The organism is Comamonas sp. Tr-654 (genome assembly GCF_011752915.1).
GTDB lineage: Bacteria > Pseudomonadota > Gammaproteobacteria > Burkholderiales > Burkholderiaceae_C > Comamonas.
The window spans coordinates 229,000-397,089 of record NZ_VWWQ01000006.1 but is presented as its reverse complement, the minus strand read 5'-3'; the positions used below and the strand labels follow the sequence as shown (position 1 = coordinate 397,089).

The 168,090-nt window shown below is 62.8% G+C and carries 144 protein-coding genes, 6 tRNA genes and 2 pseudogenes (1 of these 152 only partly in view); 102 read left to right on the top strand and 50 right to left on the bottom strand.

Features of this window, described 5'->3' with window-relative positions:
• Positions 1 to 184: 184 nt before the first annotated feature.
• The gene (locus F3J24_RS19880) at positions 185 to 931 is read left to right on the top strand and encodes a 16S rRNA pseudouridine(516) synthase (protein ID WP_167009941.1); all 747 of its coding nucleotides are present in this window, start codon (positions 185 to 187) and stop codon (positions 929 to 931) included.
• A gap of 66 nt (positions 932 to 997) precedes the next feature.
• Here F3J24_RS19880 and F3J24_RS19875 read toward each other — a convergent pair whose 3' ends face one another.
• The 5 genes from F3J24_RS19875 to F3J24_RS19850 all read right to left on the bottom strand — a co-directional run bounded on the left by F3J24_RS19875 (position 998) and on the right by F3J24_RS19850 (position 5,532).
• Positions 998 to 1,816: a DNA/RNA non-specific endonuclease gene (locus tag F3J24_RS19875; protein WP_167009939.1), complete on the bottom strand. Its 819-nt coding sequence runs from the start codon at positions 1,814 to 1,816 to the stop codon at positions 998 to 1,000.
• A 292-nt stretch (positions 1,817 to 2,108) separates the two neighbouring features.
• A complete protein-coding gene (locus F3J24_RS19865; RefSeq protein ID WP_167009935.1) occupies positions 2,109 to 2,876 on the bottom strand; it encodes a hypothetical protein in 768 nt (255 codons plus the stop codon).
• 12 nt (positions 2,877 to 2,888) lie between these two features.
• Positions 2,889 to 3,326: an RNA-binding S4 domain-containing protein gene (locus F3J24_RS19860; protein WP_167009934.1), complete on the bottom strand. Its 438-nt coding sequence runs from the start codon at positions 3,324 to 3,326 to the stop codon at positions 2,889 to 2,891.
• 32 nt (positions 3,327 to 3,358) lie between these two features.
• Complete coding sequence (locus F3J24_RS19855; protein ID WP_167009932.1) at positions 3,359 to 4,834, bottom strand: sensor histidine kinase; 1,476 nt, start codon at positions 4,832 to 4,834, stop codon at positions 3,359 to 3,361.
• The gene (locus F3J24_RS19850; protein ID WP_167009982.1) at positions 4,831 to 5,532 is read right to left on the bottom strand and encodes a response regulator; all 702 of its coding nucleotides are present in this window, start codon (positions 5,530 to 5,532) and stop codon (positions 4,831 to 4,833) included. The genes F3J24_RS19855 and F3J24_RS19850 overlap by 4 nt, the downstream gene beginning before the upstream one ends.
• A 135-nt stretch (positions 5,533 to 5,667) precedes the next feature.
• Here F3J24_RS19850 and F3J24_RS19845 point away from each other — a divergent pair, with 135 nt between their 5' ends.
• The 14 genes from F3J24_RS19845 to F3J24_RS19780 all read left to right on the top strand — a co-directional run bounded on the left by F3J24_RS19845 (position 5,668) and on the right by F3J24_RS19780 (position 22,634).
• Positions 5,668 to 6,633 carry a tripartite tricarboxylate transporter substrate binding protein gene (locus F3J24_RS19845; protein ID WP_003057571.1) on the top strand — a complete coding sequence of 322 codons (966 nt, stop codon included), beginning with the start codon at positions 5,668 to 5,670 and terminating at the stop codon, positions 6,631 to 6,633.
• Between the two features lie 242 nt (positions 6,634 to 6,875).
• Positions 6,876 to 7,469, top strand: coding sequence for a tripartite tricarboxylate transporter TctB family protein (locus tag F3J24_RS19840; protein ID WP_167009930.1), 594 nt, complete (start codon positions 6,876 to 6,878; stop codon positions 7,467 to 7,469).
• Entirely contained in the window at positions 7,469 to 8,986 is a 1,518-nt protein-coding gene (locus tag F3J24_RS19835; protein ID WP_167009928.1) for a tripartite tricarboxylate transporter permease, read from the top strand. The genes F3J24_RS19840 and F3J24_RS19835 overlap by 1 nt, the downstream gene beginning before the upstream one ends.
• A gap of 213 nt (positions 8,987 to 9,199) precedes the next feature.
• On the top strand, positions 9,200 to 10,729 hold the full coding sequence (locus F3J24_RS19830) for a sigma-54 interaction domain-containing protein (protein WP_370527749.1): 1,530 nt from the start codon (positions 9,200 to 9,202) through the stop codon (positions 10,727 to 10,729).
• Positions 10,730 to 10,814: 85 nt separating this feature from the next.
• Positions 10,815 to 12,803, top strand: a complete 1,989-nt coding sequence (locus F3J24_RS19825) for an acetoacetate--CoA ligase (RefSeq protein ID WP_167009926.1) — start codon at positions 10,815 to 10,817, stop codon at positions 12,801 to 12,803.
• A gap of 47 nt (positions 12,804 to 12,850) precedes the next feature.
• A complete protein-coding gene (locus F3J24_RS19820) occupies positions 12,851 to 13,732 on the top strand; it encodes a 4-hydroxyphenyl-beta-ketoacyl-CoA hydrolase (protein WP_003057560.1) in 882 nt (293 codons plus the stop codon).
• Between the two features lie 243 nt (positions 13,733 to 13,975).
• On the top strand, positions 13,976 to 15,163 hold the full coding sequence (locus tag F3J24_RS19815) for a substrate-binding domain-containing protein (RefSeq protein ID WP_167009924.1): 1,188 nt from the start codon (positions 13,976 to 13,978) through the stop codon (positions 15,161 to 15,163).
• A 110-nt stretch (positions 15,164 to 15,273) separates the two neighbouring features.
• Positions 15,274 to 16,815 (top strand): PHB depolymerase family esterase, encoded by a 1,542-nt coding sequence (locus F3J24_RS19810; RefSeq protein WP_167009922.1) that lies wholly within the window; start codon positions 15,274 to 15,276, stop codon positions 16,813 to 16,815.
• A gap of 40 nt (positions 16,816 to 16,855) precedes the next feature.
• Complete coding sequence (locus tag F3J24_RS19805) at positions 16,856 to 17,629, top strand: ABC transporter ATP-binding protein (RefSeq protein ID WP_167009920.1); 774 nt, start codon at positions 16,856 to 16,858, stop codon at positions 17,627 to 17,629.
• Positions 17,626 to 18,360, top strand: coding sequence for an ABC transporter ATP-binding protein (locus tag F3J24_RS19800; RefSeq protein WP_167009917.1), 735 nt, complete (start codon positions 17,626 to 17,628; stop codon positions 18,358 to 18,360). Before F3J24_RS19805 ends, F3J24_RS19800 begins: the two co-directional genes overlap by 4 nt.
• Before the next feature lie 94 nt (positions 18,361 to 18,454).
• Complete coding sequence (locus F3J24_RS19795; RefSeq protein ID WP_003057547.1) at positions 18,455 to 19,438, top strand: branched-chain amino acid ABC transporter permease; 984 nt, start codon at positions 18,455 to 18,457, stop codon at positions 19,436 to 19,438.
• Positions 19,439 to 19,561: 123 nt separating this feature from the next.
• On the top strand, positions 19,562 to 20,632 hold the full coding sequence (locus F3J24_RS19790; protein WP_167009915.1) for a branched-chain amino acid ABC transporter permease: 1,071 nt from the start codon (positions 19,562 to 19,564) through the stop codon (positions 20,630 to 20,632).
• Between the two features lie 70 nt (positions 20,633 to 20,702).
• Complete coding sequence (locus F3J24_RS19785; protein ID WP_167009913.1) at positions 20,703 to 21,599, top strand: alpha/beta fold hydrolase; 897 nt, start codon at positions 20,703 to 20,705, stop codon at positions 21,597 to 21,599.
• Positions 21,600 to 21,683: 84 nt separating this feature from the next.
• Entirely contained in the window at positions 21,684 to 22,634 is a 951-nt protein-coding gene (locus F3J24_RS19780) for a VTT domain-containing protein (RefSeq protein WP_167009911.1), read from the top strand.
• Between the two features lie 65 nt (positions 22,635 to 22,699).
• On the opposite strand, the gene F3J24_RS19775 is transcribed toward F3J24_RS19780, so the two are convergent.
• The 14 genes from F3J24_RS19775 to hemH form a co-directional block, all read right to left on the bottom strand.
• A complete protein-coding gene (locus F3J24_RS19775; protein ID WP_003057543.1) occupies positions 22,700 to 22,873 on the bottom strand; it encodes a hypothetical protein in 174 nt (57 codons plus the stop codon).
• Positions 22,874 to 22,886: 13 nt separating this feature from the next.
• Positions 22,887 to 23,984, bottom strand: a complete 1,098-nt coding sequence (locus F3J24_RS19770) for a YeeE/YedE thiosulfate transporter family protein (RefSeq protein ID WP_167009909.1) — start codon at positions 23,982 to 23,984, stop codon at positions 22,887 to 22,889.
• A 156-nt stretch (positions 23,985 to 24,140) separates the two neighbouring features.
• The gene (locus F3J24_RS19765; protein WP_167009907.1) at positions 24,141 to 25,097 is read right to left on the bottom strand and encodes a sulfurtransferase; all 957 of its coding nucleotides are present in this window, start codon (positions 25,095 to 25,097) and stop codon (positions 24,141 to 24,143) included.
• Between the two features lie 215 nt (positions 25,098 to 25,312).
• Positions 25,313 to 25,849, bottom strand: coding sequence for a (2Fe-2S)-binding protein (locus F3J24_RS19760; RefSeq protein ID WP_167009905.1), 537 nt, complete (start codon positions 25,847 to 25,849; stop codon positions 25,313 to 25,315).
• On the bottom strand, positions 25,846 to 28,128 hold the full coding sequence (locus tag F3J24_RS19755) for a xanthine dehydrogenase family protein molybdopterin-binding subunit (protein WP_167009903.1): 2,283 nt from the start codon (positions 28,126 to 28,128) through the stop codon (positions 25,846 to 25,848). Before F3J24_RS19755 ends, F3J24_RS19760 begins: the two co-directional genes overlap by 4 nt.
• 6 nt (positions 28,129 to 28,134) lie before the next feature.
• Entirely contained in the window at positions 28,135 to 28,932 is a 798-nt protein-coding gene (locus F3J24_RS19750; RefSeq protein ID WP_167009901.1) for a xanthine dehydrogenase family protein subunit M, read from the bottom strand.
• 24 nt (positions 28,933 to 28,956) lie between these two features.
• Positions 28,957 to 29,469, bottom strand: a complete 513-nt coding sequence (locus tag F3J24_RS19745) for a nucleoside deaminase (RefSeq protein ID WP_167009899.1) — start codon at positions 29,467 to 29,469, stop codon at positions 28,957 to 28,959.
• A gap of 20 nt (positions 29,470 to 29,489) precedes the next feature.
• Complete coding sequence (locus tag F3J24_RS19740; RefSeq protein ID WP_167009897.1) at positions 29,490 to 30,251, bottom strand: ABC transporter permease; 762 nt, start codon at positions 30,249 to 30,251, stop codon at positions 29,490 to 29,492.
• A gap of 30 nt (positions 30,252 to 30,281) precedes the next feature.
• A complete protein-coding gene (locus F3J24_RS19735) occupies positions 30,282 to 31,061 on the bottom strand; it encodes an ABC transporter ATP-binding protein (RefSeq protein WP_167009895.1) in 780 nt (259 codons plus the stop codon).
• Positions 31,062 to 31,129: 68 nt separating this feature from the next.
• Positions 31,130 to 32,128, bottom strand: a complete 999-nt coding sequence (locus tag F3J24_RS19730; protein ID WP_167009893.1) for an ABC transporter substrate-binding protein — start codon at positions 32,126 to 32,128, stop codon at positions 31,130 to 31,132.
• Between the two features lie 40 nt (positions 32,129 to 32,168).
• Positions 32,169 to 32,969 (bottom strand): alpha/beta fold hydrolase, encoded by an 801-nt coding sequence (locus F3J24_RS19725; protein WP_167009891.1) that lies wholly within the window; start codon positions 32,967 to 32,969, stop codon positions 32,169 to 32,171.
• 11 nt (positions 32,970 to 32,980) lie between these two features.
• Positions 32,981 to 33,934 (bottom strand): isopenicillin N synthase family oxygenase, encoded by a 954-nt coding sequence (locus F3J24_RS25195; protein ID WP_167009889.1) that lies wholly within the window; start codon positions 33,932 to 33,934, stop codon positions 32,981 to 32,983.
• Positions 33,935 to 34,127: 193 nt separating this feature from the next.
• A complete protein-coding gene (locus F3J24_RS19715; protein WP_003057523.1) occupies positions 34,128 to 35,105 on the bottom strand; it encodes a LysR family transcriptional regulator in 978 nt (325 codons plus the stop codon).
• A 45-nt stretch (positions 35,106 to 35,150) separates the two neighbouring features.
• The gene (gene hemH, locus F3J24_RS19710) at positions 35,151 to 36,248 is read right to left on the bottom strand and encodes a ferrochelatase (RefSeq protein WP_167009887.1); all 1,098 of its coding nucleotides are present in this window, start codon (positions 36,246 to 36,248) and stop codon (positions 35,151 to 35,153) included.
• Between the two features lie 73 nt (positions 36,249 to 36,321).
• Here hemH and F3J24_RS19705 point away from each other — a divergent pair, with 73 nt between their 5' ends.
• Genes F3J24_RS19705 through F3J24_RS19695 form a run of 3 tightly spaced genes read left to right on the top strand, consistent with a single transcriptional unit; the run spans position 36,322 to position 38,228 of the window.
• On the top strand, positions 36,322 to 37,071 hold the full coding sequence (locus F3J24_RS19705; RefSeq protein ID WP_167009885.1) for an HAD family hydrolase: 750 nt from the start codon (positions 36,322 to 36,324) through the stop codon (positions 37,069 to 37,071).
• 45 nt (positions 37,072 to 37,116) lie between these two features.
• Positions 37,117 to 37,965, top strand: a complete 849-nt coding sequence (locus F3J24_RS19700) for a DUF2189 domain-containing protein (protein ID WP_167009883.1) — start codon at positions 37,117 to 37,119, stop codon at positions 37,963 to 37,965.
• 47 nt (positions 37,966 to 38,012) lie between these two features.
• Positions 38,013 to 38,228: a DUF2788 domain-containing protein gene (locus F3J24_RS19695; RefSeq protein ID WP_003057514.1), complete on the top strand. Its 216-nt coding sequence runs from the start codon at positions 38,013 to 38,015 to the stop codon at positions 38,226 to 38,228.
• Positions 38,229 to 38,315: 87 nt separating this feature from the next.
• Here F3J24_RS19695 and F3J24_RS19690 read toward each other — a convergent pair whose 3' ends face one another.
• The 4 genes from F3J24_RS19690 to hpnC all read right to left on the bottom strand — a co-directional run bounded on the left by F3J24_RS19690 (position 38,316) and on the right by hpnC (position 42,695).
• Positions 38,316 to 39,338: a tripartite tricarboxylate transporter substrate binding protein gene (locus tag F3J24_RS19690; RefSeq protein WP_167009881.1), complete on the bottom strand. Its 1,023-nt coding sequence runs from the start codon at positions 39,336 to 39,338 to the stop codon at positions 38,316 to 38,318.
• Between the two features lie 148 nt (positions 39,339 to 39,486).
• Complete coding sequence (gene hpnE / locus F3J24_RS19685; RefSeq protein WP_167009879.1) at positions 39,487 to 40,833, bottom strand: hydroxysqualene dehydroxylase HpnE; 1,347 nt, start codon at positions 40,831 to 40,833, stop codon at positions 39,487 to 39,489.
• A 7-nt stretch (positions 40,834 to 40,840) separates the two neighbouring features.
• Positions 40,841 to 41,680, bottom strand: a complete 840-nt coding sequence (gene hpnD, locus F3J24_RS19680) for a presqualene diphosphate synthase HpnD (RefSeq protein WP_167009877.1) — start codon at positions 41,678 to 41,680, stop codon at positions 40,841 to 40,843.
• 133 nt (positions 41,681 to 41,813) lie between these two features.
• Positions 41,814 to 42,695: a squalene synthase HpnC gene (hpnC, locus tag F3J24_RS19675; RefSeq protein ID WP_167009978.1), complete on the bottom strand. Its 882-nt coding sequence runs from the start codon at positions 42,693 to 42,695 to the stop codon at positions 41,814 to 41,816.
• A gap of 191 nt (positions 42,696 to 42,886) precedes the next feature.
• Here hpnC and F3J24_RS19670 point away from each other — a divergent pair, with 191 nt between their 5' ends.
• The 12 genes from F3J24_RS19670 to F3J24_RS19615 all read left to right on the top strand — a co-directional run bounded on the left by F3J24_RS19670 (position 42,887) and on the right by F3J24_RS19615 (position 54,573).
• On the top strand, positions 42,887 to 44,125 hold the full coding sequence (locus F3J24_RS19670; RefSeq protein WP_167009875.1) for an efflux RND transporter periplasmic adaptor subunit: 1,239 nt from the start codon (positions 42,887 to 42,889) through the stop codon (positions 44,123 to 44,125).
• Complete coding sequence (locus tag F3J24_RS19665; RefSeq protein ID WP_167009872.1) at positions 44,122 to 47,331, top strand: efflux RND transporter permease subunit; 3,210 nt, start codon at positions 44,122 to 44,124, stop codon at positions 47,329 to 47,331. The genes F3J24_RS19670 and F3J24_RS19665 overlap by 4 nt, the downstream gene beginning before the upstream one ends.
• Positions 47,332 to 47,416: 85 nt before the next feature.
• A tRNA-Leu gene (locus F3J24_RS19660) sits at positions 47,417 to 47,503 on the top strand.
• A 344-nt stretch (positions 47,504 to 47,847) separates the two neighbouring features.
• Positions 47,848 to 49,158 carry a trigger factor gene (tig, locus tag F3J24_RS19655; protein ID WP_167009870.1) on the top strand — a complete coding sequence of 437 codons (1,311 nt, stop codon included), beginning with the start codon at positions 47,848 to 47,850 and terminating at the stop codon, positions 49,156 to 49,158.
• A gap of 133 nt (positions 49,159 to 49,291) precedes the next feature.
• A complete protein-coding gene (gene clpP, locus F3J24_RS19650) occupies positions 49,292 to 49,900 on the top strand; it encodes an ATP-dependent Clp endopeptidase proteolytic subunit ClpP (protein WP_003057504.1) in 609 nt (202 codons plus the stop codon).
• Between the two features lie 176 nt (positions 49,901 to 50,076).
• The gene (clpX, locus tag F3J24_RS19645; protein ID WP_003057503.1) at positions 50,077 to 51,339 is read left to right on the top strand and encodes an ATP-dependent Clp protease ATP-binding subunit ClpX; all 1,263 of its coding nucleotides are present in this window, start codon (positions 50,077 to 50,079) and stop codon (positions 51,337 to 51,339) included.
• A 153-nt stretch (positions 51,340 to 51,492) separates the two neighbouring features.
• Entirely contained in the window at positions 51,493 to 53,904 is a 2,412-nt protein-coding gene (gene lon, locus F3J24_RS19640) for an endopeptidase La (protein ID WP_167009868.1), read from the top strand.
• A gap of 108 nt (positions 53,905 to 54,012) precedes the next feature.
• A tRNA-Gly gene (locus tag F3J24_RS19635) sits at positions 54,013 to 54,088 on the top strand.
• 56 nt (positions 54,089 to 54,144) lie between these two features.
• Positions 54,145 to 54,220, top strand: a tRNA-Gly gene (locus F3J24_RS19630).
• Positions 54,221 to 54,276: 56 nt separating this feature from the next.
• Positions 54,277 to 54,352 (top strand) — tRNA-Gly (locus F3J24_RS19625).
• A 56-nt stretch (positions 54,353 to 54,408) separates the two neighbouring features.
• Positions 54,409 to 54,484: transfer RNA gene (locus F3J24_RS19620), tRNA-Gly, on the top strand.
• 15 nt (positions 54,485 to 54,499) lie between these two features.
• Positions 54,500 to 54,573 (top strand) — tRNA-Cys (locus F3J24_RS19615).
• Between the two features lie 219 nt (positions 54,574 to 54,792).
• On the opposite strand, the gene metE is transcribed toward F3J24_RS19615, so the two are convergent.
• Positions 54,793 to 57,114, bottom strand: a complete 2,322-nt coding sequence (gene metE / locus F3J24_RS19610; protein ID WP_167009866.1) for a 5-methyltetrahydropteroyltriglutamate--homocysteine S-methyltransferase — start codon at positions 57,112 to 57,114, stop codon at positions 54,793 to 54,795.
• A 128-nt stretch (positions 57,115 to 57,242) separates the two neighbouring features.
• Between metE and F3J24_RS19605 the strand changes: the two genes are divergently transcribed.
• Complete coding sequence (locus F3J24_RS19605; RefSeq protein ID WP_167009863.1) at positions 57,243 to 58,166, top strand: LysR family transcriptional regulator; 924 nt, start codon at positions 57,243 to 57,245, stop codon at positions 58,164 to 58,166.
• Positions 58,167 to 58,210: 44 nt separating this feature from the next.
• Here the strand turns inward: F3J24_RS19605 and F3J24_RS19600 are convergent, their stop codons facing one another.
• Entirely contained in the window at positions 58,211 to 59,428 is a 1,218-nt protein-coding gene (locus tag F3J24_RS19600; protein ID WP_167009861.1) for an MFS transporter, read from the bottom strand.
• Positions 59,429 to 59,578: 150 nt separating this feature from the next.
• Between F3J24_RS19600 and F3J24_RS19595 the strand changes: the two genes are divergently transcribed.
• The 3 genes from F3J24_RS19595 to F3J24_RS19585 all read left to right on the top strand — a co-directional run bounded on the left by F3J24_RS19595 (position 59,579) and on the right by F3J24_RS19585 (position 60,992).
• Positions 59,579 to 60,142, top strand: a complete 564-nt coding sequence (locus F3J24_RS19595; RefSeq protein WP_167009976.1) for a TetR/AcrR family transcriptional regulator — start codon at positions 59,579 to 59,581, stop codon at positions 60,140 to 60,142.
• A gap of 165 nt (positions 60,143 to 60,307) precedes the next feature.
• Entirely contained in the window at positions 60,308 to 60,526 is a 219-nt protein-coding gene (locus tag F3J24_RS19590) for a DUF4287 domain-containing protein (protein WP_167009859.1), read from the top strand.
• A gap of 88 nt (positions 60,527 to 60,614) precedes the next feature.
• Positions 60,615 to 60,992: a hypothetical protein gene (locus F3J24_RS19585; RefSeq protein WP_167009857.1), complete on the top strand. Its 378-nt coding sequence runs from the start codon at positions 60,615 to 60,617 to the stop codon at positions 60,990 to 60,992.
• Positions 60,993 to 61,085: 93 nt separating this feature from the next.
• Here F3J24_RS19585 and F3J24_RS19580 read toward each other — a convergent pair whose 3' ends face one another.
• The 3 genes from F3J24_RS19580 to F3J24_RS19570 all read right to left on the bottom strand — a co-directional run bounded on the left by F3J24_RS19580 (position 61,086) and on the right by F3J24_RS19570 (position 64,123).
• Positions 61,086 to 61,946 (bottom strand): oxaloacetate decarboxylase, encoded by an 861-nt coding sequence (locus tag F3J24_RS19580; protein ID WP_167009855.1) that lies wholly within the window; start codon positions 61,944 to 61,946, stop codon positions 61,086 to 61,088.
• Between the two features lie 125 nt (positions 61,947 to 62,071).
• Complete coding sequence (locus tag F3J24_RS19575; protein WP_034363672.1) at positions 62,072 to 63,073, bottom strand: tripartite tricarboxylate transporter substrate binding protein; 1,002 nt, start codon at positions 63,071 to 63,073, stop codon at positions 62,072 to 62,074.
• A gap of 75 nt (positions 63,074 to 63,148) precedes the next feature.
• Complete coding sequence (locus F3J24_RS19570) at positions 63,149 to 64,123, bottom strand: tripartite tricarboxylate transporter substrate binding protein (protein ID WP_003078435.1); 975 nt, start codon at positions 64,121 to 64,123, stop codon at positions 63,149 to 63,151.
• 183 nt (positions 64,124 to 64,306) lie between these two features.
• Between F3J24_RS19570 and prpR the strand changes: the two genes are divergently transcribed.
• Positions 64,307 to 66,316, top strand: coding sequence for a propionate catabolism operon regulatory protein PrpR (prpR, locus tag F3J24_RS19565; RefSeq protein WP_167009853.1), 2,010 nt, complete (start codon positions 64,307 to 64,309; stop codon positions 66,314 to 66,316).
• Positions 66,317 to 66,556: 240 nt separating this feature from the next.
• Entirely contained in the window at positions 66,557 to 67,504 is a 948-nt protein-coding gene (locus F3J24_RS19560) for a sensor domain-containing diguanylate cyclase (protein WP_167009851.1), read from the top strand.
• Positions 67,505 to 67,555: 51 nt separating this feature from the next.
• On the opposite strand, the gene prpF is transcribed toward F3J24_RS19560, so the two are convergent.
• From prpF to acnA, 3 genes and pseudogenes are all read right to left on the bottom strand, one after another.
• Positions 67,556 to 68,749, bottom strand: a complete 1,194-nt coding sequence (gene prpF, locus F3J24_RS19555; RefSeq protein ID WP_167009849.1) for a 2-methylaconitate cis-trans isomerase PrpF — start codon at positions 68,747 to 68,749, stop codon at positions 67,556 to 67,558.
• 54 nt (positions 68,750 to 68,803) lie between these two features.
• Positions 68,804 to 69,379, bottom strand: a complete 576-nt coding sequence (locus tag F3J24_RS19550; protein WP_167009847.1) for a 2'-5' RNA ligase family protein — start codon at positions 69,377 to 69,379, stop codon at positions 68,804 to 68,806.
• Positions 69,380 to 69,388: 9 nt separating this feature from the next.
• Positions 69,389 to 71,200, bottom strand: a pseudogene (gene acnA, locus F3J24_RS19545) (aconitate hydratase AcnA); the annotation flags it as partial.
• A gap of 225 nt (positions 71,201 to 71,425) precedes the next feature.
• On the opposite strand from acnA, the gene F3J24_RS19540 reads away from it, so the two are divergent.
• The 26 genes from F3J24_RS19540 (at position 71,426) to F3J24_RS19415 (ending at position 98,275) form a co-directional block, all read left to right on the top strand.
• Positions 71,426 to 72,157, top strand: coding sequence for an SDR family NAD(P)-dependent oxidoreductase (locus F3J24_RS19540; RefSeq protein ID WP_167009845.1), 732 nt, complete (start codon positions 71,426 to 71,428; stop codon positions 72,155 to 72,157).
• A 12-nt stretch (positions 72,158 to 72,169) separates the two neighbouring features.
• A complete protein-coding gene (locus tag F3J24_RS19535; RefSeq protein WP_167009843.1) occupies positions 72,170 to 72,937 on the top strand; it encodes an SDR family NAD(P)-dependent oxidoreductase in 768 nt (255 codons plus the stop codon).
• Positions 72,938 to 72,953: 16 nt separating this feature from the next.
• Positions 72,954 to 73,601: a nuclear transport factor 2 family protein gene (locus F3J24_RS19530; RefSeq protein WP_167009841.1), complete on the top strand. Its 648-nt coding sequence runs from the start codon at positions 72,954 to 72,956 to the stop codon at positions 73,599 to 73,601.
• A 9-nt stretch (positions 73,602 to 73,610) separates the two neighbouring features.
• Entirely contained in the window at positions 73,611 to 74,693 is a 1,083-nt protein-coding gene (locus F3J24_RS19525; RefSeq protein ID WP_167009839.1) for an alkene reductase, read from the top strand.
• Positions 74,694 to 74,983: 290 nt separating this feature from the next.
• Positions 74,984 to 75,886 (top strand): VOC family protein, encoded by a 903-nt coding sequence (locus F3J24_RS19520; protein ID WP_167009837.1) that lies wholly within the window; start codon positions 74,984 to 74,986, stop codon positions 75,884 to 75,886.
• 16 nt (positions 75,887 to 75,902) lie between these two features.
• Entirely contained in the window at positions 75,903 to 76,781 is an 879-nt protein-coding gene (locus tag F3J24_RS19515; RefSeq protein WP_167009835.1) for a CoA transferase subunit A, read from the top strand.
• 12 nt (positions 76,782 to 76,793) lie between these two features.
• On the top strand, positions 76,794 to 77,564 hold the full coding sequence (locus F3J24_RS19510; RefSeq protein ID WP_167009833.1) for a CoA-transferase subunit beta: 771 nt from the start codon (positions 76,794 to 76,796) through the stop codon (positions 77,562 to 77,564).
• 1 nt (position 77,565) lies between these two features.
• Complete coding sequence (locus tag F3J24_RS19505; RefSeq protein ID WP_167009831.1) at positions 77,566 to 78,468, top strand: enoyl-CoA hydratase; 903 nt, start codon at positions 77,566 to 77,568, stop codon at positions 78,466 to 78,468.
• A complete protein-coding gene (locus F3J24_RS19500; protein ID WP_167009829.1) occupies positions 78,465 to 79,553 on the top strand; it encodes a nitronate monooxygenase family protein in 1,089 nt (362 codons plus the stop codon). The genes F3J24_RS19505 and F3J24_RS19500 overlap by 4 nt, the downstream gene beginning before the upstream one ends.
• A gap of 22 nt (positions 79,554 to 79,575) precedes the next feature.
• Positions 79,576 to 80,334 carry an enoyl-CoA hydratase family protein gene (locus F3J24_RS19495; RefSeq protein WP_167009827.1) on the top strand — a complete coding sequence of 253 codons (759 nt, stop codon included), beginning with the start codon at positions 79,576 to 79,578 and terminating at the stop codon, positions 80,332 to 80,334.
• 28 nt (positions 80,335 to 80,362) lie between these two features.
• Positions 80,363 to 81,517, top strand: coding sequence for an acyl-CoA dehydrogenase family protein (locus F3J24_RS19490; protein WP_003057438.1), 1,155 nt, complete (start codon positions 80,363 to 80,365; stop codon positions 81,515 to 81,517).
• Between the two features lie 17 nt (positions 81,518 to 81,534).
• Positions 81,535 to 82,674 (top strand): acyl-CoA dehydrogenase family protein, encoded by a 1,140-nt coding sequence (locus tag F3J24_RS19485; protein ID WP_167009825.1) that lies wholly within the window; start codon positions 81,535 to 81,537, stop codon positions 82,672 to 82,674.
• Positions 82,671 to 83,825: an acetyl-CoA C-acetyltransferase gene (locus tag F3J24_RS19480; RefSeq protein WP_167009823.1), complete on the top strand. Its 1,155-nt coding sequence runs from the start codon at positions 82,671 to 82,673 to the stop codon at positions 83,823 to 83,825. The genes F3J24_RS19485 and F3J24_RS19480 overlap by 4 nt, the downstream gene beginning before the upstream one ends.
• A 106-nt stretch (positions 83,826 to 83,931) precedes the next feature.
• Positions 83,932 to 85,494 (top strand): amidase, encoded by a 1,563-nt coding sequence (locus F3J24_RS19475; RefSeq protein ID WP_240154394.1) that lies wholly within the window; start codon positions 83,932 to 83,934, stop codon positions 85,492 to 85,494.
• Positions 85,495 to 85,553: 59 nt separating this feature from the next.
• Positions 85,554 to 86,429, top strand: a complete 876-nt coding sequence (locus F3J24_RS19470; protein ID WP_167009822.1) for an SDR family oxidoreductase — start codon at positions 85,554 to 85,556, stop codon at positions 86,427 to 86,429.
• 69 nt (positions 86,430 to 86,498) lie between these two features.
• The gene (locus tag F3J24_RS19465) at positions 86,499 to 87,638 is read left to right on the top strand and encodes an acyl-CoA dehydrogenase family protein (RefSeq protein WP_240154393.1); all 1,140 of its coding nucleotides are present in this window, start codon (positions 86,499 to 86,501) and stop codon (positions 87,636 to 87,638) included.
• Positions 87,635 to 88,813 (top strand): acyl-CoA dehydrogenase family protein, encoded by a 1,179-nt coding sequence (locus tag F3J24_RS19460; RefSeq protein WP_167009820.1) that lies wholly within the window; start codon positions 87,635 to 87,637, stop codon positions 88,811 to 88,813. Before F3J24_RS19465 ends, F3J24_RS19460 begins: the two co-directional genes overlap by 4 nt.
• Before the next feature lie 224 nt (positions 88,814 to 89,037).
• Entirely contained in the window at positions 89,038 to 89,823 is a 786-nt protein-coding gene (locus tag F3J24_RS19455; RefSeq protein ID WP_167009818.1) for an SDR family oxidoreductase, read from the top strand.
• Positions 89,824 to 89,825: 2 nt separating this feature from the next.
• The gene (locus F3J24_RS19450; protein WP_167009816.1) at positions 89,826 to 90,311 is read left to right on the top strand and encodes a MaoC family dehydratase; all 486 of its coding nucleotides are present in this window, start codon (positions 89,826 to 89,828) and stop codon (positions 90,309 to 90,311) included.
• A 135-nt stretch (positions 90,312 to 90,446) separates the two neighbouring features.
• Positions 90,447 to 91,649 (top strand): acetyl-CoA C-acyltransferase, encoded by a 1,203-nt coding sequence (locus F3J24_RS19445; RefSeq protein ID WP_167009813.1) that lies wholly within the window; start codon positions 90,447 to 90,449, stop codon positions 91,647 to 91,649.
• Between the two features lie 36 nt (positions 91,650 to 91,685).
• On the top strand, positions 91,686 to 92,933 hold the full coding sequence (locus tag F3J24_RS19440; RefSeq protein WP_167009811.1) for a LuxR C-terminal-related transcriptional regulator: 1,248 nt from the start codon (positions 91,686 to 91,688) through the stop codon (positions 92,931 to 92,933).
• 188 nt (positions 92,934 to 93,121) lie between these two features.
• Complete coding sequence (locus F3J24_RS19435; RefSeq protein WP_167009970.1) at positions 93,122 to 94,027, top strand: LysR substrate-binding domain-containing protein; 906 nt, start codon at positions 93,122 to 93,124, stop codon at positions 94,025 to 94,027.
• Between the two features lie 79 nt (positions 94,028 to 94,106).
• A complete protein-coding gene (locus F3J24_RS19430; protein ID WP_167009809.1) occupies positions 94,107 to 96,086 on the top strand; it encodes an aconitase family protein in 1,980 nt (659 codons plus the stop codon).
• 33 nt (positions 96,087 to 96,119) lie between these two features.
• On the top strand, positions 96,120 to 97,097 hold the full coding sequence (locus F3J24_RS19425; RefSeq protein WP_167009807.1) for a tripartite tricarboxylate transporter substrate binding protein: 978 nt from the start codon (positions 96,120 to 96,122) through the stop codon (positions 97,095 to 97,097).
• 6 nt (positions 97,098 to 97,103) lie between these two features.
• A complete protein-coding gene (rraA, locus tag F3J24_RS19420; protein ID WP_167009804.1) occupies positions 97,104 to 97,574 on the top strand; it encodes a ribonuclease E activity regulator RraA in 471 nt (156 codons plus the stop codon).
• Between the two features lie 290 nt (positions 97,575 to 97,864).
• The gene (locus F3J24_RS19415; RefSeq protein ID WP_167009802.1) at positions 97,865 to 98,275 is read left to right on the top strand and encodes a VOC family protein; all 411 of its coding nucleotides are present in this window, start codon (positions 97,865 to 97,867) and stop codon (positions 98,273 to 98,275) included.
• A gap of 178 nt (positions 98,276 to 98,453) precedes the next feature.
• On the opposite strand, the gene F3J24_RS19410 is transcribed toward F3J24_RS19415, so the two are convergent.
• The gene (locus tag F3J24_RS19410; protein WP_167009800.1) at positions 98,454 to 98,882 is read right to left on the bottom strand and encodes a hypothetical protein; all 429 of its coding nucleotides are present in this window, start codon (positions 98,880 to 98,882) and stop codon (positions 98,454 to 98,456) included.
• 658 nt (positions 98,883 to 99,540) lie between these two features.
• Between F3J24_RS19410 and F3J24_RS19405 the strand changes: the two genes are divergently transcribed.
• Positions 99,541 to 100,407 carry a hypothetical protein gene (locus F3J24_RS19405; RefSeq protein WP_167009799.1) on the top strand — a complete coding sequence of 289 codons (867 nt, stop codon included), beginning with the start codon at positions 99,541 to 99,543 and terminating at the stop codon, positions 100,405 to 100,407.
• A 421-nt stretch (positions 100,408 to 100,828) separates the two neighbouring features.
• Here F3J24_RS19405 and F3J24_RS19400 read toward each other — a convergent pair whose 3' ends face one another.
• Positions 100,829 to 101,713, bottom strand: a complete 885-nt coding sequence (locus F3J24_RS19400; protein ID WP_167009797.1) for a LysR family transcriptional regulator — start codon at positions 101,711 to 101,713, stop codon at positions 100,829 to 100,831.
• A gap of 110 nt (positions 101,714 to 101,823) precedes the next feature.
• On the opposite strand from F3J24_RS19400, the gene F3J24_RS19395 reads away from it, so the two are divergent.
• Together F3J24_RS19395 and F3J24_RS19390 are read left to right on the top strand one after the other, a co-directional pair.
• The gene (locus F3J24_RS19395) at positions 101,824 to 102,819 is read left to right on the top strand and encodes a tripartite tricarboxylate transporter substrate binding protein (RefSeq protein WP_167009794.1); all 996 of its coding nucleotides are present in this window, start codon (positions 101,824 to 101,826) and stop codon (positions 102,817 to 102,819) included.
• A gap of 35 nt (positions 102,820 to 102,854) precedes the next feature.
• Complete coding sequence (locus F3J24_RS19390) at positions 102,855 to 104,477, top strand: gamma-glutamyltransferase family protein (protein ID WP_167009792.1); 1,623 nt, start codon at positions 102,855 to 102,857, stop codon at positions 104,475 to 104,477.
• A 250-nt stretch (positions 104,478 to 104,727) separates the two neighbouring features.
• Here F3J24_RS19390 and F3J24_RS19385 read toward each other — a convergent pair.
• Both F3J24_RS19385 and F3J24_RS19380 read right to left on the bottom strand, forming a co-directional pair.
• A pseudogene (locus tag F3J24_RS19385) lies at positions 104,728 to 104,931 on the bottom strand (IS5/IS1182 family transposase); the annotation flags it as partial.
• Positions 104,932 to 105,140: 209 nt separating this feature from the next.
• Positions 105,141 to 106,397, bottom strand: coding sequence for an MFS transporter (locus tag F3J24_RS19380; protein WP_167009790.1), 1,257 nt, complete (start codon positions 106,395 to 106,397; stop codon positions 105,141 to 105,143).
• A 90-nt stretch (positions 106,398 to 106,487) separates the two neighbouring features.
• Between F3J24_RS19380 and F3J24_RS19375 the strand changes: the two genes are divergently transcribed.
• The 4 genes from F3J24_RS19375 to F3J24_RS19360 all read left to right on the top strand — a co-directional run bounded on the left by F3J24_RS19375 (position 106,488) and on the right by F3J24_RS19360 (position 111,075).
• Complete coding sequence (locus F3J24_RS19375) at positions 106,488 to 107,489, top strand: LysR substrate-binding domain-containing protein (RefSeq protein WP_167009788.1); 1,002 nt, start codon at positions 106,488 to 106,490, stop codon at positions 107,487 to 107,489.
• 208 nt (positions 107,490 to 107,697) lie between these two features.
• Positions 107,698 to 108,138, top strand: a complete 441-nt coding sequence (locus F3J24_RS19370) for a hypothetical protein (protein WP_167009785.1) — start codon at positions 107,698 to 107,700, stop codon at positions 108,136 to 108,138.
• A 348-nt stretch (positions 108,139 to 108,486) separates the two neighbouring features.
• Entirely contained in the window at positions 108,487 to 109,068 is a 582-nt protein-coding gene (locus F3J24_RS19365) for an HD family hydrolase (protein WP_167009783.1), read from the top strand.
• Between the two features lie 555 nt (positions 109,069 to 109,623).
• A complete protein-coding gene (locus tag F3J24_RS19360) occupies positions 109,624 to 111,075 on the top strand; it encodes a sensor domain-containing diguanylate cyclase (RefSeq protein WP_167009968.1) in 1,452 nt (483 codons plus the stop codon).
• Between the two features lie 220 nt (positions 111,076 to 111,295).
• Here the strand turns inward: F3J24_RS19360 and F3J24_RS19355 are convergent, their stop codons facing one another.
• Positions 111,296 to 112,429 carry a CaiB/BaiF CoA-transferase family protein gene (locus tag F3J24_RS19355; RefSeq protein WP_167009966.1) on the bottom strand — a complete coding sequence of 378 codons (1,134 nt, stop codon included), beginning with the start codon at positions 112,427 to 112,429 and terminating at the stop codon, positions 111,296 to 111,298.
• A 184-nt stretch (positions 112,430 to 112,613) separates the two neighbouring features.
• Here F3J24_RS19355 and F3J24_RS19350 point away from each other — a divergent pair, with 184 nt between their 5' ends.
• The 7 genes from F3J24_RS19350 to F3J24_RS19320 all read left to right on the top strand — a co-directional run bounded on the left by F3J24_RS19350 (position 112,614) and on the right by F3J24_RS19320 (position 124,630).
• Complete coding sequence (locus tag F3J24_RS19350; RefSeq protein WP_167009780.1) at positions 112,614 to 113,357, top strand: SDR family NAD(P)-dependent oxidoreductase; 744 nt, start codon at positions 112,614 to 112,616, stop codon at positions 113,355 to 113,357.
• A gap of 288 nt (positions 113,358 to 113,645) precedes the next feature.
• The gene (locus F3J24_RS19345; RefSeq protein WP_167009778.1) at positions 113,646 to 114,851 is read left to right on the top strand and encodes an acetyl-CoA C-acetyltransferase; all 1,206 of its coding nucleotides are present in this window, start codon (positions 113,646 to 113,648) and stop codon (positions 114,849 to 114,851) included.
• Between the two features lie 17 nt (positions 114,852 to 114,868).
• The gene (locus tag F3J24_RS19340) at positions 114,869 to 117,040 is read left to right on the top strand and encodes a 3-hydroxyacyl-CoA dehydrogenase NAD-binding domain-containing protein (protein WP_167009776.1); all 2,172 of its coding nucleotides are present in this window, start codon (positions 114,869 to 114,871) and stop codon (positions 117,038 to 117,040) included.
• Between the two features lie 86 nt (positions 117,041 to 117,126).
• Complete coding sequence (locus F3J24_RS19335; protein ID WP_167009774.1) at positions 117,127 to 118,845, top strand: GMC family oxidoreductase; 1,719 nt, start codon at positions 117,127 to 117,129, stop codon at positions 118,843 to 118,845.
• Positions 118,846 to 118,873: 28 nt separating this feature from the next.
• Positions 118,874 to 121,303, top strand: coding sequence for an acyl-CoA dehydrogenase (locus tag F3J24_RS19330; RefSeq protein ID WP_167009772.1), 2,430 nt, complete (start codon positions 118,874 to 118,876; stop codon positions 121,301 to 121,303).
• An 81-nt stretch (positions 121,304 to 121,384) separates the two neighbouring features.
• On the top strand, positions 121,385 to 122,743 hold the full coding sequence (locus tag F3J24_RS19325; protein WP_167009771.1) for an MFS transporter: 1,359 nt from the start codon (positions 121,385 to 121,387) through the stop codon (positions 122,741 to 122,743).
• A 279-nt stretch (positions 122,744 to 123,022) separates the two neighbouring features.
• Positions 123,023 to 124,630: an AMP-binding protein gene (locus tag F3J24_RS19320; RefSeq protein ID WP_240154391.1), complete on the top strand. Its 1,608-nt coding sequence runs from the start codon at positions 123,023 to 123,025 to the stop codon at positions 124,628 to 124,630.
• A gap of 102 nt (positions 124,631 to 124,732) precedes the next feature.
• On the opposite strand, the gene F3J24_RS19315 is transcribed toward F3J24_RS19320, so the two are convergent.
• On the bottom strand, positions 124,733 to 125,173 hold the full coding sequence (locus F3J24_RS19315; protein ID WP_167009769.1) for a hypothetical protein: 441 nt from the start codon (positions 125,171 to 125,173) through the stop codon (positions 124,733 to 124,735).
• 362 nt (positions 125,174 to 125,535) lie between these two features.
• Here F3J24_RS19315 and F3J24_RS19310 point away from each other — a divergent pair, with 362 nt between their 5' ends.
• Together F3J24_RS19310 and F3J24_RS19305 are read left to right on the top strand one after the other, a co-directional pair.
• On the top strand, positions 125,536 to 126,831 hold the full coding sequence (locus F3J24_RS19310; RefSeq protein WP_167009768.1) for an MFS transporter: 1,296 nt from the start codon (positions 125,536 to 125,538) through the stop codon (positions 126,829 to 126,831).
• Positions 126,828 to 127,559 (top strand): EthD domain-containing protein, encoded by a 732-nt coding sequence (locus tag F3J24_RS19305; RefSeq protein WP_167009766.1) that lies wholly within the window; start codon positions 126,828 to 126,830, stop codon positions 127,557 to 127,559. The genes F3J24_RS19310 and F3J24_RS19305 overlap by 4 nt, the downstream gene beginning before the upstream one ends.
• Positions 127,560 to 127,726: 167 nt before the next feature.
• Here F3J24_RS19305 and F3J24_RS19300 read toward each other — a convergent pair whose 3' ends face one another.
• The 3 genes from F3J24_RS19300 to F3J24_RS19290 all read right to left on the bottom strand — a co-directional run bounded on the left by F3J24_RS19300 (position 127,727) and on the right by F3J24_RS19290 (position 131,188).
• Positions 127,727 to 128,836 carry a Rieske 2Fe-2S domain-containing protein gene (locus F3J24_RS19300; protein WP_167009764.1) on the bottom strand — a complete coding sequence of 370 codons (1,110 nt, stop codon included), beginning with the start codon at positions 128,834 to 128,836 and terminating at the stop codon, positions 127,727 to 127,729.
• A 147-nt stretch (positions 128,837 to 128,983) separates the two neighbouring features.
• The gene (locus F3J24_RS19295) at positions 128,984 to 129,829 is read right to left on the bottom strand and encodes an SDR family NAD(P)-dependent oxidoreductase (protein ID WP_167009762.1); all 846 of its coding nucleotides are present in this window, start codon (positions 129,827 to 129,829) and stop codon (positions 128,984 to 128,986) included.
• A 24-nt stretch (positions 129,830 to 129,853) separates the two neighbouring features.
• The gene (locus tag F3J24_RS19290) at positions 129,854 to 131,188 is read right to left on the bottom strand and encodes an MFS transporter (RefSeq protein WP_240154390.1); all 1,335 of its coding nucleotides are present in this window, start codon (positions 131,186 to 131,188) and stop codon (positions 129,854 to 129,856) included.
• Between the two features lie 125 nt (positions 131,189 to 131,313).
• Between F3J24_RS19290 and F3J24_RS19285 the strand changes: the two genes are divergently transcribed.
• Together F3J24_RS19285 and F3J24_RS19280 are read left to right on the top strand one after the other, a co-directional pair.
• Positions 131,314 to 132,738 carry a coniferyl aldehyde dehydrogenase gene (locus tag F3J24_RS19285; protein ID WP_167009758.1) on the top strand — a complete coding sequence of 475 codons (1,425 nt, stop codon included), beginning with the start codon at positions 131,314 to 131,316 and terminating at the stop codon, positions 132,736 to 132,738.
• 285 nt (positions 132,739 to 133,023) lie between these two features.
• The gene (locus F3J24_RS19280; RefSeq protein WP_167009756.1) at positions 133,024 to 133,794 is read left to right on the top strand and encodes an SDR family NAD(P)-dependent oxidoreductase; all 771 of its coding nucleotides are present in this window, start codon (positions 133,024 to 133,026) and stop codon (positions 133,792 to 133,794) included.
• Between the two features lie 263 nt (positions 133,795 to 134,057).
• Here the strand turns inward: F3J24_RS19280 and F3J24_RS19275 are convergent, their stop codons facing one another.
• Positions 134,058 to 134,993, bottom strand: a complete 936-nt coding sequence (locus tag F3J24_RS19275) for a LysR family transcriptional regulator (protein ID WP_167009755.1) — start codon at positions 134,991 to 134,993, stop codon at positions 134,058 to 134,060.
• An 80-nt stretch (positions 134,994 to 135,073) separates the two neighbouring features.
• Here F3J24_RS19275 and F3J24_RS19270 point away from each other — a divergent pair, with 80 nt between their 5' ends.
• The 4 genes from F3J24_RS19270 to F3J24_RS19255 are packed head-to-tail and all read left to right on the top strand — an operon-like array spanning position 135,074 to position 137,349.
• A complete protein-coding gene (locus F3J24_RS19270; protein ID WP_167009753.1) occupies positions 135,074 to 135,712 on the top strand; it encodes a DsbA family protein in 639 nt (212 codons plus the stop codon).
• Positions 135,713 to 135,760: 48 nt separating this feature from the next.
• Entirely contained in the window at positions 135,761 to 136,660 is a 900-nt protein-coding gene (locus F3J24_RS19265) for an MBL fold metallo-hydrolase (protein ID WP_167009751.1), read from the top strand.
• Positions 136,661 to 136,677: 17 nt separating this feature from the next.
• Positions 136,678 to 137,070 carry a nuclear transport factor 2 family protein gene (locus F3J24_RS19260; RefSeq protein ID WP_167009749.1) on the top strand — a complete coding sequence of 131 codons (393 nt, stop codon included), beginning with the start codon at positions 136,678 to 136,680 and terminating at the stop codon, positions 137,068 to 137,070.
• 18 nt (positions 137,071 to 137,088) lie between these two features.
• Positions 137,089 to 137,349, top strand: a complete 261-nt coding sequence (locus F3J24_RS19255) for a hypothetical protein (RefSeq protein WP_167009747.1) — start codon at positions 137,089 to 137,091, stop codon at positions 137,347 to 137,349.
• 120 nt (positions 137,350 to 137,469) lie between these two features.
• On the opposite strand, the gene F3J24_RS19250 is transcribed toward F3J24_RS19255, so the two are convergent.
• The 4 genes from F3J24_RS19250 to F3J24_RS19235 all read right to left on the bottom strand — a co-directional run bounded on the left by F3J24_RS19250 (position 137,470) and on the right by F3J24_RS19235 (position 142,844).
• Positions 137,470 to 137,961, bottom strand: a complete 492-nt coding sequence (locus tag F3J24_RS19250; protein ID WP_167009745.1) for a hypothetical protein — start codon at positions 137,959 to 137,961, stop codon at positions 137,470 to 137,472.
• A gap of 110 nt (positions 137,962 to 138,071) precedes the next feature.
• Positions 138,072 to 138,455 carry a cytochrome c gene (locus tag F3J24_RS19245; RefSeq protein WP_167009743.1) on the bottom strand — a complete coding sequence of 128 codons (384 nt, stop codon included), beginning with the start codon at positions 138,453 to 138,455 and terminating at the stop codon, positions 138,072 to 138,074.
• A gap of 231 nt (positions 138,456 to 138,686) precedes the next feature.
• Complete coding sequence (locus tag F3J24_RS19240) at positions 138,687 to 140,813, bottom strand: NAD(P)/FAD-dependent oxidoreductase (RefSeq protein ID WP_167009741.1); 2,127 nt, start codon at positions 140,811 to 140,813, stop codon at positions 138,687 to 138,689.
• A 15-nt stretch (positions 140,814 to 140,828) separates the two neighbouring features.
• On the bottom strand, positions 140,829 to 142,844 hold the full coding sequence (locus F3J24_RS19235; RefSeq protein ID WP_167009739.1) for an NADPH-dependent 2,4-dienoyl-CoA reductase: 2,016 nt from the start codon (positions 142,842 to 142,844) through the stop codon (positions 140,829 to 140,831).
• 154 nt (positions 142,845 to 142,998) lie between these two features.
• Between F3J24_RS19235 and F3J24_RS19230 the strand changes: the two genes are divergently transcribed.
• Together F3J24_RS19230 and F3J24_RS19225 are read left to right on the top strand one after the other, a co-directional pair.
• Entirely contained in the window at positions 142,999 to 143,772 is a 774-nt protein-coding gene (locus tag F3J24_RS19230; protein ID WP_043371364.1) for a 3-alpha-hydroxysteroid 3-dehydrogenase, read from the top strand.
• A gap of 110 nt (positions 143,773 to 143,882) precedes the next feature.
• The gene (locus F3J24_RS19225; protein WP_043005790.1) at positions 143,883 to 144,260 is read left to right on the top strand and encodes a steroid Delta-isomerase; all 378 of its coding nucleotides are present in this window, start codon (positions 143,883 to 143,885) and stop codon (positions 144,258 to 144,260) included.
• A gap of 221 nt (positions 144,261 to 144,481) precedes the next feature.
• Here the strand turns inward: F3J24_RS19225 and F3J24_RS19220 are convergent, their stop codons facing one another.
• Together F3J24_RS19220 and F3J24_RS19215 are read right to left on the bottom strand one after the other, a co-directional pair.
• The gene (locus tag F3J24_RS19220) at positions 144,482 to 144,922 is read right to left on the bottom strand and encodes an acetyltransferase (protein ID WP_167009737.1); all 441 of its coding nucleotides are present in this window, start codon (positions 144,920 to 144,922) and stop codon (positions 144,482 to 144,484) included.
• Positions 144,923 to 144,965: 43 nt separating this feature from the next.
• Positions 144,966 to 145,886: a LysR family transcriptional regulator gene (locus tag F3J24_RS19215; protein ID WP_167009735.1), complete on the bottom strand. Its 921-nt coding sequence runs from the start codon at positions 145,884 to 145,886 to the stop codon at positions 144,966 to 144,968.
• Between the two features lie 109 nt (positions 145,887 to 145,995).
• Between F3J24_RS19215 and F3J24_RS19210 the strand changes: the two genes are divergently transcribed.
• Together F3J24_RS19210 and F3J24_RS19205 are read left to right on the top strand one after the other, a co-directional pair.
• Complete coding sequence (locus F3J24_RS19210) at positions 145,996 to 146,763, top strand: SDR family NAD(P)-dependent oxidoreductase (RefSeq protein ID WP_167009733.1); 768 nt, start codon at positions 145,996 to 145,998, stop codon at positions 146,761 to 146,763.
• A gap of 127 nt (positions 146,764 to 146,890) precedes the next feature.
• Positions 146,891 to 147,292, top strand: a complete 402-nt coding sequence (locus F3J24_RS19205; RefSeq protein WP_167009731.1) for a GFA family protein — start codon at positions 146,891 to 146,893, stop codon at positions 147,290 to 147,292.
• A gap of 44 nt (positions 147,293 to 147,336) precedes the next feature.
• Here the strand turns inward: F3J24_RS19205 and F3J24_RS19200 are convergent, their stop codons facing one another.
• Positions 147,337 to 148,149, bottom strand: a complete 813-nt coding sequence (locus F3J24_RS19200; RefSeq protein ID WP_167009729.1) for an enoyl-CoA hydratase — start codon at positions 148,147 to 148,149, stop codon at positions 147,337 to 147,339.
• A gap of 108 nt (positions 148,150 to 148,257) precedes the next feature.
• On the opposite strand from F3J24_RS19200, the gene F3J24_RS19195 reads away from it, so the two are divergent.
• From F3J24_RS19195 to F3J24_RS19130, 14 genes are all read left to right on the top strand, one after another.
• Entirely contained in the window at positions 148,258 to 149,049 is a 792-nt protein-coding gene (locus F3J24_RS19195; protein ID WP_167009727.1) for an SDR family oxidoreductase, read from the top strand.
• Positions 149,050 to 149,067: 18 nt separating this feature from the next.
• Positions 149,068 to 150,012 carry a Zn-ribbon domain-containing OB-fold protein gene (locus tag F3J24_RS19190; RefSeq protein ID WP_167009725.1) on the top strand — a complete coding sequence of 315 codons (945 nt, stop codon included), beginning with the start codon at positions 149,068 to 149,070 and terminating at the stop codon, positions 150,010 to 150,012.
• A gap of 15 nt (positions 150,013 to 150,027) precedes the next feature.
• A complete protein-coding gene (locus F3J24_RS19185; RefSeq protein WP_167009723.1) occupies positions 150,028 to 151,131 on the top strand; it encodes an acyl-CoA dehydrogenase family protein in 1,104 nt (367 codons plus the stop codon).
• A 12-nt stretch (positions 151,132 to 151,143) separates the two neighbouring features.
• A complete protein-coding gene (locus F3J24_RS19180; protein WP_167009721.1) occupies positions 151,144 to 151,560 on the top strand; it encodes a MaoC family dehydratase in 417 nt (138 codons plus the stop codon).
• 32 nt (positions 151,561 to 151,592) lie between these two features.
• Positions 151,593 to 152,765, top strand: coding sequence for a lipid-transfer protein (locus F3J24_RS19175; protein WP_167009964.1), 1,173 nt, complete (start codon positions 151,593 to 151,595; stop codon positions 152,763 to 152,765).
• A gap of 16 nt (positions 152,766 to 152,781) precedes the next feature.
• Positions 152,782 to 153,963, top strand: a complete 1,182-nt coding sequence (locus F3J24_RS19170; RefSeq protein ID WP_167009719.1) for an acyl-CoA dehydrogenase family protein — start codon at positions 152,782 to 152,784, stop codon at positions 153,961 to 153,963.
• Positions 153,964 to 153,988: 25 nt separating this feature from the next.
• The gene (locus F3J24_RS19165) at positions 153,989 to 155,803 is read left to right on the top strand and encodes a long-chain-acyl-CoA synthetase (RefSeq protein ID WP_370527748.1); all 1,815 of its coding nucleotides are present in this window, start codon (positions 153,989 to 153,991) and stop codon (positions 155,801 to 155,803) included.
• On the top strand, positions 155,796 to 156,878 hold the full coding sequence (locus F3J24_RS19160) for an MBL fold metallo-hydrolase (RefSeq protein ID WP_167009715.1): 1,083 nt from the start codon (positions 155,796 to 155,798) through the stop codon (positions 156,876 to 156,878). The genes F3J24_RS19165 and F3J24_RS19160 overlap by 8 nt, the downstream gene beginning before the upstream one ends.
• Entirely contained in the window at positions 156,875 to 158,071 is a 1,197-nt protein-coding gene (locus F3J24_RS19155) for an acyl-CoA dehydrogenase family protein (RefSeq protein ID WP_167009713.1), read from the top strand. Before F3J24_RS19160 ends, F3J24_RS19155 begins: the two co-directional genes overlap by 4 nt.
• A 77-nt stretch (positions 158,072 to 158,148) precedes the next feature.
• Positions 158,149 to 159,270, top strand: a complete 1,122-nt coding sequence (locus F3J24_RS19150; protein ID WP_240154389.1) for an acyl-CoA dehydrogenase family protein — start codon at positions 158,149 to 158,151, stop codon at positions 159,268 to 159,270.
• 1 nt (position 159,271) lies between these two features.
• A complete protein-coding gene (locus F3J24_RS19145; protein WP_167009709.1) occupies positions 159,272 to 160,978 on the top strand; it encodes a class I adenylate-forming enzyme family protein in 1,707 nt (568 codons plus the stop codon).
• A gap of 281 nt (positions 160,979 to 161,259) precedes the next feature.
• A complete protein-coding gene (locus F3J24_RS19140) occupies positions 161,260 to 162,639 on the top strand; it encodes a DUF1329 domain-containing protein (RefSeq protein ID WP_167009707.1) in 1,380 nt (459 codons plus the stop codon).
• 35 nt (positions 162,640 to 162,674) lie between these two features.
• Positions 162,675 to 164,186, top strand: coding sequence for a DUF1302 domain-containing protein (locus tag F3J24_RS19135; protein ID WP_240154388.1), 1,512 nt, complete (start codon positions 162,675 to 162,677; stop codon positions 164,184 to 164,186).
• A gap of 71 nt (positions 164,187 to 164,257) precedes the next feature.
• On the top strand, positions 164,258 to 165,361 hold the full coding sequence (locus tag F3J24_RS19130) for a dienelactone hydrolase family protein (protein WP_240154387.1): 1,104 nt from the start codon (positions 164,258 to 164,260) through the stop codon (positions 165,359 to 165,361).
• Between the two features lie 164 nt (positions 165,362 to 165,525).
• Here the strand turns inward: F3J24_RS19130 and F3J24_RS19125 are convergent, their stop codons facing one another.
• Both F3J24_RS19125 and F3J24_RS19120 read right to left on the bottom strand, forming a co-directional pair.
• Positions 165,526 to 165,984, bottom strand: a complete 459-nt coding sequence (locus tag F3J24_RS19125; RefSeq protein WP_167009703.1) for a nuclear transport factor 2 family protein — start codon at positions 165,982 to 165,984, stop codon at positions 165,526 to 165,528.
• On the bottom strand, positions 165,984 to 168,090 hold the 3' portion of the coding sequence (locus F3J24_RS19120; protein ID WP_167009701.1) for an RND family transporter. 377 nt of this gene lie beyond the right edge of the window; only the last 2,107 of its 2,484 coding nucleotides appear in the window; its start codon lies beyond the right edge, outside the window — the gene reads right to left on this strand; the stop codon is at positions 165,984 to 165,986. The genes F3J24_RS19125 and F3J24_RS19120 overlap by 1 nt, the downstream gene beginning before the upstream one ends.

Genomic DNA, 168,090 nt, shown 5'->3' with positions numbered 1-168,090 from the left:
CCCATCCCGAACAGGACAGTGAAACGACTTTGCGCCGATGATAGTGCGGGTTCCCGTGTGAAAGTAGGTCATCGTCAGGCTCTTACAGTGAAAACCCCGTAGTCGAAAGATTACGGGGTTTTTTATTTGATCAATCGTTATTCTTGATATTGCTTGCGCAGTAGCGGACAGGGAAGGGATGAGCATGCAGCTGCAGGACATGTTGTATTCACAGGGCTTTGGCATTCGCCGTGTCTGCTCCGGCTTGGTGCAGCAAGGCTGGGTGGAGCTATGGAACCCGCAGACCTCTGACTGGGAGAAGGTCCTGGATTCCACCCAGCAGGTGGATCCTGAAGGTCTGCGTTTCAGGGTGCAAGGCGTGGATTGGGAGTATCACGAGCTGGGTTATGTGCTGCTGAACAAGCCTGCAGGCACCGAGTGCTCGCAAAAGCCATCGGCCTATCCCAGCATCTATACCTTGCTGCCGGCTCCGCTGCGCCAACGACCCAACAAAGGGGCGGTGCAAGGCGTTCAGGCGGTGGGGCGTCTGGATCAGGATACGACCGGCATGTTGCTGCTCAGCGACGATGGCCAGTTCATCCACCGCATGTCGTCGCCCAAAAAGCATGTCTCCAAGGTTTACCGGGTGACTTGCAAGCACCCGGTGGATGCCAAGCAGATACAGCGGCTGCTGGATGGTGTCGTGCTCGATGATGATCCCAAGCCCGTCAAGGCAGCGGCCTGCGAGCAGGTGGACAGCCATGTGCTGGATCTGACGCTGACCGAGGGCAAGTATCACCAGGTCAAGCGCATGATTGCGGCCGTGAGCAATCGGGTCGAAGGTCTGCATCGCAGGCGAATCGGCGGCCTGGAGCTGCCCGCAGAGCTGGAGCCAGGCCAATGGCGCTGGCTGACGGCGGATGAGCTGGAATTGTTCAAGCCGGGCAAGTAAGGCAGAGAACCATAAAAAAGCCTGCTGGCTTGCGCCAGCAGGCTTTTTGATTGGCGACACGTGAAATCAGTGTCGCTGCGCAGGGAGCATGGATGTCTGCTGGAGCTTGCCCGAGGCTTGCAGCGCAGCGCCGGGCAGGAATTCGATGCCGGTGCGGCGCACCAGCTCCGCGTAGCTGATGGGCTCGGTGACGCGGGCCGCATCATCATTGGCCTGCCAGTGCGCCCAGGCACGCTGGCTCTGAGCGTCATAGACCAGCTTGTAGAGAAAGCTGGGCACACGCACCTGGTTGTGGCCGACGGAGGCGGCGCCGGCCCCGGCGTCAAAGACCGGGCCGGTGATGATGTAGACATCGCCCTGGGCCCGTTTTGCATAGCTGCGCGTGTCTTTTTCGATGCGGGCCCAGGGGCCGCTGTTCTGCTTGATGGACTGGGGCACCATATTGGCCAGCGAGAAGCTCTGAGCCATCGCCTGTGCGGTCGGCATGTCACCAGCGGGGGCCATGTGGCCGCGTGAGTAGCCGGAGCGCTTGTAGTCGTCCAGCTCGGCGCGTTCATCGCGGGGCAGGCGGGCGTCGCTGTAGAACTTGTTGGTGCGCTTTTCGTCGGCATCGGCGACCAGGGCCTTGTTCAGACGTTGAGCGACGAAGACGGGAGTCTTGCTCTGGCCGCTGTGCAGCACGGCAAACGCGTCATAGCACAGCGCACGCAGCTTGGGCTGCTCGCTGAGCACGGGTGCTTTGCCATTGGCAAAGAACTGCGGGCATTGCTCAAAGCCCTGGGTGCTGCGCGTGGGATTCTTGACCTGGATGAGCGACGAGGGGCTGACCGCTGCCGAGGGCGCAGGCATCCGGGCGGAGCATGCCGCGCTGCTGATGGCCAGCATTGCGATGCCGGCATGGCGCAGCCATCGGGAGGGTCGTGAGGAGAAAGAGGAAAGCGGTGCTGAGAAAGAGGAAGACATGCGCGAAGAAGGCCGAGGGAGATGAAAAGAGTGGCAGCAGCCCAGGCGCAAGAGCGAGTCCGGCGGTCATCGAGGAGTATTGATTGCTACTTGAATAAGAGCTACTTGCGCAAGCTTTGAAAGCTTTTCAAGGTAAAAGTTTCCTGAAAAGCTTTTTAATAAAGCGCTAAGTGCTCATATTTTATGAGTGGCTTTGCCACAGCCCTGCCCCGATTCAGGTCGCCAAGCTGCGTATCCCCGAGGGCATTCCATGCATGAGCAGGATCTGCAATGCGGCTTGAGTTTGCAGATGCAGCTGCTTGAGCGCCTCATCTTTCTGGGGCGGCAAAATGTACTGCCCCTGTGCGTTCCTGGCATAGGGCTTGCCCAGAATGTCGGCCATATCGATCTGGTAGTAGCTGCGGTCGCCATATGGCCGCTTGCCGTCGATATAGGGCAGGGGCCAGATTGCCTGGCCGTCTTCCTCCTCGGCCAAAACATAAGGCAGGTCATCGGTACCGACCTCTCGCCACAGGGCGGCATGCAGCAGCGTCAAGTGTTCGGGACGAAAGTCGAAGCTGCTGTCTGGCACCTGACCTGAGAAGTCGGGCGGCAAGGCATAGCGACCCGGCGCCAAGGAGGCGTTTGCCACAAACTCCGGCAACCAAAGGCAGACCTCGGCCAGGAGCCGGGTGGCCAGAGCAGGGTCGTGACTGCGCAGTACCTGCTGGGCGGTTTCGAGGGTGGACAGATCGCCGCCAAAGGGCTGCACTGGATCGAAGCCGGGTGCCCCCGACTCTATGGGCATCCACTGAACCCGCAGCAGGCGTATCAACTGCAGATGCTGGGCGCTCAGTGGCGGCAGCGCCTGGCTGAAGACGGTCTGGATCACGGATCGACGCTCGGTACTGCCCGGACGCTTGCGCAGCCAGGACCAGCTCAAGGCGCCGGTTGTCGCAACTGCCAGGGTGGAGAGTGTGGAGATCAGCAGCCTGCGCTTCATGGGCGAAGGCTTTCAGTCATCGATGGAAGCGCTCCAACGGTCACCCCAGCCGCTGCTGCGTTGCACGCGGTCGATATCCCGGCGGTCACGCTTGGTGGGGCGGCCGGTGTGCTGGGCCGCCAGTGTCGCTGCAGGCTCGGGGGCCAGACGGCGCTGCTCGGCCAGCTGTTCTCGCAGGGCAATGCTTTGCGCTGTTTCCTCATACAGCTGTTGGGCCACGGGTGCCGGGCCGCGCATGCCGCTCAGCCCGCGCACTATGACTTCCCTGGGAATATTGCCCTGGCGCAGGTGGATGTGGTCGCCCGGACGGATTTCACGCGAGGCCTTGGCATTGGCGTTGTTGACCGTGACCCGGCCTTTGCCAATTTCCTCCACAGCCAGGCTGCGGGTCTTGTAGAACCGCGCGCACCACAGCCATTTGTCCAGACGCATGGATTCAGTTTCACTCATGTCGGTATTTTGCGGCGTGAAGGGATGGCGATTCAAGTCAGTGCAGTATCCATGTCCTGGGCATCGCCATTGTGCAGGGGCAGCTGAATCAGCGCCTGCAGGCCACGCACGCGGCCGAGTCCGTCATGCAGATTGCGCAGCTCGATCTGGCCGCCCAGGGTTTGAACGATCTCCTGGCAGATGGCCAGGCCCAGGCCCGAGCCGCTGCGCGCGTTGCCCGCCGAAAAAGGCTGGAACAGTCGCTGGGCCAGTTCATCGTCGATGCCGCTGCCGCTGTCTTCGATACTCAGCTGCGCCATGCCGCCGTACGCGCGCACATCGACCTGCAGACTCCCGTGCCTGGGTGTGTGGCGTATGGCGTTGTGCAGCAGGTTGCGGGTTAGCTCGCGCAGCATCCATTCATGGGCGGCCACGCAGCAGGCCTGGGTTTCGATACCGAAGTCCATGTCGTGATCGGCAATCAGCGGGGATAGCTCCAGCGCCACGTCGCGCACGATATCGTCGAGCTGGGCGAGCATGGTGCTGCTCTGGTTGCTGTCTTCCTGGCGTAGCTGTTCGACCTTGGCCAGGGCCAGCATCTGGTTGGCGACGCGGGTGGCGCGGTCCACCGTGTCGTCGATCTCGGCAAAGGCCTGAGCCGGAGGAATATCGCCGCGCTTGGCCGACTGCACCTGAACCTTGAGTACCGCCAGCGGCGTGCGCAACTGGTGCGAGGCGTCGCGCACAAAGCGCTTCTGGTTGCTCAGCAAGCCTTGCAGGCGCTGCATGGTCTGGTTGGTAGCCTCCAGCAGGGGCTGGACTTCGCGCGGCATCTCGGGTGCAGCCAGCGGACTCAGATCTCCCTGGGCACGGCCCTGCAGATCCTGGCTGAGCTGGCGTATGGGCTGAGTGGCGCGCTGCACCACGATGATGACGATCAGAGCGACGACCATCACCAGCAGGGCCTGACGAATCAGAGTGTCACGCAGAATCTGCAAGGCCAGGGATTCGCGCAGCTCCAGGGTTTCGGCGACCTGGATCACGGCCATGCCGCGTCCGTCGGCACTGGCAACCGGCTGCAGCAGCACGGCCACGCGCACGGGGTGGCCGCGAAACTCGTCGTCATAGAAGTCCACCAGCGCCGCATAAGGGGGGCGCTGCGGAATCCTGCCGTTCCAGACAGGCAGCTCCGCAAAGCCCGAAATCAGCTGTCCGTCCAGCGTGGAGACGCGGTAGAACATGCGGCTCTGGTTGTCGGCCTCGAAGATTTCCAGCGCCGAATAGGGGACGATGGCGCGCAGCTGTGCGTGCTCGTCGTATCCGGTAACGCCGATCTGTTCGCTGATGCTCTTGGCCGAGGCCAGCAGGGTTCTGTCATAAGCCGTGTGCAGCGATGCCAGCGTCTGCTGATAGAGGCTCCAGGCATTGAGGGCAATCAGCAGTAGTACGGGCAGCAGGATGCCGGTGAGCAGCAGGCGCCGCAGCGACCAGGCTGTCTTCGGTCGCGTCCTTGCCGGGCGGGCTGTCATGCCGACGCCTCGGCCTTGACCAGATAGCCCAGGCCGCGCAGGGTGACCAGTTGAACGCCGGTGCCGCCCAGCTTTTTGCGCAGGCGGTAGGCCACGACTTCCACAGCCTCGTATTGCACATCGACCTCGCCGGGGAAGACCAGGCTGAACAGCCGCTCCTTGGTGACCGCATGGCCGGGGCGCGCCAGCAGTGCATGCATCATGGACAGCTCGCGCGGGGTCAGCTCCAGGACCTTGTCGTCGAGATAGATCGCGCCGCTTTCCTTCTCATAACGCAATGCGCCCAGGACGACGGCCTCGGAACCTGCTCGGGGTGTGAAGCTGTCCTGGCTGCGACGCAGCAGGGCGCGCAGGCGTGCTTCAAGCTCGTCGAGGTCAAAGGGCTTGGCCAGATAGTCGTCGGCACCGGCATTGAGGCCCATGACGCGGTCGCCCACGGTACCGCGCGCGGTCAGGATCAGGACCGGTGTGCGCAGGCCCAGGGCGCGGGCGCGCTCCAGCACCTGCAGGCCGTCGAGGCCGGGCAGGCTCAGGTCCAGCACCACGGCATCGGGTTCGCGGGTCTGCCAGTGGGCCAGGGCGCTGGGGCCGTCGGCCGCCACATCCACATTCAGGCCGCGACGCATCAGGGTGCGCTGCAGCGTGGTGCGCATGGCGGAGTCATCTTCAACAAGCAGTAATTGCATGTTGCCGAACATAGCACCGAGCTGCGAATGCGCAGACAAGTCGTGAAACTACCAGGGCTGCTTAAGGGATAGCCCTAGGTGATTGGACAGCTGTTTGACAGGCAGGCTGTCCATGATTGCACCCACTAACTACATAAGGAGTACATCATGCGTCGTGATACGTTTCTGAAGTCTCTGGCAGCCCTGGCGGCGGCCGGTGCTTTGCCCCTGTCGGCCCAGGCCGCGGCAGCCATCAAGATGATGCTGCCCGCCAACCCGGGTGGCGGCTGGGACACGACAGGCCGTGCCCTGGGCAAGGCCTTGCAGGACGCAGGTGTGGCTTCTTCCGTCACTTATGACAACAAGGGCGGTGCTGCCGGTGCCATCGGCCTGGCTCAGTTCGTCAACGGCAGCAAGGGTGATCCCAATGCCATGATGGTCATGGGCGCCGTGATGCTGGGCGGCATCATTACCGGCAAGCCTCCCGTCAACCTGAGCCAGGCCACGCCTTTGGCGCGCCTGACCAGCGAATACAACGTGTTTGTGCTGCCCGCCAACTCGCCGTTCAAGAACATGGCGGAAGTGGTGGCCCAGCTCAAGAAGGATCCCGGCTCCGTCAAGTGGGGTGGTGGTTCGCGCGGTTCCACCGAGCACATTGCTGCGGCCATGATCGCCCGTGAAGTGGGCGTGGACCCTGCCAAGATCAACTATGTGGCTTTCCGTGGGGGCGGCGAGGCCATCTCCGCCATCCTGGGCGGCAACGTCACCGTGGGCGGCAGCGGCTTCAGCGAGTTTGCCGAATACATCGCGACCGGCAAGATGAAGCCCATCGGCGTGACCTCGGCCCAGCGCCTTAAGGGTGCAGCGTCCAGCGTTCCCACGCTCAAGGAGCAGGGCATCAACGTGGAAATCGGCAACTGGCGCGGTGTGTATGGTGCTCCCGGCATCTCCAAGGCCCAGCGCGACGAGCTGGTCGCCCAGATCGAAAAGGCCACCAAGAGCAAGGCCTGGGCCGAAGCGCTGCAGAAGAACGACTGGACGCCTGCCTGGCTGGGCGGCGATGCCTTCGGCAAGTTTGTGGATGACGAGTTCGCCAGCCTGCGCGCCACCATGGCCAAGTCCGGCATGATCTGATGATCACCTGGCCGCTGCGTTCTGCAGCGGCCTCTGGAGCGTGAACACGCTCCGAGGACATGGCACAGGGCTGGTGACTTCAGCCCTGATCGCGTTGTGTCCTGCTGTTTCTCCCCCGCACTGATTGATGGCCTGCTCCTGATGGCGCAAGCCAGGGTTTGTGCAACCCCATGATGCCGTAGGAGCTGCCGCAAGGCGGCTCCGGCGGGTTCCGAAAACCACTGAAATCAAACGCATTCATCATGTCTGATTCCTTCCAAGATCTGGCCCGGGCAGCGGAGGCCGCACAGGTTTCGGCCTATGCAGACCCCGACGAGCCGCAGAGCCCCAACGTACCGTCCAAGAGAGCGCAAACCATTGTCGGTGCGGGCGTGCTGCTGGTCGCTGCGGGACTGGCCTTTGGCGCACTGCAAATTCCTTCGGACTCCGGCTATGGCGGCGTCGGCCCCAATTTCCTGCCCTGGGTCTGTGCAGTGGTGCTGGGTATCTGCGGTGCCTTGCTGATCTGGGAAGCACGCAGCGGTGGTTTTCGCCATGCGGCCGACCCGGGCGGCCAGCCCAAGGCCGACATCCTGCCCTTTGCTTGGGTCTCGGCAGGTCTGCTGGTGAACGCGGCCTTGATCAGTACCCTGGGCTTTATTTTCAGCTGCACCATCTGCTATGTGCTGGCCGTGCAGGGCTTGCGCCGCGCTTCGCATCAGTCGCAGGCGTCCGCACCAAGCACTTGGGTCAAGGATGTGATCACGGGGCTGCTGATTGCGGCACCGGTGTTCTGGATGTTTACCCAGTTCCTGGCCATCAATCTGCCTGGTCTGACTGAAACGGGGTGGCTGTAATGGATATTTTCAATGCTTTGATGGCTGGCTTTGCCACGGCCATCACGCCTGCCAATCTGCTGTGGGCTCTGGTGGGCTGTGCCCTGGGTACGGCTGTGGGCGTGCTGCCCGGTATCGGCCCGGCCGTGGCCGTGGCCATGCTGCTGCCCATCACCGCCAAGGTGGATGTGACGGCATCCATGATCTTTTTCGCCGGCATCTACTACGGTGCCATGTACGGTGGCTCGACCACCTCGATTCTGCTGAACACGCCCGGCGAGACGGCATCCATGGTCACGGCCATGGAAGGCAACAAGATGGCCAAGAGCGGCCGAGCCGGGGCGGCGCTGGCAACCGCTGCGATCGGCTCGTTTTTCGCGGGTACCTTTGCCACCGTGGTGGTGACCCTGTTCGCTCCCTATGTGGCTGACTTCGCCGTGAAACTGGGCCCGCCCGAGTACTTCATGCTCATGGTGCTGGCCTTCACCACCGTGAGTGCCGTGCTGGGCCAGAGCACGCTGCGCGGCATGACGGCGCTGTTTGTAGGTCTGGCTGCGGGTTGCATCGGCATGGACCAGATCTCCGGTGCGGCGCGCTATACCGGCGGCAAGATGGAGCTGCTGGACGGCATCGATATCGTGCTGGTGGCCGTGGGTCTGTTTGCCGTGGCTGAAGTGCTGTATGCCGCCATGTATGAAGGCAAGGTCGAGGAATCCCAGAACAAGCTGACGCGTGTGCACATGACCAAGCGCGACTGGAAGCGTTCCTGGCCCGCCTGGATGCGCGGCACGCTGCTGGGCACACCGTTCGGCTGCATTCCTGCCGGCGGTACCGAGATTCCGACCTTCCTGAGCTATGCGACCGAAAAGAAGCTGGCCAAGGGCGAAGACAAGGCCGAGTTCGGCAGCAGGGGCGCCATCGAAGGCGTGGCCGGTCCGGAAGCCGCCAACAATGCGACCGTGACTGCGGCACTGATTCCGCTGCTGACCCTGGGTATTCCCACCAGCAACACCACGGCCGTGCTGCTGGGCGCTTTCCAGAACTACGGCATCAACCCCGGCCCCCAGCTGTTTACTAGCTCGGCGGCGCTGGTCTGGGCGCTGATTGCCTCGCTGTACATCGGCAACGTGATGCTGCTGGTGCTGAACCTGCCCATGGTGGGCCTGTGGGTCAAGCTTTTGAAGATTCCACGTCCCCAGTTGTATGCCGGCATTCTGATCTTCGCAACCGTCGGTGCCTACGGCATGCGTCAGAGCGCCTTCGATCTGTTCCTGCTCTACGGCATCGGCGTGCTGGGCGTGATCATGCGCCGCTTCGACTTCCCCACCGCACCTGTGGTGGTGGGCATGATCCTCGGCCCCCTGGCCGAAGCCCAGATGCGCAACGCCGTCTCGATCGGCGAGGGCAGCTGGTGGATCTTCCTGCAACGTCCCATGTCGCTGACGCTGATCATCATCGTGCTGGCCGTGCTGATCATTCCCCGCGTGCTCAAGCGCTTGTCGCAGGCCAAGCATGCCCGGGAGGCAAGCACCGCCTGAGTCCGGTTTCCTAGCCTGCTGCGGGTGCTTCACGCATGGAGCCCGTTGCATTCACATCCCCTGTCCGGTGAGCCGGACAGGGGATTTTTTTATGGAGGCAGGCTCGGTCCATAAGCGTGGATGCGTTGTCCGCTCAGGCATGGGCGGCGCACAGGAGAGCGGCTACAGGTCTGTGCTGATGGTTGGGCTTCAATGTCGCCCTACCATGACGCGATGGAAATGAGCCAACTGCTACCCCACGATTTCGCTTGCGAGCTACCCGAAGATGCCGACGGCATCTATGCCCTGGCGGCACGGTCCATGTTTCAGCTGTTCTCTTCAATGAGCCAGGGCATGTTTCTGGTCGACAGGAGCGGGCGCATCGTCTGGGTCAACAAAGGCTACGAGCGTTTTTTGCCGCGCCTGGGCGTGGCCGGTGTGGGCGACTTTCTCGGGCATATGGTGGAGGAGGTCATCCCCAACACCCAGATGCGGGGCGTGCTGGAGACCGGCAAGCCGGTCCTGATCGATCTGCTGACCAATAGCGCCGGAACCTTTGTCGTCAGCCGCCTGCCGCTGCATGACGATGAGGGAAGCGTGATCGGTGCCATCGGCATTGTGCTGTTCGACCAGCCCGAGACGACCTTGCAGCCGCTGATCAGCAAGTTCGCGATGCTGCAGCGCGATCTCGATGAGGCGAGGCGCGAGCTGGCTGCCCAGCGCAGCCGCAGCTTGCAGGCGTCCGTACAAGGGTCGCGCCGCAGCAAATACAGCTTTGCCAGTTTTGTGGGCAGCAGCCCGGCTGCGGTCGAGGTCAAGCGCCAGGCGCGGCGGGCGGCCCAGTCCATGAGCCCGGTGCTGTTGCTGGGCGAGACCGGTACCGGCAAGGAGGTGCTGGCCCATGCCATCCATGCCGCATCGGCGCGGTCTGCCGGTCCTTTTGTGAGCGTTAATATCGCGGCCATTCCCGAGACGCTGCTGGAGGCCGAGTTCTTCGGTGTGGCACCGGGCGCATTTACCGGAGCCGATCGCAAGACACGTGACGGCAAGTTCAAGCTCGCCGATGGCGGCACCCTGTTTCTCGACGAAATCGGCGACATGCCCGCCAGCCTGCAGGCCAAGCTGCTGCGGGCCTTGCAGGAAGGCGAGATCGAGCCGCTGGGCTCCAACCAGATCGTGCATTTCGATGTGCGCGTGGTGGCCGCCACTTCTCGCGATCTGCTGCAGATGGTGCGCGACGGGCGCTTCCGCGAAGACCTGTTCTACCGGCTGCATGTGCTGCCCGTACGCGTGCCGCCGCTGCGCGAGCGCAGCAGCGATATCCCGGCCCTGGTGGAAATGCTCTGCGAGGACCTGGCGCTGCGCAACGACATGGTTCCGCCGGAGCTGGGCAAGGGCGCACTGGAACTGCTGATCGCACAGGTCTGGCGCGGCAATACTCGGGAGCTGCGCAATGTGCTGGAGCAGGCAGCCATGCGCTGCGATGACTCGCACATTGATGCCGGCCTGCTGGCGCAGGTGCTGCGCTCATCCGGGGTCGAGCCTCAGGCGCCGCATCGGCAGCCCCTGACTCAGGAGACCATGGCGGCAATCCCCGCGACGAGCGATCTGCTCAAGCCGCTGGCCGAGCAAATGGCCGATCTCGAAACCCGCGCCATACGGGCCGCGATGCAGGCCCATGGTGGCAACAAGCTGGCGGTGGCAAGGACGCTCGGCATATCGCGCGCCAAGCTGTACGACCGGCTCGAGAAGCTGAATTTCTGAGTCATGCTAGGGATTGCCCTTGGTGGATAGGACTTGGTTTGTTTTTATAGTTATAAAAAATATCTAATTTGAGTCCGGAGACAGCATGGCATTGGTACAGGGGCAGGAAATGTGGAGGCCCACCCAGCAGCAGCAGGAGCAAAGCGGCCTGTGGCATTACATGAACTGGCTGCGCGACAGCCGTGGCCGTGATTTCTCCAACTATGACGCGCTGTGGCAATGGTCGGCAACCGATATCGAAGGCTTCTGGCGCTCCATCTGGGACTACTTCGACATTCAGGCCGATGGCGACCCGACGCAGGTGCTGGCAAGCCGCAAGATGCCAGGTGCCGAGTGGTTCCCAGACACCCGGCTCAACTACGCAGAGCACATCTTCCGCCAGGTCAGCGATCAGCGTCCGGCCATCATTGCGCGTTGCGAGGACCAAGCTCCGGTCGAAGTCTCCTGGCAGCAGTTGCAGCGCGATGTGGGCGCCCTGGCGGCAAGCCTGCGCGGTTTGGGCATAGGGCGTGGCGACCGCGTGGTGGCCTATCTGCCCAATGTGCTGCAGACTGTGGTGGCCTTTTTGGCCTGCGCCAGCATTGGCGCCATCTGGTCCAGCTGCGCGCCGGAGATGGGTGTTTCCGTGGTGCTGGACCGCTTCCAGCAGATTGCGCCCAAGCTGATTTTTGCGACCGACAGCTACACCTATGCCGGCAGGCAGTTCGATCGTCGTGAAGTGCTGGACGAGGTACTCCAGGGCCTGCCCGACATCGCCCGGGTGATTCATGTGCCGGGGCCCCTGTTCGGCAGCGATGCCGAGCATGCTGCCGTGCCCTGGCGTGAGTGCATGAGCTGGGACGAGGCAACGCGCCATGCAGCGCCGCTGCAGTTCGAGCGCCTGCCGTTCTCCCATCCGCTATGGGTGGTGTACTCCTCGGGAACCACCGGCCTGCCCAAGGCCATGGTGCACAGCCATGGCGGCATCGTGCTCACTCACCTCAAGACCAATCGCCTGCAGCACGATGTCTTGCCCGGAGATCGCTTCATGTTCCTGGGCAGCACGGGCTGGATTGTCTGGAATCTGATGATAGGCAGCCTGCTGGCTGGCGCGACCGTGGTCCTGTCCGACGGCAACCCGACGGCGCCCCATGATGATGCGCTCTGGGACTTCATCGACCAATACCAGGTCAGCATCTTCGGTTGCGGCGCGGCCTTCCTCATCAAGAGCATGAAGGATGGTGTCTCGCCGAAGAAGGGACGCCAGTTCGAGAAACTGCGTGCCATCAACTCCACGGGCTCGCCGCTGCCTCTCGATGCCTACGCCTGGGTCTACGAGAACGTCAAAAGTGATCTGTGGCTGGCTTCGATCAGTGGCGGCACGGATATCGCCTCGGGCTTTGTGGCCTGCTCTCCCATACTGCCCGTCAATGCGGGCGAGATTCAGTGCCGCGAACTCGGCGTGGCCGCCCATGCCTTCAACGAACAGGGCCAGAAGGTGGTTGCCGAAGTCGGCGAGCTGGTGATTACCGAGCCCATGCCCTCCATGCCCGTTTTCTTCTGGAACGACGAGAGCGGGGCGCGCTACCACGACAGCTATTTCGATGTGTTTGCCGGCTACTGGCGCCATGGCGACTGGATCGAGTTCAGCGAGCGCGGCACGGCCGTGATCTACGGGCGCTCGGACAGCACCATCAACCGCTTCGGCATACGCATGGGCACGGCAGAGATCTACCGTGTCGTCGAGGAGCTCGACGCCGTCAAGGACAGCCTGGTGGTCGACCTCGAATATCTGGGCCGACCTTCCTTCATGCCGCTGTTCGTGACTCTGGCCGAAGGCCAGGCATTGACGGGCGAGCTGACCGCTCAGATCAAGAACGTCATCAAGACCAAGGCGTCGGCACGCCATGTGCCCAATGTGGTGGTGCAAGTGGCCGAGATTCCGCGCACCCTCACCGGCAAGAAGATGGAGGTGCCTGTGCGCAAGCTGCTGCTGGGCGCAGACGCCGCCAAGGTGGCCAGCCCCGATGCCATGGCCAATCCATCGAGCATTGATTTCTTCATTCAATTTCGAGAGCATGTGCCGCAGGCGTGACAAGCGCTTGAGGCTGATTTGACTCAATACCCAAAGCAGACCCACCCATGAATCATCAAGATCTGATCGCCATCGACTTCCACACCCATGCGGAAGTCAGCTGCCGCAATCCCTTTGACAGCTATGGCGAGGAGTACGACCGCGCGGCCGACAAATATTTCGGCAGTTCGCTGCGCCCGACGATCGCCGAAACCATTGCCTATTACCGCGAGCGCAAGATCGGTCTGGTGATGTTCACGGTGGACAGCGAGGCGCAACTGGGCCGTCGCCGCATCCCCAACGAAGAGATTGCCGATGCTGCGCGCGAGAACAGCGACATGATGGTGGCGTTCGCCAGCATCGACCCGCACAAGGGCAAGATGGGAGCACGCGAGGCCGAGCGCCTGATCACCGAATGCGGCGTCAAGGGTTTCAAGTTCCACCCCACGGTGCAGGGCTTTCATCCCTACGACCGCATGGCCTGGCCCATCTACGAGGTCATCAACCACTACAAGCTGCCTGCCATCTTCCACACCGGCCACAGCGGCATCGGCAGCGGCATGAAGTGCGGCGGCGGTCTGCGCTTGGCCTATAGCAACCCAATGCTGCTGGACGATGTGGCCGTGGACTTCGGCGATATGCAGATCGTCATGGCCCATCCCAGCTTTCCTTGGCAGGACGAGGCGATCTCGGTGGCGCTGCACAAGCCCAATGTCTGGATCGATCTTTCGGGCTGGAGTCCCAAGTATTTCCCCAAGCAACTGGTGCAGTATGCCAACACCTTGCTCAAGGACCGTGTGCTGTTCGGCAGCGACTTCCCGCTGATCACACCGGAGCGCTGGATGAAGGACTTCGAGGTCGCCGGCTTCAAGCCCGAGGTCATGCCTGGCATTCTCAAGGACAACGCCGTGCGACTGCTGGAATTCGACAAGAAGCGCGATGCAGCGTAAAGAACACAAGGATCACTGCGGTGATCCTTTTTTCATGGCGCTTGAACCCCGGCCGAGGCCAAGCCTGAAGTGGTGTATGGAAAACGCGCAGTGTCTTCTTTAAAGACATTTTCTGTCTGATTTTCAGGCAGAAGGGCGCGGGCCATAACAGGGCTCAGAGGAAAACCAGACTGGCACGAAGACTGCTAACTGCACACCATACAAAGACAAGCGGAACCACCGCAAACATCAAGGAGACAAACCATGCACAAGCGCAGCCTGCTGCAGTTCGCGGCCCTGGCCGCCATGGCCGCCCATGTTCCGGGGGCTCTGGCTCAATCCGAAATCCGCATCGCCCATGTCTACAGCAAGACCGGGCCGCTGGAGGCCTACGGCAAGCAGACGCAGGCCGGGCTGCTGATGGGACTGGAATACGCCACGGGCGGCAGCATGACGGTGGCAGGCAAGAAGCTGGTGCTCATCGAAAAGGATGACCAGGGCAAGCCCGACCTGGGCAAGAGCCTGCTGGCTGCCGCCTATTCGGACGACAAGGCCGATCTGGCAGTCGGCCCCAGCGCGTCGGGCGTGGCGCTGGCCATGCTGCCCGTGGCCGAGGAGTACAAGAAGATCCTGATCGTCGAGCCCGCCGTGGCCGACTCCATCACCGGCGACAAGTGGAACAAGTACATCTTCCGTACGGGCCGCAACTCCAGCCAGGATGCGATCAGTAATGCCGTGGCCATCGACAAGCCCGGAGTGACGATTGCGACACTGGCCCAGGACAATGCCTTCGGCCGTGACGGCGTCAAGGCCTTCAAGGAAGCGGTCAAGAAGGGCAAGCTGGCGCACGAGGAATATCTGCCTGCGGCCACCACCGATTTCACGGCCGGCGCCCAGCGCCTGATCGACAGGCTCAAGGATGTCCCGGGCAAGAAGGTGATCTGGATTGTCTGGGCTGGTGCCGGCAATCCCTTCAAGATCGCCGACATGGACCTCAAGCGCTACGGCATCGAGATTGCCACGGGTGGCAACATCCTGCCGGCCATGGCTGCCTACAAGAATCTGCCGGGCATGGAGGGTGCCACCTACTATTACTTCGGCATTCCCAAGAACCCGGTGAACGAAGCCATGGTCTCCATGAGCTACAAGCAGTTCAAGGCCCCGCCGGACTTCTTCACGGCGGGCGGCTTCTCGGCCGCGATGGCCATCGTCACGGCACTCAAGAAGACCGGCGGCGACACCAAGACCAATGCCTTGATCAAGGCCATGGAAGGCATGAGCTTCGATACACCCAAGGGCGTCATGACCTTCCGCAAGGAAGATCACCAGGCCATGCAGAGCATGTACCACTTCAGGATCAAGAACGATCCGGCCATGGCCTGGGGCGTTCCCGAGCTGGTGCGCGAGATCAAGCCTGAGGAAATGAACGTTCCTGTGCGCAACCAGCGCTGATCCGGCCGGGAGATTCTCCCGCGCCCACACGTCCTCTCAATTGATGAACCCTCGGAAACACGAGGGCTGGCATTGCTCATTCCTATTTCAACGATTCACGGAGACAAAGCATGCGAATTCAATCCTGGAGAAGCGGCGTTGCCGCGCTGGCGCTATGGGGTGGCGTGAACCTGGCCGCGGGGGCGGCCGTGCCGCTGGGGCAATACAACATTGCCACCGACCAGATCAGCGTGTCGGGCCTGTCGTCGGGCGGCTTCATGGCCAATCAACTGGGCAATGCCTATTCGGCAAGCTTCATGGGGGTGGGCATCTTCGCGGCCGGCCCGTATATGTGCGCCGGCCTGAACAATTACACGGCCTGCATGTACAACGCCAGCATCAGCAGCGCGCAGCTCAATGCCATGCAGTCCAGCATCGACAGTTACAGCAGCGCTGGCAGCATCGACGCCAAGAGCCGGATCGCGGCACAGAAGATCTATATCTTCACGGGCACCAGCGACTACACGGTGGGCCCCAACCTCACCGATGCGCTGCAGACCCAGTATCTGAACAATGGCGTGCCGCAGGCCAATATCGCCTATGTCAAGCGCTCGGGGGCTGCCCATGTGCTGCCTACCGACTTCGACAGCAGCGGCAACAATGCCTGCAGCAGCAGCGCTTCGCCCTATATCAGCAATTGCGGCTATGACGGCGCCAAGGCCGCTCTCACGCATTTCTATGGTGTGCTCAATCCGCGCAACGATGCGCCGGCCACCGGCAACTACATCGAGTTCAACCAGTCGGCCTATTCCAATGCCAATCCCGGCATGGCCAGCACCGGCTGGCTCTATGTGCCGCAGAGCTGCGCCAGCGGCACGCAGTGCAAGCTGCATGTGGTGCTGCACGGTTGCCAGCAGAGCACGGACAAGATTGGCGACAAGTTCGTCAGGAACACGGGCTTCAGCCGCTGGGCGGATACCAACAACATCATCGTGCTGTACCCGCAGACCCAGGTGGACAACAACAACCGCAACACGAGCAAGAGCGGTTCGCTGGCCAATCCCAATGCTTGCTGGGACTGGATAGGCTGGTATGGCAATAACTTTGCGCAAAAGAGCGGCGTGCAGATGACGGCCATCAAGGCCATGATCGATCGCATCGCCTCCGGCGCGGGCTCCGGCACCGGTGGCGGCAACGGCGGAGGAAACCCGACCCAGCCAGCCCTGGCCGCTCCCACGGGGCTGGGTGCGTCAGCTGCCACCAGCACCAGCATGCAGCTGGACTGGGCTCCAGTGACCAGCGCGGCGGGCTACAACGTTTATCGCAACGGCAACAAGGCCAACGCGCTCACGGTCTATGCCACCAGCTACGTCGATGCGGCGCTGAGCCCTGCCACCAGCTACAGCTGGACGGTGCGGGCCGTGGACGGCAATGGCGCAGAAAGTGCCGACTCTGCTGCGGTGAGCGCTTCGACACTGACCGGCAGCAATCCTGCGGGCACCTGCACCACGGCCAGCAATTACGCCCATGTGCAGGCCAACCGCGCCTATCAGCAAGGTGGCTATGCCTATGCCAACGGCTCGGGCCAGAACATGGGCTTGTGGAATGTGTTCTACACCACCACGCTGAAGCAGACCGGCAGCAACTACTACGTGATCGGAACCTGCCCCTGAGCAGCGACCGCACGCATTCGAGAAGGAAAGATCCGCTTCCATGGGCATTCTGGCAACGCAAGATCTCACCATCCGCTTTGGGGGCCATGTGGCCGTGAACGCGGTGACCTGCTCGTTCGAGCCGGGCACGCTCACGGCCATCGTGGGCCCCAATGGGGCCGGGAAGACCACTTATTTCAACCTGATCTCGGGCCAGCTCAAAGCCAGCTCCGGCACGGTCACCTTGGAGGGCCGCGATCTGAGCGGCCTGCCCGCATCGGCGCGTACGCGCGCCGGGCTGGGCCGGGCCTTTCAGCTCACGAATCTCTTTCCGAATCTGAGCGTGCAGGAGAACGTGCGGCTGGCGGTACAGGCCAGCATGACGGGGGCGCATCGCCGCGGCTTGAACCTCTGGAGCATCTGGAGCGATCACGAGGCGGTCACGCAGCGTGCGCGGCAAATCCTGGAGCGGGTCTCCATGTCCGAGCGGGCCGATACCGTCGTCGCCAGCCTACCGCACGGCGACCAGCGCAAGCTGGAGGTGGCGCTGCTGATGGCGCTGGAGCCGCAGGTCTATATGTTTGACGAGCCCACGGCGGGCATGAGCCATGACGAGGCACCGGTGATTCTGGACCTGATACGCGAACTCAAAAAAGACCGCAGCAAGATCATCCTGCTGGTGGAGCACAAGATGGATGTGGTGCGCGAACTCGCCGATCGCATCATCGTGCTGACCAATGGACAACTGGTGGCCGACGGCAAGCCTGCCGAGGTCATCGCCTCGCCTGTGGTGCAGCAGGCCTATCTCGGCAATGCAGTGAAGGAGGACGCATGAGCCAGGCATCCGCCCCCTTGCTGCAACTGTCCGGCGTCCATACCCATATAGGCGCCTATCACATACTGCATGGCGTGGACCTGATCGTGCCGCAGGGCGAGGTCACCATGCTGTTGGGCCGCAACGGCGCCGGCAAGACCACCACGCTGCGCACCATCATGGGCCTGTGGCAGGCCAGCCAGGGCCGCATCCGGTTTGCGCAGAAGGACATTGCCCAGCTGTCCACGCCGGCCATTGCACGCCTGAATATCGCCTATGTGCCCGAGAACATGGGCATCTTTGCCGATCTCACGGTCAAGGAAAACCTGCTGCTGGCGGCCCGCGCCGCCGCCCATGCAGGCCAGATGGATGCTGCACGGCTGGACTGGATCTACCAGCTGTTCCCGGCCGTGCAGAAGTTCTGGAATGCGCCTGCGGGCAAGCTCAGCGGCGGGCAGAAGCAGATGGTGGCCGTGGCGCGCGCCATTGTGGAGCCGCGCGATCTGCTGATCGTCGACGAGCCCAGCAAGGGCCTGGCTCCCTCCATCATCAACAACATGATCGAGGCCTTTGCCCAGCTCAAGGCCGGCGGCGTGAGCATCTTGCTGGTGGAGCAGAACATCGACTTCGCCAAACGCCTGGGCGACGGCGTGGCCGTGATGGACAACGGCCGTGTCATCCACGCGGGCCGCATGGCCGATCTGGCGGCCGACGTGCAGCTGCAGCAGACGCTGCTGGGGCTGTCCTTATGAAGGGAGTCGCATCGGATATGCCATCCGTCTTTATGTCTCACTCGCAAGCCGCCATGGATCTGGCCGTGTTGGCGGGCAATCGGAGGGAGCCTGCATGAGCTTCAAGGATATGGATTACAAGCCGCTGTTGCTGGTGCCGCTGCTGGCGCTGGTGACGCTGCCGCTGGTGGGCTCGCCCAGTACCTGGCTGACGCTGACGGTTGCAGGCTTGGCCATGGGCATGATCGTCTTCATCATCGCTTCGGGTCTGACGCTGGTGTTTGGCCTCATGGATGTGCTGAACTTCGGGCACGGCGTGTTTATCGCGCTCGGCGCCTTTGTGGCCACCAGCGTGCTCGGCGTCATGGGCGACTGGACCGGCTCGGACCAGCTCTGGCGCAATCTGGCCGCCGTCTTTCCAGCCATGCTGGTGGCGATGCTGGTGGCCGGCGCCGTGGGTCTGGCGTTCGAGCGCTTCATCGTGCGCCCTGTCTATGGTCAGCATCTCAAGCAGATTCTCATCACCATGGGCGGCATGATCATCGGCGAGGAGTTGATCAAGGTCATCTGGGGCCCGCAGCAGATACCGCTGCCCCTGCCCGATGCCATGAAGGGGGCGTGGCTGCTGGGCGATGCGGCCGTGGAGAAGTACCGCGTGTTTGCCGTGCTGGTGGGCGCGCTGGTGTTTGCAGGGCTGGCCTGGACGCTGGCACGCACCAAGCTGGGCCTGCTGATCCGCGCCGGAGTGCAGGATCGAGAGATGGTCGAGGCGCTTGGCTACCGGGTGCGCAGCCTGTTTATCGGCGTGTTTGTGGCCGGCTCGGCCCTGGCCGGACTGGGCGGCGTGATGTGGGGGCTGTACCAGCAGAACGTGATCCCGCAGATGGGCGCCCAGGTCAATGTGCTGATCTTCATCGTCATCATCATCGGCGGGCTGGGCAGCACCGGCGGCGCTCTCATCGGAGCGCTGCTGGTGGGGCTGATGGCCAACTACACGGGCTTTCTCGTGCCCAAGGTGGCGCTGTTTTCCAATATCGCACTGATGGTCGCCATCCTGCTCTGGCGGCCACAGGGTGTCTATCCGGTGGCGAACCGATGAGATGCTCCGCGAGTCGTTTCGCGCCAGCCCCCTCGCTTTGGGGCGGCCCTTGCTTGGTGGCCGCTGGCCGGGTGCATGCCCAGTTCGAGCAATTCGCCACCAAAGAGATGAAAGGTTAGTTGGATGTTGAACCGTTTGCTCTCGGGCGACCTGCCGCGCAGTTGCATCCTGGCGCTGATGCTGCTGGCGATCTTCATCGGCCTTGCCGTGGCACCATTTGCCTTTTCCGGTGTCAAGGCGCTCAATGTGGCGGCCAAGGTGCTGATCTTTGTGGTGCTGGTGGCCAGCTTTGACCTGCTGCTGGGCTATACCGGCATCGTCAGCTTTGCCCACACCATGTTCTTCGGCATAGGCGCCTATGGCGTGGCCATTGCCTCCGGCAAGCTGGGGGCGGGCTGGGGTGCGCTGGCCCTGGGGCTGGGGGCGGCGCTGCTGGTCTCGCTGCTCCTGTCCCTGGCCATCGGCCTGTTCTCGCTGCGTGTGCGTGCCATCTTCTTTGCCATGATCACGCTGGCCGTGGCGGCCGCATTCCAGACCCTGGCTTCGCAGCTGTCCGACTGGACGGGAGGCGAGGACGGCCTGACCTTCAAGATGCCCGAATGGCTGTCGCCCAGCTTCGAGCCGTTCGAGAACGAGATCTTCGGCATCCTCATCGACGGCAGGATCATCAGCTACTACCTGCTGTTTGTGCTGGCGCTGCTGCTGGTGCTGATGCTGCTGCGCATCGTCAATTCGCCCTTCGGCCGCGTGCTGCAGGCGATTCGCGAGAACGAGTTCCGTGCTGAAGCCATTGGCTACCGCGTGGTGATTTATCGCACCACCTCCAGCGTGCTCTCGGCCCTGTTCGCCTGCGTGGCCGGTGCCATGCTGGCGGTCTGGCTGCGCTACAACGGCCCGGACACCACGCTGTCCTTCGAGATCATGATGGACTGCCTGCTCATCGTCGTCATCGGCGGCATGGGCACGATCTATGGTGCGGTGATCGGCTCCGTCATCTTTCTGGTCGCGCAAAGCTATCTGCAGGATTTGCTGAGGCTGGGCAGCGAAGCCGCCGCCAGTCTGCCATGGCTGTCGGCCCTGCTGTCGCCCGACCGCTGGCTGCTATGGCTGGGCCTGCTGTTTGTGCTCTCGGTCTATTACTTTCCCACGGGCGTGGTCGGACGGCTGCGTGCAGCAGCGTCGCACAAGGGTTGATTGCTACTTCTTATTTCATAGCTTGAAGCGCTTTATGCATAAGCGCTGAAGGCTAATTTCATTCAGAATCATGAGCCAGACATCTCCCGCCTTGCCCCTGCCCGCGTCTTGCTATGCCCTTTGCGCGGGCTATGAGATTCATTACCTTGACTGGCAGCCGCAAGGCCCGACCAAGGCCACGGTGATTGCCTGGCATGGCCTGGCACGCACGGGCCGCGACATGGATGCACTGGCGCAGTTTCTCGTGGCGCAAGGCTATCGCGTCATCTGCCCGGATACGCTGGGCCGAGGCCTGAGCCAGTGGAGCCGCAACCCGCGCGAGGAATATCGGCTGCGCTTCTATGCCCGTCTGGCGCGCGAGCTGATGGATGCGCTGGCGCTGCAGCAGGTGCACTGGGTGGGGACTAGCATGGGCGGTGCGATAGGCACGGTCTGCGCATCCGGCCTGTTCGAGCCGGATCTCAGGCAGCGCATTCTCACGCTCACGCTCAACGACAATGCGCCCGAGCTGGCCGAGGCTGCGCTTGCCCGCATCAAGAGCTACGCGGGCCGGCCGCCTGTGTTCGACACCGTCGCCGAGCTGGAAGGCTTTTTCCGCGCGGCCTACAAGCCCTATGGCTGGCTCAGCGATTTCGAGTGGCGCAAGCTGACCGAGACCAGCACGCGCCGTTGCGACGACGGTCGCGTCACCCCGCACTACGACCCGCGCATGATCGAGCAGTTCACCGCGCATGACAACGACTATTTGCTCTGGGATCACTATGACGCGTTGCAACTGCCCGTGCTGTTGCTGCGCGGCGAGGAGTCCGATCTGGTGCTCAAGCCGGTGGCCGAGCAAATGCAGCAGCGCGGCCCCGGTGTCCGAGGTCTGCTGACCTGGCTGGAAGTGCCGGACTGCGGCCATGCACCGGCGCTCAACGTGAGCACGCATTTCGAGGCCGTTCTCTCCCATCTGCACCAGGCTTGAAGCGCAACAACCTCGCAGCCCCGGGGATGTTCGCGTCTCGCTAGCATCGGTGGCTAAGCCCGGTCGGGGTAAGGAGCGTGGGTCATGGGTTTTGTCGTCGATCTGATTCGGGAATACGGCTTCGGCATTGTCTTTCTCAACGTGCTGGTGGAGCAGCTGGGCGCACCCATCCCGGCCTATCCGGTGCTGGTGGTGACCGGAGCGCTGGAGGGCGGCAGCCTGGCGCGCCTGGGCTGGCTCACCGTGATTGCGGTGGCCGCAGCGCTGATGGCCGATGTGCTCTGGTACCACGCAGGCAGGGCCTATGGGCACCGGGTGCTGGGACGTATCTGCCGCATTTCGCTCTCGCCCGATGCCTGCATCCGTCAGACCGAGTCCGTCTATGGTCGCTGGGGCGCCAGGTCTTTGTTGGTGGCCAAGTTTGTGCCGGGCTTTGCCTCCATCGCCAGCGCGCTGGCCGGCGTGGTGGGCACGCCGCTGCGCACCTTTGTGCTGTTCGATACGCTGGGGGCCCTGATCTGGGTGGGCTCGGCAGTGTTTCTGGGCTCGCTGTTCAGCTCCACGGTGCAGGATTTGCTCGATGTGCTGACGGCCCTGGGCAAATGGGGGCTGCTGCTGCTGTGCGTGGCGTTCGCGGTCTTCGTGGCGCGCAAGTGGTGGCAGAGGCAGCGCGTGGTGCGTTCGCTGAAGATGCCGCGCATGTCGGTCGAGGAACTGGCGGGGCTCAACGCCCAGGGCATCACGCCGACGGTGATCGATGTGCGCGAACCCCTGCTCTTCGGTCAGGGCCATATTCCCGGTGCCAGCTCCTGGCTGGCGCATCAGGGCAAGGGCAGAGCGGCCTACGAGCATTTGCTGCCGCGCGAGCGGCATGAGCATGGCCTGGTCGTGTATTGCGACTGCCCCGACGAAATCTCCGCCGCGCGCGTGGCCAGACAATTGCAGCGTGCGGGATTTCACAATGTCCGGCCATTGTCCGGTGGCCTGACGGCCTGGGAGGCGGCCGGCTTCGAGCTGGAAAAGCCCGAGGCCTGAGCAGGCCCCAAAGAAAAACGCCCTGACCATTCCTTGGGCAGGGCGTCGGGTGGGGGGCGGGGCGCTTACTTGCCGGCAGGCATGGAGCAATGCCCGCCCTGTGCGGCCTGGCCGGAGCCGGCGGCAATCAGCGGCGCTTCGAAGCGCAGGTCGATGGCTGGCGATGTATGAAAGTCCCAGGCCAGAAAGACGAGCAGCACGGCCCAGAATACGGTGCGCAAGGTGCTTGGTGAGGTCATGGTTGTTCCTTGCTCAGAAGCCGAAATGGCGGCGGATGCGCAGACCGAAGATGGTGCCTGCAAATGCCAGTGGGACCCAGATCCAGCCGTGGATGGAGCCGGTGGAGATGCCCGAGAGCATGGCGCCCACATTGCAGCCGAAAGCCAGGCGCGAGCTGTAGCCGAGCACCAGACCCGCCACCAGGGCCACGACCCATTGTGTGCCTGTCAGTGCCTTGGCTGCCGCGGGCTTGCCGGCGGCAATCCACAATGCGCCGCCCAGAATTCCGATATTGGTGATGCTGGTCACGTCCAGCAGCACGGTCTCGTGCAGACGCGCGGCATTGCCGGGCTGGCTCCAGAACCAGTTGCTGGCCAGATCGACGGCGCCCGTGGCATTGGCGATCTTGGCGGCCCACAGACCAAATCCGTAGACCACGCCCCAGGGCTGGCCCGCAATGATCAGGTTGAGCGTAGCCAGGATGGCCAGCAGCACGGCACCGACCAGCCATTTGCGCACCAGCAGCGGCTTGGCCGGGCGGTTCAGGGCGGCATTGGCCTTTTTCACATACAGGGCCACGCCTGCCGCGATCGCGGCCAGCGCGACCAGCGTGGCGATCAGCGCTGGAGCCCAGCCCCATTGCGTGACCAGGCCCACGGGGGCGGTATTGCCCAGGTCCAGCCACCAGCCCAGGTGCAGACTGCCCAGAAAGCTGCCGATCGCAAACAAAGGCAGTATGGCGGTGTTCATGGGGATGCCCATGCCCGCCTTGTAGAGGGTGCCGCTGCCGCAACCGTCGGCGATCTGCATGCACAGGCCGAATACAAAGGCACCGACCAGCAGGCTGATGCTGGGTGGGCCCAGAGCAGCCGTCAGCTCCGGGAAATGGCCCAGCAAAGGCATGGCCAGTGCCGCAGCCAGCGCCAGCAGCAGCAACTGGCCAAAGATGCCACTGCCGTCTTTTTCCTCGACCAGCATGCGCCAGCCTGTGGTGAAGCCAAAGCGCTTGCCGGCCAGCACCGCGCCCAGGCCTATGCCCACGGCAAACAGCGCCGCCTGACGCACCGAGACCGACCACAGCAGCCAGCCAAAGAAAACGGCCAGCAAGGCCGTTATGGGAAGTCGTTTCATGTGTTTTGATGGAATTGATGGGTAAGGACTGCGACGCACTTTCCGCAAAGGGCATGCACCCAGATCAGAGACAACGAGCAAAGGCTGCCCTGCAGCGAAGTTGTTGTCCCCTTGGGGGCGCCCGGCTTGGGGAAGGCGCGAAGCGACTCAGGGGAGTCATTTAAAAGTTTTTTCCCACCATTTTTGGGCGTCATAGGCCAATGACTGGGCGCGGCCCGGCTGGTTGGCCATGCGCGGCGCGTCCTTGGATTGTGTCCAGTCCACCATGGAGCCCGCATACAGCTTCACATTGGGCAGGCCTGCCATTTCGGAGAGGCCGAACCAGTCGGTGGCTGCCCAGTGACCGGTGTTGCAGAAGGCGACCATGTCCTGGCCTTGCGGGCGCTGGACCTTGGCAGCGATTTCCCTGGCTTTGGCTGCATCCACGAACCGTGAGGTACCGGGCACAAACCATTGATTGAAATCCAGTTGCTGGGCGCCGGGCAAGGTGCCTGAGAGCTTGGCAGCGGGTGCGCGGGTCTTGCCCAGATAGAAGGCGTCGGGGCGCGAGTCCACCAGGGCCGCATTGGAGAGGTCGATATGCTTGCCCACGTCCTGCTGGGTGGCCAGCCAGTTGGCGTCAAAAGTCGGAGCGTAGCTGCTGGGAGCAATCTGCACCTGGGTCTTGTCCAGGGGCTTGCCTGCACCCTCCCAGGCCTTCATGCCGCCGTTGACGATGGACAGCTCCTTGAGGCCAAGGCTCTTGAGCGTCCAGTACACACGCGCTGCGGCACCGAAGTCCGTGGCATCGGCACCGCTGGAGATCACGATGGCATGCGTGTCTGGCGTCAGGCCCAGGGACTGGACCAGCGCCACCAGCTTGGCCTGGTCGGGCAGCTCGCCGGGATTGGTGGCTGGGCCGCGCCATTTGCCGTAGGGGGCGTTGGCAGCCTGGGCGATATGGCCGGCCTCGAAGGCTTTGGGGTCGCGGATATCGATGAGGCGCACATCGGCCTGCTGCAGCAGTGGCTGAAGCTGTTCGGGGTTGAGCAGGGGTTGGGCCGCGAGTGCCCAACTGCTGGAGCCCAGGCTCAAGCCCAGACCCAGTGCATAGCGTGTCAGAGAGTTTTTCATGGCAGGAGTCGGCAAAGCCGATTCGTCAGGGGCATGGCTATGCCCAGGGCCTCTATTGTCCGGCCTTGCCGCGACAGGGCCAACCAAGAAAAACTTGTCTGCTTATTGCCTGGGGTCATGAACCGGCGTGCAAACAGCGTAGCTTTTGATAAATGTGATTGAAAGTGGCTGAGTCACTTTGTGAGTAATCGATTGCTGCTATTACTCTTGAGCAATCATGCGCTTTGCCCGGATGGAAACAGCTCCTGCACTGCCCGCCGGATACCTCCATAGCCCGTACAGCGACATAGGTTTCCGCGCATCTGGGCCTCGGCCTCGGCGGCTGTGGGGCGGGGCTGCTGCTGGTGCAGCCAGCTCATGCTCATGACCATGCCGGAGGTGCAATAGCCGCATTGCACGCCGCCGCAGCGCGCCAGCGCGTCGCGCACGGGTTCGCTGGCGCTGTCCTGTGCCACGGACTCGATGGTGCGCACGGTCTTGCCCTGGATCTGATAGGCCATCAGCAGGCAGGCATTCGCGGGCTCGCCGTCGAGCCAGACCATGCAGGCGCCACAGCGTCCCACTTCGCAGCCGGGTTTGGCCCCGGTGAGGTACCAGTGCTCGCGCAGCAAGGTCAGCAGCCGGGTATCGGGGCTGCAGCTTGCGCTGACCGGCTGGCCGTTCAGATTCAGCTGCAGCACAAAAGCCGAGGCCTCCTTTGCGCTGGCTGCGGCTGGCTTGCCGCCGGGCTCCTGGATGTGGGTCGTCGTCATGGTGTGGAGGACTCCGTGCCTGCTTCCAGCAGCGCGATCACGCGCTCCGGGGTCATGGGCAGTTGCGTGATGGGTTGCTGCAGTGCGGCAGCCAGGGCATTGGCCACTGCGGGCAGGGCCAGGTTGACGCTGATCTCGCCGGCTCCGCGCGGGCCTATGGGGTCGCCCTCGGGAAGGTTCTCGATCGCCAGCACCTGCATTTCAGGGGCATCGGCCAGCGTGGGGATCAGATAGCCGTCGAGATTGCGTGCCTGGTAGTGGCCGTCCAGGCAAGCCAGCTCCTCCTGCGTGCCCATGGCCAGGCCCATGAGGGCGCCGCCCTCCATCTGGCCCAGATAGCCCTGGGCCGATGCCACAGGGCCCAGCGCCGTGCACATCACCAGCCGCTGCACCTGGACCATGCCGCTCCAGGTGTCGACGCGTACCTGGGCAATGGCAGCGCAGGCTCCGAAGACGAAGTGGGTGTCATGCGCGTTGCCCTCCGGGTCCTCTGCGCGCAGGTCGATGGAGATACAGGGCGCTTGTTCGCCCGATGCCCTTGCCAGATCGGCGTAGCTCAGGCACAGGCCCGCAGCGCTTTCCAGGCCCCATGCGCCGCAGCGCAGAGGGATATCTGGCAGCAGTCTTGCGGCGGCCAGGAGCAAGGCTTGCTGCCAGGGCCGGGCCGCTTCGTGCAAGGCGCGCCATACCAGCGTGGTGGCGCGCGAGGCGGCCACCGGGCCAGAGTCGGGCGTCAGCCGGGTATCGCCCAGCACCGGCCGGATCGCGTCGGCTGCACAGCCCAGGTGCTGCGAGCCCAGGCTCTGTATGGTTCCGACCAGGTTCTGTCCCAGCTCGGTAAAGCCGCAGCGCAGCTCGATCGCTCCGTCGGCGGCCAGGGCCAGCTCCATGCGGCAGTCACTGGGGCCTCCCTTGCCAAATCCATCGCTGCGATGGATCAGCGTGAGGCCCACGCCGTGCAGATGGCGGCCGCCCGCGCTGACCCAGCGATGCGGCCCGCGCCACAGCGCTTGCTGGCGGGCGACATCGAGTGCGCGCTGGGGGCCGTCAAACGGCACGACATGCTGTCCCAGCGGGCCGGGTGCCTCGGGAGCGGCGAGATTGAGGGCGCGAAACGCGTCAGCTGTCATGCCGACCAGTGCAGCCAGTCTGTCCATCTGCTGCTCGAGTGCAAATTGCACCTGCACGGCGCCGAAGCCGCGGAACGCACCGGCGATGCCGTTGTTCGTATAGGCAAGGCTGGCGCTGAGGTCCAGTGCCTGATACCGGTAGGGGCCGGGGGCATGCTCGAGCGCGGCATCCAGCACCTCGGGGCCATGCGTGGCATAGGCCCCGGTGTCTGCCACTATCTGCACCTGGTGATAGGTGAGCCGGCCCTGTGCATCGCAGCCGGTCTGCATGTCGATCTGCATGGGATGGCGCTTGACGCCCAGATCCACGGACTGCGGACGTGTCAGGTGCAAGCGCACGGGGCGCTGCGCCCTCCAGGCCAGCAGGGCAGCGATGGGTTGAATCGTCAGCTCGTCCTTGCCGCCATAGGAGCCACCCACGGGCGTGCCTACGGCATGAACCCTGTCGTGCGGCAGGCCCAGCATGTCGGCGATGACCTGCTTTTCCCGCGCGGGGTTGTGGCCGCCGAAGAACAGGCGCAGGCCGCCCGCGCCATCGGGCTCGGCCACACCGCCTTCGGTCTCGAGAAAGGCATGCATCTGGCGTGGCGTGACATAGCTGTCCTGTACCCGGTGCACTGTGCCTGCCCGGGCAGCAGACATGTCGCCCTGGCGGTGGCTGGCGGCATGCAGCAGATTGCCGTCCTGATGGACCGCCTGCTCGGAGGCCGCCGTGTCGTCAAGGGCGGCGACCGGGTCGCAGACCGGGGGCAGGGGGTCGTAGTCAACCCGGATCAGCGCCAGAGCCTGCCGCGCCGTCTCCATGTCCACGGCCGCAACGGCGGCGACCGGGTCACCCACATGGCGTACCTTGTCGATGCAGAGCACGGGCCGGTCCACCTTGCGCAAGCCATAGTGCTTGATGCCGGGGATATCGGCATGGGTGACCACGGCATGGACGCCTGGCAGGGCTTGGGCGGCGCTGGTATCGATACGGAGAATGCGCGCATGGGGATGAGGGCTGCCGAGAATCGCTCCGCGCAGCTGACCCGGCTGAATGCGGTCGCTCAGAAAGCCCGGGTTGCCGCCGAGCTTGGCCCTGGCATCGGGCCGGATCGGCAAAGCCTCCAGGCCCAGATCGCGGATGTGATGAGGGGTGTGGAATTCCATGATGGTTCAGGCCAGCAGCCCGCAATGTCCGGCAATCAGGCGGCTGGCGATCCGGGCCAGATCGAGAGGCAGGCTTTGCTCGCAGGTGGTGCGTATATCGCCGAGGGAGGGACGGATCTGCAGCTCCTGCGCATAGCTCAGCAGCTTTTCCGTGGCTTGCAGGCGGTGCACGCCTATGCCCGGGGCTGCCACTGCAATGCGGTCCAGGCTCAGGCGCTTTTGTGCATCACTCCAGCGCAAGGCCATGCGCAGGCGCGCAGGGGAGAATGCCGCGCGATAGCCGACCTTCTCGAACACCAGTGGCCGGGGCTCCGTCACATCGCTGCGCGGCAGCAGGAACGACAGCATCAGAGGCCGGTCCATGAGCTTGAGCGTTTGCGCGAGCGACTGCAGATTGCCGTCCGTCAACTCGACCTGCGCATCCATAGCCAGCAATACCGGGCAGCAGTCGCCTTCGCCCCAGCCTACATTGCCGCCCAGGGTTCCCAGGCGGCGTATTCCCATGGCTCCTAGCTGATCCAGGGCCTGGACGAGCACGGGGGCGTGCTGCTGCACCCAGGGGTGACGGCGGACGGCCTCCAGCCGCATGCCTGCACCGATGTGCAGATATTGGGGGCCGAGGCTGATCTGCTGCATCTCGGGCCAGTGCATCACATTGATGAAATGTGTGGCCGACGGCGCCAGGCGAGGCTCTGCCCATGATTGCTGCAGCAGCGTGCCCCCGGCGATGAAGCAGGCGGCATTGCCGAGCTTGCGGGCCAGGGCCTGCGCGGCCTGGGGTGACGAGGGGTGGGTGAGCAGCATGGCAGCCTCCTGCTGGCTTGATCCTCAGCGCTGCGCCCAGAATGCTTGCTGCTGGGCGGCGATCTCGGCCTCCATCTCGGGTACGGGGCCGATTAGCTCCACGGCCTTCTGGCAATGGTCGAAGACATAGCGCGACGAGACACTCATGGTCGGGTTCTCGCCATGGCTGCCCGTGCATTCCAGCAGGCGGTGCTCGGTCATGCCGAACACGATGCGACCGATATTGGCCCAGTAGGCCGTACCGGCGCACATGCAGCAGGGCTCTACATTGGTGTAGAGCGTGCAGCCCCACAGAAACTCGGCCGTGTAGTTGGTGGCCGCCATGCGCGCCAAGGTCGACTCCGCGTGGTTGACGGTGTCGATATTGCATTGCTCCATGAGCACGGTCTCCTGGTCGGGACCCACCAGCACGGCGCCGAAGGGGTGGTGGCCCATCTGGGTGGCGCGCTGGGCCACGGTCTGCGCGCGACGCAGATTGCGCTGGATTTGTTCGGCAGAGGGCGTCAGGCCCTGAGGGGGGAAGTTTTGGTCTGTCATGGTGGCGGTCCTTTTGTTGATCAGGCTGGAGTGATCTGGCTCCAGGGAAAGAGGCGCTTGTGCAACTGCTGTACGCCACCATAGAGCAGCAGGCTGCACAGCACCAGCAGTGCCAGTGCGGCAAAGGCCACGGGTACCTTGAAGGAGGAGGTGGCAAACAGAATCAGATAGCCCAGGCCTTTTTCCGCAGCCACGAACTCGGCAACCACGGCGCCCACAATGGCCAGCGTGATGGAGACCTTGAGGGCTGAAAACACATAGGGCACGGCAAACGGCATGCGAATTTGCCAGTATTGGCGGCTGGTGGTGGCGCGCAGCGAGCGCGACAGCTCCACCAGCTCTGCGGGCACCGACGCCAGGCCCAGGGCCGTGGAAACCACCAGCGGGAAAAAGGCAATCAGCGTGGTGATGACCACGCGGGGCAGCAGGCCTGCACCCAGCGTGACGACGATGATGGGTGCGACGGCCACGATGGGGGTGGACTGGATCACCACCAGCCAGGGCATGATGATTTTCGAGAGCAGCTGCGATCGCGTGATGGCGATGGCCAGCGGAATGGCCAGTACGATCGCCAGCGCATAGCCTATGAGCGCGACCTGCAGGGTGGCAGTGACATGCTCCAGCCAGCGCTGCAGCCCCATCTCGGCAGCAGCCAGCCAGATCTGGCTGGGAGCGGGAAAAATGTACTCCGGGATATGCGCCAGGCGGCAGGCGCATTCCCAGAACAGCAGGACGGCGAGGAATACCAGCAGCGAAGCATGGCGTTGTAGGAGGGCAGACATAGGGGGCCTCTTGGGGCTGCGGAAGGATCTTCAGGCGTGTGCGGGGTGTTTGCTGAAGACCTGGAGACGAATCTGGTTGGCCATTTCGGTGAACACGGGATCGGCCAGAGTAGCCATGCTGCGCGGTCGTGCCAGCGGCACATCGATGATGTCGGCCACACGGCCCGGGCGGGCGCTCATGACCACGATGCGGTCGGACAGCAGCAAGGCCTCCTGGATGGAGTGGGTCACAAAGACCACGGTCTTGGGGCGCTCGTTCCAGATGCGCAGCAGCTCCAGGCTCATTTCGTCGCGTGTGAGTGCGTCCAGCGCCGAAAAGGGCTCGTCCATCAGCAGGATGTCCGGGTCATGGAGCAAGGAGCGTGCAATCGCGACGCGCTGCTGCATGCCGCCCGAGAGTTCGTGGGGCCGCTTGTGACCGAAGTCCCTGAGACCGATCATCTCCAGCAACTGCTGGGCTCGGGCCTCTTCCTTCATTTCCACATGGCCGTATTTGTGGCGCATGGGGAAGGTGATGTTGTCCAGCACCGAGAGCCAGGGCAGCAGCGTCGGCTTCTGGAACACCATGCCGATCTCGTCGCGTGGTTCGGTCACGGGCAGATCGAAGATGCGTACCTCGCCGCTGCTGGGGCGGATCAGACCTGCAATCAGGCGCAATATGGTGGACTTGCCACAGCCCGAGGGGCCGATCAACGAGACGAATTCGTGGCGGCGCAGATGCAAGTCCACGCCCTGCAGGGCCGTGACAGGGCTGCCATCGCTGGAGACAAAGGTCTGGGTGACCGCGTTCAGATCGATTACGTATTGCATGGCAGGCGATCAAGGAAAGAACAAGGGCGGGAGCGCGCGGGCGGCGCTGCGCCGCCCTCGCATGGGATTTACTGGCTCAGAAAGCGGCGATCCACCAGCGTTTCCGGGTCGACCTTCTTGAGGTCGTAACTCATGGACTGGGCCACCCAGCCCCAGGTGGCGGCCAGCAGCCGGGGCTCGAATTTGCCCAGGCCGTCGCGCTGGCTGATCTCGTTCCTGAGCAGCGGGATGGAGGCTTCAAATTCGGCCTTGACCACGGCAGTGTCGGCTTCGGGCACCTGGGCCTTCAGCGACTCGGCCGCCTTTTGCGGGTTCTGGATGGAGAACTCCAGCGACTTGCCCAGTGCCCGCACGTAGCGCTTGAGCACTTCAGGGCGTTCCTTGATGGTCTTGTCGCTGGCCATGACGGACCAGCCATAGCCGTCCAGACCGAACTGCGTCCAGGGCAAGACCGACAGCTCCTTGCTGGCCTGCTTGAGCACGGCGCCGAAGGCCGGAGCCACGGTCACCCAGTTGATGGTCGCGTCCACGCGGCCCTGGGCCAGCATGGGAGCCAGCGTGGCCGGGTCCGACTTGATGACCTTGATCTTGTTGGCGTCCACGCCGTTCTTCTGCAGCACGATGGGCCACAGGGCATTCGACGAGGAGAAGGTGGGCATGGCCACCGTCTTGCCTTCCATGTCCTTCAGGTTCCTGATCTTGCTGTCGGCGCGCGTGAACAGTGCATCGGGCTGTTTGGAATACAGCGACATCACGGCCTTGACGGGAATCCTGCCTTCGGCTGCGGCCATCATCAGCGCCGAGATGCCGCCAAAACCCACATCGGCAGAGCCAGAGGCCACCTTGGTCACGGCATCGGCCGAGCCCCGGCCGGGAACGATCTTCACGTCCAGGCCTTCGTCTTTGAAAAAGCCTTGCTGCACGCCGACATAGACAAAGGACTTGTCGCCCCCGGGCAGCCAGTCGAGCTGCACCGTGAGCTTGTCGGCAGCCTGGGCCGCTGCGCCACAGGCGACGAGCATGGCGAAAAGGGCGGAGCGTTTGAAGTAGGTAGTGGGGCGCGTCATGAATAACTCCTGAAGAATGCAAGTTCGGGGCAATTGGTTGCTATACATTGATGAGCGGCATGCGCAAGCTCATAAACGGCTTCGATTGAATTTCATCTAGAGCTGGCAGCAAGGCGTCGCTAAGGGCCTCGGGGCAGGCCAGTTGGGGCACATGGCCGCAATCGAGGCTGATGCGTCTGGCGCCCGGCGTGAGCTGCTGCATGCGCTGCTGTAGCGGCAGCGTCACGGAGCGGTCCTGACGACATTCCACATAGATACGTGGCACCCGGCCAAAACACTCGGCGCTGAGCCGGTTCACCATGGCCCGGCCCGATTCGGGCTGGACGCAGAGACGGCTGGCCGCCTTGAGTGCTGCGGTCGGAGGGCAGTCATGCAGGAACAAGGCTATGGCGGTTTCCAGCGGCACGCTGCTGGCATTGCGCTGCTCGTTCCAGGCCAGATGCGGGCCTATGCCCTGGTAGTCAAAGCCCGGATCGGCAGCGCGGCATTGCGCGATCACATCGCCATAGCTCATGCCGCTGGGCAGCATCATTCCGGCCAGGTAGACCAGGGCGCTGACCCGCTCGGGGGCGGCCTGAGCGACTTGAGACGCCGTCATGCCGCCACCGCTGTGACCGACCACCACGGCAGGGCCGTCCAGCGACTCCAGCACGCGCAGCACATGGGCGGTGTAGCCGTCGAGATTGGCGCAGCTGTCGTCTTCGGCGGCGGCATCGTTGCCCGGCAGATTGACGGCAAGCACCTTCCAGCCTCGGGCTTGCAGCAGCGGCGTCCAGGCTGCAAAAGCCCAGCTGCCTTGCCAGGCCCCGTGGATCAGCACCATATTGCGTGAGCTTGTCATCGTGGTCTCCGTCAACCGTAGGTGCGGCGATAGCATTCGATCTGGTGCTGCTCCACCGTGACGGCCGGGTATCTGGGCTGTTCGCCCTCGTCCAGGCAGGTGGGAATGCATTCCACCTTGTGCAGCGGGTTGCCCGTGAAGAAAAAGGGCACGGAATAGCGTTCGCGCCCCGAGACATTGATGACCCGGTGCAAGGTGGAGACATAGCGGTCATTGGTCCAGCGCGCGAACAGATCGCCGATGTTGACGACGAAGGCGCCAGGCACGGGGGGCGCGTCGATCCAGCTGCCGAGGTCCTTGTCCCAGACCTGCAGGCCGCCGGCCTCGTCCTGCAGCAGCAAGGTCACGCCGCCGAAGTCCGTGTGCTCGCCGCAGCCTTTCTCGCCGGGTTCAGGGTTGGCAGGCTGGGGCGGGTAATGCAGCAGGCGCAGGGTCGCGGCGGCCTCCTTGAGATAGCCGTCGAAGTGGCTGACCGGCACGCCCAGGGACAAGGCCAGGCCGCGCACAATGGTCGCGCCCAGGCCATGGGCGGCCTGGTAATAGTTCTGCATCACGGCGCGGAAGTCAGGCAGGGTTTCGGGCCATTGGTTGGGGCCGGTATTGAAGCGGCCGGCCAGCACGCGCGCATCGTTGGCCGCGACCTCGGCACCGGCGTAAAAGCTTTCCTTGAGATCGGGCGGCGCGCCGCTCTCCAGCGTCTGGGCGCGCAGCGGCTCATAGCCGCGATTGCAGCGGGAGAGCTTTTTGTCCACGGCCAGCTTTTCGGTCATGGGCAGGTCAAAGAAGCGCTGGCTGGCGGCAAACAGGCTGCTGATCAGCGCCGGGTCTATGCCGTGGCCGGTGATATAGAAGAAGCCGCGCTGTTCGCAAGCCTGGCGCAGTTGCTCGGCCACCAGGTGCTGATCCACAGGGTCATGGCTGCGCAGGCCGCTGATGTCGATGAGGGGGAGGGCAGGGGTGCTCACAAATGGCTTCCAGAAACTGAAGAACTGGAGTCAGTTTAGAAAGCGCAACCCGTGCTGGATAGCGCAGCTTTTGCTGCGGGGTGATCTAAAAATGTGAGCGCTAATCGCTTGTAGGTAAAGCGTTGCACGGCATTGGTGCATTTTCCTGAAATGATGCGCACAATGCCGGTGCAGTTACAGGCCGGGGGCGAGTTCAGCTCCTGGCGGAAGCCGCCGCAGCGGCGGTCTGCGTGCGTGCCACCCATTCACGCAGGGCGACACTTTCCTCGTCCTCGCGGCTTTCTATGGCATCGGCCGCGATGCGGTTGAAGGCGTCGAGTGCCGATGGCAGCGTGCGTCCTGCACGCACATAGACGCCGAGTTCGGAGTACAGCGTGGTGGGGGTATCCAGCGGCACATGGACCAGCCGGCCTTCGCGCAGTTCGCGCTCCAGCCCCAGGCGGCTCTGGAAGAAAATGCCCACGCCGCGTTCGGCAAGACTCTTGGCCAGCTCGATGGACGAGGTTTCCAGCAACACCTGCAATGCACGCTTGTGGTGCGCCAGCAAGGGTTGCAGCAAGTCGTGCATGGAGAGTTCGGGCGTGGGCAGAATCAGCGGAAAGGTTGCGCATTGCGCAAAGTCCACGCGCTCCAGCTGGGCAATCGGGTGTTTGGGCGGCACGATGGCACCCAGCGCAAAGCGGCCCATGGTGCACTGGCGCAGATTGTCGTGGCGCTTGACCGAAAAGCCTATGCCCACGTCCGCATCGCCCTGAATCACGGCCTGTGCTGCCTGCTGGGAGCCGCAGGTGCGCACATGAATCTGAATCGTGGGATAGCGCCTGTGCATCTGCGTGAGCACGGCCGGCATCAGGTCTGCGTTTAGACCTTCCACGGCGGCCACGCTGACCGAGCCGCGACGCACGCCGCGCAGCAGCTCCAACTCGGTACTGAGGCGGTGTTCGTCCTGCAGCACCGTGATCACATGGCGCGAAAACACTTCGCCGGCGGCGGTGAGCCGCAGGCCCGAGCTCAGGCGCTCGAACAGCGGGCTGCCGATTTCGTCCTCAAGCTGCAGCAACTGGCGGTTGACTGCCGACGAAGCCACATGCAGATGGCGTGCGGCCTCGCGTATGGAGCCGCAACGGCGAATCATGTCGAAATAGCGAATGGAGCGGGCGTGAATATGCATGCAGCCGGAGGCAGCACATGCCGTGCCAGTTCGCAGGGTGGCCCTCTACTGTGGTGCGCCCGCCGCCTTGGCGTGCTGGGCGCGGGCCTTGAGCTCGGCATCCTCCTCGCGCCCAGTGGGCCAGCCTTGCATATGCTGCTGGGCAATATCGCTGAGCGCGGTGATCCAGGGTGCGCTGTCGTTGAGGCAGTCTATGTATTCGAACTGCTGGCCGCCTGCATGCATAAAGGCTTCGCGTGCCTCCTGCTTGATTTCCTCCAGCGTCTCCAGGCAGTCGCTGGTAAAGCCGGGGCAGACCACATCGACGCGCCGGGTGCCGGCCTGGGCCATGGCAATCAGCGATGGCTCGGTATAGGGCTCCAGCCATTTGGCCTTGCCAAAGCGCGACTGGAAGGTCACCAGATACTGGTCGCTGGCGAGCTTGAGTCGCTCGGCCAGCAGGCGTGCCGTCTTGTGCGATTCGCAGTGATAGGGGTCGCCCAGATGCAGGGTGCGTTCTGGCACTCCATGAAAGCTCATGACCAGCTTTTCCCCGCGACCATGGCCGCGCCAGTGCGCTTCTATGCGCTGCGCCAGCGCTTCGATGTAGCCTGCATCGTCGTGGTAGCGGTTGACGAAACGCAGCTCGGGAATATGGCGCTGGGTTCTGGCCCAGTCGTAGACGGCGTCGAACACGCTGGCCGTGGTCGTGCCCGAGTACTGGGGGTACAGCGGCAGAATCAGGATGCGCGTCGCGCCGTCTTTCTTGAGTGCATCCAGCTGGGCCGCAATGGATGGCGTGCCGTAGCGCATGGCCGGCAGCACCAGCACATTGTGGCCGCGCTCGCCCAGCCAGCCGCGCAGCAAGGTGGCCTGGCGTGTGGTCCAGTGCAGCAGCGGGGAGCCGTCCTTTTCATGCCAGACGGTGGCGTACTTGGCGGCTGACTTGGCCGGACGGGTACGCAGGATGATGCCGTGCAGAATCGGCCACCAGGCGAGCTTGGGAATCTCGACCACACGATCGTCACCGAGAAACTCCGCCAGATAAGGCCGCACTGCCGCAGCCGTGGGGGCGGCCGGCGTGCCCAGGTTGCACAGCAGGATGCCGGTGCGTGCGGATTGGTCGTGACGAAAGCGGGGTTCGGGCGCAAAGCGTGATGGCATGGCGCAATTGTGTCAGCTAATCGGATAGGCGCAGCCGCTCTGCGGCATTAGCCGGGCCGCTATTCTTCGGGGCATGCAATCCCAAGACACCATAGCCCCTGCCATTGAAACCCTTCAGCGCCTGCGCCACAGCGGCCAGATTCGCGCCATCAGTCTGGATCTGGATGACACGCTCTGGCCCATCTGGCCCACGATTGCCAAGGCAGAGGCCGTTTTGCTGCAGTGGCTTGCGCAGCATGCTCCCGGTACGGCCGAGCACCTGGGAGATACGGACAAGGTGCGCGCCTTGCGCCATGAAATCGTGGCATTGCGCCCGGATCTGAAAGCCGACCTCAGCGGCTTGCGCCGCGAGTCCATCCGGCTGGCGCTGACCCGCGCAGGCGACGATCCTGCCCTGGCCGAACCGGCCTTTGACGAGTTCTTTGCCGCTCGCCAGCGGGTCGAACTGTTTGACGACGCCTTGCCGGCGCTGCAGTTTCTCTCGCAGCGCTGGCCGGTTGTGGCCCTGTCCAATGGCAACGCGAATGTACATGTGGTCGGTATCGGCGAGCATTTTCGCGCCTCGCTGTCTGCCAGCGGAGCCGGCATGGCCAAGCCCGAGACGCGTTTTTTTCAGGCCGCAGCGGATGCTGCCGGCGTGGCCCCCGAGCATGTGCTGCACATCGGCGACGATGCGGAGCTGGATGCCCGGGGCGCCATGGATGCGGGTATGCACGCAGTCTGGCTCAACCGTGGGCAGGTAGCATGGCCTTGCGTGGGTCCTGAACCCCACGTCACAGTCGCCAGCCTTTGGCAGTTGTGTCAGGGGCTGGCAGATCGTTGACCGGGACGAGCGGGAGCTTTGCGGGTCAACGAACAAGGACCGCCTATGCCTACCTGTCTGTCTGCCTGCCTTCTCACGCCGCCTCCGCTGGCACCTGTGCGAACCATTGCCTGGAGCCGGCCTCTGGTGTGGCTGTCCAGAGCCTTGCAGGACATTTCTAAGGCTCCGTTAATCAGTCTGGCGCATGGTCTGGCCTTGATCCTGATCGGTGCGGCAATCCTGACCCTGGGGCACAATCGCTTCTGGTTGATGGCAGGAGCCTTGTCGGGCTTTCTGGTGGTGGGGCCGCTGGTGGCCACCAGCCTTTATGCCATCAGCCGGGCCATCGAGCGCGGTGAGGTGGCAGACTGGGGTCTGATCCGCCGCACCTGGACGCAGTGGCAGAGCTGCCATGCCACGGGCCGGGGTGGGTACTGGTGCATGGTTCGGTTCGGCGCCTTGCTGGCGCTGGCCGCCACGGGCTGGGTGCTGATTTCAGCATCGCTGATCACCGTGATGTCGCCCGTGCGCGTGCAGACCCTGCAGGATTTCATTGCGCATGTGGTGCTGGCCAGGGATGGTCAGCTGTTTGTGCAATGGATGGTTTTGGGCAGCTTTCTGGCTGCTCCGATTTTTGCGTCCAGCGTGGTGGCCATGCCGCTGATGCTGGACAGGCGAGTGACCGTGCGCCAGGCCGTGTTGACCAGTTGGTCCGCGGTGCTGGCCAACCCGGGCCCGATGGCCTTGTGGGCGGCGCTGATTGTGATGTTGACTTTGCTGGGCCTTGGCAGCTATTTGCTGGGGCTGGTGGTTGTGATGCCCCTGCTGGGCCATGCCAGCTGGCATGCCTATCGGGACCTGGTGGATGCCGCTGCATTCCCCGCCAGGGATGACGCGATGGCGCCAGCCGTCTGAGCGCTGCACGACCAGGGCCTGGCAAGGGCTGTAAGGACCTGGTTGTCGTGATATTCGGTTATACGGAAGAGCAGATCGCCCACTTTTTCCTGACCTGGGGCGTGGGTGCCTTTATCTTGTTCATGGTGTTCATCATCCTGCAGTTGGCGCGTCAGTCCAAGGCAGGCAAGTTCGGCACCTTTGTGATTTTTCTGGGTCTGGGCGTGGGCTTTGTCGGCTATCTCGCCAAAATCATCATCCAGTGGTGGATAGAGAGCCACTGAACCCTGCCCCGCAGCCAGGCCCAAAGGCCCGAGCGGATCTTCCCTCCTGCGACGAGAAAGAGGGAAAGCCTGTGACGCCCCGGGCGCTCAACCCGGTTTCACCTGCGCGCGCTTGAGCACTTTTTGCCAGCGGTTCTGCTCAATGTTGATGAACTGGGCAAACTGCTCTGGCGTGCTGCCAATGGGTTCGGCGGCGTCGCCCTGCAGGCGCTTGAGCGCATCAGGCGCCTTGACGGCCTTGGCGCATTCTGCAGCCAGCTTGTCCACATGCGCGCGAGGCAGACTGGAAGGGGCCAGCATTCCGTACCACTGGGTCATCTCGAAGCCCGCAAAACCCTGCTCGGCCACGGTAGGCACATCAGGCAGTTGTGGCAGGCGCTTGGTCGAGCCGGTGGCGATGCAGCGCACCTTGCCAGCCTTGATGAAGGGCAGCAGCGCGGCGGCTCCGACCGAGGCCGCATCAAGACGACCCGATAGCAGGTCGGTCATCATGGGGCCGGTGCCGCGATAAGGCACGTGGAGCATGAAGATGTCGGCCGTCATCTTCAGATATTCGAATGCCAGATGCCCTGCGCTGCCGTTGCCGGCCGAGCCGTAGCTGAGCTTGCCCGGATTCTTCTTGGCATAGGCCACCAGATCGGCAATGTTCTTGACGGGCAGATCGGGGTGCACCACATAGAGGCTTGGCACCTTGGCCAGCAGGCTCACGGGCACAAAGTCCTTTTTCGGATCCCAGGGCAGCTTGTCAAAAATATAGGGGTTGACGGCCAGTGTGCCGATATGGCCGAGGATGACCGTGCTCTGGTCATCGGCGCGAGCTACTTCCTGCATGGCGATATTGCCTGCAGCGCCGGGCTTGTTGTCCACGAATACGTTCTGACCGATGGTCCTGGACAGCTCGGCTGCGGTGGAGCGGGCCACGATTTCAGAGCTGCCGCCGGGCGCGAACGGCACGACAAAGCGAATCGGGCGGTTGGGCCAGCTGTCATCGGCAGCGCGGGCCATGCCGGGCAGCATGCTGCTGCAGGCCAGGGCTCCGGCGCCGGTCAGCAGATGGCGGCGCGAGATGCTCAGAATTTCGCGAGTGGACTTGTCGAATGTGGATGCCATGTTGTCTCCGTTGCTTTTGGCTTTATGCGGCTGAGAGATTGCCTCTCAAGCCATGGTTGCAACTGTGGCTGTCAAATCGCTGTCAAACATGGTGCAGCAGGACTTCCGAGCATCAGGATTGTCCTCATAGGGTTTGCTCTAGAGCTGCTCAGTCCTGGTCCTTGCGGACCAGCTCGTCGGCTGCCGTAATCCCGCAACGCACCGCACCTTCTAGCGTCGCCGGGTAGGGTCCGCTCACATAGTCGCCGCAAGCCCAGAGGCCATGGCCTAGCTCTATGCCTGGGCGCTTCACGTTAGGCCTGCAGGCAAATGTGGCGCGCTTTTCAACCACGGTCAGCACAGCTTGAATGTCCTGCCAGCCCAGTTGTTGCCGGGCTTGTTCCAGCACCTGCCGCTCCAGGGTCTCGCGGTCTGTGCGGCAGTCGCTGATGACAAACGCCATCAGACCTTGCTGGGCACCATCGGCGGGCTGCAGGTGGCCACGGTCAAAGACAAACTGGGCGGGAGCCTGGGCGTCGGGTCGCAATGCAAGCCAGGGCAGCGCGGGCGCGAGGCGATGGCTGCTGCGCGCATAGACTGTGGCAATGGCTGTGTGCTCCAGGGCCAGCGCGCACTTCGCCCAATGCTGGTAAGCCACTGCGTCGCGCGCGGGCAGGCGCAGGTCTTCGGCAGCCTGCAGCGCAAGGCGGGTTGCTTCCTGAGGTGGGCAAGCCAGCAGCACGGCATCAAAACGCGCTTGTTCCAGTGCCGGCTCGAGTGCCGCTTGGGAGCTGCGCAGCAGCCATTGCTGGCCTTGGGGGATCAGCTCCTGAATCCGGCTGGCCGTATGCACGGCATGCCCCCGGTCTTGCAGCCATTGCGCGGCCGGATTCGGAAACAGATCGCCGAGTCCGCAGCGCGGCAGCAGAAAATGGGAGCCACCCGTGCCTGCGAACAGTGCGTCATGCAGCACGCGCAGGAAGATGCTGCCGCTGGCCTGTGCGGCCGGCAGATTGAGGGCCGACACGCAAAGCGGTTCGATGAATTCATCGAGCAGGCGATTTGGTAGACCGCTGCAGATATCGGCAACGGTTGCAGCATCTGCGCATCGAAAGCCCTGAACACGCCAGCTCAGGGCACGGCCCAGCAGGGCGGCACGTTCGCGCAGCGACCAGCCGCTGGCGCTGGCAATTCCGACCAGGGCGTCGAGAGGCGCGGGCAGCTCGGGAAAGCTCAGGCCACTGCCATCGGCATGGCGCATGGCCAGGGGCCTGCGCAGCAGGGCTTGTTCCGGCTCCACGCCCACGATGTGCATGAGCCGAAGGCATTCGGCGTAGGCGCCAATCAGGATGTGCTGGCCGTTGTCGGCGAAGGTGCCGCCCGGCAGTTCCAGATTGCGAGCCCGGCCACCGAGCTGGCGGCCGGCCTCGAAAACCGTGGGCTGATGGCCGCCCAGCGAAAGCTGTACTGCGGCAGCCATGCCGGCCCAGCCGCCACCGATGATGGCCACTTGCATGGCGCGCTTACATGCGGCCCAGTGCCTGCATTTTCCAGACCAGCCAGAACTTGCGCAGCGGCGTGAGGCTGATGCGCTGGTGCAGCACCTGGAAGTTTTCGGACTCGATTTCGCGCAGCAGGGTGCGATAGATGCTGGCCATCATCAGACCGGGCTTTTGTGCGTGACGATCGGCGTCGGGCAGCAGACCCAGTGCCTTGTCATAAAGGCTGTGGGCACGCTCAGCCTGAAAGCGCATCAGCGCCGTGAAGCGATCCGAATACTCGCGCTTGTTGATCTCGTGGGCCTTGACGTCGAACTGCTGCAGCTCGCTGATGGGCAGGTAGATACGACCGCGCATCGCGTCTTCGCCCACGTCGCGGATGATATTGGTCAGTTGCAGGGCCTGGCCCAGCGTGTGGGCGTATTCGGTGGTGCGCTCGTCGGTCTGGCCGAAGATGCGGGCGGCGACTTCGCCGACCACGCCGGCGACCAGATGGCAGTAGCGCTGCAGACCGGCAAAGTCCAGGTAGCGGGTCTGATCCAGATCCATCTGGCAGCCTTCGATGACGGCCTGCAGATGGCGCTCTTCGATGCCATAGGTCTTGGTATGGGGCATCAGTGCCTGCATCACGGGATGAGCGGACTGGCTGGTGAAAGCCTTGTGCACCTCGGTCTTCCACCAGGCCAGCTTGGTGGCTGCCACGCCGGGGTCAGTGACCTCGTCGACCACGTCATCCACTTCGCGGCAGAAGGCATAGAAAGCCGTGATGGCGGCGCGGCGCTCCTTGGGCAAGAAGAGAAAGGCGTAATAGAAGCTGCTGCCCGAAGAGGCGGCTTTGTCTTGGACGTACTGATCCGGATTCATAGGGGGAGCATTGTCCCATGACGCGGGTCGTTGGCCGACACAACAGTGAAATGCGCGGCATGCACCTGGTTGGACTTCAAATTTAATAGCGAACTGCGCATATACAGAAAGGGGTCAGGGCTATCTGCTTCGCTTACATGCGCAGGGCTTGCCAGAGCATGGCGGCCATATCGAGCTTGCCCAGCTTGATGCGCTGATAGAGGTTGCGCCCCTGCATGGCGTCCAGTCTGTCCAGTATGCGCAGGCCGCCTTGAACGACCAGACGCAGCTCCCAGCCAGTGCGGCCGGGCAACTGATGCACCAGAGGCGCGCCATGGTTCATCAGGCTGCGGGCCTGGCGGTTGAGCTCGCCCAGCAGAGATTGAAGCTCGGTCGTCAATGCCGCCGCTTCCGGCTTGATGGCACTGCGCACCAGGCCGTGGCGGGCCAGATCGGCATCCGGCAGGTAGTGGCGCTGGCGCGGCAAGTCCTGGCTCAGGTCCTGCCAGAAGTTGATCAGCTGCAGTGCGGTGCAGATGGCGTCACTCTGAATCAGTGCCTTGGCGTTGACCACGCCATACAGATGCAGCAGCAGGCGGCCGACCGGGTTGGCCGAGCGGCGGCAGTAGTCCAGCAATTGGGCCATGTCGGTGTAGCGGGCCTGGGCGGCCGTCATGCGCACATCCTGCTCGAAGGCGCTGAGCAGGTCGGTCAGCAATGGCTTGGGAAGACGATGTGCCTGAACCTGAACTGCCAGCGGGCCAAAGATATGGGGCCAGGAAGTTCGCATCAGCATGGCGGCTTCGCCGGCGCTGCCCAGCTGCTGCAGGTCGGCTGCATATTGCTGCAACTGAGCCAGGCGCTTCTCTGCGCATTGATCGCCTTCGTCGGCCAGGTCGTCAGCGGTGCGCGCAAAGTGGTAGATGGCGGCGATGGGCGCACGCAGCCGTGGCGGGCACAGCCAGGAGGCGACGGGAAAATTTTCGTAATGGTTGATGCCGGCCGGCGCATTGGCGACGGGGCTTGCTGGGGGCATATGGTTCACGCCCGTATTGTGGACCGGGTGGGCTTGCCTGCTTGCGCCAGCCCATAAAAAGACGGCGCAAAAGCGCACGTGCGTGCACAATCAGCGCTGACTTTGGTGCAGCGGCCTGCCCGGCGGCTGCGCTTTTCCTATTTTTACAAGCCCAGAACACCATGGCTGTTTCGTCTTCTCGTCGTTTTGCAATGTTGTCTTTGCCGCGCCGGCCTGCCGTGCCATTGGCGGCGCTGTCCATAGTGGCGGCGGCTGTCATGTTGTCGGCCTGTTCCAAAAAGGAGGCTGCGCCCGAGCCGGTGCGTGCCGTCAAGCTGGTGACCGTGGGTGAGGGGCAGATCGAATCTGCCCAGGAATATTCGGGCGATGTGCGGGCCCGTGTGGAGTCTCGCCTCGGCTTTCGCGTGGCGGGCAAGATCACCAAGCGCGAGGTGGAACTGGGCCAGCATGTGAAGGCCGGACAGGTGCTGGCGCGCCTGGATGCGCGTGACTATCAGCTCAGTGCCGATGCCGCGCGCGCCCAGTTGGCATCGGCCACCACGCAGCGCGATCTGGCCGAGGCCAATGCCAGGCGTTTTCGTACCCTGCGCGCTCAGAACTTCATCAGCGCGGCTGAGATGGAACGCTATGAGGCCAACCTGAAGGCGGCCCAGGCCTCGCTCGACCAGGCGCGGGCTCAGCTCTCCAGCCAGTCCAATCAGGAGAACTACACCCAGTTGCTGGCCGATGCCGATGGCGTGGTCACCGCCGTGGAGGCTGAGCCCGGTCAGGTGGTTGCGGCAGGAACACCCGTGGTGCGGATTGCCCAGGATGGTGCGCGCGATGCGGTGTTCAGCGTGCCGGAGGACCGGCGTAGCGCCATCAAGCCTGGACAAGGCGTCAAGGTCAGGCCCTGGTCGGATGAGTTGCGCGTGATCAATGCCCTGGTGCGAGAGGTCGCGGCCAGCGCCGATCCGGCCACGCGCACCTATGTGGTCAAGGCCGCTCTGCAGGGAGCGGACCTGCCCGCATTGGGAGCCACCGTGCATGTCATGCCAGAGGGCATGGGCGTCAGCCGCGAAGCCGTAGGCAGCCAGGTCATCAAGTTGCCAACCACGGCCTTGCGCCAGGAGGGCGGTAACGGTCAGGGTACGGCCGTCTGGCTCTATGACGCGGCAAGCAGCTCGGTGAAGCTGCAGCCGGTGCAGATTGCCAGCGCCGACGGCAACGAGGCGGTGATTGCCTCGGGTCTGCAACCTGGCATGCAGGTGGTGGCCACAGGCGCCCATGTGCTGACCCCGGGCCAGAAGGTGACGGTGTATCGCGACAAATACGCCAAGCCGCCACAAAACTCTGTATCAAATCAGCCCAAAGCGCTGGTGGATAAGACGCAGAATGCTCCTGAATCTGGAGCGTCTCAGCCTGCAGTCGCTGCGGAGGCTGGCAAATGAGCGGCACTGGACACCAAAAGACCGGTGGTGCGCATTTCAATCTTTCCCGCTGGGCGCTCGATCATGTAGCGCTGACACGCTATTTCATCGTCGTGCTGATGCTGCTGGGCTTTGCGGCCTTTTTCCAGCTGGGGCAGGACGAGGACCCGCCGTTCACCTTCCGGGCCATGGTCATTCGTACCTACTGGCCTGGCGCGACGGCCGAGCAGGTGGCGCAGCAGGTGACGGACAAGATCGAGCGAACGCTTCAGGAAGTGCCTTATGCCGACAAGATCAGCAGCTATTCCAAGCCCGGCGAGTCGCAAGTCATCTTCCAGGTCAAGGACTACTCGCCCCCCAAGGAAGTGCCACAGCTCTGGTATACGGTGCGCAAGAAAGTGGGGGACATGCGTTACACCCTGCCGCAGGGCGTACAGGGGCCGTTCTTCAATGACGACTTTGGCGATGTCTATGGCGTGATCTATGCGTTGCAGGCCAAGGGCTTCAGCTACGCGGAACTCAAGACCCTGGCCGACGATGTGCGCCAGCAACTGCTGCAGGTGCCCGATGTGGCCAAGGTCGAGCAGTTCGGCGTGCAGGACGAAAAGGTCTATGTGGAGCTATCGCACAAAGCCACGCAGATGGGGCTGAACCTCAAGCAGGTACTCGATCAGCTCAACCAGCAAAATGCCGTGGCATCGGCCGGTACCTTGCAGACACCAGCCGAAACCATTGTGTTGCGTGTGCAGGGCCAGTTCAACGACCTGGAGCAATTGCGTGCCATGCCCATCATCGGCCAGGGCGGAGCGCAGTTCAGGTTGGGCGATATCGCCGAAGTGCGCCGTGGCTATGCCGATCCGGCCAATGTCATGGTGCGTTTTCAGGGCGAGCCTACGGTGGCCCTGGGAGTATCCATGGTCAAGGGCGGCGACATCATTGCCTTGGGCAAGGCGCTGACGCAGGCCACGGAGCGCATCGCCAAAAGCCTGCCCGTGGGCGTGACGCTGAGCAATATGCAGAACCAGCCCAAGGCGGTGGCGGATTCGGTCAGCGAGTTTCTCCAGGTGTTGGTTGAAGCCGTGGTCGTGGTGTTGGCCGTGAGTTTTCTGAGCCTGGGCCTGCACAAGCGCCCGGGGCAGCATCCGCTGTGGAAGCGCTGGTATATCGACCCGCGTCCCGGACTGGTGGTGGGCATCACCATTCCGCTGGTGCTCGCCGCGACCTTCCTGGCCATGTGGTACTGGAATATTGGTCTGCACAAGGTGTCGCTGGGCTCGCTCATCATTGCGCTGGGCCTGCTGGTGGACGACGCCATCATTGCCGTGGAGATGATGGTGCGCAAGATGGAGGAAGGCTACGACAAGTACCGTGCCGCCACCTTTGCCTATGAGATCACCTCCAAGCCCATGCTGACCGGCACACTGATCACGGCTGCCGGCTTTCTGCCCATCGGCATGGCCAAATCCATGACGGGCGAATACACCTTCGCCATCTTCGCGGTGACGGTGATTGCCCTGGTGCTCAGCTGGTTCGCCTCCGTGTACTTCGTGCCCTATCTGGGCCTGCTGCTGCTCAAGAAGCCGCCGCATGCGGCCAAGCTGCCGCCCGAGGTAGCGTCCGGAGAGGTGTCGGCCGAAGAGGCGGGAATCAACACCGATGCGGGCGAGCATGAGCTGTTCGACACGCCGTTCTACAACCGCTTCCGCCGCACGGTGAACTGGTGCGTGCAGCACCGCTGGCTGACGATTGGCGCGACGGTGCTGGTGTTCGTGCTGGGCCTGGCCGGCATGGGCAAGGTGCAGCAGCAGTTCTTCCCCGATTCCAGCCGTCCCGAAGTGCTGGTCGATATATGGTTCCCCGAGGGGACTTCCCTGCAGGCCAACAAGGAAGTGACGCTGCGTGTGGAAAAGCGCTTCTTGCAGCTTGATGGTGTGGAGTCCGTCAGCGAGTGGATAGGCTCCGGAGCGCCGCGCTTCTATCTGCCGCTGGATCAGGTTTTTCCGCAGAACAACGTCTCCCAGTTCATTCTGGTGACCAAGGACCTGAAGGCGCGCGAGGAAATCCGCAAGCAGCTGCCGGCGCTGATGGCTGAGGAATTCCCCGAGGTGCGGGCGCGCTCCAAGCTGCTGCCCAATGGGCCGCCCGTGCAATATCCGGTGCAGTTCCGTGTCATGGGCTCGGACCCTGCCAAGCTGCGCACCTACGCCGATGAGGTCAAGGCGCTCATGCAGGCCAATGCCGATATGCGTGGCGTGAACGACAACTGGAACGAGTCCGTCAAGGTCATACGCCTGCAGGTTGACCAGGACAAGGCGCGCGCCCTGGGTGTGACCAGTCAGTCGATCGCCGAAGCCACGGGCATGAATTTCAGCGGTACTACCGTGGGGCAGTTCCGTGAAGGCGACAAGCTGATCGATATTGTGATGCGCCCGCCCAAGCAGGACCGCGATGCCATTACCGATATCGCGACTGTCTATGTCACCACGGCAAACGGCCAGTCGATCCCGCTCACGCAGATTGCCAAGCCTGTCATGGTCTGGGAGCCGGGCGTGATGTGGCGCGAGAAGCGCAACTTCGCGATTACCGTTCAAGGCGATGTGCGTGAGGGCCTGCAGGGCGCCACGCTGACCAACGAGCTGTTGCCGCAACTGCGCAAGATGGAAGCCAGCTGGCATGTAGCTGGTGACACAGGCTATCGCATCGAGGTGGCCGGTGCGGTGGAAGAAAGCTCCAAGGGCTCCGGCGCCATCGTGGCGGGTATCCCGGTGCTGCTGTTTCTGACCTTCACATTGCTCATGCTGCAACTGCGCAGCGTCAGCCGTTCGCTGCTGGTGTTTATCACCGGTCCCTTGGGCATACCCGGTGTGGCAGCAGCCTTGTTGCTGCTGAATCGTCCCTTCGGCTTTGTGGCGCTGCTGGGTGTCGTGGCCTTGATGGGCATGATTCAGCGTAATTCGGTGATTCTGATCGACCAGATCGAAAGTGGGCGTGCCCGTGGCGTACCGGCCTGGGATGCGATTGTGGAGGCGGCCGTGCATAGGCTGCGTCCCATCGTGTTGACGGCAGCAGCAGCCGTGCTGGCCATGATTCCGTTGTCGCGCAGTGTGTTTTGGGGTCCCATGGCGGTGGCCATCATGGGCGGCCTGATCGTGGCGACCGTGCTGACCCTGCTGGCCTTGCCCGCCATGTACGCGGCGGCATTCCGCATCAGAAAGGACACTGCCTGAGCCTGGATTGTGCGAAAGACTGCCGATTTTGCGGCTAGAATCTGTGTCTTGACCTCAGTAGGCGTAGATTTGCGCATTGCTGACCGCGCGGGTGGCGAAATTGGTAGACGCACCAGGTTTAGGTCCTGACGGTGGCAACACCGTGCCGGTTCGAGTCCGGCTCCGCGCACCAGATACAGGCACTCTCTGCTGCCCAAGCCCGTAACCCCAAGCCGTTACGGGCTTTTTCTTTTCCCGCCCCCTGCTGTGCAGCTGCGGTGTCAGCTTTTAAGGCAAACCCCTGTATGGCGATGGCGGAGCCTGCGCGGCGCCTCGTTATAATGGTCGGCTTCGCCTGTTCCTGATTTGAACAAATGCCCGGCGCCAGACGCGGGTGCCAATGACCGGGGCAGGCTCTGGAAATTTGTGGTGCCGCATGTCCCAGGGGATCCCGGGCGTGCGCGCACTGTGACTTTGCGCAACACGGTGCGGGTTGTTAGTCAATCTGCACGGTCCTCATCCCTCTTAGGAAAAATCATGGCCGTTAACGTTGAAACTCTTGAAAAGCTCGAGCGCAAGATCACGCTGAGCGTGCCCCTGTCGGCAATCCAGTCCGAAGTGGATGCCCGCCTGAAGAAGGTGGCGCGCACTGTGAAGATGGACGGTTTCCGGCCCGGTAAGGTGCCTATGAGCGTCGTGGCTCAGCGTTATGGCTACTCCGTGCAATACGAAGTGCTGAACGACAAGGTGGGCGAGGCTTTTGCCGCTGCCGTGAACGAAGCCGATCTGCGCGTTGCCGGTCAGCCCAAGATCACCGAAAAGGAAGGCGCTGCCGAAGGCGAAGCGCAATTCGAAGCCGTGTTCGAAGTCATGCCCGAAGTCAAGATCGGTGACCTGACCACTGCCGAAGTGGAAAAGCTGACCACCAGCGTGGACGACGCAGCCATCGACAAGACCGTGGACATTCTGCGCAAGCAGCGTCGCACCTTCACCGAGCGCGCTGCCGGTGAAGCCGCTGTGGACGGCGACCGCGTGACCGTGGACTTCGAAGGCAAGATCGACGGCGAGACTTTCTCCGGCGGCAAGGCTGAAGACTTCCAGTTCCTGGTCGGCGAAGGCCAGATGCTCAAGGAATTCGAAGACGCAACCCGTGGCATGAAGGCTGGCGAGTCCAAGACTTTCCCCCTGGCTTTCCCCGCTGACTACCACGGTGCCGACGTGGCCGGCAAGACTGCCGACTTCCTGGTGACCGTCAAGAAGGTGGAAGCTCCCAACCTGCCCGAAGTGAACGAAGAGTTCGTGAAGACTCTGGGTGTGGAAGGCGGCTCCGTTGAAGCCCTGCGCGACGACATCAAGAAGAACCTGGAGCGCGAAGTGAAGTTCCGCGTTCAAGGCCGCAACAAGCAAGCCGTGATGGACGCTCTGGTGTCCGTGTCCGAGCTGGATCTGCCCAAGGCTTCCGTGCAAGCCGAAGTCGGTCGTCTGCTGGAAGGCGCGCGCGCCGAGCTGGAACAGCGCGGCATCAAGGATGCTGCCAAGGCTGAAATCCCCGAAGACATCTTCCTGCCCCAGGCCGAGCGTCGCGTGCGTCTGGGCCTGGTGGTGGCCGAGCTGGTCAAGAGCAACAATCTGCAAGCTACTGCCGAGCAGATCAAGGCTCATGTCGAAGAGCTGGCTTCCAGCTACGAGAAGCCCGAAGACGTGGTGCGCTGGTACTTCGGCGACCGCAACCGTCTGGCCGAAGTGGAAGCCGTTGTGATCGAAAACAACGTCACCGACTTCGTTCTGGGCAAGGCCAAGGTCACCGACAAGGCTGTTTCCTTCGACGAGCTGATGGGTCAGGCCTAAGGGCTGAACCTTTTATCGGTGCTTGCCCTAGGCAAGTTCCGATAACTTGAATTGCGGGGCTTGTGCTTTTGCGCGCAAGCCCCATTTTCTTTTCAGAATGCGGCTACAGTAGGCGCATAGCACTGGAGAAAACATGAGCGCATTGGATACATTGGGTTTGGGCATGGTGCCCATGGTCATTGAACAGTCGGGTCGCGGTGAGCGCTCCTACGACATTTATTCGCGTCTGCTCAAGGAGCGCGTGATTTTTCTGGTGGGCGAGGTCAACGACCAGACCGCCAATCTGGTGGTGGCTCAGCTGTTGTTCCTGGAAAGCGAAAATCCCGACAAGGATATTTCCTTCTACATCAATTCCCCCGGCGGCAGCGTGACGGCGGGCATGGCGATTTTCGACACCATGAACTTCATCAAGCCCGACGTCTCGACACTGTGCACCGGCATGGCCGCGAGCATGGGGGCTTTCCTGCTGTCGGCAGGTGCGAAGGGCAAGCGCTACGCACTGCCTAATGCCCAGGTCATGATTCACCAGCCTCTGGGCGGTGCACGCGGTCAGGCGACCGAGATCGAAATTCATGCCCGCGAAATCCTCAAGACTCGCGAACGCCTGAACAAGATCCTCGCCGAGCGTACTGGCCAGCCCCTGGAAAAGATCCAGAATGACACCGAACGCGACTATTTCCTTTCCGCCGATGAGGCTAAGGACTACGGTCTGGTTGACCAGGTAATCAGCAAGCGTTCCTGAAATGCATAGCACCCAAGCCCCAGTCTGATTGGGCTTGCGGGTGCTGGCAATGAAGATCCTGGGAGTTGCTGACTGGCTCCCGGGACTTGCTCGGCGGCGTTTGTCCCTGAAGGGCTACGCCGCCTTGTCTTTGGTTATCATTAATTTTCGTTTTTTCGTAACGAGGCACAGCCCCCATGGCCGATAAAAAAGGCTCTTCCACCGAAAAGAATTTGTATTGCACCTTCTGCGGCAAAAGCCAGCACGAGGTCAAAAAGCTGATCGCCGGCCCGTCCGTGTTCATCTGCGACGAGTGCATCGACTTGTGCAATGAGATCATTCGCGACGAACAGCCTGCCGCCGATGCCAAGGAAGGCCGCGGCGATCTGCCTACGCCTGCCGAAATCAAGGCCAATCTCGATAACTATGTGATCGGTCAGGAACAGGCTAAGCGCACGCTGGCCGTGGCGGTCTACAACCACTACAAGCGGCTGAATCACAAGGACAAGGCCGGCAAGGACGATGTGGAGCTCAGCAAGAGCAATATCTTGCTGATCGGCCCCACGGGTTCGGGCAAGACCTTGCTGGCCCAGACGCTGGCGCGTCAGCTCAATGTCCCCTTCGTGATGGCCGATGCCACCACGCTGACCGAAGCCGGCTATGTGGGCGAGGACGTCGAGAACATCATTCAGAAGCTGCTGCAAAGCTGCGAGTACGACGTCGAGCGCGCGCAGCGCGGCATTGTCTACATCGACGAAATCGATAAGATCTCCCGCAAGTCGGACAACCCCAGCATCACGCGCGATGTCTCGGGTGAGGGCGTGCAGCAGGCGCTGCTCAAGCTGATCGAAGGCACGATGGCCAGCATTCCGCCCCAGGGCGGGCGCAAGCATCCCAATCAGGACTTTCTGCAGATCGACACCACGAACATCCTGTTCATCTGCAGCGGCGCGTTTGCGGGGTTGGAGAAGGTCATCGAGAACCGCACGGAGGCTTCGGGCATCGGCTTTGGCGCTACCGTCAAGAGCAAGAAGCAGCGTTCCATCTCGGAAATGTTCCTTGAGATCGAGCCCGAGGATCTGATCAAGTTCGGCATCATCCCCGAGCTGGTCGGTCGCATGCCCGTGGTGACGGCGCTGGCCGAGCTCAGCGAAGAGGCACTGGTTCAGATCCTGACCGAGCCCAAGAACGCGCTGGTCAAGCAATACAGCAAGCTGCTGGCCATGGAAGGTGTGGAGCTGGAAATCCGCCCGGCGGCACTGAAGGCGATTGCCCGCAAGGCTCTGGCCCGCAAGACCGGCGCTCGTGGCCTGCGCTCTATCGTCGAGCAGGCACTGATCAGCACCATGTTCGAGTTGCCAACGGCCGAGAACGTGGAAAAGGTGGTGGTGGAAGAGGCCACCATTGAAGACGGCAAGGAGCCGCTGCTGGTTTACCGCGAGGCGGCCAAAAAGGCCTGATACTGTGCTTGCGTGCGAGGCGCTTCTTCGATGGGGCGTCTTGCTGCATGAGACGGAAAGGCAATGCCCCTGCGGTGGCAAAAACAATTTGCACGCAGGGGTTGAAATACACCGGTAGGCGGACCATCTTCCGCTGATAAACCGAGGATACCTATGTCTGGACAAACCCCTTTGCCTTCCACCGAGCTGGATCTGCCGCTGCTGCCCTTGCGGGACGTGGTGGTGTTCCCGCATATGGTGATTCCGCTGTTTGTGGGGCGTGCCAAGAGCATCAAGGCTCTGGAGTTGGCCATGGAAGGCGATCGCCGCATCATGCTGGTGGCGCAAAAGACGGCCTCCAAGGATGAGCCTGCAGCGGAAGACATGTTCGATGTGGGCTGCGTGTCCACCATCCTGCAGATGCTCAAGCTGCCCGACGGCACCGTGAAGGTGCTGGTCGAGGGCCAGCAGCGTGCCCTGGTCAAGCAGATCACCGACGAAGAGTCTCATTTCACGGCGTCTGTGACGCCTGTGGAGGCTGATGGTGCCCATGAGCAGAGCGAGATCGAAGCGCTGCGCCGTGCGGTGACTCAGCAGTTTGATCAGTATGTCAAGCTCAACAAGAAGATCCCCCAGGAGATTCTGACCTCGATCGCCAGCATTGACGATGCCGGTCGCCTGACGGACACCATCGCGGCGCACCTGCCTCTCAAGCTCGAGAGCAAGCAGGCAGTGCTGGATCTGGTGGACATCAAGGAACGGCTGGAAAATCTTTTCGAGCAGCTCGAGCGCGAGGTGGACATCCTCAATGTCGACAAGCGCATCCGTGGTCGCGTCAAGCGCCAGATGGAGAAGAATCAGCGCGACTTCTATCTGAATGAGCAGGTCAAGGCCATCCAGAAGGAACTGGGCGAGGGCGAGGATGGTGCCGACATCGAGGAGATCGAGAAAAAGATCAAGCTCGCTAAGATGCCTGCCGAGGCCCGCAAGAAGGCCGAGGCCGAGCTCAAGAAGCTCAAGCTGATGTCGCCCATGTCGGCAGAAGCTTCGGTGGTGCGTAACTACATCGAAGTGCTGACCGGCCTGCCCTGGAGCAAGAAGACCAAGATCAAGCACAACTTGGCGAATGCCGAGGAAGTGCTGAACGAAGATCACTTTGGTCTCGAAAAGGTCAAGGACCGCATCCTCGAATATCTTGCCGTGCAGCAACGTGTGGACAAGGTCAAGGCCCCGATTCTGTGCCTGGTCGGACCTCCCGGCGTGGGTAAGACCTCGCTGGGGCAGTCCATTGCCAAGGCTACGGGCCGCAAGTACGTGCGCATGGCGCTGGGAGGCATGCGTGACGAGGCAGAGATTCGCGGTCACCGCCGTACCTATATCGGTGCCATGCCCGGCAAGGTGCTGCAGAGCCTGGAGAAGGTCGGTACGCGCAATCCTCTGTTCCTGCTTGACGAGATCGACAAGCTGGGCATGGACTTCCGTGGCGATCCATCGAGCGCACTGCTGGAGGTGCTGGACCCCGAGCAGAACAACAAGTTCGGCGACCACTATGTGGAGGTCGACTTCGACCTGTCCGACGTGATGTTTGTGGCGACCTCCAACTCCATGAACATTCCTTCGGCCTTGCTGGATCGCATGGAGGTGATTCGTCTGTCGGGTTACACCGAAGACGAAAAGACCAATATTGCCATCCGCTACCTGCTGCCCAAGCAACTCACCAACAATGGTGTGAAGGAGGGCGAGCTGGAGGTGACCGAAGCCGCGATCCGCGACATCGTGCGCTACTACACCCGCGAAGCTGGTGTGCGCTCGCTGGAGCGCGAGTTGTCCAAGATCTGCCGCAAGGTGGTCAAGGGCTTGCAGCTTGGCAAGCTCCAGCCCAAGGTGGAGGTGAATGCCGACAACCTCAACGACTATCTGGGCGTGCGCAAGTTCAGCTACGGCCGCGCAGAGCATGCCAATCAGGTGGGGCAGGTTGTGGGCCTGGCCTGGACCGAAGTCGGTGGCGATCTGCTGACCATCGAAGCCGCAACCATGCCTGGCAAGGGTGTCATCACCCGTACTGGTTCACTGGGCGACGTGATGAAGGAGTCGGTGGAAGCTGCTCGTACAGTGGTGCGCAGCCGCGCTCGTCTGCTCGGCATCAAGGATGAAGCCTTTGAGAAAAAGGACATCCATGTGCACGTGCCCGACGGCGCCACGCCCAAGGACGGCCCCAGCGCTGGTGCCGCCATGACGACGGCGTTTGTCTCGGCGCTCACGGGCATTCCCGTGCGTGCTGACGTGGCCATGACCGGTGAAATCACCTTGCGTGGCGAAGTCACGGCGATTGGTGGCCTCAAGGAAAAGCTGCTGGCGGCTCTGCGTGGTGGCATCAAGACCGTGCTGATTCCCGAAGAGAACGTCAAGGATTTGCAGGACATTCCCGATAACGTGAAGAGCGGTCTGGAGATCGTTCCTGTGAAGTGGATCGATCAGGTTCTCAAGGTGGCCCTGGAGCGTGTGCCCGATCCTTTGTCCGAGGAAGCGGTGGCCGCTGTAGCGGCCACCGATGCCAAGCCGGTCGAGGCAGCCATCAAGCATTAAGCTTGTTTTGTGAAAATTGTGGCGTTTTTTCTGGGAGGGCTCAGAACTGCGCTACAATTCATCCATCGCAGCAAACAACGTTGTACAATGTTGGGCTTCGGTAGATATGCGGGAATAGCTCAGTTGGTAGAGCGATACCTTGCCAAGGTATAGGTCGACGGTTCGAACCCGTTTTCCCGCTCCAGGTTTTAGAATCTGTAGCAATACAGGTTCGCATCAGAGAGCGAAAGCTTTCCGAATGCGGGAATAGCTCAGTTGGTAGAGCGATACCTTGCCAAGGTATAGGTCGACGGTTCGAACCCGTTTTCCCGCTCCAGGTTTCAGAACCTGTAGCAATACAGGTTCGCATCAGAGAGCGAAAGCTTTTTGAATGCGGGAATAGCTCAGTTGGTAGAGCGATACCTTGCCAAGGTATAGGTCGACGGTTCGAACCCGTTTTCCCGCTCCAGGTTTCAGAACCTGTAGCAATACAGGTTCGCATCAGAGAGCGAAAGCTTTTTGAATGCGGGAATAGCTCAGTTGGTAGAGCGATACCTTGCCAAGGTATAGGTCGACGGTTCGAACCCGTTTTCCCGCTCCAGGTTTTTGTGATAGCGGCGCGATAGCAAAGCGGTTATGCCCCGGATTGCAAATCCGGTTAGACCAGTTCGACTCTGGTTCGCGCCTCCAAATTTGTGGAAAATCCCTGCAGATAAAAGTCTGCAGGGCTTTTTGCTTTATGTGCCTGCTTTCTTGTGGTCGAAGAGCTGCATATGGCGGCAAATGGGGAAGCGGGCGGCCGCGTTTTTGCCACCGGGCGCTCATGCGGCCGCTACAGGCTGTTTGCTGCTCGCCATGAAAAGCCCAGGCAATGCCTGGGCCGAACGGAAAAGGCCGCAGGGCCTCGGTTCAGACGGTTTCGGCCAGCGCGACACTTTGGCGCAATGTCTTGGCGGCTTCCACCATATGCTGTAGCGCGGGAATCACTTCGGCCCATTGGCGTGTCTTGAGGCCGCAGTCGGGGTTGACCCAAAGGCGTTCGGCGGGAATGCGTTCTGCTGCCTTCTGCATGAGCTGCAGAATGTCTGCCTTGGTGGGAATATTGGGCGAGTGGATGTCGTAGACCCCCGGGCCGATCTCATTGGGGTAGTCAAAATGCTCGAAAGCCTCCAGCAACTCCATGTCCGAGCGCGAAGTCTCTATGGTGATCACATCGGCGTCCATGGCAGCAATCGAAGCAATGATGTCGTTGAACTCCGAATAGCACATATGGGTGTGAATCTGGGTTTCATCGGCAACGCCATTGGCGCTGATGCGGAACGCTTCCACGGCCCAGTGCAGATATTCCTTCCATTGTGATTTGCGCAATGGCAAGCCCTCGCGCAATGCAGCCTCGTCGATCTGGATCACGCGCACGCCGGCTCTTTCCAGATCCAGCACTTCCGCGCGAATCGCCAGAGCCAGCTGATAGCAGGATGTGGCGCGCGGCTGGTCATCGCGCACGAATGACCAGTTCAGGATGGTGACCGGGCCTGTCAGCATTCCTTTCACGGGTTTGCGGGTCAAGGACTGGGCGTACTGGATCCATTCTGTCGTCATGGCCTTGGGGCGGCTGATGTCGCCGAACAGAATGGGCGGCTTGACGCAGCGTGAGCCATAGGACTGCACCCAGCCGAACTGGCTGAAGGCATAGCCGTCGAGCTGCTCGCCAAAATATTCGACCATGTCGTTGCGCTCGGCCTCGCCATGCACGAGCACGTCCAACCCCAGAGCCTCCTGCTCTTGCACGCAGCGTTCGATCTCGGCACGCATGGCGCCTTGGTAGTGAGCGAAATCCAGGCGACCGGCCTTGAATTCGCTGCGCGCCTGGCGTATTTCTGCCGTCTGGGGAAAAGAGCCGATGGTGGTGGTCGGGAAGGCTGGCAGCTTCAGCAGCCGGGATTGCTTGGGGGCGCGTGCTTCGTAGCTGCTCTGGCGCTGACCCAGCCTAGCGTTGATCTGCTTGACCGCAGCTTGCACCGCAGGGTTGTGCACGCGAGGCGATGCTCGGCGTGCTGCCAGAGCGGCAGCGTTGTCGGCCAGTTCGGCTGCGACAGCATCTCGGCCATTGCGCAAAGCCTTGCCCAGCACGCGCAGCTCATCCAGTTTCTGCAGAGCATAGGCCAGCCAGGATTTGATGTCGGCATCCAGCCTTTGTTCGCTGTTCAGATCCACGGGTACATGCAGCAAGGAGCAGGATGGCGCAATCCAGAGACGGTCGCCCAGGCGCTCTGCCAGCGGCTCCACCCAGTCCAGCACGGCAGCCAGATCGGTTTTCCAGATATTGCGGCCGTTGATCACGCCCAGCGACAGCACCTTGTGTGCGGGCAACAGACCCAGCAGTTGCTGCACATCGTCCTGACCATTGACAGCATCGATGTGCAGGCCGGCCACGGGCAGGTTTGCTGCCAGATACTTGTTCTCGGCGAGCTGGCCGAAATACGTTGCCAGCAGCAGCTTGATCCTGCAACTCTTGAGGTGGTGGTATGCAGTGTGGAAGGCATGTTGCCAGTCGGCATCGAGTTCTGTGACCAGAATGGGTTCGTCCATCTGCACCCATTCAACGCCCTGGGTCGCCAGCACATCCAATAGTTGCGCATAGATGGGCAGCAGGCGCTGCAGCAATTCCAGCTTGCTGGTGCCGTCCTTGGCTTTGCTCAGTGCCAGATAGGTGACGGGACCGATGAGGACGGGCTTGGCCTGTATGCCTTGTGCCCTGGCTTCGGCCAGTTGTTCCAGCAGGCGCGATGCATCGAGCTTGAATTCGGTGGTCGAGCTGAACTCGGGAACGATGTAGTGGTAGTTGGTGTCAAACCACTTGGTCATCTCGCCCGCGGCGACACCAGCGCAGCAGTGGATGTGGTCGGTACTGCGGGATTCGGTCGTGATTGCCGAACGGCCGCGGGCCACGCGAAAGTAGTTGTCCAGCGCATCGCCTCCGAAGCCTTGCACCCGTTCAGGCAGATTGCCCAGCGTAAAGCTCATGTCCAGTACCTGGTCGTAGAAAGCGAAGTCGCCCACGGGCACCCAGTCCAGCTCTTGCTGCGCGGTCCAGTGGCGTTGTCGCAGCTCGGCGCCCAGCGCCTTGAGTGCATCACGTGAGGTCTCACCTCTCCAATAGGACTCCAGCGCGAACTTCAGTTCGCGCTTTGCGCCAATGCGAGGAAAGCCCAGGTTGTGAATAGTCGTCATGCAGAAATCCAGTCTTTTGATCGGTGGCCCATGGCCAGAGTGGCTCGGGTCAGCGGACTGGATGTTCTTTGAATAGATGCATGAAGTAAAATGGTTGTTTCTCATGTATCCATGAATTTCTTTCACAGATGATTGAGCGTATCCATCCAGCCATCGTGCAAGAGGTCGAAAAACAAGGCTCTTTGACTGCGGCAGCCGATGTGTTGTGCGTCACCCAGCCCGCCCTGAGCCACAGCATGAGAAAGCTGGAAGCCCAGCTTGGCACCGATGTCTGGTTGCGTGAAGGGCGCAGCCTGTGTCTGACACAGGCGGGTCAATACCTGCTGGCGGTGGCCAATCGCGTGCTGTCTCAGCTGGATCTGGCCGAGTCGCATTTGCAGCAATTTGCTCTGGGAGAGCGCGGCAGCTTGCGCATCGGCATGGAATGCCATCCTTGCTACCAGTGGTTGCTGAAAATCGTCTCACCCTATCTGGCCGCCTGGCCCGATGTGGATGTGGACGTGAAGCAGAAGTTTCAGTTTGGCGGCATTGGTGCGCTGTTCGGCTATGAGATCGACATGCTGGTCACGCCCGATCCACTGTTCAAGCCGGGTTTGCACTTTGAGCCCGTCTTTGACTATGAGCAGGTGCTGGTGGTGGCTGCGGATCACGCCCTGGCCCAGGCCGGCCATGTCAAGCCCAGTGATCTGTCTCGCGAGGTGCTGATTACCTACCCTGTGGCTGTGGATCGACTCGACATCTATACCCAGTTTTTGCTGCCCAAAGGCATTGCCCCCAAGCGCCATAAAACCATAGAGACCACCGACATCATGATGCAGATGGTCGCCAGCGGTCGGGGCGTCGCTGCCCTGCCGCGTTGGCTGGCTCTGGAATATGCCGAAAAGATGGCCGTCGTGCCTGTGAAGCTGGGCAGCAAGGGGATCGCCAAGCAAATCTACCTCGGTGCGCGCGAGGCAGAGTTGCATACCGACTATCTACAGGCCTTTATTGCGCTGGCACGGGCACCTGGCCTGGCACTGCCGGCTGCCGTGCCTGCGCAGAAGGAATTCTGAAAAGATAGCGGAAACTGATTGCTGAATAAGCGATAGCCGCTGATTCATAGGTTGACGGCTCTCATGCCCGGTACTGACGCCCGGTCGGCTTGCCGTCCGGCCTGCGCACCCCACAGCCACATGGCGCCGCCCGCCAGCAGCGTCAGCACAAACGATTGCTGTGCGCCCCAGTGGTCGATCAGCCAGCCGGCAGCGGCTGCACCCAGGGCCACGCCGCTGGCGAGGCCGGTCAGCAGCCAGGTCATGCCCTCGGTCAGGCGGTTGGCTTGTACCTGCTGCTCCACCAAGCTCATGGCCACGGTAATCGTCGGGCCAAAGGTAATGCCTGCCAGCAGGACGGCCAGCGTCAGCGCGGTCAGATTGCTGGCCAGCAGCAGGGGCAGGGCGGAGATGGCGACCGATGCCCCGACCCAGACGATCTGGCGGCTGAGCGGCATCTGCAGGCGCAGCGTGCCAAACAGCAAGCCCATGGCGCAGGAGCCCAGCGCATAGAAGGACAGCACCACACTGGCCATGCCAGGCTGGCCCTGTGCCGTGGCGAAGGCCACGCTGGCCACATCGATCACGCCCACGATGACGCCTTGCGCCAGCATGAACAGTGCCAGCGTGCGCACCACAGGCTGGCGCAGCATCGACGAAGCCCTGCCTTTTTCCGAGTCGTCATGCGGGCTGACAGGTGGTTCGGTGCGGCGTTGCACCACGAACAGGCCTACGCCGATGATGAGGAACAGCGCCGCAGCCAGCGGGCCGGCCTCGGGGAACAGCAGCATGCTGAGGCCCACCGACAGCGGCGGGCCGACGATAAAGGCCAGATCATCGAGCACGCCCTCCAGTGCAAACGCTGTCTGCAGCTGAGGCGTGCCGCTGTAGATTGCCGTCCAGCGGGCGCGAACCATGGCCGGCATGCTGGGCAGGCTGCCGACGGCAGCGGCCAGTACCAGCAGCAGCCAGTCCGGCCCCTGCCAGTGGGCACAGGCAAGCAGCGCCAGCATGGACAGCGCACTGCTGGCGGCCGCAAACGGCAGTACCCTGAACTGGCCGTATCGGTCAACCAACGCCGAGATGCGCGGTGCCAGAACGGCAATCGAGAGTGCGAAACAGGCCGACACCATGCCTGCCAGCGTGTAGGCGCCGCGCTGCTGTGACAGCATGGTGATCAAGCCAATCCCCGTCATCGACAGCGGCAGTCGCGCCAGCAGCCCGGCCAGCACAAAGCCTGTGCTGCCCGGCGCCGTAAACAGCTTGCGGTAAGCATTCAACATGGAAACCCTTGCATAGATTCATTTGCATACATTGTGTATGCGAGTGACATTCTAGGAGCTTGGGATGTAGCGCGTATGATTGGCATACGCTTTGTATGTGAATATTGCCGGGAGTTCGCAGTGACCCAAGTCCGCCAGAGTCGTGCCAGCATGATCGAAGCCACACGGGCCAAGCTGATCAGCGCGGCGCGCAGCGCTTTCGCTCGGCATGGCTATGCCCAGGCAGCCATGGACGAGCTGACCGCGCAGGCGGGCCTGACGCGCGGCGCGCTCTATCACCACTTTGGTGGCAAGCCTGGTCTGCTGGCTGCCGTGGTGGCGCAGATGGATGAAGAAATGGACCAGCGGCTGGAGCTTGTGCTGCGAGGCCATGCCGATCCATGGGAAGGATTTCTGGCCTATTGCCGGGCCTATCTGGCCATGGCACAGGAGGCCGAGATTCGTCGCATCGTGCTGCAGGATGCGCGCTCTGTGCTCACCGGTACCGACCAGGGGCAGCAGCATCAGCAATGCATTGCTTTTATCGCGGGCTTTTTGCAGCAGCTCATCGACGACGGCGTTATCGTGAATGCCAGCGCACCGGCGCTGGCAAGGCTGCTCAACGGCTGCCTGATCGAAGCGGCTTTCTGGATTGCCGAGGAGGGCGCTCCGCCCGAGCGCCTGAACGAGGCCTTGCAGGCGCTGGATCTGATGCTGCAGGGCTGGAAGGCGTGAGCTGGTGCCCAAGCGGGCCTGCAGGCTGACCGCCGAAGACGGGTTCAGGAAGACGCAGTGGCGGCGCTGCTGCATCTATTGCATGCGGCGCAATCCCGATGGAAAAGTGGCCGGGCTTCGGTGATGCTTTGCGCATGACTCTTCATTCAACCCTTGGAGCTGCACATGACAAGTGAACCGAAGATCAAAGGCCCGGCCTCCTACTTTCCTTCCATCGAGAAAACCTACGGCCAGCCGGTCACGCATTGGATCAAGATTCTCGAAGGCCTGCACAACAAGAAACATATGGAGCAGGTCGCGTATCTCAAGCTCGAGCATGGCATCGGCCATGGACATGCGAACGCGCTGGTCGCATACCATCGGGCGCAATCTGGCGCCCAGTGAGAGTGCTTGTGCCAGTTCGCAGGCGTCAGAAGTCATGTGCGATCTGGTACTGCCCCTATTTCGCGAGCCCAACACCTCCAGCGATCCCATGAAATTCAAGAAAGTGCTCCGTGAAGCGTCGCGGCTCTGGCCATCGCAAATATGGATTTCTGACGGACGCCTCATGGCTGGCGACGGAGGTCTGTTTCCCCAGCTGTCTGAACATTGGGAGATGGCGCAAGACCAAGCAAAAGCGTGGAGTGAGGCACATCAGCTGATGGTCTGGGCGATCTTCTGCGCCTGGCACAAAGCTGCAGTCGCACACTTCAAGGCGGGTCGGGGCCGGATTGCCAAATCGGATCTGGATATACGGCATCTCCGCCAGAAGTACGAAGAAAGCCTGTTCGCGGATGGCAGCCGCTACCCACGCCAGATGCTGCGCGCCTATCGCCGTGAGCTGAAGGTCAGGCCAAGATCTGCCCTATAGGCTCTGCCCCATGCGGGATGATCAAGAAAACAGCGTGCAACGCTTGATGCCCAGGCGTTGCACGCTGTCTGCTCCTCAGGATATACCTTGGAGTTATTGGTATTTCTGCTCCAGCCCATCCCAGAAGTCCTTGTTCACCAGCCGCTGGCGTTCAAGGAAGGGAGCGACGATGGCAGGGTCCTCATCAACCTTGTGATCGTCGCGCAGCAGCGTCAGGCACTTTTGCATCCCGGCCACGGCACCTTGCAGTGCTGCATTGGCGTAGAGCACAAAGCCATAGCCCAGCTCGCCCAGTTCGTCGGCGTTGAAGATGGGGGTCTTGCCGCCGATGACCATATTCATGAGCTGTGGGGCTTGTAGACGCAGCGGCAGGGTGCGCACTTCTTCGGCCTGGGTGACGGCTTCGACAAACAGGATGTCGGCACCGGCTTCCTGAAACTGCTGGGCCCGCTCGATGGCGGCCTCGAAGCCGTGGACGGCTGCAGCGTCGGTACGGGCCATGATGAGGGTGCCGCTATCGCGGCGCGCATCGACAGCGGCCTTGATCTTGCCCAGCATTTCGCTGGTTTCGATCACGGCCTTGCCATTGAAGTGGCCGCAGCGCTTGGGGCTGACCTGGTCTTCGAGCTGAATGCAGTCGGCGCCGGCTCGCTCCAGCGTGCGCACGGCATGGTAGGTATTGACGGCGTTGCCGAAGCCGGTGTCGGCATCGACCAGTAGCGGCACTTCCACGGCATCGCGGATGCGGGCCGTATGGTCGGCGATATCGCTGAGGCCCATAAAACCCTGGTCGGGCATGCCGAACCACATATTGGTCACGCCGGCACCGGTTACATAGATGGCTTCAAAGCCCAGATCGGCGATCAGCCGCGCCGACATGGCGTTGAAGGCTCCGGGAACAATGACACCGCGGCGGGCATCGGCCAGGGCCTTGAGTTGTTGTTTCGGGTTCATGAGATTTCTTCTTGAAAAGGGCTTTGAGGCTTATCTGATGAGCGCATTCAGCTATCAGATTTGATGGCTGCATGTACTTCTGACGGGCGTCGCCAGGCAGAGCTGCCGCGCAGCTCCCCAGAGGATTAGTCCAGCGAAATATTCGCGTTCTTGATCACCGGTCCCCACTTGGCGCGCTCGGCTTCCAGGTATTTGCCATAGGCCTGGGGCGTGCCGCCCATGATCTGGCCGCCGCTGCTTTCGATCATCTGGCGCAGAGACTTGTCGGTCTTGAGTGCTTCGTTGACGGCCTGGTTGAGCTTGGCCACCACGGCGTCGGGCGTGCCGGCCGGCGCAATCATGCCCAGCCAGTTGTACGACTCAAAGCCCTTGACTCCGGCTTCATCCAGCGTGGGCACCTCGGGCAGCACGGCCAGACGGGTCTTGCTGGAGACGGCCAGGGCATTGATCTTTTTGGCCTTGATGGAAGGCAGGGCTGAGTAACCCATCTCGAACATCATGGCCAGATGGCCGCCCATGAGGTCGGTGGCCGCCAGCGAGCCGCCCTTGTAGGGCACATGGGTCAGCTGGGTCTGGGTCTGGTAGGCCAGCAGCTCGCCCGACAGATGATGGGCCCCGCCCACGCCCGAGGAGCCATAGGTCAGATCGCCAGGCTTGGCCTTGGCATGGGCCAGCAGTTGCTGCACGCTCTTGAAAGGCTGGTTGGGAGCGGTGGTCAGAAACAGGGGTGCTTGCTCGATGAGGATGATGGGCTTGAACGCCGTCTTGGCGTCATAAGGCATCTTCTTCATCAGCATGGGGTTGGTGACCAGGGGGCCTGGCGAGCCGAAGCCGAAGGTGTGGCCGTCGTTGGCCTTGGCGATGGCGTCCGTGCCCGTTACGCCACCGGCACCGCCGCGGTTGTCGATGATCACGGGCTGGCCCAGCACCTTGCCCAGCGAGTCGGCAATCAGGCGTGCGCGGGTGTCGGCATAGCCGCCTGCCGCATAGGGCACGATGAGCTTGACGGTGCGGGTGGGCCAGGCTTCAGAGCCCTGGGCCAGAGCGGCAGAGGGGCCGCCCAGCAAGGCGGTGGTGGCGGCAGCGCAGGCAGTGGCGCGCAGCAAGGCGTTTCTACGGGAAATCATGAATCAGCTCTCAGTACTATTTTCAGGCTTCAGCGTTTATGGGGTATGCGCTGGATGCTATGCTTTTTGTGAATCTCACTTTTCCTGCATTTGAGCTGCCTTGACGATCTCGCCCAGGCGCTTGCGCTCGGCATCGGCAAACTTCACGAATTCCGCACGTGTGCCGCCGACCGGCTCGATGCCCAGTCCCTTGAGCTTTTCGACGGTGGCAGGCTCCTTCATGGCCTTGTCCACGGCAGCTGCCAGCTTGTCCAGAATGGCGGGCGGTGTGCCCTTGGGGGCATGAATGCCGGCCCAGTGCGCGATCTGCAGATCCGCAAAGCCTTGCTCCACAGCAGTGGAAAGCTGGGGGTAGGCAGAGATGCGCTGGGTCCAGGTCGTGGCCAGAGGCTTGAACTTGCCCTCGTGAATGATGTGCGGCAGCGCGATGATGCTGGCTTCGGACGTGCCTTCGACCTGGCCGCCCAGCACGGCCGTGGTGCTCTCCGAACCGCTCTTGTAGGGCACGGGCTGCAGCTTGGCACCGTATTTCACATTCAGCATCTCGGCCACGAAGTGCGGCGTGCTGCCCGTGCCTGCGGTGGCAAAGTTGAAGCCTGCGCCCTTCTTCGAAGCTTCGACGAAGTCGCGCAGATTGTTATAGGGCGCGTTCTTGGGCACCACGATCACCGAAGGTGCCAGGCCGATCATCACCACGGGCTGCAGCGCATCATCCTTGAAAGGCATGGTCTTCTTGATCATGCTGTTGGAGATGACGCCGGCCGCGCTGACCAGCAGCGTGTAGCCATCGGGCTGGGCCTTGGCCACGATATCGGCCCCCACTGTGCCACCTGCGCCGGGGCGATTGTCGATCACCACGGGTTGGCCGAGGATCTTGGAAGCGCCTTCGGCCGCCGAACGGGCCATCAAGTCATTGGCGCCGCCCGCGGAAAACGGCACCACGAGGCGAATCGGGCGCGTGGGCCAGTCGGCAGCCTGGGCCAGGCCAGCTGCGCCCAGCACGGAAAGAGTCAAGGCCTGGACAACAAGATTGCGACGGTTCAAAAACATGGATATCTCCTGGATCCAAATCCCTATTGGTATGAGCTGTTACCGCAAGCACTGTGCCAGGTAGATCTAGGGAAAACCCTTTGTGTGCCAAGTATTTGAAATCATTGGAATTTCTGGGGTTTTGCGGAGTGTCCATCTGCGGTTGTGTATGGCTTCTGTTTCAATGATGAAATAATCATTTTCATGAATGAAACAGATGCGATATCGAATCATGGAGTCAAACGTCTGCCAACAGCTGGCCAGCCGCATTTGCCCCACATCGTCACCGTAGGCCGCTACCGTGTGGGGCGGGTGCTGGAGCGGCTGGCACAGCTCTGGTCGGGTGAGGCCAGGTTCTCGCATATCTCGGCTTCTTTCGACGATGCGGTGGCCCAGGTGCATGCACTCAATCTGCGCCAGCCCATCGATGCCCTGGTGGGGGCGGGAGCCAGTGGTTCCTGGATTCGAGAACGCGTGGACATTCCAATGGCCATGGTCGAAGTGCGTGGCCTGGATTTGCTGCAGGCGCTGCGCCAGGCCAAGTTGCAGACCACCGAGGAAGCTCCGCGCGTGGGGCTGGTCAACTTCGAGGTGCCGTCGCCGGTGGTGGCACAGTTCGACAGCCTGTTCGGGCTGGGTCTGGTCCAGATCGCCTATCAAGGTCCGCATGACGCGCCGGCCTGTGTGCAGAAACTCAGGGCGTCGGGCGTTGGCGCCGTGGTGGCTCCGGGCCTGGTGGCCGACCTGGCAGAGCAGGCGGGCATGGCCAGCGTGTTGCTGTATTCCGATATTTCGGTGCGCCAGGCGCTCAGCGATGCCATGCTGCTGGCTCGGCATCGACGTGCCGAGCGTGACCGGCATCAACGTCTGGAAACCGTGCTGCACCAGTTGCAGGACGGTGTGGCCGCCGTGGACGAGCGTGGCCGCATTTGCGCACTGAACCCACGCATGGCCGCCTTGCTCGGGGTCCCGGTCGAGGCCTTGCACGGCCGTATGCTGGACGACGTGGCTCCGGCCCTGGGCACGGCCCGAGCACTGGCCGGTGAGGAGGGGGGAGAAGAGGTGGTGCAACTGGCCTTGCGTACCCTGGTGGTGCGACGCGCGCCAATTGTGGAGAACGGGCTGGTGACTGGCGCTTTGCTGGTCTGCCGCGATCCTGCCGTGATCCAGCGGGCCGATCGCAGCCTGCGCGCCAGTCAGCGGCAAAGAGCTGCCGGTGTGCGCTGGCGCATTGAGGACTATCTGGGCAGCAGCCCCGCTGCCCAGCGCGTGCGACTGCTGGCCAGGCAGTATGCGAGCAGCGATGCGACGGTGCTGATCCTGGGAGAAAGCGGAACCGGCAAGGAGCTGGTGGCGCAAGGCATTCACAGCGCGGGGCGGCGTGCAGAGCAGCCATTTCTCGCAGTCAACTGCGCGGCGCTCAGCGAAAGCCTGCTGGAGAGCGAGCTTTTCGGTTACGAGGAAGGCGCTTTTACCGGGGCCAGGCGCGGCGGCAAGACCGGTTTGATAGAGGCTGCGCATACCGGGACCCTGTTTCTCGATGAAATCGGCGATATGCCGCTGGCGCTGCAATCTCGGCTGCTGCGTGTGCTGCAGGAGCGTGAGGTGTTGCGCGTAGGTTCCACCACGCCGATTCCCGTGGATGTGCGCGTGATTGCCGCCACCCATGCTGATCTGGCCGATCAAGTGGAGCGTGGCCGGTTCCGGCGCGATCTCTACTACCGGCTGGCGGTGCTGCGCCTGAGTACGCCTTCACTGCATATGCGCGGTGCGGCCGATATTGCGGAACTGGGCCGCGCCATGCTGGCTCAGCGCCTGAGCGCTGCAAGCGGGTTGCCCCGCGCACTGTATGACAGGGTGGAGCAGCAGCTTGATGCACTGCTGGCCAGGGCTGCGGTGCATGACTGGCCCGGCAATGTCCGTGAACTGGACAACTGGGTGGAGCGCCTGCTGGCCTGCAGCGATTACCTGGGCTCAGGTCGGGGCGGCCTTCTGGATATGGCGCGCTTGCTTGAAGTCTTCCCGGAGTGTGCTGATGGCCTGGCTCTGGCCGAGCCTGTCATGGCCAGGCAGGCACAGCTCAGAGACGCGGGACGCCTTGCCGAACAGAAGCGATTGCGCGAGGTGCTGGAGTCGGTTGGGGGTGATCAGCGCCAGGCCTGTGAAATTCTCGGTATCAGTCGCGCCACTTTGTGGCGGCGCATGAAGGCTTAGCAGGTGTTGCTGCATGAGCGCCAGAAGTTCGCCATACGTATGATTTCGGCCAATATCGAGAGCGCGTGTCGTGAATTGCGGCAACCGGCGCAACAATCATCAGCAGGCGGAGATTGCGCTGTGCCTCGGGCTTTCTGGGAGTCAAGGACCGCAGGCTCCGCTGTCTGGTGAGCAGAGTCGAGGCCGGAACCACAGCCGGGCCTGATGTTTTATCGATTGAGATCGGGAGAGAGACGGGTTATGTCCGACGTGAGCGAGCTTGAGAACGAGAGTGCGGTCTATAGAACCTTGCTGGAGTCCACCAAGGCCATTCCCTGGAAGATTGATTGGGCGACCATGAAGTTCGCCTATATCGGCCCTCAGATCGAGAGCTTGCTTGGCTGGAGCCGTGAAAGCTGGGTCAGCGTCGAAGACTGGGCCATGCGCATGCACCCCGACGACCGCGAATATGTGGTGAATTTCTGTGTGAGTCAGTCCCAGGCCGGCGTGGACCATGAGGCCGACTATCGCGCTCTGACCAAGGACAACGGCTATGTCTGGATTCGCGATGTGGTCCATGTGGTGCGCAATGCGCAAGGCGAGGCCGAAGCGCTGATCGGCTTCATGTTCGACATCAGCGAGCGCAAGAAGACCGAGGAAAGGTTGCTGAGCCTGCAGAAGGAGCTGGAAGTGCTCTCCTTCAGAGACGGTCTGACCAGCATTGCCAACCGGCGCTGCTTCGATACCAGTTTTGAGCAGGAGTGGGAGCGCACGCGCAGCGATGGCAAGCCTCTGTCCATGCTGCTTTTCGATGTTGACTTCTTCAAGCAATACAACGATTTGTACGGTCATATCCAGGGCGACAAATGTCTGGTGGATATTGCGCAGACCCTGAGTCTGGCGCTGGACGGACAGCGTGACCTGGTGGCGCGCTACGGTGGCGAGGAGTTTGTGGTGCTGCTGCCCGAAGCCGATGCAGAAACCGCGCAAAAAGTGGCCGAGCGCTGCCAGCGCCTGATCCAGAAGCAGTCCATCGTGCATGCGCTGTCGCCCCATGGCAGGCGGGTCACTATGAGCATTGGTGCGGGCACGGTGCTGCCGGCAGAGCATGATCGACCTGCCGGCTTTATAGAAGCCGTGGACCGGCAGCTCTATGCGGCCAAGAACAAAGGCCGCCACCGGATTGAAAGCGTCATCTTGAGCGCTTGAACCCTGCCCAGGCCTACGTGCGGCAGGCGCCCGGCAGGGCAATAGTCGGTCTCAGGCCAGCAGCACTTCGCCCGGCACCCGCACCCAGCCTTCCATCAGAATGCGGGCGCTGCGGCTCATCAAGGCCTTGGTGACCTGCCATTGACCCTGCTCGCTCCTGGCTTCGGCCCCCACACGCAGGGTGCCGCTGGGATGGCCGAAGCGTACGGACTGGCGCTCGCCGCCGCCCGCAGCCAGATTGACCAGCGTGCCGGGAATGGCGGCAGCCGTGCCGATGGCGACGGCGGCCGTGCCCATCATGGCGTGGTGCAGCTTGCCCATGGAAAGTGCCCGCACCACCAGATCGATGTCCTCGGCAGCAATCGCTTTGCCGCTGGAGGCGGTATAGCTTTGCGCAGGGGCCACAAAGCCTATCTTGGGCGTGTGCTGGCGCGTGGCGGCTTCGTCCAGATGCTTGATCAGACCCATCCTGAGTGCGCCATGGGCGCGGATGGCTTCGAACCTGGCAAGGGCGGGGCCATCGCTGTTGATGGCATCCTGCAGTTCGCAGCCGGTGTAGCCAAGCTCTTTGGCATCGAGAAAGATGGTTGGAATGCCGGCATTGATGAGGGTCGCGCAAAAGCGGCCGACGCCGGGCACGTCCAGCTCGTCGCAGACATTGCCGGTGGGAAACATGGCAGTTCCGTCCTCACCTTCATCGGCGGGATCCAGAAACTCCAGAGCCACTTCGGCAGCGGCAAAGGTCACGCCGTCCAGTTCGAAGTCCCCGGTCTCCTGCACCTGACCATCGCGGATCTGCACATGGTTGATGACGGTCTTGCCGATATTGGCTTGCCAGATGCGGATGGTGGCCACGCCGTTGTGCGGAATGCGCTCGGCCGGAATCAGACCCATGTGAATGGCGCAGGGACCGACGGCAGCACTTAGGTTGCCGCAGTTGCCGCTCCAGTCCACAAAAGGCTGATCGATGGAAACCTGGCCGAAAAGATAGTCCACATCGTGATCGGCGCTTGCGCTCTGGCTGAGGATCACGCCCTTGCTGGTGGAGGATGATGCATTGCCCATGCCGTCAATCTGTTTGCCATAGGGGTCGGGGCTGCCCAAGGTGCGCAAAAAGATGGCGTCGCGAACTGGGCCGGGCTGTCGGGCTGCTTCGGGCAGATCCTGAAGCTTGAAGAACACACCTTTGCTGGTACCTCCGCGCATATAGGTGGCGGGAATGCGGATTTGCGAAGTGAGGGACATGGAATGGCAAACAAACAAGGTATTCAAGACTCAAGCCAGGGCTTGAGCCTTGAGTCAGTGAAACAGGTGTAGCTGTTGAGGACGAGGCGGAGAGCCGGAAGCCAATGGCCAGCGATGCAGTACCTGGTAGCGTAACTGCTTGCCTGTGCCGGTTCGCTCGACCAGCTGGATCTCATCGATCAGCCAGTCGACGGGGTCGATACGCCGAGTGGGCAGGGCATGCAGAGCTCTGTAGCTGATGGTGATGTGAGGTTTATGGCCGCCATCCTTGAAGCCGTGGGATTCCAACTCGGTCTGTAGCGTTGTCAGCAGTTGGTTGAAAGGCTCTGGACGTCCGCGGGTGCGCAAAGACCAGTGAATGCGCTCACCCACCTCACCGCGAACGCGGTTGAAGCTGAGCTCGAAGGCCTTCAGCTGCGCCTCTTGCACGGCATTGCCTGCGGCCAGCAAGGCGAGCAGTGCCTCTTGCCCGGAGTCAAGCGGGCCACACCAGGTTTGGTGCCAGTTATCTGGACAGAACAGGCGCTCGCCCAGTTCCTTATCCAGGCCCAAAGCGTTGATCTGGGCACGCAGGCGATGACGTACCGGGCTTTTGGGCTGGGTGACAATCAGTATGCGTGCCTGGCTCATAGCTGCTCCTTAGCTCACAAGTTCAGCCGCCGATGTGGAATCGGCCGCTGCGCTGTCCGCCAGGAAGTCCTGGGCAAAGCGCTGCAGCACGCCACCGGCCTCGTAAATCGAGACCTCTTCAGCGGTATCGAGGCGGCACCGTACCGGCACTTCGGTGCGGGCACCTGTCGTTCGGTGGATATGAAGTGTAAGCGTGGCCTGGGGGCGACGCTGGCCGATGACATCAAAGCTCTCAGTGCCATTCAACCCCAGTGTGTGGCGGCTCGTGCCGGGCAGGAACTCCAGCGGCAATACCCCCATGCCGATCAGATTGGTGCGGTGAATGCGCTCGAAGCCCTCGGCCACGATGGCCTCCACACCGGCCAGGCGCACGCCCTTGGCGGCCCAGTCGCGGCTTGATCCCTGGCCATAGTCGGCTCCGGCGATGATGACCAGCGGCTGCTTGCGCTGCATATAGGTTTCTATGGCCTCCCACATGCGCAGCGTCCGGCCTTCGGGCTCGATGCGGGCGAGAGAGCCCTGGCGCACCTTGCCCTGGTCGTCCACCACCATTTCGTTGAAGAGCTTGGGGTTGGCAAAGGTGGCGCGCTGTGCGGTCAGGTGGTCGCCGCGATGCGTGGCATAGGAGTTGAAGTCCTCCTCGGGCAGACCCATTTTGTGCAGATACTCTCCTGCGGCCGAGTCCATCAGAATGGCGTTGGACGGCGAGAGGTGATCGGTGGTGATGTTGTCGGGCAGTATGGCCAGTGGCCGCATGCCGCGCAGCGTGCGCTTGGCGGCCAGCGCACCCTCCCAGTAGGGCGGGCGGCGGATATAGGTGCTCTGCGGGCGCCAGTCATACAGTGCCGCGACCTTTTCGCCCTGGTCTGCGCGGATGGCAAACATGGGCTCATAGACCGCGCGGAACTGCTCGGGGTGGACGGCGGCCTTGGCCACGGCATCGATCTCCTCGTCGCTGGGCCAGATGTCCTTCAAGCGGATTTCGCGGCCCTGGAAGATGCCCAGCACATCGTTCTCGATATCGAAGCGGATGGTGCCCGCAATCGCATAGGCCACGACCAGTGGCGGCGAAGCCAGGAAGGCTTGCCTGGCATGGGGGTGGATGCGGCCATCGAAATTGCGATTGCCGGAGAGCACGGCAGTGGTGTGGAGATCGCGATCCACGATTTCCTGCTGAATGGCGGGATCGAGTGCGCCGCTCATGCCGTTACAGGTGGTGCAGGCAAAGGCCACCACGCCAAAGCCCAGTGCCTCCAGGTCATGCAGCAGGCCGGCTTGTTCCAGATACAGTGGCACGGTCCTGGAGCCGGGGGCCAGCGAGGTCTTGACCCAGGGCTTGCGTTCCAGGCCCAGATTGCGCGCATTGCGTGCCAGCAGGCCGGCCGCGATCACATTGCGCGGGTTGCTGGTATTGGTGCAACTGGTAATGGCTGCAATGATGACTGCCCCGTCGGGCATCTGGCCTGCAGTTTCGGTCCAGTCGCCGGCAATGCCCCTTGCAGCAAGCTCGCTGGTGGCCAGGCGGGCGTGCGGATTGGAGGGGCCCGCCATATTGCGCACCACGCCGGACAGGTCAAAGCTCAACGTGCGCTCGTACTCGGCGTGCTCCAGACTGTCTGACCACAGACCTGCCTGCTTGGCATAGGTCTCGACCAGTTGCACTTGGGCTGGCTCGCGGCCAGTGAGCTTGAGGTAATCGATTGTCTGCTCGTCGATGGCAAACATGGCTGCCGTGGCACCATATTCGGGTGCCATGTTCGAGATGGTGGCGCGGTCGCCGATTGAGAGGCCGCGTGCGCCTTCGCCATGGAACTCCAGATAATGGGTGTTGCTTGTGATGTGAAACTCGGGCCGAGGCCTGATGGCTGCAAACCTCTGACTAAAAACTTTAAAAATTCATTGGAACGCAGTCCTGTACAGCGCTCGAAGCTATTGAAGCAATAGCGATGCGCGCAAATCTGCTTAGTCTTGTTGGACGATGGGCTGAAGGCGATTTCTTTTTACGCTGTCTCCAAGTTTTGATTGCACATCAACAAGGAGACAAGAATGCGTTTAGCAGGAAAAGTTGCCGTGGTCACAGGGGCAGGCCAGGGCATGGGGCGAGCGATTGCACAGCGTTTTGCCGATGAGGGGGCCACTGTGGTGGCCGTGGACTTGAATGAAGAAGCCGCCAGGCAGACTCTGGAAGGCAAGCTTGGCAAGCATCTGGCCCGCTCCTCCAACGTGGCCGACAGCGCTGCGGTCGATGCGCTGTTTGTCGAAATCCGCGAAAAGCTGGGCGCCGTCGACGTGCTGGTGAACAACGCCGGCGTAGGCTCGGTGGACCAGTTTGCCGATATTCCCGACGCGACCTGGGAGCGCGTGATTGGCGTGAACCTGAACGGCGCTTTCTACTGCGCCCGTGCCGCCGTCAAGCAGATGCAGGAAGGCAAGGGCGGTGCCATCGTCAATATCTCCAGCACCTCGGCTGTCAGTGGTGACGGTCCTGCCCATTACTGCGCTTCCAAGGCCGCCCTGATGGGTTTGACCCGTGGCATGGCCAAGGAGCTGGCGTCCAAGAGGATCCGTGTAAACACACTGGTTCCGGGCCCCACCAACACGCCCATGATGCAGGGCATTCCCCAGGAATGGGCCGATGCCATCATCGCCGGCGTGCCCATGGGGCGCATGGCTGAGCCCGAAGACATCGCCAAGGTGGCCGTGTTCCTGGCCAGCGACGACAGCGGCTTTGTGACGGGGCAGAACCTGGCCGTCAACGGCGGCAGCGCCTTCCTGTAAGGAGAGAAAAACATGAACAAGCGTCTGCAAGGCAAGATTGCATTTGTGTCGGGTGGCGGCTCCGGTATCGGTGCGGCAACGGCCGAGCGCTTCGCACAGGAGGGAGCGACCGTGGTGATCTGCGGTCGCCGCAAGGAACCTCTCGATGAAGTCGTGGCCAGGATCAAGGCTGGCGGCGGCAGTGCCGAGGCCATCGTGGCTGACGTGGGCAACGAAGCCCAGTTTGTCGGAGCGCTGGAGCAGACGGCCAAAAAGCATGGCAGTCTGGACATCCTCGTCAACAACGCCATGGCCTATACCTGGGGCGGCATCGAAGGCATGACCACGGCGGACTGGCATGCCAACTTCACCACATCGGTGGACGGCACTTTCTGGGGCACTCGCACGGCGCTGAAGCTGATGGGCGGCAAGGGCGGCTCCATCGTCAATATCAGCTCCATCTGCGGCACGCTGGGCACGCCCTATATGTCGGGTTACTCGGCGGCCAAGGCGGCCATCATCAACTTCTCGCGTGCAGCGGCTGCCGAAGGAGCGGCGGCGGGCATCCGTGTGAACGTGGTGATCCCTGCGGTGGTGGAAACCCCTGCGACGGCCGGCATGCTGGCCGATGAAGCCTCGCGCAAGACCACCGAAAAACTCATTCCCATGGGGCGCGTGGGCCAGTCCGGTGAGCTGGCCAATGCCGTGCTGTTCCTGGCCAGCGACGAAGCCAGCTATGTGACAGGTGCCGCCCTGCCCGTGGACGGCGGTCGTTCCGCCGTGCTGGTGACCGCGCTGTAAGAAAGAGTCTGAAGAGATGAGTGAACCCGTGAATCAGTGGCCACAAACGCTCGAAGAGCGTATCGACAGGCTGGAGTCGCTGGATGCGATTCGTCAGCTGGCCGGCAAGTACTCCCTGTCGCTGGACATGCGTGACATGGACGCCCATGTGAACCTGTTTGCTCCGGATATCAAGGTGGGCAAGGAAAAAGTGGGGCGTGCGCATTTCATGGCCTGGCAGGACAGCACGCTGCGTGACCAGTTCACGGGGACCTCGCACCACCTGGGCCAGCACATCATCGAGTTCGTGGACCGCGATCACGCCACCGGCGTGGTCTATTCGAAGAACGAGCATGAGTGCGGTGCCGAGTGGGTCATCATGCAGATGCTGTACTGGGACGATTACGAGCGCATCGATGGTCAGTGGTACTTCCGCCGGCGTCTGCCCTGTTACTGGTATGCCACGGATCTGAACAAGCCGCCGATTGGCGACATGAAAATGCGTTGGCCCGGCCGGGAGCCCTACCATGGCGCTTTCCATGAGCTGTTTCCGAGCTGGAAGGAGTTCTGGGCCCAGCGCCCCGGCAAGGACGAGCTGCCGCAGGTGGCCGCACCCGCACCACTGGAGCAATTCCTCAAAACCATGCGCCGCGGCACACCGGCGCCGCGCATGCGTGTGCGCTAAGGAGCCGGCATGAGTCAAACGCTTTTCACGCCCGTCCAGCTAGGCCGGATTGCCCTGCAAAACCGCGTGGTCATGGCTCCCATGACGCGTAACCGTGCCGATGCCGATGGCACGCCCACGGACATCATGGCCGAGCACTATGGCCAGCGTGGCGATGCCGGCCTGATCGTGGCCGAAGGGGCCTGGCCCGAGGTCACGGGTCAGGCCTACTGCCGCCAGCCCGGCATAGAGACTGCCGCTCATGTGCGCGCCTGGCGCCGCGTGACAGATGCGGTGCATGCGCGTGGGGGATCCATCGTGCTGCAGATCATGCACTCCGGCCGCATCGGCAGCCGCCATATCAAGCCCGAAGGCGTGCGCTCGGTGTCTGCGTCCGCCATTCAGGCACAAGGCAAGATCTGGACCGATGCTGCGGGCATGCAGGATTTCGACCTGCCCCAGGCATTGACCACCGAAGAGGTGCGCAAGGCGATTGCCGAGCATGCCGCCGCCGCCAAACGCGCCATGGATGCCGGCTTTGACGGCGTCGAGCTGCATGGCACCAGCGGCTATCTTAGTCTGCAGTTCCTGCACTCCAGCACCAACCGGCGTACCGACGAATATGGTGGTAACGCCAGCAGTCGTTCACGTTTCGCCGTGGAATGCCTGAGCGCCATGGGCGAGGCCATCGGTCTCGACCGCGTGGGTCTGCGCCTGAATCCTGGCAACACCTTCAATGACACGGCGGATGAAAACTCCGCAGCCACCCATGCCGAGCTGATGCGTCAGGCCGCCAGGCTGGGCATTGCCTATCTGCATGTGATGCGTGCGGTCTTCGACCCCTCCATCGATGCCTTCAAGCTGGCGCGAGAGAACTTTGGCGAGAACCTGATTCTCAACGACGGCTTTGATGCGCAAAGTGCCGAAGCTGCGCTACAGGCAGGCGAGGGCAAGGCGATATCTTTTGCGCGGCATTTCATTGCCAACCCGGATCTGGTGCAGCGCATGCGCCAGGGGCTGCCCCTGTCCAGGTTTGACCGCAACACGCTCTATACCCCCGGCGCCAGAGGCTACAACGACTATGCACCGGCACAGGAGGCGCAGACTGCCTGATCCGTCTGGAAACCGAGTTCATCGTGTTGGCCGCATTTCCTTCGGGGATGCGGCCTTTTTTGTACTCCGGGTTTTCACGGCTGCTGCAGGCCTGCCGGAGCGGTCTGCTCGCAAGGGCGTAAAGCGCTCTAGTCTGTTGTGCTGAATCGCATGTCGAATCTGGCACGAATGCTATGAAATTTGGGTAAATAGGCCGCAAATCGTTAGTCTCAATGGACGATGTTTGCCAAGACTCTCCTCTTCAGAATCCTCTGCATCACTACAGGATTTGGGTTGGAGGCCCCGACATCATGATGGAAATACGTGGACTTGCGTACGTTGTCGCCGAGAGCTCTGATTTGGATCGCTGGGTCAGCTACGCACGCGATGTGCTTGGCATGATGCCCAGCACCACAGCCGATGGCGATCTGCTGATCAAGATGGACGAGCGTCAGTTCCGCTTCCAGGTGCAGCCTGGCAGCATGGACAAGTACTCCGCGTCCGGCTGGGAAGTGGCCGACAAGGAGGCTTTCGAGCAGGCACTCAAGGTGCTGCAGGCGGCTGACGTGCACTATGAGTTGGGCAGCTCCGAACTGTGCGCCAAGCGCCATGTGCAGCAGCTGGCCGTGGTGACCGATCCTTCCGGCAACCGCCACGAGATCGTCTGGGGCTTCAAGTCCGACTTCAGTCATTTCGCATCGCCTCAGGGGGTCTCGCGCTTCGTCACTGGTGATTATGGGCTTGGCCATACCGTGCTGCCTGCACCCGACTTCGACAAGACTGTGGCCTTTGTGCGCAATGTGCTGGGCTTTGGTCTTTCAGACATCTACAACTTCAAGCCTGCAGGCGATGCCGGTCCCACGGTCCGCATCCATTTCTTCCACTGCGCCAACGGCCGTCACCACAGCCTGGCTCTGGCCGAGTTCCCTTCCGCATCGGGTTGCGTGCACGTGATGGTGGAGGTCGACAACATGCCCGAAGTGGGCCGTGCCATGGACCGCATGCAAAAGAGCCAGGTCAAGCTCTCGGCCACCCTGGGTCAGCACACCAACGACAAGATGATCTCGTTCTACATGAAGACGCCCTCCCACTTCGACCTGGAGTTCGGTTATGGCGGCGCCATCATCGACTGGGATCACCACATCACGCATGAGTTCACGACCGTAAGCCTCTGGGGGCACGACTTCAGCGTGGGCCGCCTTGAAAACAACTGATAGGAGGCTTGGAGACATGGCCAATAAATTGATGACAGCGAAGGACGTTGTGGCATCCATCAAGGACGGCATGACGATTGGTATTGGTGGCTGGGGCCCCAGGCGCAAGCCCATGGCCCTGGTGCGCGAGCTGTTGCGCAGCCCCGTCAAGGATCTGACCGTGGTGGCCTATGGCGGCGCCGATGTGGGCATGCTGTGCGCGGCCGGCAAGGTCAGGAAGCTGATCTTCGCCTTCGTGTCGCTGGACTTCATTCCGCTGGAGCCCTATTTCCGCAAGGCCCGTCAGAGCGGCGAGATCGAAGTCATGGAAATTGACGAGGGTCATATGGTGCTGGGCCTCAAGGCGGCCGGCATGCGCATTCCCTACATTCCCACCCGGGTCGGTCTGGGCACCGATGTGCTCAAGCACAACAGCTCCATCCGCCTGATCGAGTCGCCCTACGACGGCAAGGAATGGGTGGCTATGCCGGCCATCAATCTCGATGTGGCCCTGCTGCATGTGGATCGCGCGGACTCCCGCGGCGTCTGCCAGATTGCCGGCCCCGACATCTATATGGACGACCTGTTCGCGCGCGCCGCGACCAACACCTTTGTGAGCTGCGACGAACTGGTCGAGAGCAGCAGCTTCGAGTCGGAGCAAGCCGCGCGCCTGGTGTTCTGGGAGCGTTCCGAAACCACGGGCGTGGTGCACCTGCCAGGTGGTGCCCACCCATCGTCCTGCGCGCCCCTGTATGGCTTTGATGTCAAGCACTTCAAGGAATACGCGGCCAGCAGCAAGGACGAGGGCGGCTGGGACAGCTACCAGCAGAAATACGTGCAGTGCACGGAGCAGGAATATCTAGAAAAAGTGGGTGGCATGGAAGCAATCAAGCGCCTGCCTCTGCCTGTGTTCTGAGGAGGCCAAGAGATGAGTGAAATTGCATTGGTAGATCGCGTCATCTGCGCCGCGGCACGTGCCTGGGAAAACGACGGCGAGGTGCTGGCCACCGGCATCGGCCTGGTGCCGCGACTGGCGGCCTCGCTGTGCATGCGGTCCATCAACACCGATCTGATCATGACGGACTCCGAGGCCTGGGTGGTCAACGAGCCCGTGCCCGTAGGCCCTCGCGGAGACTACAAGATCAAGCGTGAAAACTGGATGGGCTTCTCGCGCATCTTCGACAACGTCTGGGGTGGCAAGCGCCATGCCATGGTGGGGCCCGTGCAGGTGGACCGCTTTGGTCAGGGCAATATCTCCATGGTGGGCAGCGACTATGCCCGTCCCAAGTCCATGATGCTGGGCGTGCGCGGCTTCCCCGGCAACTCCATCAATCACGCCAACTCCTTCTTCGTGCCCAATCACAGCACCAAGGTTTTTGTGCCGGGCGAGGTCGATGCCGTGGGCAGCGTGGGCTACAACAGCGCGCGCCTTGCCAAGGGCTGGACGCTGGAGGAAACCACGGACCTCCGCTTCATCTTCACCAATCTGTGTGTGATGGACTTCGGCGGTCCCAGCCATCAGGTGCGCCTGGTGTCGCTGCATCCCGGTGTGACTGCGGCACAGGTCAGGGAAGCCACCGGCTTTCCGATTCACGTTCCCGAGAACGTGGACGTGACGCCTGATCCCACACCCGAGCAACTGGCCTTGCTGGCCCAGCTCGATCCGCACAATCTGCGCGCTACGGCCATGGGAGCCTGATATGCAGCATGCATCCAGCGAATTTGTGACGCGCGAGGACAAGGCCGTCTACGAAACCGGCGAGCCCGTGCTCTACAGCGTGGACAACGGCATTGCCACGGTCACCATGAATCGGCCCACGTTCAACAATGTGCAGAACTCGCAGATGACCTATGCGCTGGATGCAGCCTTGCGCAAGGCGACTGATGACGACAGCGTCAAGGTCATCGTGCTGCGCGGAGAGGGCCGGCACTTCAGCGCGGGTCACGACATCGGCACGCCCGGGCGCGACATCAACAAGCCGTTCGACCGCGTTCACCTGTGGTGGGATCACACCAACAAACCCGGGGGAGAGCAGCTGTTTGCCCGCGAGCAGGAGGTCTATCTGGGCATGTGCCGGCGCTGGCGCGAGATCCCCAAACCCATGATTGCCATGGTGCAGGGCGCATGCGTGGCGGGAGGCCTGATGCTGGCCTGGGTCTGCGATCTGATCGTGGCCAGCGACGATGCGTTTTTCCAGGATCCCGTGGTGCGCATGGGCATTCCCGGCGTGGAGTACTTTGCCCATGCCCACGAGCTGCATCCGCGCATTGCCAAAGAGTTTCTGCTGCTGGGCGAGCGCATGCCGGCAGAGCGCGCCTATCAGATGGGCATGGTCAACCGCGTGGTGCCGCGTGCCGAGCTTGAGGACCAGGTCTATGCCATGGCCCAGCGCATGGCGGCCCATCCGCGTCTGGGCATGGCGCTGACCAAGATGGTCGTCAACAAGGCCGAGGAACTGCAGGGCCTGCGTTCCACCATGGACATGGCTTTTGGCTACCACCACTTTGCCCACGCGCACAGCCAGGCGATGGGCATGGGGCAACTGGGCGGCCAGGACGCCAGGTCCATGGCCAAGGCCAACAAAGAAGAGTCAAAGGCATGAGCAATATGAACGACATGGGCAGTCTGCGCACTCCTCTTTGCGACCTGCTGGGGTGCCGCTACCCCGTCATCCAGACGGCCATGGGCTATGTGGCGGGAGCCGATCTGGTAATAGGGACCACCAATGCCGGCGGCTTCGGCTTCCTGGCCGGTGCCACCATTGCTGCCGACAGGATCGAGGCCGAAATCCTGCGCGTCAAGCGCGAGACCGACGACCAGCCTTTCGGTCTGAACTTTCACATGTTCCAGCCCAACGCCCAGCAACTGCTGGATCTGGCCGTGAAGTACCGGCTGCGTGCGGTCAGCTACGGCCGTGGCCCGGACAAGCAGGTGATAGGCCGGCTGCGCGAGGCCGGCATCGTCTGCATGCCCACCGTGGGTGCCCTCAAGCACGCTCAGAAGGCGATCGAGATGGGCGCCAATGCCATCACCGTGCAGGGCGGTGAAGGGGGCGGCCATACCGGCAGCGTGCCCACTACGGTGCTGCTGCCCCAGGTTGTGGATGCGGTGCAGGTCCCGGTGGTCGCCGCCGGAGGCTTCTATGACGGGCGCGGCCTGCTGGCTGCGCTGGCCTACGGCGCATCGGGCATTGCCATGGGAACGCGGTTTCTGATGACCAGTGACTCCAAAGTTCCCGCCGCCACGCTGCAGCGCTATCTGGCCGCCAGGGATGCGGAAAAGATCGCCGTCTCGCATCTGGTCGATGGCATGCCGCAGCGAATGATTCCCAACGAATATCTGGCCATGCTGGGAAAGGCCAGCCCCATGAAACGCTTGCGCATTGCCTTGAGCCTGGCACTGCAATGGAAGGCCGAGACCGGCATGACCACAGGCCAGGCCCTGAGCATCTTCATGAAGGCCCTGCGCGAGGATTCTTCTTCGGTGGCTCAGACCGTGATGGCCGCCAACGCACCCATGCTGCTGCAGCGCTCCATGGTCGATGGAAACCCGGCCGATGGCGTGATGTCCGCCGGTCAGGTGGCCGCGCTGATCGGTAGGCTCGACAGCTGCGAGGAAGTGATAGGCGGCATCGTCCGCCAGGCCATGGACCGTCGCAACGCATTGAACGCATTGACTCCCGCATAACAACAAGCCAACGAGACCGGATATGTCCACTCAACAATTTCATTCCACTATTCATGACAACGGCGTGGCAGAGCTGGTGATCGACCGCGCTCCGGTGAATGCCCTGAATGCGGCCGGCTGGAATGGTCTGGCCCGGGAAATCCAGGCGCTGGGCGACAGGCCCGAGGTGCGCGTGATCGTCATTCGCGCCGAGAACCGGGGCTTTTGCGCCGGTGTGGACATCAAGGAGCTGGCCGAGAACGACAAGCTCATCCTGGAGGTGAACGCAGGCAACTACGCCACCTTCAAGGCCGTGCATCTGAACAAGGTACCGGTGATCACCGCCGTGCACGGCTTTGTGCTGGGCGGCGGCATCGGTATCTGCGGCGCATCCGACATCGTGATCGCGGCCGAGGACGCCACCTTCGGCCTGCCCGAAGTGGACCGCGGAGCCATGGGCGGGGCCGCCCATCTGCAGCGCATGTTCGGCGTGCAGAAAACGCGCTACCTGTTTTTCACGGGCGAGATGATCGCTGCGGCAGAGGCCCTGCGCCTGGGGGCCGTCGAGCGCGTGGTTCCCCGTGAGCAGTTGCGCGATACCGCCATGGACATCGCCAACCGGATTGCCGCCAAGAGCCCCGCCATGATCCGCATCGCCAAGGAGGCGCTGACCGGCATCGAGGACGGCAATCTCGAAGACAAGTACCGCTGGGAGCAGGGCTTCACCCTGCAAGCCTATATGAGCCCCGACTCCGCCGAGACGCGCAGCGCCTTCGTGGAAAAGCGCGACGCCAAGTTCTGAGCACCGATAGCGCGAAGAGGAGACAACCATGGATTTGACATACACCCCAGCGCAGAAGGCCTTCCGTGCCCAGGTACGTGAATGGCTCAGGGACAACGTGCCCAGGCAGCGTCTGCAAAGCTATGACACCCGCGAGGGTTTCGAGCAGCACCGCCAGTGGGAAGCCAGGCTGGCAAGCGCGGGCTACAGCGCCGTGACCTGGCCGAAGGATCTGGGCGGCAGCGGCTGCGACCTGACAGAGTGGCTGATCTTCGAAGAAGAGTACTGGGCGGTCGATGCGCCAGCCCGCGTGAACCAGAACGGCATCCTGCTGCTGGGCTCCACGCTGATGGAGTTCGGCACACCCGAGCAGAAAGCCCGCTTTCTGCCCCGCATGGCGCGCTGCGACGATATGTGGGCCCAGGGCTGGTCCGAGCCCAATGCCGGCTCCGACATGGCGGCCATCAGCAGTCGTGCCATCCGCAAGGGCGACAAGTTCATTCTGAACGGCCAGAAAATCTGGTCCACCCGCGCCATCTTTGCCGACTGGGTGTTCGGCCTGTTTCGCAGCGACCCTACATCGAGCCGCCACCATGGACTGAGCTACATCCTGGTGCCCTTGAACACGCCCGGCATCACCGTGCGTCCGATCCGCGCCATCAACGGACGTGAGCACTTCGCCGAAATCTTCTTCGACGATGTCGAGGTACCTGCGGAGAACCTGCTGGGTGCCGAGGGCAAGGGCTGGCATGTGGCGATGGCCACTGCCGGCTTCGAGCGCGGCCTGCTGCTGCGCTCTCCCGCCCGCTATCAGCGCAGCGCGCAGAAGCTGGTGGACCTGTATCTGCGCAACCAGGTCGATGCCGACCGCGATCACTCCATTCGCGACGCCGTTCTGCGTGCCTGGCAGGGGGCGGAAGCGTACACGCTGTCCTCCTATCACACGGTGGGGCGCCTGCACAAGGGCGCGCAGATCGGGGCCGAGGCCAGCACCAACAAGATCGTCTGGTCCGAGCTGGACATCATGATTCACGAGACCGCGATGCGCATTCTGGGCGCGCGGGCCGAGCTCATCGATGACGCCGAGGCCAATGAATGGCTGGAAGGCTTCCTGTTCTCGCAGGCCGGTCCCATCTACGCGGGCAGCAACGAGATCCAGCGCAACATCATCGCCCAGCGCATGCTGGGCCTGCCCAAATCCTGACCGGCAGGGAGACAACCATGGACTTCACTTTTACCGAAGATCAGATCGCATTCCGCGACTCGATCAGCCGCTTTCTGATGACCGAAGCGGCTCCCGAGCTGTTGCGCGACATCTGGGAAACTCCGAGCGGCCGCAGCCCCGAGCTGTGGGCCAGGATTGCCGAGCAGGGCCTGATGGGCCTGTCTGCACCCGAAGCCGATGGCGGCATGGGTCTGGCCGATGTGGACTGGGCGCTGCTGCTGCAGGAGGTGGGCTATTACGCCTTGCCCGACTCCCTGAGCGACACCGCCTATATGGCCGTGGGCATGCTGGGCGCCTTGCCTGATGGCCATGAAAGCCGTGTCTGGCTCTCCAGGATCGCTGCGGGCAGCTGCCGCGTGGCCGTGGGTCATCCCGTCAATCCCCATGTAGCGGATGCCGCGCTGGCCGATGTGCTGCTGCTGCCGCATGCCACGGCCACCGGCCTGGAACTGCATCTGCTCAAGTCCGCGCAGTGCGAGATCACGGCGCTGAGCAGCATCGACTCTTCGCGCCGCCTGTCGCAGGTACGCTGGACGCCGTCCGATACCACCCGCCTGCTCGAGGGCACTCAGGGCCAGAGGGTCTGGGACACGGCAGGCGAGCGCGGCGCGCTTGCCGCCGCTGCCCAGATGCTGGGTCTGGCCCAGCGCATGCTGGACCTGTCCGTGGACTACGTGGCGCAGCGCAAGCAGTTCGACAAGGTCATCGGCAGCTTCCAGGCCGTGCAGCACCATCTGTCCGACATCGTCACCAAGATCGAGTTTGCCAAACCCGTGCTCTACCGCGCCTTCTATGCGCTGCAGCATGGCGAACCCGATCTGGCCGTACGTATCTCGCACGCCAAGCTCCAGTGCAGCGAAGCGAGCTGGTTTGCCGCGCGCAACAGCCTGCAGGTGCATGGGGCCATGGGCTACACCTGGGAAGTCGATCTGCAGATGTTCATGAAGCGTGCCTGGGTGCTGGATGCCGCCTGGGGCGACAAGGCATATCACGCGGCGCGCCTGACCCAGGGCCTGCTGCGCAGCCCCGATGCCCCCGTGGGGCCCGGCGCGACCTTTGATCGGGAAGTCGATGCATGCGGCTCCTGCTCTGCGCAGGATGCCATCAGGAACATGGATGAAGAGGTGGCTGCATGAGCGCCCAGGCCTATATCGTTGACGCACTGCGCTCGCCCACCGGCAAGCGCAAGGGCTCTCTTGCCGCCGTGCACGGCGCCGATCTCGGCGCCCATGTGATCAAGGCGCTGGTCGAGCGCAACGACATTCCCGCGGCCGATTACGATGATGTGATCTTTGGCTGCGTGGACACCATCGGCGCCCTGGCCGGCGACATCGCCCGTACTTCCTGGCTGGCGGCCGGAATGCCGCTGAATGTGCCCGGCACCACGATCGACCGCCAGTGCGGCTCGTCCCAGCAGGCCATTCATTTTGCGGCCCAGGCCGTGATGAGCGGCACGCAGGACGTGGTGCTGGCCGGCGGCGTGCAGACCATGACCGCAATTCCCATCTCCTCGGCCATGCTTGCCGGTCAGCCCCTGGGCTTTAGCACGCCGTTTGCCGAGAGCAAGGGCTGGCAGGCCCGCTTCGGCAACGCGCCTGTGAACCAGTTCTATGCTGCCCAGCGTATTGCCGACCATTGGGGTGTGAGTCGCGCCGATATGGAAGTGTTTGCCAAGGAAAGCCACGACCGCGCTTTGAAGGCCATCGCTGAAGGTCGCTTTGATCGCGAAATCGTGCCGTTTGGCGACTTCAAGATGGACGAAACCGCCCGTCTGAGCACGCTGGAGAAGATGGCCACGCTGGAGCCGGTGGATCCGACCTATCCCTCAATCACCGCTGCCGTGTCCAGCTCCACTTGCGATGCCGCAGCGGCCGTGCTGGTGGTGTCGGAGGCTGCGCTTAAACGCTACAACCTCAAGCCACGCGCCCGCATTCACCATATGAGCGTGCGCGCCGATGATCCCATCTGGCATCTGACGGCACCGATTCCTGCCACCGAACATGCGCTCAAGAAGGCGGGCATGACGATGTCCGACATCGACCTGGTCGAGATCAACGAGGCTTTCGCTTCCGTGGTCATGGCCTGGCTCAAGGAAACCGGCTACGACCACGCCAGGACCAATGTCAACGGCGGCGCGATTGCGCTCGGCCATCCACTGGGGGCGTCGGGGGCCAAACTCATGACCACGCTGCTGCACGAGCTGGAGCGCACCGGCGGTCGCTTCGGTCTGCAGACCATGTGCGAAGGCGGAGGTCAGGCCAACGTCACCATCATCGAACGTCTTTGATGGCCGCCCTGCGGGCGCTCGGGCGCCTGCTGCAAACCCTGGGCCAGCGCCCCCAAGGCGGTGGGCACGCGGCGCTTGAATCTCAAACAACAAAAGGATGGAGACCATGGAATCAGTGAATCAAGGTGTGGATCGTCGCGGCTTTATTCAGGGTGCAGGTGCCGTGGCCGCAGCGGCGACCATGCCGGCGATGGCCGCGCAGAAGAAACATGAGGCAGTCGCTGTGGACGGCTATGCCTGGGCAGAACAGATCCGCCGGGGCGATATCACGCCGCTGGAAGCGCTGGAGGACGCGATTGCGCGCACCGAGGCCCTGCCCAAGCTCAACGCCGTGGTCATCAAGGACTACGAGCTGGCACGCGATCAGGCCAGGCAGATGTCGGCACTGGGCAGCGCTGCGCGTGCCGAGGCTACTGCCAGGGCGCCGATGTGGGGTGTGCCCTTTTTGCTCAAGGACCTGAACCAGTATCTGAAGGGTACGGTCACCACCAATGGCTGCCGTTTCTTCAAGGGGGCGGTGGCGGAGCACGACAGCACTCTGGTGGCACGCTACAAGGCGGCCGGCCTCAATATCTTCGGCAAGACGGCATCGCCCGAGTTCGGCCAGACGCCCACGACCGAGTCCTTGCTCTACGGGCAGTCGCCCAATCCCTGGAATGCGGCCCACACCACGGGCGGCTCCTCGGGGGGCGCGGCGTCGGTGGTGGCCGCAGGCATTGTGCCCGTGGCCCACGCCAGCGACGGCGGTGGCTCCATCCGCATTCCTGCTTCGCACTGCGGCCTGTTCGGCCTCAAGCCCAGTCGCGGGCGTCTGCCTGCCGGCCCGGCCAATATGGAAGGCTGGATGGGCCTGTCCATGAACCATGTCATCAGCCGCAGCGTGCGCGACAGCGCCCATCTGCTCGATCTGACTCAGGGGCGCGAGCCAGGCTCGCGCACCGTGCCGCCACGCGATGTGGAGGGCAGCTACCTGGAGGCACTCAGTCAGGCGCCCAAAAAGCTCAAGATCGCTGTCTGGACCAGAAACTACTTTGGCATTCCCGTGCATGCGGACTGTCAGGCGGCCGTGGACAAGGCCATCAAGGCCTGCCTGGCGCTGGGCCATGAAATCGTCGAGGACATGCCCGAGCTGCCGGTGGCAGAGGTGTTCTCGGGTCTGGGTGTGGTGACCTCGGTGGGCATGATGGCCAGCATCCGCGCCCGCGAAAAGCAGTTGGGTCGCGCCGTGCGCCAGGACGAACTCGAGCAGATGGACTGGCTGTACCTGGAAAAGGCCAGGTCTTATACCGCCGAGCAGATGCTGATGGCGCGCACCAACTTCGATACCGCCGGCCAGATTCTGGACCGCTTCTTTCTCAAGTACGACCTGATCCTGACCCCCGTGATGGCCGTGCCACCGCCGCTGCTGGGCGTGCTGACGCTGGACCAGCCCTATGACTCGTTTGCACGCGAGGCAGTCAAGGCGTCGCCCTATACCGCACTTTTCAATATGACGGGCCAGCCGGCCATGTCCGTGCCCATGCACTGGACGGCGGACAAGCTGCCGATCGGTGCGCACTTTGCGGCGCCGTTCGGCCGCGAAGGTCGTCTGCTGGCGCTGGCCGCTCAGCTGGAGCAATCCGTGCCCTGGGCCCATCGTCAGCCCGATCTGTCGGTTTTCAAAGCGTGATTTCAAGAGCGCAGACAGGCTGCGGGCCTGCTCTGCACAGAAAGCAAAAGGGGAAACAAATGGGTATTTGCAACCAGAGAACCGTCGTCATCACCGGTGCAGGCGGTGGCCTGGGCCGCGCCTATGCGCTGGCCTTCGCGCAAGAAGGTGCAAATGTGGTGGTCAACGACATCCGCGCCGAAGCCGCCCAGGCCGTGGCCGAGGAAGTCAGGACTGCCGGCGGCAAGGCGCTTGCCAACACCGGCGACATCACCACCGTGGCCGGTGCGCAATCGATTCTGGAGGCCACGCTGGCCGCCTTTGGTGATGTGCAGGTCATCGTCAACAACGCTGGTGTGCTGCGCGACCGCATGTTCCTGAGCCTGTCCGAGGAGGACTGGGACATGGTCATGCGCGTGCATCTGCGCGGCCATTTCTGCATGGCCAAGGTCTTTGGCGGCTACTGGCGCGACCAGAAGAAGGCCGGCAAACCCGTGGATGCCCGCATCATCAACACCAGCTCCGGCGCCGGTCTGCAAGGCTCCATAGGCCAGAGCAACTATGCCGCGGCCAAGGCCGGCATCGCCGGCCTGACCCTGGTGCAGGCCGCCGAGCTGGCGCGCTACGGCATCACCGCCAACTGCCTGGCGCCCGCCGCGCGCACTTCCATGACCGAAGGTGCCATGCCCGATATGGTCAAGAAGCCCGAGTCCGGCTTCGACGTCTGGGACCCGATGAACGTGGCCTCCATCGTCGTCTGGCTGGGCAGCGTCCAGTCCGCCCATGTAACGGGCCGCTGCTTCGAGGCCAAGGGCGGCGAGCTGTCCGTGGCCGACGGCTGGTTCACCGGCAAGGTCAATGACAAGCAGGCGCGCTGGGAGCCTGCCGAGCTGTCTGGCGTTGTCGATCAGCTGATCGCCGAGGGCAAGGCGCCTCAGAAGGTCTACGGAACCTAAGTCCGAGAAGCGGCCGGGCCGTGCTGCCCGGCCTTCCCATTTGATGAAGAACTCAGGACGCGAGCCATCATGGATTTAAGTCTGAACGAAGAACAAAAAATGATCGCCGAAAGCGCCGCGGTGTTTCTGCAGGAAAAAAGCAGCACGGCACGGGTGCGCAAGGTCTGCGAAACCGAGGGCGGCCTGGACCGTGCCCTGTGGCAGGAAGTGCAGGACATGGGCTGGTGCAGCGTGGCCCTGCCCGAAGCTGCGGGCGGCATGGGCCTGGGATGGCGCGAGCTGGTGCTGCTGCAGGAGCAGATGGGCTACCACCTCGCCTGCGTACCATTCTTTGACGCCGTTGTGGCGGTGACGCCGTTGTGGCAGGCGCTGAGCCAGACCGAGCAGGGCCTGGGCGTGGTGGAGCGCCTGGCGGCCTCGGGCCGGATCTGCGTGCTGGGCATGACGGTGCGCGGCGAGTTGCCAGCCACGGCTATCGCCAGGGTGGATGGCGATGCTCTGGTGCTTGATGGCCAGTGGCATCAGGTGGGCTCCGGTGCGCATGCCGATGTATTTCTGCTGCCGGCCACGCTGCCTTGCGGATCTCTGGGCCTGCTGGAGGTCAATGCCGGGGCTGAAGGCCTGAGCGTGCAGGCGCTGGCGACGATGGATGCCACACGCAGCAGTGCCGATGTCACTGCCGTGAATGTGAGGCTCACCGGCTCTGCCGTGCTGATGCATGGCGATGCACTCGAGCAACTGTGGGCGCAGACGCGCAATCTGGCCGCTATCGGCCTGGCGGCCGAGCAAGTCGGCGTGGCCGAGCGCGCGCTGAATCTGGCCGTGGACTATACCAAGGAGCGCCAGCAGTTCGGCAAGTCAGTGGGCAGCTTTCAGGGCGTCAAGCACCGCGCTGCGCAGATGCTGGTGAAGGTGGAGACCGCGCGCTCTGCCGTCTATGCAGCAGCTTTCATAGCGGATGCCGCAGGCCATACAAGCGATCTGAGCTATTTCGCGGCTCAATGCCGCACAGATGCTACGGAAGCAGCTCTCTTTTCCACGGGTGAAAGCATTCAGCTGCACGGCGGCGTGGGCTTTACCTGGGAGTTCGATCCGCATCTGTTCTTCCGGCGCGCGCGGGCATCGAGCCAGCGCCTGGGCACGGTGGAGCAGTGGCGCGAGCAGGCGGCGGCGCGTTTGTTGGACGAGAGCGTGATGGAGGCAGCATGAAGATGCAGGAATCGGAAATCAACGAGGCCTTTCGCGCCGAGGTGCGGGAATGGATGGCGCAGCATCTGACAGGGCACTTCGCTCCGCTCAAGTACGCCAGCGGCCTGGGCGCCGAAGGCTATGACGCGCAGCTGGCCAAGGAATGGGAGCGGGAACTGGCCAGGGGCGGCTGGACCGGTCTGGGCTGGGAGACTCGGTACGGCGGCCGTAATGCCCCGTTGGCACAGCAAGTCATCTTCCACGAGGAATATGTGCGCTGCGGCGGCCCGGGCCGTATCGGCCATATCGGCGAGACCCTGCTGGCGCCCACGCTGATGGCTTTCGGCACGCCCGAGCAGAAACAGCGCTTCTTGCCCGGCATTCTGGCCGGCACCGACTATTGGGCTCAGGGCTACTCCGAGCCAGGCGCGGGCTCCGACCTGGCCAGCATCCGCACCAGGGCCTGCCGCGATGCGGACACGGGTGAATGGGTGATCCACGGCCAGAAGGTCTGGACCTCCTGGGCGCATGAATCCGAATGGGTGTTTGTCCTGGCCCGTACCGACGAGGCCGCAGGCAGCGCAGCCAGCGCGCGCCACGCCGGCATGGTGCTACTGCTGGTGCCCCTCAGGCAGCCAGGCGTGGTAGTGCGCCCGATTCGCCAGATCACCGGCACTTCGGAGTTCAACGAAGTCTTCTTCGACGGCGCACGCACCGAAGGCGGTCTGCATCTGGGCCCCGTGGGCGATGGCTGGAAGGTCGCCATGTACTTGCTGGGCTGCGAGCGCGGTGCGTCAACGCTGGGCCAGCAGGCGCATTTTCGCCATGAGCTGGATTTGATACTCGCCCTGGCCAGACGCAATGGAGCGGCCCGGGACCCGCTGTTGCGCCAGCGCCTGGCCAAGGCCGATATGGGGCTGCAGACCCTGCGCGCCCATGCGCTGCGCTCCAGCGACGAGAACACACCGTTTCGCGTGGCCTCGGTCTCCAAGTACGCCTGGTCCAACTGGCACCGCGATCTGGGTGAGCTGGCCATGGATGTGCTCGGCGAGCAGGGCGGGTTGGTGCTCAAGGACCCGGCGCTGGCCGCGCTGCAGCAGCTCTGGCTGGTCAGCCGCGCGGACACCATCTATGCCGGCACCAACGAAATCCAGATGAACCTCATGGCAGAGCGCGCGCTGGGCATGCCGCGCTGACCGGGTGCATCGGGCGTGTCCGCCCTTGCGCCAGAGGAGCCGGCAGATGCTCTGCCCGGCCTGGACAGAGATGCTGCGAACACTGGGTTTTCCCGGTGGCTGGCCGCATCTTCTGTTTTGAAATGTCCTTGCAGCGACATTAGGGAATGACCTATCGTCCAAAGTGACGATGCTGCAGCGCAGCGGCGACCGGAAGATCAAGGCAACAACCTTCTGAATGCAAAATGATTAGCGCACCCTCCTACGTTGCTGCCCACGGTCTGCTCAAAAACAAAACTGTGCTCGTTACCGCTGCCGCTGGCGCCGGTATTGGTTTTTCTGCTGCAAAACGTGCAGCAGAAGAGGGCTGCAAGGCCTTGTTCATCTCCGATGTGCATGAGCGCCGACTGGCCGAAGCCGTGGAGCAGATCAAAAAGGATACGGGTTTGACCCAGGTCTTCGCCAAGCTCTGCGACGTGAGCCGTGAAGATCAGGTTCAGGCACTGATTGCCGAAGCCGACAGTGCCATGGGCGGCATCGATGTGCTGATCAATAACGCGGGCCTGGGTACCAACTGCAAGGTCGTCGACATGAGCGACGACGAGTGGAGCAAGGTCATCGACATCACGCTGACCGGCACCTTCCGCATGACGCGCGCAGCGCTCAAGCTCATGCAGCCGCGCGGCAAGGGTGTGATCGTCAACAACGCCTCGGTACTGGGCTGGCGCGCCCAGACCGAGCAGGCGCATTACGCGGCCGCCAAGGCCGGCGTGATGGCGTTCACACGTTGCTCGGCGCTGGAAGCGGCCGAATTCGGCATCCGCATCAACGCCGTGGCTCCATCCATCGCCATTCACGCCTTCCTCAAGAAGTCCGCCTCCGAGGAATTGCTGGCCAAGCTCTCCGAGAAGGAAGCCTTCGGCCGTGGTGCCGAGCCCTGGGAAGTGGCCAATGTGATGATCTTCCTGGCCAGCGACTACTCCTCGTACATGACGGGTGAGGTCGTGTCCGTGAGCTCGCAGAGGGCCTGAGCATGAACGCAGTCGCAGACAAGATGCTGTTTGACTCGGCGGCCTCGGTGCTGGCCTCGGTGGGCCGTCAGCTGGGCGAGACCGAATGGATGCAGATCAGCCAGGAGCGCATCAACCAGTTTGCCGATGCCACGGGCGACCATCAGTGGATTCATGTGGACCCCGAGCGGGCCGGCAACGGCCCGTTCGGCGCCTGCGTGGCCCATGGCTATCTGACGCTGTCGCTGGCCAATCTGTTTCTCCCCCAGCTGGTCAGCTATCAGGGGCTGAAGATGGGCGTCAACTATGGCTGCGAGAAGGTGCGCTTTCCGGCGCCGGTGCTGGTTGACAGCTGGGTGCGCGGAAGCGGCGAGGTGGTGGCGGCGACGCCGATCGGCGAAGACGGCGTACAGGTCACGATCCGCATCACCGTACAGGTCAGGAGTCAGGACAAACCCGGCTGCGTGGTCGAAACCATCAGCAGGCTGTTCTTTATCCAGGAAAATTGAGTGTATGCAAGCGCCTGCTCCGGCAGACGGTTGCATTTTTTGTGAAGAGGCACGAGCCGCCGACAGAGTGGCCGGCCTCGATAAGGCAGCAAAACTGCCCAGGGCGCGACGACAAGAAAGTTAGGAGACAAAGACATGAAAGACGCAGTCATCGTTTCGACGGCACGTACCCCCATTGGCAAGGCTTATCGTGGAGCCTTCAACGACACCGAGGCTCCGGTGCTGGGCGGACACGTGATTCGTGCGGCGCTCAACAAGGCGAACGTGGCCGGTGCCGATGTGGATGATGTCATCTTGGGCATTGCCGCACAGCAGGGCACGCAGGGCTACAACCTCGGGCGCCTGTGCGGCTATACGGCCGGCCTGCCGGAATCCGTTGGCGGCATGGTGATCGATCGCATGTGCGCATCGGGCCTGATGAGCATTGCCACGGCAGCCAAGGGCATCATGACCGGCGAGATGAATATCGCCGTGGCAGGTGGCCTGGAGTCCATCTCCCTGGTGCAGAACAAGTACAAGAACGCCTACCGTGCCCAGTCCAAGGCAGTGCTGGCTGCAGAGCCCACGGCTTACATCCAGATGATTGAGACGGCTGAGCTGGTCAGCCAGCGCTACGGCATCAGCCGCGAAGCCCAGGACGAGTACTCGCTGCGCAGCCAGCAGCGCGTGGCTGCGGCGCAGGATAGAGGCCTGTTTGACGACGAAATCGTGCCGCTGACCACCGTCAAGCAGTTGTTCGACAAGGAAGGCAACGTCACAGGCAGCGAGGAAGTGACGCTGACCCGCGACGAGGGCAACCGTGTCGACACCACGCTGGAGAGTCTGTCCAAGCTCAAGCCTGTCTGGAAGAACGGCCAGTGGGTGCCCGAAGGGCGGTTCATCACGGCCGGCAATGCCTCCCAACTGTCCGACGGTGCCAGTGCCTGCGTTCTGATGAGTGCCGACGAGGCCCGCAACCGTGGTCTCGCGCCTCTGGGCACTTACCGCGGCGTGGCCGTGGCGGGCTGCCGAGCCGATGAAATGGGTATCGGCCCTGTTTATGCCATCCCCAAGCTGCTCAAGCAGCATGGCCTGACCATGGGCGATATCGGTCTGTGGGAAATCAACGAAGCGTTTGCCTGCCAGGTGATCTACAGCCGCGACCAGCTGGGCATTCCCGACGAGCGCCTGAACGTCAACGGCGGCGCGATCTCCATCGGCCACCCCTTCGGCATGTCGGGTGCCCGTCTGGTCGGTCATGCCCTGCTCGAAGGCCGCCGCCGCGGCGTGCGGTTTGTGGTGGTGAGCATGTGTATTGGCGGCGGCATGGGCGCTGCCGGCCTGTTTGAGCTGAACTGACCTGTCTGCAAGCAATCTTCAACCCAGGAGTTGAACATGATGGACAGCGCCTTCGCCAAGATGGGTTTTTCCACCTACACGCCAAGCTCCATTGCCTGCGTGATCAAGGATGTGCCCATATTCGACACCCCGGCTCCGGTGCGCGCACCGGCCGATACGCCATTCGTGAGCGCCGAGCAGTTCAGTGCGCTGATCAGCCAGCTCTATGAAGCGGCCATGGACCCGGAAGGCTGGAAGCCTTTTCTGGAGACCCTGCGTCTGCAACTGGGCGGCAATTACGCCTCGCTGATCGTGCGTCCCGGCTCGGCCGACGATGTGGGCCTGATCGTTTCGGCCGCGGGCGATCGCCGCGATTTGATACCGAACTGCCCCAAGATCAGCATGAGCCCGTTTCGCAGCATGCCTACCGACCGCATCGTGACGGTGGGGGATGTGATGCCCGAGTCCGAGTGGCGCGCTTCGAGCTACTACAACGACTGGTGCAAGCAGCTGCAGGTCTTTCACGTGATGGCCGCCGACATCGTCACCAAGGACAGCTGCGTCTACGGACTGCGCGTCACGCGGCCCGAAGGCGCCCCGGCTTTCAACAAGCAGGAGCGTGCCTTCGGCTCCATGATGCTGCCGCATATCAAGCGTGCGCTGAATCTGCATCTCTCGGTGAATCAGGATCGCCAGGTCATCTCGCTCTACAGCAAGGCCACGGCCCAGCTGATGGTGGGCGTGGTCATCCTCGACCAGAACGGCAATGTGCTGGAGTGCAATCCTGCCGCTGCCAGCATCCTGGACATGCAGGACGGCCTGAAGATCTCCGGCGGCATGCTGGAGGCCAACTACGCCAACGACAACCGCAAGCTGCAACGTCTGATCAAGGACGCGCTGATGCACACCCAGGTCTCCCGTCTGTCGATGACCGAAGGCATGTCGGTCAGCCGCCAGTCGGGTCAGCTCAACTGGGGCGTGGTGGTGCAGAGCATCTCGCCCGATGAGTGGACCGAAGGCAAACAGCGCCCCAGTGTCGCCGTCTTTGTACGCGACACCGGCGGCAAGGCCGACCCACCCGTGAAGCTGGCCCAGCAGTTGTTCCAGCTGACGCCGGCAGAGACCTCGCTGGCCATCCAGCTGGCCAACGGCCTGTCGCTGGAAGAGGCCGCCGAAGCGCTCAATATCCGCCGCAACACGGCGCGAGCCCATCTGCGCTCCATCTTCTCCAAGACAGGCGTGCGCCGACAGACCGAGCTGGTGCGCATCTTCCTCAACAGCGTGGCCTGGCTGGGCAACAAGTAAGAACGGTCGAAATCAACAGAAAGCGGGCGCAAGCCCGCTTTCTGTTGTTGCAGCAGTTGTCGCATGGCCTGCGGATGGCAATCGATCGCGGTGGGTTGAAGGGCCTGACTGCAAGCGGCGCGCAGGCTTCGGTGACGGCCTTTCGTATCTTGTCTGTTATCTTCCGGCAAGCAACTATCAGCCGCGCGATGAAGTCAACCCCACCCCCTGTAAGACGCCTGGATGCCTATAGCCTGAGACTGTTTTCCGCAGTCGCAAGAACAGGCTCCATTGCGAGGGCGGCGGAACAGGAACACATCGCCTCATCGGCCCTGAGCCGCCGGATCGCCGATCTTGAACATTCTTTCGGAACCGCACTGCTGATCCGCTCGCCTCGGGGCGTGACCTTGACCGATGCGGGCCGCATCGTTTTCGAGCGCGGCCTGCAGATCGACGATGAGCTGCAGGGCTTGATCCGGGAGGTACAGGAACATGGCGAAGAGGTGAGGGGAACGGTTCGCCTCTACGCCAATATGTCGGCAGTCATCGGTTTTCTGCCGGAGAAGCTGTCCACGTTCAGGGCTCGCTTTCCGCATGTGCGGATATCGCTGCATGAGGCGGACACCCGCGAGGTCATCAGAGCCTGTCTCGACGATCGCGCCGATGTGGGCTTGGGCGTGGCTGTCAATGTTCCGACCGGGGTCGACTCCTGGTATTTCGCCTCCGATCCCCTGCATGTCGTCCTTCCAAGAGGGCATTGCCTGGAGGAGTACGAGGCTATCGATTTCTCGAAGGTGCTGGAGTTTCCTCTCATCGGGGTGCACCAGGGGGGCGCACTGGACAGGCTGCTCCACGAGCGCGCGCAAGCCCTGCAGATGCGGTTCACGCCCGAGGTGTCCCTGAGCAGCTTCGATGCCGTGTGCCGGATGGTGGAGGCGGGCCTGGGCATTGCCGTGATTCCCCAAAGCGCCACATCGGCCTATGCGGGGACGGCCGGTTTCATATGCCGCCCCTTGGCAGAACCCTGGGCCATGCGCGAGTTGCGCCTGTATGCCTTGCGGCGCCAGCCCCAGCTTCGGTCGACCCAGGCTTTGATGGACGTGCTTTCGGGGTAATTCCGGTCGCCGAGTTTTGCGCGATCCCCCGTGCTGTCTTAGCGCTACCCGCTGATCTGCCATCGTTCGATGATGGCGCATGCAAACCCAACTCCATCCAGCGGCCCGCTTTTCGCCACGCATCCTCTACCTCAGCCAATGCCCGGCAACGGTGAAAAAAGCACTTGGCGGTCAGCAGGTTCGGCTGGCCGATGCTCTGCCTCTGCGCGACGATGTGTCCACGGACGAGATCACACCGATCGCGATTCTCACCCACTTCGACGACGAACTGGGGCGCTATCCCTATACGGGGTTCAAGATCCAGGGCGAGCTGCCCGTGGCAGTCGATGCCATGCGGGACAGCCGGATACAGGTAGTAGTGGCGGGAAGGCGCTATGGCAAGGGGTCTTCTCGCGAACATAGCCCGGCCGCCGAGAAACTCGCGGGCGTACGCCTGGTGATCGCCGAGAGCTTCGAGCGCATCTATAGGCAGAACGCCGACAACATCGGACTTATCACTTCCACGGATTTCAGCCTGATTGCCAGGATTGAAGCCGGCGAAGCCATTGGCTGGCAAGAGCTGGTCGAGGGGCGGGATGCGCTTGCCGCCGCGATTCTCCGGGAGGGCGGTCTGCTGCCGTTCGGCCGCGCGCATCTGGGGCGGATCTCCGCTGCGTCTGAGATCACCAGCAGGCCGCGCACCCTGTTCGAGAAGATCGTGGCCAGGCACGCGCTGAAGACGGGCGTGACAGCGGCCGATCCTGCGCCCGGCGATGGCGCCTTTGTGCAGGCCGACTGGCGTTTCATTCACGAGTACTACACCGGCATGGCGGCGCACATGCTTCATGCTGCGTTTGGCCGGCCGCTTCATCTGAGCGACCCTGGCTCCATCCTCGTCTTCGAGGATCACACTTCCTACGTGGAGGAGAGTCCGACCCATGTCAGAGAGGGTCTGGTTCCCAAAGTCCATCGCATGGTGCGGGCGCAGCGCGACTTCGCTGGCGAGTACGGCCTGCTCACCCACCGGACGCTGACCGAGCTGGAGGCCAGGGACGACGACGGGCGCAACGTCGCCGGTATTTCACATGCCATGATGGCCGAGCACTATGCCCTGCCCGGGCAACTGGTCGTGGGAACGGACTCCCATACTCCCCATAGCGGCGCTCTGGGCTGTGTCGCGTTCGGCATAGGGACGACCGATATGGCGAATGCCTTCGTCACGGGGGCAGTTCGCCTGACGGTTCCCGAGAGCCTGCGTATCGTCCTCGATGGCAAACTCGCGGCGAATGTTACGGCCAAGGATGTGGTGCTGTATCTGCTGGCGCAGCCCTATATCCGAGAGGGAGGGGGCGTCGGAAAAGTCTTTGAGTTCTCGGGGGCTGCCATCGCGAGGATGAGCACCGACGAGCGTGCCACCCTCACCAATATGAGCGCCGAGCTGGGCGGTTTCACGGGGATTGTGGCCCCGGACGCAGAGACCGTGCGATTCCTGCTCGAGCGGCGCGCAATGCGTTTCGTGATCGAGGATTGGATGCACAGCGATCCCGATGCGAGCTATGCACAGACCATCCGGATCGACTGCTCCGAAGTGCCGGTCATGGTTGCCTCGCCGGGGGACCCCGGCAATGGCCGACCTCTGGCCGCGATCGGGCAGAAAGTGCGAATCGACATTGCTTACGGAGGCTCCTGCACGGCCGGAAAGCGCGAGGACTTCGAGCACTATCACGAGGTGCTGCAATGGGCTGCCGATCGAGGCCTGCGCGTGGCTGCCGGTGTCGATCTATTCCTGCAGTTCGGCACGACAGCGGTCCGGGATCATTGCCTGGCGGCCGGCTATCTCGAGGCATTCGAGCGGGTGGGAGCGCGAATTCTTCAGCCTTCCTGCGGGGCATGCGGCAACTGCGGCCCCGGAGGCTCCATCCGGCCTGATCAGGTCACGGTCAGCGCCATCAATCGCAACTTTCCGGGCCGGGGAGGCCCGGGCAGCGTCTGGCTTGCAAGCCCCTCGACCGTCGCGGCCAGTGCGATTGCCGGAGAGCTCCTGTCTTTCGAAGAGCTCAGGCAACGCCACTCGATCTGATCCCAATCGACAGCCATAAAAAAGGAGACAACGATGACAACCATTCCTCGCAAGCGCAGGCTCGCTTTGCTGCTCATCATGGCCTGCGCCTCTTTCGGCGCAAGCGCACAGTTGGCCGCACCGGAAAAGCCCATCCGCATGGTGGTACCGCTGACGGCCGGCTCCACGGTGGATGCCGTGGCACGCGCACTGGGCCCCGGTCTGGGGCGGACAACCGGCCATCCCGTCGTTGTCGAAAATGTGGCGGGGGCGGGAGGCATTTCAGGTACGGCACAGATCGTCAAGGCCGCCAAGGACGGCCTGACCCTGGGCATGATCTCGTCCAACCATGTCATCAACCCCGGAATCTACAAGACCATCCCCTATGACAGCATCAAGGACATCACGCCGATTGCCGTGCTTGCCACCGTGCCGCTGGTGCTGGTGGTCAACCCCAAGCTGCCGGTCAGGAGCCTGCAGGAGCTGCGAGAGTATGCCAAGGCCCATCCGGGAGCACTGAACTATGGATCGGCGGGCAATGGCAGTACGCTGCACCTGGCCAGCGAGCTGCTGATCTCCGAAACCGGCATCAGCATGAAGCATGTGCCTTACCGCGGCACCGGCCCTCTGATCACGGATCTGATCGGCGGTCAGGTGCAGCTTGCCTTCGTCTCCGTCTCCCAGGTCGTGCCGCAGGTGAAGGCCGGGACGCTACGCGCACTCGCCGTCTCCACGACGGTCCGCTCATCCGCTCTTGCCGAGGTCCCCACGATGGTGGAAGCCGGTGTTCCCGGATACAGCTTCGATGCCTGGATCGCCTTGATCGGGCCCGCAGGACTTGGCAAGCCCCTGGTCAACCAGTATGCGGCCGCCGTGAAAACGGCAATGGGATCTGCGCAAGCGCAGGCCGCCATCGCCGGACAGGGGCTTCTGATGCTCGACAAGGGGCCGGATGAAGCGCCTGCATTTTTCCAGTCCGAATTGACCAAACACCAGAAGCTGGTGAAGCAATCCGGCGCCACTTTGGACTGAGGCAGCATGCGAATCAACACGGCGGATCTGTGCGACAGCCTGGGCGATGCCGCCCAGGTTTGCACAAGCAACTGGCGCTCGTATGGCGGCAACCCCACGGTTTCTGGCCGCGTCCAAACGCTGCGAACCTATGAGGATGCGGCCCTGATCCGGCAGACCCTGGCAACGCCAGGCCTGGGACGGATACTGGTGGTGGATGGGGGCGCATCGCTTCGCGTTGCCGTACTGGGCGACAACATGGCGCGCGCCGGGTTGGCGAACGGCTGGGCTGGAGTGATCATCGAAGGAGCGGTGCGCGATGTCCAGATTCTTGGCAGTTTGGACATGGGCATATTTGCCCTCGGTCAGACCCCGCTGCGCGCCGGTCGCACCGGATGGGGAGAGCTAGGTGTGATCCTGAACATCGGCGGCATACGCATTCGTCCGGGAGCCACCATCACGGTGGACATGGATGGTGCCGTCGTTACCGAGGGCTGAGCAATGGCATGGTCGGCGCATGCCGATCTTCCATGACACTGCTGCGCGAGGCCTGCCAGCGATCTGCACCGCAGCGAACGCAGTTGGCTGACACGGGCGCAACTGGATATGATGTCCCGGCAGCCTGTTCGTCCGCTCCTGAACTGGCAAGCTGTGCCTGCCATGGCATGCCATCGTTATTGTGGGCAGGAGGACGGCCACACATCCAGCTTGCAGCGCCTGGACGAATTGTTGACGTTGCTTGCCAATGCCTGAAGATTCTTTCTCAACGCAGATCTTGAAAGTCTCACATGCCCAAGCAAATCTTCGTCAACCTGCCCGTCGCCGACCTGCCAAAAGCCAAGTCTTTCTATGAAGCAATCGGTGCTGTCAACAACCCGCAGTTCAGCGACGACACCGCTGCCTGCATGGTCGTCTCCGACAGCATCTACGTGATGCTGCTCACCCACCCGAAGTGGGCCACGTTCACCCAAAAGCCAATGGTCGACGCCCACGCTGCCAGCGAAGTCATGCTGTGCCTGAGCGCCGACGGCCGTGCGGCTGTCGACGACATGGTTGCTGCCGCTTCCACTCATGGCGGAAAGGCGGACGTAAACCCGCTGCAAGACCACGGCTTCATGTATGGGCGCAGCTTCGAGGACGTGGACGGCCATATATGGGAAATCATGTTCATGGACATGAGCCAGATGCCTCAGGGCTAATGCAAGCTCGACCATAGGTAGCGTCTGCCTATGGACGTCTTTTGGTCTGCCTTCGAGGCAATGAGCTGTCTGTCGCCGGACGGCAGACTTAACGGGGCAGCGTGACAAACCTAAGACCCCCATCAACGGCCGTTAGTGTCGGTCAGCAACCGACCCTGAACAGTCGCTCAAGACAAGCTCAAATTACCCCACGGCATTCCTTCAGCAATTCGTCGGCGTGAATCATCAGAGACCCCCAACCTAGCATCGCAAGTGCCTTGTTGGCCTCTACCCGTATCGGTGCCCATTCAGGGCTGGAAAAGATACTCCTATCCCAGCATCGAAGTGCGCCCTCGCTGAGTCCTCCACCTAACTCACATAGACGCTGTATTGCATCTGTAAAATCGGAAGGCAGGGGATCAGGAAAATTTTCAATAAATTGCTGTACAGCCCCAAACCCCATACCCCATACCTCACATGCTGGGCAATCTGGAATGCTCGATTCCTGATCTTCAGCGCTGGATGCAAGCAATTCCAAGGCTTTACCGAGTTCGCAAAATTGCAGTACACGTTTCAGTTCGCCTGCTGCATACAAGCCCCAAAACTGAGTTGGAATTGTGCTTTCCATGAAGTGGCTCGGATTACTTAAATGGCAATGTTATCTGTACTTGAGATTTGCTTTCACCAATGTCTGCTCATGGCCGAAGTCGGGCCTAGCTACTGGTGAGTACAGCACCGCAAAGCTGACCTTCGGGGCTGCGCCTTGAGCGTCCGGTTTCAACAGGTGCAGGCCGTCGCCAGTCGGCCAGAAGCGGACTGGGAGGTGAACGACAAGCGGCCACATAAAGCACCTTCATCTCATCCGACTGGTAGCCGCACGATGAAACTTGCCTCGATAAGTTCATTTTGCAAATGACTCATACCTCAGGCAACAAGCGTAACGCTTCATGTTCAGGGCTCACTCACGTTACCCAAACATCAAGTCAATTCTGGCAATCAACTCATTGACTGATAGCTGCCGCAAAGCATTGAGCGTGCCAACAAGGGCCAAGGAGCCGTGAGCCCGATATGTGGGCTGGCTCATGAAACGTGTTCGTTTCCTTTGGCTACTTTTAGCCCAACTTCATGGACTAAAGTCAATCCTTTACCTGATTATCGAGAGTCAACTAAGGCGCGGTCTGTGCCGGAGTTGTCAGCTAGAAGCAGGCATTCCCTATCGTTGCCATGCCTCGATTCATATTGATCCAAGTGAAAACATCATTGAACCATTCATCGAGGGATACCGCATGAAAGCGTTTATCCCGTTCTGCATTGCCTCGCTTTGCTCCTTGGCATCGGCTCAGACCAGCGTGCCCTCTGGTCGCATAGTCCCGACTCCCATCTACGGTGTCACCGTGGACGATGTGAGCAGGCTTAGCGACATCACGCGCAGCCTATCGTCGCTGGCCTACCGGCCCACTACGCGCATCGTCTTCGACGAGTTCGTAAACCCGGACTATTACCGCAAGCCAGCGGTGGAAATCTCCAAAGTTTCCTATGTGATGGGCGAGATATTGGACTCCTACTACGTCAAACAGTACAGCGTGGATGGATACATACAACGGACTAACCAATACCTCAATGCGTTGTCGGATGTAGTGGATATTTGGGAAGTAGCCAACGAGGTCAACGGCGAGTGGCTGGGGGCCAATGCCGATGTGGTGGCGAAGATGACCAACGCCTACAACATCGTGAAGGCACAGAACAAGGCGGCCGCGGTCACGCTCTACTACAACCAGGGCTGCTGGTCTCAATCCTCCAATGAAATGTTCAAGTGGGCGGAGGCCAATGTCCCTGCCTACATGAAGCAGGGTCTGGATTACGTCTGGATTTCCTACTATGAGGATGACTGCAATGGGCTCAAGCCCAACTGGCAGCAGGTGTTCGACAAGCTGCGCGTGATGTTCCCCAATTCCAAGATCGGGTTCGGGGAAGTGGGGACCTCACGCAAAACCAAGAAGGCCGAGTACCTGACCCGCTATTACACGATGAAGATCACTACCCCGAATTACGTGGGCGGTCACTTCTGGTGGTACTTCAGGCAGGACATGGTGCCAGTCACCAAGGAACTGTGGACTACCCTGAATGCGGCGATCAAGGCGGCGCCACGGTAGGTCAGTGAAGCTTCCTCGTTTTCATGCGTCACCTAAAAGCAGAGGTTGGGGAAACGTTTGACACGATACGCGATCGGAGGAATCCGGCCTCTCGATTCATGTGAGCGATGGTGGTTGTAGCGATGCAGCCAGGCGCACTTCCTGCAACGATTCAAAGACATGGCAGTCGAGCACCTCCGTTTTGGAAGGTGTGGTTGAAGTGGCTGTACCGGCAACATTGATCATCTGTACCCGACGCTCACTATCAGTGCGTCGACAGCTTCGATCAAGGATTGACTGAGAAGATTCATCCTTGGCTAACGAGGTCGCTTCCCTGGCTGGCTCCTTTTGCAGCCGCTGTGCACCTCCAGACGACAACGATAGAGCGAGCGGCAACCTGCATGCCGCCAACGAGAAGTGCAAGAGGGTCAGGCCAGTGCCCTCAAACTGCCATACCTCGCGCTGCCATGAACTGCTGCCCCACAGCCGTGACCACCTCGGCGCGGGCCGCCGTGCGCAGCTGCACCAGGGCAATCTGGCGGCTTTCGGCTGCCTGGGGGATGGGCACTACCCGCAGCTGCGGGTTCCTGTCCCAGGCATGTCTGGCCAGAAGAGGCAGCATGGCCACGCCCATGCCGTCGCTCACGAGTTCCACGATAGTCTCGATCGAATTCAGCTCCATGAACTCCTGGGGCTTGGTGCGCAGCCGGCGCAGCGTGCGCTCGACCAGTTCGCCCGTGTGTTCGGTACGGTCAAACCGGATGAATGGATAGCGCTCCACCATGGTTGCAGGATCGGCCAACCGGGAGGAACGTGAGGTCAGCAGCACCATGGGCTCGGCGTACAGCGGTGTCCAGACCAGGGAAGGGCGCTTGAGGGCCGGGTCATGGACCACTACGGCAGCGTCGAGTTCATGGTTTTCCACCTGGGCAATCAGCCGGTTGGACTTTCCCGATACCACATGCAGGTCCACAGCGGGGTGGTGGCGCTTGAGCTCCAGCGTGGCACGCACCAGCTCGCTCAGCGCCGAGACGATGGAGCCGAACTGCACGGTGCCGGCCAGCGGCGCGTCTGCCTGGGTGCCATGCTTGGCCTGCTCGTATAGCGCTACCAGCTGCGTGGCTATGGGCATCAGCGCACGGCCCTGCTCGTTGAGCGCCACCTGCTTGCCTGCGCGGGTGAAGAGCTTGCGCTTGAGGTCGGCTTCCAAGGTGCGCATCTGTAGACCCACTGCGACCTGGGTCAGGCCCACGCGATGTCCAGCCGCCGTGAACGAACCTTCGGTGCAGACGGCCAGAAAAGTGCGAAGAATCCGCAGGCTTGGCATAAATGGTTTTCTTTCAAGAGACGGAAGAAAGTCCAGCTTTCACAAAGTTCTTTCTATCATCAAAATTCATCTATTCAACCCTGCAAGCTGCATTAAATCTGGAGTTTCCTATGCGTGCACACATGTCCCGCCGGCTTTTCACCTGCTGCGCCACTTTGCTGACCAGCGGCGCCATGGGCCTGGCAATGCCGGCCCTGGCCGCCGACGTCTGGCCTTCACAGCCGATCAAGATTCTGGTGGGCTTTGCCGCAGGCGGTGGCAACGACATCGTTGCGCGCATTCTGGCCAAGGAGCTGCAGCAGAGCTTGGGCCAGGCCGTTGTGGTCGAAAATAAGGGCGGCGCGGGCGGCCTACTGGCCAACGAAATCGTGGCCAAGTCGCCCAAGAATGGCTACACCCTGCTGCTGGGTTCCATCGGCAGCAACACCATCGCCCCGGTGCTGGCCAAAAAGCTTTCCTACGACCCGCGCAAGGACCTGGAGCCGATCAGCCTGGTGGCCGAGTCTGGCAACGCGCTGCTGGTGAATGCCAAGCTGCCCTATACGTCGGTCAAGGAGATGATCGACATGGCGCGCAAGGAACCGGGAACCATCAACTACGCCTCTTCCGGCAGCGGCTCGACCCTGCACCTGGCCGGCGCACTGTTCGCCCAGCAGGCGGGCGTGAACCTGGTGCATGTGCCTTACCGCGGCAACGGCCCTGCGATTGCCGATGTCGCCGCAGGCCAGGTCCATGTCATCTTCTCGGGCATTCCACCGGCTATTACCTCCGCCAAGGCCGGCAAGACCCGCATTCTGGCAGTGACCACCAAGGAGCGTGTGAAAAGCCTGCCCAACGTGCCCACCGTCGCCGAAGCCGGCCTGCCGGGCTACGCCTTCACTTCCTGGTACGGTCTGTTTACCACCGGCGGCACCGACCCTGCGATCGTTGAGAAGCTCGCCAAGGAAGTGCGCAAGATCATCGCTCGCCCCGATGTGCGCGCGCAGCTCGAGGCCCAGGGGCTGACCCCCGAAACCAGCGACCCCAAGGCATTCAAGGAACAAATCGACCGCGAGCTTACACGCTGGACCCGCGACGTCAAGGTTCTGGGCATCACCCTCGACTGAATCCCGAAGGCGCAGCGCCCGTGTCAGGAACTTCCATGAATCTCCCTTTTTCTCCCGGCAACCCTTACCGCTCGGTGCGAGTTCCCGTTTTCGCACGCAATGGCGTGTCAACTTCCCATCCCTTGGGCGCGCAAGCAGGTTTGCGCATGCTGTGGGCCGGCGGCAATGCCGTCGACGCAGCCATCGCGGCAGCGGCCGTGATGGCCATCGTCGAACCTGTCAGCAACGGACTCGGCTCGGACGCGTTCTGCATTCTGTGGGACGGCGCGCAACTGCACGGCCTCAATGCCTCGGGCCGCGCCCCCCAGGGCTGGACGCCCGAATATTTCGAAAAGAGATACGGCAAGCAGGCCAAGCCCCCGCGCCGCGGCGTGGACTCGATCACCGTGCCCGGCGCCGTCAGCGCATGGGTCGCCTTGCATGAGCGTTTTGGCAAACTGCCGTTCGCCAGCCTGATGGAGCCCGCGGCTGAAATCGCCGAACGCGGCTACCTGGTGCCGCCCGTGGTGCAACAGAAGTGGGCCGCGGGTGCGCCCGAGCTGCAAGCTCAGCCGGGATTTTCCCAGAGCTTTCTGCCCTCTGGCCGGCCACCTGCCGTAGGCGAGCTGTTTCGCTTCCCTGCGGCCGCACGCGCGCTGCGCGCCATTGGCGCTAGCCAGGGCAAGGCGTTCTATGAAGGCGAGATCGCTTCGGCGGTCACTTCCTTTGTTCAGCAGCACGGCGGCTGCCTGAGCATGGCGGACATGGCCCAGCACAAAGCCGAATGGGTCACACCGGTGGCCAAGGACTACCGTGGCTACACCCTGCACGAGATTCCGCCTGGCGGCCAGGGCATTGCGGCGCAGATCGCGCTGGGCATCCTGTCGAATTTCGATCTGGCCAGCCTGCCCCTTGATGGCGTGGCTTCGCAGCATCTGCAGATCGAGGCCATGAAGCTGGCCTTCGCCGATGTCGACCGCTATGTGGCCGATGCCGGTATGGAAGTGACTACCGCGCAAATGCTCGATGACGCTTACCTTGCATCGCGCGCCAAGCTCATAGATCCCCTGCGCGCACAGGATTTCAAGGCCGGTAATCCGGTGCAGGGCGGCACGATCTACCTGACTGCGGTCGATGAGAGCGGCATGATGGTCAGCTTCATCCAGAGTAACTTCGCGGGCTTTGGCTCGGGAGTGGTCGAACCCAGCTTCGGCATCAGCCTGCAAAACCGCGGCTACGGGTTCAGCGCTGACCCGGACGGCCCCAACCGCGCGAACCTGGTGGGCCCGGGCAAGCGACCGTTTCACACCATCATTCCCGCCTTCCTGACCAAGAATGGCCAGCCGGTGATGAGCTTTGGTGTCATGGGCGGCAACATGCAGCCCCAGGGCCATATGCAGACGCTGGTACGCATGATCGACTACCGCCAGTCGCCCCAGGCTGCCTGCGACGCACCACGCTGGCGCTACAACGCGGGCCTGGCGCTCAATGTCGAAGCCGGCATGGATCCGGCCACTGTGGCTGGTCTGCAGGCCCTGGGGCACCAGCTGGAGGTCATTGATGATCCCTACCAGGACTTTGGCGCTGGCCAGTTCATCTGGCGCATGGGCGACCCCGCTGTCGAGGGCTACCAATTCGCCAGCGATCCACGTCGCGACGGGCTGGCTGCAGGCTTTTAGCAGCAGGTTTCCCGCTCCAGGCTGCCAGCCCTGAGTTTTCAGCCTTGATCGCAACGACCTGCGTCAGGGTGGAGCGAAGCATAACCAGTTCCGCAAGCGCAAAAATTGGCTCCTGGAGGAGTACATGCAGGGCGGCGGTCTGCAGAAGGTGCACTGCTGGTGCGGCTGCTCAGCCGCAGTTCTTTCTCCAGAGCGGAGGCGTTGTTGCATGAATCAGTTTTGGGTCAAGCAGCCCCTGACCCCAGACTGTCTATGCCGCAGGCACCGTTTGCGGATGGCCCAGTTCAGTGAACCGATTCAGAATGGCGGCCCGGATATGCAGCTCATTGACCCGTCGCTCGAATGTGCGTGACATTACCCGCTCACCCAGTCGCTAGCCGCAATGTATCTTGGTCTCCATCAGGATGCGTTGGTGACAGCCACTCCAGCTTTTCCATAACTTGCGTCCAAAGCGCGACTGCAATCAGCCTGCAGCAGTCCGCTACACAAGGGTGGTGACCGACGCCTCATGGCCGGTAGTGTGAGTACGCGGATACGCGTCGAACATCTCTTCGCATCCGCCGAGCGGCTCATCTAGCTGCGAAGGATCGCTGTGGGGTGATTTCCACGCAGACCGACCTGTGGGGCGGTCTGGCGTGGAGACCAATGTTGAAAAGGCCTTCGTTACTCACGGACACGCGCCGCAGACTGCTGCGACGCGGCCAGCAAGGGGCGGGCGCCGACCGCGCACAGGGCGCAGGCCGACCAGACCAATACCCAGCCCTGCAGCGACAGCAGATGCGGAATCAGCATCGGTACGGCAAAACACACAATGAACACGCTGGTGTTGGCCATGCCCAAGGCCGTACCGGCGCGACCGGCTCCGGCCAGGGTCGCCAGCTCGGTATAGGCCACACCATGCCAGGCAGAAACACAGATACCGGCACCGGCGGTCAAGACCAGCAGCAAGAGCAGGCCCGGCGCAATGCAGCACGCTGTCGCAAGCGCCGCAAAAAGCAGCATGCTCAGCCAGCTGCAGGCGCTCAAATAGCTTTGGCGGTTGCGATGGCGGTCCGTCCAGCGACCACTCCATACGCGCATCGCCATGGCTGCGCACTGGACGACTGCCATGACGGCGGAGACCTGTTCAAGCTCGGCCTGGGCGAAGTCGTGCAGAAAGACCGAGCCGAAAGACAGCACTGCGAATTGTGGCGCGCACAACATGCCGATGCCGACCACGAAGCGCCAGGCGCGAGCATCGCGCAATGGGCTGGGGCCGCTGGCGAGCTGGTGCGGTGCATGCTGCGCAGCATGCGGCGGCTCGTGCACCCATGCGGCGACGAGCAGCGCGGAGAGCAGGCAGAAGCTCGCCAGAACGGCGAACACGGCAACAAAGCCGCCATGCAAGGTCAGCGCAGGCAGCAGCAGCGCACCGATGGCGCCGCCGAGCGGCACTGCCGTCTGGCGTATGCTCATCGCCAGGCCTCGCTCGCCATCCGCAAACCAGGTCATCACGGCCCGCCCGCTCGCGCCGTTGAGGCTGCCGCCTAGCAGACCCACCAGCACCAGACCGCCCGCCAGCCAATGCAGACCGGGCACCTGTCCAGCCTCAGGCGTTGCCCAGACGGCCATCGCAGCCAATGCGAGCGCCGTGCCGATCAAACCGGTGAGCAGCACGGGTCTATCCCCCCAGCGATCGGTAAGCAAACCCCAGGGCAGTTCGCTCAATGCGATGCCCAGGCCCATCAAGCCCAGCATCAGGCCGAGTGTGCTGGTATCGAGCTGGTATGAGGAGCGCATCATCACCGCCGTCATCGGAATTCCGCTGAAGGCGGTCGAGAAAGCGGCATTGGCGAGAACGCCTGCGGCCAATACCTTCCAGCGATGGCTTGGAGGGTGGACGGGCAGCGCAGGCAGCGAGAGACAGTCGGAAGAGTTCATGCCGCGCAGTGTGCTAGCGCCCAATCATTTTGAAAATCAAATAATATCGAACCAACCATCCTGTTTTTTGGGATGATTGGAAGGGCTTGTGTGTCTCGTGTGCTCTACGACCTGGATGTGCTGCGCAGTTTTTCGACAGGGGTCGCGCTTGGCAGTTTCGCGCGTGCAGCGGACAAGCTGGGGCGCTCGACTTCGGCGATCAGTGCCCAGTTGAAGAAGCTGGAGGCCCAATGCGGCACGCCGCTGCTGCGCAAGGCAGGGCGTGGTCTTGAGCTCACTGAGGCCGGTGAGACCTTGCTGGCCTATGCGCACCGCCTGCTGGACCTCAATGACGAGGCGGTGGCGGCGGTCAGCGGCAGCCAGCTGCGAGGACTGGTCCGGCTCGGACTTCAGGAGGACCTTGGCGACGCACTGTTGCCGGCCGTACTGGGCCGCTTTGCCAGGGCGCATCCCCAGGTGCGCATCGAGGCCTGCGTGGCGCGCAGCGACGAGTTGCGTGAACGCTTTGCTCGGGGACAGCTGGACCTGGCAATGCTCTGGGATGTCGGCGCAGATCTGTCCGGCATCCATGCCGAAACCGTGATGCGTCTGCCCCTGCATTGGATAGGACCTGCCGCGCCCGAGGTGCTGGACAGCCTTGGCTGCTTGCAGCCGGATCAAGAGGGCAAGCTGAAAACACTGGCTCTGGTGATGTTGGAAGAGCCTTGCCCGCTGCGCGAGCTGGTCACAGCCGTGCTGGAGCGAGCCGGCATTGCCTGGCGGCATGCGTTCAGCAGTGCCAGTCTCGGGCCGATCTGGGCTGCAACCTCGGCGGGCCTTGGGCTGTCGGTGCGTACTCCCTTCGGTCTGCCGCCGCATGTGCGCAGCTACGCGCCAGAGGAAATCGGCCTGCCGCCTCTGCCCACCATGGACCTGGTGCTTGGGCGTTCCCACTCTCTTTTGGAGCCAGCCGCAGAGCGCTTGGCTACCTTACTGGTCGAGGCCGTACGTGCGCGCACCATCTTTCCGGCCACTGAGGCTGTGCCATCGCCCCTCAACGAGCTGAGACTCAAACCTGGCCTCCCTGATCCAGCGGCGGTCCAACACGGTTGACAATGAGTTTGCAGTATCGGGTGCATCGTGCTCGATCCTGTGCGCCCGGATCTGCTTATTCAAGTATTTCCGCAGCCCTTGTAGGAGACCACCCCGACCCGGCCCCTTGACGACGATTCACCGTGCCTTCAGGCAAAATCCAGACGATAGTGGCAAGCTTGGCGTCAGGTCTGCCGGGAAGACCACCTTGAAGAATGGAACAGCATCAATGGCACTGACGAAGAAGGGCGAGTTCTGGTACGGGACGACGTCCGGCGACACCCAAGCCGAGCTGCGCAGCTACAGCGTTGCGAATCGCCATGAGGCCGTCCGGTTTGCCTCGTCCAAATGCAATTGCGGGTGCCGGACTTTCGCGCTGCAGACCGATGAAGAAGCTGGCGTGGCAATCCGCACTTGCTCCGACTGCGGGCAGAAACACCTGATGGGCGACAGCGCGGACCACGTTGAAGAGGCCGTCCCCGAGGCGCACGAGTGCGTGTGCGAGAACGAGGTGTTCGAGCTGATGTCCGGCGTCTCCGTGTACGAGGGCACACACGACGTGCGCTGGTACTACATCGCTTGCCACTGCGTGGAATGCAATCTGGTTGGGGTCTTCGCAGACTGGAAGTGTGAAGCGGGTGATGCGGCGGCATTCCTAGCCAAGGTATGAGCGCGTGCCTCCCGCAGAAGATTCTGCTCGCAGGCTCGAGCGGCTGAGGAGTGTCATGAGGTGGTCGGGGGACTTGGCTGTATCAATGACGACAATCGCTGCAAAGCAGGCATTGACCGACCACACCGCGACCGACCGCAATGGGGCGATCTGCGGCCGTCGTAGCCTGAACAAACGCCGGCTATCAGCATGTGCCGCCCAAAACCAGATGCAGCTGCGTTTGGCTTAGCTCCTTGCACGGTAAATGTCAGTTAGCACGCCCACAGCCTTGGTTGAACCTCTTTGTTGGTTCAGCCGAGCTTTCGGCATGCAACGACCTGGGTTATGAGACGCTTTATAGAATCGGGCATGAATATCGACGATATCAAGGGCCGTCTAGCCTTTCTGCAAGAGGCTGAAAAGCTCAAGAGCGTGCTCCGAAGCTCTCACACCTCCACGGGCAGGGCGGAAAGCACCGCCGAACATACATGGCGCCTGTGCCTGATGGCTATGACCTTCGCGGACGAGCTTGCCGGCATGGACATGCTTAAGATTCTCAAAATGTGCATCGTTCATGATTTGGGCGAGGCCATTCACGGCGACATTCCAGCCATCGAGAAAAACCAGCATCCTGACAAGAGCGCGCAGGAAAAGACCGACCTTCTGCATCTGACTCGCTCTCTAGACGAAGCACAGCGAGCCGACATCCTGGCACTGTGGCAGGAGTATGAGGACGCAGCCTCACCCGAAGCAAAAGCCGTCAAAGCACTGGATAAGCTTGAAACAATCCTGCAGCATAACCAGGGGGTCAACCCGCCTGATTTCGACTACGAGTTCAATCTGACCTACGGTCAGAAACACACAAGCGCTGATCCTCTGTTCGCATTGATGCGTAGCATCATTGATGAAGCCACACGCGAGAGATTGGCCGAAAAAGCCAGCTCACAGTGACTGCAATGTGTCGTTTTCCGCCTGTCCAGTCGCTGTAAGCGTTCAGCCGTTAGAACGATGGCGCTAGTCATCGTCGCGGTGGTGCGAGTTAACGGCAGCCTCCACGCCAGCGCGCACCAACATTTGCAGCTTGCGATCCAAGAGCTTGCCGTAAAGCCTCAGCAAGGGTAGCCGCTGCTCTGCTTATGACGGCAGCCATCCGGTCTGCGCAGCCGGTTGGTATCGGCGTCCCGGTGCTGACGTCCTCGTACTGGCTTGCCCGCAGGCCTGTCTTTGTGGCGGGCTATCCCATCTCTCTTAAGCCGTTCTGGTAGTCCGCTTGCTTGCGGCATTGGCCGCAGGCAGACCGGCGCTGCAAGGGCCTGGCTCTGTTGCGGCAAACACAGGCAGAATGGGGTGCGCGGAGGCCAGTGCACGGTGTTGTCTCGCAAGAGCGCACCCGCATGCCTGCATCGAAAAAATGTGACCGGCTCGCTCAAATACAGCAACGACATGAAACTATTTCGCAAGTCTGCTTTTGATCACCGCAACGTCGTTTCCCGTGCTCCTTATGCAATGCTTCTGGTAGGGGGGATCATTGCGCTTTCGATGACGGCCATCTGCACCATTGTTCTCTATCAGAGTCGGCTGGATGCCATGGCACATGCGATAGAGACATCGCGCAATGTGGCGCTTCTTGCCGAAAACGACGTGGTGCGGAACTTCGAGCTCTATGCGCTGTCGCTGCAGGCCGTGGTCGATGGGCTGAACGACTCCGAAGTCATGGCCGCGTCCCCGCATGTGCGCAACGCAGCCTTGTTCGATAAGGCCGCGACGGCCTCCTATCTGGGATCCATTCTGGTGCTCGATGCGCAGGGGCGAGTGGTCCTGAATGCGGGCTCGGAAAATCCGCTGAGTGGGCATTACCTGGAGCATGATTTCTTCAAGGTGCATCAGGAAAGCCCCAACGTCGGTCTCTATGTGGGAGACCCTTATTCATCGACACTGCACGGCGGCTCGCTGAGCATTCCGCTGAGTCGCCGGATCTCCCATGCGGACGGCTCGTTCGCGGGGATTGTGCTGATCGATGTCCAGCTGGAGTATTTTCAGAAGCTGTTCTCCGTGCTTTCGCTGGGCAAGCACGGATCGCTGGCACTGATCAGAAAAGATGGCGCCATGATGATGCGCCAGCCCTTCGATGCCAAGGTCATCGGGCGCAATATCCGCAATGCCAGCACCTTCAAGCAGTTCATGCTGGCGCCCGAAGGCAGCTTCTCGGACACCTCCTACCTGGATGGCGCGCAGCGCGCGTATTACTTCAAGAATCTTCCGAGCTTGCCATTCATCATCATGGTGGCGAAGGCGCATTCCGATATCTATGCCGTATGGCGCCAGCGCGCCTTGCTGATTGCCTCCGTCATGGGAACGCTCACCATGGCTTTCATCGGCCTGTCTTTCGCGTTCGGAGTGCAGCTCAAGCGCCGCATGCGCGCAGAGTCCGAACTGGCGCTGCTGGCGCGTACCGATGGTCTGACCGGCCTGAACAATCGCCGCAAGCTCGACGAGATCATCGAGCACGAGTGGCACAAGGCCAAAAGAAGTCACAGCGCCTTCTCGCTGCTGTTCGTGGATATCGACTGGTTCAAGGCCTACAACGACACCTACGGTCATCAGGCCGGGGATGAGGTTCTGGCGACCGTGGCCAGATGCATTGCCAACAATATCCGGCGCCCCGAGGACAGTGCGGCCCGCTATGGGGGGGAGGAATTCATCGTGGTGCTGCCGGACACGACCCTGGATGGAGGCGCGCTGATTGCCGAGAACATCCGGGAGGCAGTCTCCGAGCTTGCGATTGCGCACACCGGAAGCGAATTCGGCTGCATCACGGTCAGCATCGGCTGTGCGGCCTGGGTGCCGGGCAAGGATCTGGACGTGCAGGAGGTGCTGCGTTCGGCCGACAAGGCTCTGTACGGCGCCAAGATGACCGGGCGCAACAAGGTCGTTCTATCCAGCGCGCCTGCGGCATAGCGCCGCAGGCGCGCTGGTGACGTCGGAGCTTGGCCTGCATGGCAGCGTCTACCCCGGCAAAGTAGGTTGCCTGAATAGTGATAGCTGCTACCGCTTGATATACATGGATTTCAATATAAAAAGATCTGAAATCTACTCATACAAATCGATAGAAGCTATATTTTCTGTAGCATTCATCCCCTGCGTCGCTTGCTCGCCTCGCCGATTGCAAGATGGCTGCTCAGGCACAGGCCTTGCTCTCGCGCAGCGCCGCTATATCGGCCTGGGTATATCCGAGGGCCGCTAGCACGGCATCGGTGTCCTGGCCGATCCTGCTGCCCGGTGTGGGTCGGCGCGCCGGGGTGCGCGAAAAGCGTGGAGCGGGTGCCGGCTGGCGCTGGCTGCTGCCTTCCACTTCCAGATCGACAAACAGCTGGCGCTGGGCGTTGTGCGGATGGGAGGGGGCTTCGGCCAGGCTCAGCACGGGGGCAAAGCAGACATCGCTGCCTTCGAGTTCCGCGCACCACTGTGCCCGGGTCTTGCTGCGCACAATCCCGGCCACGCGGGCCTTGAGTTCGGGCCAGTCCGCGCTCTGGTACTGGCGCCTGGGGTCCACATCGGTCAGGCCCAGCTTCTGCAACTGCAAGGCATAGAACTGTGGCTCGATCGCGCCGAGGGTGATGTATCTGCCATCGGCGCACTCGAAGGCCTCGTAGAAGGGCGAGGTGTTGAGAAAGTGGTTCTGCGTGGGGTCGTCCTTCCAGTAGCCCATGGCGCCGCGCATCTGGTGCATCAGGCCGCTCATGGCCGCCACGCCGTCGATCATGGCGGCGTCCACCACCTGACCCCTGCCGGATTGGCGTGCCTCGTGCATGGCGCACATGAGGCCGAACAGCAGAAACATGGCGCCACCCGCCATATCGCCCACGATGGTCGGCGGCAGCACGGGCGCCTGGCCGGGGCGCATGGAGGTGGACATCGCGCCCGTCAGCGCCACATAGTTGATGTCATGGCCTGCGGCCTGGGACAGGGGGCCGGTCTGGCCCCAGCCGGTGACGCGACCAAAGACCAGGCGGGGGGCGCGGCGGGCGACTTCCTCGGGGCTGAAACCCAGGCGCTCCATCACGCCGGGCCTGAAGCCTTCGATGAGCGCGTCGGCAGACTCGATCAGCTTCCAGGCGGCGGCGCGTCCAGCCTCGGACTTGAGGTCCAGCGCGATGGACTTCTTTCCCCGGTTCTGCGCCATGCGCGGGTAGCGGGATGCCGCCGCATGGTCGGCGCTGCGCTCGATGAGAATGAGCTCTGCCCCCATGTCGGCCAGCATCATGCCGGCAAAAGGGGCAGGGCCTATGCCTGCAAATTCGAGGACGCGCAGTCCGGACAAGGGGCCAGCGTTCTGGCCCTGGGACTGGTTTTCTGTGCTCAAGTCGGTCTCCTGTGGTGTCTCTGACTTTTCTATCTTGTGGATCCCGCCGGTTTTGACCCCGTCCATTTGGAGTATGTCCGGGGCACAGGCCGGGCTAACACTGGGCATTCCGCATAAAAAAGGAGTGCAAGACATGTTCAGGCTGGATGGGAAAGTGGCGTTGGTCAGTGGTGCCGGGCGCGGCATGGGGTTTGGCATCGCGCAGGCGCTGGCCGCGCAGGGCGCGCATGTGGTGGTCAATGACTTTCATCAGGAGCGTGCCCAGAATGCGGCGCGCCAGTTGCAGGAAATGGGTTTCAAGGCCTCGGCCCAGGCGGCGGACCTGAAGGACCGCGCAGCCATCTTTGCCATGGTCGAGCGCATCCAGGCCGAGGTGGGCGTGGTCGATATCTTTGTGCACAACGCCGGCATTCCGGCCCAGGGCTGGGGCTACACGCCGTTTCTGCGGTCGCCCGAGTCCGAGTGGAACGCCTGGTTGCAGCTCAATCTGCACGGGTTGATGCATGCCTGCCAGGCGCTGTTGCCCGCCATGCAGCAAAGGGGCTGGGGCCGCATCGTCGCCATCAACTCCGATGCGGCGCGCACGGCCACGGGCATGGGACTGTGCGCCTATGGTGCGGCCAAGGCGGCGGCAATCGGTTTCATCCGTAATCTCTCGGGCGAGGTTGGCCCGCATGGCGTGACGGCCAACGCCTTGTCGCTGGGCACCATGAACAACTGGGAGGGCTCGGAGAAAATTGCCAAGAAGGGCACTTCCGTGGGCCGGGCCGGCTCGCCCCAGGATGTGGGTGCGGCCGTGAGCTATCTGGCATCGACCGAAGCGGAATGGGTCAACGGCCAGGTGCTGCCGGTCAATGGCGGAGGTCTGGTGGCCTGAGTCCGACAGCTTTGCTCGCAGCCTTCCTGTGGTGAAAGCAGGAAGGCTATTTTGTCGCTCATGAGACCGCGAGCGGTGGCAGCGAAGGCGACAAAGCCTCCGGTGCGGGCATTCTGGCGGCGCAAACCGGCTTTCGCGCCAGGAGAAGCAAGCCATGTGCCACCAGGGGCGGTTGCGGCCGGGTTTTCTCATAGTCTGCCCCTAGTCTGAATCAGGTAGGTTGGGGAAAAAGCCGTATGGCAATCTGAAAAAGAACTCGATAACAACCTGGTGATGTGAGGAAAGCAGATGGAGGCATTGATCTTCGACCATGTCCGGACCCCCCGAGGCAAGGGCAAGCCGGATGGCGCACTGCATGAGGTGACGCCGGTCTGGCTGGCGGCCCAGCCGCTGCAGGCTTTGCGTGAGCGCAACCAGCTCGATACCTCGGTGGTGGACGATGTGGGCATGGGCTGTGTGGTGCCCGTGGGCGAGCAGGGCGGCAATGTGGGCCGCATGGCGGTGCTGCAGGCCGACTATGCGCAGAGCGTGGCCGGCGTGCAGCTCAACCGCTACTGTGGCTCGGGCCTCGAAGCCGTGAGCTTTGCGGCGGCCAAGGTCATGTCCGGTCAGGCCGATATGACCATCGGTGCCGGCGTGGAGATGATGTCCCGCGTGCCCATGGGATCGGACGGTGGTGCCTGGGCGCAGGACCCGCAACTGGCCAGCAAGACCTATTTCGTGATGCAGGGCATTTCGGCCGATCTGCTGGCATCGCTACGCGGCCACAGCCGCCAGGATCTGGATGCGTACTCGGCCGAAAGCCATCGCCGCGCCGCCAAGGCCTGGGCGGAGGGGCGCTTTGACAAGTCGGTCGTGCCCGTCAAGGATTTTCTGGGCATGACGCTGCTGGAAAAAGACGAGACGATTCGTCCCGAAACCACGGTCGAATCTCTGGCCGCGCTCAAGCCCGCATTCACCGAAATGGGCCAGAAATACGGCTACGACAGTGTGGCGCTGCAGCGCTATCCGCAGGTCGAGCAGATTCAGCACCATCACCACGCGGGCAATAGCTCAGGCATTGTCGATGGGGCAGCGGCAGTGCTGATTGGCACGGCAGAAGCGGGTGCCAAGCAAGGCCTCAAGCCCCGTGCGCGAATCCGCGCCTTTGCCAGCATAGGCTCCGAGCCGACTCTGATGCTGGACGGCCCGGCCCATGCCGCACGCAAGGCCTTGGCCAGGGCGCGCATGCAGGCTTCGGACATCGATCTGTGGGAGCTCAACGAGGCCTTTGCCACGGTGGTGCTGACCATGATGGAGGAGCTGGACATTCCCCATGAGCGCATGAACGTCAATGGCGGAGCAATTGCCATGGGCCACCCGCTGGGGGCGACGGGCGCCATGATTCTGGGCACGGTGCTGGACGAGCTGGAGCGCACCGGCAAGCGCACGGCGCTGATCAGCCTGTGCGTGGCGGCGGGCATGGGCTCGGCCATGATCATCGAACGCGTGTGAGTGAGGAAGCAGACATCATGACAACGGAAATCATTCGCTACGCCGTAGATGGGGACGGCATTGCCACGCTAACGCTGGATTACCCCGGCAAGACCATGAATGTGATCGACCAGGCCTTCATGGACAGCCTGGAGGCCTGTATTGCACGCATGCAAGGCGACGACGGGGTGCGCGGCGGCATCATCACCTCGGGCAAGGACAGCTTTGTCGCCGGAGCCGACCTGATGGGCATGGAGGCCAATATCGACGCCATGGCGGACATGCCCATCGAGGAGCTGTTCGCCTCCTGCGCGTCGCTGTCGAGGCTGCTGCGCAAGCTGGAGACCCTGGGCAAGCCGCTGGTAGCGGCCATCAACGGCATGGCACTGGGCGGCGGCTATGAAATCTGCCTGGCCTGCCACCACCGCATTGCGGCCGATGCCCCCACGGTCATGGTCGGCCTGCCCGAGGCGCAAGTGGGCTTGCTGCCCGGTGCCGGCGGCACCCAGCGCCTGCCGCGCATGATCGGCATTCTGGCTGCCATGCCTTTTCTGATGGAGGGCAAGCAGCTGCAGGCCGTGAAGGCCAGGGAAGCCGGACTGGTGGACGAGGTGGTGGCTCCCGAGCAGTTGCTCGGCGCTGCCAAGGCCTGGCTGCTGGCCAGCCCTACGGCAGTGCAGCCCTGGGATGTGAAAGGCTTTCGCATTCCCGGTGGCGGCCCGCTGGATGCGCGCGTGGCCCCCGCTTTCGTGGTGGGCAACACCCTGCTGCAGGCCAAGACCTTTCACAATATGCTGGCGCCGCTGTGCATTCAGAGCTGCATCTACGAAGGCTGCCAGCTGCCCATGGACAAGGGCCTGCGCATCGAGAGCAAGTACATGGCCACGCTGTCACGCAGCCCCGTGGCGCGGGGCATGATTCGCACGCTCTTCGTCAACAAGAGCAAGGCCGAGAAAGGCATGCACCGCCCTGCAGGCTTTGCGCCCTTCCAATGCCGCAAGCTGGGCCTGATAGGCGCGGGCATGATGGGCGCGGGCATTGCGCTGGTGGCCGCCCAGCGCGGCATTCAGGTGGTACTGATAGACCGGGATCAGGCGGCAGCGGACAAGGGCAAGCAGTACGCCGAGAAGGTGCTGGCGAAGCTGGTGGACAAGGGCCGCCAGAGCCGCGAGAAGGCCGACGCCATCCTCGCGCGCATCATGCCCGGCACCGACTACGAGCTGCTGCGCGATGCCGATATGGTGGTCGAAGCCGTCTTCGAAGACCGTGCCATCAAGGCCGAAGTCACGAAGAAGCTGGACGCTGTGCTGCCACCAACCTGTGTGCTTGCCAGCAATACCTCGGCCCTGCCCATCAGCCTGCTGGCGCAGGCAAGCGAGCGACCCGATCGCTTTATCGGCCTGCATTTTTTCTCGCCGGCCGACAAGATGCCGTTGGTGGAGGTGATTCGCGGCCGTCAGACCTCGGATGCCACGCTGGCGCAGGCACTGGACTTTGTGGCCCAGCTCAAGAAGACGCCCATTGTCGTCAACGACAAGCGCGGCTTTTTCACCAGCCGCTTCATCGGTGCGTTTGTGGATGACGCCATCGGCATGGTGGCCGAAGGCATTGCCCCGGCATTGATAGAGAACTGTGCCAAGCATGCGGGTATGCCCGTGGGGCCGCTGGCGATTACCGACGAGCTGTCGATCGATCTGTCCAAGCATGCGGGCGAAGCCCAGGCCAAGGAGTTCCCCGGGGAATACAAGCCGGGCCGTTCCGTGCCCGTGATCGGCAAGCTTTTTGAGCTGGGTCGCCTGGGCCGCAAGATGGGCAAGGGCTTCTATGACTACGACCCTAGTGAGGGTGGCAGCGGCAAGCGCATCTGGCCGGGCCTGGCCGAGCACTACCCGCTGAAAGCCCTGCAGCCCAGCGCCCATGATCTCAAGCAGCGCATTCTCTATGTGCAGGCCGTCGAAGGAGCACGTGCCATGGAGGAGGGCGTGCTGCTGGCGCCGGCCGATGGCGACATCGGCTCGATTCTCGGCGTGGGATTTCCTGCCTACACGGGCGGCCCCTTCTGCTTTATCGACGGCATAGGTCTGCCGCAGTTCGTGGCCGAGGCCGACCGTCTGGCCGATCTGTTTGGTGAGCAACTGCGCCCGCCGCAGCTGCTGCGCGATATGGCGGCCAAGGGGCAGACCTTCTACGGCAAAACCGCCAGGGCCTGAGCAGAGTGCAAAGGGTGGGCGGGCGCGCCCACTCTTTATCGGCTCGGCACAGTCACTCATCCAATAAGAATCAATGGAGACAGGCCATGGATGAAGTCTTTGATTACATCGTCATCGGAGCAGGCTCGGCCGGTGGCACGCTGGCGGCAAGACTGAGCGAGAGTCGCGAGCACAAGGTGCTGCTGCTGGAAGGCGGCGTCAGCCACAAGGATCTGCTGGTGTCCATGCCTTCGGGCTGGGGCCAGATGATCAACAGTCCCCGCTATTCCTGGGGGCACGAAACAGAGCCCGAGCAGTACGCAGCCAAGCGCCGCATCAGCCTGCCGCGGGGCAAGCGCCTGGGCGGGTCTTCGTCCATCAACGGCATGATCTATGTGCGCGGCGATCGGGCGGACTTCGACAGCTGGGCTGAGCAAGGAGCGGTGGGCTGGAGCTATGACGAGTTGCTGCCCTACTTTGTGCGCACCGAAGACCAGCAGCGCAGCGAACAAGAATTCACCCGGCCCTGGCACGGGCGCGGCGGGCCGCTGACGGCCAACAATCTGCACAACCCACATCCGGTATCGCTGGCCATGGTGCAGGCCGCCATTCAAGCCGGCATGCCCGCTTGCAAGGATTTCAACAACGGCCATCCCGACGGGGCAGGGCTGTTTCAGGTCAATCTCAAGAATGGTCAGCGCTCGTCGGTGGCTAAAAACGCCATCGAGCCCGCCATGCAGAGGCGCAATCTGGATGTGCGCATGCAGGTGCTGGTCACCCGCATAGGTCTTGACGGGCTGCGCGCCAGCACGGTGCACTGGAAGGACAAGGCCGGCGCAAGCCACGCCGCCCGCGCCAGCAAGGAAGTGCTGCTGTGCGCCGGTGCCCTGCAGTCGCCCCAGCTGCTGATGCTTTCTGGCATCGGCCCGGCAGCACACCTGCAGGAGATGGGGATTGAGGTCAAGGTGGATCTGCCCGGAGTGGGCGCCAATCTGCAGGACCATGCGATTGTCCCCATGTCCTGGCGCATGAAGACTGGAACGCCCAGCCTCAACCGCTCGCTGCGTGGCCTGGGCATTGGCGCTTCGCTCATCCAATACCTGTTGACCAGGCAGGGCGCCATGGCCATGCCGGCCTCGGAGTTTGCCGCCTGGTTCAGCAGCGATGCGAGCCTGCCCTACAACGACATCCAGATTCACGGTCTGCCCGTGACCGGCGATATCGAGGGCTATATGCAGGGTGGCAAGAACTATCGCACCGAAGCCTTCCCCGGCATGACGATGGCTCCCTATCAGGTACGGCCCTATTCACGCGGCCAACTGAGGCTCAGGAGCCGCCATCCCGAGGAGCTGGCCAGCATTCGCATGAACTTTCTGCACGACGAGCGTGACCGCAAGGCGCTGCTCCATGGAGTACGCATGGCCAGCAGGATTGCCCGCCAGAGCGCGCTGGCCGGCCTGATCGAAACGCAGACGCGCCCGGCACCAGGCCTCCAAAGCGATGACGAGTTGCTGGACTGGATCTCCATGTACCTGGGCTCGGGCCATCACGCCAGTGGCAGCTGCCGCATGGGCGATGCGGCCGACCCGCTGAGCGTGGTCACGCCCGATCTCAGGGTCAAGGGCGTGCAGGGCCTGCGCGTGATTGATGCCTCGGTCATGCCGCATCTGGTGTCGGGCAACACGAATGCGGCATCGGTGGTGATCGGCGACAAGGGTGCCGATCTGGTGCTGGGCCTGACGCCGCCAGCCAACAGGATGTCGAATATGTCCGGCGCAGCGGCCGCTGCGCTGTCGGATGGCGCAAGAGCCGCCGCCGTGGCCTGAGTTTTAGAAGAATGGGTGGAGACAGAAGATGAACTTCGATTTCAGTGACGACCAGAATGCCTTGCGCAACGAAATTCGCAAATTCCTGACCAGGGAATCGCCGCTGACGCAGACGCGTGCCTTGCTTGAGGGCGAGGGCGAGCATGCCCAGAACGTTTGGAGCGGCATGGCCCGGCTGGGGGTGACCAGCCTGATGCTGCCCGAGGATTGCGGCGGCATAGGCCTTGGTGCCATGGAGATGTGCGTGGTGGCCGAAGAAGTGGGCCGCCAGCTCAGCCCCGTGCCCCTGGCTTCGACCATGTATCTGGCGGTGCAGGCCGTATTGCTATCTACACAGGAGCATTCCGCGCAGCGACAGCAATGGCTGCTGCCGGTTTCGGGCGGAAGCATTGGCTGTCTGGCAGCGCCTGCCGACGGGCAGGACCCTCCATCCGGTCTGCCCCTGTTTGACGGCAAGACCCTGAAGGGCGACTGCCCGCTGGTGGCCGACGGCATGGCCGCGCAATGGGGTGTGGCGCTGGCGCGTAACACGATGGGGGCGCAGGTGCTGGTGGCCTTCAGGTTTGACGGCTCGGTGCGGCGCGAAAAGCTCAAGACGCTGGACCCCTCCAAGCCCTATGCCCGTCTAAGTTTTGACCATACGGAGGCAGAGCAGCTGGACTGCAGCCGCAGCGCTGCCGAGGTCATGCGGCGAGTGCGCAATCGCGCGGCCGTGATGCTGGCCTTTGAGCAGCTGGGTGCGGCCGATGCCGCGCTGGAGATGGCCAGCAGCTATGCCCGGGAGCGCAAGGCCTTTGGCCGGCCCATCGGCTCCTATCAGGGCATCAAGCACAAGCTTGCCCACCTCTACACCAGCAACCAGCTGGCCCGTGCGCATTGCTATTACGGCGCCTGGGCCCTGACGGCGGACATGGCTGCGGCCGATGGTGCGCCCGAGCTGGCGGGCGCAGCCGCAGCAGCACGCGTGAGCAGCACCCAGGCGCTGTCGGATGCCGCGCAGGAAAACCTGCACACCCACGGCGGCATGGGCTATACGTGGGAGCTGGACTGCCATCTGTTCTATCGCCGCGCGCGTCAGCAGGCCGTGGAGCTGGGCAGCATCCATGCCTGGCGCGAGCAGGTCGCCACCGAGTTGCAGCAGCGGCTTCTCGCAGCTGAACCTGAGGCGCCTGCAAAGAGCGCGAAGCAGGCCGGCAGCCAGTCCATGGACTTCGAGGACACGCCCGAAGAGGCGGCATTCCGCGCCGAATGCCGCGCCTGGCTGCAGGCCAATGCCGAGCCAAAGGCCAGCGCCGACGACTATTTCGGCCGCGACATGACGGCCGCGCAGCGCCTGGAGGCGGCCCGGGTCTGGCAAGGCCGGAAGGCGGCAGCAGGCTTTGGCGCCATCACCTGGCCCAAGGTGCTCGGCGGCCGTGGCGGCACCCCCATGCAGGAACTGATCTGGCGCCAGGAGGAGGGTAAGGTCAAAGTTCCCACGGGCATGTTCAATGTGAGCCTGGGCATGGTGCTGCCATCGGTGATGGCACATGCCAGTCCCGAAGTGCTGGGCCAGCATGTGGCCCCGGCGCTGAGCGGCAAGAACCTCTGGTGCCAGCTGCTGAGCGAGCCAGGCGCGGGCTCCGACCTGGGCATGGTGCGCACACGTGCCGAGCGCGCGACCGATGGCCGAGAGGGCTGGATCATCAACGGCCAGAAGGTCTGGACTTCGCTCGCGCAGTTTGCCCAGTGGGGCCTGGTGCTGGCCCGTACCGATCCGCAGGCCAGCAAGTTCGAAGGGTTGAGCACCTTCTTTCTGGACATGCATTCGCCCGGCATTACCGTGCGCCCGATTCGTCAGGCTGGCGGCGAGTCCGAGTTCAACGAGGTCTTTTTCGAGGATGTGTTCGTGCCAGACGGCCAGTTGGTGGGGAAGCTGGGCGGTGGCTGGAAGGTCACGCTGACGGGATTGATGGCCGAGCGCCTGGCTATTGGCGGCGTGATGCCCGCCGAGCTGTGGCGCACCACGGCAGGTCTGCTGGCCGATCTTCGCTTCGAAGGCCGGCCCGCACTGGAGGACGGCCGCCTGCGTGAGCGCTGGGCCGATCTCTATATGAAGGAGCAGGCGCTGTGGCTGCTGCAATGCCGCGCACTGACGGCGCTGAGCAAGGGGCGCCAGCCCGGCCCGGAGATGAGCGGCGCCAAGAACGTGGCCGCTGCCGCGCTGCAGTCCTTCAGCTACTTCGCTATCGATCTGCTGGGCCAGCGCGGCGTGCTGGCGGCCAGCGAACTGGCGGCCAGCGGATTGGGTGAGCGCTTTGCGATGGTGGAGCGTCTGTGGTTTGGCTCTGCCGGCATGCGCATTGCGGGTGGTACCGACGAGGTGGTGCTCAACAGCATTGGCGAGCGCGTTCTGGGGCTGGCCGCCGAGCCGCGCAGCGACAGGGATGTTCCCTTCTGCGAACTGCTGGCCCGTTGATCCGGCGCCCCGCTCTTGTGCCGGGGAAGAAGCTTTCATTGATTCAACGTGGCGCAGATCACGTTCTTCAGGAGACAGGAAATGAGTGTATCTGCTGCGACCCGCGTGTCGCAAGCTGCTTCGGCAAAGCAGCGGCCGCTTGGCAACGTGACGGGCTGGCGCCGTCACTATCTGCTGCTGGTACTGCTGCTCGTCTATGGCGTGAGCATGATCGACCGGCAGATCATGGGGGTGCTGATTCAACCCATCAAGCAGGAGATGGGGGTTTCGGACAGCGCCATGGGGTTGCTTACGGGTCTGGCTTTTGCGCTGTTCTACAGCATTCTGGCCGTTCCCTTTGGCCGCTTGGCCGACCGTTGCAACCGGCGCAACCTGATTGCCTGGTGCTGCGCAGGCTGGAGCATCGCCACGGGGCTGTGCGGCATGGCGGTAGGCTTCTGGAGCCTGACGGCCGCCCGTGTGGGCGTGGCGGTGGGAGAGGCGGGCAGCACGGCGGCATCGACCACCATGATCGCCGATGTCTATCCGCCCGAGCAGCGCAGCCGCGCCATGAGCGTGCTCAGCCTGGGCCCGCATTTGGGCTCACTGGTGGGGCTCGGCGTGGGCGCCTGGATTGCCCAGCACTACGGTTGGCGCTCGGCCTTCCTGTGGCTGGCCTTGCCTGGCGTGCTGGTGGCCATGCTGCTGCGCCTGACCTGCCGTGAGCCCGTGCGGGGGGCTCAGGACGGGCGCCCGGCGGCACAGGCCGCCGCCGACAAATTTGGCGATGTCATGGCCGCGCTGGCACGCAACAAGGCGTTTGTGGGCCTGGGTCTGGCCAGCATGCTGATGGCGTTCTCGGGCTATGCGATCGGTATGTGGAACACGGCGTTTCTGGTGCGATCGCACGGTCTGCAGCTCAAGGATGCGGGCGCCATCATGGGCTTCATCGGCGGGCCTGCAGCCATCGCTGGTGCTTTGCTCAGCGGCTGGCTGACCGATCTCATGGCCAGGCGCGACAAGCGCTGGCAGGTGGGCATGCCGATTCTGGGCACATTGATCTCGGTGCCGCTGGGGCTGGCCTTCTATCTCAACACCTCACCCCAGACCTGGCAGTTTGCGGGGCTGCAGATTCCCCACGCCGTGGCCTTCTATGGCCTGTTTGCCATCTTCTCCAGCTTCTGGGCGGCACCGGTGTTTGCGGCACTGACCAATGTGATCGCAGCGCATCGCCTGGCGACCTCGCTGTCCATCTACAACCTGCTGCTGACGGCTGTCGGTGGCGGCCTGGGGCCCTTGGCGGTGGGTCTGCTCAGCGACGCCTTCACTGCCGGTTACGGGCAGGAGTCGCTGCGCTGGGCGCTGGTCTGCATGCTGGCGTTCTATCTGCTGGCGGTGGGAATCTATGTCTGGACCATCAGGCACTACGCGGCGCAGCTGGCAGCAGGAAAGACGGCTTGAGCGGCAGGGCGGGAAAGCGTCAGTCAGAGCTTTTCCTGCCCTGGGCTGGCCGGTAGCCCACTGGCGCGCCGTAAGGCACGCGCCCTAGGGTTGGCGCTCATGGCAGCGCAGGCTGTTTTGCCCGAGCATTGGCGCGCCAAAGACCAAGGGTCTGTCCCCAGTTCAAGCGGACGATGAATGCCGCAGGCCGGCCGCCGAGCATGAGAGCGATTGCAGACACAGTGAATTCAGAACAACTCAAGGACAGACGGAGACAGGAAGATGAAGCGGACCTTCAATTTGGCAGATATTTTTGAGCTGGTGGTACAAGCCGTGCCCGATCGCACAGCCTTCGGTTGTGGCGACCAGAAACTCAGCTTCAAGCAGCTCGACGAGCGAGCCAATCAGCTGGGCAATGCGCTGCGCGCGCGTGGCATAGTGCGTGGCGACAACGTCGGCATCCAGCTCTACAACTGCGCCGAGTATCTGGAGGCCTTTTTTGCCTGCAGCAAGATCGGCGCCGTGCCGGTGAACGTCAACTACCGCTATGTGGCCGACGAGCTTCAGGGACTGTTCAACAGCCTGGATCTGCGAGCCCTGGTCTATGGCGCGGACTTCGATTCATCGGTGCTGGACGTCATGCCCCGGGTGCCAACGCTGCGCCTGGCGTTGCGGGTTGGCGCGGCGCGCGATGGCCTGCCCAGGAGCGTTCAGCCCTACGAGCCGGTGCTGGCCGAAGGCGCCCGCGAGCTCACGGACGCCGAGCGCAGCGATGACGATATCTTCATGCTCTGCACCGGCGGCACCACGGGCTTGCCCAAGGGCGTGATGTGGCCGCACAAATCGCTGTTCATGGGGGCCCTGGGCGGTGGCGGCTATTACTTCCGCCGGCCGCCCGTCGAAAGGCCCGAGGAGCTGCAGCCGCTGGTGGCCAACGGACCGGCGCTGGCCTATCTGGCGGCGGCTCCGCTCATGCATGGCGCGGCCATGTGGGCCACCCTGATCAGCCTGTTTTCCGGGCATCCGGTCTATGTGAACGATCGCAAGAACTTCGATCCCGTGCATATGCTGGATCTGATCGAGCATCACCAGATCAATGTGATGGCCGTGGTGGGCGATGCCATGGCCCTGCCCATCATTCAGGCGCTGGAGAACAACCCCGGGCGCTGGCCTCTCAAGTCGCTGATGATTTTCGGCAACGGCGGTGCCGTGTTCTCGCGGCACCTGCAGGAGCGGCTGCTGTTGCAGGTGCCGCATCTGGTGCTTAACAACGGCATGGCCAGCTCCGAGTCCGGCGTTCTGGGCGGCGGAGAGAAGACGCCCGAGGGCGAAGGTTTCATGCGCATCGCGCCGCGTCCCGACCTGAGCGTGATCTCCGAGGACCTGCGCATTCTGAGGCAGCCCGGGGAGGAAGGCATTCTTTCGCGCCGTGGCCACATGCCCCTGGGCTATTACGGCGATCCCAAGAAAACGGCCGAGACCTTTGTCATGGTCGAGGGCAGCCTCTGGGTGCTGACTGGGGACAGGGCCCGTATCGACACCACGGGTGAATATGTGGTGCTGGGCCGCGGCTCGCAGTGCATCAATACCGGGGGCGAGAAGGTCTACCCCGAGGAGGTGGAGGAAACCGCACGCCGCTACCCGCCGGTTCAGGATGTGGTGGTCGTGGGCGTTCCGGACGAGCGCTGGGGCAGCAAGGTGGTGGCCGTGGTGCAGGTGCAGCCGGGTCGCGAGTTCGATCTGCTGGAGTTCGAGAAAGTCTGCCGCAGCAATCTGTCGGGCTACAAGCTGCCGCGCGCCGTGTACCTGGCCACTGAAGTCAGGCGCAGCCCGGCAGGCAAGGCGGATTACCGCTGGGCCAAAGCCTATGCGGCGGAGCATGAGCCGCTGACTGCAGCGACGGCTTGAGCCGGAAAAAAGGAAGTAGTTTCAGACCACAAAGCAATACCCTGTTCGTCGCGCCTGACGACGGGATTTAAAGGAGGCCACGGCCTCCTTCTTTTTTTATCTTCAGCGTGCCGCAGCGCAGATCCGGCGCGCCGTCTTCTCGGACTTCAGTGCCACAAAGGTCTTGGCCTGCGCGTCATAGCGGTGTGCAATCACATACCGGCTGCAGCTGTCCGAATAGCGCGCACAGGTCTGCATGGCCACGCACAGATGGGGCCCGCTGCCCCAGACCTTGGCGGGCGGCCTGTCGTAAATGCCTTCATACAGGGTCTGCTCCTGCACTCCCCCGTCATTCCATCTGGCCACGATTTCAGAAGAGAAATGGTCAAAGCCGGCGCTGCTGTAGCCGACCTCGTAGTCAATCGTGCCGAGCCTGGTGATGGAAGTGCGGCCCGTGACCTGGTGGTCCCAGGCAGGCGCTTCTTGCGCGCTGCAAGGCAAGGCGCCACAGATCAGCAGCACGAGCCAGGCTTGAAGTGGCAGAAATACTTTGCGCAGATGCATGGGGTGGGGGCCTGGAAGATCAGATAGCCACTATATCGCCGAGCACGGCAGATCCGGCAGGCCGGACGTTTGCGCTGGGCGCGAGATCCCGGTACAGCCAGCCACGGGCATGCCGACCCGCGCCGGCGGGTCTGCATGGGCGCGTCGCCGCGCCATCGCCGGCCTGTCTGCGGCCGGTTGGACGTCACAGTGGATCAGGGGGCCATTCCCGGAGGGCCGGGCAATCGTCCATTGGGACGATGTGAGCGCGGCAGCTCATGCCTCACGATGCTCAGGGCGGCGCCGGGATGCGGACGCCATCTCGTCCTGCCAGCGGCGCAGTGGTGTGAGCTGCGGCGTGATGCCAAAAAACCAAGAAAACAATGACCCAACCAAATCATCAGAACCCGTCGAGAGGGTATGTGCTGGCGCTGCTGACGGCCTTGTCCGCGCTGACCTTCATGGACCGGCAGATCCTGGCTGTGCTGCTGCAGCCCATCAAGCAGGAGTTCGGCTTCTCGGACCTGCAGATCGGCCTGATCACAGGACTCGGTTTTGCGCTGACCTTTGCCGTGCTGGGTATACCTCTGGGGCGGCTGGCGGACCGCCATGAACGGCGTAGCCTGATTGCCTGGTGCCGGGGTGTCGGCGGCGCGGTGGCGGCACTGGGAGCGCTGGCCACCGGTTCTGGCGGACTGACGGCATCGCGCGCCGGCGCCGCCCTGGGAGATGCCGGTGGCGGCGCGGCTTCGATGTCCATCCTGGCCGATCTCTACAAACCCCATGAGCGCTCGCGTGCCATGAGTGTTTTCGGCGTTGGCAATGCGATGGGCGCCCTGCTGGCCCTGCTGCTGGGGCCGCTGTTTGCCGAGCTGTGGGGTTGGCGCGTGACCATGGTCATCATTGGCGTGGCCATCATGCTCCTGTCCCTGGTGCTGCGCCTGAGTGTGCGCGAACCCGTTCGCACCGTCGGGCAGGCGGGGGCGGCTCCACAGGAAGGCCGGCAGCAGTCCCGCTCTGCGGTAGCCCTGATATGGCATGAGCCCGTGACCCGCTATCTGATTCTGGGCGCTGCCTGCGTGCTGATCGCGGGAATCTCGATCGGCGCCTGGAATGTGGCCTTGCTGGCGCGTCGCTTCGATCTCAGCCTCAAGCAGGCGGGCTCGATTTCCGCAGGGGCTGCTGTGCTCTCGGTCTCCGGCAGTCTGTTCTCGGGCTGGTTGACAGACCGGCTGGCGCGCAGCGACGTGCGCTGGCAGATCCGCATTCCCGTGATCGGCACCGCTTTAGCCATGGTGCTGGGTTTCGGCTATCTGCTGGTGGGTTCGGATCAATTCATGTTGTCCATGGCCTGCATGCTGGTCTATTCCTTCTTCACGGCCTGGTGGGCACCGGCCACCTATGCGGCCCTGAGCCTGGTCGTTGCCGCCCAGCGGCGCGCCACGGCCAGCGCCATGGTGCTGATGGCCGGGGCCTTGCTGGGCAACGGCGTGGGGCCCATCGTGGCCGGCTGGCTCAGCGATGTGCTCAACAGCGTCGCACCCGGCGAAGGCCTGCGCTATGCCATGGCGATCATGATGTGCACGCTGGTGCCGGCGGTGTGGGCGTTCTATCGGGCCCTCCAGCATTACCCGGGGGCTTACCGCAGGGCCCACGCACCCGTGGCCGTCGCCGCATGAAGATGCAGGCGGCCAGCGAGAAGGGCGGCGCTGCCGTCTGGAAGATGATCTATCTGGCGCGGCGCAACCCCGCACTGCGTCCCGAGGAGTTTGCAGAGGCCTGGCGCGAGCATTCCGCGCTGGGCCGCCAATGCCGCAATGTGGGCCAGCGCGTCCAGGCCGTGGCGCAATGCGCGCGCATGCTGAGCATGTCGGTACAGGCCGCGGCCCTGAGCCAGGACTATGACGGCGTCAATCTCATGGTGCTGGCCGAGCGCGAAGCGGGCTCGGCCATCTGGAGCGACCCCGAGACCCTGGCCATCATGCGCCCAGATGAGCCTCGCGTGTTTGCCGACTATGTGCGCAATTTCTCGCTGCTGTGTCGCCAGCAGGTGTTGCATGGCTGCGGGTCCGCAGATGTCCTGCCGCGCCAGGGGCAGCTCATCTTGATCGGCTTTGTGCAGCGCAGCGATGTCTGGCAGCGCGCTGCGGCCTTGCCGCAAGCCTGTCCGCCACAGTGGCAACGCGGTGCGCTGGCATTGGCTAGGCGCATCGTCTGCAACACCGTCGATGCGCCGGCGCCTGCCGGCTATGGCTATCGCCATGTGCTTGAGTGGTGGTTCGATACGCTGGAGCAGGCGCAGGTGGCAGCGGCTTCAATCGATGTCTCGCCTTCTGCGCAACATGGCGAGTTCGGCTGGGGCAAGCATGTCTTCATGCTGACGCGGGTGACGCATGCCAGGCCTTGAGAATGCAAGAACAATAGCTGCTTGCGCTTTTTGAACGGAGATATCGGCATGTTTTGTGCCTGATCTCTATTCATAGCAAGCGCTGGAAGCTATGGTTTTAATAGGGCTTCATTCGGCAAAAAGGCCCATGCAGATGCATGGGCCTTTGGCCTTGGAGATTCCCGGGATCAGGCTGTTGCTTCCTCGGGCTCCTGGGTATAGGCCACCATGCCGCGCGGAATGTATCTGCCTTCGCACTGGTCCAGATACTCGGCAGTCTTGGTGCGCGGGTTGTAGAACTGCTTGTACCAGATGCGGGCCTTGAGGAAGGCGCCGTCGCTGGGGATGAACAGCGGGTTCAGGCAGGGCGCCTTCTGCGACCAGACTTCGAAGTCCTGGGCAAAGGCCAGGCGGCTGGCCTCCTGGTACTGTCTGGCCGCGATTTCGTCCGCCTTGGTGGGCAGGCCGCTATGCGCGGTCTTGACCAGCAGGTTGTGCCAGACCTTGATCCTGCCATCCTCGATGGGGGTATGCATGATCATCATGAATGAGTTGAACATGCCGCTGACCTTGGAGACCAGGATGGCGGGGCCGTGGTACCAGGTGTCGGTGTGCAGATCGGCGCTGGCACCGCCTTCGCCCACCAGGGTGCGGTGACCGCCGCACTGGCGCTGGATGGCGTTGTGGCCCTTGAACTCGTTCTCGAAGCGCGCCACGGTGGAGCCGTGGATGGGGCTCAGATGACCATAGTCGGCAATATTGTCAACGACCTCCATGGGATGCTGGTTCAGCTCGCCCAGGTAGTCCCACTGGCCGTTGACATAGGTCTCGTCATGCCAGTCGCCAAAAGTGGGCAGATCGTAGTCGGGCTCGCCGCCCTCGGGATCGAACCAGACCCAGATGGCGCCATACTGCTCGACCACCTTCCAGCTCTTGACGGCAGCCGCAGCTGGAATGGCGCCGTCGTGATAGGGGATGTGGTTGCACTTGCCGTCCGCGCCGAAGCGCCAGCCGTGGTAGGGGCAGCGGATGCCGTCGCCTTCCACATTGCTGCCGCCGCCGTCGATGACTACATAGCTGGTGGCGTTGGGCGCCGCCAGATGCGTCTTCATATGGGGGCAGTAAGCGTCCAGCAGCACGACCTTGCCGCTTTCGCGGCCACGGTACAGCGCGAAATCCTGGCCGAAGAAGCGCACGGCCACGGGCTTGTGGGTGTCGAGCGCACTGGCCTCGGAAATCATGAACCAGCCACGCGGGTAGGTAAATTCACCGAGGCGGTAGTCCTTCGTGGTTGCCATTGCAGAGGTCTCCGTATTTAGTTTTGGACGGATGCATCTTCTGGCAGGCGGCTTCGCCGCGCATACTCTGTTTGGACGAGTGTCGGAGCGCTTTTGATCTGGCGCAAACTGCCCAGGGTTTGCACCAGTTTGAGTGTGAGTGCGTGCTCAAGCTGTGGTCTCGGCCGCTGCCACACGCTCCTGGTACAGAGGCTGCAGATCCAGCATGGTGTGGGACTTGGCAAGAGGCAGGGCTTGCGGATCACTGCCCAGCCAGAACAGGGCGGCCGCGATCTGCTCGGGCGTGGCCGCGCCATAGCGCTGTGCCAGCACGCCGTCGTCGCCCAGCGTGGCCTTGACGGCCTCGGTTGTCACCACGCCTGGGTTGACGCTGAAGGCGCGTACATTCTGCTGCTTGTACTCGGTGTTGATGCAGCCGGCCAGGCGCGCAATGGCGGCCTTGGAAGCCCCGTAGGCAAAGCCCCAGCCGCCCTGGTCGGCGGGCACGGGCGGGTTGTACTGACCGGCCGCCGAGCACACATTGATAATGCGGCCGCCGCCCTGCGCCGCCATGGAGGGAAGCAGGCGCTGGGCCAGATGGAACGGGGCGATGACATTGCCCTGCAGGCAGCGCTGCAGCGACCCGGCCGTGATCTCGGGGATCAGGTGGTTGATCTCGCGGTTCTGGTAGACGGCGTTGTTGATCAGCAGATCGACACGGCCAAAGCGCTGCAGCACAGCGTCGGCGGCCTTGTCCAGACTGTTCAGGTCCATCAGGTCCATGACATGGGTAAACACCTCACCGCCTGCAGCCTCGATGGCTCGGGCGGTGGACTCCAGGCTGCCGGACAGCAACTGGCCGTTGGGCAGACGCAGCTGGTTGTCCAGCTGTGCGCCTTCGGTCAGCGTGCGCGCGGTGATGGCCACGCGCCAGCCCCGCAGGGCAAAGAAGATGGCGGTTGCCGCGCCGATGCCGCGGCTGGCACCGGTGATGAGAACGACGGGCTGGCTCATGAGCGTCTCCGGTTTTTTGAGGGATCAGGCGGTAGCCATCTGCAACTGCTGCAGGCGCTGACGGTAGGGGCGAATGGCCAGGGCGAAGAAGATCGAAGTGATGAGCAGCAGCGAGGTCACGCCCATCAGCGCCCAGCGCAGGCCTTCGGAGCCATGGGCTTGGGCAAAGTAGTCCGACAGGATGCCGGTGACCAGCGGGCCCAGACCCACACCCAGCAAGGTCATGAACAGATTGAGCAGGGCCGATGCCACGCTGCGCTCGGCGGCCGTCACCATCTGGCTCACGGCGCTGTATGAGAGCGTGGCGAACCAGCTTGCGAAGAAGCCGAACAACAGCGCAAATGCCATGGCGTAGGGAACCTTGATGCCGGCAACCGTCCAGAAGTCGGAGACGGGCCAGAAGAAAACGGCCACGCCTGCCGGCACGGCGCAGAGCGTTCCCATGGCGGCCAGACGCAGCTGCCAGCGCGCATCGCGCTGCGTCAGCCTGTCGCTGAGCCAGCCACAGAACATGGCGCCGAACACGGCCCCCAGGCCGCTGGCCAGGCCGAACACCAGGCCGGCGTGAGAGATGCTCATGCCGTGAATGCGCATGAAAAAGCTCGGAGCCCAGACTCCATAGCCATAACCGGCAATACCGGCCACGCCGCAGGCGATGCAGATGCTGCGCAGCGGCGCCATGCCCAGCAGGCGCTTGAGCTGGCGGAACATGGATTCGCGCGGGGTGCTGTCTTGCACGGCGGTCCGCGCGGTCTCATAGGCGCCGCGTGCAGGCTCCCTGACAAAGAAATACACCAGCAGGGCCAGAATCACCCCCGGAATGCCGAAGGCCAGAAACACGGAGCGCCAACCGTAGTGCTGGGCCACCATGCCGCCGATGACCAGACCCAGCAGCGTGCCGAGATTGGGGCCCATCATGAACAGGCTGATGGCAAACGAGCGCATCTTGGGCGGATAGAGGTCGGCGACGATGGACACCGACGGCGCCATGCCGCCTGCTTCGCCCACGGCCACGCTCATGCGCGCCAGCAGCATCTGCCAGTACTGGGTGGCCATGCCGCAGGCCGCGGTGGCCAGGCTCCAGATACCGCAGCACAGGGCCACGATGTTGCGGCGGTTGCGGGTGTCGGCCAGACGCCCCACAGGCACACCCAACAGGGCATAGATCAGACCGAAGGCCAGCCCCGTGAGCAGACCCATCTCGGTGTCGGATGCACCGAACTCCTGCTTGACCGGCTCCAGCAAAATAGACAGAACCTGCCGGTCAATGAAGGAGAAAATATAGACCAGCGCCAGCAGGGCGAGGCTGAGATGGGTGCGCCAGCTGACGGCGGGGGGCGGGGTTTGAGGGGTGTGCATGCGCAGCATCGTGCGAGGGGCTCAGGGTTATGCCATCGTCTTTTTGGACGACGACCGGGAAATCCTCAGGTCCGAGCATGTGCCTTCCCGTTCATGGCTTTCAAGAGAAATATTCAGGAGACAAAATGACCCAGACGAATTCGTCCATCGGCATCCGCCAGCTGGTGGACATGCAAAAGCAGGCCTTTATCGAGGAAGGTGCAGTCAGCGCCGAAGTGCGCATGCAGCGCCTGCAGCAGCTCATCGACATGCTGGTGGAGCACAGTAATGCCCTGTGCCAGGCCATGGGTGAAGACTTCGGCGGCCGCCCCGCCGTGTTCTCGCTGGCCAATGACATTCTTGGCTCACTCTCCTCGCTCAAGCATGCGCGCGACCATCTCAAGGACTGGCTGGGCGACTCGGTGCGTCCCAGCGTCAAACCCTTCGACATGTTTGGTGCCACGGCCTGGGTCAAGTACCAGCCCAAGGGCGTGGTCGGCATCATCGGCACCTGGAATGCGCCGCTGTTCACCTTGCTGTCGCCGCTGGCCTGCGCGTTCGCGGCGGGCAACCGGGCCGTACTCAAACCTTCCGAAATCGCACCGCGCACGGCCCAGGTGCTGGCCGAGGCCGTGGCCAAACGCTTTGATCCCCAGGTGCTGGCCGTGGTGCAGGGCGGCCCCGAGGTGGCTGCGGCATTTGCCGAGCAGCCCTGGAACCACCTGGTCTTCACAGGCTCGACCAGCGTGGGCAAGCTCATCATGGCGGCCGCAGCCAGGAATCTGGTGCCCGTGACGCTGGAGCTGGGCGGCAAGTCTCCGGTGCTGGTCAGCGACACGGCTGATATCGCCCATGCGGCCGAACGCATTGCCGTGGGCAAGTCGCTGAACTCCGGCCAGCTGTGTGTGTCGCCCGACGAGGTCTGGGTCCATGAGTCGCGGCTGCAGGCGCTGGCCGAAGGGATTGCCGCGCAATACCAGTCGCTGTACCCCTCGGTGAGCGGCAACGCGGATATGACTCCCGTGATCAACGAGCGTCACCATGCCCGTGTGAAAGCCTATGTGGACGATGCCAAGGCGCGTGGCCTGAGCGTGCTGGAAGTCGGTGCCGCGCAAGCCGGATCGGACCGCCGTCTGCCGCTGGCGCTGGTCATCAACCCGCCTGCCGACGCCGAGATCTCCCAGCATGAAATCTTCGGACCGGCCCTGGTACTGCGCAGTTTCCACAACATCCGCGACGCCGTGGCCGCGATCAATGCCGGTGAGCGCCCGCTGGCGCTGTACTACTTCGGCAGCGACGAGACGGAGCAGAACTGGGTTCTGGACAACACGCTGTCCGGCGGTGTCTCCATCAACGATGTGGTTATGCATCCGGCGCTGGAAGATGCGCCGTTTGGCGGCGTGGGGGCTTCGGGCATGGGCCACTACCATGGCCGCGAGGGCTTTCTCGAGTTCAGTCATGCGCGCTCCGTCTACAAGGCCGGCAGCCACGACCCGCGTCGAGAGTGGGGCATGCTGCCGCCATATAACGAGCAGTTCGCACAGATGCTGCAGGCCGCAGTCACCCCCTGAGCCGAAGCGCAGCTTGCCCCTCTGTGCTTCGCTGAAGGGAACGACAGCTTCGCGTAGGGGCGGTGGGGCTGCCTGGCCCCTTGCTCGCTGTCACTGAACTGGAATCTGCCTGCTTCGCGGCTCTGTCCCGGTGCAGCGCTATCCATTTCAGGGACTCATTTTTTGCGTGCTGACACAAGCTGCGGGAGCTGACCATGGGGCTTGTCTCATGGTCCGTTTGGCTGATGTTTCAAAAGCGTTTCATGCAGAGCATGGCTGGGTTGGAACGCAATCAGAGGAAGAGACATGAACGAGATTTTTCGCCAGTTTTCGCTGGAGGGGCAGGTCGCTGTCGTGACCGGTGCGGGCAAGGGAATTGGCCGTGCTTGTGCGATCACGCTGGCCAGGGCGGGCGCTGATGTGGCGCTGTTTGCGCGCACCGAGGCGGATCTGCAGGCCGTCAAGGCCGAGATCGAAGCGCTGGGGCGCCGCGCCATCATCGTGCCTGGCGATGTGAACCGGGAAGAGGACCTGCAGGCCCTGATCGACCGCACCGTGGTCGAGCTGGGCAAGATCAATGTGCTCATCAACAATGTGGGCGGCGGCGGCCCCAACGACCCACGCAAGGTCACGGGCAAGGCCGTGGGCGACATGCTGGCCTTCAATGTGGTGCCAGCCTATACGCTGATCCAGAAGGTGGCTGCGGCCATGGACGCCGCAGGCGGCGGCGCGGTGGTCAATATCTCGTCCACGGCGGCGCGCTACTCGCAGAAGTACTTCAGCGCTTACGCGGCTTCCAAGGCCGCGCTCAACCAGCTCACGCGCTGCCTGGCGCAGGACTTCGGCCCGAGGGTGCGTATCAACGCCATCGAGCCCGGCACCATCATGACCGATGCGCTGGCACCGTTTCTCACGCCCGAGCGCAAGGAGCGCATGGAAAAAACCACGCCCATGGCACGCATGGGCCAGCCCGAAGACATTGCCAACGCCGCGCTGTTTCTGGCCAGTCCCGCATCCAGCTGGGTGACCGGCAAGGTGCTGGGAGTGGACGGAGGCGTGGAAGCGCCCAACTTCTGAGTCTGAAGGCATCGCGCAGGCGGGACCGACCGCTGCGCGCAGAAAAAGGGAGCCTGGGCTCCTTTTTTTCATGCACATCTCGACAAAGTCTCTTGAGCCGAGTCGCGGCATGAATCGAGCCTTTGCGTTCCCGTTCAAGCGCAATTCCAAGGTCTGCAAGCTGCAGCCCCCGGATGACGCAGCGGTTGTGCGATGGCGGTCTGCTATGGCTTCAGCATGTCGTCGTCAGAGCCCCTTGTTTGGCGCCTGATGGCCGGCCTCGGTCATGTCTTGGGCCGGATGAGCTCCTGCATCAGGTCCACAAAGGCTTTCACCTTTGCAGGCCGAAAGCGTGCCGTCGGGAATACGGCATGAATGCCTCCGGAGGGCAGCGACCATCTGGGCAGTACCTGTATCAGCGTGCCGTTCTTCAAATCATCAGCCACTGCGAAGTCGGGAAGTACCGACAGGCCCGCGCCCTGGCGCACGGCCTCGCGCACGCCCAGCGTTGCATCCAGCGAGATCACCGGATGCACGTTCACGCTCTGCTGCTCCAGCTCGCCGCGCGAGAAGCGCCAGCTGCAGGGGTCACGCAATGCCGTGTTCGCCACGAAAGGCAGCTCGCCGATATGCTGCGGCTCCTTGAGCTGCCCCACTTGCCGGCGCATTGAGGGCGCGGCGAGCAGCAGTTGCCGAAAGCTCCCGATCTGACGGGCCTGCACGTTGAGGTCGGAAAGCCAGCCCACGCGGATTGCCAGCTCCACCTGCCCCGACATCAGGTCGAGAGACTGGTCGCTGAACACGGCATCCACCTTGCATTGGGGGTAGCGCCGGGTGAACTCGGTGATGGCAGGCACCACTGCGGTAATGCCATAGTCCAGCGGAGCGGTCAGGCGCAGGATGCCCGAAGGCTCGGCCGCCACTTCCCCCAGTTCGTCGAAGGCATCGCCTGCCTCCTTGAGGATGGATGCGCAGCGCTGATAAAAGAGCCGGCCCGCGTCGGTGGGAACGACCTTGCGGGTGGTGCGGGTCAGCAGCGTGGTACGGAACTCGCGTTCGAGTCTGGCGACCTGCTGGCTGACCACGGCCTTGGTGATTCCCAGCCGGTCTGCGGCGGCCGTGAAGCTGCCGGTCTCCACCACGGCCGCGAAGTAGGCCAGGCGCTTGAGATTGGCAAGCCTGCCGGCGATGGATTCTTCTGGATTGTTTGCCATTGACATACGGTTTATCTATTCGATCGGTATTTTTCTGTCAATGCTTTGTTTCTACGATCACGGTATTCAAGCCATGGAGCCCTTTTGTGACCAAGATCCTGCATTACGTATTCGATCCTCTGTGCGGCTGGTGCTACGGTGCCGCTGCAGCAGTGGCGGCTCTGGGTAAAGCGCCCGAGGTCGAACTGCGCCTGCTGCCCAGTGGCCTCTTCGCCGGCGCCGGTGCACGCCCCATGGACGACGACTTTGCGGACTATGCCTGGAGCAACGACCAGCGCATTGAGCGCCTGACGGGCCAGCGCTTTAGCGAGATCTACCGCAGCCAGGTGCTGTCGGACCGCCAGCAGCGGTTCGACAGCGGCCTCGCCACCCTGGCGCTGACCGCCGTCAGCGTGACGGCTCCCGATCGCGAGCTTGAGGCCCTTGAAGCCATTCAGCATGCGCGATATGTCAACGGCGAGGACATCACCCGGCCGGAGCCGCTGGCGGCCGTGCTGCAGGCCCAGGGACTGGAGCAGGCGGCTGCATGCCTGCTGCGGTCTGATGGCGAACTGCTGGCTGTCAATCGAGCCCGCATCGAAGGCGCAAAGGCACTGCAGAGCCAGCTTGGTGTGCGTGGCGTTCCAAGCTTCATCCTGGAAACCCATGGCCAGCGCCAGTTGCTGAACTCCAGTGCTGCTTACGCCAATCCGCAGGCCTTTGCCGAGCAAATTGCCAAGGCCTGAAGCTTCACCTTTCAACCCTGCCATTTCGAACTTCACCGGAGAACCATCATGATGAATCGCCGAAACTTTGTCCAAACCGCCGCCGCTGCCAGCATCGCCACAGGCCTGGCGGGTTGCGCCGCTGCCGTGACCGGCCACTCCAGGCTGCAATGGCAGCACTTCCCAGCAGACGACAAAGGATTTTTCCGTGCGCCCGTGCTGCTTTCGGGCGACCAGGAGGCCGTCCTCATCGACGGCGGCTTTTCCCTGCCCGATGGCCGCGCCGTGGCCGAAGCCATCAAGGCCTCGGACAAGCAGCTGACCACCATCTACGTCAGCCAGAGCGACCCAGACTATTACTTCAGCCTGGGCCCGATCAAGGCCGCCTTTCCCTCTGCCAGGGTGATCGCCGCCTCCGACACCATTGCTGCCATCCGCGCCAATGTGCAAAAAAAGATTGATACCTGGGCACCCCAGCTCAAGGAGAACGGTCCGCAGAAGCTCGCCGACATCGTCTTTCCAGAAGCCTATGACGGCCCCGCGCTGATGCTGGAAGGCCACCGCATCGAAATCGTCAAGGCACAGGGACTGGAGAACCGTCGCTACCTGTGGGTTCCCTCGCTGAATGCGGTCTTCGGCGGCGTGCTGGTCTTCTCGGGTCTGCATGTGTGGACGGCCGATACTCCGACGCCAGCCTCTCGCGCCGCATGGGTCAGGAATCTGGAGACCATCGCTGCACGCAAGCCGGCCGTGGTCGTGCCGGGCCACCTGGGTGCCCATGGCGCGCTGGACGTTTCGGCCGTGAACTACACCCGCGAATACCTGCTGGCCTTCGAGCAGGAGCTGGCCAAGGCCGCCAATGGCGATGCCTTGATCGCCGCCATGAACAAGCGCTATCCTGACGCTGGTCTGGCCGCTGCGCTGCAGATCGGTGCCAAGGTGGCCAAGGCCGAGGTGAAATGGGGCTGAAGCCCGGGAAGCACACCATGACCACCAATCTGGACATCATCCGCTCGACCTACGAAGGTCTGCCCGAGGAGAACGGCAGGAATCTGCTGGCCGCACTGGCACCCGACGCGCGGTGGACAGAGGCAGCCGGCTTTCCCTATGCCGGAACCTACGTCGGCCCGCAGCAAATCGTGGCAGGCGTGTTCCAGCGGCTGGCAACGGAGTGGGACGGCTACAGCGCCAAGGTCCACACCTATCTGGCCGATGGCGACCGTGTGGCCGCCTTCGGCGTCTACTCGGGCACCTATCGCAAGACGGGCAAGGCGATGACGGCGAGCTTCGCCCATCTGTACCGGCTCAAGGAGGGCAGGATCACAAGCATGGAACAGTATGTGGACAGCCTCCTGGTGCAGCAGGCGCTGCTGGCCTGAGAACAAGCGGGCCCTGTCATGAGCGATGTCAACGCACAGTTGGAAGCCATCCTGCTGCAGATGCGGGCCGGGCAATGGAATGCCGCGCACGATGCCGTGCAGCAGCATCAAGGCCTGCTCGCAGCCTGGTTGCATGGACTGCTGCATCTGCAGGAGGGCGATCTCGAGGACGCCGAGAACTGGTACGAGCGCGCCGGCCTGCGTTTCAGGCAGCGCGGCACGCTGCAGCAGGAGCTGGAGCGGTTCGAGGCCTTCTTGCGCTCTCAAACCGGTGTGTGAACTTCAGGCCGGTTCGCTGTCGGGTAGTCGGCCTCTCGCCGTCATGGGTGCTGCCCGGTGTTGACTGCCCTTTCGGCAAACAGGCTCTTCAGGTCTGCAGAGAGCAACGCCGTGCCAGGCTCAGTCCTCGCTGAACCGAGGGTAGCCTGCCTCCGCCCAGCGCTGCGCGGAGGCACGGTTGAGGCCATGGTCGGGCCGGACTCGTACCTTGGCCAGCTCGCTGCCGTCGGCCGCGGTGGCCGTGAGAGTCGCCGTGGGGTTGTCCTCATCGGGTTCGATATCGAGCGCCACCGTCACACGCGATCCGTGAACATCAATCTGTATGGCTTTGTGCAAGAGCGCTGCCTGGTGCTGCTCATGTCGGCGTATGACTTCGCTGGCGGTCTTCACCAGGGTGTTGAAGGCCGATACATCAAGAGGCTTGGGGTTCTTCTTGTCGCGACCCATGGTCCATGGGCCGACCAGAGCGGGCTCCGCCTGGCCGTCCTGGGTCATGGACACGGCCCAGCCATCGTCGTCTTCATTCTTGATGACGCGGGCTTCCCAGCCCTTGTGATGCCAAAGGCGGTCTTCGAAGATGGAGAGGTCTTCTTGTTCGAGTTCTGCTGACATGTCTGGACCTTGGTAGGGGAGCTATCAATTCCAAAGTCTACTGTTTCTTTATACAGTTTGCGGGACTGGGTCTATACAAGCCAAGTTGTTCCGGGCAGGGGCTGGCGCAGTCATCGGCTTTTTGAAATCACGTCGCTCATGTATTTGTTCAGGTCGCGAAAATCCTGCACCGTCCAGGGATGCGGGGCGAGCTTGACCCCGTTCTCCCGCAGCGTTCTGGGAATCAGGTCTCCGTTCGGTCGGAGTATGACCGAAGAAACAATGACGCCCGGATACTCCTGGAGCCGCTTCCTGAAGGCGGCGCTTGTCAGATCCGGCGTGGGAGGATTGCTTTTCCTGGCCAAGGGGCCGGTGCCCTTGATATCTGCGCCGTGGCAGACGGCACATCTCTGGGTGAAGAGATTTTTACCATTGTTGTTCTGTGCAGAAGCCGGTGCTGCCTGGGTGAGCAGCAGAGCTCCCAGCAAAGCGATGAAGTATCCCCTAGCGTGCATTGGCTCTTGTCGTCGGTCGTGAGGTTGGCGGGCCCAAAAGTATAGGGCTGCTGGCCTGGAGCGGCGGCTTGCGGCTGGACGCAGCCCGGTGAGTGTTCCCTGCTTCCTGTTGCTCGGGGCAGACCAACTGGCGACCAGCGGCGAAAGGCCGACACTGCCTGCCGTAGTTTTTAGGAAGAACCGCCTGTGGGACCAGGCTTGCAGGCGGCCCCGGCCGTCCAGTGTGTGGCTTCAGACTTCGCGTCCAGCCTGGTGGCCCGAATGCATGGCGCCCTCGATGTAGCCCAGGTCCTGGCAGTCCCCGATGCGGCGCACGGGAGTCCGGGTAAGGGCTTGCAGTTGCTCGGCGACGCTGGAATCGGCTTCGGCGCCAATGGCCAGCACCACGGAGTCGGCGGGCGTGCGGTATTCCTCGCCTTTCTTGTCCGTCCAGACGACTTCCTTGCGCTCGATGCGCGTGACGCTGGACTGCATCAGCAGCTTGCCGTGGTTCTTCACGGCGTCGTACACGCGCCAGCGGCGCACGATGGCCAGCTCGGTGCCGGGGTGGGTGCCGGGGTCCAGCACAGTGACTTCGCGGCCGCGATCAAGCAGGAACTCGGCCAGTTCCAGACCGACCAAGCCTGCGCCGATGATGACCACGCGCTTGCCAAGGGGCATCCACAGCTTGGACAGATTCTGGATCGCTGCCGTGCTGTCCGTCACCTTGAGCATGCCGCCGGCCTTGAACAGTGCGCGCTCGGCCAGATTCAGCTTGGCCTTGGCGATCTCGTCGGCCCGGTCGCCCGTCATCAGGCGGCGCAACTCGTCGCCGCTCCAGACATGGCTTTGCTGGGCGCCCTCGATGGCGGGGGCGGCACGCCTGGCGCCGGTGCCCACCAGAATTTCGTCGGGCTGCAGTTCGGCCAGCAGTCCGGCATCGACCGTGGTGTTCAGGCGCAGCTGGATGTTCGGGTGGTCCATCTGCCGCACCAGATAGTCGAGCAGGCGGCCGTTTTCGGGATAGGCCAGGGCAGCAAAGAACAGCGTGCCGCCGAGGCGGTCGCTGCGCTCGACCAGCGTCACGCGGTGGCCGCGCAGCGCGGCAACGCGCGCCGCTTCCATGCCGGAGGGGCCACCGCCGACGATCAGCACATGCCTGGGCTTGGCCGCAAAGGCAATGGTCTTGACGGCTTCATGACCGGTCAGTGCATTGACGGCGCACTTGATGCCGCGGTTGACGAAGATTTCGCTCACGCAGGCATAGCAGTAGATGCAGGGGCGCACGTCGCCGGCTGCATTGGCCTGCAGCTTGTTGGCCATGTCGGGCTCGGCCAGCAGCTTGCGGCCCATGGCCACGAAGTCGATCTCGCCCCTGGTCACGGCATCGGCGGCATCGTCAAGCTCCCAGCGTCCGGCCGAGATGATGGGAAGGCTCACGGTCTGCTTGAACTGCCTGGCAAATTCGCGGTAGGCGTTCTCCTTCTGCGGAATCGGGGCGTCGGTGAACGCCGAGCCGGTGGGCATGCGGGCGTAGGCTGAGACGCTTATGGCATCCATGCCCAGTTCCTCGCAGATCCTGGCGGTCTTGAGTGCCTCGTCCATGGTGATGCCGCCGGGCGTGTGCATCTCTTGCGCGTCCAGACGTACCCAGACCGGATAGTCGGGGCCCACGCGCCTGCGCACCTCGGTCAGCACCTCGCGCAGCAGGCGGCTGCGGTTCTCGTAGCTGCCACCGTACTCGTCAGTGCGGCTGTTGAAGAAGGGCGAGAGAAAATTGGCGATCATGTAGTTGTGCGCGCAATGCACTTCCACCGCGTCGAAGTTGGCCTGCTTGGCGCGCAGGGCCGCGGCGGCAAACCACTCCACCATCTGCGCGATATCTGCCTTGTCCATGATGCGGTAGCGCTCCGGGTAGGGGCCGACGCCGACAAAGGTAGAGAACTCCTTGGGCGTGATGGTGCGCATGCCATCGTGAACCGGGCCGTCGGGCGGCATGGAGGACACCCACATTTCGCGGCCGCAGGCGCGGTCGTGGGCGGCGACCTTGCCGCTGTGATTGATCTGCACCGCGATCTTGCCGCCATGGGCATGGACGCGGCGCGTGACTTCAGCCAGGCCGGGGATGAAGCTGTCATTGGAGATGCCCAGCTGGTGTGGCTCGCTGGTGCCCGAAGGCCAGGAAATGGCCGTCGTTCCCATGATGATGAGACCGGTGCCGCCCTGGGCCCTGGCTTCGTAATAGGCCTGGGTGCGTTCGCCGCAGCAGCCGTCGTCGCCGCCGAAGTTCTCTCCCATGGGGGCCATGGCGATGCGGTTCTTCAGCTCCATGGAGCCGATACGTCCTGTCTGCAGCAGGGATGCGTGGGGATTGTTCATTTTTCTCGCTGTCTCCTATAGTTTGCGGCCGAGTTCGGCGCCTTCTTCGATGGCTCTCGCAGCATCAATCTTGTGCGCATTGCGTGCACCGCCAATCACGGTATGCGCAATACCGCAGGCCTGAAGCCTGGGCGACCAGGGGTCGTGCGACTCCTGCCCCGCGCAGACCACGATGTGGTCCACGCTCAGGCAGCGCTGCTCGCCGCGTATGCGCAGGTGCAGGCCGTTGTCGTCGATATGGATGTACTCCACGTCGTTGAACATGCGTGCGCTCTTGTTCTTGAGCCGGGCGCGGCGGATCCAGCCCGTGGTGGTGGGCAGGCTGGCGCCCATGGCCGCCTTGCTGCGCTGAAGCAGCCAGATCTGACGCGGCGAATCGGCTTTCTCGCTGGCCTTGATGCCGCCGCGCAGCTCGCGCTCGGGATCAATGCCCCATTCGCGGTCGAAGGCGGCCACGCTGCCGTCGTCGGCCTTGTGATGGGACAGCAGCTCGGCCATGTCAAAGCCCAGCGGCCCCGCGCCCACGATGGCAACGCGTTCGCCGACAAAGCGGGGGCTGCGCAATGCCTCGATATAGTCCACCACCTTGGCGCTGTTCTCGCCCTCGATGCCGCTGCGTCGCGGTGTCACTCCCGTGGCCACGACCACATGATCAAAGCCGCTCAAGGTGTCGATGTCCGGTGTGGTGTTGAGCCGCAGCTCTATGCCCAGGCGCTGGATCTCATGCTCGAAATAGCGCAGCGTCTCGCCCAGCTCCTGCTTGCCGGGCACTTTCTGCGCCAGAAAGAACTGGCCGCCGATGCGGATGCCGGGCTCGAACAGCGTCACCTTGTGGCCCCGATCGGCCGCCTCGCGCGCACAGGCCAGCCCCGACGGACCCGCCCCCAGCACGGCGATCTTGCGCGGTGCAGCAGCCTTTTCCTGCGGCCATTCCCATTCGCGGCAGGCTCTGGGGTTGACCAGACAGCTGACCTGCTGGCGCGTGAAGATGCGATCCAGACAGGACTGGTTGCAGGCAATGCAGGTGTTGATTGCACTGTTCTGGCCTGCCTGCGCCTTGCGCACAAAGGCCGGGTCGGCCAGGAAGGGGCGTGCCATGGCCACCATGTCGGCATGGCCCTGGGCAATCAGGTCATCGGCCACTTCGGGAGTGTTGATGCGGTTGCTGGCCGCCACTGGAACGCTGACCGCACGCTTGAGCTGCTCGGCAGCCCAGCTGAAGGCCGCGCGCGGCACCATCATGGCGATGGTGGGAATGCGTGCCTCATGCCAGCCCACGCTGGTGTTGAACAGGTCCACGCCAGCGGCTTCCAGCTGGCGGGCCAGGTCCAGCACTTCCTTCCAGTGGCTGCCATGCTCGACCAGATCCATCAGGGACAGGCGAAAGCTGATGACGAAGTTCTCGGGCACGGCCGCGCGTATGCCTTGCACGATGCGCAGGGCAAAGCGACTGCGGCCGGCGGCATCGCCACCCCATTCGTCGGTGCGGAAGTTGGTCAGCGGTGCCAGGAACTGGTTGATCAGATAGCCCTCGCCGCCCATGACTTCCACGCCGTCATAGCCGGCTTCACGGGCCAGGCAGGCGCAGCGCACATAGTCGGCAATGATCTGCTCGATCTGAGCAGCGCTGAGTTCGCGCGAGCTGCGGCTGCTTAGCTTGGAGAGCACACTGCTGGGCGAGACGCCGCCGCTGCCGTGGTCGTAGCGGCCCACATGCAGCACCTGCATGAGGATGTGGCAGCCCTCGGCATGTACGGCATCCGTGATGAGGCGATGCCGGGCCGCCTGCTCGGGCGTGCACAGCGTCGAGAACTCGGCATGCTCGGGCATGCCCAGTGCATATTCGTTGACGCCGAAGCCGCCGGTGACGATGAGCTGCAGCCCCTCCCGGGCACGCTCGGTGTAGAAGAGGGCCAGCTTCTCGAAACCCTGAGCCTGATCCTCCAGTCCGGTATGCATGGAGCCCATCAGAATCCGGTTCTTGAGGGTGATATGGCCGATGGTGATGGGTTGGAAGAGATGGGGGTACATGGCTGGTTTCCTCACACGCAAACGTTGCGCCAGTGTAGGAATGGCCACGGTAAATTCTCCCTAGGGGAATCACATCGTCCGTTTGCATGTAGTCTGACTTTTCGTGATGGGCTTTGATGTGCGCCATCACAACCCAGACCCAAGGAAACAAGACATGTCCATCATCGTGATGAGCGGCTGCGCCACCGGCATCGGCGCCGCCACGCGCAAGGCCCTGGAGGCGGCCGGCCACCAGATCGTCGGAATCGATGTCCGCGATGCAGAAGTGATCGCCGACCTCTCGACGGCCCAAGGCCGCAGCCAGGCGGTCGCCGATGTGCAGGCCAGGTGCGGCAAGAGCATGGACGGCCTGGTGCTGTGTGCCGGCCTGGGGCCGCAGACCAAGGTGGTCGGCAATGTGGTTTCGGTCAATTACTTTGGTGCGACCGAGCTGCTGGACGCTTTTCTTCCGCTGCTGAAACAGGGCCGGCAGCCCGCAGCCGTCGTCATCTCGTCCGTGGCTTCCGCGCATCTGGCGCACGACAGGAACCCGCTGGCACCGGCGCTGGAGGCCGGCGAGGAAGCCAAGGCCCGCGCCATTGTCGAACAGGCGGGGGAGCAGGGCGGCAACCTGGCCTATGCAGGCAGCAAGAACGCTCTCACGGTGGCCGTGCGCAAGCGCGCCACGGCATGGGGGCAGGCCGGCGTGCGCCTGAACACCATCGCCCCCGGCGCGACCGAGACGCCTTTGCTGCAGGCGGGCCTGCAGGACCCGCGCTATGGAGAATCCATTGCCAAGTTCGTGCCTCCGCTGGGCCGTCGCGCCGAGCCTGCCGAAATGGCATCCGTCATCGCCTTTCTCATGAGTGAGGCCGCCAGCTATGTGCATGGCGCGCAGATCGTGATCGACGGCGGTATCGATGCGGTGATGCGCCCGACGGGATTCTGACTCTCCCCTGAGCCGCCTTGTGGCTTGCTTCCGGGAGGCCGGAGCCTGGCTGCCTCAGACCTGGGGCCGTCTTGCTCGGGAGCGCCTTATTCTGGAATTCTGGAGCTGAGATGAACTCTGTTGAACATATGACCGCGGTTGTGCAGCGCTATGTGGCTGCGCTCAACGCAGGCGATCTGGACGGCATCGTCGCGCTGTTTGCCGATGACGCCACCGTGGAGGATCCCGTGGGCTCCGAGCCCCGGCGCGGCAGGGAGGCGATTCGCGCGTTCTATGCCAACTCGCTCAAGCTGCCCTTGGCGGTGGAGCTGACGCAGGAGGTGCGCGCGGTTGCCGACGAAGCGGCCTTCGCCTTCACCGTCAGTTTCGAGTATCAGGGCCGCAAGACCGTGATTGCGCCCATCGATCACTTTCGCTTCAACGACGCAGGCAAGGTGGTGAGCATGCGCGCCTTGTTCGGCGAGAAGAATATTCACGCCGGCGTCTGAGCAAGCTCTTCATGGCGTCGGCGCTACCGAGCCGCAGCGTTCCACGCCTGCCATGCTCTGTATTCAGAAGCTGCTTGCGCTTGACTACATTCAAGTTTCAGATGTTTTATAGCTGAAACCAATAAAAGACATACGCTAGGTGCTCTTGCTTGAATAGCTGTTGAGGTACTGAATGCAGCGAATCGGGCTGGATCGGCGCTTGGTCCAGCCAGGCCGGCTTTTCAGGGATTGGCGTATTTCAGATGGATGATGGGGTAGGCGCGGCCTTGCCCATCTAGCGCAGAGCGGCCCGTGCGCTTGAAGCCCAGGCGTTCGTAAAAGCCCACTGCCTGTGCATTCTGCTCATTCACGTCGGTGCTCATCTCGGGGTGTAGGGTCAGGCCGTGGCGCACCAGCGCTGCACCGAGGCCCCGGTGCCGGAAGGCTGGGTCCACAAACAGCGCTTCCATATGTCCCTGGTCCATGAGCATGAAGGCCAGGGGATGGTCCTGCTTGTCGACAGCGAACCACAGCGGCGCGTGTGGCAGAAAGCCGCACACCATCTCATCAATCTCGGCGCGATCCTGCGGATTCAGAAAGTCATGCGTGGCATCAACGGCATGGCGCCAGATCTCTATCGCTCGTGCCCCTTCGTCGGGGCGGGAAGCTCGTATGGAAGTCATCGCCGGATTATGTACAACAAGCATGCTGGCCAGGAGCCAGGCATCAAGAGCGGTCTGTGCCTGTCAGACCTGCCAGATGGGGCTCCAGTACCTCGGTCATCCAGTTCAGGAAAGCGGTGACTCGCGGAGCAATATGTCTGCGATGCGGATAGAGCAGGGACACCGGCATGGGGGCCGCCTTGAAGTCGGGCATGACCTCGACCAGCAGACCCTGATCCAGCAGATGGCGCGCCCCGCGGACAGGCGCCTGAATCAGGCCCAGACCGGCAAGACAGGCTGCCTGGTAGGCATCCGTGCCGTTGACCACCAGTGCGCAGCGCATGGGTTGCAGGGCGGTCTCCCTGCCACGCTGATACTCCCAGCCCGCGCCATGTCGTCCGAGCTGGTTTGCATAGTGAATGATCCGATGGCGTGACAGATCGGCCAGTGTTGCGGGTGTGCCGTGGCGTTCCAGGTAGGCGGGGCTGGCCAGATTGCACATCTCCAGCGTGCCGAGCGTGCGGGCGATCAAGTCGGTATCTGCCAGCGGGCCGATGCGCACCACGCAGTCAAAGCCCTCCTGCACCACATCCACGCGGCGGTCGCTGGTGCTGATGCCTACTTCCAGCAAAGGGTGGGCCGAAAGGAATTCGGGCAGTTTCGGAAGGACAACGTCCCGGGCCAGGGTGTTGGGCATATCGATGCGAAGACTGCCCCGCAGTCCGCTGGTGGCGGGCAGGAACATGGCTTGCAGCTGTTCCAGGTCGGCCATCAATTCCTTGCTGCGTTCGAGGAACTGCTCGCCATCGGCGGTCAGCCGCACATGTCTGGTGGTGCGTTGCAGCAGACGGGTTCCGAGCTGCCTTTCCAGCTGCTGGACCACGGTCGACACACGGCTTTTGGTCAGCCCGAGCTGGTCAGCGGCCAGGGTGAAGCTGGATAGCTCGGCAACGCGGGTGAACACATGAAGCGCATTGAAGTCCATGCTCTTGATTGTATTTTCAAAGTGAACAGTGAGATCTTTATCAAGGTGTTTATTCATGGATTGAGAACACCTAAAGTTCTGACTTGTTGACATCCTCCATGAGACCGACATGCAAGCATCTGCACCCCGTATCGCATTGATCACCGGCGCAAGCCGTGGCCTGGGCCGTAGCGAAGCCCTCAAACTGGCCGAACTCGGCGTTCATCTGATCGTCACTTACAAGGACAGCGAAAGCGATGCGCAGGAGCTGGTCTCCCGCATCGAGGCACTGGGCAGCCGCGCCGTGGCGCTGCGCCTGGACGTGGGCGACAGCAAGAGCTTTGCCGCGTTTGCCGAGCGTGTCAGGGGCGTGCTGGCCGACACCTGGCAGCGCGAGCAGTTCGACTATCTGGTGAACAATGCCGGCATCGGCTTGGTGGCGCCGTTTGCCGAGACCACAGAAGAGCAGTTCGATCTGCTCGTCGATATTCACCTCAAGGGCACGTTCTTTCTGACGCAGAAACTGCTGCCCCTGATCAGGGACGGCGGACGCATCGTCAATACCTCGTCCGGGCTGGCACGCTTCAGCTTCCCCGGCTATGCCGCCTATGCGGTGATGAAGGGCGGCATCGAGGTGATGACGCGCTATCTGGCCAAGGAGCTGGGGGCACGCGGCATCGCCGTGAACACCATTGCTCCCGGCGCCATAGAGACCGATTTCGGTGGCGGCGTGGTGCGCGACAATGAACAGGTCAATGCCCATATCAGCGGCCTGACTGCCATGGGCCGGGTGGGCCGCCCCGACGATGTGGGCGCCGCAGTTGCCGCCTTGCTTTCCGAGGGCAACAACTGGGTCACGGGCCAGCGCATTGAAGTCTCTGGCGGCATGATGCTCTGAGCAGGCTTCGATCCAGAGGAAGCCATCCGGATTTCTCGGGGTGAGCGGTATCGGGCATGCAGGTGCGCGGCGGCAGAGGTAATGCCTGCGGCCCCGTTTTTTGGATAGAAGATTTGGAGACCGAGTCGTGCCCGAGAACTACCTGGGAAGCTGTTTATGTGCAAGAGTCGGCTATCGGCTGCTGTCGCCGCCCAGGGCCGTGACTCACTGCCATTGCGGGCAGTGCCGCAAAAGCCATGGCTCCGCGTTCGCAAGCTATGCCGCCGTGCCGCGCAAGGACTTGTGCATAGCCTCCGGGCAGGGCGATATCAAGTCCTATGCCTCTTCTGCGTCCGTGCAGAGGCAGTTCTGCCAGCACTGCGGCTCGTCGCTGTTCTGGTCCAGGCAGGCCGGCGACTGGGCCGACTGGATATGCATAGCGCTGGGCACACTGGACTCGCCTTTTTCGGCGCTCAAGCAAAAGCATGTGCATCTGGACTCCCGGCCCCTGTGGTCGGACTTTGCCGGTGGCTGCATGCCGCCTGACTGAGGTCAGTCCTCTGCCAGTGCTCCCGGCTCCGGGGCAGAAGGCACTCATTCCCCCTTGAATTCTGGCTGGCGTTTCTCGATGAAGGCATGCATGCCTTCCTTCTGGTCCCGGGTCGCAAACAGAATCTGGTTGGCCTTGCGCTCCAGCATCAGGGCGGCATCCAGCGAGGCATCCATGCCGGCAATCACCACTTCCTTGATCTGCTCCACGGCCAGCGGCGGCATGGCGGCGATGAGTTTTGCCATTTTCAGAGCCTCAGGGATTACCTGATCGTCTGCACAGACTAGGCTGACCAGACCCATGGCGCAGGCCTCGTCGGCGCTGACGGGTTTGCCGGTCAGCAGGATGCGCATGGCCTGGAACTTGCCCACGGCACGTACCAGACGCTGGGTGCCGCCGATGCCGGGCATGATGCCGATGCGAATTTCCGGCTGGGCAAAGCTGGCACCGCGGCCGGCAATGATGATGTCGCAATGCATGGCCAGCTCGGCCCCGCCTCCAAAGGCATAGCCGCAGACCGCCGCGATGATGGGCTTGGGGCATTTCTCGATCGGCGCCCAGACTCGCTCCGTGTGGCGCTTCATGATCTCTATGGGGCCGCAGGAGTCCATGCTCTTGATGTCCCCGCCTGCCGCAAACACCTTGTCGCCGCCGGTCAGAACAATGCAGCGCACGCTGGCGTCCACGCTCAGCGCGGAGAAGGTTCTGGACAGCGCGGCCTGCAGGGACAGGCTCAGTGCATTCGTGGCCTGAGGGCGGTTGAGCTGCACCACCGCCACGCCGTTGTCCTGCTGCCGAACCAGCAGTTCCTCCTGCGCGGCGTTCGTCTTTTCAATAGCAGTAGGCGTTGCTGACATAAGGTTTCCCAAGGAGTTGAACAGGGTCGATGGTCGTTTTCAGGCCAGAGACCAACATCGTCCTTTTGGACGTATCTGCTGTCGGTGCCGAAATCTAAATTGGCAGCCATGGATACGAACAACGACTTTCAAAACAAGGTGGTGCTGGTCACCGGCGGCACCAAGGGCATAGGCAAGGCCATTGCGCAGGGGTTTCTCGTCGCAGGTGCCACGGTGGTGGTCTGCGGGCGCCAGCAACCCGAAGCGCTGCCCGATGCGGGCGGTCGCAGCGCGGACTTCATGGCCTGCGATGTGCGCGAGGCCCAGGCTGTCAAGGACATGGTCGATGAGGTGCAGCGCCGCCATGGTCGCCTGGACGTTCTTGTCAACAACGCCGGCGGCGCTCCCCATGTGGACGCGGCCACGGTATCGCCGCGCTTTCACGAAAGCGTGCTGCGCCTGAATCTCTTCTCGACCCTGCACGCCTCTCAGGCCGCCAATGCCGTGATGCAGCAGCAGGACGGTGGCGGCGTGATTGTCTGCATCGGCAGCATCAGCGCGCTGCGCCCTTCGCCCGGTACGGCGGCCTATGGCGCGGCCAAGGCGGCCGTGCTGAGCCTGGTCAGTTCTTTGGCCGTGGAGTGGGCGCCCAAGGTACGGGTGGTTGCCGTCAGCCCCGGCCTGGTGCGCACCGAGCAGTCGCATCTGCACTTTGGGGACGAGGCCGGTATCGCCTCGGTCGCTCAGACCATTCCTGCGGGCCGGCTGGCCGAACCCGAGGACATTGCCAACGCCTGCCTGTATGTGGCCTCGCAGAGCGCTTCCTACATGAGCGGCACCAATCTGCTGCTGCACGGCGGCGGCGAGCGACCCGCATTCCTGAGTGCCTCGAACTCGGAATCCGTGCCGCAGAAACACTGAATTTCAAAGGAGACAATCTTGACCGATCAAGACTGGATGGCAGAAGTCCGCAGCTATGTGGGCAAGCAATACGGGCGCGTCTATGCCTGGGACAAGGTCAACAGCCCCATGATTCGTCAGTGGTGTGAGCTGATGGGCGTGGCCGTGAAGACCGACAAGGATGGCAAGACCGTTGCGCCTCCTGCCATGCTGCAGGTCTGGTGCATGGAAGGGCCGGTGCAGAATAACTATCCGCCAGGCTCCACGAAAGAGAACCCTTATGAAGTTCTGAAGCTGATCGAGGCGCAGGGCTTTCCTTCCACCGTGGCGGTGAATTCCGAGCTGAGCTTCGAGCGCGATGTGCTCGAGGGTGAAGACCTGTACTACACGACACGCCTGGAAGCCATCAGCGAAGAGAAGACCACGGCCCTGGGCACGGGCTACTTTGTGACGCAGATCATGGAGTATTTCTCGATCAAGGCAGCGAATGGCCAAGACGAGAAGGTCGGCCAGTTGATGTTCCGCGTCTTCAAGTTCCGTCCCGCCAATGTGCAAAAGGCCGAACCAGCGCCGGCTGCAGCCGCGACGATCAAGCGGCCCGCTCCCGGCGTGAGCGATGACAACCGCTTCTTCTGGGAAGGGCTCAAGGAAGGCAAGCTTCTGATTCAGCGCTGCAAGAGCTGCGGCGATCTGCACCACCCACCGGGTCCCGTCTGCCCCAAGTGCCATTCGTTCGACTGGGACACGGTTGAGGCCAGCGGCCAGGGCACGGTTTACTCCTTCGTGGTCATGCATTACCCCGAAGTTCCGCCTTTTGACCACCCCAACCCCATTGGCCTTGTGGAGCTGCAGGAGGGCGTGCGCGTGATTGCCCAACTGGTCGGCGTCAAGCCCGAAGAGGTGCAGATCGGCCAGAAGGTGCAGGTGGAGTTCAACACCTTTGATGGTGATCTGACTCTGGCCCAGTTCCGCCCCGTGGCCTGATGCGAGGAGGCCGTCATGGATTTTCAACTCAGTGAAGACCAGCGTGCGTTTGCCGACATGGCGCAAAGCCTGTTCGCAGACTATTGCACGGACGACAAGCTGCGCGAGCACGATGCCTCGGGTCAGCCCTTTATGCAGGAGCTGTGGCAGCAATGCGTGGCTGCCGGCCTGCACAGCATTTTGGTGCCGGAAGCCGCAGGTGGTCTGGGTCTGGGCATGAGCGAGATGCTGGCCGTGCTGGAGCAGCAGGGCCGTGCGCTGGCGCAGGTGCCGCTGTGGCAGCAGCAGGTCGCCACATCCGCGATTGCCAAGTTTACCGAGGGACAGGACGCAGTCGTTCAGTCAGCCATGCAGGGCGAGCTGCTGGCTTTATCGCTGCAGGCCGCAGTGGCCACACGCGGGCCGGCGCTTCAGTTGCAGGGTGAGCGACTCAAAGGCCAGTTGCAAGCCGTGCCGCTGGGCGAGCAGGCCCCGATGGCTCTGGTGGCAGCGGCGGCGGGCGATGAGATCAAGCTGGTGCTGGTGAGCCTGCAGGCCGATGGCGTCAGCCGTGTGGCCGGCATGCGCGAAGACTACTGTGCGGTGGCAGACATCATCTTTCGCAACACGCCGGTTCTGGCCGTACTGGGCGGCCGTGCGCTGGAATGGGTCAACGAAATGGCAATCGCCTGCCTAGCTAGCCTGCAGCAGGGCGTGACGCAGGAGCAGCTGCGCCGCACCGTGGAGTATGTGAGCGAGCGCAAACAGTTCGACCGACCCATCGGCACTTTTCAGCTGGTCCAGGGCCAGATGGCCGACGGTTACATCCTCATGCAGGCCCAGCGCAGTGCGCTGAGCCAGCTGGTCTGGCGCCTGGATGCAGGCCTGCCCTGCGTGCCGCAGGCCCACGCAGTGCGTGCCCAGTCCAACGAGCTGGGCCTGAAGGTGGGCCGCGTTGCCCAGCACGTGCATGGCGGCATGGGCGTGGATGTGACCTATCACATCCACCGCTTCATGTTCTGGTGCCGTGCGCTGGCTGCCGAGCTCGGCAGCGCCGAACAGCACCTGGAAGCGCTGGGCCAGTGGCTCGCAGACAACGACACGCTCGGCTGGAAGTACGACCTGCCCGAAGACCGCTAAGGAGACAACAACATGGCCAATCAATCTATTCGTTTCGAGTCGGTGAACGTGGGCGACGAGCTGCAATCCGTGAGCGTGCCCGTCACTGTGCCGCTGATTGCCGGCGGTGCCATCGCCACGCGCGACTATTTCCCCGGTCACCACGACCGCGACGCTGCGCGCGAGCTGGGTTCGCCCCATATCTTCATGAACATCCTGACCACCAACGGTCTGGTGCAGAGCTTTGTCGAGAGCTGGGCTGGCGACGAGGCACGCCTCATGGATCTCAAGATTCGCCTGGGTGCGCCCAACTATCCCGGCGACACCATGAAGTTCACGGGCTCCGTGACCGAGAAGAACGAGGCCACGCGCAGCGTTCAGATCGCACTCAAGGGCAGCAATTCCATGGGCTCTCACGTCAGCGGCACCGTGCAAGTGGCCCTGGCCTAAGAACAACAAGCGGAGACATTCCTGTGAACGATATGAATATTTCCGGTCGCGCCGCCATTGTGGGTCTGGGTGCAACAGAATTTTCCAAGAACTCGGGCCGTACCGAGCTGCGTCTGGCCATGGAGGCCACGCTGGCTGCGCTGAGCGATGCCGGCATCGATCCCAAGGAGGTGGACGGCTTTTCCTCGTACTCCGTGGACAAGGTTCCCGAGTATGAGATTGCCCGCCTGCTCGGGGCTCGCAATGTGAGCTTTTTCTCGCAGGTGCCGCATGGCGGCGGTGCTGCCTGCGGCCCCGTGCTGCATGCGGCCATGGCCGTGGCCACCGGCATTGCCAAGACGGTGGTGGTCTACCGCGCCATGAATGAGCGCAGCTGGTACCGCTTCGGCACCGGCAGCTATGGCTTCGGCAGCACGCCGTTCTTCGACAATGTGAACTATGGCTGGTACATGCCCCACGGCTTTCACACGCCGGCCTCCTGGGTGGGCATGTTTGCGCGCCGCTATATGCACAGCTTCGGCGCCACCAGCGAGGACTTCGGTCGCGTGGCCGTGGCCGTGCGCGACTTTGCCGCGACCAATCCCAAGGCCTTCTTCCACGGCAAGCCCATCACGCTGGAGGAGCACCAGGCCAGCCGCTGGATCTGCGAGCCGCTGCATCTGCTGGACTGCTGCCAGGAGTCCGACGGCGCCGTGGCCATGGTCATCACATCGAGCGACCGTGCGCGAGAGATGAAGACCAAGCCGGTCTATATCAAGGCCGCAGCCCAGGGCATTTCCGACGGCCAGCAGTCCATGACTTCCTTCTACCGCGAAGACATCACCGGTTTGCCCGAGATGGGCCATGTGGCCAGACAGCTGTGGCAGCAAAGCCGCCTGACGCCCAAGGACGTGCAAAGCGCGGTGCTGTACGACCATTTCTCGCCCTTTGTGCTGCCCCAGCTTGAGGAGTTCGGTTTCGTCAAGCGCGGCGAGGCCAAGGATTTCATCCGCGGCGGCGAGCATGCGCGCGGCGGCTCCATGCCCATCAACACCCATGGCGGCCAGCTGGGCGAGGCCTATATCCACGGCATGAACGGCATTGCCGAAGCCGTGCGCCAGATCCGCGGCAGCTCCGTCAACCAGGTCAAGGACGTGCACAACATGGTGGTGACCGCCGGTACCGGCGTGCCCACCAGCGGCCTGATTCTGGGCGACGAGGCCTGATGGTAAGGAGACATTCATGTTCATCGACCTGACTCCCGAGCAGCATGCGCTGCGCCTGAAGTGCCGTGACTACTTTCAGGCGCTGATGACGCCCGAGCTCAAGGCCCGCATGCGCGGTGCCGAGGGCGGCGACGAGTACCGCGAACTGATCCGCAAGATGGGGCGCGACGGCTGGCTGGCCATAGGCTGGCCCAAGGAGTTCGGCGGCCAGGGCCTGTCGGCCACCGAGCAGCTGATCTTCTTTGAGGAGGCGAACATCGCTGGGGCTCCGCTGCCATTCGTCACCATCAGCACCGTCGGCCCCGCGCTGATGGAGCATGGCACCGAGGCGCAGAAGCAGGAGTTTCTGCCGGGCATGGCCAGCGGCGACATCATCTTCGCCATTGGCTACTCCGAGCCCGGTGCGGGCTCCGACCTCGCCATGCTCAAGACGCAGGCGCAGCTGCAGGGCGATCTGCAGACCGGGCGTTTCGTGGTCAACGGCCAGAAGCTGTGGACTTCAGGCATCGAGTCGGCCGACTACGTGTGGCTGGCCGCTCGCACCGATCAGGAGCTCGCCCGTCACAAAGGTATTTCCATCATGGTGGTCGATACCCGGGACAAGGGCTTCTCGCACACGCTGATTCAGACCGTGGGCAATTACACGGCGGCCACGTATTTCGACAATGTTGAAGTGCCCGCAGCGCGTCTGATCGGTGAGCTCAATGGCGGCTGGAAACTGATCACGGCCCAGCTCAACCACGAGCGCCTGGGTCTGGGGGCCTGGTCGGACAAGGTGTTCGGCCCCTTCGCCAAGGTGCTGCAGTGGGCCAAGGCCAGGGACGAGCAGGGGCGTCGCGCGGTCGATCAGGCCTGGGTCAGGCGCAGCCTGGCCGAGTGCTATGCCCGCCTGGAGGCCATGCGGCTGACCAATTTCCGCATCGCGGCCAGCCTGGAAGCAGGAGCCATGGATGTGAGCCTGGCATCCGCCACTAAGGTCTATGGCTCGGAAGGCGTGGTCGAGGTGCTGCATCGATTGATGGACATCGTGGGCAGCAGTGTGCTGGTGCGCGGCGGCTCGGCTGCCTCCTATCTGATGGGCGAGCTGGAGTACGAGTTGCGCGCCTCCACCATCAACACTTTCGGTGGCGGCACGAACGAGATCCAACGCGAGCTGATTGCCCAGTTCGGCCTCGGCATGCCGCGTCCTCAGCGCTGATCGAAGACAAAAAACAAGGAGACATGTGATGAGCGACACGACTGTGGTGTCGCGCGAGCAGACCCAGCTCAAGCTGGATCGTCGCGCGCCCATTGCGGCCAAGTACATGGCCGATACGCCCTACACCATGGCCGATCGCCTGGAGGACTGTGCGCGAGATTTCGGCGAGCGTATCTTTCTGACCGAAGGCGATGTGCGCTACACCTACGCGCAGTTCAATCAGCGCGCCGATCAGGTGGCTCGTGCGCTGCACGGGCAGGGAGTGAGAAAAGGCGATGTGGTGGCCATGGCCATCGAGAACCGCCCCGCCTTTTTCTTTGCCTGGTTCGGCGTGGCCAAGCTGGGGGCTGTGGTGGCCTTCATCAACACCCATGTCACGGGCAAGCCGCTGACGCACGCACTGGAGGTGACCAGGGCCGCCCATGTGATTGTGGGCGAGGAATGCGCGGAGCGTTTTGCGCAGACAGAAGGTCTGAACACAGCACTGAGCTACTGGCACTGGCCGGATGAGGAAAGGCCCGCGGAAGCGGAAGTCCTGTCGCAGTTCGGGCCGGATCTGCAGGCGCTGGCCGCGAGCCAGGACGACTCCCCCGTGCCGCTTGCATGGCGCGAGGGCGTGCTGGCCGGCGATACTGCGCAGTACATATTCACCTCAGGGACCACCGGCCTTCCGAAGGCCGCGGTCATCAGCCATGCACGCTGGCTGATGGCGGGGGACTCCATGCAACTGCTCTGGGAAATCACCCGGGACGACTGCTTTTACTGCTTTTTGCCGCTCTACCATGGAGCGGCTTCCATGTCGCTGACCGCAACCGCCATGGCTGCGGGCGCGCGCATTGTGGTGCGCCGCAAGTTCAGCCGCAGCGAGTTCTGGCGCGATATCCGCACGCATGGCGTCAGCTTTTGCCAGTATGTGGGGGAGATCTGCCGCTTTCTGCTCAGCGTGCCTGCGACCGACAAGGACCGTGAGCACAGCTTGCGCAAGATGGCCGGAACCGGTCTGACGCCCGAGATCTGGCAGCAATGGACCGCGCGCTTCGGCGCCGTGTTCCAGATTTACGAGGGCTGGGGCGGGACGGAGTCCAACACCAACACCATCAATCTGGACAATCGGATCGGCTCCTGCGGCCGCGTGCCCTTCTGGGAGAAAACCAATCTTCGCCTGGTCCGCTACGACCAGGAAAAAGGTGATTACATCCGCGACGAGAACGGATTTCTGCAGCTTGCCGGTGTGAACGAACCGGGCGAAGCCATAGGCATGGTCATTCAGTATCCGGGCGTGGTCGCCGGGCGCTTCGAAGGCTATACCAGCGAAGAAGCTTCTGAAAAGAAGCTGCTGCGCAATGTCTTCCAGCAGGGCGATGTCTGGTGGACCTCGGGCGATCTGCTGCGTTGCGACGAAGACGGATATTGCTGGTTTGTGGACCGCATCGGCGATACCTTCCGCTGGAAGAGCGAGAACGTCTCGACCATGGAGGTCGGCGATGCGCTGGGGGACTTCAAGGGCCTGGATGCGATAACCGTCTATGGCGTGCAGGTTGCCGGCCATGGCGGTCGTGCAGGAATGGCTGCCCTGGTGATGCATGAGGGGGCCGGGTTCGACCCCGGAGCTTTCTGGGAGCTGGCTATCTCCCGCCTGCCACGCTATGCAGCACCGCTGTTCGTGCGCCTGATGGATACGCCGGACATGACCGGCAATTACAAGCTGCGCAAGGTGGATCTGCAGAAGCAGGGCTATGACGGCGTACCCGGTGTCGATCCGCTGTTTGTGCGCAATGACAAGCTGCAGACCTATGTGCCGCTGACTGCCGCAGCACTTGAAGAGGCTCTGCGTGGCTAGCGCCGTCGCGCAGGAGCGCGTACGGGCCAAGCCCGCAGAGGTGCTGCGCTACCCCTTCGAGCCGCCGGCAGCCGATGGCAGCCACGTGGAGATCGTGCCAGGTCTGCTGTGGCTGCGCATGCCCATGCCCATGGCTCTGGATCACATCAATGTCTATCTGCTCAGGGACGGCGACGGCTGGGCGCTGGTGGACACGGGGCTGGGAATCCCTGCCACCTTCGAGTTGTGGGAGAAGATCTTTGCGCAGAAGCTGGCCGGACAGCCGCTGACCCGCGTGATCTGCACCCACTGTCACTATGACCATGCGGGGGCGGCATGGTGGTTGCAGCAGCGTTTTGGCGTGCCGCTGCTCATGACCTATGGCGAGTTCATGATGCTGCGCTCGCTGATGGGGCCGCCGCCCGATCCGCTGCCCGAGGCACATCGCGAGTTCTATGCGCGTGCAGGGGTGAGCAACGGGGAGCTGGACAGCATGCTGACTGCCATGCGCAATGACCCGTTCATGCCCAGGCAGCCTAGCCATTACCAGCGCATTCATCCGGGCGAGCTGCTGCAGATCGGGGATCGCCAGTGGCGCATTGTGCTGGGCGAGGGGCACTCGCCCGAGCATGCCTGTCTGTATTGCGAGGACGAGGGCATTTTGCTGGCCGGTGATCAGGTGCTGCCGCGCATCACCTCGAACGTGATGGTCAGCCCCATCGAGCCGGAGGGCAACCCGCTCAAGCTCTGGATCGATTCGCTGCATCGACTGCGCGAGCTGCCGGCGGACACCCTGGTGCTGCCATCGCATCAGGGCGTGTTCTACGGCCTGCACGAGCGCCTGGTGCAGGTGCATGAGCACCATGCCGAGCAGTTTGCGCTGCTGACCAGGCATCTGGGACAGGTGGGGCGCGCAACGGCAGCCGAACTGGTGCCGGTGCTCTTTCCCCGGCTGCGCAGCCCCGTGGATCGCCTGATGGCCCTAGGGGAAACGATAGCCCATTTGAACCTGCTTCACCAGGATGGAGTGCTGTTGCGCACCACGGGTGAAGGCAAGATTGCATATTTCTCGTTGGCCGAGGTGAGGAAGCCATGACGGAACTGGAAACATTCAAACAAGACGTGGCGCAGTGGCTGGAGGAGAACTGTCCTGCAAGCATGCGCCGGCCCATTGTCTCTGAGGAGATGGTCTGGGGCAGCTCCAGGCTGCAGTTCATGAACGAGGATCAGAAGCTGTGGTTCGAGCGCATGCGCGACCGCGGCTGGTTTGCTCCGTCCTGGCCGCGTGAGTACGGCGGTGGCGGCCTCTCTCCCAAGCAAGCCCGCATCCTGGACACGGAGATGGCCCGTCTCGGTTGCCGCCAGCCCCAGTACAACCTGGGCGTGTGGATGCTGGGACCGGTCCTGGTGGAAGTGGGGACGCACGAGCAAAAGCTCGAGCATCTGCTGCCCATGATGCGCGGCGAGCAGCGCTGGTGTCAGGGCTTTTCGGAGCCCAATGCCGGCTCGGATCTGGCCAGCCTCAAGACCTCGGCCAAGCGCGTGTCGGACGAACAGGGCGAGGCCTATATCGTCAACGGGGGCAAGATCTGGACCTCGGACGGAGACAAGGGTGACTGGATGTACGCGCTGGTGCGCACCAGCAGCGAAGGCAAGAAGCAGGACGGCATCAGCTTCTTGCTGATCGACATGAAGAGCCCGGGCGTCACGGTCAAGCCCATAGAGCTGATCAGTGGCAAGTCCAGTTTCTGCCAGGTCTTCTTTGACGATGTGCGGGTGCCTGTGCGCCAGCTGGTGGGCCGGGAAGGCGAAGGCTGGTCGCTGGCCAAGAAACTGCTGCAGCACGAGCGTGCCGCCATGTCCAAGTTCACGGAAGGCGGCGCGCCCTCGCACGATGCGATCAGGACCGCATTGCCCTATATGGTGGATGAGCAGGGGCTGGTCCGCGATGGCGCGCTGCGCGACAAGCTGGCCGGACTGCTCATGGATGCACAGTCTTTCGCCCTTACCCATCGCCGGGTGACCGAAAAGGCGCTGGCGCGCCAGGATGTGTCCGGCCCCTCCAGCATCATGAAGCTGGTGCAGACCGAGCAGGAGGTTGCCAAGTACGAGCTGCTGCAGCAGGCACTGGGACTGCGCGGCCTGGGCTGGGACGCCGACGATGATTTCACGGCCGACGAGATCGAGGTAGGCCGTGCCTGGCTGCGCTCCAAGAGCTACACGATTGCCGGCGGCAGCTCGGAGGTGCAGCTCAACATCATTGCCAAGCGGGTGCTGGAACTGCCTTGACCCGTGGGCCGCGATGCGGCTTGGCGCCCCGCTGCGGGCGGCGGATAACGAATTGAAATGGAGACAAGAATATGACCATGCTTTTGTCGCAAGAGCAGGAGCTGCTCAAGGACAGTGCGGCAGCCTTTCTCGCGCAGGAAGCGCCTGTGGCCCAGCAGCGTCGCCTGCGCGATGCAAAGGTGGAACAGGGCTTTGATACGTCGCTGTGGCAGCAGATGGTGGAGATGGGCTGGCCCGTGGCGGTACTGCCCGAGTCGCATGAGGGGCTGGCTGCAGGCTATCTGGGCATGGGCGCCGTGTTCGAAGCGATTGGCCGCAACCTGTCGGCCCAGCCGTTGCTGAGCCAGGCCGTGCTGGCACCGGAGCTGCTGATTCGCGCGGGCTCTGCAGCCCAGCAGGCGCAGTGGCTGCCCCTGCTCGCCAGTGGTCAGGCCAGGCTGGCGCTGGCCCTGGAGGGAAAAGCCGGCCGGCATCAGGCCGATGTATCGGGTGTGGTGGCCGAGCAGACCGGGACAGGCTGGAGCCTGAGCGGTGAAAAGGCCTTTGTGCTCGATGGCGTGGGTGCCAATGGCTTTGTGGTGCTGGCCGCCTCGGGCGAAGGAGCTCCCGGCCTGTGGCTGGTGCCTGCCGATGCCCAGGGTGTCAGCGTCAACCCCATGAGCATGATAGACAGCCGCAATATGGCGCGCGTGCGGTTTGACAAGGTGGCTCTGAGCGCCGATATGGCGTTGGTGGCCAGGCCGGCGGCTCAGGCGCTGGAGGAAGTGCTGGACCGGGCCAGAGCCTGCCTTGCCGCAGAGTCTCTGGGCCTGCTGCGTGAAGTGTTCGAGCGCACGACAAGCTATCTGAAGGAGCGCGTTCAGTTCGATGTGCAGATCGGCTCGTTCCAGGCATTGCAGCACCGGGCGGCACGCCTGTATGTGGAGCTCGAGCTGCTGGAGAGCTGCGTGCTGGCGGCCCTCGAAGCCATTGACTCCGGTCGCGAAGACAAGGTGCCCGAGCTGGTCAGCATGGCCAAGGCCAGGGCATCCGACCTCTGCGAGAAGCTCTGCAACGAGTCCATCCAGCTGCATGGCGGCATCGGGGTGACGGACGAGCTGGACATCGGTCTGTTCTTCAAGCGGGCACGCGTCTTGCAGCGCTTGCTGGGCGACGGCAGCTATCACCGCAACCGCTTTGCACAACTGAAAGGTTTCTGAGATGAGCGATGCCTTGGTTTCCATAGGTGAAAAGATCCGCAGCGTTCGCGCTCAGCTGACGGCGGCGGGCGCACCTTTTGAAGTGCAGCAGATCACGCTGCCCGATGCGCGCAGCGTGGCCGTCTATCGCAATGCGTTTCAGAATCTGGCCCAACTGATCGACGCGGGCCGGGTCCACGGTGCGGCCGAGTTCATGGTCTACGGCGATGATCGCTGGACCTTCGACCGCTTCTTTGCCGCAGCCGACGCACTGGCCAGCCGTTTGCAAAAGCAGCAGGGCCTCAAGGCCGGCGACCGGGTGGCCATCGCCATGCGCAACCGCCCCGAGTGGGCGGTGGCCTTTGCCGCCACAGCCTTGCTTGGCGCCGTTCCGGTGCCTCTGAACAGCTTTGGTCTGAGCAGCGAGCTGCTGGCCAATCTGGAAGACACCAGCCCGGTGATGCTGATCTGCGATGCCGACCGCCACGCTCGCATCAGCCAGGCCATTGTGCAGACCGCCATCAAGACGGTGGTTGTGGATGGCGAGGCTGGCGATATCAGCTGGCAGGCGCTGACCGCAGGAGGCCATGATGGGTTTGCGTCGCCCCAACTTAGTGCCGATGAAGCTGCGCTGATCCTGTTCACATCGGGTGCCACGAGCCGTGCCAAGGGGGTGGAGTCCACGCACCGCGCCGTGTGCCAGGGCATCTTCAATATCGACTTCATCGGTGCAGTGGCGGCCATGACATCACCCGACGCGATTGCCACCATCATGGCGCGGCAGCTGCAGCCGACCACCTTGTCGGCCGTACCTCTGTTCCACGTCAGCGGCCTGCATGCCCAGCTGCTGGTCAGCCTGCGCCATGGCCGCCGCCTGATCTTTGTGCACCGCTGGGAGCCCGAGAAGGCTGCCGAGCTGATCCGCAAGGAGAAAGTCACGCAGTTCAATGGTGCACCCAGCATGGTGCAGCAGCTGATCGGTCTGCCCGGATTCGAGCAGCCGCAAAGCTCGGGCAATCTCTCCGGCGTGGGCTTTGGCGGGGCGGGACTGCACCCGCGTTTGATCGATGAGGTGCTGACCAAGTTCAAGGGGCGTATGTCCGGCATAGGATTTGGACTGACCGAGTCCAACGGCGTCTGCGCAGGCAGCTCGGGGCGCATGTTCGAGGAGCATCCGCGTAGCTCGGGGGTGCTGTCGCCCATCATCGAGGTGCGCATTGCCGACCTGGATGGCGCAGCCCTGCCCGTGGGGCAGAGCGGCGAGATCTGGCTGCGGGGCGTGACCCTGATGGAGCGCTATTGCGGCGACGAGGAGGCCACCGCCAAGGCCATGCAGGGGGGCTGGTTCCACACCGGAGATATAGGCTTTCTGAACGATGAGGGCTTCCTGACCATCGTCGACCGCATCAAGGACGTGATCAACCGCAGCGGTGAAAAGATTGCCGCGGCCGAGGTCGAGGCCTGCCTGCTGCAGCATGAGTCGCTGGAGGAGGCTGCCGTGTTCTCCATGCCGCACGAGGTCACCGGCGAGCAGGTCGTGGCCGTGGTGGTCGGGAAATCGTGGAGTCAGGTCACTCCCGAGCTTCTTCGCGAGTTCGTGGCTCAGCGGCTGGCGAGCTACAAGGTGCCCAGCCGCATCGTCGTGCGTGCCGAGCCTTTGCCGCGCAATCCTGCCGGCAAGATGCTCAAGGCATCGATTCGAAAGGAATGCGCCCATCTGCTGAGTTGATCCCCGAATCGGGGCGGTTCTAGGACTTTCCCGATCTGCTCTCCAAAGCCTGCTGCTGCCTCGCGCACCAGCAGGCTTTTTCATTGGGTAAAGCGCCTTGAGTTACCCATGTGGACTAGGTCTCTAGGGTCTGTCAGTAGTCAACTCAGACGATGGTTGAACAGACCTGCTGACGCAGTATGCAACTGCCTGCAAACGGCAAAACCACTGGGACTGCGCGAGGCGATGTACTTCGTTTGTAGCACCCACCAAAAATAAGTTCTAGAACCTAGGAGACAGAGATGAAGTTTGTGACAGCCAGGACTCCGCTCGCAGTGGCAGTTGGCCTGATGGTTGCATCGTCGGCATGGGCGAAGGTGCCGGCGAGCGAAGCAGAGCAACTGGGCAAGGAATTGACTTGCGTGGGAGCCATCAAGGCCAGCAACAAGGAAGGCACGATTCCCGAGTTCACTGGCAAATGGGCTGGCGCGCCCACCGGCGTGGCCCATGTTCAATCCAGCGGCAAGCATCCCGTGGATATCTATGCCGATGAAAAGCCTCTGTTCGTAATCACGGCGGAGAACATGGACAAGTATGGCGACAAGCTCAGCGCCGGCCAGAAAGCCATGTTCCAGAAGTACCCCAAGACCATGCAGATTCCGGTCTACAAGGGGCATCGTGACTTCCGCTATACGGATGAGGTCTGCGCCGTGCTGAAGAAGAATGCACTGGAGTCCGAGGTCGTCGACAACGGCATGGGCATCAAGGGCAGCTTCGGTGCGATCAACTTCCCGATTCCCAAGACCGGGCAGGAAGTGATCTGGAACAACCTGCTGCCCACGCGTGCCTACACCGAGTCCATCACGCGCGACATGGCAAACGTGCTGTCGGACGGCAGCATGAGCTTCGGCCGCATGCAGAACCTGAATCTGGACATGGTCAACAAGCCGGAGATGCTGGGCAAGCCGGTCGAAGGTGTAATGGCCTATACGCGCACCAGAACGCTGGCTCCCGAGCGCGAGAAGGGCGGCGTGACCCACTCCGTGGAGCCCGTCAACTTCGCCAAGGACAAGCGCCTGGCCTGGAGCTACGACCCCGGGACACGCCGCGTGCGCCAGGTGCCCGAGTATGGCTTCGACCAGCCCATGGCCGGAACCGGCGGCAAGATGACCATCGACTCGGACCGTCTCTTCAACGGCTCGCCCGAGCGCTACAGCTGGAAGTTGCTGGGTAAGAAGGAGATGTACATCCCCGCCAACAACTACAAGATCCACCAGCCCACGGTGAAGTACGCCGACCTGCTCAAGCCCGGTCATGCCAATCCTGATTTCATGCGCTATGAGCTGCGCCGTGTCTGGGCTGTTGAAGGCACGCTGAAGGATGGCTTCCGGCATGTCTACGGCAAGCGTGTGCTGTTCGTCGACGAGGACACAGGCCAGGCCGTGGCTGCGGACATGTATGACGCGCGCGGCCAGCTGTGGCAGCACGCCTTCATCAACTACTACTACTCCTTCGACATCAAGGCCTGGCATGCAGGCACGTCCTTCTATCACGACCTGAATTCCGGCGGGTACATGGGCTACAACCTTTTTCAGGAACGCGCCCAGGGTCCCGTCCTGAACAAGGGTGATCTCGTGCCCGCCATGTTCACGCCAGAAGCCGCTCGCAACGCGGGCAACTAAGTTTTATCAACGAGCGACTCACTATGAAAAACAATATGAAGAAACTCACTCCCATCGCAGTGGCGGCGCTGCTGTTCCTGGGAGCTGGAGCGGTTCAAGCGGGGGAGACGGTCGAGCTGGGCGATGGTCTGAAGTTCGACTGGCGTCTGAACGTGAGCTATGGCCTGGGTGTTCGTCTGGATAACCCGTCGCCGGTGCTGAACACGGACGGCAACAACAACTTCAAGAAGGGGGCGCTGACGGCCAACCGCCTGGGCGCCGTCTGGGAAAGCAAGCTGTCAAAAGGCGACAGCGGTTTTGTGCTGAACGCCAGCACCTTCTATGACGACGTCTACCATCAGCGCAACGACAACAAGGGACCGATCAGCACGGCGGGTCCCGTGGACCAGTTCAACTCTGCTGCCAAGCGCTATGGCGGCGGCTATTCGCGTCTTCTCGATACCTATGCCTACACCAGCTTCAATATGGGCGAGACCCGTGCCACGGTGCGCCTGGGCAAGCAGGTGGTGAACTGGGGCGAGTCCATGTATTTCGCCAATATCGCTGCGGCCCAGGGCCCCAGCGATGCGGCAAAGGCCGCCTCGCCCGGCGCCGAAGTCAAGGAAATCCTGCTGCCTGAAGACCAGATCTCGGCCTCCCTGGAAGTCAGCCCCAAGCTCTCGCTGCTGGGTCACTACCAGTTCGGTTTTCATGAGACGCTGCTGCCTGCTCCCGGCATGTACACCAGCACCAGCAATGCCCTGGGTCCTGGTGCCTCCTGCCTGGGTGTCTACAACGGCGCGACCTGCCGCGGTCTGCGGCGCGGCAATGACATCCGACCCAGCAGCTCGGGCCAGTGGGGCATCGGCGGTCGCTATCGCGTGACCGACGAGACGGAAGTCGGCCTGTACTACCTGAACTACAACGACCGCACTCCCTCGCTGGTCGTGAACATGAACGGCGCGATACCGACTGGCTACCAGGTTCGCTACTTCGACGACATCAAGATGCTGGGAACCACGGTCAGCACGACCTTCGGCAAGTTCTCGGCCTTTGGTGAAGCCAGCTACCGCAAGGGGACGCCCGTGCTCAACGGCAACGGAGTGGCGGTGCGTGGCGATGTGGTGCAGGGCAACGTCGGCGGTATCTTCAATATCGGCCGCACCGGTATCGCGGACGACATGTCCCTGGCCGCCGAAGTCTCCGGCTCTCGCGTGATCAGCGTGGCCGATGGCAGCTCCACCGACAACCTGAGCTTCAAGACCCGCAACTCCCTGGTGGCTGGCGCGACCCTGACGCTGGGCTATCCCGGCATCTTCGAAGGCTGGGATCTGAGCATTCCCATCAGCTACCAGTCGCAACTGCGCGGCCGCTCCCTGGTCGGGACCTTCGGCGGCGGCCAGAGCGACAGCCGGTTGAGCATTGGCGCGACGTTTGTACGCAAGAGCAATTTCTCGATCAACGTGGCCTACATCAACTACCTGGGAAATCCTTCCGCCGACTCCCTGCGCGCGCGCCCTCTGGCTGACCGCGATCAGCTGTCGGTTACTGCCAAGTACTCGTTCTGAAGCACAGCAACGAGCCCGCACCACAAAAGCCCGGCTCTCCGGGCTTTTGTGTTTGAAAGAGGTCTGACTACATGCAAATAACGACCGGAAAATGGATCGCCCCCTTGAGCGTCATGGTGCTGGGATTGATGAGCGGTGCTGCATCGGGGCAGTATCTGCTGGATGCCTTGCCTCCTTTGCCCAAAGTGGCTCCCTTGATGGCTCCTACCGAGCTGCGCGGTGATACACAGGGCGATATCCGCTTCAGGTCCAGCAGCCCGTATGACCTCGATGTGCTGCTCAGTCAGCCGGCCAGGGCCGAGCCAACCATGGGCATGGGCAAGCTGTTCTTGCCCAAGGGGGCCAGCGAGAAGAGGCAGGTGCCAGCCATGGTGGTCCTGCCGGGCGGTGCGGGGGCGATTCCAGGGCGCGAGAGCGAAATGGCACAGATGCTGGCCGACAACGGCATTGCTGCGCTGCTGGTGGATAACTTCAAGCCGCGCGGCATCAGCGAAGACATGCCTTACGCGCTCAAGATCATGGGTACCTCCGAGTTCGACGCCGTGGCCGATGCCTATGCCGCACTCAAGGCCCTGAACAAACACCCGGCCATCGATGGCTGGCGTATCGGGGTGATGGGGTTTTCCAAGGGCGGAATCGCGGCGCGCATGAGTCTGGATGCGCGCATCCGCGACAAGCTGGCACCTTACATCCAGCCCTTTGCCTTGCATGTGGACTTCTACGGGCCTTGCTACGCGCTGCTGCAGTCACGCAAGACCACAGGTTCGCCCTTGCTCAGTTTCAGAGCGGGGGAGGATGCATCGAATGATCTGGTGGCCTGTGCGCAGCAGGAAAAAGTCCTGCGTGAGGCCGGCTCCGAAGTCAGCACCGTGGTCTATGCCAGGGCCGGCCATGACTGGGAAAGCGACAAGCCGCGCGAGATGACGAACCGTCCCTACCTGGCTGGCTGCACCATCGAGTTCAACGACAAGGACTTTCCCGTCTTCAACGGCCAGCCTCTGATTCCCGCCGGGGCTCAGACTGATCGCCAGACACGCTACAGAATCCGGGTGCAAAGTGGCAAGGCGCTGGGAGACTGCGTCAAGGTGGGCTATATCGCCGGACGCGATGAAACCGCACGCAGCCTGGCCGGCAAGCAGTTGCTGCAGTTTCTCAAGGTAAAGTTCGAGCAGTAGACTAGGTTCTGCAGAAAGCAACGAGGCCAGCGATCGCTGGCCTTTTTCATGTCTTGAATCTGCCTGAAGCAGCTGTCCATGAAGGAGGTGAAACTATCAAGAGAGCAGCGTTTCAATGAAAAAGCCGCGCAGCATGGCTACGCGGCCTGGTGAAGTGTTGCGGCTCAGGCGGCGGCTTGCAGCACGCTGCGATCGCCGATCTCCAGCAGCATCGTCATGCTGCGCTTCTGGATTCGCCAGCCCGCCGGCAACTGCACCCATTCGTCTTCATAGAAACCGATGGCGTCGTAGCGCAGATGACGGCGCGGGCCCAGTCCTTGATGCACGGCGCGTACCTGGATCCTACTGCGTGGGCGAGCCGGGTTGTCGGCTTCGACCTCCAGATTGCCCAGCAGATGCTGGGTGGGGCCGCAGCCGTCGAGGTGTGTGCTGATCATGCGGCGGACCCTGGCGACCCCTTCGCAGATGTAGCTGCCACCGTAGACCGTGGTGCAGTCGGGTGCGAACACCTGCTGCAGCAGGTCCCAGTTGCGCGTGTCGCAGGCCGTCGCGTAGCGGATCAGGGTCTGGGCCAGAGCATGTTCCAGAAGAAGCTGCTCCAGCGTGCTTGCTGCGGTCTGCATCACAGTTTTCCGTTCACGGAGGACTGGGGTTCGGGTTTGAGCATGCCGCCTGCGTGGCTGATGCCCCCTGCGCTGCCTGCCGCATGGGCATGTCTGGGCTGCTGGTGCAGGCGCTTGACACGTGCCTTGGCTTCGGTCGCACCCACATTCAGCCAGTAGGCCATGGCGGGCAGCAGGAAGATGGCACCCAGCATGTTCACCAGGAACATGAAGGCCAGCAGGATGCCCATGTCGGCCTGGAACTTCAGCGCCGAGAAAGCCCAGGTGCCCACGCCTATGGACATGGTGAGTGCCGTGAAGATGGCAGCATTGCCGCGCTGGCGCATGGCTTCATAGAAGGCCTCGCGCAGCGTGATGTCGCGCTCGCGCAGCTCGTGTTGCATGCTCTCGAACAGGTAGATACCGTAGTCCACGCCCACGCCTACGCCCAGGGCCACCACCGGCAGCGTGGGGACCTTCAGGCCAATGCCCAGCATGGCCATCAAGGCATTGCAGAGTATGGAGACGATGGCCAGAGGCACGACAATGCACAGCACGGCGCGCCAGCTGCGGAAGGTCAGCCAGCACAGCAAGGTGATGGCGCCGAAGATGGAGCCCAGCATCTGCACTTCGGCATGTTCCACGGCTTCGTTGGTGGCGACCGCGACACCGGCATTGCCGCCAGCCAGCAGGAACTTGACGTTGGGCGTCTTGTCCGCAGCGATGAAGTGGCGCACCTCGTCCACCACATGGGTCAGCGTGGCGCCTTCGTGGTCCTTGAGGAAGACCTGCAGATTGATGACCTTGCAGCCTTCGGTGTTCAGGCCCAGATCGGGAGACAGTGCCTTGGCGCCCGAGCGCAACGCGGCTTCGGTGCGCTGCAGCGCTGCCCAGCGAGGGTTGCCTTCGTTGTTGCTGGAGGCCGCAATCTTGGCCAGGCCGGAGACGCTGGAGACCGATTGCACGCCGTCGACCCGGCGCATGCGCGATTCGAAGCGCTCCACGGCGTTCATCACCGGCCAGTTCAGGCAGCCTTCGTCGAGATTGGAGGTTTCGACGAAAACGGACAGTACATCCATGCCGATCGAGTAGCTGCCGATGATGTTGTCGTTGTCGCGGTTGTAGCGCGAATCGGCACGCAGCTCTGGAGCGCCCGTGCCCACATCGCCGGTCAGCAGCTTGCGCGACTCGTAGGTACCAACGGCCAGCAGCAGCAGCGACACCACCAGCGTCAGCATGGCGGGACGGGATTCGGCCAGTGCCGACAGCTTCCACCAGAGGGGGTTGCGGCCGTTGGCGGTGGAGGAGGGGGCCTGCAAGGCCTTTTTCTCCAGGCGCAGATTGGCCAGCACCGCGGGCAGGAAGACCTTGTTGGTGATGATCATCAGCAGCACGCCCATGCAGGCGGTCACGCCCAGCTCGTGCACGATGGGAATGTCGATCAACATGATGACCATGAAGCCCAGGGCATTGGTCAGCAGTGCCAGAGCGCCGGGAATGGCCAGCTTGCGAATCGCGTTTTCGGCGGCCAGCCTGGAGCTGAGGCCGGCGCGCACGTCATGCTTCCAGGCGCCCGTCATCTGCACAGCATGGGATACGCCGATGGAGAAGATCAGAAAGGGCACCAGGATGGACATGGGATCGATGCCGTAGCCGATCAGCGGCAGGATGCCCAGCAGCCAGATCACGGGCAGCAATGCCACGGCTAGGCCCACCACCGTGATGTTGGTGGACCGAGTATAGAGGCGCAGCATGATGGCCGTGATGACAAAGGCGATGGCGAAAAAGGTCATGACCGTGGTCAGTCCGTCCATCACATCGCCCAGCACCTTGGAGAAGCCGATGATGTGTATCGAGATGTCCTTGTTCTCGAACTTGCTGCGGATCTCTTCAAGGCGCTGCGCAACCTGGTGATAGTCGAGCTTTTCGCCGCTCTTGGGGTCGACCTCGAGCAGGTCGGCGCGCACCATGGCGGACTTCAGATCGTTGCTGACCAGCGAGCCGATCTGGCCGGACTTGGCCACGTTGGAGCGCACCTGGGCCAGGCCTTGCTCGTTGGCCTCGAAGCGGGACGGAATGAGTACCTCGCCCACGTAGCCGTCTTCGGTGATCTCGATGTACTTCACG

What these genes read in the sequence shown, in the direction of transcription:
- F3J24_RS19880 (WP_167009941.1), top strand. Translation starts at nt 185, where the DNA reads ATGCAGCTGCAGGACATGTTGTATTCACAGGGCTTTGGCATTCGCCGT.
- F3J24_RS19875 (WP_167009939.1), bottom strand. Translation starts at nt 1,816, where the DNA reads ATGCTGGCCATCAGCAGCGCGGCATGCTCCGCCCGGATGCCTGCGCCC.
- F3J24_RS19865 (WP_167009935.1), bottom strand. Translation starts at nt 2,876, where the DNA reads ATGAAGCGCAGGCTGCTGATCTCCACACTCTCCACCCTGGCAGTTGCG.
- F3J24_RS19860 (WP_167009934.1), bottom strand. Translation starts at nt 3,326, where the DNA reads ATGAGTGAAACTGAATCCATGCGTCTGGACAAATGGCTGTGGTGCGCG.
- F3J24_RS19855 (WP_167009932.1), bottom strand. Translation starts at nt 4,834, where the DNA reads ATGACAGCCCGCCCGGCAAGGACGCGACCGAAGACAGCCTGGTCGCTG.
- F3J24_RS19850 (WP_167009982.1), bottom strand. Translation starts at nt 5,532, where the DNA reads ATGTTCGGCAACATGCAATTACTGCTTGTTGAAGATGACTCCGCCATG.
- F3J24_RS19845 (WP_003057571.1), top strand. Translation starts at nt 5,668, where the DNA reads ATGCGTCGTGATACGTTTCTGAAGTCTCTGGCAGCCCTGGCGGCGGCC.
- F3J24_RS19840 (WP_167009930.1), top strand. Translation starts at nt 6,876, where the DNA reads ATGTCTGATTCCTTCCAAGATCTGGCCCGGGCAGCGGAGGCCGCACAG.
- F3J24_RS19835 (WP_167009928.1), top strand. Translation starts at nt 7,469, where the DNA reads ATGGATATTTTCAATGCTTTGATGGCTGGCTTTGCCACGGCCATCACG.
- F3J24_RS19830 (WP_370527749.1), top strand. Translation starts at nt 9,200, where the DNA reads ATGGAAATGAGCCAACTGCTACCCCACGATTTCGCTTGCGAGCTACCC.
- F3J24_RS19825 (WP_167009926.1), top strand. Translation starts at nt 10,815, where the DNA reads ATGGCATTGGTACAGGGGCAGGAAATGTGGAGGCCCACCCAGCAGCAG.
- F3J24_RS19820 (WP_003057560.1), top strand. Translation starts at nt 12,851, where the DNA reads ATGAATCATCAAGATCTGATCGCCATCGACTTCCACACCCATGCGGAA.
- F3J24_RS19815 (WP_167009924.1), top strand. Translation starts at nt 13,976, where the DNA reads ATGCACAAGCGCAGCCTGCTGCAGTTCGCGGCCCTGGCCGCCATGGCC.
- F3J24_RS19810 (WP_167009922.1), top strand. Translation starts at nt 15,274, where the DNA reads ATGCGAATTCAATCCTGGAGAAGCGGCGTTGCCGCGCTGGCGCTATGG.
- F3J24_RS19805 (WP_167009920.1), top strand. Translation starts at nt 16,856, where the DNA reads ATGGGCATTCTGGCAACGCAAGATCTCACCATCCGCTTTGGGGGCCAT.
- F3J24_RS19800 (WP_167009917.1), top strand. Translation starts at nt 17,626, where the DNA reads ATGAGCCAGGCATCCGCCCCCTTGCTGCAACTGTCCGGCGTCCATACC.
- F3J24_RS19795 (WP_003057547.1), top strand. Translation starts at nt 18,455, where the DNA reads ATGAGCTTCAAGGATATGGATTACAAGCCGCTGTTGCTGGTGCCGCTG.
- F3J24_RS19790 (WP_167009915.1), top strand. Translation starts at nt 19,562, where the DNA reads ATGTTGAACCGTTTGCTCTCGGGCGACCTGCCGCGCAGTTGCATCCTG.
- F3J24_RS19785 (WP_167009913.1), top strand. Translation starts at nt 20,703, where the DNA reads ATGAGCCAGACATCTCCCGCCTTGCCCCTGCCCGCGTCTTGCTATGCC.
- F3J24_RS19780 (WP_167009911.1), top strand. Translation starts at nt 21,684, where the DNA reads ATGGGTTTTGTCGTCGATCTGATTCGGGAATACGGCTTCGGCATTGTC.
- F3J24_RS19775 (WP_003057543.1), bottom strand. Translation starts at nt 22,873, where the DNA reads ATGACCTCACCAAGCACCTTGCGCACCGTATTCTGGGCCGTGCTGCTC.
- F3J24_RS19770 (WP_167009909.1), bottom strand. Translation starts at nt 23,984, where the DNA reads ATGAAACGACTTCCCATAACGGCCTTGCTGGCCGTTTTCTTTGGCTGG.
- F3J24_RS19765 (WP_167009907.1), bottom strand. Translation starts at nt 25,097, where the DNA reads ATGAAAAACTCTCTGACACGCTATGCACTGGGTCTGGGCTTGAGCCTG.
- F3J24_RS19760 (WP_167009905.1), bottom strand. Translation starts at nt 25,849, where the DNA reads ATGACGACGACCCACATCCAGGAGCCCGGCGGCAAGCCAGCCGCAGCC.
- F3J24_RS19755 (WP_167009903.1), bottom strand. Translation starts at nt 28,128, where the DNA reads ATGGAATTCCACACCCCTCATCACATCCGCGATCTGGGCCTGGAGGCT.
- F3J24_RS19750 (WP_167009901.1), bottom strand. Translation starts at nt 28,932, where the DNA reads ATGCTGCTCACCCACCCCTCGTCACCCCAGGCCGCGCAGGCCCTGGCC.
- F3J24_RS19745 (WP_167009899.1), bottom strand. Translation starts at nt 29,469, where the DNA reads ATGACAGACCAAAACTTCCCCCCTCAGGGCCTGACGCCCTCTGCCGAA.
- F3J24_RS19740 (WP_167009897.1), bottom strand. Translation starts at nt 30,251, where the DNA reads ATGTCTGCCCTCCTACAACGCCATGCTTCGCTGCTGGTATTCCTCGCC.
- F3J24_RS19735 (WP_167009895.1), bottom strand. Translation starts at nt 31,061, where the DNA reads ATGCAATACGTAATCGATCTGAACGCGGTCACCCAGACCTTTGTCTCC.
- F3J24_RS19730 (WP_167009893.1), bottom strand. Translation starts at nt 32,128, where the DNA reads ATGACGCGCCCCACTACCTACTTCAAACGCTCCGCCCTTTTCGCCATG.
- F3J24_RS19725 (WP_167009891.1), bottom strand. Translation starts at nt 32,969, where the DNA reads ATGACAAGCTCACGCAATATGGTGCTGATCCACGGGGCCTGGCAAGGC.
- F3J24_RS19715 (WP_003057523.1), bottom strand. Translation starts at nt 35,105, where the DNA reads ATGCATATTCACGCCCGCTCCATTCGCTATTTCGACATGATTCGCCGT.
- hemH (WP_167009887.1), bottom strand. Translation starts at nt 36,248, where the DNA reads ATGCCATCACGCTTTGCGCCCGAACCCCGCTTTCGTCACGACCAATCC.
- F3J24_RS19705 (WP_167009885.1), top strand. Translation starts at nt 36,322, where the DNA reads ATGCAATCCCAAGACACCATAGCCCCTGCCATTGAAACCCTTCAGCGC.
- F3J24_RS19700 (WP_167009883.1), top strand. Translation starts at nt 37,117, where the DNA reads ATGCCTACCTGTCTGTCTGCCTGCCTTCTCACGCCGCCTCCGCTGGCA.
- F3J24_RS19690 (WP_167009881.1), bottom strand. Translation starts at nt 39,338, where the DNA reads ATGGCATCCACATTCGACAAGTCCACTCGCGAAATTCTGAGCATCTCG.
- hpnE (WP_167009879.1), bottom strand. Translation starts at nt 40,833, where the DNA reads ATGCAAGTGGCCATCATCGGTGGCGGCTGGGCCGGCATGGCTGCCGCA.
- hpnD (WP_167009877.1), bottom strand. Translation starts at nt 41,680, where the DNA reads ATGAATCCGGATCAGTACGTCCAAGACAAAGCCGCCTCTTCGGGCAGC.
- hpnC (WP_167009978.1), bottom strand. Translation starts at nt 42,695, where the DNA reads ATGCCCCCAGCAAGCCCCGTCGCCAATGCGCCGGCCGGCATCAACCAT.
- F3J24_RS19670 (WP_167009875.1), top strand. Translation starts at nt 42,887, where the DNA reads ATGTTGTCTTTGCCGCGCCGGCCTGCCGTGCCATTGGCGGCGCTGTCC.
- F3J24_RS19665 (WP_167009872.1), top strand. Translation starts at nt 44,122, where the DNA reads ATGAGCGGCACTGGACACCAAAAGACCGGTGGTGCGCATTTCAATCTT.
- tig (WP_167009870.1), top strand. Translation starts at nt 47,848, where the DNA reads ATGGCCGTTAACGTTGAAACTCTTGAAAAGCTCGAGCGCAAGATCACG.
- clpP (WP_003057504.1), top strand. Translation starts at nt 49,292, where the DNA reads ATGAGCGCATTGGATACATTGGGTTTGGGCATGGTGCCCATGGTCATT.
- clpX (WP_003057503.1), top strand. Translation starts at nt 50,077, where the DNA reads ATGGCCGATAAAAAAGGCTCTTCCACCGAAAAGAATTTGTATTGCACC.
- lon (WP_167009868.1), top strand. Translation starts at nt 51,493, where the DNA reads ATGTCTGGACAAACCCCTTTGCCTTCCACCGAGCTGGATCTGCCGCTG.
- metE (WP_167009866.1), bottom strand. Translation starts at nt 57,114, where the DNA reads ATGACGACTATTCACAACCTGGGCTTTCCTCGCATTGGCGCAAAGCGC.
- F3J24_RS19605 (WP_167009863.1), top strand. Translation starts at nt 57,243, where the DNA reads ATGATTGAGCGTATCCATCCAGCCATCGTGCAAGAGGTCGAAAAACAA.
- F3J24_RS19600 (WP_167009861.1), bottom strand. Translation starts at nt 59,428, where the DNA reads ATGTTGAATGCTTACCGCAAGCTGTTTACGGCGCCGGGCAGCACAGGC.
- F3J24_RS19595 (WP_167009976.1), top strand. Translation starts at nt 59,579, where the DNA reads ATGATCGAAGCCACACGGGCCAAGCTGATCAGCGCGGCGCGCAGCGCT.
- F3J24_RS19590 (WP_167009859.1), top strand. Translation starts at nt 60,308, where the DNA reads ATGACAAGTGAACCGAAGATCAAAGGCCCGGCCTCCTACTTTCCTTCC.
- F3J24_RS19585 (WP_167009857.1), top strand. Translation starts at nt 60,615, where the DNA reads ATGAAATTCAAGAAAGTGCTCCGTGAAGCGTCGCGGCTCTGGCCATCG.
- F3J24_RS19580 (WP_167009855.1), bottom strand. Translation starts at nt 61,946, where the DNA reads ATGAACCCGAAACAACAACTCAAGGCCCTGGCCGATGCCCGCCGCGGT.
- F3J24_RS19575 (WP_034363672.1), bottom strand. Translation starts at nt 63,073, where the DNA reads ATGATTTCCCGTAGAAACGCCTTGCTGCGCGCCACTGCCTGCGCTGCC.
- F3J24_RS19570 (WP_003078435.1), bottom strand. Translation starts at nt 64,123, where the DNA reads ATGTTTTTGAACCGTCGCAATCTTGTTGTCCAGGCCTTGACTCTTTCC.
- prpR (WP_167009853.1), top strand. Translation starts at nt 64,307, where the DNA reads ATGAATGAAACAGATGCGATATCGAATCATGGAGTCAAACGTCTGCCA.
- F3J24_RS19560 (WP_167009851.1), top strand. Translation starts at nt 66,557, where the DNA reads ATGTCCGACGTGAGCGAGCTTGAGAACGAGAGTGCGGTCTATAGAACC.
- prpF (WP_167009849.1), bottom strand. Translation starts at nt 68,749, where the DNA reads ATGTCCCTCACTTCGCAAATCCGCATTCCCGCCACCTATATGCGCGGA.
- F3J24_RS19550 (WP_167009847.1), bottom strand. Translation starts at nt 69,379, where the DNA reads ATGAGCCAGGCACGCATACTGATTGTCACCCAGCCCAAAAGCCCGGTA.
- F3J24_RS19540 (WP_167009845.1), top strand. Translation starts at nt 71,426, where the DNA reads ATGCGTTTAGCAGGAAAAGTTGCCGTGGTCACAGGGGCAGGCCAGGGC.
- F3J24_RS19535 (WP_167009843.1), top strand. Translation starts at nt 72,170, where the DNA reads ATGAACAAGCGTCTGCAAGGCAAGATTGCATTTGTGTCGGGTGGCGGC.
- F3J24_RS19530 (WP_167009841.1), top strand. Translation starts at nt 72,954, where the DNA reads ATGAGTGAACCCGTGAATCAGTGGCCACAAACGCTCGAAGAGCGTATC.
- F3J24_RS19525 (WP_167009839.1), top strand. Translation starts at nt 73,611, where the DNA reads ATGAGTCAAACGCTTTTCACGCCCGTCCAGCTAGGCCGGATTGCCCTG.
- F3J24_RS19520 (WP_167009837.1), top strand. Translation starts at nt 74,984, where the DNA reads ATGATGGAAATACGTGGACTTGCGTACGTTGTCGCCGAGAGCTCTGAT.
- F3J24_RS19515 (WP_167009835.1), top strand. Translation starts at nt 75,903, where the DNA reads ATGGCCAATAAATTGATGACAGCGAAGGACGTTGTGGCATCCATCAAG.
- F3J24_RS19510 (WP_167009833.1), top strand. Translation starts at nt 76,794, where the DNA reads ATGAGTGAAATTGCATTGGTAGATCGCGTCATCTGCGCCGCGGCACGT.
- F3J24_RS19505 (WP_167009831.1), top strand. Translation starts at nt 77,566, where the DNA reads ATGCAGCATGCATCCAGCGAATTTGTGACGCGCGAGGACAAGGCCGTC.
- F3J24_RS19500 (WP_167009829.1), top strand. Translation starts at nt 78,465, where the DNA reads ATGAGCAATATGAACGACATGGGCAGTCTGCGCACTCCTCTTTGCGAC.
- F3J24_RS19495 (WP_167009827.1), top strand. Translation starts at nt 79,576, where the DNA reads ATGTCCACTCAACAATTTCATTCCACTATTCATGACAACGGCGTGGCA.
- F3J24_RS19490 (WP_003057438.1), top strand. Translation starts at nt 80,363, where the DNA reads ATGGATTTGACATACACCCCAGCGCAGAAGGCCTTCCGTGCCCAGGTA.
- F3J24_RS19485 (WP_167009825.1), top strand. Translation starts at nt 81,535, where the DNA reads ATGGACTTCACTTTTACCGAAGATCAGATCGCATTCCGCGACTCGATC.
- F3J24_RS19480 (WP_167009823.1), top strand. Translation starts at nt 82,671, where the DNA reads ATGAGCGCCCAGGCCTATATCGTTGACGCACTGCGCTCGCCCACCGGC.
- F3J24_RS19475 (WP_240154394.1), top strand. Translation starts at nt 83,932, where the DNA reads ATGGAATCAGTGAATCAAGGTGTGGATCGTCGCGGCTTTATTCAGGGT.
- F3J24_RS19470 (WP_167009822.1), top strand. Translation starts at nt 85,554, where the DNA reads ATGGGTATTTGCAACCAGAGAACCGTCGTCATCACCGGTGCAGGCGGT.
- F3J24_RS19465 (WP_240154393.1), top strand. Translation starts at nt 86,499, where the DNA reads ATGGATTTAAGTCTGAACGAAGAACAAAAAATGATCGCCGAAAGCGCC.
- F3J24_RS19460 (WP_167009820.1), top strand. Translation starts at nt 87,635, where the DNA reads ATGAAGATGCAGGAATCGGAAATCAACGAGGCCTTTCGCGCCGAGGTG.
- F3J24_RS19455 (WP_167009818.1), top strand. Translation starts at nt 89,038, where the DNA reads ATGATTAGCGCACCCTCCTACGTTGCTGCCCACGGTCTGCTCAAAAAC.
- F3J24_RS19450 (WP_167009816.1), top strand. Translation starts at nt 89,826, where the DNA reads ATGAACGCAGTCGCAGACAAGATGCTGTTTGACTCGGCGGCCTCGGTG.
- F3J24_RS19445 (WP_167009813.1), top strand. Translation starts at nt 90,447, where the DNA reads ATGAAAGACGCAGTCATCGTTTCGACGGCACGTACCCCCATTGGCAAG.
- F3J24_RS19440 (WP_167009811.1), top strand. Translation starts at nt 91,686, where the DNA reads ATGATGGACAGCGCCTTCGCCAAGATGGGTTTTTCCACCTACACGCCA.
- F3J24_RS19435 (WP_167009970.1), top strand. Translation starts at nt 93,122, where the DNA reads ATGAAGTCAACCCCACCCCCTGTAAGACGCCTGGATGCCTATAGCCTG.
- F3J24_RS19430 (WP_167009809.1), top strand. Translation starts at nt 94,107, where the DNA reads ATGCAAACCCAACTCCATCCAGCGGCCCGCTTTTCGCCACGCATCCTC.
- F3J24_RS19425 (WP_167009807.1), top strand. Translation starts at nt 96,120, where the DNA reads ATGACAACCATTCCTCGCAAGCGCAGGCTCGCTTTGCTGCTCATCATG.
- rraA (WP_167009804.1), top strand. Translation starts at nt 97,104, where the DNA reads ATGCGAATCAACACGGCGGATCTGTGCGACAGCCTGGGCGATGCCGCC.
- F3J24_RS19415 (WP_167009802.1), top strand. Translation starts at nt 97,865, where the DNA reads ATGCCCAAGCAAATCTTCGTCAACCTGCCCGTCGCCGACCTGCCAAAA.
- F3J24_RS19410 (WP_167009800.1), bottom strand. Translation starts at nt 98,882, where the DNA reads ATGGAAAGCACAATTCCAACTCAGTTTTGGGGCTTGTATGCAGCAGGC.
- F3J24_RS19405 (WP_167009799.1), top strand. Translation starts at nt 99,541, where the DNA reads ATGAAAGCGTTTATCCCGTTCTGCATTGCCTCGCTTTGCTCCTTGGCA.
- F3J24_RS19400 (WP_167009797.1), bottom strand. Translation starts at nt 101,713, where the DNA reads ATGCCAAGCCTGCGGATTCTTCGCACTTTTCTGGCCGTCTGCACCGAA.
- F3J24_RS19395 (WP_167009794.1), top strand. Translation starts at nt 101,824, where the DNA reads ATGCGTGCACACATGTCCCGCCGGCTTTTCACCTGCTGCGCCACTTTG.
- F3J24_RS19390 (WP_167009792.1), top strand. Translation starts at nt 102,855, where the DNA reads ATGAATCTCCCTTTTTCTCCCGGCAACCCTTACCGCTCGGTGCGAGTT.
- F3J24_RS19380 (WP_167009790.1), bottom strand. Translation starts at nt 106,397, where the DNA reads ATGAACTCTTCCGACTGTCTCTCGCTGCCTGCGCTGCCCGTCCACCCT.
- F3J24_RS19370 (WP_167009785.1), top strand. Translation starts at nt 107,698, where the DNA reads ATGGCACTGACGAAGAAGGGCGAGTTCTGGTACGGGACGACGTCCGGC.
- F3J24_RS19365 (WP_167009783.1), top strand. Translation starts at nt 108,487, where the DNA reads ATGAATATCGACGATATCAAGGGCCGTCTAGCCTTTCTGCAAGAGGCT.
- F3J24_RS19360 (WP_167009968.1), top strand. Translation starts at nt 109,624, where the DNA reads ATGCTTCTGGTAGGGGGGATCATTGCGCTTTCGATGACGGCCATCTGC.
- F3J24_RS19350 (WP_167009780.1), top strand. Translation starts at nt 112,614, where the DNA reads ATGTTCAGGCTGGATGGGAAAGTGGCGTTGGTCAGTGGTGCCGGGCGC.
- F3J24_RS19345 (WP_167009778.1), top strand. Translation starts at nt 113,646, where the DNA reads ATGGAGGCATTGATCTTCGACCATGTCCGGACCCCCCGAGGCAAGGGC.
- F3J24_RS19340 (WP_167009776.1), top strand. Translation starts at nt 114,869, where the DNA reads ATGACAACGGAAATCATTCGCTACGCCGTAGATGGGGACGGCATTGCC.
- F3J24_RS19335 (WP_167009774.1), top strand. Translation starts at nt 117,127, where the DNA reads ATGGATGAAGTCTTTGATTACATCGTCATCGGAGCAGGCTCGGCCGGT.
- F3J24_RS19330 (WP_167009772.1), top strand. Translation starts at nt 118,874, where the DNA reads ATGAACTTCGATTTCAGTGACGACCAGAATGCCTTGCGCAACGAAATT.
- F3J24_RS19325 (WP_167009771.1), top strand. Translation starts at nt 121,385, where the DNA reads ATGAGTGTATCTGCTGCGACCCGCGTGTCGCAAGCTGCTTCGGCAAAG.
- F3J24_RS19315 (WP_167009769.1), bottom strand. Translation starts at nt 125,173, where the DNA reads ATGCATCTGCGCAAAGTATTTCTGCCACTTCAAGCCTGGCTCGTGCTG.
- F3J24_RS19310 (WP_167009768.1), top strand. Translation starts at nt 125,536, where the DNA reads ATGACCCAACCAAATCATCAGAACCCGTCGAGAGGGTATGTGCTGGCG.
- F3J24_RS19305 (WP_167009766.1), top strand. Translation starts at nt 126,828, where the DNA reads ATGAAGATGCAGGCGGCCAGCGAGAAGGGCGGCGCTGCCGTCTGGAAG.
- F3J24_RS19300 (WP_167009764.1), bottom strand. Translation starts at nt 128,836, where the DNA reads ATGGCAACCACGAAGGACTACCGCCTCGGTGAATTTACCTACCCGCGT.
- F3J24_RS19295 (WP_167009762.1), bottom strand. Translation starts at nt 129,829, where the DNA reads ATGAGCCAGCCCGTCGTTCTCATCACCGGTGCCAGCCGCGGCATCGGC.
- F3J24_RS19290 (WP_240154390.1), bottom strand. Translation starts at nt 131,188, where the DNA reads ATGCACACCCCTCAAACCCCGCCCCCCGCCGTCAGCTGGCGCACCCAT.
- F3J24_RS19285 (WP_167009758.1), top strand. Translation starts at nt 131,314, where the DNA reads ATGACCCAGACGAATTCGTCCATCGGCATCCGCCAGCTGGTGGACATG.
- F3J24_RS19280 (WP_167009756.1), top strand. Translation starts at nt 133,024, where the DNA reads ATGAACGAGATTTTTCGCCAGTTTTCGCTGGAGGGGCAGGTCGCTGTC.
- F3J24_RS19275 (WP_167009755.1), bottom strand. Translation starts at nt 134,993, where the DNA reads ATGTCAATGGCAAACAATCCAGAAGAATCCATCGCCGGCAGGCTTGCC.
- F3J24_RS19265 (WP_167009751.1), top strand. Translation starts at nt 135,761, where the DNA reads ATGATGAATCGCCGAAACTTTGTCCAAACCGCCGCCGCTGCCAGCATC.
- F3J24_RS19260 (WP_167009749.1), top strand. Translation starts at nt 136,678, where the DNA reads ATGACCACCAATCTGGACATCATCCGCTCGACCTACGAAGGTCTGCCC.
- F3J24_RS19255 (WP_167009747.1), top strand. Translation starts at nt 137,089, where the DNA reads ATGAGCGATGTCAACGCACAGTTGGAAGCCATCCTGCTGCAGATGCGG.
- F3J24_RS19250 (WP_167009745.1), bottom strand. Translation starts at nt 137,961, where the DNA reads ATGTCAGCAGAACTCGAACAAGAAGACCTCTCCATCTTCGAAGACCGC.
- F3J24_RS19245 (WP_167009743.1), bottom strand. Translation starts at nt 138,455, where the DNA reads ATGCACGCTAGGGGATACTTCATCGCTTTGCTGGGAGCTCTGCTGCTC.
- F3J24_RS19240 (WP_167009741.1), bottom strand. Translation starts at nt 140,813, where the DNA reads ATGAACAATCCCCACGCATCCCTGCTGCAGACAGGACGTATCGGCTCC.
- F3J24_RS19235 (WP_167009739.1), bottom strand. Translation starts at nt 142,844, where the DNA reads ATGTACCCCCATCTCTTCCAACCCATCACCATCGGCCATATCACCCTC.
- F3J24_RS19230 (WP_043371364.1), top strand. Translation starts at nt 142,999, where the DNA reads ATGTCCATCATCGTGATGAGCGGCTGCGCCACCGGCATCGGCGCCGCC.
- F3J24_RS19225 (WP_043005790.1), top strand. Translation starts at nt 143,883, where the DNA reads ATGAACTCTGTTGAACATATGACCGCGGTTGTGCAGCGCTATGTGGCT.
- F3J24_RS19220 (WP_167009737.1), bottom strand. Translation starts at nt 144,922, where the DNA reads ATGACTTCCATACGAGCTTCCCGCCCCGACGAAGGGGCACGAGCGATA.
- F3J24_RS19215 (WP_167009735.1), bottom strand. Translation starts at nt 145,886, where the DNA reads ATGGACTTCAATGCGCTTCATGTGTTCACCCGCGTTGCCGAGCTATCC.
- F3J24_RS19210 (WP_167009733.1), top strand. Translation starts at nt 145,996, where the DNA reads ATGCAAGCATCTGCACCCCGTATCGCATTGATCACCGGCGCAAGCCGT.
- F3J24_RS19200 (WP_167009729.1), bottom strand. Translation starts at nt 148,149, where the DNA reads ATGTCAGCAACGCCTACTGCTATTGAAAAGACGAACGCCGCGCAGGAG.
- F3J24_RS19195 (WP_167009727.1), top strand. Translation starts at nt 148,258, where the DNA reads ATGGATACGAACAACGACTTTCAAAACAAGGTGGTGCTGGTCACCGGC.
- F3J24_RS19185 (WP_167009723.1), top strand. Translation starts at nt 150,028, where the DNA reads ATGGATTTTCAACTCAGTGAAGACCAGCGTGCGTTTGCCGACATGGCG.
- F3J24_RS19180 (WP_167009721.1), top strand. Translation starts at nt 151,144, where the DNA reads ATGGCCAATCAATCTATTCGTTTCGAGTCGGTGAACGTGGGCGACGAG.
- F3J24_RS19175 (WP_167009964.1), top strand. Translation starts at nt 151,593, where the DNA reads ATGAATATTTCCGGTCGCGCCGCCATTGTGGGTCTGGGTGCAACAGAA.
- F3J24_RS19170 (WP_167009719.1), top strand. Translation starts at nt 152,782, where the DNA reads ATGTTCATCGACCTGACTCCCGAGCAGCATGCGCTGCGCCTGAAGTGC.
- F3J24_RS19155 (WP_167009713.1), top strand. Translation starts at nt 156,875, where the DNA reads ATGACGGAACTGGAAACATTCAAACAAGACGTGGCGCAGTGGCTGGAG.
- F3J24_RS19150 (WP_240154389.1), top strand. Translation starts at nt 158,149, where the DNA reads ATGCTTTTGTCGCAAGAGCAGGAGCTGCTCAAGGACAGTGCGGCAGCC.
- F3J24_RS19145 (WP_167009709.1), top strand. Translation starts at nt 159,272, where the DNA reads ATGAGCGATGCCTTGGTTTCCATAGGTGAAAAGATCCGCAGCGTTCGC.
- F3J24_RS19140 (WP_167009707.1), top strand. Translation starts at nt 161,260, where the DNA reads ATGAAGTTTGTGACAGCCAGGACTCCGCTCGCAGTGGCAGTTGGCCTG.
- F3J24_RS19135 (WP_240154388.1), top strand. Translation starts at nt 162,675, where the DNA reads ATGAAGAAACTCACTCCCATCGCAGTGGCGGCGCTGCTGTTCCTGGGA.
- F3J24_RS19130 (WP_240154387.1), top strand. Translation starts at nt 164,258, where the DNA reads ATGCAAATAACGACCGGAAAATGGATCGCCCCCTTGAGCGTCATGGTG.
- F3J24_RS19125 (WP_167009703.1), bottom strand. Translation starts at nt 165,984, where the DNA reads ATGCAGACCGCAGCAAGCACGCTGGAGCAGCTTCTTCTGGAACATGCT.